A 212,921-nucleotide genomic window follows, 5' to 3' on the forward strand; every position below is an offset into this window, starting at 1 on the left:
GAAAACTCTAATCAGCGGTGCAACTGAAACAGGGATGTTTACACAGGTCAAAGAAAACCTCGGGGCAGCAGAATTTAACGATTGAACTGTGCAAAAAACTGCCACTGCCCTTGCCTTCTATCCCAGAACAAAAAAAGATCGCCCAGATCCTCTCCACCTGGGATCAGGCCATCACCGCCACCGAGCGCCTGCTTGAGAACAGCCAGCAGCGGAAGAAAGGGTTGATGCAGCAGTTGCTGACCGGGCAGAAGCGGTTGCCGGGGTTTGAGGGGGAGTGGGAAGAGTTCCTGATTGCAGAATTAGAGGATAAGGGATGGTTGAAACTTGGACGAGGCAAGGTCATATCAAAAAAGGACATTGAGAATAAGCCGGGGCAATATCCAATCTATTCATCGTCAGTTAAGAATGATGGATTGATGGGGGCCTATGGTGAATTCATGTTTGATGAGGAGCTAATTTCTTGGTCTGTTGACGGTGGGGGGAACTTTTTCTACCGACCGAAACATAAGTTTTCAGTGACAAATGTTTCTGGTTATATGCGACTCGACATTGATCGCCTATCGTACAAGTTCCTGGCAGAGCAGTTGGCATATCTCCATGAGCGTCAGGCGTTTAACTATCAGACTAAGGCACATCCCAGCGTCATTCGGAAGCTGTACAGAGTAAAAATTCCGAGTCTCCGTGAGCAACAAAAAATTGCCCAAGTGCTCGCTGTTACTGATGCTGAAGTCGCCGCTAATCAAGTGCGACTAGAATGCTTAAAAGAAGAAAAGAAAGCCCTGATGCATCAGCTCCTGACCGGCAAGCGTCGGGTGCAGGTGGAAACGGAGGCCGCATGAACACCACCCCTCAAGGGAATGAGCAGCATTCCAGCCACATTCCGGCCCTGGCCACTTTGATCAACCTGGGCTGGGCATTTTTGCCGGCGACGGAGTGCATGGCGCTGCGAGGCAGCCAGCGGGAAGTGGTGATGAAGCCGGTGCTGGAGCGGGTGTTGCGCCAGCGCAAGTTCGAGTTCAAGGGGCAGTGGTACCCGTTGTCCGAGCAAGCCGTGGATCAGGTGATTCGGGAGATTACGACACCCTCCATGGCCCAGGGCCTTCTAGACGCCAACCAGTCCGTATACGACATGCTGACCCTCGGCGTCACCGTGACCGAGTTTATCGGTGGCAAGAAGGCCCAGCCCACGATCCATCTGATCGACTGGGAGAACCCGGACAACAACGAGTTCCATGTCACCGAAGAGATGGAGGTGCGGTCCACCCAAGGCACCCACACCCGCCGGCCGGATGTGGTGGCATTCGTCAATGGTATTCCTCTGGCGGTGATCGAGGCCAAGAAAGCGGCCTCCGGCAACCCCAACAAGAACATGGTTGAGGAAGGCATCAGCCAGCACCTGCGCAACCAGAAGAACGACGAAGTGCCGTACCTCTACGCCTTCGCCCAGCTGCTGTTTGCGATCAGTCGCAACGACGGGCGGTACGGCACTACGCACACCCCGCTGAAGTTCTGGTCAATGTGGACGGACGAGGAGTTCGATGATCGGTACGTACAGAACATCAAGAACCGTACGCTATCCGTTTCCGACAAGGACGCTCTGTTCAAGGATAAAGCTCCGAAAATCCGAGCCTACTTCGAGCAGCTCTGGTCACAGTCCGTCATGCCTACGGAACAAGATCGGCTTCTGGTAGGCCTGCTCGATCGGTACCGGTTTCTTGAGTTTCTACGGTTTTTCATCTTGTTTGATCGTAAGGTCGGGAAGATAGTGGCCCGATACCCGCAGGCCTTCGGGATAAAAGCACTTCTGGAGCGCATTTCGGCCTTCAAACCCTCGGGCGAACGCAAAGGTGGCGTGCTCTGGCACACCACCGGCTCCGGTAAGTCGTTCACCATGGTCTACCTGTGTCGGGCCCTTCTGCTCAGCGACGCCCTGAAGAACTGCCGGATTATCGTAGTCACCGACCGCGTGGATCTGGAAAAACAGCTCTCCAAGACGTTCCTGACCGGCGGAGCTTTTGGTACTGAAATCTCGGGCAAGAAAAGCGGCGATTCTCTCGCGAAAACACGCTCAGGCAAGGATCTGGCCAAGCGAATCGGCCAGGGAAACGAGCGGATCATCTTCACCATCATCAACAAGTTTGCCTCGGCGGCGAAGCAGCCAGAGTGCTACAACCCGTCTGAAAACATCATTGTGATTGTCGACGAGGGCCACCGTAGCCAGGGCGGCGAGAACCATCAACGGATGCGCCAGGCCCTGCCCAAAGCCTCGTTCATCGCGTTCACAGGTACGCCACTGCTTAAAGACGAGAAAAGTGAGACCGCGGAACGATTCGGCGCCATTATTCACGCCTACACTATGAAGCGCGCAGTCGATGACGGCACCATCACTCCCCTGCTCTATGAGGAGCGAAAGCCGCTGCTGGATGTGAACCAGAAGGCAGTTGATACCTGGTTCGAGAAAGTCACTGCAGCGCTTTCAGACAACCAGAAATCAGACCTGAAGCGCAAATACACCCAGCAGGGCCAGATCTATACCGCCCAGGATCGCATCAAGCTCAACGCCTTCGATATCAGCGTGCACTTCAGCGAGAACTTTAAGAAAGCGCAGCTTGAGTTGAAAGGTCAGCTCGCGACAGACAGCAAACTGAGCGCCATCCGGTACAAACAACATCTCGACAGTCTGGGCCTGGTCACAAGCGCTATCGTGATCTCACCGCCGGATACCCGGGAAGGCCACACCGACGTGGACGAGACCAATCTGCCCCTGGTGCAGGATTGGTGGAAGAAGAACGTGCTAGGAGATCCTCAGGACTACGAGAAGGCGGTTATTGAGGATTTTGGTACTGATGGGCCGCCTGACATCCTGATCGTCGTGGACAAGCTTCTGACCGGGTTTGATGAGCCAAGGAACACGGTTCTCTACATCGACAAGCAGCTTAAAGGGCACAATCTTATCCAGGCCATCGCCAGGGTGAACCGTCTGCACCCTCAGAAGCCATTCGGCTACTTGATCGACTACCGTGGCATTCTCAAAGAGCTGGATACCGCCATCCGCGACTATCAGAACTTCGAGGACCAGACCCAGGGTGGCTTTGCCATCGAGGATATCGAAGGCCTATACGCCAATGTCGATACCGAATACAAGAAACTTCCTGCGTTGCACGAAAAGCTGTGGAGCTTTTTCACCTACATCGACAACAAGCTAGATCAGGAGCAATATCGGCAAGTCTTCATGCCCAAATATGAATCCGACGCCGAGGGTATGGAGGTTGATGTTCGTCAGGCGCTGCGGGAAGACTTCTACGAAGCGGTGACTGATTTCGGCATGTGTTTGAAGACTGCCCTATCAACCCAGAGCTTTTTTGACGACCGGGCCTTCACAGAGGCGGATATTCGGCGCTACAAGCAGGATCTGAGATGGTTCTCTGAGTTGCGGAAGACGATTCGGCTGGATGCACAGGAGGCCGTCGATTACTCGGCCTATGAAGGGCAGATACGCGATCTAATCGACCGCTATGTGACCGGTATCGACGTCAAAAAAGGCGACGAGCCGGTGGTTATCGAGTCCATTGGTGAGACCAATCCCGATTACTGGTCCGATGACAAAGCCCGGAACGAAACCGACAAGATCAAAACGCGCACTAAAAAGACCATTGAGGAGCGCCTGGGCGACGACCCTTACGCCCAGAAAGTTTTCTCTGCCCTGCTGAAGGAGGCCATCGAGAAAGCGGAGGCCATGTTCGACTACAAAGCCCAGTTCCGCATGTTCAGCGACCTGGAGAAGATGGTGGAAGAGCGCGATGTCCCTGATCTTCCCGTCAGCGGCTTTGATGGAAACAAGCACGCCCAAGCCTACTACGGTGCCTTCAAGCTGGTATTGGGGAAGGAGTTCGATGCTCTGGAGACGGAAAAAGGTGACCAGTTGATTGAGGAGGCGTTCGAGATCGACAAGGTCGTGAATCGTGCTGTAGCCGAAAACTCCCTGAACCCGGTCGGTATCGAACAAGACGTTCGCAAAAACCTCCTGCCCCGCCTGTTTTGCCTGGTGGGCCTCGACAAGGCCAAAGCAGTGCTCGATGAAGTGGTGCAGATTCTACGTAATGCAGTGGCCAAGTGACGACGACTGTCGAGCCAGTCCAACACGAGCAGCCAACGGAGCACCGGGCCCGCTATGGCGACCGGGAGTTTCGCTACCACCTCTGCCACGTGCCAGGTCATCAGCGTCGATCCATACGGGTGCACGTTCATCCGAATGGGACAGTTCAGGTGGATGCCCCGGAGGACGCTCCCCTTTCCGAAATCAAAGCTGCCGTTCAGCGTCGGGCCCGCTGGGTTATGAAGCACCTGGATGACATCAGGCAGCGCCATCGCGACGTGATGCCGCGGCAGTGGGTCAGTGGAGAAAGCGTGCTGTATCTAGGGCGCCGTTACGTGCTCAAAACTATCCAGGACCCTGAGCAACGCAAAGTAACCTGCAAACTCATCGGTGGACAGTTGCGAGTGCGAGGCAAGGATCTCATCCCAGAACGTACACAGGCGGCCGTCCAGCAATGGTATCGGGATCGGGCTTCAGATGTCTTTCAGCGTAGGCTAGATCTGATGGTAGACACCCTACCCTGGCTTAAAACGCCGCCTGAGTGGCGCATGGTAGCAATGCAGACACAATGGGGAAGCTGTGCGGCCAGCGGCGCCGTTCTGCTGAACCCTCATCTGGTCAAAGCGCCGACCCGGGCGATTGATTACGTTTTGCTCCACGAGCTGTGCCACCTTGTAGAGCACAATCACAGCCCCCGGTTTTACAATCTCCTGGACCGGTTTATGCCGGATTGGCGTTCGGTTAAGGAGCGGTTGGATGGGCAGGCTGAAGTGATCCTCAGAGGATCAGTAACCTAAGTCATTTTCTGCCGTTACGTCACGGTCTTGGCGGCTCACGTCGATTTAGCTTTTTCGGCTCTCCGGCGCTCAATCGCTTTCGTTAAGGCGCTGTTCGGGGGCCCCGGCTGTTCACAATCGGCGATGAAAGCGTGGAAAGATTCACTGTCCAGGGTGATGGTTTCGGCAGACTCCAGAATTCGCGAGGCTTTCTCCACCGCGGCTTGCAGGGCAAATTCAGACAACGATTCAAACCCTGCCGATGTCGAGGCGCGTCGAAGGAGTTGCTCGTTTTCGGGGGACAATTTTAATGACAGTTCGGTGTCTCTCGGTGGCATGAATCATCCTCCGGGCGAAATATCCTCATAGCTAAACACACCGCACGTGGCAGCGGTACCTATCTTTCGCAATCCTGTTAAAAAGCAACCAAATAGCGGTCGAGCAACATCGTCTCAACGATGAACGTAAACCTGCAGATGTCGGGCGTAGTCACTCTCTCAGTGCCCACGCAATCGCCACCTTCATCGGTCGGCCCCGGTTTAAGAAATACCAACGGCAACCAGATGACGGCCATAACTCTGAGATAAGCCGCCCGTCAGCGGCGCCCGATGGAGCCCAAAAAACCAACTTGAGCAACTAACTAACAAATTAACTAACTAAGTTTGATCGCCGAGTACGCCTGCCAGGCCCCCGCGCCAAAAAGACCGTATGGTTTGGTGCTTTTTATGGCACCTTTGAATATTTGGACTACTTCTGAAGATTTCATAATTGTTTACAGCGAATTTTTGGACGATGCGCGAACAACGCTTCAGGAATCAGTGCGCAGGCGATTATCAAATCGGAATGTTATTTCAACGGCCGCTTCGATAACTGCTTCTGCATCAGGGTGTTCCGGATTTAAAAGGAGGTTATATTCTTGTGGGACAACACACGAACGGACCGCCAATGCGAGCGCTTCGCCGTCGATAAGGAAATCAGTTCCGATCTCTTGAGTGCCTGCCGACACTCTTGTTCCGTTCCAGTCTTTTGGGTAAGCGTCATCGGCCAGGACCATAAGTTGGCTGTCTGGGACTTCGACTTGAAACAGTAGATAGTCCTGGAGGCTGTCTTCTTCACCCAGGTTGACCAGAATTTCTAGTTGGGCAAGGGCAATGCTCTCCGATAGATATACCGCTGAGTGATTGGGCAGATTCCAGCGCCCCCCATATTGGCGCGCACCAAACCCGGAAAACGCGGTGTCCTTGTGCTTTCGTTTTGTGATCCGGTACGCCTTCATGCGTACACGCCGTGCTCAAGCTGGCCGATAAGGTCCCGTACCATGCGAATACCAGCCTCGGTATCCAGCAGATCTATTGGGCTCTGGTGCTCCAGGGCTCGCGCCGGACGCTTCAGCCAACGTTGTGCCTTCTCCCTGTCACCTTCAAACAGTTCCACGGCATCACGCATCACCAGGTGCAAAGTAGCTACCCGATCCAGTTCTGCTTTGTTCACGGTGCCGTCTTCACGCCGGCGCACCAGGGTGCGCGGAGAAATGCCCAGCAGCGTGCACAAAACAGTGTCGTCGATGTCGTACAAGGCCTTCAGGGCATCCAGTTCCCGGGCCTTTCCTCCTCGACGGATCTTCTTCACGCCCTGGACACCGGAAAATAGGTACTTTCCAGTGACGGCTGACCGAGTTTTCTCCGCACCACGCCCCGCGTAGACGCCTCGAACGTTCGCCTTACCAGGCCCAAAATGCCCTTTAGGGCTCTGCTTTTTCTCTGTGATTGCTGACATAAAACCTCCTGCCATTTGGCAAGATTAGTTTACCACAATGGCGTACGAATTCCTTGCAGTCGTATCTAACTCTTTGTGACGCCACGGCGACGAACAAAGCCGGTCCCTTTTTATCGTTGTTTCTGCGTTTCGAGTTTTCGCAACTCTGCACCTTGCTTCAAGAGAGAACAAGGCGATGACGACTTTGCCGGTCTTTGAAGCCTTCGGATACTGGACAACCCACTCTGAGAGGGGGGGCGTCAGTGTGTGGGTCAAAATAAATGGCCATTGACACCCCCAGGGGGAGCATTAATGGTGTCCTGAGCTCGAACTGAAGAGTAGGCGATTCGAAGCCCATTCGAACAACGCTAGCCGGGAACACGACAGAACGGACAGGTCGCAAAGCGAACGTTCAGATCAAAGGCCGAAGGGCTCGCTTTGAGGGTCCAAATTTCGACTAGTTGGTAAAGAAATTGCTAGGTATAAAAGCATAGAGAAGGTAACTCCCCCTTAACGACCCAGAGCTTGAAGCCGCACACTCAGGAGAAAGCGCCGCATGACATCAATTCTATTCAAGAACCTGAGACTGCCGGATCAACCGGCAGTCATTACTGAATTGAGAGTGGAGCATGGAAAATTTGTTGAATCCTTCACGGACGAAGCAGCTCTGCAGAGTGAAGTCGACCTCGGCGGCCATCTTGTTCTGCCGGGGCTGATCGAGACTCATATTCACCTCGATAAAGCCTGCATCATGAACCGATGTGAACTCAAAGAGGGCACACTCGCTGAAGCGATAGCCAAGACCAGCGCAGCGAAGGCTGACTTTACCGAGGCGGACGTCTATCGTCGTGGCGCAGCTCTGTTGGAAAAAGCCATCACTCAGGGCACGACTCATATGCGCACGCATGTAGAGCTTGACCCTGGCATAGGTCTGACTGGGTTTCGGGCAATCCAGCGGCTTCAGCAGGACTATGCCTGGGCTCTGGGACTTGAGATCTGCGTATTCCCGCAGGAAGGTTTGCTCAACAATCCTGGCACCGAGGCGCTTCTGTGCGAGGCCCTTGAGACAGGCGCCACCGTCCTGGGAGGCTGCCCTTACATGGACAATGACCCTGCAGCACAAATCCGGCGACTATTCGAACTGGCGGAACGATACGACTGCGACCTGGATCTGCACCTCGATTTTGATCTGAATCCAGACGGCATGACGATCCCGGAAGTCATCCGCTGTACCAAAGAGTTTGGATGGCAAAACCGGGTGACGATTGGCCATGTCACCAAACTGTCTGCCCTGCCGCCGGAAGTGTTTGAAGAAATCGCCGGAGCGCTTGCGGAGGCCGGCGTTCAGGTCACAGCATTACCCTCCACCGACCTGTTTCTGAACGGGCGGGACACCACCCATAACGTGCCCAGAGGAGTGGCCCCACTGCCGCGCCTTCACGACTGTGGGGTAACCTGTTCATTGTCGACGAATAACGTTGGCAATCCTTTTACACCGTTTGGCGATGCGTCGCTCATTCGCCAGGCTAATCTGTTGGCTAACGTCTGCCATCAGGGCACACCCACTGAACTGGCACGATGCCTTGCGTGGATTTCGGAAGAATCTGCCCGACTGCTACGCCTGGAGAACTACGGTCTGGCTCCGGGATGTCATGCGGATTTCATCGTACTGGATGCGGACACACCGTCAGCGGTGATTGCCGAGTTGGGAAAGCCGCTGATGGCGTTCAAAAAGGGCCGACAGAGCTTTGAGCGCGTGCCCGCATCGTTGTTGAGTCCCTGACTTCCCCAACATCAAGAGTTCTCAGTCAGGGATGATCGCGATCAATCGAGAGTCTCGAAGACGATATCCTGCGCCCCCTCCCACAGCACCTTGTTGCCAAGGGTGCGCAACTGTTCCTTGCCCTCGATGATCGTCAGGAAATGGTTACCAGCCAGAGGTCCCATCTTGCTGGCAAAGCTACAACTACCATAGGCCATGATAATCTCAGTCTCGCTGTACCCGCCTGGATAGAACAGGATGTCTCCTACCGACGGGTAGCAGGTGTGATTTTCGAATCCTACGCCAAGCTTGAATTCACCCAGAGGAATCCAGCACCCCTCGCCACTCCACCTTACGTGGATCAGTTTCTGTCTGTAGGGAAGCAGTCGGAGGAAGGCGGCGACGGTTTCAGGTGCGTCAGGATTCGTCTCAGCAATAAAGTGAAACTGGCCAGCGGTAATGGCGATCTGAGTCATGGTGATAAAGTCTCCGTTTACTTGTTGTGGCACACGACCCCAGCAATTCACCCTGAAAACCGGTGGACAGCGCCCTGTCAATCAGGACGACTTTGCTGCGGGGCCTATAAAAAAGCTTAAAGGACGTCTAGCCAGGGAGTGGGTCGGCCGAAACTGGGTTTTGGTTTGGCTGGTTTCGGTCGGTCGCAACGCTGGAACGCACCGAATCCCTTGCCGCCGATGAATTCACCATCACGATAGACAGTCACGCCACGGCACATGGTCAGCGCTGGCCATGCATGAATTCGCCGACCTTCGTAGGGCGTGTAGTCAACGTTATGGTGCAGGCGGTCGTTGCTGATCGTCGTATCCAGATTTGTATCCCAGATCACAATATCGGCATCTGCACCGATACAGATTGTGCCTTTGCGCGGGTTAAGCCCGTAGATTCTGGCGGGTTCAGTTGCGGTCACCGACACGAACTTGTTGATATCGATGCGCCCCGTTAAAACGCCTTCTGAGAATAGCAACGCCAGGCGCGTTTCGATGCCGGGGATGCCGTTGGGGACATGGGTGAAGTTGCCATGCTTACCGCCAACTTTCTTGCCCTCTGGGTCATCGTACCTGAACGGGGCATGATCGGATGAGAATACCTGAAACGTTCCGTTGGCCACTCCGTCCCAAATCGCCTGTTGGCTTGCAGCATCGCGGGGCGGCGGGCTACAAATGCACTTGGCACCCTCGAATCCTGGCTGGTCAAGGTCGGCTGCTGTCAAGAACAGGTATTGTGGACAGGTTTCGCCGTACACACTCAGGCCGCGACTTTGCGCATCGCGGATCTGGGCAGTGGCCTCTTCGCTGGACACATGGACGATCAGCACCGGTGTGTCGAGAAACTCGCCGAGCGAGATGGCCCTGTGCGTGGCTTCACGCTCGACCACGATAGGTCGGGATAAGCCATGAAAAGACGGTGCAGTGTGGCCTTTTTCCAGCATGCGTTCGGTGAGCCAGGCAATGCAATCGGTGTTTTCAGCATGGATCATGGTCATACCACCTTCACGCCGAGCGACCGAGAGCACGTCAAGAATTTCGCGATCATTCAGCTTCAAATCGTCGTACGTCATGTACACCTTCAATGAGGTGTAGCCGCGCTCAATCATCAGCGGCAGCTCGCGTTCAACCACATCGGTGGTCGGGTCGGCCACAATCAGATGAAATGCATAATCAATACAGGCTTCGCCGTCGGAAACCGCGTGGTAATCAGCCACTGACTGCTCGAGCGTCGCACCCTTCTTTTGCAGCGCGAATGGCATGACAGTCGTCGTACCGCCACAAGCGGCTGATCGCGTGCCGGTGAAGAAGTCATCGGCGAAAACCGAGCCGTCATCAGTCGGTTGCGCCAGATGGCAGTGGGCATCAACGCCGCCAGGTAAGACCCAGCGGCCAGCGGCATCAATTTCTTCTTTGCCAGCCGGCAACTGCTGCGCCAACGCGGTAATACGGCCATCCCGGATGCCAATGTCCGCGTCGAAAATGTCAGTGGCCGTGGCAATGTGTGCATTACGGATAACCAGATCAAATTCAGTGTTTTCCATCAGAAATTCTCCTTGAAGATCGAGCCCCAGCCGCTGAGGCGCGAAGTGTCCACACCTGCAAGCTGCAGCGACTTCCAAACAACGGTGGACACGGTGTCGTAAATTGGAATACCCAGCTCTTCCTCCAGCTCGGCGGCCAGAGGGGCTCCACACAAATTTGTGCAAAAAATTGTGATGGCCTGCGGTTTGGAGGCTGCAACCTCACGAACCATCTTGCGGATGTCGTCGGGGGGAATGTGTGCGAAAGTGAAATTTTCTTGTATATCGAGGTGACGTTCGGCGACGCAGTCGAAACCGGCTTGACGGTAATTAGCCGTAATGCGTGCTTGTACGTCATAGCGATAAGGCGTCACCAGGCCAAACCGTGTGATGCCTCTGCGCCTGAAGATCTCGTTGAGTGCCAGCACGGATGTACAGGCTTTAATGCCTGTGTTGGCTTCGATGGCTTCGCACAGTCGTTCATCTGCATCGAATCCAAGCCAGCCGGCGGAGGTACCATTCCAGGCAATGGAGTGAGGCCTACAGTCAGCCAGCAGGCTTGCCGCTTTCAGGATCGCCGACGGGTCAAACTGGGCGAGCGCACCATCGGAGATTGCAATTTCAGTGACGGGGAATCGCGCAAAATGTGCGGTGCATTCAGACAGCTCCTGGAGCATGGCTGACGTCACTGGCTCTAAAACCGTGTTGGAAGACGGGGTCAGCATTCCGAGGCGTATGTTTGGGTTCATCGATCCTGCTCAAGTAGATTGGAGTGCATTAAAGGGGCTTTGAAGGCATGGCTCAGTATCTGTTCGATCTTGGCACCGAGCTGTAACACTCTTAGGTCAGCGTAACGCGGACCAGCGATCTGCAAAGCCACTGGCAAACCTTGTGCGCCGAACCCGCAAGGAATCGACACAGCAGGCACATCACAAAGATTGAACAGTGGCGTGAAAACCGCGTGGGTTCGCGGACCCGCTTTCCGGCCGCCAATGGTGCTGGGTGCAAGGGCGTTGCAAGACCAAGGTTCGACCGGAACCGTGGGACACAGAAGTAAATCGTAGCGCTCGAAAAAAGCGGTCATCTGCTCGCGAGCGCGATGGCGGCGGAAGGTCATGTCGGTCAGCTCCGCCGCTGTTATCTCACACCCGTTCTCAATCTGGCTTGCGATGACAGGGTCAAACTGACTGGGATCTGTATGCCACTGTGTACCAAACAGTTGCGCCAGTTCTGCGTGCTGGCGAACCGCGTATGGGTAATGAATGACGTCGTCGCTCCAATGCGGGCTGGCATCTTCAATCGTCAATCCAGCTTGGCGCAGCTGGTCGATCGCCCGATGCATTTCTTCGGCCACATCCTGATCGACCGCCAGGTCGCAACCCAGGTCTGGAGACCAGGCTATGCGCAGGCCCTGGTTCAGAGTAGAAGTCACGGCGCCGACAAAAGCAGACGGTGCGGTCATCTCTCTTGGCAGGGGGTGCGACAGCGGATCCCGCACATCGTAGCCGGCAAGTACATCCATCATGAGCGCACAATCGCGCATATTCCTGCTAAGGGTACCGATCGACCCCATGTCCCGGCACGGCTCATCAAAGCCCCAGGGATTGGGAATCAGACCAGAGGTGCATTTGAATCCGACCAATCCGGTATGGGCTGCGGGCCGCCGCACTGAGCCTCCGGCGTCTGTACCCAGTGCAATAGGGCTGAAGCCGGCAGCAACCGATGCCGCCGCGCCGCCGGAGGAACCACCCGGGGTTCGGTCTAGCAGCCACGGATTGCGCGTGATTCCATGGAGCGGATTGGTGGTAATACCTTTGCAAGCGAACTCAGAGCAATTGGTGATACCAATACATATAGCGCCAGCTGCTTTCAGTCGAGCCGTACTCCATGAATCTCTTGGGGCGATAAAATCAGCGAAGAGTTTTGATCCGTAGGTGGCCGGGCGCGACTTAACCCACAGATTGTCCTTGACCGTAAACGGAACCCCGAGGAGAGGCCGGTCACTGCCGGCCGCCGCTAGACGATCTGCTTGTTTGGCCTGGGCAATCGCACCATCGGAATCAATGTCCACCATTGCGCCAAGCTGAGAATCGATAGTGGACATTCTCTTTAACAGATACTCGACCAGTTCGACTGCACGAAGCGCTCCGGAGCGAACCCTGCGAGATATTTCGTGCGCGGAGAGTGTGTGCCATTCCTGCGAAGACACGTCCAAGGCCTGCCCTTTTCCATGACCGGAAAGATCCATTCAGACCGTCTCCCCGTTTAATGGTGAGAACAGTGCCTGCTGAAAAGGCGACAATAAGATTTGCGCGATCTGCCTCGTTTTTGTATAAGATGCGCGACAAAACTGTAGATGATTTTTAATTGCACTCAGAGTGAGAGAAGCTTGAGCAAGCCAAGGAAAACAAAGGCCGTCGCAACTGGAAGCGCTTCGAAACAAAGTCAGGTGGCTCCGGCATCCCAGACATTGGGATCCAAACGATTGCTGACCAGTGAGCAGTGCTATCAGAGAATTCGACAGGCGATTCTGGAGCATCGCCTGACGCCGGGTACCCGGCTTGTGGAGGAGCGACTGGTTGCTCTGTCTGGCATCAGCCGAACCAAGATTCGGCCGGTGCTCGCGCGATTGGCCCACGAAAAATTGGTCGAGCTGATACCGAACAGAGGCGCATTCATCGCCAGCCCGTCGGTAGAAGAGGCCCGCGAGGTGTTTTTCACACGTCACCTTATTGAGCCAGCGGTCGTGACCATGTTGTGCGAAAACGCCAACAGCCGTGACATCAGCAAACTCAAGCGCCATGTCGCCAGAGAAGCACAGGCACGCCGTGAAAACGACCGCGTGGCCATCATCCGTTTGTCCGGAGAGTTTCACGTTCTTTTGGCGGAACTGGCTGGAAATACCATACTGGTTCGCATGATGCACGATTTGACAGCGCAAACCTGTCTCGTGATTACACTGTATGATCGCCCGAACACTCCGGCCTGCCAGCATCATCATCACGGCGATATCATCGAGGCAATCGAGGCCAGGGATGCAGAACTGGCAAAGCAGCGCCTGATCGCTCACCTGAGAGAAGTGGAGAGCACGCTGCGCCTGGAAATTGACGACGAACAGGAAGTCGATCTGTCGGACATTTTCGCATGAACACCGTTTGCCAGCCCCGCTCATACGGGCTCCGTCGCTGAAAAGTTCTCGACAAAGTCTGCAAACACCTGAGAGGCAAGAGCGGCATCTTCAGCCGACATGGTCTCGCCAGGATTGTGGCTGATACCGCCGTTGCCGCAACGCACGAACAGCATTGCCATTGGCGCAATGTCAGCGATAATCATTCCGTCATGACCTGCGCCTGAAGGGAGTCTTCGCGGAGTACAGCCATGTCGCTCCATGGACTCCTCCAAGCTCTGTTGCAACCAGCTGGCGCATGCGACACTGGCAGCTTCGTAGGTTTTCTCGAGGCTCTTGCGGATCCCGCGGCGGGTGCAGATACTGTCAATTTCAGCCTGAATGTCGTCGACTGCCGACCTGCGAATCGAGTCCTCACCAGCCCTGATATCGATCGACATCACCGCATGACCCGGAATGACGTTCCCGGCACCGTTGGGCACATTGAACTGCCCTACGGTACCTACCAATCCTGGCGACTCATTGCAGCGTTTTTCAATGTAAAGCGCGATCTCGGCACCGGCCATCACCGTATCATTCCGGGAGGCCATCGGAACCGTCCCGGCATGTCCGGCCACGCCTTGCAGCTCCAGCATGAAACGGCTTGAACCAGAAATTGCAGTGACAACACCAAGCCCTCGGTTTTCTTCCAACAAAACCGGGCCCTGCTCAATGTGAACCTCGAGGTAAGCGGCAATATCGCCCTTTGACATCGCTGCGGCGTCGAGCTGTGTCGGGTCCAGGCCCGCACTGATCATCGCTTCGCGCATTGTGACGCCCTGATCATCCACATTTTCCAGTACGCTCTTGTCAAAGCTGCCCGCAATGGCCCGGCTGCCGAGAAGCGGCGCCTTGAAACGAACGCCTTCCTCTTCGCAAAACGCGACGACTTCGATCGGAAACGGGAAGCGCTTGCCCTGACGATTCCATTCAGCGACGCAGGCGATGGGTAACAGAATGCCCAAGGGGCCATCGTACTTCCCGCCATCGCGAACAGTATCGAAGTGCGAGCCCGTCATAAGGATGGCACTGCCCGGGTCGGTGCCCTCATAGCGCCCAATCACATTACCGACAGCGTCTTCCCGTACCGCCATGCCTGCTTCGCTCATCCATGACGCAATCTGACTCGCGGCACCCCGGTGGGCCGCCGTCATATAGGTGCGCGTCATTTCGCCTTCCTGCTCGGTGTGCGAAGCCAGCGTTTCGATACGGGTCATTATTTCATGGCCCAGCACGCTGTAATTGCGAGTATCCCTATCAGTTTTCGTCATAGTTGCCTTCTTTATGGTGGCGCCATCAGGATTGCTGACCAGCTGGATGTGAAAACAGATCGGCCAGGACCGGATCAATATGATCCAGTCTCGCGGGTGCCGGGGTGGCGTAACTGCCGGCCTGGGGCTTGGGAAAATTCAGTCTCACCAACGACTCCAACATCCCCACACCACATGCAATCCCGTCAATCACAGGGACAGGGATGTCAGGTTGAATCTGTCTATGCAGTCCAACCAACGCTGCGCCGGCCAGTACCAGCGAGTCGCAGCGCTCCTCACTCACCAATGCCTGCGAAGCGTTTCGAATCAGCTCCAGAGAACTGTCAGGATCTGCATAGAGGGCAGCAGCAGAGGAGCCGACCACGCGCATACCAGCCAGGCGCGGCTCAAACCCACAGCCAACGATGCGTTCGCGGTAAAAAGCGGCGTTCCGCGCACCCGGCAACACGACACCAAAGCGTGACCCAACCATCGTTGCGACATGACATGCCGCCTCTGTCATGCCAACAACCGGCACCGACAATAGTTCTCTTAGCGCGGCCACAGCGGTGTCGTATGAAATGCCCACCAACACTGCGTCATAGGGCTCTTTGACGGCCGCGATTGCCTCCAGCATTGCGTGGGCCGCGACTACTTCTGCCGAGCGACTGGCAATAACCTCAGCGCCACGTGTGCACTTTGCAGCGAAAACGACGGTGTCTGGCGCCGCGTTACGCTGGGCTTCAGCAAGCAGCGCCTGGGTAATGCTCTCGCTGGTATTACCGTTTATGAGAAGAACACGCATAAAAAAGTATCCGCCAGTGTTGGCCAAGTTTTTATGAGCAACAGACAGCAATTTAGGTGCCAGCATTATTTTGTATACAATTTTAATCTCGAAATGCGTCGAACCGACGGACTTTGCTCAGAGATTAGAGGCATCGGGGTAGGACGTTACGGCCCAGAGAATTGAAAAGCGCTCCATAAGTGCACGCTCCGCCTAAAACTTGCCTCCATACGGTGCAGAATTCTCGTCTTTTATTTTCTGAAGATGATTCATAATTGCGTACAATCCAATTATCTATTGAGCGCAATTATACAGTTCAAAGGCCTTCAACACTGGAATCCGCTTTGCCAATGCTAACCGGACAGACGTCTGCAGAACGCTTTTGGCAGTCGCTGGCACAGAGCTTGCTGATCTGGAAACCATCGGTCGCACTTGAGTACTCCGATTGCGGAAGAACCCATTCTGTGTTCGTGAGAGATGTTGACCGTCCCCCTTAAAGCCCAGCGCTTTTTTCATTGTTTTAAACGGTTGGAGTTCTCTATGTGTGAAAGGAATGGAAATTACATGCAGGACGTCGAAGAATTAATTTCGAAGTCGCGTCGTAACTTTTTAAAAGGAAGCGCTGCAGCGGGCGCTGCGGCACTGTTGCCAATGGGGCTTGCCTCTGCGCTCAACCCGACGGCGGCCTGGGCTTCAGACGCCACAGTTGTCAAAGCAACCCATGGCACCGGGTTTTGTAACCTTGGGCTGTTCCTGGTTAAGGAACGCAATCTGGCCAAAGGCGACGGGGTAGAACTCGATTTCGTCGTGACACCTTCTAACGCGGACATTGTGACGCTGTTTGGTGCAGGCCTGGTCGACATGTCAATGATTCCTTACTCGCAGTTCATCACCCTGTATGACGCAGGCGCACCGGTGAAGATCGTCGCTGGAGGCGGCGTTGAGGGATGCATGATCATCGTCAAGGAAGGCATCAAGAGTGCGGATGATCTGAGAGGCAAGACACTGGGAACCTTCCAGGCCGACACTCTGGAAGTACTTCCGTACGATTACCTCAAGCAGAACGGCATGAACTTCAAGGATGTTGAGGTTCGTCATTTTAATACCTCCCCTGAAATGGCTCAGGCGTTTATAAGCGGCGCGATTGATTCGATGTGCCACATTGAGCCCTATGCGTCCCAGTCACTCGCCTCGCGCGAAGGCGCTACCGTGCTGTCAGACGGCATTGATCTTTACGGTGAAGGCTACTCGGATTGCGTCCTGGCGGTACGGAAGCCACTGCTGGAGAAAAATCCAGACGCGATCAAAGCCACCATCAAGGCCATGCTCCTGGCACAAAGTCAGGCGGAGTCCGACCCTGAGGCTGCACTACAAGACACTGTCGGCAAGTACTACAAAACGTCGATGGAAGCTTCGCGCAAAGCCAGTAACAAGCAACCAGTCAAGATTGACCAGCGAAACCAGACGAGTTTCATTCTGGATCGCAGCCAGTCCCTGAAGGAGCTGGGCTACATCAAGAAGTTGCCTGGCAGAGATGCGATCGACTGGAGTCTGCTTGAGCAGGTCATCGCTGAGAACCAGGAGCTCTATAACAGCTTGAAACTGAAGTCAGCTGGTATTGCCTGATCGCCAGGCGACTGGGTCGGCCAGGCGTAATGCGGCGCCAGCGGTAACCGTTGGTGCTGTGTTATGCAGACCGTCTTTTGGGTAATAACGCGCGAATCAAACAGACATAGATCAGGGATATTTTTATGGCCGTACCCGCCGTTTCTTGCAAGAAGGTTTCGAAGGTCTGGAAGCCCGACGGGCCCGCGCCTGTTGTGGCGATAGATGAATTGTCCTTTGAGGTTGCCCGCGGTGAATTTGTTGTTTTGCTGGGGCCTTCAGGCTGCGGAAAAAGCACATTGCTCTACATGATTGCGGGCCTTGAATCGACGACTTCGGGAACGATTGAATGCGACAAATTGCCAGTGGAAGGCCCGAGTTCCGATCGAGGAATGATTTTTCAGGAAGCATCACTCTTTCCGTGGCTGACCCTTGCTGACAATGTGACTTTCGGTCTCGGCCTGCGTGGCGAGGGACCTGACACCCGGCGAAAAATCGCCAGTAAAATCATGAAGAAAGTCGGCCTCGGCGATGTGCTCGATAAGCGTCCTGATGAACTCTCTGGCGGTATGCGGCAGCGAGTTGCGGTGGCCCGTGCGCTTGCTATGCAGCCGAAGGTTCTAATGATGGATGAGCCATTTGCCGCCCTGGACGTTCAGACAAGAGCCAAGATGCAGAACTTCCTGCTTCAGATCTGGCGTGATAGCTCGGCCTCCATCCTTCTCGTGACCCACTCGATTGATGAGGCCATCTCATTGGCCGATCGCATCATCGTATTCACGTCACGCCCCGGCCGTGTCAAGAAAGACATCAGGGTTGATATTGAAAGACCTCGCAGTACGCGCGATCCCGCTTTTCACGCCTTGCAGGATGAGCTATCCGAACTGTTGGCGGATGAGGTTGATCGCTCCTTTGCTGACCAGCAGCGAAGTGTCATTGGCAGCCACTCTTCGTGAGTCGGCCAAAAAACAACGAGGCTACTGTGAAAAGCACGAACGAACTTACCGCCAACGTCTCCGACGTAACACCCAAACCCAAAAAAGTGGCGACGGGTCTGTCCGGCAAAACGAAGTATCGATTGGAAACCGCATTCTGGTGGATTCTGTCGATTAGCATTTTTGTGGGTATCTGGGAATTATGCTGGTACGTCGGCTGGGCAGACCCTTTGCTGATGCCGCCGCCGCATATTTTCTTGTCAGATCTACCAGAAACATTCAAGTTTTTTGATCGTGGCAACATCATTGGCAGTGATCAGACCGGTGCCAGTTTACTCGGTGTCTTATCGGTGCTTCTCTGGACGACGATGCGGGTCGTCGCTGGGCTCGGAATCGGCTTCTTGCTCGGCGTGGCTACCGGGCTGCTCAGTCGCTATAACCGATTATTCGGTAATTTGTCTCTGCCATTAGTCACCTTGTTGGCGCCAATCTCTCCGGTTGCCTGGCTGCCCGTTGCCATCTTCCTGTTCGGAATCGGCAACACGCCTGCGATTTTTATGGTTTTCGTTGCCGTGTATTTCATTATCACACTGGCAACGTTGAACCAGATTGATAACGTGCCGGTCAGCTATATTCACGTCGCCCGGATCATGGGTGCCACCAGACGACAAATCTATACCCGTGTCATCCTGCCATCCATCCTGCCCGGCCTGTTTATGACTCTACGCCTGAACCTGTTCGCCGCATGGATGGTGGTGCTCATCGCCGAGGCTGTCGGTGTCGGCAGCGGACTTGGGCAGATCGTGATGTTGGCGCGCAATACGTTCAACTCATCTCTGGTCTTCTTCAGCATGACTCTGATTGGCCTGCTTGGATTCATGTTGGACCAGTTGCTGCGCATCGTGCAGAAGCGACTGCTGTGGTGGCTGGATCAGGAAGGGCAGAAGTAAGCATGAGGGCCGTCTATGCGAAACAAACACGGCCACAAACTTTTATAGATTTGCATCTCCATCGTTCAGGAACAAAGACCCATGACAGAATCAATCTTCAAGGCAAAATGGATCGTCCGCGGTGCCATTGATCGTGAAAACGCCGACATACTGAAAAACGGCGCGCTCTTCCAGCGTGACGGTGTCATCGTCGACATTGGTCCGCTCGCAGACATCGAAGCAAAATACCCGAATGTCGATGTCATTGGATCGGACGACCAGATCATTCTGCCGGGTTTCGTTAACGCTCATCATCACGTCGGAATGACACCTCTGCAACTTGGCTCACCCGATCACCCTCTTGAATTATGGTTTGCCAGCCGAATGTCAGCCCGCGATCTCGATCGTTATCTGGATACTTTATATTCGTCTTTTGAAATGATCGCATCTGGCATTACCACGGTTCAGCATATTCATGGCTGGATGCAGGGCCCGCTGGAGAGGATTAACAATAACGCGTCGCAAGTACTTCAGGCGTATCGCGACGTTGGTATGCGCGCCTCCTATTGTTACGCCGTGCGTGAGCAGAATCGCCTCGTCTACGAAGCCGACGAAGCGTTTGTTGCTCGGCTTCCCTCTGACTTGCAAGCGCCGATTGCTGCACACCTGAAAAGCCAGGCGATCCCTTTTGAAGACAATCTGTCTCTGTACGACAACCTTGTTGCGGAAAACGAGGGCCAGTCACGGACCCGGATTCAGCTGGCGCCGGCTAACCTGCACTGGTGTACTGACCATGGTTTGACTGAGCTTGAAAAACGTTCTCTTAGAGACAACGCGCCGATGCATATGCACCTTCTGGAAACGGCTTATCAAAAAGAATACGCACGTCGTCGTACGGGTACCACTGCGGTCAAGCACCTGGAGAAACTTGGCATTCTCAGTTCACGCCTGACGCTGGGGCATGGCGTCTGGCTCACAGAGGAAGATATAGAGATTGCAGCAAGCCACGGTACCTGCATTTGCCACAACTGCAGTTCCAACTTCCGTTTGCGTAGTGGCGTCGCACCGCTCAACGTTTTCGAGAAGCACGGTATGACGGTCGGTATCGGACTGGATGAGGCCGGGATCAACGATGACCGCGACATGCTCCAGGAAATGCGCCTGGTTCTACGCGCGCACCGTGTTCCAGGGATGGACGACGTCGTGCCGACTGGACCGCAGGTATTGCGCATGGCATCCGAACACGGTGCGATGACAACCCCCTTCGGTAAAGACATTGGCCGCCTGGATGTGGGTCGTATGGCGGACCTGGTTATGATCAATCATCGCAAGGCCTTGTGGCCATATCAGGACGATCAGATCCCCATCCTCGATTCGATTATGCAACGCGCCAAGACAGAGTCGGTCGACAAGACCGTGGTTGGCGGCGAGGTCATTTATGAAAATGGTCGATTCACCCGTGTTGATCGCGATCAGGTTCTCAACGAAATCGCTGAGCGTCTGTCGAAACCCCGCACGGCGGACGAGGAAAAACGAATCCACTTGGCCAAAGCCGTTTTCCCCCATGTGAAGAAGTTCTATGACGGTTATCTGGATGGCCAAAAGCGCGAGCCTTTTTACTCGCCCTCTTCCAGCATCTGAACAGCAATGCCGACTTCATTGGCCCATGAGGTCGGCACATTCACTAAAGACGTGGAGCGGTCACGGCGTCATCGGCCCCGCCCAGCGGTTCATTCCAACGTCTTTCTGGCTGGTCTTAAGGTACATTTCACGATAATAGGGCGCGAGACGATCCGCCGATTCGGTCATCAGGTCCAACTGGGCAGATAGCCGATCCGTGTACCCGCGCACCTTCTTTCGAAGAGCGGCCTCGTCCACCGTCAGAACTTCGCCGTCTTCGACCACTATGCGACCGTCGACGATCGTCATTTTCAAAGACCCGCCATTTTCGCAGAAGACAAGCGCACGCTTGAGATTGTGCAAGGGCGTGAACGGAAGAGTATCCAGATCAACCAGCAGCATATCAGCCCGGTAACCTTCCTTGAGCATGCCTACGCGATTCTGAAGCCCCATGGTACGAGCGCCTCCCCGGGTCAGCATGTCGAGGATCTCATTTTCATGAGGCCAGTTCTGGTATTCGGCATCAGCGATTTTATGGACCAGCCCTGCGGTTTTGCCGACCGTCCAGAGGTTGCAGCCGTCATCAACGGGGACTTCATCGATGCCCAGACCAATATTGATCCCGGCGTTCTTCAATCGACGGAATGGCATGACGCCGCTACCAATTTTCAGATTCGAAATAGGATTATGGATCACCGAACACCCGGACTCCGCCATGGCTTTGATATCTGCGTCGTCAACCCAGACGGAATGAATCACCACTGCCCTGTCCGTTAGCACGCCCTGATCCTTCACGTACTGAATAAAGGACTTTCCATGCATTTCCTCACCCAGAACACGCTGTAATTTGGTTTCGAGAATATGCATCTTGTACGGAATATTATGTTTTTCGCTCAGGTCGTTGAGCGCACGGAGACAATCGGGCGTCACACGCTGAGGCGCGGAACAGGACACAGAACACCGGATGCGGCCGTTCGCCGTGTCATGCCAATGCTCGATAAAGCGCTCGTAGTAACCGATAAGCTCGTCAGTTGTGAGCAGCGGCACCTCTTCCATCTCCGTGCGGATATCGTCCGGCAGGAGATCGTATAGGAAGGGGTACTTTTCATATTCCCGGACATTCACCTGACAAAGCGTCACCGACGCACGAATACCGGCATCGGTGTAGGCATTCATCACTGCGTTTACTTCTTCATCCGTCGGCACGGGGACAAAGAAACAATCATCGTGGTTTGTGGTGACGCCCTGCTTCAGAAGCTCGACGGCACCCAGCATGGTACGTGTATAGGCGAACTCACGATCCACCGTTTGACGCTGAAGCGGCGGCACCTCATAAAGCATGTAAAGCTCCAGAGGCGCATCCACAAGGGCCCCCTTGAGAAAATTCACGGGTGAGTGGAAATGCGCATTAATCAGTCCCGGCATGACCAGCTTGCCTTCACCGTCAACAACTCTGGCGCTACCGGTTTCAATGCCCGCCGCAACATCCGGCCCCATCTTCTTGATCACACCATCAGCAATCAGAACGTCGGCACGCTCATACTCGGTGTCGTGTTCGTCCATCGTGAGGACTCGGGCATTACGGATAATGATATCCATGGTTTCTGTTTACCTTTTCCGGCTTTGATACGGTTATTTCCGGCTGGCCAGTGCCAGCCGGGTTTTAGGATCGAGGGCATCCCTGAGGGTGTCACCCAGAAGATTGAAGGCGATCACCACCGTCATGATCAGTATTCCTGGTAAAAGCGAGATGTGGGCCGCGTTGAAAAGATATTGCCGGCCGTCGCTGGTGATAATGCCCCATTCGGCGGTTGGCGCCTGAACACCCAGCCCCAGGAAGCTCAGCCCAGCCGCGGTGATGATGATGTTGCCAACGATCGTTGTGCTGTAAACAATTGACGCGGCAACCACATTGGGGAGCATTTCCACGAAAAGTATCTTGGGCGTGGGTGTCGCCGCCGCGATCGCCGCTTCGATATAACTGCTATTTCTTTCCTGCTGTGCCGCTACGTAGACAACACGGGTGTTGTAAGGCAGCAGTACAATCGTCAGTGCAATGATCATATTGACCATGCCTGGCCCCATAAACGCCGCCAGCATGATGGCCAATAGAACCATCGGAAAGGCAAAAAGCACATCCATGACCCGCATGATGATCGAACCCAGCCGGTCGTTCCAGGCAGCCACCAGGCCCAGGGGTATTGCAAATAGCGCACTGAGCACCACCGGCGTGATACCGGCAAATAACGTGGTTCGGCCGCCCCAGATAAGGCGGGAGAGCATATCCCGCCCCTGGTGGTCGAGGCCAAGAATATGGTCTGGCGTACCCAGCCCCTGCAACCGAAGTCTTGGAAAGCTGACGGTGGGGTCAAACGGTGCGAGCCAGGGTGCGAATATCGCCGCCACTATCACAAAGGCGAGAATCAGTGCACCGCTCATCGCGTACCGATCCGCAAGAATGCCTCGCCAGATGAAAAAGAAGCTCGAGCGTGGCTTTACTGCCCGACGGGGCGTCGCAATGGTTTCAGCGTTCGGATGCATCAAGAGCCCTCACAATAAAGTCCGCAAGAAAGTTGCTGATAACGAAGGTCAGAGCAATAACCAGTGAGCAACCCTGGATCATCGGAACGTCTCTTTGCAGAATCGCGTTATAGAGCTGCAGGCCGATACCGGGCCAGTTGAAAATAATCTCGCTGAATATGGCACTACCAAACAGATAACCGACCTGAAGGCCGCTGATATTAACGAAGGAAGGCAAGGCATTGCGCACCATGTGGACATAGTTCAGGCGCCTGCGCCGAATCCCTCTGGACCTCAGAGCCATCATGTAAGTTTTATTGGTGACATCGATCATCGCTGATCGTGAAACCCGGGTGACAATCGCAATCGACGACGCCGCCGTTGCGATGGCGGGCAAGGTCGCATGATGCACAAGTTCCCAGAACCCGCCGGGATCGTAGAAATTTTGCATCCCGGACGTTGGAAACAGAGGAAATTTCACACTGAACAGGTAAAGCAGCAGAATGCCCAGCCAGAAAGTAGGCGCAGAAGCCAGCAGAAGCGTACCGAAGATGGTCAGCCGGTCACCGATACTGCGAAAATGGGTAGCAGAGAACACCGCCAACAAAAAGCTCACAGTGATTACAAGAAATAGGCTGAACCCCATCAAAATAAACGAGTTGACGATCTTTTCCCCCAGTAATGAGGCAACCTCAACGCGCTGGGATATCGAGTACCCGAGATCAAACTGCAACAGATCCCACAGCCAGATACCGTACTGGACCAGCAATGGACGATTAAGCCCGAGTTCTTCCCGCAATGCCTGGACGGCTGTGTCCGACGCCTGCTGACCTAAAACGGTACGGGCAACATCACCTGGGACCAGGTAAACCGAAATAAAGACCACAAAGCTGACCCCCAGCATCACGGGAATCATTTGCAGTAAGCGCATGACAACAAACCGGGGCATGACAGAAACTCCAGCTATGCCAGGTTGCAGGCCCTGATCATCGAGCCTGGCAACCTGGCGATCTCTTACGTCAGATGAGGGCCTTAGTTTTTGACCAGGCCGGTGTAGTCATGCCAATGCTGGGGTGCGAGTACGAACCCTGAAACATTCGGCCTCATCGCATAGATGGCAATCGGGGTGTAGTAAGGAATGAACGCCATATCGTCAGCAATCGTTTGCTGCAGAGTGGCCAGATGGCCAAGCATCTCGCTTTCAGTTTTTGAAGACCTGGCATCCGCGAGCAACTTGTCAATCTCCGGGTTTTCGTAATAGCCGGCGTTAAAACCGTTTGGCGGGATTGCCGCGGTTGCAATCACCTGGTCTAGCCAGAAGAAACTGGTCTCGCCCCAGGACACTGACATGAAGCCGGTTCCCTCGCGAATGCCCCCACCAAGCATGTCCCAGTAGGTGCCGTTATCGAATGACTCGATAGATGCGTCAATGCCGATTTTGGCCAGGTCGCGCTGGATCCACTCGGCATCACCGACCGTGTTTACATCGCCACCCCCGCCCATGGTCCAGTCCAGGCGAGTCTCAAAACCGTCGGGGTAACCTGCCTCTGCCAACAGTGTCTTGGCAGCTTCAGGATCGTATTCACAGTCCTTGAAATCAGGGTCGTAACCCGGGCCGCCGTAATTCAGGATACCCGTGGCAGGTCGTGCGTAGCCGTTACGGTGAAACTCGGCCATGCCTTCACGATCCAGCGCCATACAGACAGCACGTCGGACTCTGACATCCTGCAAAGGCTCTTCTTTGAAGTTGACCCACATCATGTAAATCGTGGAGATCGGGCTGCTGACAATGTCCAGCCCGGCGGCTTTAAGCTGTTCGATCGAGTCGGGAGAGGGAGACGAGATCATGTCCACTTCGCCACTGCGCAACGCCAGTTCTCTGGTCGCTACTTCGGAAATAGGCCGGAACATCAACCGCTCAATGGTTGGGGTACGGCTTTCGTCCCAGTAATCCGGGTTGCGTTTTAAAACAGTCAACTCGCCAATAGAGCGACTGGCAAACTGATAAGGGCCGGTGCCAACAGGATTGGTCTCGACGCTATCGTTGCCGTTCTCACGAATAGAGGTCGGGCTGATGAATCGGGGGGTACCCGAACCACCCATGGCCAGGCGCCGGAGAAACTCAATGTTCGGAGTTTCGAGCTTGATCTCGAACGTGTAATCGTCAACGACCCGATAGCTTTCAAGGTCCTGCCACATCCAGCGCATCAGTCCGCTGGCAATCGACTGGTAGTACTCAAATTCAGGGTCCAGCATTCGATCCAAGTTGAATTTCACCGCGTCGGCATTGAAGTCCGTACCGTCGTGAAACTTCACGCCTTTGCGCAGGTTGAAGGTATAGGTGAGTCCGTCGTCCGAGATATCCCAGGATTCCGCCAAAGCCGGAACCAGAGGCGGTTGTTCAACATCATCCCGAGTCAGATCCTCGGCCACGAAGCCCTCGAACACATGCATGATCACGCGAAACGTGTTCCATGTGGTCGAGGCATGAGGATCCATTCTGGATAAGTTGGCTTCGATCGCGATCGCCACGGTATCCTGGGGAGTCGCCTGAGCATTTGCCTTTTCTGGCATGACCGCCAAACCGCCTGCGGAAATGGCAATCGCCAGAGCGCTTGCCGGCCCGATCGCCGCTTGCTTCAATCTACTCATGACTTGCTTTTGCATGGTATTGCTCCTTCGTACTTTGCGTTTAAGTCAGACGGGCGGAAGCCTGTCTCCTCAGCGTACAAATGACAGGCCACACTCCGGCTCCCATCAATCGACTTCAGTAAAGGCGTCTTGTCCCGGCAATGGGGCAGGCGGTGCGCGCAGGTGCCTTGATAAACACAGCCACCTCCGTCGCTGCGCTCCTCTTCGACGTCCTCTATGGCGGCGGCAGCATCCAGCCAGCGCTCATCGCCGTCCATTGTTAAAATCGTGTCCAGAAAATTCCGTGTGAAAGGGTGGGCCGGTAATTTATGGATATCGTTACTCAACCCGGACTCCAGAATTTGTCCCCGATACATGACCAGCGTGCGGTCGCACATGTAGCGAACAATTCCCAGGTCGTGAGAGACGAAGAGATAAGCGATATCCAGCTTGCCCTGGATCTCCCTGAGCAGATTAAGAATCTGTGCCTGAACCGAAACATCCAGAGCTGAAACCGGCTCATCGAGAATCAGCAGGCGTGGTTCAGGGGCCAGCGCGCGGGCAATCGCAATCCGCTGACACTGGCCTCCGCTGAATTCGTGGGGGTACCGCGACGTTGCCGAGGGATCCAGGCCAACGAGTTCCATCAGGCTCTCGGCTTTGGCAAGCGCTGCCCGCTTGGGCATCCCGAAGTTAAGCAAGGGTCTGGCGATACTTTCTCCCACGGTGCGGCGGGGATTGAGCGAGTGCAGCGGGTCCTGGAACACCACCTGAATGTCGCGCCTGAAAAGGCGCATTCGATCCCTGGAAACCTCAGTCAGTAGTTCTCCGTCAAACCAGACTTCACCCTGATCGGGCTCAATCAACCTTGCGATGATCCTCGCCAATGTCGACTTGCCTGAACCAGAGCCACCCACCAGCCCAACGGTTTCCCCGGGGAACAGGTCAAAACTCACACCATCCACTGCCTTGGTGCTGGCGACGACTCTTCTTCGGATCAGTCCACTGGTTGTGGTGTAACTGCGGTGTATATCCCGAACCGAGAGCAAAGGACGAGTCATGCGTCCCCCTTCTCTGGACCCACCAGATGGCAACGGACGGCTCTGGTTTCGGAAAGGGTTTCGAGTTCAGGCAGCTCATTCCGACACCGATCCACAACATGGTCACAGCGATCCGCGAAGCGACAGCCCTTCGGCGGGTCAACCAGGTTCGGCGGAGTTCCCGGGATCTGATAGAGCGACTCATCGTCTCTGACATTATCAGGAACTGACCGAATGAGAGCCTGTGTATACGGGTGCTGGGGGCTCGCCAGAACCTCCTCGACGTCACCCTCTTCCTGCACATGCCCGGCATACATCACAACGACGCGATGGGCGATGGCTCTAACAACGCCGAAATCGTGGGTAATCAGGAGAATGGGTAAACGATGTTCCTGGTTCAATTGGCGTAGAAGAAACAGAACTTTTGCCTGAATACCCACATCAAGCGCGGTCGTCGGCTCGTCGGCAATCAACAACGAGGGGTGGCAGGCGAAGGTTATGGCCAGAGAGACACGCTGGCACATGCCACCGCTCAACTGATGCGGGTAAGACGCCGCAATCCGCTGCCAATCGTTAAACCCGACCTGGCGCAATCCCTGCTCGATGTATCGCAGGCGCTCCGCTTTCTTCATCTCCGGACGGTGCAAGGACAGCGTTTCGAGAAAGGCCTCCTCAATCGTGAATGAAGGATCAAGGCTGCCACGGGGGTTCTGGAACAGCATCGCAGCCGATGTGCCGCGAATTGACTCGAGGTCATGCTCCGACATCGCCAGAATATCCTGGCCGTTGAGCGACACTGAACCCGAGACGAAGCGACCGGGCGGTGTACTGATGAGCTTGAGAGCCGCCAACGCCGTCACACTCTTACCCGAGCCTGACTCTCCGACCAGAGCGACGATCTCACCGTCGCGAACAGACAGGCTCACGTTGTCGACGGCGCGCAGGGGCCCTGCAGGCGTATCAAACCAGATTCTGAGTTCCGAGATATCGAGCCCACCAGCGCGGGGACTGACATTCTGAGAAATTTGTGGGGCAAGCTCGTTAGACATATCGCGACCACAACGTCGGTTGATGTGGAAGGCACGCCAACCTTGATTAGCCGTTGAGGCTTTTCATGCGCTATGTGTCAGGTAATTCATTGTTCGGGCCAACATCGCCATCTTAATTAGTTTTCAAACACTTAAGATAAATCCGCCCGCCATTGACCAAATCTACCCGAACGGAGTTCGCCTCAAACAAGAGCACAGGCGCTCCAAAAACGAGCGGTAAAAGCAGACACGGGCAGCGGTGTAAAAAGCAGCGAATCAGCCAGGCAGAGGCAGGAAGGTGTAGTCGTTCAACCGTTCGAGGTGTTTTGCAATCGTCAGTACCCGCTGATCGGCAAACCTGGGCGCGATGATTTGTAGCCCAACCGGTAAGCCCTTATTGTCGGTACCACAGGGGACGGAGCAGGCAGGCGCGAACACCTGATTAATCATCCATGAGAAGGCGGCGTGATCCCGGGCATTGGCCTTTTTCCCATCGATGATCGAAGGCCAGGCCTCTGAAAGAGGCCAGGCGGTTACCGGCGCGGTCGGGCACAGGAGAACGTCGATCGACTCAAAACACGCGATAAAATGAACATGAAGCTCTTTTCTGAAACGCAGGGCGTTGGCCACATCAACGCCGGTAAGCTCCAAACCCTCTCGAATCTGATCCGCCACGTCAGGGTCAAACTGCGCTTTATTTTGCTGGTATTGAGCGCCGTACATGGCCGCCAGTGCCGACTTCTCCAGTGCGCCAATGCGCGACTCACTGGTCGATTTCGGCCAACGGGGAGTCATCGTAAGAACGGACAGCCCATCGTCACGCAGGCGGTCGACCGCTGCCGACACTGACCGGGCCACATCCGGTTCTATCAGGGCAGCTAACCCAAGATCCGGGCTGAAGCCTAAGCGCAAGGGCCGCGACGATCCGCTGTTTACGCTGCCGGCACTACCGGGATCCATACGCCCGCCTTCGCCAATAATGCCCATCACAAGATCTATGTCGCCCACCGTCCGGGCAAAAACGCCAATAGTGCTGTTGCCGAAATCCGGCCCCTCGAAACCGGGCCCCTCCGGAACCGTGCCACAAGAAGGCATGAAGCCAAGTATGCCGGTATGGGATGCCGGGCGACGGATCGACCCCCCAGCATCGGTACCAAGTGAAAGAGGACACAGCCTGGCAGCGACCGCAGACGCAGATCCGCCGGAAGACCCCCCCGGAGTACGCTCCAGATCCCAGGGATTCCTGGTGGGCCCGTACAGTTCGTTGGTCGTGACGCCACGGCATGCAAACTCTGGCGAATTCGCCATCCCCAGTATGATTGCGCCCGCTGTTCTCAGGCGTGCTACAGCCGCGGAATCTTCCGGTGCAATAAACCCTTCAAAAAGCCGTGAGCCCTGGGTGATCGGCCAACCCTTAACCCATAGATTGTCTTTGATCGCGATGGGCACGCCAGCCAGCGGGAGCGCTTCCCCTTGGTTAATTCGTTTCTGGATCGCCTGCGACTGACGATGGATGTCGTCTCGGCTCCAGTAAATAAGGGCATTGATATCCGGGTTGCGCAATTCCAGATTCTGAAGGAAAGCATCCGCCACTGAACGCACAGTAACGGCCCCTCTCTGCACCCGGCCGGCCAAATCAGCTGCACTGAGATCAGTCAGATTCACGTTTTTCTAGTCCGCCGCTGTACCAAATGAGGATAGGGTGCCGTGATAGGCCTTGCTGACCGGAGCTGCGTATCCGCCGAGTTTTGCAGTGGCAATCCCAAGGTCAATCAGTGTACCGACCAGCCCGGCAGCGCCGGTTATTCCGTCAACAACCGGCATGCCGAACTTTTCACTCAGCCTGCGTGTCATCGAGACCATGCCCGCACAGCCGAGCACGACGGCTTCGGCTCCGAGTGCTTTGGCCCGTACCATTTGCTCTTCGATGCGCTTTTCTGCTTCACCATCATCCGATTCGAGTGCCAACACGGGAATATCGGTCGCGAGAACCCCCGCGCAGCGACGGCTTAACCCATAACGTTCAAGATTGTGTTGAATGATGGGTACAGAACGGCTAAGGGTGGTGATGACGGCGAAACGGTGGGACACCAGCGAAGCGATATGAAACGCGGCCTCTCCCATACCGACCACCGGCGCATTGACCAGGCATCGAGCGGCGTCCAGCCCCGTGTCGTCGAAACACGCAATGATGTATCCGTCGGCATCCGGGTTTGCCATCAGCGTTTCCATTAAGCCGACACTTGCAACGGCACCATCGTAATGCCCCTCAATGCTCTCTGGCCCACTCGCAACAGTGATAGCCTCTATGTGTAGCCGGTCGCCCACCACCAGCTTCGCCGCATCGGCACAGGCATCCGTCATGCTTCGGGTTGTATTCGGATTAATCAGGCAGATTCGTTTCAACGCATTGCCTCCTCAGACGATTGTTTAAGGGGCGAGACCCAGTTTTTTCTGCATGTCGTCAGACCATTCGAAATAGACCTCGGCACATGCTGTTGCGCTGTGCTGGCTATAGGGAATCGATCGTTGATCCACAGGTACACTCGCCTCTACCCTCAGAGCTTCTACACCGATATCTGCATAAGGCGTGTCCGCAAGGCATTGGTAGGCCTCAAGCGCATCGTTATGAGTCGCTCCGTAAAAAACATGACGAACGCCGGCCAAGCGAATCGCGACCGTGCACATGGGGCAGGGCTCTCCGATCGCATACAGGTCACAATCATTCAGAGCGGTGGTCGCCAATCGGCGACAGGCATCCCGGATTGCCTCTATTTCGCCATGCGCGGTGGGATCGTGATGGACCAGTTCGTGATTCAGCCCTTCCCCTACAATTTCCCCGTTCTTGACCAGGATGGCGCCAAACGGCTGGGTGCCCGGCTGATCAATAGCCTTGCGGCTAAGGCCGATCACATAATCCATAAACCTTGATTCGTACATAAAGCTCAACCCCGCACTCGCGTTCGTTGACTAATGAATCCGCCCCACTCCATATGCCGGTTCACATACTTACCGAGCAGGCGCCTGAATTGCCCCGTTTCTACACACCATGCCTCTGGGATTCGAAACGCAGAGTTCATCGTGATGGCATCTGTGGCTTGAACGGGTGATGCTCTTTCCAGTGATGGGCGATATCAATCCGCCGTGTGATCCATACCCGGTCGTGCTTTTCTATATAATCCAGGAATCGCTGCAACGCTCGGAAACGTCCAGGGCGCCCAACAAGCCGGCAATGCAAGCCAATCGACATCATTGCGGGCTTATCTTTACCCTCGGCATACAAGACGTCGAACGCATCCTTCAGGTACTCAAAAAAGTGACTACCGGTATTGAACCCCTGGGCAGTCGCAAAGCGCATATCGTTCGTATCCAGTGTGTAGGGAATGACCAGATGGCCTTTCGACCGAGCCTCTGCGGTTTTCGTCTCAACCCAGAACGGCAGGTCGTCCCCGTAATAATCGCTGTCGTACTCGAAACCGCCTTCCTCTACGACAAACTGTCGGGTCTGCGGGCTGTCCCTGCCGGTGTACCATCCGCTGGGATGACAACCGGTGAGTTCAGTATGGATCTTTACCGCTTCAAGAAGGTGGGCGCGCTCTTCGGCTTCACTCACCGCTTGGTAAGAGAGCCAGCGCAAACCGTGGCAGGCGATTTCATGCCCCTGTTCCCGGAAGGCAGCCACCACGTCAGGATTACGCTGAAGGGCCATGGCTACTCCGAAAACAGTCAGGGGCAAGTCCCGGCGCTCGAATTCTTTGAGAATGCGCCAGACCCCCACCCGCGATCCGTATTCGTAGAGCGACTCCATGCTCATGTGTCGGTCTGGAAAAGACTCAGCGCCGATGATGTCTGACAAAAACGTTTCCGAGCCGTCGTCCCCATGAAGCACCGACCGTTCAGCACCTTCTTCGTAGTTCAACACAAATTGCACGGCGATGCGGGCTTTGCCGGGCCATCTTGCCTCTGGAATTGACGGGCCATAACCCTTCAGATCTCTGGGGTAAATCACAAGGAAGTGCGCCTTTTGCAAACGGATCATGAAATTGCGAATTGGCGACTCGCAATCATCTAACCCGGACTCCAAGCAAAAACCTAGCCAAACCTCCTGAATGCCCTTTTTTTCAGGGAAGAGCTGGCACCTTCTGCATTCTTCGGAACCTAAAAACCAAAAATCAGCGCACCGAAATCGAGCATATGAATGCAAAACGAATAGATTACAGAGCAACCCAAAGGTTAATGGTCTGTTCATCGCAGTTCGCGCTCGACTTGGCACGATCAGCGATCAGAAGCTCACCTTGCCGGGTAAGAACAGAGTCCCCGGCATGCCACGTGCCGCCCCCCCTTGCCGACCGTCAGTAACGAATGTACTCACCGTGGACGGGTCAATTACGTATTTGGCAGGAGCCATCACAATCGGAAAACGTCAACCATGCTAAGGTGTTAAAGCTGGGCCATCTAAGGAATGTCGCCCATGAATGTGGATCTCCAGAGGCAGCTCAACCGGCTCGCTCAAAAACAGGTTCAGGCGCAGACGTCCTGAGGAAATTGTTTGCGTTTGTTACGATTTTTCGGACTGATTAGGCTCGGTAGGAACGTTCGCTTCTGTTTAAAACCGGACAGCAGCAAACGTAAGAACATAGCACGAGCAGGTTCACGAAAACCCCAGGAAATGCTTCAAATGAAGCCATTGATCAACCAAGAATGGAGTTATCGACTCTAATGTACTGTTTATCTGGGATTTTTTGGGGCAGCAACAAATCCATGAACAAGAACACCGCGCATAAGTTAAAGCACATGCAGTGTACCGAAAGGTTCATCAGGTCGGATTGGTCGCAAAGCGGACATTTAGAATAGGCGGACAGCGACCGGCACAGCCAAGCTAATGGCCCACAACTGGAAGCCGGATGCACCTGACAAACTGTAATGCCCGGGCGCTTGCTCGCTGAAAAGAGCGGCGCGTTTTATCCTCTCATGAGAAATCCGGGCTACTCCATGAATTACCTCAGAGACCAAAATGTTTTATTTTTCGATAGAGAGTGGCTCGTGTTATCCCTAATTCTCGAGCTGCGGCACTGACGTTGTGATTGTGTTTCTCAAGCACACATCGCACCGCCTCGCGCTCTGCAGCGGCGAGTGTGCCGCCCTCGCCAAGGTCCACCTCCGCAGTGTCATTTTGGACCTTGATGTCTTCGGGCAAGTGTTCAACATCGATAATTCCCTGAGTAGACAGCGCCTGACCAAGATTCAGTGCCTGCTGGAGCTCTCTGATATTACCTCTCCACGAATGGTGCCTTAAGAGATTACGAGCCTCGGATGTCAGAATCGACGGGGAATCTTCCTGTGAAATTGATGCCAGCAAGTGATCAATCAAAGCGTCGAGGTCTTCACGCTCCCGCAGAGCAGGGAGCTGCACCCTGAGGCCATTGATCCGGTAATAAAGATCGCTCCGAAAGTCTCCGCTTTCCATAAGCTCATCAAGGTTCCGATGTGTCGCACAGACCAGAGAAAACGAGACGGGCCGAGGCTTCTCTTCTCCAAGTCTTGTGACAGTGCGTTCCTGCAAAACACGTAGCAAACGTGCTTGAAATTCCAATGGCATATCGCCTATTTCATCCAGGAAGAGCGTACCGCCGTTCGCCTCCTCAAACTTCCCCCTGGCGCCACCACGTCTGGCACCGGTAAATGCACCGTCTGCGTAGCCAAACAACTCTGATTCGATCAACCCGGCAGGAATAGCCGAGCAGTTCACGGCAACAAACGCGCCTTTTGAAGAGGGCCCATTGGCATGTAACGACCGTGCTAAAACCTCTTTGCCCGTTCCGGTTTCCCCAGTCACCAGAACCGGAACTCCAAACTGAAAAGCCCGATGCGCCTTGTCGAAAAGTGGTTTTGTAGGCTCGCCCACGTAAAAAGACTGAACGATGTCCGGCCGTCTTTGCTGTGGCATCGAGTTGACGCTCAAAGGCCCTTTGCGAAGACTTTCAACTTTAAGAAAAAGCCTTGCCCCATTGTGACATTCAACCTCAAGAGGGCTTTGTTGTGATCCCTCAATCTCGGCAGCGCGGCATGAGAATAAGTCTTTGAAACAGACATGACTCTGCATCTTCTCGAGAGAATCGATATCCAGCATCTGCCTGGCCGAGGGGTTTGCACCTAAAACTTCACCATCCTCGCCGAAATGTATCAAACCACGCATAGGTGACTGCGTAAGCTCCGGGCGATAGTGAAGCGCGAGGACTAAGGCGCCACGCAAATCGTCGACCATTCGATTCTCAACAGACCGAGTTGCGAGCGCAACTGCCTCAAGAATCCCGACCGGTCGGCCATCATAAGGTTTCGAAGCATTCAAAGCCCCGACCAGCGTCCCTGCAGGGTCAAAAATGGGCACTGCCACGCAGGATAGATCGCGGAGAGAATGCAAGAAATGCTCACTTCCACACACAAGCGACGGCCTGCCTTCTATCAAAGCGCAACCGGGGGCATTGGTTCCAGCTATATCCTCTGAAAGGTCCATACCAGGATTCAAAGCGGCTCCCAGCAATTCGTAGCAGGGACTGTCATTGCCGAAATATTTAATGCTGTGGCCTTCTCTTTCCACACACGCCAAAACCCAACCTGCAGAACTGATTGCACGAAACAACCGATGCATTTCAGGCTCCGCAAATGTCATGAGACGCTGATGTTGATTGCGGATATGAGAAATCTGGTCGAATTGCGCGGCCTCAAGTAAGAGCTGATCAGAGGGGGACACGCCATGTTTTCTGCATCTTAGCCAAGAGCGCAAAACCTCATCCCGCACCCACTGGGATGGTACAACACGCCCTTCGTCAAACAACTCACGGGCTTGCTGGACCTGAGTGTTCAGATCAACGATCTTTTTATGCATAAGGACACCCACCACTCTGTATTTTTTTTATTCAACCATCCAATTTTAGTGTATTGAAACGATCCATTTTTTTCCAAAAACTAAAACATAGATGCTATAAAGCCGCATAAGTAATTGTTTCATAATAATTTCCTAAGGATCAATCGATCTGGCATATTGATTGCTTAACTTCGAGTGCAATACCAACAAAACTAATAAGAGGCTGCATCATGTCATCTGTATCAAACTATAAGCACAAAAGTTTACTCCGTTCCAGAATTGGGAATTTCTGCGTCGCTTCTGCTGGCCTGGCCACTATGTTGCTGGCTTCTGGTAATGCAGTAGCTATTGACGTTGATGCCGGGGATTACACAGCATTGCCCGCCGGCACCAATCTTGGAATGGTCTACTATCAATACGCCACTGCCGATTCCCTCTACTCGGATGGAGACAAGGCCCCCATTAACGCTGGATTGGACTCACAGGTAGGAATCCTGCGTGGGGTGCATTTCACTGAAATTGGCGGTTATACAGTAGACCCTCAATTCCTCCTTCCATTCGGCAAGGTAGAGGGAAAAGACGATACCTCTGCCCTCGGTGACACCAGTGGCATTGGCGACCTGATACTTGCCGCAACCGTTTGGCTTGTAAACAAGCCCGAAAGTAACACCTACTTCGGCATTACTCCGTTTCTGTATGTTCCTGTAGGGAGTTACGATCGGAATGACACATTAAACCTCGGCGAAAACCGATGGAAATATGCATTGCAGGCGGGTTACATCACCGGTCTTACCTCTAAAATCTCGTTAGACCTGATTGGTGATGTCACTTTTTTCGGCAAGAATGACGAACTTGGTGCCTCCAAAGCCACTCTGGAACAGGATCCCTTGTACCAGTTCCAAGGCTTCCTACGTTATAACGTAACACCTCAATGGGATCTTCGCACCGGCATTTCTCATACCCTCGGCGGTGAGACACAAGTAAACGATATAAACCAGGACAATGACCTTGCAACTACCAAGATGACTATCGGTACGGCATGGTTTGCGAATCCGGGACTGCAACTAATCGCAAATTATGGAAGAGATTTGTCCGTAGAAAATGGATTTAAAGAACAGCACCGACTCAACTTTCGTATTCTAAAAGCGTTTTAAAATCCCATAAAACAGTAATAACAACGAAAGGATATAAAAATGAAACTGACTAATAATCACTACAGAAAACGTCTATCAAAAAAACTAACAAGTAGTGCATTAGTTCCATTTTTCGTAATCGGAGCCAGCACTGTTATTGCGGCTGATCAGGTAAATCAAAGCTATATCATTGAAAACGCCAAAACCGGCAAGGACTGGCCAACCCATGGTTTTGATTATGCGGAGACGCGCTTTAGCCCTCTCGCCCAAATTTCGGCCGATAATGTCGAAAACCTCGGGCTTGCATGGTCCTACAACCTCGAGTCTACCCGAGGAGTCGAGGCCACTCCGCTTGTCGTGGATGGCGTGATGTACGTCACTGCTTCCTGGAGCATTGTACATGCACTCGATGCAAAGACCGGCAAAAAACTATGGACCTACGACCCTGAAGTACCCGGGGAGGCGGGCTCAAGGGGTTGTTGTGATGTTGTAAACCGCGGTGTGGCAGTGCACTACGGAAATGTCTATGTTGCATCCTACGATGGTCGATTGATCGCTATTGATGCAAAAACCGGCGAAAAAGTCTGGGAAACGAATACTCTGCCCGACAACGACATGAGCTATACGATTACCGGCGCACCTCGAGTTGTTAACGGCAACGTGATCATAGGCAATGGTGGGGCCGAATTTGGAGTCAGGGGCTACATCACAGCTTACGACGCGAAAACCGGCGCACAGAAATGGCGTTGGTATACCGTGCCGGGAAATCCGAACGAACCGTTTGAAAACGAAGCCATGGCTCGCGCCGCGAAAACCTGGGACCCAAGTGGAAAATACTGGGAGGCCGGTGGCGGTGGCACCGTATGGGACTCCATCGTTTTTGATCCGGACCTGAATCTCTTATATATCGGCACAGGTAACGGCTCTCCATGGTCACACAAGAAGCGGAGCCCGGAAGGTGGAGATAACCTCTATCTCTCCTCAATTGTTGCTCTCAATGCCGACACTGGTGAGTACGTGTGGCACTACCAAGCCACGCCCGGGGATAACTGGGACTATACTTCAACGCAGGACATGATTCTCAGCGAGCTCATGATTGATGGGGAGCGTCGCAAAGTAATCATGCAAGCTCCCAAAAACGGCTTCTTTTTTGTTCTCGACCGGACAAATGGTGAATTCATATCGGCCGATAATTACGTCGATGTTAATTGGGCCACGGGATACGATAGCAATGGTCGCCCAATAGAAGTTCCTGAAGCACGATCCATGGACGAACCCTTCGATATCATCCCTGGGCCTTTTGGTGGACATAATTGGCACTCAATGTCTTTTAACCACCAAACCGGCCTGGCTTACTTCCCGTCTCAGCACATCCCGATCACAATGGTCGAGGACCCCTCCTGGGAAAGCATAGAAAGCAATGAGCCGGGACAACCCATGAGTGGCATAGGTTGGAACACCGCCTTCCAATTTAACGTAGCGCCACCATCAAGCAAGCCGTTCGGGCGACTTACAGCCTGGGATCCCGTTACACAGCAGGAAGCCTGGCGTTACGAACACGTCTCTCCCTGGAACGGCGGAACCCTGACAACGGCCGGCGATCTGGTATTCCAGGGAACCGCAGACGCTCGCTTTATGGCATTCAACGCTCGGACGGGTGACCCCCTCTGGGAATCCCCAATGGGTACCGGCGTCATTGCAGCGCCCATAACCTATGAAGTGGACGGCACTCAGTATGTCTCTATTGCGGCAGGCTGGGGCGGTGTTTTTGGAAAATCCCAGAGGGCCTCCGACCTCAAGACCGCCGGCACTGTCTATACATTTGTCCTGAACGGTGATGCCGAGATGCCTGAGTTCACCCAGTATCAGCTGAACTCTCTGGTTTCGGGCGTTGAATACAATCCCGACTTCATTGGAGAAGGCACGGCTCTTTACGTCAGTAATTGCGTGTTCTGTCATGGCGTTCCCGGCGTAGACAAGGGCGGTAATATTCCAAACCTGGGTTATTCAAAGAAATCAGTCATTGAAAACCTGGACGCCTTCCTGTTTCACGGTCCATTCGTTTCCAGTGGCATGCCCGATTTTACCGAAACGCTGAGTAAGACAGATGTCGAGAAAATCAAAGCGTTTATTCAGGGTACTGCAGACGCTATCCGTCCAAAAAGTCAGTGATTTGGGGGAAACTAATGAATACGTTCACAAAACATCCACATGGTTTAGAGAATAAAACCCAGGCGTTCCTGGCACGTCAAAATCACCGTATGCTGATAGGCGGCCAATGGGTTGATGCTCTGGAAAACAAACGCATAGAGGTAGAAAACCCGGCTGAAGAAACGGTTATAGGAAGCATACCCCTTGCACATCCTGATGACGTTAACAAAGCGGTTAGCTGCGCAAAAAGTGCGTTCAATAGTGATGACTGGGGCCGAATGAGACCCTCCGCCCGTCAGAACCTGCTTCTCAAACTTGCAGATCTGATCGAGCGAGATGCCAGAATCATTGCTGAGCTGGACGCGATCGACAACGGCAAGTCTGTTGCTGTTGCCGAAGCTGTTGACGTAAGCCTGGGACTGGAATTCTTTCGCTACATGGCCGGATGGGCAACAAAAATTGAGGGCTCGACTCTTGACGTGTCCATGCCCTTTGCCCCGGCTGACTCTGACTTTTCTGCTTATACCCGACGCGAACCCGTCGGTGTTGTTGCCGCGATCATACCGTGGAACTTTCCATTTCTGATGGCCTGCTGGAAACTGGCTCCGGCACTTGCAGCGGGCTGCACGGTTGTGTTGAAGCCTGCGGAACAAACATCGCTCTCTGCCCTCTATCTGGGCGAGCTGATCGAAGAGGCAAACTTTCCTGACGGGGTTGTCAACATCATTACTGGCGAGGGCCAGAGCACCGGGTCAGCACTGATAACTCATCCTGACATCAACAAGATTAGTTTTACCGGATCCACTGAGGTAGGTCAGATCATAGGCCGTGCTGCGATGGATAATATGGCGCGAGTTACCTTGGAGCTGGGGGGCAAGTCTCCAATGATTGTTCTGGCTGACTGTGATGCGGAAAAGGCTGCGCAAGGAGCAGCGGCAGCAATCTTTTTCAACCATGGACAAACCTGCAGTGCCGGCTCCCGACTTTACGTTCACCGGAGCATTTCTGACAAGGTCCTGGATCGGCTCGCCGAGTTAGCAGAGGCCATCCCGCTGGGGCCTGGCCTGGATCCAGATGCTCAAATGGGGCCACTCGTGTCCCGGGTTCAGCTAGACCGGGTTTGTCACTACATTGAGACGGGGCGGCAGGAAGGTGCACGCCTGGTTACCGGCGGCGAACGTGCTGACCGCAAAGGTTATTACGTCAAGCCCACCATATTTGCGACCGAAGACGACTCTCTGGTCATAGCCAAGGACGAGATCTTTGGTCCCGTTCTGGTGGTCATCCCGTTTGATGATATCGAGGACGTCGTAGCCCGGGCCAACGATAGTCGATATGGGCTGGCAGCGAGCATCTGGTCAAACGATCTCTCTGAGGTGCAACGCTTAATCCCGAAATTAAAAGCAGGCACTGTCTGGGTAAACGGGCACAACATGCTTGACGCCAACATCCCATTCGGGGGCTATAAACTCTCCGGGGTTGGACGTGATATGGGTAAGCAGTCACTCGATTCATATCTTGAAACAAAGTCGGTTGTCATTGCCCTTTAGGAAGAATGCTAAACCCCGGCCCTGAGAAGCCGGGGTTTAGCTTTGATTGGTCGACCATTCAACTTCCGAGAGTCGAATACCACCTTCCTCACAGGTGAGCCACAAAGCTTCATCGATATGGGGATCAACAGAATGACGCAGGTCTGCTGTATGGCTCCTTGCGCGATGCCGCTCGAGATAGTCAGGTATCCATGCGGCGAGGAGTGCGAGCAGCACACCAGTAAATGTATGTACAGTTTGGCGAGGAATAACAAATGCTAGAAGAAGCCAATAACCTCAGAAGCTTGTCAAAGAGCCAAACCACGCTGCACTCCCTCCCGGTTCCTGACATTGGCCAGGAAGAAGTCGGCAAAACGTCATTATTCAAGGCTATGATTGCTGATTGTCAGCCGCTTTTTCGCGATGCCTTAAGGAGCATTATTCAGAGAAATCATGATTGCAAACATGTCTTCGAGGCATTCAGCTTGGAAGACGCCATGGAAATCGTGAGTGAGCATGGCAGCCTTGATCTCATCTTCTTCGATCTCGACATGCCTGATATGAGAGGGCTTGGTGGGCTTGGTCGTTTAAATGAGATCGCGCCTTCGCTCCCCACCATAGTCATGTCGGCTAGAGTAAACAGATATGTCACGTCTCAGGCGATCGGTCAGGGGGCCATGGGGGTCATAGCAAAAACTGCATCAAGAGATGAAATTGTCGACGCTATTCGACAGGTTTTGGATGGCAAGATTTGCGTTTGTGCAGGCTCTGACGAATTCGAAAATGGTAACGGCCGTGGTGCTGTCATGGCCGGCTCAGAAGCAGAGGTTGATCCGAGCCAGTTTCAATCTTTAACGAAGCGACAGCTGATAGTTTTAGAGAGAATGACACGCGGAGAGTCTAACAAACAGATCGCGTACAACTTGCACTTGGCGGAAACCACTGTTAAGGCTCATGTTTCGGCTGTCCTACGTAAACTGAATGTTCAAAATCGCGCGCAGGCTATCCTTGCAGCGAGTTGCCTCGACCTAGTTTCTCAAATGCGTAAATAGCCAGTTGTTTCGATTCAGCGCAGACCTAAAACGAAGCCAGAGTCGAAAACTGACTGAAAACTCAAATCAGCCGGTGGGTGACGATGTAAGCATCCCTGTTTTAATTGCGCCGCGAATTAGAGTTCTCCACACGATTGTGTTTTGCCAAAAACTCCAATGTCAGAGGGACTTTCGGTGACTCCGGAGGGGGGGGGGAGGCAATCAGATCATGAAGCGCCGAAGAAAAGGGCCGTTTTGGGTCAAATTCGGTCGTTTCTGAATGTTCGCTTTTGTTTAGCAGCAACCAAAGCTCAGCGGGCCGAGGAGGTTCATGAGAAGCACGATTTTCATGCTGTATGAAGTATCTGGTGAACCAGGCCAAGCCGCTGGCCAACCAGGCCATTGTTTCAGAAAGAGTTATTGAGGCTGGCTAGTTCGATGAACAACAACACTGCGCATAAGTTAAAGCACATGCAGTGTATCTTTTAGTTCATGAGTTTTTGTTGGATTTGCCTGTAGCCCAGTGACTCTGAGGTTTCCTGCGAATATCCCGAGACTCGCCATTTTTCTCTTACACGCAGTGCAGTAATTGACTCATGGCCCGTCGAGCAACGCGCGCATGTGTTCTCCAAAGTGCAGTTTGGTCGCAAAGCGGTAAGCGTCCGCCCATCACACCTTGTCAGGTGTAGCCGGCTTCCAGTTGTGGGGCAACAGTTCGTCGATGGTGTTGTTTTTCTGAGTCGGCAAGCGGGTCAGCACATCCTTCAGATAGGCATAGGGATCATGCCCGTTCAGCTTGGCGGACTGGATCAGGGTCATCACCGCAGCCGCCCGTTGGCCACTGCGAAGTGATCCCGCGAACAACCAGTTGCTGCGGCCCAATGCCCAGGGTCGGATCTGGTTTTCCACCCAGTTGTTGTCGATGGGCACCGCACCATCGTCCAGGTAACGCGTCAGCGCTTCCCAACGTTTGAGACTGTAATCCAGGGCTTTGGCCGTGCCGGAGCCATCCGGCACTTTCTGGCGATGCGCCAGCATCCATTGATGCAGTGCCTCAGCCAGTGGTTTAGCTCTGGCTTGTCGGATGTCCCGACGCTTATCCGGCGGCAGGTCTTTGGGTTCCCGTTCGATCTCGTAGAGTCCGCCGATGTATTCCAGGGCCTTGGCCGCCAGTTCGCTCTTGTTGGCCTCGTGCAGGTCGTAGAACTTGCGTCGGGCGTGGGCCATACAGCCGATTTCGGTGATCCCGTTACCGAACCCGGCCTTGTAGCCGGCGTAGTCGTCACAGACCAATTTGCCCTGCCAGTCACCCAGGAAGGTACGGGCGTGTTCACCCGCCCGGCTTGGGGCGAAGTCGTAAACGGTGGCTTTCAGGTCCGAGAACGGTGTGGTGCAGTAAGCCCAGACGTAGGCCTTGTGGGTTTTCTTCTTACCCGGAGCCAACATGCTGACCGGCGTTTCATCGGCGTGCAGAACGTTGTGTTCCAGCAAGGCGTTTCTCAACGCATCTGCCAGGGGCTGCAACTGCACACCGCAGGCACCGACCCATTCGGCGAGTGTTGAACGGGGTATTTCCAGGCCGGCACGGCCGAAGATGCGTTCCTGACGGTACAGTGGCAGGTGGTCCGCGTACTTGGCCACCAACACCTGAGCCAGCAGGCCGGCGGTGGGGATGCCCTTGTCGATCACCTGCGGTGGTACCGGTGCCTGGACCAAGGTCTCGCACTGGTTGCAGGCCCACTTGCCCCGGATGTGGCGCTCCACCGTGAACTCGCCCGGGACGTAATCCAGCTTCTCGCTGATGTCTTCGCCAATACGCTTGAGCTGGCAGCCACACTGGCACCGGGTATTGTCCGGTTCGTGGTGGATCAGGGTACGGGGCAGCTCCGGTGGCAGCGGGGTGCGCTTGGGCTTCTGCTTGGGTCGAGCGGCCTTCTGCTCCTCAGTCATCGCCTGGTCCAGCTCGGCTTCGATGGCGGCCAGGTCGCTGTCGATCAGCTCGTCCAGGAGCTTGCCCTGAACGGCATCGAGTTGCTCACTGCGGCGGGCGAACTTGTGACGTTTGAGGACGGCGACTTCGTGGGTCAGCTTCTCGATGATGGCATTGCGGCGCACCAACTCCCGCTCCTTCCGGCCCAAGGCTTGATCCTTGGCGTCCAGAGAGTCCATCAGTTCCGTCGCCAGAGCGCGGAGCTGATCGGCTGAGAGTTGGTTGATATCGGGGCGCTGAGTCATGCCGCCTAGTATGCCAAGTCCCTGTTCGGCAGGCGATTCGCGGTTCTGGCTATAGCGGCATCACAGCACTTGTGATTACAGGATGCAGATGACGCCCTCCGCGCCAATGCGCTGCCAGGGCAGGCCCTGAACCAAGGCAGACAACTGTTCCTCGGTCAGGCGCAGTTGGTCACCGCGCCAGGTTTCGCCCCAGTGGAATTTACCCCGGTTCAGCCGGCGGGCGCACAACCAGATGCCCAGGCCATCATGGATCAGCACCTTCATCCGATTGCCTCGCTTGTTGGCGAACAGGTAGGCGCAATGGGGTTTAGCCGAACCGAATACCTGAATAACCCGCGCCAGGGCCTTGTCGGGTCCGGCCCGCATATCCAGCGGTTCGGTGGCCAGCCAGATCTCATCAATGCGGATCATCCAAACAGATCCCGAAGCAAAGCCGCACACTGATGGGCTTGCTCCGCAGGCCACTCCACCACAACCGCACCACCGGCGCGGGGAATCTTGATGCGGATGGTGCTACATTGATTCGAGACTGACAGGGTGTCCGGCACAGGCGCTACGGCTGGCAGACGGACCGGAACGAATCCAGGTGCTTCCGGAGTTTTAGCCGCCCTTCGCGCTTCGCTCATCCAGCGCCGGACCATGTTGGCGTTGAGACCGTTATCCAGCGAAATCCGGGAAACAGACGCCCCGGGCTTCAGACATTCGGCGACGATACGAGCCTTCAGCTCTTTGGAGTAACGACGACGTTTTTGGTAGGGCTTGGTTACGCTTATGTTGGTCATGTTAAGTGTCCACTTAAAAATAAGTGGACACTATCCTGACGGCCGCAGCGCCTGGCTCAAGATGGGATTACCGGACGGTTACGCTTCTCTTTTTCACTCAACTCCTTTTTCGGTCGAAAAGAAGATTTTTCCTGTTCATCTTGATTTCGCACGAGTACTTGAACGTTAAAGACATCCTGTGCAATTAGCTCATTGACGCAGGCACTACCCGCCACGCCGGTCGCTGCAAATACGGTCACTGTTCTTTTCATTGTCATCCCTCCCTATGAGTACAAACTGAGAGCGAACCCATAGCAACAAATCAATTAACCATACAAAAGGATGGAATTTATTGATCGGTTGAAGGCGTCACCAATACATCCGCAAAAATGCTTCAGAATGGGAGAGCGCTTGTAAAAAAATCGCACCAATCAAGCATTTCACATCAAAAAGAAAAAATCGGGGCATCCTTGACCCGTATAAGGAGGAAGAGCTCTCCTGCTCTAATTAGCGGACACAACAATGCAGGAAGTTCCTACTTTACCCCCTCATTCCGCGGCTGCAGCTATCCCAAAGTATGGTTTTGGACACCCAGAAACTTCCATCCTTTGGGATGGTTACCCCTCCAACACCCCTTGATAGCGTGAACCTTAAGAAAGACGGACCCACACCGACTTTTAGATCCGGTGTCGTTCTGTACCCGTTAAACAACAACAAGGAACTGCGATATGACTGCTCAATTGAGGCCCCAACTGGGACTGTCCGGACTCGAATCACCCTTGTCTGAGCTAGAGAGCCAAGTCCAAGAAAATGCGCACAGATTTGCGAAGGATGTATTGCGTCCGGCAGGGGCCAGACTCGACAAACTGTCCCCGGAAGAAATGGTAGCGCCCGGATCTATTCTGTGGGATGTGCTGGAGAAATCTCATGACCTTGGCATCAGCCTAACCGCGATGAACGAAATAGAACCGATTGAGCGTGTGCGAATTCTCGCACTTGCATCGGAAGAATTAGCATGGGGTGATGCCGGTTTGGCCGGTGCCATTTTGGTAAATCACTTCCCTGTAATGTATTCAATGCTCGCGGGAAATATGGCTATGGCCGAGTTCTGCGATGGTAAACGTGGATGTTGGGGTATAACAGAACCGGATCACGGCAGCGATATGATTGATGCGAACGGTTCAGCGGGAGCCACTGGTGCCCATGATAGCCGCCCCAACTGCGTCGCCCGAATCGAAGGCGACAAGGTTGTTATCAACGGTCAGAAGTCAGCTTGGGTGTCCGGGGCCATGACCGCACAAGTGTGTGCACTATTTTGCCATGCCGAGGTTGATGGGCATACCAAACCCGGCGTGGCGGTCATAGTGCCCCTGGATACACCTGGTGTGAGTCGTGGCAAACCGCTCGACAAGATGGGTATACGTTGCCTGAACCAGGGTGAGCTCTATTTTGATAACGTTGAAGTCCCTATCGAGAACTTGCTGGCCGGCCCCGACACCTATCAGGAACTGGCCTACAGAATGTTAAGCGAAGCCAACCCCCACGTTGGCCTGATGTTTGTAGGTCTTGCTCGCGCTGCCTACGAGCATGCCCTGGAATATGCACACGAGCGCAAGCAGGGCGGTGTGCCCATCATCCAGCATCAACACGTCCGATACCGTCTGTTCCATATGTTTCGGAAGATCGAAGCCGCGCGGGCTTTAGTCCGCCGGGTGATGGAATTCAACGCGACCGCAGATATTCCTGCGCTCCAGGGCTCAACAGCTGCCAAGGTCACAGCGACCCAAACGGCATTTGAAGTCGCGAATGACGCCCTTCAGATGTTTGGAGGTAATGGCATGACCAAGGAGTACCCAATGGAAAAGCTGCTACGGGACGCGCGGTCAGGGTTGATCGCAGACGGTTGCAATGAGTTTCTGGCCATCAAGGGAGGCTCAATGCTGATCGATCCCGACCGGTATTAACGCGCCATCAATTCAGATAAAAAAACGGAACAATGCCATGAAACAGAGCGCCTATATCGCCGGAGTCGGGATGACTCGTTTCGGTAACCACATGGATAGAGGGTTAAAGTCCCTCACAACGGAAGCGGTAATGCTGAGCTTAGCCGATGCCGGCCTGAATCCCACTGATCTTCAGGCTGCGTATATGGGTAACGCCGCCGCCGGCACCATCGTCGGCCAAGTGTGCGTGCCTGGTCAGGTTGCGCTCCGCGATATGGGAATCGGGCATATCCCCGTGATCAACATCGAGAACGCCTGTGCCTCGGCCTCTACCGCATTCAACCAGGCCTGCACCATGGTGACCAGCGGGCTCTACGATGTCGTCCTGGCCACCGGTTCAGAAAAGCTATTCCATGAGGACAAACAGAAAAGTTTTTCCGTTTTTACCGGCGCCGTTGACGTTGAGGATTATAACGGCGTTCTGCAACACATCAGAGAGCGGGCCCAGGCCGCCGGCATGAGTATTGACCTTGAAGGCGCTGGCTCTAAACGCTCAGTATTCATGGATATCTATGCCTCGATGGCATTGGAGCACATGAGCAAGTATGGCACGACTCAGGCCCAGTTCGCGGCCGTGTCCGCGAAAAACGCCTTCCACGGAAGTCTCAATGAACGCGCTCAGTTCCGCGACAGGTTGACGGTCGAGGAAGTACTCGGAGCGCGTGAGATTGCCTATCCCCTCACCCTGCCTATGTGCTCACCCATTGGTGATGGTGCAGCTGCGGTTGTTATCGTCAGTGAACGCAAGGCCCGGGAGCTCGGCCTGACTCAACCCGTGAAAGTACTCAGCTCTGTGCTCAGAAGCGGGTGGGATCCCGTTGACGGACCCGGTATTACCGAAGTGTGCGCCAACGAAGCGTACAACGCCGCCGGGATTGGACCGGAAGATCTCAACTGCGTGGAACTTCACGACGCTTCCGCTCCGTCCGAACTGATTTACTACGAACAGTTGGGCCTGTGCGGTAAAGGTGAAGGCGGCCGTTTTGTGGAAGAGGGCCACAGCCGCCTGGGCGGCAAGGTGCCGGTTAACACCTCCGGCGGACTGTTGCGCAAGGGCCACCCTATTGGCGCGACGGGAATAGCCCAGATTGTGGAGCTCACCGAACAGCTAAGGGGGCAAGCCGGAGATCGCCAGGTGGAAGGAGCCAGGTTTGGCCTCGCGGAAAACGGCGGCGGATACATCAATGGCGATGCCGCAGCCCTGGTCATCAGCATTCTGTCTCGCTAGGAGGAGCCCAATGAACACTCGTGACGAACTGATTCTGGCAAATCTTATTGCCAACCGGGTGGACACTCAGGCCGATCTGGATGTTCTGACCTTCGTCCACATCGATGCTGATGGGCAGTATCGAGAACAAACGCGAACCTATGCGCAGCTTTGGAACAACGCCCAGCGCATTGCCGCGGCCTTGGATTCACGTGGACTCAAGCCCGGGGAGAGCTTCGCCCTGCTTATGCAGAATCATCCGGAATTTGTGGAAGCGATGATTGCAGCTTCAATCACCGGAACAGTCTTTGTCCCCATTGATCCACGGGTACAAGGCGCCAAACTGAAATATATGCTGGAGTTTGCCGAATGCCAGGGCGCGATCTGCGCCGACTACGCCTTCGGAAACCTCAATTCCATCAACGACGAAGTCCCCGAACTCCAATGGGTCATCCTCTTGGATACCCAGGACAGAAGCGATGCCCCAACCAGCGAACAATCACTCAACGACATCCTCTTGTCTGATGTTCCGCAGCTTTCGATTCGCACCACGGACCCGGACACTCTGATGCAGATGCTCTACACCTCCGGCACCACGGGTGATCCCAAAGCTATCCAGTCGCCCCATCGCCGTTTCGGAGAAATCGTACAGCTTGGTGGCTTCCTTGGATTGCAAGATACAGACCGGCCGTATACCGGTTTGTCCCTTACCCACGCCAATGCCCAGCTCCTGACTCTCGGCTGTTCCCTGAAAATGGGGCTACGCGCAGTCATCAGCCAGAAATTCACCAAGAGTCGGCTCTGGGACATCACCCGTCATTATGGCTGCACCGTCTTCAATCTGCTCGGTGGTATGACAAATGCCATCTACAGCGAGCCAAGGAAACCCGATGACGCGGAAAACCCTGTGCGCTGCGTCATCAGCGCAGGTATGCCCAAGGCAATCTGGTCCGATTTCAAAGACCGTTTCAACGTCGAGATTTTTGAATTCTATGGCGCAGCTGAAGGCGGGCTGACACTCAACCCCTCCGGCGAAGGGCCTATTGGAAGCATCGGTAAAGCCCCCCCAACGCTGGAAGTCACAATCCGTGACGCAGATGACCGTGAGTGCCCACGTGGTACACCCGGGGAGATCTGCTTCCGCAACGCCGATGGTACTACACCTAACGTCAGCTATTTCAAAAACCCCGAGGCATCCAGGGCAAAAACCCGCGGCGGCTGGCTTCGCATGGGGGATATCGGCCACATGGACGAAGACGGCTGGTTGTTCTTCCACTACCGCGATGGTGGCGGTATCCGCAAGAACGGTGATTTCGTCAACCCGGCGTCCATCGAAAAAATCATCGCAGAACAACCCTGGGTATCGGATGTATTTGTATACGGCGTCGAGGCTGTATCGGGAGCCCCCGGAGAAAAGGATATTGTCGCCGCCATCGTCACTGAAACTGATGCAACCGCAGATCCGGAAGGCCTGTTAAGGCTCTGCGAAGAGGAGTTGGAAAAGAATGTCGTACCGACCTATTTCCAGTTTGTAGATGAAATCCCCAAAACCGCTTCGGAAAAACCCCAGGAACGCTTCCTGAAAGCAATGTTTGATCCCGAATCCGACCGGGTTTTCCTAGCACGAAGCCATTAATGGCAATTCAACAACAGTAGGAGATCTACAATGAACAAGAATGATCCCAAGGTTTTAATATATGGCGCCAGCGGTTACACCGGCAAGCTTGTTGCTGAACGCCTAGCCCGCCGCGGCATTCCATTCTACTTCGCGGGCCGAACGAAGGCCAAACTGGAAGCCGCATTAAAGGTTGTCGAAGATCGCCATGGAGCACCGGTTGATGCCCAAATTGCCGTAGCAAGCAACACCCATGACGAGTTAATGCCTCTGTTTGATAAAGTTGACGTGGTAATTAATGTCTCTGGTCCATTTATGCAGATCGGGTGGCCAATTGTGGAATGCGCTCTCAAAGCTAGCTGTCATTACATAGATACAACCGGCGAGCAGGACTGGACTAGAGGCATCCAGGAGAAATATGGCCGGGCTTTTGCCGAAAAAGATCTCTTATTGAGCCCCGCATGTTCCTACATGTGGACCGCCGGCGCGCTCGCAGCCGAGGTAGTGTTGGAAACAAAGGGTATCGATAGTTTGGAACTAGTTTACCAAATCGATAACGCCCTGCCCTCGGAAGCTTCGACCAAATCCTTTCTGCGAATGCAGGGTAACGCGGACAGTCAATTCTACCTGAAACAGGATGAGTACGTGGCTTGGCCTAACGACCAAGGTTATGACGTCGTCGTCCCCCATCGCATGAACTGCTATCGCGCCCTCCCTTGGGGAGGCGCCTGTGAACCCGTCTGGTTTAAGCAGGATCCCCGCGTAATCAACTGTAAGGTGCTCACTGCTTTCGGTGACGAAATAGTCAATGATATCTTGGTAGTGATTAATGATTTCAATAACCGTGCGGCGGGCTTGTCGATAGAGGAGCGTGAAGCATTGACCAACGAAATTGGTGATGGTTTGGCGACGGGCGAACCTGAACCCGACACTCCTAATGTTGGTCGTTCAATGATCGTCTGCTATGGTCAGGGCAAGCAAGGCAACCGGACTTTCTGTCTCAGTCTCACCACCCCTTATTGCTGGACGGGTGAAATCTGCGCGGAAGCAGCTGATCGTCTGCTTTCAGGTAAACTCAAAGCCGTCGGTTTCCAGTCGGCAGCCGTTGCCTTTGGACACCGCGAGTTGCTGGAGAGCTTTCACGAACTCGGCTATTGTAACCTTCCTTACTGATCGGCAGTCAAACAGGAGCGGCCAAAGCTGCTCCTGTATTCAGGCAGAAGATTGGAATGTCCTGCGCTGAACTATGTTCGAAATCGTGGAGGTCGCTTGATTTCGCATCGCATATAATAAAAATAGTACCTTGCGAGGGACAGACATGAACAATGAGTACCAGAACCTACCTCCGGGTATGACCGCCAAATTATCCCCACCCGCTCGCTGGGGATACGATCTGCTTGAGAGGCCTCACCTGTTGGAACGAATTCTGACAAAACAGCCTATCAGGCTCATTTTGATCAGTGCAGCGGCTGGCTATGGAAAGTCCACCCTGATGGCCCAAGTGAATCAGGTGCTTCAGCAACACCATCATGTGACCGCTTGGCTAACTCTTGACAAGGATGACAACGACCCCGTTCGTTTGTACACCCACCTGTTTCTCGCTCTACAAAATGACAAAAAGGCCAGCCCGCAACTACCCGAACCAACCCGAATAACGCGTAATCATGCCTCCAGACTCGCAAGCTTGATGACCGAGGTCAAGGCACCAACGGTCCTGTTCATAGACGAGTTTGAGAATCTCGCCAACCCTGATTCCCAGCAGTTGATCTACTGGCTGCTGAATTACCTGCCGTCCGGTTGCCGGATCGTGATCGCATCACGAACCAGGCCGGCATGGGATCTTTCCAAGTTGAGCATGCAGGGGGAGCTGATTGAACTCCATGAACCAGATCTGAAATTAAGTGGCGAAGAAGCGGCCAAGTTGACAGAGCTTCACGGTTCCACCCGTATTGACCAGAAACGATTAGACATTCTGGTCGAAAAAACGGAGGGCTGGTTGGCAGGCGTTCGGCTTGCCCTGTTGTGCCACGACAACTGGGATAACAACTTCGACTGGATCAGTGCACTCAGTGGCGAAATTGAGCAAATTGCAGATTTCCTTTATGAGCAGGTGTTCCGGCAACTTGAAACTGAGCAGCAGTTGTTCCTAATGAAGGTGTCGATTCTGAATCGGATGACAGCGGGGGTATGTGAAGCCCTAACCTTAGAGTCCGGCGCCCAGACCCAGATACAGAGCCTGTGTCGCAGAGGGCTTTTCATCCAAGCGATTGATCCGCAGCGGAAGTGGTTCAGAATGCACGGCCTTATGCGACAGTTCCTCTGTAACCGGTTAAAACAGCAAATGCCTAAACAATATGGCCTGCTTAATGAAACAGCCGCACGATGGTTCGCCAACAACCATTCGAGAATTGAGGCGGTGCATTACGCTATCACTGCAAACAATCCTAATCTGGCCCTAGAAATACTTGAAGATGTCAGCAAATCATTGATTGAGAAAGGACAGCTGCGAACCCTATCGGATCTTGCCAAGCGCGCTCCTGATAGGTCTCTGGCTGGGCGTTACCAGCTGATCGCAAAACTTTGTCTGGCCCATCTGTTGATGCACGAACTGGAGGACGCGCAGCGCTATATGTCCATGCTGGAACCCTTGATTTCCAGATCAGAGGTCAACAAAACGTTGGCTGAAATGCCCATCCTTGAACCCCTCTTAATAGCGGCCGAGGATGACATGGTACGTGCTGCGAAACTGGCCAGACATAACCAGTCAAACATTCCGAGTGACCAAAGTCATTTTGAACAAGGCGTGCTGTCGAACATCATCGCCTTCGCTGAACTTGGTCGCGGAAATTCCGAAATATGCCAAAGTTATACACTTCAGGGACGGGCGTCGCATCTTGAAGCGGACAGTGCACTAGGCTTGGCCTATGCCGATATGATTACCGCGATGCGGGTAAGGTCAAAAGGTAATCTGCAACTGGCGAGGGAAATCTCTGGCAATGTCGGCCTTGGGCCTGACTATCATCAAATGGGAAGAGCGGCTCCCAATGAAATTGGCAAAGGCGTCGTCAACGGTTTTGAAGTTGACCTACTATATGAACTCAACGAGTTGGCGATGGCCGAAAGCTTATTAGCAGAATACGCCCACTTGGGCCGAGAGAACGTTTCTCCAGACATCATCATCCTGGGCTTCCTTACAGCTGCCAGAGTTGCATTCGTGAAGGGGAATAAAGCACTTGCATACAGCCGCGTGGACGAGGGGGAAATCGCTGGCCTTCGGCGGCCATTGCCGCGGCTTGTCCAGTCAATGCGCTTGCAAAGAGCCCGATTCAAACAACTTGAAGGTAAGCACGATGTGGCCAAAGCCTATTTGAACGATATTGCTATGACTCCGATGAATGGCGATCCTTCCAAAATTGCTTATATGGATCCGGTTACTGAATGGGTAGCACTGGATCTAATACCATTGCGGCAGAACCTTCAAGAGGGCGACACCACTAAAGTCTGGCAACAACTCCCACCGCTGATTGAAGAATCCGGTGCCCGGCCCAGCCGCCAGATTCAAGTACTACTACTCAAAGCAGAGTGTCTTTCGAAAATGGAAAACCAGGATGCGGCTCGACAAACGTTGACCGAAGCCATTGACCTGGGGCTGACCTACGGCTTTATCAGAACCTTCGCGGACTCAGGCAGAACCATCATCGACTTGCTGAAATCGCTATACCAGGAGTGGGCCAACAAGCCCGCCCCCTGCTTCCGGGAACGACGGGGCTATTGTCTCCAGTTACTTGAAGCTGCCAATGAAGCAGTCATACGCGGCCCATCAGACGAAACCACCCTTGCCGAGCCCCTGTCAGATCGGGAGTTGCAGACGCTCACGCTCGTTGGTGATGGCCTGAAAAATGAACAGATTGCCGAACAGCTCTTTCTTTCAGTGAACACCGTCAAATGGCATCTCCGCAGAGCTTATGAAAAACTTGACGTGCGGTCCCGGACCGAAGCCATAGCCGAAGCTCGTCGACGCAATTTTATTCAATAATCAACACTTCTTCCTAAGCCGCGCCTGCACTAGGGCGGGGCTGTCCCTGCTCCATCCGATATCCATCCGATATCCATCCTTTCGGATGGTTGGGCGCTGGCTTCGTTTTGTTAGCTTGGAACTGAGCCAAAGCATTCCGTTTTGGCGAAACCGTTCGATAACAATAAAGACGAGGTCCCCTATGAAGCGAGTTCACGTAACTCTCGTTGCTGCGATAGCCTCTGCAGTGCATCTGCCAGTTCATGCTCTGTCGTTCGATCCAGGTGGTGGCGTTTCCGTAGATCTGGATACCACCCTGGGTTACGACGCCCAGTGGCGGATGGAGCATCAGGACTCCAAAGTACTTTCGGCCGGCGGAAATCAAATCGTCGCTTTAGTCACTGACGACGGCAATCGTAACTTTGATAAGGGTGACATGATCCAGAATCGAGTCAGCTTTGGGTCGGATCTGGACATAAATTACGGTTCAGGAGGTGTTTTTCTGCGAGCACGTGGTTGGTATGACGAGGTCTATGATGACAGAGCCTTGGCAGAGCAGAGTAACCCAATACTTGGAGTAGGGACCTCCAAGCCATTTCAGAAGGATGGCATTGAACTCCACCGCTCGGAAATCGAATTGTTGGATGCGTTTCTCTATCAGTCTATTGGTCTGGGAGAAAGCATGCTTGATGTCAGGCTCGGTCGCCAAGTCGTCAGCTGGGGTGAGAGCGTTTTTCTCGGTGGCGGAATCTCGTCTGCTCAGGGCCCTGTAGATGCCACCAAAGCAAACACCCCCAGCCTTGAACTTAAGGACATATTCCTTCCCGTCGGTCAAGTTTATGCTTCGCTCGACCTAAATAACAGTCTCTCAGTGAGTGCCTACTACCAGTATGAATGGGAAGAAACGCGTATTGATTCACCAGGTACTTATTTCAACTTGCTAGAGGCGTTTGGCCCGAAAGCGGCGGGAGATATCGTCGATCTGCCGGTCAGTGGAGCCTTCCCGTTCGAGGTGAGGCGCGACAAGCCTGATGAAGGTCAATATGGGGTAGCCATGCGTTACCTAGCGGAATCACTTAACCATACGGAGTTTGGTCTCTATTACCTGAACTTTAATGACTTTATGCCTTCCATCCAATTTGCCCCATCTCAGGGTCTTGGCTCGTATGCCACGCTTGAGCATTTCGAAGATGTCAAGTTGATTGGCGCAAGTTTCGGAACGGTCTTCGGTGATACTAACGTTAGTGGCGAGGTTAATTTTCGTAATGGGCAGCCTGTTCGCTTGAACGGTTTCCACCCCGATGGCCAGGCGTTTTACTATAGCGAAGCCGATACACTCCAAGCCCAGGTGTCTGCCGTACATATCTTTGGCAGCTCCGCATTCTGGGACAATCTCGTCCTGTTAGCTGAAGTAGCCCACAACCGCGTTCTCGATCTGGATAAAGACGGATTCGCCCAGAACAACCTTGACCTGGACCTTTCCGACATTTCCTCGTCCCTGCACGGTGATCGCAGTGCTTCAAGCGCCATCGCCCGGCTATCGGCAGACTACTTCACCGTTGCCAGCGGACTGGACCTGAACGTCAGTCTTACCTATCGGGATGACTTCAACGGGGTCTCTGCAGTGCCGTTTACGTTCGTGGAGGGAACCCGGGTAGCAGGCTTGACAGCGGACTTTATTTACACTGGGGGACACAGCTTTGGCGCAGGCTACACCTGGTTCCTGACCAGCCCCACTGACATTCTCGAAGATAAAGGCCGTCTCGAATTGGAACACCTGAATGCGGACCGTGATTACGCGTCTCTGTATTACAAATATCGCTTTTAACTTTCCCAACCAACAATAACGATCCGGAAAAGATCCGGAAAGGAGTTCTCAAATGAGTATTCACAAGCTGAAAATTACTATACCGCTGCTCGCTCTGGTCATTGGTGCTGGCCAAACCATCGCTGCCGTGTCTCCAGATGAGGCTGCACGACTCGGTAATGAATTGACGCCCGTAGGCGCGGAACGGGCCGGCAACTCCGATGGAACGATTCCGGCATGGAGTGGTGGAATGACCACGCCGCCTCCGGGCTACGTGTCAGGCGGTCCGCGCATTGATCCGTTTGCCGACGAGTCTCCTCTTTTCACCATCACAGCCGAAAACTATCAACAGTATGCTGAGCGCCTGACTACAGGACAGATCGCCTTGTTCGAGCGTTATCCTGATTTCAGGATGCCTATCTATCCCACCCACCGTACTGCAGCCGCACCGCAGTTTATCTATGATTTCACCAAAGAAAACGCTACTCGGACTCTCCTTATAGAGAACGGTAGTGGTGTCACTAAAGCCTATGGTGGATACCCGTTTCCAATTCCTCAAAATGGCTTTGAAGTCCTCTGGAATCATAACCTCCGCTGGTTTGGTCGCGGCTCTCAAAAAAACTACATCAATCTCACTGTTTATCCGAATGGCCAAACGACCGTTGGTCAGGGCGAAATGTGGGAATCGTATCCCTACCATAACCCCGCAGGAACCCTCGAAAGCTTCGAAGGCGATATCTGGCACCTAATGCTCCAATATTCCCTTCCTGTGCGGCGCAAAGGTGAAGTAATTCTGTTACGTGACCCACTCAATTCTGCAATCTCTCCCCGACAGGCTTGGCAGTATATTCCTGGTCAGCGTCGTGTTCGTCGCGCCCCTACCATTAGCCATGATACTCCAAATGCACAATTTGCCGGCCAGGCTACCTATGACGATGCCTTTATGTTCAACGGAACACCAGATCGTTACAACATCAAACTAATTGGCAAAAAAGAGATTTACATTCCCTACAATAATAATGGAATGCTGCTTGAAGCTCAAAAAGGCCTAGACTCAATTATGGAAATAGCCACTCCGCATTTTCCTGATCCTGACTTAGCTCGTTGGGAACTCCACAGAGTTTGGGTTATCGAAGCCCAACTCAAAGAGGGAGCCCGACATGTGTACCATAAACGCACGTTTTATGTGGATGAGGACAGCTGGGCAATAGCAGCAACTGATATCTATGACGGTCGTGACAACCTATGGCGTATAGGTTTCTCCAATTTCCTTAATGCGTATGACGTGCCGGTCACTGCTATTCGTTCTTATTGGCATACAGACCTGCAAAACGGAGCATACGCATTCAACGAAGTTGATCTGGAGCCAGTACGGTACTACGAAGGGGAAGACGACAACTTCTATACACCCGCACAGGTTCGAAAAATGAGCCGCCGATAAAACAAATTCTGATGATCGCTCCGGGCCGATCTGCGGCCCGGTTTCCACAACAAGAATGAGCGATGGTTATGACTGATCAAACTTTTCGGCGCCACGGTACCCGGTTGTTGACGGCGGTATGGATCTCCACGCTGTGTTTCGCATGTGGCTATTCTACTCCCGCCTTCACACAAGGGGACGCGCTTGAAACCCCCGCCCGGCCCACCGAACTGGCCGAACACTCTCTGGTTCTCGATATAACACGGACGGGAGACCGGCTGTTTGCAGTAGGCGAACGGGGGCACATCATCTGGACGGACAACCTTAACAGCCTGAGCTGGGAACAAAGCGCAGTTCCGGTCCGTACCACCCTCACCAGTTGCTTCTTCGCAGATTCCAACATTGGCTGGGCGGTTGGACACGACGGCGTTGTGCTTAAAACGGAAGACGGCGGGCTCACTTGGCGCACTCGGCTAAACGGTTTCGAAGCCAATAGGCTGATAGAGCAACATGCTACAGACCTGCAGGAGCAGGCCGAACAAGCCCTGAGCGATGCTGCGCCAGAAGAAGAGTCCGCCCTCCAGGAGACCCTTGAGGCCATGGAGTATGCCGCACAGGATGCGAGCAGTTTTCTCGAAGAAGGCGCCAGCCGCCCGTTTCTGGATGTCTGGTTCCAGAATGAGCAAGAGGGCTTTGTAATCGGTGCCTTTGGTCTGATTCTCAGGACAATTGATGGCGGCGAAAGTTGGATCTCTTGGCTCGACCGGCTGGAAAACCCCTACTCTTTGCACCTCAATAGCATTCGCAAAGTTGGCCAGGCTTTGTACATCACAGCCGAAGCCGGCGCCCTGTTCCGCTCCGCCGACAATGGTCAAACCTGGCAGCGGCTCGATAGCCCATATGATGGTTCACTTTTTGGGATTCTGGGCAGCGGAGGCGGTCGTCTTATCACCTTTGGTTTGCGCGGCCACGCTTTCCAGTCTCTAGATAACGGAGACAGTTGGACCGAGATTGAGACCGGCACCAGTTCCTCGTTGTTTGGCGGCACCCTACTGCCGGATGGTACGGCCGTCCTGGTAGGTACACAGGGGGTAACTGTATTCATTGACCGGAACGGTCACGTTGGTGAAATCCGGCAAGCCGACAATCGCCTTCCCTTAAGCCAAGTTATTTCCTTGGAGACGGAACTTCTAACCGTCGGATTGGGTGGCATTCAGGCTCAACCCCTGACCCACGATCAATAAGGGAGCTACAGTCATGAACTCCAATTTAGAACATCATCTGCGACATCCGGTCGCCGACTCGGAAGCCGGAGTCGAGCGATTCGTGTTCCGTCACCGAGCAATTCTCATCCTCACCTTCCTCTTACTGACTATATACCTTGCTGTTCAGGCTAGCCGGATTGAGCCGGATGCCAGTTTTGAAAAGATGATTCCAACCAGCCATCCCTATGTGGAGAGTTATCTGGAACACAAGCAGGACCTGCAGGGCCTGGGCCAGGCCCTTCGGGTGGTGGTTTCAGCAAAACAAGGCGATATCTTCTCCCCGGATTTTCAGGAAACGCTGAGACAGGTCCACGAGGAAGTTTTTTACATCCCGGGTGTAGAAAGATCGGCACTGCGGTCGATCTGGTCACCGGCCATACGTTGGAACGAGGTGACTGAACAGGGCTTCACCGGTGGTCCCGTTGTGGGTCCAAGTTACGATGGCTCAAAGGAGGAACTGGAAAACCTGAGATCTAATATACTCAAATCGGGTCAGGTTGGCGCATTGGTGGCCAACGATTTTCGTTCCGCAATGATTTATGCCCCTCTCATGGAGCTCAACCCGGAGACCGGCGACGCCATCGATTACCAGGAACTGTCCAATCAACTTGAAGAGCGAATACGTGATAAGTTCCAGAGCGAGAATATAGGCATCCATATTACCGGTTTTGCCAAAGTCGTCGGTGACTTAATTGATGGCATTTATCTGGTAGCGATGTTCTTCGGCCTTGCACTGCTCATCACCCTCGTGCTGCTCTACGCTTATTCCCGTTGCCTCCGGAGCTCGTTGTCCATCCTTTTGTGCTCGGTTGTGGCGGTTGTATGGCAACTAGGGCTGCTAAAAACTCTCGGGTACGGACTGGACCCCTATTCAATCCTCATTCCATTTCTTGTATTTGCCATTGGGGTCAGTCATGGCGTACAAATTGTGAACGCCATTGCCCATGAGATGTTTTTCGGCGCCGGCAAAGAACGTTCAGCACGGTTGGCTTTCCGCAACCTCTATATCGCAGGCATTATTGCTCTAGTCAGCGACGGAGTGGGCTTTGCCACCCTCATGGTTATTGATATTGCTGTGATTCAGGATCTGGCTATCGCCGCTAGTATCGGGGTTGCTGTGCTGATTCTTACCAATCTGATCCTCTTGCCGGTCATGATGTCCTATATCGGAATCGGCCAGGCTGCAATAAAACGTCAGCAGTCCAATGAGCGTAAGGACCACCATCCTGTTTGGCACTTTCTTGCCTCGCTCACTAGGCCGTCCAGAGCCAAAGTAGCCCTTACAGCTGCAGTCATCCTCGCAGCCGGAGGCGTTTATCTTAGTCAGGACTTGAAGATCGGCGATCTGGATGCCGGAGCACCGGAACTACGCCCGGACTCCCGCTATAATCGTGACAACGCATTCCTTACGGAGAACTACAGCACCAGTACAGATATCTTTGTAGTTATGGTTCAAACCGCGAAGGATCAATGCTCTGATTACCAGGCACTGGACGTGATTGATCAATTACAGTGGCGACTAGAACAGCTCCCGGGCGTTCAATCGTCTCAGTCATTAGTTAATCATACCAAACAAATGATGGCAGGCTATAATGAGGGCTATATCAAGTGGCTCGCCCTCAACCGCAACCAACAACTGCTCGATCAAGCTTCGATCAAGGCGGCTCCGGGTACGATTAACGCTGACTGCAGCCTGACGCCAGTATTCGTCTACCTAGACGACCACAAGGCGAAAACCCTTGAGTCGGTGGTCGCTGAGGCAGAAGCGTTCAAATCGGAGTTCTCGGAGATCTATGGTATTGAAATCGAACTGGCGGCCGGGAATGCAGGCATTGAGGCGGCAACCAATATTGTTATCGCGAAAGCCCAATACTGGATGCTCGCGTGGGTTTACGGTGTCGTCGGTATTCTGTGTCTACTAACTTTCCGGTCATTGCGCACGGTACTTTGTATCCTTCTCCCTTTGGCCTTGACCTCACTTTTGTGCCAGGCCCTAATGGCGCAACTCGGTATTGGGGTGAAAGTCGCCACGTTGCCGGTCATTGCATTGGGTGTGGGAATCGGTGTGGACTACGGCATCTACATTTATAGCAAGCTGGAATATTTTCTCAAGCAAGGCCAGTCATTCCATGATGCGTACTTCAATACCTTAAGAACCACCGGCAAAGCTGTTGCTTTCACCGGGCTCACGCTGGGTATCGGGGTAGGAACCTGGGTGATGTCTCCCATTAAATTCCAAGCCGATATGGGGTTACTTCTGACATTCATGTTTGTGTGGAACATGATTGGCGCCCTGGTATTACTCCCGGCCCTGGCAACCTTGCTGAATAAACGCCCTGCTTCCCGCGAGGAATCTGGTGAAGCAGAAGACAGCAACGGATCTGCAGAGCCAACATCTGCCGGGGTTGACTCCAGACTGTCCATTTTGTCCTAGCGCTTTCGATGGACGAACACTGTGAAGAGTTCAGCGCACCCAGTCGCTGAATTCCTTCGCATTACTACACATTAGGTCAAGGCAAAAGTAAGTAATGGGATGAACTCATCCTCACCGGTATCTACGTGCCAAAATGGTGAGTGTGACCCTGATCCAGTGAGTGATACTCATTGCGAGGTAAAGCGCAATATAAAAGTATGCGTGGTCTAACCCACTCGAGAAGTGTCCAATTTCGGACAGTCAGATCCAGACATTTTTCTTTCGATTGAAGTTAACTAAGCAGAGCGAAACCATTGAATCGAGTACTTGAGGGCAGAGATCAGGCTGTCCGAGAAGAGCCACATCTAGCCAGACAAGTGTGTGCCAAAAGCCGGGGCAAATTGTGTAACTAGCTGTTTTGAAAGAACTTCTCTTGAGCTTTCGCCCGATCAGCAAGTTACTGACGAACAACGATTTAGACCCACTGCCCTCACTCCAAACCGATCCCAATCGGTGCACTCCGGAGGCAGAGGTCAGAGGTTCGAATCCTCTCGGTCGACGGGGGCTGGTTACCCCGCCCGCTTTGCATCAAAGTAGCGTCGAGTTTCCATGAGGTGCTTCATGGAGCCTTGCGCCATAAAGTCTAGGGCTGACGTTCCAAAGAAGGGAGGCTCACTGGTTTCCAGTCGAACCCGACGATTGGCGCGTTCGGCCGTTGGATACATGATCCTCAGGGATTCGTAGATGCCCAGGATGTAGCTGATGCGCTCCAGGGTATCCTGCGAGAGCGTTACGTGTGGCAACGTCTCATACTTGGCCAGCGTGCTCCGGGACACACCGCCGAGCAACTGCATCATCTCTTCCTCGGTGCAGTCCCATTCGCGACAGATACCAACGAAGCCTTTGAGAGCCACATGCCCTTTGGCTTTTTCATCATCGACGGTCATTATGTTCGCCCATCCTTGGGCTGCTCTCGATCCTCCATAAAATCGTCACTGACGCCTTCAGAATCGAAATACTCGTCCCAAACCGGATCGGTTGGCCGGTCATAGCGTTTGACGGAATCCCTGAGGCGTTCCAGTGGAGTGAGTTCCTGAGGCAACGGGTCAGCCAGTTCATCCGCATGGGCCGTGTAGGCGTCGAGGCCGTCCAGGAGTTCTTTTTCGGTTGGGCGTTTGGTTTTCATGGCACACTCTCCGCAATCACAAGCAGGCCAACTCCGGGGCAGTGGGCTACAGATAGTATGACTTTACCACCCGAACGAAGCGAGCTACATAGCCGCACTCGCCCAATGGGGGCAGCCATTCGTCGGGGCCTTCGGCTCCCTTGCTCAGGCTCGCCTTGACCGGCAAAAGATTAACCGGATCATTGGCGATGGACCGGCGCTTCTGGCCAAGCCATTCTCTGGCTCCGCGATCCCAAACCCAGGGCAGCGGCACAACATGTTTTGTGCCCTCAAGGAACAAGCTTTTGGTACACGGTATGGTCGCAAAGCGAACGTTCAAATTTTGGACAGTGCTCGCGTTGACCAGAGCCGGAGCGATTAACCGGCACAGCAGGACAACTGCTTTACATCCTTGGTGAACGTTTGCGCACAGAGTTTGAGTCCTTCAACCATGGTCAGATAAGGGAACAAGTCATCGCCGATTTCCTGAACGGTCAAACCTGCTCGTAACGCCATCACTGCCGTTTGGATAATTTCACCGCCTTCCGCTGCGACAACCTGCACCCCGAGCAAACGGCCTGTGCTGCGCTCTGCTACCATTTTAATAAATCCATGGGTGTCAAAGTTTACTAGCGCACGCGGCACGTTTTCCAAGTCGAGCAGCCTGGTGTCCACGCTATAACCCCGAGCAACTGCTTCGGCTTCAGTGAGGCCAACGGTGGCGACTTGAGGATCGGTGAACATGACCCCGGGCATGGCACTGAGGTCGAGTTTGGCCTCGCCTCCCGTCATGTTGACGGCGGCTCGGCTGCCTGCGGCAGCTGCGACATAGACAAACTGCGGTTGATTGGTGCAGTCACCAGCAGCGTATATTCCGGTGACCGTGGTTTGCAGATGCTCATCCACCTGAATTGCGCCGCGTGAAGTTTCCACGCCAATGCTCGCCAGGTTCAGGGCCTCGGTATTGGGCGTTCGACCGGTCGCCACCAGTAGTTGGTCGGCTCGCAAGGTGCCGGCAGGCGTCTCGACGATAAACTCGTTGTCGCTATAGTCCACGTTGCTGGGCGTGGTCTGGCGAAGCACCTCAATCCCTTCCCGTTTAAAAGCCGCCTCTATGGCCTCTCCGATCGTAGGATCTTCGCTGGACAACACACGGCTCCGGGCTAAAACGGTAACCTTGCTGCCGAGTCTGTCGAATGCCTGAGCCAATTCCAAGGAAACGAAACCGGCACCAATCACGATCAGCCGTTTGGGAACGGTATCCAGCGCCAAGGCACTGGTTGATGTCAGGTAAGGAGTGTCTGCCAGCCCCGTTATTGGCGGCTCTGCCGGTCTGGCTCCGGTTCCAATAAAGGCGCGATCAAAATGAACCGGTTTTTCACCACCCTCAGCCAGCGTGACTACCAGGCTATTGGTATCGACAAACCGGGCCTCACCGTTCAGGACTGTGATGTCCTTGTGTTCTCGAAGTATCTTTTCGTACTTGGTGTCACGCAGCTCCTCCACTCGTGCCTGCTGTTGCTGAAGCAGTTTTGCTCGGTCTACCTGAGGAGCCTCAGCACTGATGCCCGCGTCAAACGGGCTTTCTTTTCGCAGGTGCGCGATATGTGCTGCACGAATCATAATCTTCGAGGGCACGCAGCCAACATTTACGCAGGTGCCGCCGACAGTCCCACGTTCAATCAGGGTGACGCGGGCACCGCGCTCTGTTGCCTTCAGGGCAGCCGCCATGGCGGCACCACCACTGCCGATTACAGCAATATGCAGTTTGTTGTCATTTTTCACTCGGGAAACTCCTTGGAGCTTTGAAGTTGCTCTCGTAGCTGGCGTCATAGTGCTTTTTCCGCCAGAACGCATAAACCGTCAGGCCGATGAATACCGCCAGTGCCGGAAGAAGCACATAGTCGAGATAGCCCGTCAGGGCGGCCAGTCCCACGGTGGCCATCAAAATGACCAGAATCGGTGTGAAGCAGCATAGTGCAACCAGAATAGTCCCTACTATGCCGACCCTGAGCAGGTTCTTCGGATTCTTTATTGCCCCTCCGGAGTCGCCTCTGAGGCCGTGGGAGTGGAGGGGTAACCAGCGTCGCTCGTGGCCTCGGTGAGCGCCTCTATGGAAGTGAGCGCATCGTTAAAGGTGACGACGGCTTCTCGATCAGGGTAGCTCACGGAAACTTGCGACACCCCTTCCACCTTACTTAAGGCCAACTTGACGGTGATCGGACACGCGGCACAGGTCATGTCAGGCACCGAGAGAGTTACTGTTTGAGACGCAGCCCAGGAGGACATGCTGAGCAAAGTGAGGAACATGGCAAGTACAAACTGTTTACGCATGAGAAAAATCTCCGTTTAGTAGAATAGAGGCAAAATGTAAGGGAACACTAATGCGACCAGTACCAGAGCCGTAACTACCCAAAAGATCACCTTATAGGTCTTTCGGACTTGAGGGATCGCACACGTTTCACCGGGTGAGCATTGCTCTACAGGGCGATAGATTCGTCGCCAGGCAAAGAACATGGCGACGGTGGCCGCGCCAATGAACAGCGGTCGATAGGGCTCCAAAGCTGTCAGGTTGCCGATCCAGGCACCGGAAACGCCCAGAGTGATAAGTACCAATGGCCCGAGACAGCACGCCGAGGCGAGAAGTCCAGCCATGCCCCCGACAGCGAGAGAAGCACCTCCGGATTTAGATTTGAATTTCGACATGACGCTGACACCTGTTGCCCATGGACTCGATGCGATAAGGTTACTTCCGTAGTCAAGTACGGAGTCAAGCAGTATGTCGGTTAAAGCCAGTTCACTGACTATTGGCGGCTTGGCCAAGGCGGCCAATGTAAATGTCGAGACGATCCGCTATTACCAGCGGCGAGGTCTGTTGTCGGAACCCAAACGACCTCTAGGTGGTATTCGACGCTACGGTTCCGCCGATATTGATCGGCTGACATTTGTTAAAACGGCGCAGCAGCTGGGTTTCAGTCTCGACGAGGTCGGCGACCTTTTAAGGTTGGAAGATGGCACTCACTGTCAGGAAGCCAGTGCGCTCGCCGAGCACAAGCTGAAGGATGTGCGTGAAAAGATCGAAAGGCTGGTCAAAATTGAGAAGGCTCTGAGCGACATGGTCAGTCAATGCCACGCACGGCCGGACAGCATCGCGTGCCCGCTCATTGCATCTCTACATGAGGGAGACATTGGAACAAAAAGCCAAAGGGATTAGCTTCTGAACCAATCGACCTCTTGAGGCTCTACCCCGTCACTGCGGACACTACGAAAAGATAGGCAGATTTATCGAACCGAGGTGCGCGAACGTTCGCTTTTGTTTAGCAGCAACCAAAGCTCCTCTGGCCGAGGAGGTTCATGAGAAGCACGATTTTCATGCTGTATGAAGTATCTGGTGAACCAGGCCAAGCCGCTGGCCAATAAGGCCATTGTTTCAGAAAGAGTTATTGAGGCTGGCTAGTTCGATGAACAACAACACTGCGCATAAGTTAAAGCATGGGCGTGAAGCTGCATCCGATGCACCGTATCCACATCGATTACCCTTCGCGCAAGCCAAGTCCCGCCCTTAACAAACCCTGTACCATACCCCGATAAAGACTTGCTTATACAGCCAATGAAGCTAAACTCCTATTCGGCTTGCTTTTTTACCACCGATTAATGGGTTAGCCGTATAGCGTCGGCATGCCTACAGGACCAGTTAAGGCTGAAGCACATCCAGGAATGCAGCCCTTGATTGAATCGTTTCATCCATTAACAAGGTCAAAGTGCTGAGATTTTTTATGCAGCAATCCTTATTGGCCCTGGGCCGCACTGCACTTCTACTTCTTCCCACTCCGCTGCGAGTGAGTGTGGTTTGTCTTGCGATATCCAATGGTGTTGCTGCTGCTGATCAATCCCTCTGGGACATCCCCCTGGAAGAGCTTGGGCGGATCCGCGTCGTATCGATTGCATCTGGCACTGAGACCCCTCTGGATAAGGCGGCTGCTGTTACCTCAGTTATTAATGCTGATGACATTGCGGCCATAGGTGCGACGGACCTCGACGAAGTGCTTGAGACTGTGCCCGGCCTTCACGTGAATCATTCCGATCAGGGATTTTCTCCCAAATATGTCTTCCGAGGCATAACGTCGAGTAATAACGCTCAGGCACTCGTTCTTATTAATGGAATTCCAGCCACCACAATGGTTTACGGCAACCGCGGGAATGCCTGGGGAGGGATGCCGGTAAAGGGAATCGAACGGATCGAAGTAATTAGGGGGCCTGGATCTGCACTGTACGGTGCAGACGCCTACTCTGGCGTTATCAACATTATTACAAAGGGCCCGGACTCGATTGAAGGTCAGACTGTCGGTGGGCGCCTCGGCAGCTTTGATACTCAGGGTGGTTGGCTGGAGTCAGTGCACCATATTGGTGGTGGACTGGCGATGAGCCTTGTTCTGGAATACCAGACGACAGAAGGCTGGGACGACGTTATTGATCAGGACGCACAGACGAGCTTCGATGAGCTGTTCGGGACTTCAGCGTCTCTTGCCCCAGGTCCGGTCAATACGGGGGCGGACCAGTTGGATGCCCGCTTTGAAATGGGTGACGACCGGTGGACCCTGCGCGCAGGGCTTCAGGATCGCAGCAATCTCGGTACCGGCCCTGGCCTGGCTCAGGCGCTGGATGCGAAGGGACAATATTCGTCTCGCCGGGCAAACCTGGATTACAGTTATCGTTGGTCACACCTCGCTCCTGGCCTGGATGTTGAGGCTCGGGTGTTCTATTTCAATATTACCCAAGAACCGGAGAACGACATTCTTCTTTATCCACCAGGTGCTTTTGATGGTGATTTTCGCGATGGTTTGATTGGTAGCCCGGGCTACAAGGAAAATCAGGTTCGCCTCGATTTAAGTGCGGTTTACCGTGGTTTCAAGGACCATCGGATCCATCTGGGTGGCGGTGCGTTCTGGGCCGATCTGTATGAAGTTACAGAAAGTAAGAATTTCAATCCCGACTTCAGTCCCAAGGGTGGCGTGGTCGACGTGTCTGACGATCCGAATGAAGTCTGGATGCCTGAGGAGGACCGTACCAACTATTACCTGTTCGTTCAGGATGAGTGGAAGTTTGCTCAGAACTGGCAGCTGGTTAGCGGCATTCGTTTTGATGAGTCCTCCGATTTCGGGAATACGGTCAATCCTCGGGCCGCCTTGATATGGGCGACAACAGACAGTGTTACGACGAAATTGCTCTACGGACGAGCCTTTCGCGCTCCGTCCTTGAATGAACTGCATGCATCCAATAATCCGGTGGTTATCGGTAACGAAGAACTTGATGCCGAGACTATAGACACCTATGAAATTGGTGTATCCCATCAGGCAACCGCCCGCATTCTATACTCCTTAAACCTGTTCTATTACGAGATTGACGATCTCATAACTGCTGAGCCGGTTGCAGGCCTTATCGCTAATCAATATCAGAACGTAGGTCAGCGAACCGGACACGGGGGTGAGTTTGAGCTCACCTACCAGGCCTCAGATGAACTTTCGGTGACGGCAAATTATGCGTACCAGACCGCCAAGGATGAACTGACCAGCGAGTCTGTGGGCGATGCGCCCAACCACCAGGTTTATGCCCGCGCCGATTGGTCTTTGTGGTCTAGTTGGTTCCTGAGCTCTCAGGTCAATTGGGTAGGCGAGCAGAAAAGGACTGCGGCGGATCAGAGAGAACCTGTGCCGGATTCAACGACTGTGGACATGACGCTTCGAACAAAGGGCTTATGGCGTGGGCTGGATCTTTCGGTGTCTTTGAAGAACATCTTCAATGACGATGTGAGAGACCCAAGCCCCTTTACCCAGCCCAGTGCTTCCATACCAAACGACTTTCCGATGCCGGGCCGCCGTCTGGTCGGAGAACTATCCTACAGGTTCTGATCAGAACCTTAGCGTCAATCTTCCCAATTTCGCTTGTCCACACCGTGATAAACAATACTCGCACAGCGAATCGGGAAAAAACTGCCTTCTGGTCGTGCTTTCGCGTCTTTGAAGCATGGGGCCATACCAGTCACGAAACCGGGTGACAGCAGCAGTTGATACTCTTCGCAACTGAAGCCCATGTCTGCCGCAAGAGCGGCATGTACGGCAGCAACATTCATTGAATATCCGTACACACTGTTCACATGCTCAAAGACCTCAAACGCTATTTTTAAATGGCGCCCATCTGAAAAGCCGTACTCTTTTGCCTTCTCCAGAGTAAAAGCAATACGCTCGTCCGTTTTGGCGAGAGGGCGTCCGTAGCCGGAAAGAATACGTCCGAGGGCCTTTTCATTATCGACAAATTCCTCGACCTTACCGCCCTCCTCGCACCATTTTCCTACCCTGTAAAAGAAATCGAGTGCTCGAACTTCCGGACGGCGACCATAAATCGATGCCTCGGAAATACTCAAACCGGCCATCATGCCGAGCGAAGGGGTGGTGCGGACGGAACCCGCCAGCGCCGCCACGTGATTTGGCCAAATAGACGGATCAGGGTAGCTGCTGCCCACCCAGTAACAGTTCAGCATGTTGGCAACATCCTTGCCAGGATCCCTTCCAAGAATGGCAAACAGGTAAAGGTGCAGCCATTCCAGGTGGTCCAGCTCATGGTGAAGATCTTTACCATGCATAACCACACGCTCGGTAAGAAAAGCCTTCCCTATGCGGGTTACCAGGTGGCTTTCAGTCTCGCACAACCGCTCATGATTCATCGGTTTCCCCCTCGCCAGCTTTTTTGTATGGGCCAGGATCGTCTTCCAGTTCAATGGCAGGACTGTAGAAAGGAAACTTTTTCCAGCCCATCTTGCGTTGTTCCACGGCATGAACGGCCGCGCCCGGGAGCCTGAGCATCAGGTAAAGCATACTGCCCTGGTCCTGATCCAGGCCAAGATCCACGAAGGTTGCTGCCGCGACCGCACTGATAGATAAGGGGCAGCCAAAGAACTCTTCCAGATGACTGCGATTATTCGCCAGCCAGGCTAGAGCACCGCTCTCTGGAGCGAACTGGATCAATAACTCCAGGGATTGAAGAAGCGTCGTCGGTATCTGGTCCCCATTGGGATCAAAGCCAGGTGGATGCTCCATAGCCGGCCATATATCTGCCCTTTCGTCTTCCTCGGGAGATTGCAGACGGGTTTTCCATTTTTCAACATCCTGCTGGCACTCACGCCATAGGCGCATACAGATCTCGAGCTCCTGGGAACCACCATAGAGTCCGGAACCGACAGCGAGCGCTGCCATAAGGGCGGAACTATGGTTGGTTCCGGCGACCCCACCATTCATGGCAGCACGAATACTGGCCTCTTTGGGGCCAGCATTGGCAAGAACCAGCGCAAGCTTTTCAAGCAGCACCACATTTGCCGGCTCGGGTCGATCTCCCTTGAACATTAAAAGCAGATACTCGAACCAGCTTGCCCGGGCGATGATCTGCCCATATACGTCATAGCCGTGGCAGTAACAAGCCTTGGCTGCAAAAGGATTGGTCTCTTCCGGCTCTTCAAGCCAGAAATTGGAGTGATAAACATAGTCTGATGGCACGCGGGTCCCCTACTCTATTCGTGAGTTTGTATTGAGCTGGTTAATACTTTTATCCGGGAGCCCAATGGTGGTACCTGATCGCCGTCAACGATAACGTCTAACAAGCACGGGCCAGGTCGGGACAGAATCCCCTTTATATCAAGGTTTGCAAATTGTTCCATAGTCTCAACGCGGTATGACTCGACACCCAATGCCCGGGCTATCATTGAGAAATCGACCCTTGGCAGACCGGTGGCTAACTGTTCTCCGCCACTGAGTTTTTGTCCGTGGCTGACCATGCCCAGTGAAGAATCGTTGAGCACCACCATGAGAATGTTCAGGTTTTCCTGGAGCGCCGTGGTTAACTCCTGCCCGGCCATTAGGTAGCTTCCGTCACCGGTGAAACAGACCACAGGATGGTTTGGATGGGCACTGGCCATGCCAACAGAGGTGCCAATAGCCCAGCCCATAGAGGCGAACCCAAGACCTATATGAAAGTGGTTCGTTCCGGGGTGCATATTCATGGAGCGGCGTATATTCCAATAATGAATGCCCCAGAGAAAGCTATTCCCGGCGTCCATCAAAACCCGCGTATTCTGGGGGCAAATCCGGCTCATGTAGGTCATCAGGGCTTGGGCCTTTATGGGCCCGGATTTATCGAAGCATTTTTCAGGGTCATCAAATCTGGTGTTGGCTGGTAAACGGTCGTTGTAGCAAACAGATCGGTGTGCCTGAGACGCTGAATCGATACCGAAGGCTCTGGCTATCGATTCGAACAGGAGCTTTGGCGAGCCAAGTACCACCAATCGCGCCATAGTAGAACGGCTCAGGTGTACCGGGTTGTTGGAGACATGAATAAGCCGGTCGGAGAGTATTGTAGCGGGGTCCCAGCCACAGGTAGAAACTTCGTCCAGTGCGGTACCAATAGCGACCACAAGATCGGCGCTGTCTTCTTTCAGAGCATCAGACGCGCTGTCGTGACCGGCAAAGCCGAATACTCCCCGGTAAAGCGGGTGAAAGCTGTCGATCAGCCCTTTTCCTCTTGGTGTTGTCACCATCGGCCAGTCCCGTGACTCGGCTAATCGCACCAACAGTTCGCTGGCTTCAGATGCGCCCTCACCCAGAACGAGCGTAACTTTTCTGGCAGACTCCAGTTCATGTAATGCGGACTTGGTAGACTGTTCGCTCGGTGCAACTTCATGATTAGTGAAGGCGTTGAGCGTCGCGTCAATCTCATTGTCTGGGATGCTGTGGCGCATGACGTCCAGGGGTATTCCCAGATGAGCGGGGCCCGGCTGGTTGCCCATCGCGTGGCTCACCGCTTGAAGCAATTTGGTTTCAAGCTGCGCGGGATGGGAGACCAAGGTGTTATATCGTGTGCACTTGGCAAACATCTCAGTGGTATGGATACCGGTGCAGGAGGTGTCCTGGAATGAACCCTGACCAAATCGGTCAAGTGCGGTTTGCGCTGTGATAACGAGCATTGGGATACCATCGGCGTAGGCCGAGGCCACACCCGTAAGCAGATTCGTGGCCCCGGGGCCTGCCGTTGAGCAACACACTCCTATCTTTCCAGTCTCCCTTGCGTATCCCTCCGCCATAAATGCCGCGCCGGTTTCGTGCCGCGCCGTGATGGCCCGGATTCCGCCACGGCGCTCGCTCCTGGCCAAAGCGTCATAGAAGGGTTCGATACTGCCCCCCGGAACACCAAAAACATATTCAACACCAAGGTGCTCCAGATAACGAAGTATCAGGTCGCCGTTTCCGAGCATGAAAAATCCTTAGAAGATATGACCAACGAATGGCAGGCAGCCCGACAGCTTCATCAATCCAGGGGGCAAGGCTTGGATATGCCATACCCTTGGGCGTAGTCGAGACCAAGCTCTACAAGCCGGTTTTTGACTTCGTCGTTTTCAACGAATTCCGCCACCGTCTTGAGGCCGGCGGCGTGTCCGATCCGATTGCAGGCATCGACAATTCCCAGATCAATCGGATCGGTCAGAAGGTTACGAACAAAACCACCGTCGACTTTCAGATAATCCACTGGCAAAGCCTTGAGGTAGGAGAAGGAACTCATACCCGCCCCAAAATCGTCCAGAGCAAATTCGAAGCCCCTTTTCTTGGCGGTATTGATGAACTGTTGCGTCACATTGAGGTTTGCGATCGCCGAGGTCTCAGTAATCTCAAAGCACACGCGCTCGGGCTTGAGATGGTGGGTATCCGCAAGCTCGCAGATGTACAGAAAAAGCCCTGGCTCATTGAAGGAACTGCCGGACAGGTTGATAAAAAAGGTGCCGGTTTCCTCTCGGCCCAGGCCAGTCTGATCAAGGTATCGAAAAGCCAATTCAATGACTTTGCGATCGATTTTGGTCATCAGGCTAAAGCGCTCGGCCGCTGGAATAAAGGCGCCGGGCAGAATGATGTCATCCCCTTCCTTGAGGCGAACAAGGAACTCTGTTCGGTATCCGTCAGTATCGTTCGGCTGCAATGAGACCATATCCTGCTTCCAGAGACAGAAGCTGTCCGATTGCAGGGCCTGCTGAATCCGGCTGGTCCAGTGCATGTCATTTTGACGTTGCTGCATGTCCACATCATTCGACTGGTACAGTTGGACATTGTTGCGGCCTCGATCTTTAGCGGCGTAGCATGCAAGATCTGCATGGGATAGAAGCTCGCTGGCATTGTCGTACTGCTTGTCGATCAGCACCATGCCGATGCTGAGGGATACGGAAAAAGGTTTGTTTTGCCAGACAAAGCGAAATTCGCTGACTTCCTGGCACAACTTCTCGGCAACTCTACGTGCATAAAAACCATCGCAGCCATGCAGCAAAATGCCGAATTCATCGCCGCCCAGTCGCGCCAAGGTGTCATCAGATCGGATATGCTCGGATAGCAGAGCCGCGATCTGCTTGAGCAGATGATCACCCGCGATGTGGCCACAGGTATCATTGATGATCTTGAACTGGTCCAAATCAAGATACAGCAGTACATGATCCCCACCGTCGTTGTGGGTATCTTCGAGAGCCCCCATAAGGCGACGTTCAAATTCCCGACGATTCACCAGGTCAGTCAAACTGTCGTGGTATGCCATGTATTCCAGCGTGCTCTCTGCCGCGCGTTTCGCCCGGCGAATCGAACCTTCCCGAACCTCTCGGTCAATGGCCGGAATCAACCGGGAAAGGTTGTCCTTCATGATGTAATCCTGGGCACCTGCTTTCATGGCGGTTACAGCAACGCCTTCCCCTATGGTGCCTGAAACGATGATTACTGGTAGATCTGCGGAATGTTCCCGTGCCAGTTCCAGAACCCGGAACGATGAGAACCCTGGCATGTTGTGATCGGTGATCAATATGTCCCATTTGTTTTCGTGAAGAGCGCGACACAGGCGCTCTTCACTGTCTACCAGCTCGCTGTAGGGATCAATGCCGCCTTTACGCAATTCGCGCAGGAGGAGCAATGCGTCGTCTTCAGAATCTTCGACGATCAACATTCTGAGTCGGCTGGCGGTCTCTGTCATTGCCTTCACCTTGTCAAAATGAGCGAACTGCGCTGGCATTCGGTACTCGGTTTACCTTCAACCAATAACGGGCTAATAAGGTCATCTGCTCCACGAATTCACGATAGTTAATGGGTTTGGTGATGAAGCTGTTGGCGCCCAGCCGATACGCCTCCAGAAGATCCGCTGGTTCATCAGAAGACGTGACCATGATTACCGGTAACCACTGAGTCAAGGGTGATGATCGCAAATGCCTCAGCACTTCTAGCCCTCCAACCTTGGGGAGCTTCACATCCAGTAACACCGCACCAAGGGACTCCACGTTCCTTGAAGGTTGGTCGCCGTCACCGAACAGAAATTTCAGGGCTTCTTCCCCGTCTTCAAGGACAATCACCGGGCTATCAACGCTGGCACTTTTCAGGGCGCGGACAGTGAGAATCTGATCGTCAGGATTGTCTTCAATCACAAGGATTGAACGTACGTCCATATTTCTGTTTGTCCTTCAATCAGTTGCGTTATAATTTTAATCTATTTATAAGTGTAGCGCTAACGCCGTGAAACAGGCAACGTGACGTCAAAACGGGCACCTTTCCCAACTTCGGAAGAGGCGGAAATGTCACCGTGATGGCGCCGAACAACACGGTATACGGTCGCCAGACCAATCCCGGTACCACCGAATTCCGAGGGTGTGTGGAGGCGGTTGAACGCGACGAACAGTTTATCGATATAGCGCATGTCGAAGCCCACACCGTTATCCCGCACTTCAATCGTGATAGAACCTGCCGTTTCCACTGCGGACACATCAACCCGGCGCTTCTCGCCTCTGGCGCTGTACTTCCAGGCATTTTCGAGAAGATTCTGGAATGCCACCCGGAGCATCCGGCTGTCACCAACAACCTGAATGCCCTCCTGAATATTGACCTCCGTTGGCACGGAGTCGTCAATGTTCATCAGTTCATCCGAAATTTCGTGCAGAAGGTTCGTTAAATCAATCGATTCGTTCTCCATCGGCTGCCTGCTGACTCTGGACAGCACAAGTAGACCATCGATCAGGCTTGCCATTCGGACACTGGCAGCGCGAATTCGCCGCAGATAATCTTTCCCGGCGTCGTTGAGCTGTTCACCACAGTCTTCTTCAAGCGCCTGTCCAAAGCCCTCAATGGCCCTTAGAGGCTGACGGAGGTCGTGGGATACGGAGTAACTGAATGCCTCAAGCTCGCGATTTGCCATGCTCAGCTCTGATGTCCGTGCATCCACTATTCTTTCAAGGCTATCCCGACTCTCGAGAATGCGACGGTTCTGCTGTTCGATAGTCCCGATCATGTCATTGAAGGTGCTGCCCAGCCTGCCGAGTTCATCGGTTCCCGACACGGGCGCGCGAATGGTGTAATCATGATCTCTGGCGATACGCTCTGCGGTTTCCGAAAGCGTCAGGATCGGCTCGGAGACAATGCGTTGAAGTCTCAGGGCCAGAACGACAAGGGCGAGTAGAATGATGGTTCCAACCGCAATAGTCACCAAAACAAAGGTACGTATGTGGTTCCGCATGACATCAAGGTGCGATGTCAGATACAAATGCCCAACAGTTTCGTTGTCCAGGGTCACAGGCATCCGAAGTTGGTAGGCATCACCCACAAAGCCGGCTTCAAGCGGTTGCATTATATCGGGACAAGGCCGCCTATCCTGACTTTCCAGAGCGGACAAAACCGCGCCGCCAGGAGTGTAAATGCAGGCTTGCCGGATGGTGCCGATTCTTTTAAGACTGGAGATAATGCTTCCGAGTTGTTCCCGGTCGGTAAATAACAGCGCTGCCGCAGATTGCTCGGCGAGTATGCCACCGATGACATGGAGTTCTGATTCAAGCTGTTTACGATAATTCTGGTTTTCAACCAGGATGAGGCTGATACAAACCAGTGAAATACCCAGTGCACTGGTGAAGAGTGTAAGAAAAAGCAGTTTTGTTTTAAGCCGCCAATAACGCCATCGCCCGATCATCGCAACACCCTCACAGCCAGTTCGAGGAGTCGTGAATTGATCGTCAGGCCTGCGTCAGTCGCAGCCTTCAGGTTAATCTCAAAACGGATGACATTGCCTTGTTTGACGTAACCCACCATGCCGCCCTTGCGCGCAAATTCTGGTAGGTCGCTAACCGTTAACATGCCTTGCTGTCGGGCAAAATCAAAAAGTAGGTTCAGGTTTCTTGACTGCGATTCGCTGATATAGAGAACATCACAGCCGAATAAGTCTGACGTGATCTCGGGGTACTTGAGCTGGAGCTCCCTCCCCTGAGACAAACGGCCGCGAATCGGGTCGAGCAGTTCCTTGAAGGGGTCGGTCCCTACTATGCAGATTTCCAATGGCTCTGCGCTGTTTTCAGCATGGGACCAAGTAACAAAACGGGTGAAGTTGAAGAGAAATGCTGCTTTCACTTCATATTCGGAGCGGACGGATCCATGAGCGGGTGCAAAGCTCAAGCAGAATTGCAGCAAAGCAATAAGTAAAAATTTCAGGTGATCCCTCACTTGTCATCCAGGATGCAGAAATTTGGTTCAGGGGAAACGCTAACAAGGAAGCCCAACACCAACGGAAGGTTAGCATTCAAAGGGCTGCCGTCAACTGTTACCCGCATCCATGTATCCAACAGAGTCGGGTGTCAAAGCGGTGTCCAGCCAACGGCTTCAGTTGATCAGCGAAGAGTTTACTGCTTTAACAACTTGTCTTTGTGCGCCTCTGCCAATTCTTCCAGAGTCACATATTCGCATTCGTTTTGTGCAAGAAAGGGGTCTGCGGAATCAATCAGGATGTTGTCGTCACGCATGAAGCGCCGGCCCAGCAACGCAGGATAGGAAAACTTACCCCGGTCAGTAAGTGAGAATTGGGTGGTGTGGGTTGTGCCTGCGATGCAGAAATCCATCATCACCACATATCGCTTCTGTGAAGGCGCGCCTTTCCTCTTTATGAGTACTGTTCTCTCAACCGGGCGCTCGAACTCCAGGATGACGTCGTCATGGTCCAATTCCCCCTCTGTGGGCTGATCCTCGTGGTCGCCCAGTGGGATCTGGAAGCTGACCCATTCCTCGCCGTCGCGCTCAAAGCCCTCAATGTTTGCGGCGTGTAGTGATGAGGTTTTTGCGCCAGTATCCAGCCGGGCCTTGAGACGAAGGCTGGTATCCTGCATGACAACCCATTCAACGTAACCAAGGGTTTCCGGTGGGCGCTGATCCTTTTGTGCGTCGGTTTCGGCTGAAACCGCCATCGCTGATGGAAAAACCAATGCCACAGCCAACAACGCCCTGTTAACAAACCTCATTCAATACCTCCTGCAAATTCCTGTAAATCTGGGAAAAACGATAGAAATTTGTGCTCCAGTTCGTCCTGGTTTGCGCGGATCTCCGTGATCATGCCGGTAAAATCATTTCTGAACCGTATGCGCCCTGCAACGCGGTCCAGTGCCTTCCCGATGTTTTCAAGATCCTGATAGGCTCCGAACCAGTCGTTCCACACCATCATTCGGGTAACTCTGGCCATTTTGTCCGGCATTAGATGCTCTTTCTGCTGCAACTCGTTGTATATACGGCGAATAAACGCCTCTTGCTCAATTTCACTGAACCGGTCCCAGTGTTTGAGAAGAAAATGGTCATAGAGAATATCGAGCGCAACGCCGGCAAATCGACGACGTTGGCGGGAGAAGACCTGTTTGCTGGCGAGTACGTCGGGGTGCTGGTCGGTGAAGCTGTCAACCGCCCGATGGTGGCGGACGCCCTGCTTCACCGGGTCCGGCAGCGTCGAGAGATCGACGCCCCGGGTAAAGTCACCGAGGATGCTCCCCACCCGAGCTTCAGGTGAGTCCGGCGCGAGAAATACATGAGCCAGATGGTTCAAACAGTCTCCCCGGTGGCCTGGTTTCAGAAGTTGAACTGGATGCCGACGCCCAGACCATCGACTTCGGCATTACTGTCTTCATAATAACGCATGTATTCAAGGTTGCCGGACAGGTTCGGCGCAAATTCCATATTCATGCCGATGCCATAGGACACGTCCGTTTCATCCTCGGTGGCTGTGCCCAGAAACGAAGAAGCTTCGATTTCAACCCGGGTGAAGCCGAGGATAGCGTACGGGGTAATGGGTGATTCGTTGGCCAGATTGAACGTGGCGTAGCCGCCGAAGAAGTTATCCAGTGAATAATCGACTCCGCCGATGCGGTCATCATCCACGCCAAAACCGCCTCGCGCTTCGATGCCCAGATACGGCGTCGCCATCACGCCAACTTTGGCAGACAGCGTGCCTACGTCGGCATCCGCGTTACCGCTCTCAAGGTTCATGAAAGTGTAGTTCAGGCCTGTGTAGAGCCCGCCAACGCCAGACTTGTACATATCCTGGGCGGATGCGGCTCCTGCAGCAGCCATACCGGTGGCAAAGATAACGGCAATTGAACGTACGTGTTTCATTTTTTATCTCCTTAACCGAATTGTTCGGTGTACATCGCTGAACTTGCACCAGACTGACGCGTTTTGCCATCAGAAAGATCCGCATTTACGCGTTATTTACACCGATTTAATTCGCCGGTAATTTCAGCATCCGCGCGGTGTTACCTTGCGGAAGGCCGACCCCGCAGGTATTCTGACGCCGTCTCCCGGTATCAGCTGGCTCGAGCATCCATTGAGAAATCTCTACCCCGTCATTTTCATTGTCAGCGTCATGTTCGTGCTTTTGAGCATTTTCATGACATTGCCTGTCATCCTGCTTGCGGGCTCTGAAGCGCCGAACGCCATGGCGTTTGCAGAATCGGCCGCCATTGTCTGGGGCCTCGGTATACTGGGAATGGCCGCCACCTACCGCAAACCGAGAGATCTGAAGCCCCGGTACATGTTCGTACTCACGGTATCTTCGTGGTTCATTATTGCCCTGTTTTCATCCCTTCCTTTCTATCTGAGTGACCTGGGCATTTCTGCCGCAGACGCCTTTTTCGAGGGCACCTCGGGGATTACCACCACCGGGGCAACAGTGCTCAGCGGCCTCGATGATATGGACAGGGATCTCTTGATCTGGCGGTCCATCCTGCAATGGATCGGTGGTATCGGGATTATCGGTATGTTCGTTGCGGTACTCCCGTTTCTGCGGGTCGGCGGCATGCGGCTGTTCGCCACCGAGTCTTCGGAATGGACCGACAAGGCTCTGCCAAGGATGAAAACACTCAGCCGTGGCTTGCTGGTGGTTTATCTGGCGTTTTCGATCATTGCGGTGGTTACCTACTGGTTTTCTGGCATGACGCTCTTCGATGCCTTCAACCATGGTCTTACGAGCATCGCCACCGGTGGCTTTTCCACCTCGGATCTTTCCATGGGCAAGTTCAATGATCTGATCCTCATGGAAGCCACATTTTTCATGATTATCGGCAGCTTGCCCTTCTTCCTTTTCGTGCGTGAAATGCATGGCCAACACGGCGTTCTTTTCCGGGATCAGCAGGTGCGATTGTTTCTCGCGATCCTGTTTTTCGTACCGCTGTTTCTAACTCTTTACCGCTGGATGGTGTCACCGGTCCCCTTCGATCCCATCCATAACTATGCCTCTACCCTGTTTAACGTCACTTCTGTGGTAACCACCACCGGCTATGCCTCCGAAGATTATTCGGCCTGGGGCCCTCTGGCGTTCGTGCTGTTCTTTTTCCTGATGTTCGTGGGCGGCTGCTCTGGTTCCACGGCCGGCGGCATGAAAATCTTCCGGTTCCAGCTTTCCCTGATCATCCTGCGTGAGCAGTTGATGCGCCTGCTGCACCCTCGTGCGGTTCTTACCCGTAATTACAATGGCCGGGCCGTGAGTGATGAGATTATCTCGTCGATGATCGCCTACACGTTTATCTTCCTGCTCTGTCTTTTGCTGATCACGGTTGCCCTGGCCGCCATGCAGCTGGACTTTGTCACGGCACTGTCCGGCGCCCTCACCTCGCTGACCAATGTCGGCCCTGGCCTTGGGGACATCATTGGTCCTGCGGGTAATTTCGGGCCGCTTCCCGATGCCGCAAAATGGGTACTGTCTGTGGGTATGCTGATGGGGCGTCTGGAGATACTGAGCGTGGTGATCGTTCTATCGCCGGCGTTCTGGCGCAGCTGAGGCCTACCTGAGCCAGAGTATGGCGGGGTTTTCCAGGGGAAGGTTCAGGCGTTCATCCCGCACTCGCAGGCGCGGCGTGTAGTGTCCTTCGGGGCGTGAAGGCACTGTGCATTCATAAAGATAGGTATGAGGGGAACCACCCAGCGGATGCTTCATCTGCATGGCCGTAATGGTTCTTGGGCCATGCTCGGAATCCTCTGCAACAAGCTCTACTGCAATCCGCTGCTCGTCAATTCCATCCAGGTAGACTTCCACGGTGAAAGTCTGGCTACCCGAATCTTCGCTTGTATTGAAGCTGTTGAAACGCAACCGGGACCAGTGCCTGGAGATTTCTCCGTATTCACCAAGTAGCTCCCGTGCAGTCTCGGAGCTGCGCCGGCTTCCCATTTCTGCCATAGGTAGATAGAACTGTTCGACGTATTCCCTCACCATCCGGTTGGCGGAATAGGCCGCCGTCAGTTGATCCATGCTTGCGCGCATACGTCCAACCCAGTTCCGGGGAATACCTTCGCTGTCGACGTCATAGAACCCGGGAATTACCTCGTTCTCCAACAGATCAAACAGCTGTTCCATGTCTGAGAGATCGTGGTCGTGATTGTTTGACCCGCTTAGCTCGTCAAACGTGGCGCCGGGTCGAATAGCCCAGCCCACATCCGGGTTCCAGGCCTCCGCCCACCAGCCATCGTACTGGGACAGGTTCAGTCCCCCGTTCACGAGTACCTTCATGCCACTGGTGCCGCAGGCTTCCCAAGGGTGTCTCGGACAGTTGAGCCACACATCCACGCCCTGGATAAGCTGGTTGGCCACGCCCAGATCGTAGTCTTCAATAAACACCACCTTGCCCTCGACATCCGGTCGCCGGGAGAAGGCTTTCCATCGCCGGATGATGTCTTTCCCCGGGAGATCGTAAGGGTGGGCCTTGCCTGCAAGCACAACCTGAATCGGGCGATCGCGGCTGGCAAGCAGTTTGAGCAGGCGCTCCTCATCCTTGAGCAGGAGATCTGGTCGCTTGTATTCCGTAAACCGGCGGGCAAAGCCCAACGTGAGGGTTTCATGGTCCAGCAAAAGGCCACACGCGGCTTCATGGTTGTTTCCGGGATTCTGTTCGCAATGCTGGCTTGCAAGCCTTCGCCGGAGGTAGGTAATCAGCCTTGCGCGCTCCAGGCGCCTCATTTCCCATAATTCTTCGTCGGCGATGTCAGTCATCGGGCAGGTGCTCTGGAGAGGCCTGCGCCAGCGATCCTTGCCACAGGCCCGGGTCCAGATGGCGTCGGATTCCGGAGAATCCCAGCTCGGCGTGTGGATGCCATTGGTCACATAGTCCGCCGGAATGTCTTCGGCCGGCCAGCGCGGGAAGAAAGGCTGGAAAATGGTCTGGGTGACCTTCTGGTGGATGCGGCTGACACCGTTGAACCGACCACTCATATTGAGGGCCAGCAAGGCCATATTGAGTTTAAGGTCAGTCGACTGATTGTCTGGGCTGGAGGGCTGGCTTCCTAATGCCAGCAATTGATCGACATTCAGGTCGCGGCCTTCGAGCCAGGGTGTCAGATACAGTCGCAATAGCGATCGGGAGAAATGATCAAAGCCGGACGCCACCGATGTGTGCGTGGTAAACAGATTGGTCGCCCTGGTTGCGGTTCGAGCTGTCTGGAAATCACTTTCATGGTTGTCCTGCCAGCTGAAGGCCCTCTCTATGAGCGCCAGGGCACAGTGGCCCTCATTCAGATGGCAGAGTGACGGCGATCTCCCCAGTTGTTCCAGCAGACGCCAGCCACCGATGCCCAATACCATTTCCTGTTGCAGGCGCTTTTCCGGGTCACCGGTATAGAGTTCGCTGGTGATACCCCGGTCGCCCGGTTCGTTTCGGGGGTCGTTGCTATCGAGCAGCAACAGCTCGCAGCGGCCCACTTGGGCCTTCCAGGCCCGAAGGCGCACGTGTCTTCCCGGGAAAGGCACAATCACCCTCACCCACTGGTCGTCAGCGTCCCGCAGGGGCGAGACGGGCAGCATGGTGGGGTCGTTGTAAGGATAGAACTCCAGCTGTTCGCCATCGGTGCTGATGGCCTGGCGAAAGTAGCCCTGCTGGTACAGCAGACCCACCGCCATGACTGGTGCACCCAGATCGCTGGACGCCTTCAGAAAATCGCCGGCCAGTACGCCCAGACCACCGCTGTACAGCGGCAGCGATTCGCTCAGACCATATTCCATGCAGAAATAGGCAACGCCCTCGCCCAGATCGCCCGGACAATCGGTCGAATACCAGGTGTCAGCCTCTGTAAAAGCCTGGTGAGCATGAATCTGCTCACGGTAGCGTTGCTGAAAGTCGGGGTCTGCGGCCAGTTCTTCCAGCCGCTCCCCGGAAACGCTGTTCAACACCAGCCACGCGTTCCGGGTGGTGTCCCAAATGTCCGAATCAAGAGCGCGCCAGAGCTCATCGGTACCGTGATGCCAGGTCCACCGAAGGTCCAGCGCCAACTGGAACAATCCGTTCAGCGATTCCGGCAAGGACCGCGGGGTATATGCAGCCAGGGTCAAATTCGAGCTCCTTGGGCACTTTCTATCCTTGTTCGGGGCGAACTATGCTTGTTTACGGCGAACAGGAAAATAATTGACTGGCATGTGGTGGCTTTTCAGCCAGTTAATGAGTGAAGAGATTGTAAAACTGTCGTTCTCGACGCCTTCGAAGTCGACACCAAGGCCGCGATCTGATTTCCGCACAACGTGGGCCTTCAGCCGACGGAACCGCTTTTCCTGGGTATCCGGAAAACGGAACTCCAGTTCTACGGTCTGGTTTAACTGAACGTCAGTGTAGTCCGTAGCAATGAACAGACCACGTTTGGAAGCATCGCGAATCTGACCGGTCGCAACCGGCATCCCGCGCTTGTATACCAACAGGCCGAGCTTTCCCTCTACGCGTCTACTGAGTCTGTGTTCCATATTTCCCCCTCATGACTCATTCAGAACGCCAATTGTTGATACCGCCTGTGTTTTATATCGAAGGTTTGAGAGCGTCTCTTTGATGCTGATCAAAAAATGGTCAGTCTTGGGTGAGACGCCCATGTCGCTTTACTGCGTCGGCGATGAATTTCGACAGGTCTTCCTCAGAAAAATTCCAACTCAGTTGCCATGTCCAGTTATTCCTAACGGTGCCCGGCGTATTAAACCTTGCCTCGGTTCCAAGACCCAGGAAATCCTGCATAGGCACCACGGCCAATGAACAGACCGAACGGAACGCCGCTTCAATTACCGGCCATGGCATCCCATCACCACTGGTGGCCAGATAATCGTTCACATAGTGCCGGGTACGGTCATCCAGGCTGCGGTACCACCCCAGTGTTGTGTCGTTATCGTGGGTGCCGGTGTAGACAAGATCCCGGGGCTGGTGGTTGTGAAGTAGATGCGGATTGTTTGGGCTGCCGTCGAAGCCAAACTGCATCACAGTCATCCCCGGCAGCCGGAAGCGATGACGAAGTTCTTCCACATCGTCGCTGATGATGCCGAGGTTTTCGGCTACCAGGGGTAAATCCGGGAACCGGTCGAAGCAGGCCTGTAGAAAATGGTCAGAGGGGCCAGGAACCCAATAGCCGTTTCGTGGCTGAGGGGCCTCAGCCGGGATCTCCCAATAGGCCTGAAGCCCCCGAAAATGGTCTATCCGGATCAGATCGAACAGATGGCGCTGGCTTTCGAGCCGTTGAAGCCACCACTGGTAGCCATCTTCCGCCATGACCTGCCAGTTGTAGAGTGGATTACCCCAGTGCTGGCCCTCCTCGGAAAAATAGTCCGGCGGCACACCGGCAATCACAGTGGGTTCGCCCCGGGCGTCCAGTTTGAAGAACTGTCGGTTGGCCCAGACATCGGCGCTGTCTTGAGCGACAAATATGGGGATATCACCAAACAGCAAAACATTGCGGCTTCGTGCATAGTCCCTGAGTGCCTGCCACTGGTGGTTGAACAGGAACTGCTCAAACCTGATGCGAGCCAGTCTGGCCTGGTTCTGGTCGACAAAGGCCTGCAAGGCAGCCGGCTCCCGATCCCTCAAGTGCTCTGGCCACTGGAGCCAGCCTGGCGACTCCTGAACCTCCCGGATTGCGCAGAACAGACAGAAATCATCCAGCCAGTAATCATTTCTTGCCCGGAAAGCTTCAAATCCGGCCAGATCAAGGCCCTTCCGGCCTGTGGCATGGCCCTCGTAAAACCGTTGGGCGGCGATGGCCAGCAGCTGCTGGCGGGATTCGGCGATGGGCTGGGCCAGTTCAGCGTCGGCCAGTAGTCCGGTCTGCAGCAGTTCAGCGAGGTCAATAAAATCCTGGTTGCCCGCGTGGGCGCTCAGGGATTGGTACGGTGAAAGATCCTGGTGTGTCGGTCCAATAGGCAGTGTCTGCCAGATGGTGATGCCACTGTCGGCCAGAAAATCGACGAACCGGCGGGCGCCGGCGCCCAGAACACCCAGGCTTCCGGGCAGACAGGTCGGGTGAAGCAGCACACCGGCCCTTCGGGCACTGAACAGATCCTTGTCGTTCGCTGAAGTCATGCAGGATGATCCGCCTCATGACCCGGCCGCATGGTACCGCCGCGAGCCGGTTCTCCACTGCCCTGGCTGAGCTTCTGGAACACGGATGGCGGCGCCGGGTAGCCGATCATTTCATAGAGATTGACGAGGTGGCGGCGGTACAGATGCTCAAAGTCGTTGACGATCTGGGCCGGGTTATAGTCACCAAACCACCAGAACCAGTCGGACCCTTCGCAGATAGCCAGTTGCTGCATGGCGGCCGCTTTCTGCTCCGAATTGAGACTGCCATTGTCCATCACCCGGTCGAAGTGGGTTTTGGCTTCACAGAGCAGATCCCAGGCCCGGTTTTTGTCCGGGTCACCGATCCAGGTGGAGAACGTACCGTAAATCCAGCTGCCGGCAACAAGATGCGGCAAATGAACCGGCGCGGCTACGGGGTTCGCCACCAGATCGGCATAAGTGGTCAATCTGAGCCGGGGGTGGTTTGCCAGTACCCGATAAAGTTCGCCGAGGAAGTGAAAACCGTTCTCGGGGTAATACTCCCAGGCATTTTCGCCATCCATGATCACGGAAATCACCGGCTTCGTCTTGCCCTTGGCCTGCCCCGCAATGTTTTCCATGTGATGCACCAGGTCGCCAACGGCATCCCTGGCATGCCAGTCTGCGTAAGTAAAACCGATCAGATCCGACAGACCGTCGTCACGGAAGAAGACGGCGGTATCCGATTCGCCGAACGTATAGGGCTGGTGAATCCCGGCATCGGGCAAATCCGGGTTGTCCTGCCGGGCCAGATTGAGGCTGTTGTGCACCACAGAATCTCCGCTGGCAGTCCATCGGAATTGATGTTGATCCAACAGGCGCAGTGTGGCCTGGCTGAGACCACCCTCGGAAGCCCAGCAGCCGGAGGGATCAACACCGAAGAAGCGCTGAAAAACGGTCCTTGCCTGTTGGAGCTGCCATGCTGCGCGCGCTTCACCCTCCGGGTAATGGCTGTGTGCTGGCAAAGCGATATCTGGCATGGCCTCGCGGGCAGCACCCAGGTCGATCAACAGAGGGAGCATGGCATGGGTGTAGGGGCTGACAGACAGCTCCACCTGCCCTTTTTGCGCAAGATGCCGGTACCTTGGGCCGATGCCGGATAACACATCAAAAATCACGTCGAGAAGAGCCTTACGGTCATCCATCGAAAAGTTGTGGCCCTTCTCCTGAAGGCTCTGGATGCAATGGCTGCTTCTGCGGATGGTTTCTCCCATCCAGCCAAGGTGGTACCAAACCAGCAAGTCGGAAAGAAACCGGCTTGAAATGTATCTCTGCAGCTCGGGCTTTTTGCGGTAAACCTCTGCAAGCTCCGCCAACTGCGCGTAGGCCGGGTACCGATTGATGATCCGTTCCCGGTTCGCCCGCAGAGACTTATCGATCAATCCCAGAAACGCAGGCGTGCCGGTTTCCGGCAACTGTTCTGCAACCAGAGCTGCGAGCAAAGGATCGCCGATCTCGCCAGCGCCATGGCGCCATTTTTCAATCTGAATAAGGTAGGTCTCGATCTGCTCAAGCAGAACCGGGGCAAAATTGACTACCGCCCTGGCGTCCGGATTCGCTTCCAGATGCGCCGCCATGTCGCTGTAATCCTTGATGGTATGAAGGTACACCCAGGGAAACAGGAACTGATCAGTGCGCATATCCTGATAAGACGGCTGGTGCATGTGCCAGCAGAGTACAACCGGTGTTTTGGTGTCAGAGGCCATGGGGATAATCCTGCCCGAGCATCTCGGGCGTGATCAGCACAATACCTTTGGGCGATACATGAAACCGCTTCCGGTCATCGGCCTCGTCGAAACCTATCCTCGTCCCTTCGGGGATGCGGCAGCCACGATCAATCAAGGCATTGCGGATGTGGCAGTGACGGCCAATCTCGACATCCGGGTAGATGACCGAATCCGAGATTTCACTATAAGAATGAATCTTAACTTGCGAAAACAACAAGGAATGCTTCACCAGAGCGCCAGAGACAATACAGCCGCCGGCCACCATGGAGTCCACAGCCATGCCTCGTCGATTGTCATCATCAAAAACAAACTTTGCCGGTGGCAGCTGTTCCTGATAGGTCCATATCGGCCAGTGGGAATCATAGAGATTGAGCTCCGGGCTGATTCCGATCAGCTCCAGGTTTGCCTGCCAGAGTGCGTCAACGGTGCCCACATCGCGCCAATAGGCCGGCTTGTTCTCAACCGGATTACGGAACGGGAATGCGACCACCCGCAGACGCTTGATGACGGAGGGAATAATGTCCTTGCCGAAATCGTGAGACGATTCGCCATCCATCTGCTGGTCGCGCATGAGTTCGTCGAAGAGCACCTGGGTACTGAACACATAGATGCCCATGGATGCCAGCGCCTTTCCGGGCTGGCCCGGCATTGGCTTGGGCTGTTCTGGCTTCTCGATGAACTCGGTGACCCTCAACTCGTCATCTACCGACATCACCCCGAATGCCGAGGCTTCATCGAGAGGTACTTCGATACAGCCCACGGTAATATCGGCATCATTCTCCACGTGATGGGCCAGCATGGTGCCGTAGTCCATCTTGTACACGTGATCACCCGCAAGAATCAGCACATACTCTGGCTGGTGGCTGCGAATGATGTCGAGGTTCTGAAGTACAGCGTCCGCCGTTCCTTCATACCAGGACGTCTCGATCCGCTGTTGCGCAGGTAAGAGCTCTACGAACTCATCCAGTTCTCCCCGAAGAAACCCCCAACCCCGCTGGATATGGCGGATCAGGGAATGGGATTTGTACTGGGTGATTACACCAACCTGCCCGATGCCGGAGTTTATGCAGTTCGAGAGTGGAAAATCGATAATCCGGAACTTGCCTCCAAAGGGCACCGCCGGTTTGGCCCGCCATTTGGTGAGATCGTGGAGGCGGGATCCCCGCCCTCCGGCAAGTACCAGAGCAAGAGTCTGACGAGTGAGACGACTGACGAAACGCTTGGCCGTTTGCATAGCTGCTTCCCTGAAGAAAACCTTCCCTGTAACCGGTCGTTTAACCGCAAGGGTTTGCCACGTTTTTGACGCCCTAAACTATAGTAGAACACTAGCACGGAATTATGACGTAAACTTGTTTTGGGTCATTTTTTAAACAGGCCCTTTCGCGTCCAATGAAGGGACGCTCAAAGCGCCTCATCTGGTCAGGAACAGCACGGTCTATGGACAGTCCAACGCTCAGCGAATTCGACCTCCATCTTTTTGCCGAGGGTCGCCACTGGCACATTTACAACGTGCTCGGTGCCCATGTCTGCAGGAACCGAGGTGTGGAAGGTGTCCGGTTTGCAGTCTGGGCGCCGCACGCCAGCGCCGTCAGTGTTGCCGGTGACTTTAACGAATGGAACGCGGGCATCCATCCCATGTCGTTGCATGAAGGCACGGGAGTTTGGTCCTGCTTTATCCCGGGCATCGGTAACGGCGCTCTCTATAAATTCGCCATCACAACGGACAAAGGCCGGCAGATCCTGAAAACCGATCCCTACGGACAGGCTTTCGAGCTCAGGCCCTCCACCGCTGCTGTAGTCACCGAGCGCGGCCACTTTGGCTGGGGCGATGGCGACTGGCTGGCCCGGCGGAGTCGCTGGAACTGGCAGGATTCGCCCATCTCCATCTACGAGGTTCATGCCGCCTCCTGGCGCCACCACGGTTCGGGTCGATGGCTGACCTATCGGGAACTGGCCGACCAACTCATTCCCTATGTGCTCGAACTGGGCTTCACCCACATTGAACTGTTGCCGGTCACCGAACACCCCCTGGATGAATCCTGGGGATACCAGACCACCGGCTACTACGCGCCCACCAGTCGGTTCGGCACGCCGGACGATCTTCGTTATCTGGTGGACCAATGCCACCGGCACAACATCGGCGTGATTCTGGACTGGGTACCGGGACATTTCCCGACCGATGAACATGCCCTTGCCCGCTTTGATGGCAGTGCGCTTTACGAACATGAAGATCCCCGCAAAGGGCGTCATCAGGACTGGGGCACACTCATCTACAACTATGGCCGGCATGAGGTGCGGAACTTCCTGATCGGCAGTGCCTTGTTCTGGCTGGACGCCTTTCATATCGACGGACTCAGGGTGGATGCGGTGGCTTCCATGCTGTACCTCAACTACTCCCGGAAGGAAGGCGAGTGGGAGCCCAATGTGCATGGAGGCCATGAAAACCTCGAAGCCATTGAGTTCCTGCGGGAATTGAACCAGGTCTGCCAGAGCCGCTTCCCCGGAACGCTGGTCTGTGCGGAAGAATCGACCTCCTGGCCGCGTGTAACCCGGCCACCGGAAATTGGCGGACTCGGGTTCAACCTGAAATGGAACATGGGCTGGATGCACGACACCCTGGACTATCTGGCACAGGATCCGGTGTATCGTCAGTATCATCACGACAAACTGACCTTTGGGCTGCTCTATGCCTTCACGGAGAATTTCCTGCTGCCGCTTTCCCACGACGAAGTGGTTCATGGCAAAGGCAGCCTGATCAACAAAATGACCGGCGACGAATGGCAACAGAGGGCTACCTTGAGGGTGCTTTTTACCTACATGTTCAGTTACCCGGGCGCCAAACTTCTTTTTATGGGCGGTGAATTCGGGCAGCGACGCGAATGGAGTGAATCCCGGGAACTGGACTGGTCTCTACTGGCCTACCCGGAGCATCAGGGTATTAAAAAGCTGGTCCAGGACCTGAACGGTATCTACCGACGGGAGGTCTCGTTACACGGCGCCTGCTTCAAGCCGGGTGGTTTCGAGTGGATCGACTGCCATGATTCCCCCCAGTCAGTGATCAGTTTCCTGCGCACCGCCAAGGGCGAAACCTCGGTGATTGTCGTTAATTTCACACCCATGCCCAGACACCACTATCGGATCGGCCTGCCTGAAGGTGGCAACTGGCGGGAAGTTTTTAATTCCGATTCAGAGTATTACGGTGGCAGTAATCTGGGAAATCCCTACCCCATGCCTGCGGATGCCCAGCCCTGGATGAACCGTGAGTGGTCCGTGGAACTAACCCTGCCACCACTGGGCGCGATCATTCTGAGGCCGGCTTTATGATCCGGGTGCTGTTTGCAACCAGTGAGGTTTATCCCTTGATGAAAACCGGCGGTCTTGCCGACGTTTCTGCAAGTTTGCCGGAAGCGCTCTGCCGCCTGGAATACGACGTACAGATACTTCTACCGGGCTATCCCGATGCTTTGAGAGCAGCAAGAAAGGCAGGCTCCCGAAGGAAGGCGCGGTTTCAGCTGGGGCAATACAATGTGAGCCTCTGGCAGACCCGACTGCCCGGCACCGCTGTCACGCTATGGCTAGTGGACTGTCCGCCATTGTTTGATCGCCCTGGCAACCCCTACAAGAACGAGGAAGGCAAAGACTGGTGGGACAATGCCCATCGCTTTGAGCTGTTCGGAAAGGTCGGCGCCATGATCGCCATGGGAGAGGCAGGCCTGTCCTGGAGACCGGATCTGGTTCACTGCAACGACTGGCAAACCGGGCTGATACCGGTATTTCTAGAGGCCTACCACGACAGGCCCGGCACTGTGTTTACCATCCATAACCTCGCCTACCAGGGACTCTTCTCCCACGAGACTTTCCGTGCCCTGGGTCTGCCTGATTCGCTCTGGAACCTCGAGCAGCTTGAATTCTACGGGCAGCTTTCGTTCATCAAGGGCGGCCTGGTTTTCAGTGACCGAATCACCACCGTCAGCCCGACCTATGCGCTCGAGATCCAGACCCCGGAATTCGGTAATGGACTTGATGGTTTGCTCCGACACCGCCAGGACGCGCTCACCGGCATTCTCAACGGCATCGATAACCGGGTCTGGAATCCAGAGGAGGACCCTGAACTGTCCTTCCACTATGGCCGGGATCACTTGAAGAACAAGACGCAGTGCCAGGCCGGCCTGCAGCAAGAGCTCGGGCTGGAGGTAAACGGCGGTCCACTACTGGGCTTCATCGGGCGACTGGTTGAACAGAAAGGCGTGGACTGGCTGGTTTCGGTGATGCCGCACTTGCTGGAACAGGGTTGCCAGTTTGTCGTTCTTGGCTCCGGTGAAGCCAGTTACGAGGAGCCCCTGAAACGCCTTGCCCGGCAATGGCCGGGGCAAATGTCTCTCACGTTGGGCTACAACGAGGGGCTATCCCACCGCATCACGGCCGGCTGTGACCTGTTCCTGATGCCCTCGAGATTCGAGCCCTGTGGGCTCAACCAGATGTACAGCCTCAGGTACGGCACGATTCCGGTGGTGCACGGTGTTGGCGGGCTGGCAGACACGGTCAAGGACCCTCAGGAGGTTGGCATCGACAAGGCCACCGGATTCGTTTTTACCGGCGCCAATGCCGATTCGTTACTGGCTGCAGTAAACCGCGCGCTACAGGTTTTTGAAAAACGTAAGCAATGGCGGAGGTTGCAGGACAACGGCATGGCGATCGACTATTCCTGGAAGCAGCGGGCTCGCACCTATGGCGATCTGTATCAACGTATTCTCAAAGAACGTGACCAACAACAGCTGGATTAGTGCGAGCGCTTGCCCGCCTGGAGGCAACCAACATGCATAAAGCAACGGAATTCCGACTTGAAGCTCATCCCCTGCTTCCCGAACCCCTGGAACGACTGGAAGAGCTTGCCAATGACCTGTTCTACAGCTGGGACCACGGCGTTCGAAGCCTGTTTGTCCGTATTGACCTACCGCTATGGCAGAAAGTCGAGCACAACCCGAAGCTTTTCCTGCGGCGGGTTGCCCAGGATCGACTCGATGAAGCCTCTGAAGACCGGGCGTTTCTGGCCGAGTATCGTCGGGTCCTGAGTAGCTACGATGCCTATCTGGAGGCTGGCCCGGGCCCGGAAGTGACGGAGAAGCTCGATCCGGAACAGGCCCTGGTGGCTTACTTCTGTGCCGAATTCGGCTTCCACGAAAGTTTTCCGATCTATTCCGGCGGCCTGGGCATCCTTGCCGGCGATCATTGCAAGGCCGCCAGTGACCTGGCCCTGCCCTTTGTCGCTGTGGGTCTGTTGTATCGGCAGGGTTACTTTATTCAGAGTATCGACGCCCACGGTCAGCAGATTGCGCGCTACCAGTCCCATTCAAGCGATGAACTGCCCATAACGCCAGTGGAAATAGACGGCCAGGTACTCAAGGTGTCGGTTCCCTTCCCCGGTCGCGACGTGGTGGCGCGAGTCTGGGAGGCGCGGGTCGGTCATATCCGGTTGTACCTGCTGGACAGCTACACCGAGGAAAACGGCCCGGAGGATCAGGATCTCACGCTCCAGCTGTATGGTGGCGACGAATCCACCCGTATCAGCCAGGAGATGCTGCTTGGCATCGGCGGAACGCGGGTACTGGAAGCCCTGAGCCTGAAGCCGACTGTCTGGCACATCAACGAAGGCCATGCTGCGTTCCAGATCCTCGAACGTTGCCGCAACGTCATGATGAATTCGGAGCTCGGCTTTGAATCAGCTCTGGAAGCAGTTGCCGGCGCTACCCTGTTTACCACCCATACACCGGTACCTGCCGGGCACGATATTTTCCCGAGAGCCCTGGTTCATCATGCTCTCGGTAGATATCTGGAAGAAGCCGGGCTGGATTTCCAGCAGGTGTTCGCATTGGGTGCAAAAGATGGTGGCGACAGCTTCAACATGACCAGCCTTGGGCTGCGTGGCTCTCGGTACCACAACGGCGTCAGCCGTATTCATGGAGGTGTCGCTTCGCTGATGGAAGGCGATATCTGGCCCCAGGTGCCGCCGGCAGAAAACCCCATCGGCTACATCACCAATGGTGTGCACGTACCTACCTTTCTGGCGCCGGAATGGTCCAGTCTGTTTGATATTCAGGCGCCCACCTGGAAGAGCGAGCTCAGGAACCCGGATTTCTGGGAATTTATCGACCAGATTCCGGATTATCACTATTGGAGCGTACACAAGGCGCTAAAACAGCAAATGGGCGAGTACGTCGTCCGGCGCCTCAAGCGCCAGCATAAGCGCAACGGCACTGGTCACTCCGTGACAGACCGGATGACCCGGCAGCTCACGTCCTCGGAAAAAGACACGCTGGTCATCGGTTTTGCCAGACGGTTCGCAACCTACAAGCGCGCGACGTTGATTTTTTCCGATCTGGAGCGGCTGGAGCGGATTCTCACCAATCCGGATCGGCCGGTGGTGCTGGTCTTTGCCGGTAAGGCCCATCCGAAAGACAAGCCTGGCCAGCAATTGATCAAGGTTATCCATGATTTGTCCATGCACCCCTCGTTGATGGGGCACCTGATTCTGCTCGAGGATTATGACCAGGCCATGGCCCGCCGGCTCCTCAGTGGCGTGGATGTGTGGCTGAACACCCCGGAATACCCGAAGGAAGCCAGCGGCACCTCCGGCGAAAAAGCCGCCCTGAACGGTGCCCTGAATCTCAGCGTACTCGATGGCTGGTGGGGGGAAGGCTACAACGGCAAGAACGGCTGGGGCATTCCGCCCAGGGATACCGAACTGGATCCGGAGTTCCGTAACGAGGAAGAAGCACGGGACCTGATTGACCTGATCGAATTCGAGGTGGTGCCCCTGTACTACGATCGTGCCTCACAGGGTTTTTCCAAGGGCTGGGTCAAGCGCTCCAAGGCTTCGATGAAATCCATTACGCCCCGGTTCAATGCCCAGCGCATGGTGATGGACTACGTGAATAATTATTACCAGCCAGCATCAAGCCAGGGTGCAATTCTTATGGCCGACGGCGGCCAGGTTGCCATCGGGCTGGCAGATTGGAAAGCAAGGGTCAGGTACGCCTGGCCGGGTGTTGAATTGCGGGTGGTCGGCTGCGTTAAATCTTCGTGTCCCCATGATGGCGCCGTAGAGCTTCGGGTAGAGGCGACGCTCAATGGCCTGTCAGCCGAGGATGTTCGCGTGGAATGCCTGGTCAGTCCTGAATGCACCGGAACCCACGGCAGCCCGGGGCCTGACAGCTTCTTTCTGGATAAGGAGAGTGAAGCGGAGGGCCGAACCGTGTTCGCCACCTGTGTGCAGCCACCCTATCCTGGCTTGCAGACCCTAAGGTTACGGATGTATCCGTACCATGAATCGCTAACCCATCCGCTGGAGATGGGCGCCATGCTCTGGGTATGAGCCCGGGCATGGCGGTTCTTCAAAGCAGGTGTCGGCGAATGAACCGGCCAATGTCCTGGATTTCCTCAAGGCACACGCTGTGTTCCATGGGGAAGGTCTGGTAGGAGGGCTCGTAGCCCATTTCCTTCAGGGCCTCAACACTGCGCACACCCAGTGATTCCGGCACCATCGGGTCGAAGGTGCCGTGATACACGCTGATTGGCACATCGGCGTTTGCTTCCGAACGTTGAACCGTGTCTGCAGTGGCAAAGTAGGTTGAAAGCGCCAGAATGCCACCGAGCCGTTCCGGATAGCTGAGCCCCAATTCGTAGGCAACCGCCCCGCCCTGAGAAAAACCGGCGATGATGATCCGGTCTGCCGGAACGCCCTTCTCCTTTTCACGCTCAACAAGCTTTGCTACGGCGTCGGCGGACGCCCGCAACTGTTCGGTATCCACCACGCGATCAATGTCCATGGCCTTGATGTCATACCAGGCCGGCATGGACATTCCGCCATTGATGGTCACTGGCAGGTTGGGCGCATGGGGGAAGATAAAACGCACCGCGGCATCTTCCGGCAGGCCCAGTTCCGGAACCACCGGCTCGAAGTCGTGGCCGCTGGCACCAAGGCCATGGAGCCAGATGACGGCTGCGGTCGGGTTGTCCCCGGTTTCAATTTCGATGTACTGAAGATCCTGCACGGTTTACCTCTCGTCTGAAAATTGTGTGCCGGCTTATTCGGAGTTGCCGGATTTTTCGGCATTGGCCTCAAGCGCGGTGACTACCGGATTGGCATACATATCCAGCAGATAAGGCCGGATGGCCGGATCGCAGGCTTCCAGGCGCCTTTCCATCTCAGCCTCGGCAGCCTCCATCTCTGCCGGCGACCAGGTTTCGGCAGTGACCACCGAATCGCTGACGGTATCCGGTGTGTCGTGAGACTGGGGATGAAGGCCTCGTTGCTGGTAAGCCACCAGATTTGACGCATGCAGGTGATAGTTCGCATGCATCTCCCGGTCGATACGGCCTGCCAGATCTTTCGGGTTTTCCGGGGAGTCATGAATGGGCGCACCAAAGTGCACATGCACGTGCCCCTTGAAACCGGTCAGTCCCTTCATGATCTGCTCGGTGTCTTCGCCCTCGCGCTTGATGTACTGGCCGGTTCTGGCCCGGGTTTCCAGTTCCCGGGCCTTGTCGGCATCGCAGGGATCGTATTCATAGGCTATGGAAACCGGCACCACATGCAGCCGGTTCATGGCTTCTGCGAAACTGAGCCCGCTTTTCTTCCGGCTCATGTAGAACATCTTGATGATGGCCGGATCGGTGAAATCAAGGCCGTCCTTCGCCCGGCCTTCCCGCTGGGCAATCCATATGCTGTGATTTGTGTCGATGCTGTGGTTAATGAAACCGGAGAGTGTGATGTAGGCATCGCGCATCTCCCGCGGGCTGGTCATGCTCCGGCGCACCACAAAGCTTTTGTTTAGCCGCATCATTTCAGCAAACACACGGTTCGCCAGCAGATTGTCGCCTATGGCAATCCGGGTGGTATGAAAACCGTTCTGGAACAGCAGGTAGTTCACCACCATGGGGTCGAAAACGATGTCCCGATGGTTTGAAATGAACAGGTAGGCGCCGTGCTTGTCGAGGTTATCAAGCCCGCTGGACGTCACTCTTGTGGTGGTGCTGTCAACCAGTTCACCCACGTAGCCGGAAAGCCCGGCCTGCAGATCATCAACGCGGGTGTAGTGGCCAAAATGGCTGCTGAGCCAGCGACGGGTAAATACACGCAACATGGCCGGCGCCCAGCGTGCCAGGGTCGGAGACTTGAAGCGACCAACCATATCCAGAAATTCCTGATCATTGACCAGGCGGTGAATAGCAGCGCCGGTTTCTTCGTCCGAATACGGACGGATGGCATCAAATTCCTGCATGGAAGCCCTGTTATTATCAGTGTCTGTCACAGTATGGCGTTAAACGGTAGTTCAAAAACGCGGTATTGTAGCGTTTCTTCCACTACTTTGCCTCCATCCGACACATGGGTTTGCTGGCCAATCCTCAGGGTTAATCTGGTATCATTGCCAACCGCGCCGAACCCGGCATTTCACCCGTCTCAATACAGCGGCTCCAGGCCGATGAACCGGTTACTCTATGTATTTTGATCAGGACTTCGAACAGCTTTCCACCGAGCGCCCCACCACCTCGGGACGTGATCCGGAACAGGTGCTGCACGAAGTCTTCGGATACGAATCGTTCCGGCCGCTGCAGGTTGACATCATCCGGGAGGTATCGGAAGGGCGCGACGCCCTGGTGCTCATGCCTACGGGCGGGGGTAAATCCCTCTGTTATCAAGTGCCGGCACTGGTGCGCTCAGGCACGGCGATTGTGATTTCGCCGCTGATCGCCCTGATGCAGGATCAGGTTGCGGCACTTAAAGAGCTCGGTGTGCGGGCTGCGTTCCTCAACTCCACCATGGATTTCGAGCAGGCCCGGGCCACCGAGTATGCACTGATGACCGGTGAGCTGGACCTGCTGTACTGCGCGCCGGAAAGGCTGATACAGCCACGTACCATTCAACTTCTTCATGACGCCTCGATCTCGCTGTTCGCCATCGACGAGGCCCACTGTGTGTCCCAGTGGGGCCATGACTTCCGATCCGATTACCTCCAGCTCAGCATGCTGGCCGAGCAGTTTCCCGGCATCCCCCGCATCGCGCTGACGGCAACCGCCGACGAGCGTACCCGAAAGGAGATTGCCGAACGGCTGTCACTGACCGAGGCAAGGCACTTTGTCAGTGGCTTTGATCGCCCGAACATTCAATATCGAATCGCACCAAAAATAAACGCAAACAAACAGTTACTCGACTTCATTAAAGCCGAACATGAGGGCGATTGCGGCATTGTCTACTGCCTTTCCCGCAACAAGGTGGACGCTACCGCGAAAACCCTGGCCCAGAAAGGCTATACCGCTCTGCCCTATCACGCCGGCCTGTCCTCGGAACAGCGCGCCCATCATCAGGAGCGCTTCCTGCGTGAAGACGGCGTGATTATTGTCGCCACCATCGCCTTCGGCATGGGTATCGATAAACCCGACGTGCGCTTTGTGGCTCATCTGGATCTGCCCAAGAGCCTTGAAGCCTACTACCAGGAAACCGGCCGGGCCGGACGGGATGGCAAGCCCTCGACTGCCTGGATGGTCTATGGCCTGCAGGATGTGATCAAACTTCGGCAAATGCTGGAGAGCTCCCAGGGCAACGACCACTTCAAGCGGGTGGAGCGCCAGAAGCTCGACGCCATGCTGGGGCTTTGCGAGGTCACCAGTTGCCGTCGTCAGGTATTGCTGCGTTATTTCGGGGACGAGCTTGAGCAACCCTGCGGCAACTGCGATACCTGCCTGAATCCGCCGGAAACCTGGGATGGAACCGTGGCCGTCCAGAAGGCCCTGTCCTGCGTGTTCCGCACTGGCCAGCGTTTTGGCGTAACCTACCTGATTGATGTGCTCAGGGGCTCGGAAAACGAACGGATTCTGCAATCCGGCCATCATCAGGTTTCCACCTACGGCATTGGCACAGAGCTCAGTGCCAACGAATGGAAATCCGTCTTCCGCCAACTGGTGGCCAATGGCTATCTGCGGGCCGATCCGGAGGGTTACGGGGCACTCCAGCTAACAGAGCAATGCCGTCCCCTATTAAAAGGTCGGCAGGCCATCGAGCTGCGCAAGGATCCGGTGATCAAGAAAACGGCAGGCCGAGCTTCCGGCGGCCGGTCCAGCAGTCCGGTGAAGGACCAGATTACCGACCAGGCAGGCTGGGAAGCCTTGAGGGCCTGCCGGAAGGAATTGGCCGACAAACAGGGCGTGCCGCCTTACGTCATTTTCCATGACACTACCCTGTTTGGAATGCTTGAACGCAAGCCCCGCACCCTGGACGAGTTGGCGGAAGTCAGCGGCGTGGGTGCCGCCAAGCTCGAGAAATATGGCGAGATCTTCCTCCAGACCATTGCCGGCCTGGACCAGTCGTAATGGTCAGGCCTCTGCTTTAAAGCCCTTCTTGCGCACCCGGTAATGGGCGATGGAGGTCGCCACATGGTTGCCTTCCTGGTCCACCAGCTTTCCTTCCAGGGTAAATTTGGCCCGGCCGGTTTCGTCGGCGTCTGCAAGAATGCCTGCCACGGTTTCTGGCGGCAGCGTGAACTCCACGGTGACATCGCTGTTAGCCGGCTGCAGGAACTGCAGAGTCATTTCCTTGAGGATTGGCGTGTAGGCAGGGCCAAGGTCAAACAGCGTCAGCACACCACCCGGGATTTCGGCCACCAGGAAATAGGCACCGGCATACAGGCTGCCGAAGTGGTTCTTGTTGCCTTTCAGCCGAATTTTCGCCCGCACATAGCCCGGTCTCACCTCTTCAACACTGAAGTTATTCCTCGGTGCAAAAGGGATGGACAGGCCAACGATCTTGTTCACCGCCGCGTAACCGCCGGTTTTCTTCAGCCAGGCCAACGGGCTGCTCAAGGTAGCCTTGGGATCCGCACTTGCCACCCACTGCCCCGTAGCGCCGATAAGGTTGTCGATAATTGCCATTATCCTGCTCCGTTTTTTGGTCGAAGCCGATGATTACAATGGTCTCCCCAAGCCGCAAGAATCTTTTACAATTTTTTTGGAGATTGTCCGATTTATTTTTGAGTTTTTGTTCTAGAGTGAGAGGTGCCCGTGTGAATCACGATTGCCAATAAGGCCAGCGTTTCCAGGATTAAGAAAGGATCTCTGATTTGGAATGTTATCTGCCCGCTTTCATGAACAGCTCCCCTCTTCGGAAACTGGTGCTTCGCCTCTCGGTTCTGAGCCTCTGCCTCTTTTCAGCGCCCCTGCCCGCAGCGGCGCCAGTCGCAATTGATCCGCAAGCCAACGGTCGAGATTATGTCCTCTGGTACCGGAATTATGACAGCCCGGCTATCCGCGCACTCGTTGAGCTGGCATTGAAGAAGACCCCGGAGTATGGCGACTTCCGGGTTATCCGGAGTGAAGAACTGAGCCAGGGCCGTGCGCTTCGCGAACTGACAGATGGCCAATCCCGTCTTGTTGATATAGCCAATGTAGCGACGTCGGCCGAGCGGGAGGAGTTCCTGACCGCAATTCCCTTCCCGGTTGATGGCGGCCTTCTGGGTTTTCGGGTCTGCGTGGTTTTGCCTGAATCCTTACCGAAGTTCGCAGGTATTAAGAATCTGGATGACCTTCGAGCCAGTCAGATCTGGATCGGCCAGGGCTCACACTGGCCGGACACGCCGGTGTTGGAGGCAAATGGTATTCCGGTAGTTACCCACTCCCGATACGAGATACTTTTCGGGATGCTGCGGAACAAACGCTTTGATTGTTTTGCCCGGGGCGTGAGTGAGGTACTTTACGACCTGGAAATGGAGCAGGATCCGAACCTGGTGATCGAACCCAATCTGTTGATTGCTTACCCCATGCCTTCCTATCTTTTCGTCGGCCCCCACGATCAGGAGACCGCCCATCGTCTGCAACTGGGCATTGAACGAGCCATATATGACGGAAGTTTCAGCGACTTCCTGAGGGCCTACTACGCCCGAGCCGTCAGGGATCTCAACCTCGACACCCGCACGGTGATCGCTCTGGAAAATCCGTTTCTGAGCGAGGAATCGCGGTACGTCGGGCGCAGTACACTGGAAAACCTGCGCCGGCGCCTCGACCTACTCAGTCGCTAGACTTGCCCACTACACCCGGAACCGGGATACGTTCTGGTTCAAGGCCTTGCCAATGCTTTCGATCTGGCCGCTGTAGACGTCATTTTCCGTCGCGGCGGCGGCTGCCTCCTGGCCCTGATCCGCAATTCGGGTAATCGACGAGTTCAGCTCTTCTGTCACGGACGTCTGCTCTTCCGAGGCTGTGGCAATCTGCGAAGTCATCTGGCTGATGGAGGTAATGGCCTCGGCAATACGATTGAGGGCTTCCATGGCGTCCTGTGCTTTCTCCATGCTGACATTGGAAACGGCCGTGGAGGCTTGCATCACATCAACAGCATCACTGGCGCCCTTCTGCAAGCGTTCGATCATATTGTTGATTTCTTCTGTGCTGGACTGAGTGCGCTGAGCCAGGTTGCGCACCTCATCTGCAACAACTGCAAAACCACGCCCGGCCTCACCGGCCCTTGCCGCTTCGATGGCTGCGTTGAGCGCCAGCAGGTTGGTCTGTTCTGCGATGCCCTGGATTACCTCAAGCACGGTGGTAATGGAGGCAACATCTTTACCGAGGGTGTCGATAACCTCGGCGGCAGCGTTGACCTCCTTCGAGAGTTTCTGGACGGCGTCCCGGGAGGCGGCAACGGTCTCCAGCGACGCGCGGCTGTCTCCGTCGGCATTATTGGCTGCATCTGCGGTTTGCTGGGCGTTCTGGGCGATTTCATTTGCAGCGGCGGACATTTCGTTGATGGCGGTGGCCACCATGTCGATCTCTGCCTGCTGGCTCTCTACGCTTGAGCGACTGGTGCTGGCGGTGTCTCTCAGGGAGCTGACGTTCTGGCCCAGTTCGGCGCTGCCCTGCTGAACATCCCGAACCACGTTCTGTATGTTCTCAACAAACTGGTTGAAGCTTCTGGCCAACTCGCCAAACTCATCCTTTGCACTATCGTCCAGGCGTCGGGTCAGATCTGCATCGCCGCTACCGATGTCGGCCATGGCCTTGTTCAGCCGGCGAACGGGGGCCATCAGCACCTTGATGCCCAGGTGCAGTATCACCAGTGACACAATAAGGCCAATGACCGCCATGATCAGCCCGGTCATCCGGGCACTTTGAACCGGGGCGTTTATTTTGTCGGCATTCACAAACGTGCCCAGGTACCATTCCACGCCGCGAGCTTCACTGATGGGATGAAAACTGGCCTCCCAGTTCCCTTCCTCATTGCTGTATTCGTGGGCGGATCCGCCGAAATCCGGTTTGCCTCCAATCAATTCACTGATGTTCTTGCCGACAAGGGTCTGCCGGGGATGGAACAGCACGGTACCCCGTTCGTTGATCAGGGCTGCGTAACCGGTATCCGCAAGGGTCACGGTAGACAGGGTTTTTGCGATGGCGCCCAGGCCGATATCTGCACCGGCCACGCCTTCGTATTCACCACGCTTAACTGGCGCCAGCGTGGAGATGATCATATCGTTGGTGCTGGCGTCCTGGTACGGCTCGGTAAATGATGCGCTCCCAAGGCTCATGGCCTTCTTGTACCAGGGGCGTTCGCGGGGATCGTAATCGGACGGCAGCGTTGCATTGGCTTCCGGCGACTTCATAAGCATGTAGCCATCTGTGCGGCCGACATAGACATCCCGGAACCCGCCGCCAGTAGTTATGGCTTGCAGCACTACCCTGGCTTCCTCATCATTCCCGGCACTTTCCAGGGCTTTGGCGGTTGCTTCGGTCATCACCAGCCGGGTATTGAGCCACTCGGCAATGCTTGAGGTGCTTTGCTGCACGGTATCGTCGATCAGCGCGTCTACATAGGTTTTGGTGGTGTTCTGCAGCCGTAAATCGCCGGAGAGCGTGAAAGCCCCCATAACCAACAGCAACAGAATACCGAAAGCAGTCAGGAGCTTTTGCCCGAATGTCAGCTGCACAGTTCAATCCTCTGCAATGGAAATTGATATTCGTTAATTTGTCTTTCGGCCTGCGATGCGAAGTCTTTAGCGGCTTCTGTTAAACTTTTACAGTATTGACGCAAATGCTGAGCTTGTCCTCACTCCAAAACGAACGGGAGCCGAACTGAATGGCCCATGAAGAACTGCACCTCAACCTCCGGAACCTGAAGCTTGAAGACTACGAACAGCTTCAGAAGCTCATGGATCGCGTTTACGACGACATCGGAGGCGCCTGGCCCAAGGAAACCATCAAAGCATTGGTGGAGCAGTTCCCTGACGGCCAGATCTGTATTGAGGAAAGCGGACAGCTTATTGCCGTTGCACTGACGGTCTGTGTGAAGTACGAGCGCTTCAGTAACCCGCACACCTACGATGATCTCATCCTCCGGAACGAGAAGATCTGGCATAACGCCAATGGCGACTCCCTCTACGGACTGGATGTCTTCATCCACCCCGACTACCGGGGCTATCGACTGGGGCGTCGACTGTACGAGGCGCGGAAAGAACTCTGTCGCTCCATGAACCTGCGTGCCATTCTCGCGGGCGGGCGTATCCCGAGCTACTTCAAATACGCCGAGCAGTATTCTCCAGAGGAGTACATTCAGCGCGTCGACCGCAAGGAAATCTACGATCCGATCCTGAGCTTCCAGCTTTCGAACGATTTTCAGGTCACCCGGCTGATGCACAAGTACCTGCCAGAGGATGAGAAATCCCAGGGCTACGCAACGTTGCTGGAATGGCGGAACATTCTTTACACCCCGCCCTCCCCGGTACTGAGCGTAAAGAAAACGCTGGTACGGCTTGGCGCTGTGCAATGGCAGATGCGTGAATTTACCTCTGTTGAAGAAGTGCTCGAGCAGGTGGAGTACTTCGTGGATGCGCTATCAGACTACAAGAGCGACTTTGCGATCTTCCCGGAGTTTTTCAACGCGCCACTGATGGGCCTGACCGACCAGATGGACCAGACCCGGGCCATCCGTTTCCTGGCCGGGTTTACCCAGCAGTTCCGGGAAGAGATGTCTGAAATGGCGGTCAGTTACAACATCAACATCATCACCGGCTCCATGCCGCTGATCGAGAACGACCGGGTTTATAACGTGTCTTACCTCTGCCACCGGGATGGCCGCGTGGATGAGCAGCGCAAGATTCACATTACACCCCACGAGCGTCGGGACTGGGTTATTGAAGGCGGCAACCAGTTTGAGGTCTTCGACACCGATGCCGGCCGGGTTGCCATCATGATCTGTTATGACATTGAATTTCCCGAGCTGGGGCGTATTGCCGCCAGCCAGGAAGTCGATATCATCATGGTGCCCTTCTGGACAGACACCAAGAACGGCTACCTTCGGGTTCGCCAGTGTGCCCAGGCCCGGGCAATCGAAAATGAATGTTATGTCGTAATCACCGGCAGTGTCGGCAACCTGCCGAAAGTCGAGAACCTGGACGTCCAGTACGCCCAGTCGTCCGTATTCTCGCCGTCCGATTTCGCCTTCCCCCACGATGCGGTGATGGCCGAAACAACGCCGAATACGGAGATGATCATGTTCTCCGATATGGACCTGGAGAAGTTGAAGCTGGTACGCAACGAGGGGTCTGTCACCAACCTGAAAGATCGCCGCGTTGATATGTACGAGCTGAAGACAAAGTAAACTGGCCTGATTGGCCGTAAAAGATTGTTAAAAAACTGCGTTAGCGGTCGAACGTATGGCACTGATGGCGTTGCAAAACCAAAGTTCAGTGTCTATTGTTTAATCAATATCCAGCCTGTCTCCCGATGAGACAGGTTGCTGTGGATACGGAAATCACCAGAGAACCTGATTCATGAACGAAGCATTGCCGGATCTTGTCGCCCGATTTCGAATCAGACAGGGCCTTTTCCGAAAGGAACTTGTCGAGGCCGCCCTGTACGAACTGGACGGCTATGGGTGTGTGATGAAAACCGACAAAGTGTTCAACCCCGGTGATACCGTGGTGCTGGACCTCGTTATGGATATGCCGTTTGACGAGATCCGGGCGGAAGGCCTTTCCGGCCTGGTGACAGAGCGCAGAAAGCACTGCAGTAATTTCTTCTATTCCATTGATTTTGTGGAACTTGACTCCAACGGGGGCTCCTCTTTGGCGGAAAAGCTCCGCAGAATCCGGGAAGTGGTATCCAAAAAGCAATCACTCAAATCACGTCGTTCCCCAGGCTCCATTTCCGGTTTCCGGCAAATGGCCTGATCCTGATTTTTCGTTGAAACCTGCCCGTAAGGAGACATTCCATGGCGAAGAAAGCCAAACAGAACGTTGATAAGATCGTTAAAAAGGTCAACAAGGAGTTCGAAAAGACCTCCGCCCAGATCGAAGGCCTGGTGAACGATGCGCTGAAGCAGTTCGACAGCCTGCAGAATCAGGTCCAGGAACCGGTGCGCAAATTGCTCAAGGAAATTGACGAACTTCGCGACCGGGAGATGAAGCGTTTCCACGAAGAGTTTGAACGTCGCCTTGAGGAATTCCACGAACTGCAGAGCAGCATTCTTGAGCGCCTGGGTGTGGCCTCCAAGGAGGCGGGGCAGGAAGTGAAGAAGCTCACCGATGAAGTGAGCAAGGAAGCCAGCACAGCCGCCAAGAAATCTGCTCCGAAGAAAACCACCAAAACGGCCTCTAAAGCAAAAGCGTCTGCCAGCAAGCCTGCTGCTAAAAAGCCAGCGGCGAAGAAGCCTGCCGCCAGGAAAGCGCCGGCTGCCAAAGCTGCCAAGCCGGTGGATAAGAGCGACCTGACACTGGTCAAAGGCATTGGCCCTGCCACTGCCAAGAAGATGAAGGATGCCGGCATCACTTCCATCGACCAGATCGCCAACCCGTCTGCGGAAGACCAGGAAAAACTCAAGGCCTTCTCAAACGTCAAGGGATACAGCCAGTTTACAGCTGAAGCCAAGAAAATCAGCTAATGCGAACGCCTGACCAGCCTGTATTACGGGACATTGTCCTGATTGGCGGCGGGCACAGCCACGTCGGGGTACTGAAACGGTTCGCCATGAACCCGGTTCCCGGCGTGCGCCTGACTCTCATCTGCCGCGACACCCACACCCCCTATTCCGGCATGTTGCCCGGCTACGTGGCCGGCCATTACAGCTACGATGATGTGCACATTGATCTGAGCCGCCTGGCCGAATACGCAGGCGCCCGGTTTTATCGTGCCGAAGCCATGGGTATCGACCGTAAACGGAAGCGGGTTATCTGCCGTGGTCGTCCGGATGTGCCCTACGACATTCTTTCCATCAACATTGGCTCGTCTCCCCGGGTTAATGAAGTGGAAGGCGCCTCGGACCACGCGGTGCCGGTAAAACCCATAACCGGTTTCAATAACCGTTGGCTTGCCCTGCTCTCCCGTATTGAAAACCACGACGGCCCCCTTACGGTTGCTGTGGTCGGGGCTGGCGCTGGTGGGGTGGAACTCACCCTGGCAATGCAATTCCGCCTGAAGAATGAACTGAAGCAGCGGGGCAAAGATCCCGGTCAGCTTCACTTCCACCTCTTTGACGCCGCAGACGAAATTCTTCCCACCCATAACCCGAAGGTTCGCGAGGTTTTTCGCAGGACATTGTCGGAACGCGGTGTGAAGGTTCACCTGGGGTCTCCGGTGAGCAAGGTTCAGGAAGGGTTACTGGTCACCGAATCCGGTGAAACCCTGCAAACCGACGAAGTGCTCTGGGTGACCCGGGCCGGTGGTCCGGAATGGTTGAAAGACACAGGCCTCGCGCTGGATGACGGGCTGTTCCTGCGGGTACGCGATACCTTGCAGGTGGAGAACGACGACAGCATTTTTGCTGCCGGCGACATCGCCAATGTGCTTAACCACCCCCGTGAAAAAGCGGGCGTGTTCGCTGTAAGGCAAGGTCCCCCACTGGCCGACAACCTCAAGCGTCTGGCGACCGGAAAAGATCCGAAGGATTTCTACCCCCAGAAAAAATGGCTGGCGTTGATCAGCACGGGCGATAAATACGCGGTCGCCTCCCGGGGCGACATGCAGTTTGATGGCGCCTGGGTCTGGCGCTGGAAGGACTGGATTGATCGCCGGTTCATGAAGAAATTCACTGATCTGCCTCCGATGGAGGAAGAATCCAAACTGCCGGATACCGCTGCGGCCCAGAATGCCGAAGAAGCTTCCCAGGCAATCTCTGCGGTTGCGATGCGTTGTGGTGGTTGTGGCGCCAAGGTGGGCAGCACGGTTCTTTCACGCGCCCTGGGAGAGCTCAAACCCATCGAGCGTGATGATATCCTGATCGGCCTTCATGCCCCGGACGATGCCGCTGTGTTGAGAGTACCGCCGGGCAAAGCCGTTGTTCACACCGTGGACTTTTTCCGTGCATTCATTGACGACCCTTATATCTTTGGCAAGGTGGCGGCCAATCACAGCCTGGGTGATGTGTTTGCCATGGGTGCCGAGGCGCAGAGTGCCACGGCCGTTGCCACCGTGCCTTACGGCATTGAATCCAAGGTTGAGGACGTGGTCTACCAGATGATGTCCGGTGCTGTGGAAGTGCTGAACGAAGCCGGGTGTGCACTTGTTGGCGGGCATACCGGCGAGGGTAAGGAACTGGCTCTGGGCTTTGCTGTGAACGGCCTGATCGACCCGGAAGATGTCATGAGCAAGGGTGGGCTGAAAGCCGGAGACGTTCTGATCCTTACCAAGCCCATCGGCACCGGCACCCTCTTCGCCGCCCACGCCAAGTTGGCTGCAAAGGGCCGATGGATCGATTCTGCGCTGGCCTCAATGGTTCAGTCCAACAAGGCGGCGGCGGACTGTCTCCGGAAATTCGGCTCCAAAGCCTGTACAGACGTTACCGGCTTCGGCCTGCTCGGGCACCTGGTTGAAATGACCAAACCCTCGGGCGTCGATGCCGAGCTGGATCTCTCGGCCATCCCCATCCTTCCTGGCGCCGAGGAGACTGCCGCAGCGGGCATTCTGAGTTCCCTGCAACCGGCAAACATCCGTTTGCGCCGGGGTATCCGGGATCAGGAAAAGTGGGTTAACCATCCACGGTACCCGCTGATCTTCGACCCGCAAACGGCGGGAGGACTTCTCGCCAGCGTTGCGGCAGACAAGGCCGAGGAATGTGTTCGGGAGCTGAAGTCTTTGGGCTATCCGCATACAGCCATCATCGGCCGCATCACCGCCCAGGATGATTCCGGGCCCATCGAGCCCATTTCCCTCAGGGATTAATGTCTCTTTGAGCAGCGCTGCATCGCAAGCTGCAGCGCCTGCTCCAGGGATGCCTGCTCCTTTTCTGGCAGAAAACGCCCGGCCAACTTGCCAACCTGTTTTTTGAGGATATCGAGAAACACTGGATCGGTCTCTGCGCGATGAAGCAGATTGGCCAGATCCTGTTCGTCTCCAACGGGGAAATATCCGGCATAGTCCCGGCCCAACAAACCAACATTTCCCGGGATATCGGATGCCAGTATCGGCAAGCCAACCCGGCAGGCCTCGGATACCACGTTCGCGCCGCCCTCCATTACCGAGCTGATCACCATCACCTGACTGTTCGCCATCAACTGTCGGGTGTTGGCTTTGTCCAACTCCCCGAGCCAATGGAAACGCGGATTCTCAGCCATCTCAGCTTCCGCTTTGTGTTGCCACTCTTCGCTGTGAGCTTTGCCGGCGCAAAAAATCCCGATCTGCGAGTCTGCCGGAAGCAATCGCGCGGCATAGGCCGCCCGGAGCGAATCTTTTTCGTCCCGCAGATGGCCAATCACACATGCGCCGAACGTGCCGCTATTGCCTTCGGCCCGTGGCGCGGGAAAGGACTCAGGACCCTCCGCCGATTGGTATAGGGTAACCAGCTTGTCGGCCAAGTCGGCAGGTATGTCTTCGGCTACGAGATCGTGCAGGCCGATAAGGGTATCGGCCACGTCCATGGAATAGAGGGTGTCTTCTGGGTACTCGTGTTGGTGGTGATAGATATCCGTGCCGGTCAGCGCCACGATCAGGGGCTTTTCGGGCCAGGTTTCACGAAACCGACGTATGGCATCAACGCTGCGCCAGGCGTGCAGGGCTATAAGGGCATCACAGGCTTCACCGTGATATTGGGTAACAACCTCGACAGCGTGACCTGCGTTTTCCAGCAGGGCTTTCCAGCGCTCTGCCGTTGCCCGGTTTCCTGCTCTCGAACCCGGCTGTGCCGGCGTGATCATTATGAGTTGCATAGTGTCTGGTCAGACCCAGGTTACTGAAAAATGGAGCGTTCGGTCCTGAGCCGTTTAAACCCGCAAACCGTATAGCTGTTCAGAGTTAACGTAAATCAAGGTATCCTGCAAGGCAGCGAGAAGCGTTGACTTCCCTCGTATTGCAACCCACACAGTCTGGCAAAGTAAGGAACTCCAATGGCCCTTAATCTTATACGGAAATTGATGTTTTCCAGCCTTTTTTGTTTCACCGCGGCAACAGCATCGGCTGAAACCTTCGTATTTACCGCCATCCCCGATGAAGACGAAACCAAGCTGGTCGAGCGATTCAAAGGTGTGGCTGACTATCTCTCCCAGGAGCTGGATGTGGAAGTGCGCTACATCCCGGTTAAATCCTATGCCGCAGCAGTCTCCGCATTCCGTAACAACCAGGTGCAACTGGCCTGGTTTGGCGGGCTGTCTGGTGTACAGGCACGTCGACTGGTGCCTGGCTCCGAAGCCATTGCCCAGGGCGTGGAAGACGAAGCGTTCCAGACTTACTTTATTGCCAATACCAGCACCGGAATCGAAAACGCCGAAGAGCTCTCCGCTCTTGAAGAGGAGCTAAAAGGCAAAACCTTCACCTTTGGATCGAAAGGTTCTACCTCCGGGCGCCTGATGCCCGAGTTTTACATCCGTGACGTGTTTGGTGCCCAGCCAGAGGAGTTTTTCTCCCGCGTAGGGTTCAGCGGCAACCACACACGTACCTTGCGCCTTGTTGAAGCCGGCACCTATCAGGTTGGCGCCCTGAACTTCCAGGTCTGGGAAAAAGAACTGGCCGACGGCAACATCGACACCGACGCCGTTCAGGTAATCTGGGAAACCCCGCCCTACCCGGACTACCAGTGGACCATCCGCGGTGACGTCAACGAGCGTTTCGGCGATGGCTTCAAAGAGCGTGTTACCGAAGCCCTGCTGAATCTGGACGACCAGGCGTTGCTGGAAAGCTTCCCACGTTCCGGTTTCATTCCCGCATCGAACGACGATTACGAGCCCATTCGCAAAACAGCGGAAGAGATTGGAATCCTGGACTGATGTCAGGGTTCGATCTTTCAGGCCTGACGGCCTCCTTTGGCGGCGAGCGGGTTATCGGCCCGCTCTCGCTGACGGTTAAACAGGGCGAACAGGTCGCCCTGGTAGGCAAAAGCGGAGCGGGTAAATCCACACTGATCCGATTGATCCACGAGCGGGTAAACCGGGAGTCGTCTCTGGTGCCCCAGGATCTCGGGTTAGTGAACGCTCTGCCGGTGTTCCATAACGTCTTCATGGGCCAACTGGATAAACACACTACCTGGTACAACACGCTCACCCTGATCCGCCCGTTCTCAAGAAACCGTGACGAGGTGCGTGAGTTGCTCAGGGCTTTGGGCATGGCAGAAAAGCTTTGGTTGCCCACGGCCTCACTCTCCGGCGGCCAGCGCCAGCGTGTTGCCATTGCCCGTGCCTTGTATCGTAACGCCCCGGTGCTTCTGGCGGATGAGCCCATCTCCGCCCTGGATGGCCCTATGGCGCATCTGGTGATGGAGTTGTTAAAAGAACGGTTCCAGACCAGTGTCATTGCGCTGCACGATGTTGAGATGGCGCTGAAGTACTGCAGCCGTATTGTCGGCATTCAGGACGGCCAGGTGGCTCTGGATGAATCCAGTAAACGCCTGACCGCCACCGATATTACGTCGCTGTACTAGGGAAACGGCCTCGCCATGCTCTCTTCCCCAACGGTCCGCACCAGTCTCATCTTTGTTGCCGTCGCACTGATTAGCTTGCTGTTCGCGGACATTGCCATAACCGCTTCCAATCCCTGGCGAGATCTCGGAAATTTCTTCCTTGGGGTTTTAACGCCAAATTTCTTCAGCAGCGAAGGACTAATGACCGCCCTGCTGAGAACGGTTGCCTTTGCGTTTGTGGGCGTGGCACTGGGAAGCGTGTGCGGCTTCTTGTTGTCACTGGTCTACCGGTTTCTGCCGGTGCGAATTTTCTGTGCCTTTATACGGGCCATTCACGAGCTTTTCTGGGCCCTGATCTTTCTCCAGTTTTTCGGTTTTCACCCGTTGACCGGCGTACTGGCAATCGCCATCCCCTATTCCGGGATTTTTGCCAAGGTGTATTCCGAAATCCTGGATGAAGCCGACCCGGAACCGGGGCGGTTATTGCCTCCGGGCACTGGCACCATTGCCGCGTTTCTCTATACCCGAATTCCCGACTGCTGGGTGCAGCTTCGCACCTATACGGCCTATCGCCTCGAGTGCGGCCTCCGCTCAAGCGCCATTCTTGGGTTCGTCGGGCTGCCGACCCTGGGCTTCTACCTCGAATCCTCGTTTTCACAGGGTCTCTATTCCGACGCGGGCGCCATGCTCATTCTGTTTTACGTACTGATCGCTACCATGCCGTTGTGGGTGAAGCCGAAAATCCTGCCCGTCTATATTCTGGGGGCGCCCTTCTTTCTCGGTGAGGGTTTGCCCATTGTCTGGGGCAACGTGGAGCGTTTCTTCACGGAAGACATTGTCCCCAGCCCTCTCCGCGACGGTGAGGGCCTTGCCGGGCTGATCCCCTGGTTCAACGATTTGATGATCAACGAGGCGATGCCCGGTATCTGGAACACCGTGATACTCACCCAGATTGCGCTTGTGGCCACGGGTATACTCACTTTGCTCGCCTTCCCTCTGATCTCAAACCATTTCGGTGGCCCGGTTCGGCGTACTTCTGGTCATGTATTCCTGGTGATTGCACGGTCCACGCCGGAATACATCCTCGCCTACATTCTGCTTCAGCTCTGGGGCCCGTCGATGCTACCCGCGGTGGTGGCGCTTGCCCTCCACAATGGCGGAATCATCGGCCACCTGATTGGCCGCCAGACCAATGGCATCCGCCTGCGGCCAGACGCGCCAACCGGCTTTAACCGTTACAGCTGGGAACTGGTGCCCAGGGTTTACCGTTCGTTCCTGGCGTTCCTTTTTTATCGTTGGGAGATCATCATGCGGGAGACCGCGATTCTGGGCATTCTCGGGATCTACACATTGGGCTTCTACGTCGACAGCGCAATCCAGAACATCCGTTTTGATCGTGCCATGGTGCTGATACTGATCACGGCCCTGCTGAACATCGGCATTGATGCCCTCGGCCGTTACATCCGTCGCAAACTAGCCCTGCAGACCATGCCCACCTGCTAGCCACAATCGCTGCGATCCCCGTCACAGTTCCGTCATTTCAGTCAATCCGAGGCCAGTTAATGGCGACGGGTTAGCGGTATTTGCCGGATACATTCCGTTACACTCTGATCACCTGTTGCAACATTCAGAGTTCTGGTGATGATGGTTAACGGATTGATTCTCTTAATTCAGGTGGGGCTGCTGGCCCTGCTTGTCCTGCTGGCTATAAGGATGATTACACTGGTGCGCTCGGAGCCCCTGGCAGCGGGCCATCAAAAAATCTGGTCCGGCAAAGACACAATCGAGGCGAATCACTCCGAACTTCCCGCAAACACTTCCGAGTGGCCCGTTGCGGTGCGAAAACCGGTAGTCGATGCTGCCCCGGATCGTGCCGAACTCATTACCCGGCTGCATATCCTGGCAGGCCTTCAAGAGAGGGATTGCCGCGGTAACGGCCTGGAACTGGCAACCGCGCCAGAAGCAGTCAAGGCTTATGCCGCTGCCTGGCTCTATGGCGCCGGATGTGCCCTCAGTTATAAAAGCACCCGGCACTCTGCAGCGCTGGTCGGGATCGTTGCCCAGATTGCCAGTCGAAAAACCGGGATTCGTCAGCCGGAGGCTGTTCAGGCGATAACGACATTGACGGCTAGCACGGTTTACCTGGCCTGTTTCAGGGCGGGATTGGAAGGCGCGGAATTCTGGCGGTATAACCATTACGTACCGCCAACATCGAGTCTCTACGAAGCCATTACCGCTAACGCGTTTATTTAGCAGCCCGACTTGGGGCGGTTTCAAGCACCCAGTCGGTGCCCAGCGCCACAGGTTCGGCATGATCCTGTTCGTCTGCACGGGTGCCGGTAATCTCGGGCCGGCTGAACCCGCCATCATCGGTATTGGCCATGCTGTCCACATCTACCGAACGAACCACGTAGGTCGCGCCGCCAGACAACACTTTCGCCCGGTGAGTCAATCCGAACACAAACCGGCAGTAATCCAGCTTGAGCTGAATCAGGTCCTGCTCGGCTTTGCGGATTTTTCTCAGCAGTACCTTCTGAACGCTATCTCCGTAATCCATCACGTTGTCCCTGGTAGTGGCGGTATGGTGATTTTACACAATCCCGGCCCGTTGTCAGCCGACGGGCCGCCAGTTCCAATTGGCTCAGTGCGGTTCGGCCTGAAAAACCAGCTTTACCGGGATGCCTTCGAAGGGCTTTTGGCCCTGCTGAAGGTCAATACGCCACGTCATAGTGGCATCTACGGTACAGAAGGGTGCGGTAAAGCGTGCGGCGTATTCGTTTCCTGCCTGGTTGCCCAGCGGTACCGGGTACTCGCCCATATACATGGACTCTCCCCGGAGAACGGCAAGAAAACGTTCGGGATGCTCTGGGGTAACAACCGTGAGGCGGTATTCCGTGCCCTGGGTGCCCTCGCCCACTTCGCTGAGGCTAACTTCCCAATCACCCGAACTATCCGACCACCGGCATGGGCCTGCTTGCAGCAAATCACACCGGGCCTTGGCGGCACGCTCATCTGAAAGCCCGGTATCCTGGTTTTTATCATCGTCCCCAAGCATGCCCGGGCCGAAAGCAGCCACGGCAATAAGCCCCAGAATCAATCCTGCCAAAGCAATAGCGCGTAACATAACGGCACCCCGAACAAACCTGCCGGGCATTATGGAGTTTTCTCCCGCCAAGGCAAAGGTTTCTAAACTGGCGCCAGTCATGAGAAAATACCGCGCCTTCAATTCGACCCATTTTGACCACAGGACACGCCCGTGCAGCCGGATATCTCCGTTAAGCACCTGAGCAAGGTATATGGTGACGGTTTTCAGGCCCTGAAGAACATCAACCTGGACATCCGTCGTGGCGAAATCTTCGCCCTGCTCGGCCCCAATGGCGCCGGCAAGACCACGCTCATCAGCATCATCTGCGGCATTGTGAATCTCTCCTCGGGCGAGGTAAAAGCCGCCGGCTATGACATTGTCAAAGATTACCGCAAAGCCCGCGAGACCATCGGCCTGGTGCCCCAGGAACTGAACACCGATTCGTTCGAAACCGTCTGGGATGCCGTTTCCTTTAGCCGCGGCCTGTTTGGCAAGCCGCCAAAGCCCTCCCATATCGAAAAGGTGCTGAAGGATCTTTCCCTCTGGGAAAAGCGCAACAACCGCATCATGTCCCTGTCCGGAGGCATGAAACGCCGGGTAATGATTGCCAAGGCGCTATCCCACGAACCGCAGATCCTGTTCCTGGATGAGCCAACCGCGGGTGTGGATGTGGAGCTGCGGCGGGACATGTGGGAGATGGTCCGCAAACTCCGGGAAAGTGGCGTTACCATCATCCTCACTACCCATTACATTGAAGAAGCCGAGGAAATGGCCGACCGGATCGGGGTAATCCGGCAGGGTGAAATCATCCTGGTGGAGGACAAGACCCAGTTGATGACCAAACTGGGCAAAAAGGAGCTGCGCCTCCACCTTGCGCAAAAGCTCGATAAGGTGCCGGGCGAACTCACCCTGGAACCGGTGGAGCTGTCCGAGGATGGTTACGAGCTGATCTACACCTTCGATTCCCAGCAGGAACAGGCCGGCGTTGCCAGGCTGCTTCGCACACTCGGGGATCTGGGTATCGAATACCGGGATCTGCAAACCCGGGAAAGCTCCCTTGAAGAGATTTTTGTCGGCCTGGTGCACGAGTGAGCCCGCCGGCCCAACGGAGAAAGGCATGAACCTTTACGGTATCCGCGCAATTTATAAATTCGAAATGGCCCGAATGCGCCGCACAGTGATGCAGAGTGTACTCTCGCCGGTGATTTCCACCTGCCTGTATTTCGTCGTCTTCGGCTCCGCCATCGGCTCGCGTATGGGTGATATCGACAACATCGCCTACGGTGCCTACATCATCCCGGGGCTGGTGATGCTGTCCCTGCTGATGCAGAGCATTTCCAACGCCTCGTTTGGCATCTACATGCCCAAGTTCTCGGGCACCATCTACGAAGTGCTCTCGGCCCCGGTGTCCTACGTTGAAGTGGTTCTGGGCTACGTTGGCGCCGCAGCCACCAAATCCGTGATCCTCGGGCTGATCATCCTGGCCACGGCGAAGTTCTTTGTGGATTACGACGTGCTGCACCCGTTCTGGATGTTCTCCTTCCTGGTGCTGACCTCCATCACCTTCAGCCTGTTCGGCTTCATCATCGGGATCTGGGCGGATGGGTTCGAGAAACTCCAGATCGTCCCGATGATGATCATCACACCCCTGGTGTTCCTTGGCGGCACTTTCTACTCCATCGATATGCTGCCGGATGTGTGGCAGACCGTAAGTCTGTTCAACCCGGTGGTCTATCTGATCAGCGGCTTCCGCTGGGCGTTCTACGGTGTTTCAGACGTTCATGTCGGCATCAGCGTAGGCATGACCCTGGTCTTTCTCACCGCGTGCATGGTCGGCATCTGGTGGATCTTCAAAACCGGCTACCGGTTGCGCTCGTGAAAGCCGCATCGGGAATTTTTCGAGGGTTGAAAGTCTGGTTTGTACTGGCGGTCAGTGCTCTGATTTACGGGTGCTCTTCAGGCATCGCCGCGCCACAGGAAGGCCTGCCGGTTATCGAGGCCTGCTTTGTGTCCGCGGCGGGCACAGTGCCGGTAAAACTGGAAGTGGCCAGTAGCTCCGAACAGCGCCAGAAGGGATTGATGGGCCGCACTTCTCTGGCGACTGACGCAGGAATGCTGTTTGAATACAGTGAGCCAAGGCAAGCCAGCCACGGCTTCTGGATGTACAAGACCCTGATTCCCCTGGACATCGCCTACCTGAACCGCGAGGGCGTCATCGGCAGTATCCGCCACATGGTGCCCTGCGCATCGGCCAGCGGTTCCGGCTGCCCTACCTACCCCGCCGGCGTGCCCTTTATCCAGGCCGTAGAGATGAACGCCGGCTTTTTCCAGGATCATGGCATCAGGCGTGGCGACCGGCTGAACCTGGGAAAGGACAACTGCCCGGCGCGATAGGCCGGGCGGATTCCTGCAAGCGAGCCTAGCTGTCTTTCCACTCCGGCTTGCGCTTCTCCAGAAACGCGCAGATACCTTCCTGGGCATCGTTGGCCATCATGTTGTCGGCCATCACCCTGGAGGTGTACTCGTAGGCATCTTCCAGCGGCATTTCCAGCTGCCGGTAGAAGGCCTCTTTGCCAATTTTCAGGGTGTGCCCGGACTTGTCGGCAATGGTGCGGGCCAGCTTGTAGACCATCTCGTCCAGGTGCTGCTCGTCGACTATCTGATTCACCAGCCCGATCCGTTCCGCCTTCACGGCACCAATCATTTCACCGGTCAGCAGCATTTCCATGGCGTGCTTGCGCGAGACATTGCGAGACAGTGCCACCATCGGCGTGGAACAGAATAGCCCGATGTTCACCCCTGGCGTGGCAAACCTTGCGGTGTCTGCCGCTACAGCCAGGTCGCAGCTGGCCACCAGCTGGCAGCCCGCCGCGGTGGCAACACCGGCTACCCGGGCAATCACCGGCCGGGGCAGATTGACGATCTGCTGCATCACCTTGCTGCACTGGTTAAACAGTGCCAGCTGAAACTCATGGCTATCAAACTGCTCCCGCACTTCCCGAAGGTCGTGGCCGGCGCAGAACACATTGCCATGGGCCGCGAGAACCACAACCCGGGTTTCGGTATCGGAGGCGATGGTTTCAAGCTCTTCAGACAGGGCCTCCAGCATGGCCATGGACAGGCTGTTTTTCTTCTCCGGCTGGTTCAGCGTGAGCGTGGTAATGCCATTTTCGCTGTACTTGTGAACCAGATCTGCGGTTTGTTCAGTCATGAGGACACTCCATTTTTGACGTTGCTGCACCAGGCAACCTGCAAACTTACCCAGAGTATTGCTGACTGCGTCTATACTGTCGAAGCGACTTTTGTAGGATGCTCAGTTTTCTGGGCCTTGAGGTTGTTATAGCCCCCTGCCGCCCATAGGCTGTTGGTATAAGCCAAAACGCAGAGAGGAAGAACGCATGTCGAAATCGATAATCCTCAAAGCCATCTTTGCCATCGCAGTTATTGGCGGAGCAATCTTCATTATCATCAAAGACGAACCTGCAACACCAACCGGCGACATCAACAGCATCCAGCCGCTGCCAGAGCAGGACAACCCGTAAGCTAGACCACAAACCACTGCGGAACAGGCGAACCCACATTGCAGACAACCCGAATCAAAGGACTGACCATCGCCGCCCTCGGCGTGCTTTTTATCGTCCCGGATGCGCTGCTTGTGAAAATCACTTCCGTGGACCCGGTGGTGTTCCTGTTCTGGCGGGGCTTATTGCTGGCCATCAGTTTCTTTGTTATCAGCTGGGCCCGCTACCGTTCCCGGCTGGTGCCTGAAATCCGAAAATGCGGCCGTAAAGGCCTGTTCTGCGCCAGTGCCTTTGCCATCAGCACCCTCGGCTTCGTGGTGGGCATGAAGAACACGGCTGCGGGCAACGTGCTGGTGATCCTCAACACCGCGCCGGTGATCGCGGCGGTCATCGCCTGGGCGGTGTGGAAGGAAACCCTGCCCCTGCGAACTTGGGTAGTCATCCTGGTGTGCGTTACTGGTGCCACCTTCATGGCCGTGGGCGAGTTTGGCAAGGGTGACCCGCTGGGGCTGCTGATGGCAGTGGTCGCCGCCACGGCCCTGGCCTCCAACCTCAACGTGGCCCGATCCAAACCCGACAGCGATATGAGCGTGATGCTCATGTTCGGTGCTTTGGTGCTGGCAATCGTGGCCGCTGTATTTGGCGGAGCCCAGATGCCATCGGGCCGGGACTTCTTTTTTATCGCCCTGCTCTGCCTGGTATTCCTGCCAACCGCCTGCATTCTGATCCAGATTGGTCCGCGCTATATTCCGGCGGCGGAAGTCAGCCTGATGCTGCTACTGGAGACCCTGCTCGGGTCCTTCCTGGTGTGGCTGTTCCTTGGCGAGGTGCCGCCAAAACTGAGCCTGGTGGGCGGTGTCATCGTGTTCTCCGCCCTGGCGGTGCACGGCTGGACGGAAGTCAGCCGATACCGAAAGGCGCGGCTGGCAGTTGATTAACCCGGTTCCCGCGCGCGAAGATACGCGCTGATCACAAACAAGGAACCGCAACCATGACCAGCGTACCCAAGCTCACCGACGTACTGCTCACCCTGGAAAACCGGGTAGCCACCCTCACCCTCAACCGCCACGACCTGCGCAATGCGCTGACAGGCTCAAACCTGATTGACGACATCGTGACCACCGCGGAATGGGTGAACCAGTGCGACGATGTGTCGGTATTGGTGATCACCGGGGCGGGCTCTGCCTTCAGCGCCGGCGGCAACATCCGGGACATGGCCAACCGCAGCGGCGACTTTGCCGGTGACGTAGCCGAATGCGCCGACCGCTACCGCAAAGGAATCCAGCGCATCCCCCTGGCCCTTCAGAATGTGGAAGTACCCATCATCGCCGCCGTAAACGGCCCCGCCATCGGTGCCGGTTTCGATCTGGCCAACATGGCAGACATCCGCATTGCCTCGGAAAGCGCAAAGTTCGGCGAAACCTTCCTCAACCTCGGCATCATCCCCGGCGACGGCGGTGCCTGGTTCATGCAGCGGCTGATCGGCTACCAGCGCGCCTTCGAGCTCACGCTAACCGGCCGTGTGATCGACGCCGCCGAGGCCAAGGAGCTGGGCATTGTGCTGGAAGTGGTGCCAGCGGACGAACTGATGAATGCCGCAAATGCCATGGCCAGCCGCATTGCCAGCCAGCCGCCAAAAGCCACGCGGCTCACAAAGCGCCTGATGAAAATGGCGCCGAGAATGGAACTGAAGGATTTTCTGGACGTGTGTGCCAACTTCCAGGGCATGTGCCATAACGAGCCGGAACATCTGGAAGCGGTTAATAAGATGCTGGAGGCGATGTCTAGGAAATAATGGTGCTCCGGGCCGGGATCGAACCGGCACGACCTAACGGTCGAGAGATTTTAAGTCTCTTGTGTCTACCAATTTCACCACCGGAGCATTCGGGGGAGGTTTTGACGGGCAGAATTGTATAAGTCTGCGTGGGGTAACGCAATTCGGATTCCGCCCTCGCCTTCAAGCAGCTGGGCTGGCTGCTGCGGGCTTGGTTGCCCTGCCCTTATAGATGTATCCGGCGATTTTTGGTGCCTTGGGGATGTAGAGGTTTTCCAGTTCCTGGATTTCAAAGCCGGCGTGTCGGATCAGGTCTGCGATGTGGCGGTTCAGGTGGCAGCCGCCGGCCAGTTTTTTCCATCCCGGGGTGATGCGGTGTTGCCACTTGCGGGTGCCATCGTGGGGGGATTCGCCGTGCTCCAGGAAAAGCAGTTCGCCGCCCGGTTTCAATACCCGCCACATTTGCTGAAGCGCGGCCTGCCAGTCGGGGATGGTGCACAAGGTGAAAGTGAGCAGTACGGTGTCGACGGAGTGGTCTTCCAGGGGAATCTTCTCACCCGGCAGGTCCAGCCACTCTACCTTGATGGGGGATCTTGCGAGATTCGGTTGGGCCTTGCGGCGCATGCCTTCTGAAGGCTCCAGGCCGTATACCATGTCTACGTTGTCGGAATTGTAGAATTCCATGTTTATAGCCGAGCCCATGCCCACTTCCAGAACTACCCCTTTGGCGTGGGGTACTAGCTGGCTACGAAGCTTCATTACCTGGCCCATGGAGCAGGCCCGGTCTATGATGTGGGGCAGTATCCTGTCTTCGTAAAAGCTCATCGGCATCACCATAATTGTTTTATATCAAGGGTGCGACAATCGGCCCTATCGTATTTGCTATCATGTTTAGTAGCATAGAAACTATCTGCCGGTAATAACAATATAACAAATAGAGCTAAGGCAGCGGCTGAACGGGTTCGCTGGGCCCGTTTGTTATGATGTGGACGTTACCGGAGGGTTCCCATGGAACTTGATCCTCTTATCCTATCGCGAATCCAGTTCGCGTTTGTGGTGTCATTTCACGCCATTTTTCCGGTGTTTACCATCGGCCTTGCTTCCTACATCGCGGTACTTGAAGGCCTCGCTTTTAAAACCGAGAATCCGTTGTGGGTGAAGCTTTCTGCCTTCTGGACCAAGGTGTTTGCCGTGGTGTTCGGTATGGGGGTGGTGTCGGGCATTGTGATGTCGTTCCAGTTCGGCACCAACTGGAGTAACTTCGCCCAGGCCTCCGCCAACTTCCTTGGCCCTATCCTGAGTTATGAGGTGGTCACGGCGTTTTTCCTGGAGGCGGCTTTCCTCGGGGTGCTGCTGTTCGGTCGGGATAAGGTTCCGGCCGGGGTTCACCTGTTCGCCGCCATCATGGTTGCTACGGGCACCTTCATCTCGTCATTCTGGATTCTGTCGGCCAACAGCTGGATGCAGACTCCGGCGGGCACCGAACTTCGCGACGGCGTGTTCTACGTAACCTCCTGGAGCGAGGCGATCTTTAACCCCTCCTTCCCCTATCGATTCGCCCATATGGCACTGGCCTCCTTCCTGACCGGTGGCTTTGTGGTGGCCGGTGTGAGTGCCTGGTATCTGCTGCTGGGTCGCGAGGTTGAGGCGAACAAGAAAGCGCTGTCCATGTGCCTGTGGCTGCTCCTGTTCATTGCCCCCGCCCAGGCGGTACTGGGGGATTTCCACGGCCTGAACACTCTGGAGCATCAGCCGACCAAAGTAGCGGCGATGGAAGGCAACTGGGAAACCTCCCGCAATGTGCCGTTGCTGCTGTTTGCCATTCCCGATCAGGAGAACCAGCGGAACCTTTACGAGGTTGGTATTCCCAGCCTGGCCAGTTTCATTCTCACCCATGAATGGGACGGTGAGGTGCCGGGCGTAAGCGCGGTGCCTGTTGACGAGCAGCCACCGGTGGCGATCGTGTTCTGGTCGTTCCGGGTCATGGTAGGTATTGGCCTGCTGATGATTGCTTTCGCGGTTACCGGCCTGGTTCTGCGTGCCGGCGGTCGTTACTGGCGCACCAGCTGGTTCCTGCAGGGCATGCGCTTCATGAGTATTGCGCCCTTCTTTGCGGTACTGACCGGCTGGTTCGTAACCGAGGTGGGGCGGGCGCCGTGGCTGGTCTACGGGCAGATGACTCAGGCAGAGGCCCTGACCCCGTCACTGACCGGCGGTATGGCGCTATTCACCCTCATCGGCTATATCGTTGTGTACGCTCTGGTGTTCTCTGCCGGCGTGTATTACCTGATGCGGGTGCTGTATGTGGGTCTCGAAGACCGGGATGAAGACGAGCATGAAGCCGAGCGGCCGAAACGTCCCTTCTCCGCTGCACACGTGCCTTTTGAGATTGATGAAGACGAGCATCACGGTAAACCGGCCAGCCAGGGAGGTCACTGATTATGGAACTGTTTGATCTGCCCCTTATCTGGGCATTCATTATTGGCTTCGGCATCATCATGTACGTGCTGATGGATGGCTTCGACCTGGGCGTGGGGATTCTCTTCCCCTTCGCGCCGAACGAGGAAGCCCGGGACACCATGATGAACTCGGTGGCCCCGGTATGGGACGGCAACGAAACCTGGCTGGTGCTGGGTGGTGCGGGTCTTCTGGCGGCCTTCCCTATGGTGTATTCCATCTTCCTGCCGGCGCTCTATATTGGTGTCTTCCTGCTGCTGGCCGGGCTGATTTTCAGGGGCGTGGCGTTCGAGTTCCGGTTCAAGGCCCGGACGTCCCGTTACCTCTGGAACTGGGCGTTTGCCGGCGGTTCTACTGTCGCTTCCTTTGCCCAGGGCGCTGTGGTTGGGGCCTATATCCAGGGCTTTGAAACCGCCAACGGCGTATACGTGGGCGGCGCCCTGGACTGGCTCACGCCGTTCACCGTGCTTACTGGCCTGGGCATGCTGGCTGGCTATGCCCTGCTGGGTTCCACCTGGCTGATCATGAAAACGGAGGGGTACCTGCAGCAGTGGGCCTACAAGATCACCCTGCCATTGCTCCTGGCGGTTCTTGTGGTCTTTGGCATCATCGGTGTCTGGACGCCCTTCGTGGATGAAATGGTTCGTGAGCGCTGGTTCTCCAACCTGAGCATTATCTGGATTCTGCCGGTTCTGACGTTGCTTTGCGCTATCCAGATTTACCGTTCGGTTCGTGATCGCAAAGACGGCATGCCGTTCGTGGCCACCATGGGGCTGTTTATCACCACCTATCTGGGCCTGGTGGTCAGCCGCTGGCCCTATGTGGTTCCGCCGGAATACACCCTGTGGGAAGCGGCGTCTGCCTATGAATCCCAGCTGTTCCTGCTGTTGGGCCTACTGTTCGTGATTCCCATCGTGCTGGTGTACACCGCCTGGACCTACTGGGTGTTCCGCGGCAAGGTCCGCGCGGGCGAGGGATACCACTAAGTGGTGGAGCCACAGGCCAAGGGTGGCGGGGAGAGTGCCTCCGCCACCGATCAGAAAGCCGTTAAGGGATGGCTTGCAGATCTGGCCCGTGGTAGCCGCCTGTGGATTCGCGGCACTGTGGTTGCCGGCACCGTTGCCGGCATTGCCACCATCATTCAGATGGTGCTGTTGGCCCGGATTATCCATCTGGGTGTGATTGACGAGGTCCAGGTTGCGGACCTCACTCCCCTCTTTCTCGGCCTGATTCTGGCGCTGGCTGTTCGAGCACTGGGCCAGGGTTTTCAGACCCGGTTTGCGGCCCGTTGCAGCGAACAGGTTCGCCGGGATGCCCGGCGTCAGCTCCATAAGCATTGGCAGGCCACAGGTCCGGTGGAACTGGGTCAGTCCTCCGCCGGCACGCTTGCCCGGGAGTGGATTGACCACGTGGAAGCCTTGCACGGTTATTTCGCCCGGTTCCTGCCACAGATGACCCTGTCGATGATTGTGCCGCTTCTGATCCTCGCCCTGGTGTTCTGGCTGGACTGGTTGGCCGGCATCTTTCTTTTGCTTTCCGCACCGCTGATTCCGCTGTTCATGGCCCTGGTGGGCATGGGCGCGGAGAAACTGAACCAGCAGCACTTTGAAACCATCAGCCGGCTTTCCGGGCAGTTCCTGGACAAGGTTCGCGGCCTGACCACGCTGCAACTGTTCGGCCAGACGGCCGGAGCAGCCGAACTTATTCGCAAACGCTCGGATCACTACCGGCGCATTACCATGAAAACGCTACGGGTGGCTTTTCTGTCTTCGGCGGTTCTGGAGTTCTTCGCCTCGGTGGCCATAGCCGTTATCGCCATCTACATCGGGTTTGGTCTGCTTGGGTATATCACCTACGGCCCTTCTGAAGATCTGACCCTGTTTTCCGGGCTGCTGATTCTTTTGCTGGCCCCGGAGTTTTTCCAGCCGTTGCGAACACTCTCCCAGCATTACCACGATCGTGCCGCAGCCATGGGCGCAGGCACCGAGATCCTCGAGCGACTGGAAACCCGGGTGAACCTGGAGACCACACCCGAAATGGCCCCTGTAGAGGGTGCGCAGGACCGTATTGAGCTGCGTTCTGTCTGTAAAAGCTTCCGGTCTGATCAACCGGTTCTGCGGGACCTCACACTAACCATCCGACAAGGCGAAGTGATTGCCCTGACCGGCCCCTCCGGCGGCGGCAAATCCACCCTGCTCCATCTGTTGGCGGGCTTTCTGGCGCCGGACACCGGAGAAATTCATTTGTTCGGTGAAGCACCGGGCAGTTTCCGGTTTGGCTGGCTGGGGCAGAAAGGGTTTCTGGTTCAGGGAACCTGGGCCGATAACCTCAGACTGACCACTCCCGATGCCTCTGATATTGCCATCGAAACCGCCCTGCGCAATGTCGGCCTTGGTTCCCTGCTCGACAGTCGCAAACAGGGTATTTACAGCCCTGTATCGGAGGAGGGCCAGGGGCTCTCCGGTGGCCAGGCCCGGCGGCTGAGTCTGGCCCGTATCTTTCTGGCGGATTACGACCTCATCCTGCTGGATGAGCCCACCGCCGGCCTGGACAGCGACAGTGAAGTGTTCGTACTGGAGGCACTGCATAAACTGGCGGTGGCCGGCAAAACCCTGATTTTCTCGACGCACCACCAGGCCTTGCTGACCCTGGCAAACCGAGTGCTGCTGGTTTCCGGCGGGGAGGTGCGGGATGCGTGACCTGAAGCCCTGGCTGGACCTGATCTTCAAGCGCCCGGGTCGCCTGGTTGTGGGCGGCTTCCTGATTTTCGCCACCCTGCTCTCCGGCATTGGCCTGTTGGCGGTTTCGGGCTGGTTTATAACCGAAACCGCGCTGGTCGGCCTGTTGTTGGCTGCGGGCGTGGCGGCGACCATAAACCTCTACGTGCCCGGCGGCGCCATCCGGTTTTTTGCCGTTTCCCGCACGGTGTTCCGGTATCTGGAGCGGGTCTACAACCACGATACGGTTCTTAGGTTGCTGACAGATATTCGCGTGGCTCTGTTCCAGCGCCTCTCTCGCGCCAGCCGCGTTCGCCGTGGGGAGCTAAGCGGCGCCCAGTGGCTGTCCCGGCTCACCAGCGATGTGGATGCACTGGACACCCTGTACCTACGTTTAATCGCGCCCACCGCCCTTGCAGGCCTGGTAACGCTATTGGTGGTGATTCTGGCTGCGGTTCTCTTCGATATAGGCACGGCGTTGCTGGTGGGACTGTTGCTGATCATTGCCCTGGTGATCGCCACCGTCGGGGTTTACCTGAGAACCTGGCGTCTGGCCGCCCGGCAAAGCGACCGGCAGGAAGAACTGAGAACGGCGGTGATCGAACACATCGAAGGTTTCTCCGAACTGACTGCCGCCGGGCGTACCGGTAAACATGCCGCCTGGCTAATGCGCCAGGCCCATCAGGTTACGTCAGAGCAGGCGAAGGCCGACACCCGTTTAGGCTGGCATCTGGCCGGCTCCCATCTGTTCGTCAACCTTTCTGCGGTGCTGGCACTCTGGGCCGGGTTTGCCCTGTTCCAGTCGGGCTCGGTTTCCGGCCCGGTGCTTGTGTTGTTGCCCATTGCACTGCTCGGCCTGGCCGAGGTCTATGCCATGCTGCCGGATGCCTTTGGCAAGTTGGGAGCAACGGTCGCTTCCGCTGGGCGATTGAACCGGGATTGTCGTGAGGAGGAACAAAACACCGCGACCTCCAGTTCCGAATTACCACCAAAAACCGCGCTTCTGGCAGAAAATATTGCGGTAAAACACGATGGTTACGCGCCTCTATTCACGCGTTTCAATCTAAGGATCGACGACGGGGAGCGCATTGGTATTCTCGGTCATTCCGGCAGCGGCAAGTCCTCACTGGCGGATGTACTCGCCGGCCTGTTGCCCACTGCCCAGGGCAGCCTGGCGCGCAGGGATTGCGTCTACCTGACCCAGAAAACCGTGTTGTTCGAGGACACCCTTCGCGCCAATCTGTTGCTGGGATCGCCTGAGGCCTCGGACACCGAACTCTGGAGCATTCTGGAGCACATGGAACTGGCCGAGCGCTTCGCCACGGAACCGGATCAGCTCGATACCTGGCTGGGCAGTGCCGGCAGCCGACTCTCCGGCGGTGAAGCCCGGCGTGTGGCCCTGGCGCGGGTGCTTCTTAACCCTGCCTCGCTGGTGATACTGGACGAGCCCTTTACCGGCCTGGATGCCGAAACCCGGGCGCGGGTTTCAAAAAGGATGGAAACACTTCTGGAAGGAAAAACCGTGGTTAGCCTGGCACACGGGCCGGATGCCCTTCCGGGCACCAACCGTGTGATTTACCTGAGCGGTTAGCGGGTTTCCAGAACCTCGAAGGTCAGGCCCGCCTTGCTGGTGAGCCGGTCCATCAGCTTGCCGTCCAGCAATGAGGATGGTGTCCAGAACCCACCCGGCTGATCCGCCGGAATATCGAATGCCAGGCACATGCCCGCTTCTCCCAGCATCTTGCCGGTGGAACCGTAGCCCGGATCCTGATCGCCGGTCACCTTGGTGATGATGGTTTTGCCATCTTCCGTGCGGCCAACGAAACGAAGATCATAGAATCCGGCTTTCTGGGCTTCAGGGCTGGGGCCTTCGCCCGGCTTGGGTACAAACTTCTCAACCAGCCATCGAGTCGGTTTGATGGCCGAGGCGGTAAAGAACGCTGCGAGGCCGCCGGTGATAGCGTACGCTGCCAGGCGGCCCTTGGTACCCCGGCCGGTCATCATGGCTTCGTCGTAGGTAAACTCCTGGCCATAACGAGCGTTCTGCAAGGCGTTGGAGCGATGCACCACCCGCGTATTGATGGCACCCATTACGAACGGCGCCAGCCATGCGTTGAAGGTTTTGTCGAACTCTGCACCCTTGAGGCTGGGCTGACGGGTTTTGGAGCGATGCTCCGGCGGGCAAATCGAAAACGGATTGGCCAGCTCTTTCCGCAGTTTGGGGTCCGCCGCTGCTTCCTTCGCCACGTTCATCATGGAGGCTACGGTGCCGCCCGAGAATTCGCCCTTGGCTGTTTTCACCCGCATGCGAACATCCCGGCATGGCGCACCGAAGGTCTGCTCTGCCTGGTTCTGCAGGAACCACACCCCCATATCAGAGGGAATCGAGTCAAAGCCGCAGCAGTGAACAATCCGCGCGCCGGAGGATTTGGCTTCCTCCTCGTAGCGTTCCACCATCTTGCGGATCCACTGCACTTCGCCAGTCAGGTCGCAGTAGTCCGTGCCACTGCGCACGCACGCCTGCACCAGCGGCTCACCGTACAAGGCGTAGGGGCCGACGGTGGAAATAATGACCCGGGTTTGCTCGCACATGGCCTTCAGAGCGTCTTCATCGGACGCATCAGCCAGAATCACCGGAACAGCGTTGGCCTTGTCGCCAAGTTCGCCCTTCAGGGTATTGAGCTTGCTCTCGGAGCGACCGGCAATCGCCCATCTCACCGATTGACCCACTCCGTAGGTTTCCAGCAAGTAGCGGGTAAGAATCTGGCCAACGAAACTGGTGGCACCGAACACCACCAGATCATAGGCCGTTTCAGCGGATTTGGTCATTGCTCTTCCTTAGTCAGCTGCATTGAAAACAAGTTGATAGAGAGTTTATTGGGTACTGGTTCGGAATTTAGCGAGCTCCGACAGGCGCTTTCGCACCCATCAGGCGCATGAATACGGCCACGCCCAGGCCCCAGAACCCGTTAAGAAGAAGTCCGCCTACCCAGGTCTGGGCAGACACATCGAGCCCTTTCAGGGGAAATACCACCAGCATGGCGACTGCAGTGGGACCTACTGCCCCTACAATGACATGCCCCAGCCAGAACTTCACCCCCGCCAGGCGGCCGAGAATCAGCCAGAGCAACATGCCCCACAGGCCACCAAAGAACGCCAGGGATACAACCTGCGGAACGCCGAGAGGTGGTACCGGAGACAGGTTAAACGGCGCTGCGGGCACAATACCGCCCAACCAGAAGAGTGCGAACAGGCCCTGATGAAACACCAGGGTCGCGAGAAAACCACTTGCAAACGCCTTGAACCAAACCATGAACAATCCTCTGTTGGTATGAATAGTTGGCCTTAACTCGTTGATTCTGCGTAGCTCATTCAACAACTGCAACCGATATTAACAGTTTTGAGCGCTCGTTCTACTTTCCTGGCCGCGCCCCCGAATCCGTCGTCACGGCCAATCGTTTGTCACACTTCATAGGGCACACTGCAGGGCAGTGCACGAAACGACTTCCGGAGGTTCGAATTGATCACCTTTTTGATGGTACTGAGCATGCTGCTTGTCCTGTTCAGCGGTTTTGTCGGCTGGCAGGTTCTTGAACAGCGTAAAGTGATCGCGCGAATGATGGAGAACGACGACATCGCAGATTCCGAGCAGGAACCGGAGCTGGTTATTACGCTTCGGGTGCTGAATCCGATTGCCCTGGCGAAGCGGGAATCACGCTCTGCCCGGGTGCTTGCCGACAAACTGCCCGTCATGGTTCGCAAGATGGTGTATCAGGAAGTGATGAAAGAGCTTGAAGAAGAGATGACGGAGCGTGAAATAGACGTGGAAATGCAGATCGAGTATCGATAACTGGGGTATTCAAGATGAATGATGGAAGCGCACTGTCATGATCACGACTGGCATCGTAATTCTGTTGTTGCTTCTGGCGTTCAGCGGGCTCTGCTTTGCCTACTGGCAGTTGCTGCTGTGCCGCCGTGAGGCCCGGATTCTGAACTCCCATCGGGTGGCGGCGCACAGCGCCATCCAGAAAAGCAGAATGGACCTTCTTGAGGTTCGAAACCGTGCCCGATTACTGGAGGACTCCGTCTCAGGCGGTGCCAGCGCGGTGGAGAAACTCCACAAAGCGATCTCCAACACCACCTTCGGGCTGATCGATCTGTTCTCGAAGGACGAAGAGTTCCGGCAGACGGCCCGTAAAGCAAGGGCCACCCATGATCAGACCAGTCAGCAGATCTACCGAACCGTGCGCACCACCAACAAGGCACTGCATATTCTTGCTGACACCCTGATCATCGGGAAGGCTGAAAAACGGCTCGCTTCCCGCAAGCGCGGAAAAGCTGAGGGTTCTGACGGCGGTTAATAGACTTCGGCGGTCAGACCTTTTCCAGACGCTTCAGAACCACCTCGACGGTTACCTCCAGCGATTCGAGTGTCCCCGCCTTCTCAAGCCCTTCCTGGGTAGCCCGATAAAGGTGCGGTGTCATGGCTAGCAGATCGGCAATGCTGCCCTGGTCTGGAAGGTTCAGCGGGAAACGTACCACGGTTGAATCCAGCTGCCGGAAACCTTCGGGGGCTGAGCTCTCAGCGTCTGCCGGCGACTTCAGCTCCGGATAAATGATCTCGCGCAGTTCCCGCAGATGGTCCGCACCGGCATCCACCTGGATCACCTGCCCGCCGGGCTTGAGTACCCGTGCGAATTCGCTGTAAACCGGAAACCCGAACAGGCAAAGCACCAGATCCAGCGATTCCGGCAGTACCGGCAGGTTGGCATTGCTGCCCACCACCCATCGGGTTTGTTTGTCCTGTTTTGCCGCAGCCAGGACTGCCCACTTCGAGATATCGACGCCAATCATGGCAAGCTCTGTGTTGCCGGCCACGTTTGCAAGGTGCCGGAGGTAATAGCCTTCTCCGGAACCGGCGTCGAGCACCGAACCAACTCCCCCATTCGGGAACGACTGGATTGCAAGATCGCTAACCGCCTCGGCGATCTTTGTGTAGAAGCCGGCACCCAGGAACCGTTGTCTGGCGGCGACCATTTCCTTGCTGTCACCCGGGTCCAGGGTACGCTTCTTCTGAACGGGCAACAGATGCACGTAACCTTGCCGGGCAACATCAAAGCTGTGTCCATTCTCACAGCGCCAGGTCTTTTCGCTGGGCGTAAGCGGGCAGCCGTCCAGTGGGCAAGCTAAGGCGTCAAACGGCATCGTGGTCATGGTTTGTGTATCCGGTTCCAAAGTCGGGGTCGGGTATCATGGCAGGAATTTTGGTTCCACCCAAAACAAAAAGGCACCCGTAGGTGCCTTTTCTCAAGCCGGACAGAAAGTTATAGAACTTTCTTCAGCTCCTCTTCAAGCTGCGGAACTGCTTCGAACAGATCCGCGACCAGGCCGTAATCGGCAACCTGGAAGATCGGGGCTTCTTCGTCCTTGTTGATCGCAACGATCACCTTGGAGTCAGACATACCGGCCAGGTGCTGGATGGCACCGGAAATGCCCACGGCGATGTACAGCTGCGGAGCAACAATCTTACCGGTCTGGCCAACCTGCATGTCGTTCGGTACGAAACCGGCGTCAACCGCAGCACGGGATGCGCCAACAGCGGCACCCATCAGATCGGCAACCTGCTCAAGCATCTTGAAGTTGTCGCCGTTCTGCATGCCGCGACCGCCGGAAACAACGATACCAGCGCTTGCCAGATCAGGACGGTCAGACTTGGCCAGCTCTTCGCTTACGAACTGGGACAGGCCAGCGTCTTTTACAACGTCGAGCTGTTCAACGGCAGCGGAGCCACCTTCACCAGCGACCGGATCAAATGCGGTCGGACGAACAGTAACTACCTTGATGCTGTCACTGGATTTGACAGTGGCAATGGCGTTACCAGCGTAGATCGGGCGAACGAAGGTGTCTTCGGACTCCACACGCATGATGTCGGAAACCTGGGCAACGTCCAGCAGTGCAGCAACACGTGGCATAAAGTCTTTGCCCACGGTGCCAGCGGCGGCCAGGATGTGGCTGTAGCCCTTGCCTACTTCGGCAACCAGCTCACCCAGGTTCTCGCCCAGGAAGTGACCATAAGCAGCGTTATCGGCAACCAGTACCTTGTTAACGCCTTCGGCCTTGGCAGCTGCTTCAGCAACGGCACCGCAGTTCTCACCGGCAACCAGTACGTCGATGTCTCCGCCGATGGCCTTGGCAGCCGCTACAACATTCAGGGTAGCCTGTTTCAGGCTGCTGTTGTCATGTTCAGCAATTACAAGGATGCTCATTTAGATCACCTTCGCTTCGTTCTTCAGTTTATCGACCAGCTCGGCAACGTCGGCCACTTTCACACCCGCCTGACGGGAAGCAGGCGCTTCAACCTTCAGGGTGGAAAGGCGCGGAGCGATGTCGACACCCAGATCGGCCGGGCTCATGTTGTCCAGCGGCTTCTTCTTGGCCTTCATGATGTTCGGCAGAGAAGCGTAGCGCGGCTCGTTCAGGCGCAGGTCGGTGGTGACAACCGCAGGCAGGTTCAGGGCAACGGTCATCAGACCACCGTCTATCTCACGGGTTACGTTGACCTTGTCGCCCTCAACAACCACTTCGGAAGCGAAAGTGCCCTGACCCATGCCGGTCAGCGCGGCCAGCATCTGGCCGGTCTGGTTGTTATCGGAATCGATGGACTGCTTGCCAAGAATAACCAGCTTTGGCTCTTCTTTCTCAACAACAGCCTTGAGCAGCTTGGCCGCTTCGAGAGACTGAACCTCCTCGTCGGTTTCGACGTGGATACCACGGTCAGCACCCAGCGCCAGCGCAGTACGGATCTGCTCCTGGGAGGCCTTCGGACCAATGGATACCACCACGATTTCACTGGCAACACCCTTCTCTTTCAGGCGAACGGCTTCTTCTACCGCGATTTCGCAGAACGGGTTCATTGCCATCTTGACGTTGGCGAGGTCAACACCGGTGTTGTCCGGCTTGACGCGCACCTTTACGTTGTAGTCGATTACTCGTTTTACAGCGACCAGAACCTTCATAGATTCCTCGTTCTTCTACGATGGGTTTATGACTTGCAGTCCTCGCGCAGAGCCTGCCGAAATTCAATGCGCACTAATGATGGAGGCAACACTCAGCAGAATCAATAGCCTCAAACGACGCGCCAGGACTGAACTTTCAGCCAATTCCCCGGTATTGACCGGGAACGGCAATGAGACGATACTAGATTTCGACTCAAAACACACGATGTTTCAGTGTGCTCTTACAATGCCAAAGGACAGAGCGAATTTCAAACAAACGTTTGTTTGATTCTTCAAATACGGTATCCTTTTGGTTATGCAAGTCGGGTCAAACGGCTTGGGGCAGTCGTCTATAGCGACTTTTACCGGTATGATGGCGGCCCAGAATAATTGGCCTGCGGGCATATAATTTCCATTAAAGATGTTTGAGGAGACCAACGTGGAACGCGAATCGATGGAATTTGATGTTCTGATCGTCGGCGGCGGCCCGGCGGGCCTGTCGGCAGCGTGCCGTGTCATGCAGCTGGCGCAGGAAGCTGGCGAGGAACTCACCGTATGCGTGGTAGAGAAAGGTTCTGAGATCGGCGCTCACATTCTGGCCGGTACCGTATTCGAGCCCACTGCCCTCAACGAACTCTTCCCGGACTGGAAAGAGAAAGGCGCCCCGCTGAACACGCCGGTTACCCGTGACGATATTTTCCTGCTGAAGAACCAGGAAAGCGCCACCAAGATCCCCAATGCGTTTGTGCCCAAGAACATGCACAACCATGGCAACTACATTATCAGCCTGGGCAACCTGTGCCGCTGGCTCGCCGAACAGGCCGAGCAGCTGGGCGTTGAGGTGTATCCCGGCTTTGCCGCCTCCGAGACCATCGTTGAGGACGGTCAGGTAAAAGGCATTATTACCGGCGACATGGGCGTGGCCCGTGATGGTTCCGAAAAAGACGGTTACATGCCGGGCATGGAACTGCGCGCCAAATACACCCTGTTCACCGAGGGCTGCCGTGGTCACCTGGGCAAGCGCCTGATCAACGAGTTCAACCTTGACGAAGGCAAGGATCCCCAGCACTACGGCATCGGTATCAAAGAGCTGTGGGACATTGATCCAGCCAAACACGAGCCGGGACTGGTTGTTCATACCACTGGCTGGCCGCTGAAGGAGACCGGTTCCACCGGTGGTTCCTTCCTTTATCATCTCGAGAATGGCCAGGTCTACGTGGGCCTGATCACCGATCTGTCCTACAGCAACCCGCATCTGAGTCCGTTCGAGGAATTCCAGCGCCTGAAGCATCACCCGGAGATCAAGAAACACCTGGAAGGCGGCAAGCGCGTCTCCTACGGCGCCCGTGCAATCACCAAAGGTGGTTACAACGCCCTGCCCAAGATGAGCTTCCCGGGTGGTCTGCTGCTGGGCTGTGACGCCGGCACGCTGAACGGTTCCAAGATCAAGGGCTCCCACACTGCCATGAAGTCCGGCATGCTGGGCGCCGAGGCTGTCTTCGAAGCGCTCAAGGACGGCAAGAGTGGTGAAGAGATCAGCAGCTTCCAGAAGAAGTTTGAAGACAGCTGGCTGTTCAAGGAGCTTTACGCCGAGCGTAACTTCGGGCCGGCCATGCACAAGTTCGGCAACGTGGTTGGCGGTGCTATCGCCTTCTTCGAGCAGAACATCCTGCGTGGCAGCCTGCCGATCACCTTCCACGATACCACTCCGGACTACGCCACCCTGAAGCCGGCGGCCGAGTGCAAGAAGGTGACCTATCCCAAGCCGGATAACACCCTGACCTTCGACCGTCTTTCCTCGGTGTTTATCTCCAACACCAACCATGAGGAAGATCAGCCGGTACACCTGAAGCTGACGGACCCAGAGTTGCCGATTCGCGACAACCTGCCGAAATACGACGAGCCTGCGCAGCGTTATTGCCCGGCTGGTGTGTACGAAGTTGTCGAGAAGGATGACGGTAGCGGCAAGCGCTTCCAGATCAACGCCCAGAACTGTGTTCACTGCAAGACCTGTGATATCAAGGATCCTGCCCAGAACATTAACTGGGTGACTCCGGAAGGGGGCGGTGGCCCGAACTATCCGAACATGTAAGTTCGGCTTCCGTACATAAAAAAACGGCTCCCGCGGGAGCCGTTTTTCGTTGCGCTTCAGAAAAGCTTAGTGAGCGTGGCCGTGCTCTTGCTCTTCGTCAGTCGCTTCGCGAGCTTCTACTACTTCTACGTCGAAGTGCAGAGTCTGGCCGGCGAGCGGATGGTTGGCGTCGATGGTGACGGTCTCGTCGCCAACTTCAACCACGCGAACAACCTGAGGGCCGCCCGGGGTCTGCGCCTGGAACTGCATGCCCGGCTCGATGGTGTCTACGCCTTCAAATGCAGAACGCGGAACCGGCTGGATCAGCTCTTCGTTAACTTCGCCGTAGCCTTCAGCAGGGTCTACAGAAACCTTAACCTGATCGCCTGCGTTCTTTTCGTTCAGTGCACTTTCCAGTCCACCGATAATGTTCTGTGCACCTTCCAGATAAGACAGAGGCTCACGACCTTCTACACGGGAGGAGTCAAGCTGCTCTCCCTGATCGTTGGTGAGCGTGTAATGGATGGTGACAACACGAGGTTGGGCCATGTGATCTCCTTGCGTGTCGCAATGACTGTTTAATTGATTTAGGCAATCGAAAGTGATCGTGAACAGCCAGACTGCACAGAGGGACTAACGACCACCGGGCCTCGTTAGAGAGCCAGGCTCATAACAAGTATGAAAACACAGTTTAACAACTGAGCTAATGCGTTTTCTACCGTAATTCTGGGGCCGCAGTACGGGTTTTCAACCACCCTGCCCGATTTTGTAGAAAATTCCGTGACTAAAAACGCCGAGAACAGGATGGCCGTCTTCATTTCGCTCGACCACATGCTCGGCCAGATCGTAATAGGCGGCGGTTACCAGGCGAGCTTCGACGCCGTGGCGAACCTTGACGACAGGGCGCGGTTCGTCGGAGTCCGGATAGGTTCCCACTTCAAGGGGGTGGTGCTGGCCAATCTCGAGGGTTTCGCCCACGTTGGTGGTCAGTGAGATGACCTGCCGGTCGCCCTCCCCGGTTACCTGAAGCGAATGCGCCAGAAGCGGCGCGTCCTCAACCTGTATTCGCCACTTTTCTACCGGCGTCACCAGGTAGTACTCGCCACCTTCCTCCCGGCGCAGAATGGTGGAGAACAGTCTTACAATGGCTTCCCGTGCCAGTGGCTCACCCTTGAAGATCCATTGACCATCACGGCTGATGCGAAGATCCATGTCGCCTGACAGTTCGGGATGCCACTGATCGATTGGCGGGTTGCCGGGGTTTTTCACGGTTTCCTCCACCTTTTTAGCGAGATTATCCGGATTCATGCTCATAACGGTGGCTCCCGGTTCAGAGATTTACAACCCACGCATCCACTCCGCTCGAAGCGGCGCTGCGCCAGGATTCGTGATGGCCAGGTTAACCTGATCCAGCATTTTCTGCTTGTCGCGACCAAGGGTTCCTTTCAGTACCAAGTAATTGGAGGCGTGGTCGCTGCGAAAGATGGTTTTATCGAGCTCCAGATGTTCCAGTAACAGACGGATTTCTTTGAAAAGACCCTGCTGCGAGAGCGGGACGAAATCATCACCGAAGCCTTCCCGAAAACGCTCTTCACCCTGAGGGAAGCTCACCACGAGGGTAGATAGGTAGTCTGGCTGGGTTTCATTGCACAGCGTGGCGGTGTTGATCGCATGCTGGGGCGAGAGGCTCTCACCGCCCAGTCCGTTTAGCACCATCACAGAACTGGTCAGGCCGGCCTCACGAATCTTCAACAGCGCAGAACGGGTCGACTCCCAGGTTTCGCCCTTGTTAACGCGGCGCAGAACTTCATCATCGCCGGATTCCATTCCAACATAGAGAATCTGGAGCCCGGCTTCTTTCAGCTGTGCCAGTTCTTCCACAGTCTTTTTGGCAAGGTTGCGAGGCAGGCAATAACTGGAAACCCGCTGAAGGTCCGGAAAAGCTTCCCGCAGCTGGCCCAGAATCTCCAGCAGCCGACGGGTCGGCAGCACCATGGCATCACCGTCCGCCAGGAATACCCGGCGCACGCCGCCCAGGCTTCGGGCGGCGTTCTGAATGTCCTGCAGCACGTCGTCGGGCTTGCGGGCCCGGAATTTCTTTTGCGGCTGGGTGTACATCTCGCAGAAGGTGCACTTGTTCCAGGAGCAGCCGTTGGTAACCGGCAGGATCAGGGACTTGGCTTCGCTGGGGGGCCGGAATACCGGCTCTACGTAGTCAATCGGAAAGCTGTACATAGTCAGGCTCGAATTTGAGGATTCGGAAATCGGATAACTGGAGTATCAGGGCAGAAACTGCGCTTTCAAGTCTGCGCAGCCAGGGCCAACCACCGGCATGTCGAGCATCACCGCCTGGGAGGTCATAAACGGAATGCCGCGGCGGTGGGCGTCTACCAGAAGCGTGGCAAGGCCACCAACCAGGGGCATGTGGGAGACAACCATCAATGGCGATTCGTGCTGTTCGATCAGCGCATCGAGGCACTCGCCGGGGTCGTCGTCCGGAGTGAGGAACATCTTTTCCTCAACGGGGCAATTGAGGATCTCGGACACAATAGCGGCGGTTTGCCGGGCCCGTACGTAGGGACTGCTCCAGATCAGCTTTGGCCGCCAGGGCGACCCGGCGATGCGGGCAGCAACCTCGGCAACGCCCAGCCGACCGGATTCGGTGAGTTCACGCTCCTGATCCAGTGTGTGCCAGCCAGCTTCGCCGTGACGCATGATGAGCAGTTGCAAGGGCTCTCTCCTTTCAGACCTTCTCCGGCGTTTCCGGGCCGTTTTACTGGCTGATGGTACGGGGCAATATAAACTCTACGTCGGAATTCTGGACCGACATCATCAGGCTGTTGATCACCGCCTTTATTGAAGCATTATCGTACAGAATCTCGTAAAGCCCACGGACCAGGGGCATATAGATACCGATCGCCTCGGCTTTTTCCTTCACTAGCTTCAGGGTATAGATGCCTTCTGCAACCTGCCCAAGCTCAGCGACGGCGGCGTCCAGCTTCTGGCCCTGCCCCACTGCGTAGCCCACGCGATAGTTTCGGCTCTTCGACGACGTACAGGTGACAATCAGGTCGCCTACACCCGCCAGCCCCATAAAGGTCATCGGGTTGGCACCGAGGCTGACGGCAAACCGGCTCATTTCTGCAAGGCCACGAGTAATGAGCATGGCCTTAGCGTTCTCCCCCATCTCAAGGGCGGAGGCAAGGCCGGCGACAATCGCATAGATATTCTTCAGTGCCCCCGCGAGCTCGACACCATACACATCCACATTGGCGTAAACCCGGAAGTACTCGCAGCCCAGGAGATCCTGAACAGCACGGCGAACATCCGGATCTTTGGCGGCGATTACGGTGGCGGTCAGGTCCCGGTTGACGATTTCTCCCGCCAGATTGGGGCCACTGAGCACGCCAATACGACAGCGGGGAATCTCTTCCTGGAGAATCTCGGTCATCAGCTTGAAGCCGTGCTCTTCAATGCCCTTGGTCAGGCTGATAACAATCTGGTCGTCGCGGAATTTATCGCAGTTTTCACGGATGACGGCCCGAAAAGCCTTGCTGGGGATGGCAACGAATACGATTTCTGCCTTGCTGACAGCATCCGCGAGGTCGGTGGTGGGCTGGATATCACCGGAGAGTTCGATGCCCGGCATATAGCGGCTGTTGACACGGGTGGTGCGAATTTCCTCGGCCTGGGCCTCTCCGCGCATCCAGAAGTGCACGCGATGGCCGTTTTCACCCAGCACCTTGGCCATGGCGGTGCCAAAACTGCCACCGCCCAGAACCGCTACATCGTGCACCGGTCCGGTTGCCCCGGTGTCTTGAGGCGTCGTTTGTTCAGACATAGTTCTTCCGTTTTGTCAGATCAGGTGTGAAACCGGCGGCGCCGTGCTCAAAGGGCAGGAGGCGTTAGCCGGGCTCTTCACATTCCAGAGCGCGCACCAGATTCTTGAATTCTTCCCTGTTTCGGTTGTTCAGGCCCATCAGCACCTTATGGGCATCGAGAACCTTGTCCCGAACCTGCTGTTCGCTGGCCCTGAGTACAGGTATTTCTTCAAGCTCTTCAATACGGGACGCGGGTTCTCGAACAATGATGAAAATCTTGTCGAACCCCATGGAAGTGATAATGCGGGTAATGTCGGGGTTGGTCGAAATCAGTGTGGGCAGGAAATGGCTCTGTTTCTGGGCCGCCATGGCTATCTTGGCAAGCAGGCCGAGCGTGGTGCTGTCGATGATCTCGGTTTCGGTCAGGTCGATCACCACGGTTTTGAACTGCGGATCCTGGGTGATGGACTCAACCAGATTGTCCAGCGTCGAACACAGGTTCAGCCGGATTTCCCCAATAAACTTCAGGACATAGATGCCCTGTTTTTCAGCTTGCAGGATCTTGTAACCAGCCATGTTTCACACTGCCACTAATTCGACGGGGTGTTATCTGATCCGTTCATGGTATCAGTTACCGATACGATAGCGATATCGTCCGGTAGCTCTGAGATCTGATCGAGATTCAGAGCTTCGCTTAGAGAGGCGATAGTGTGACGACCTCCCGATACGAGTTCAAGTAGTGTCCGTTCCTTTTCATCCAAACCTTTTTCCCGGATAACCTCCAGAATTCCATCCGAAAACAGGGTCAGATGAAAGGGTTTGTTCAGGGGTACTTCGTACACCTCCCACTCCGGCGTCTCGAACAGCCCTACCGGCAGCCCGCTGCCTTCGAGAAAAGCCGTCTCTCCTCCCTCGAAGGACAGGATGGGCATGGGGAAATGTGCACCCACTGCGTAATTCAATTTACGCTCACTCAGGGAAATGATGCCAACGAAAACGGTTACGTGTTTACCGAGGCCGGTATCCAGCAGTTCCGAGTTGATGCGTTCGAGGAATCGATCCGGATACAGGATGTCCTCACTGGACCCCCTTCGGAGGTTTCGCTGCAGGCGGTTGGTGAGGTTCTTCAGCAGAACCGTCACGAACGCGGAGCTGGCCCCATGCCCGGAGACATCAGCGATGTACACCAGAACCTTGTCGTCGGAAATGCGGAAGTAGTCCAGGAAGTCACCGCTCAGATAGAGCGACGGCTTGATCATATGGTCCACGTGCAGGCCACTCATTACCTGCTCGTGTTCAGGCAGCATTCGTAACTGGACCTTCCGGCCGGCACGCTGATCTGCCCTGAGCTCGGCAATGCCATCCCGAAGATCCCGGTTGGCCTCTTCCAGTTCCTGCCGGTACAGCTGGTTCAGGCGGTTGACCCGCACCCTGTCAAACAGTTTACCGAGTACGTCATCCAGGGCGCCCTTGTCGTCGTTGCAGGGTTTAAGGACGAAGTCCGCGGCGCCTGCCCGGAGCGCACTGACCACATCGGCACTGGATTCACTCGATGAACAAGCGACGATCGGGGTGAAGGTTTCAGCCTCTTCCAGGCGGTTGGCAAGGTCCCGGATGGCCTCCGGAGACAGATCTGCAAAGATGACGTCGGGAAGGTTATCGTCAAACAGTGCCTTGGCGCCGGCGAGATCCGGGTATCCCGTGACATAGAACCCCCTCGCTTCAAGGTACCGGGCGAGATCCGTACGGGCCTTTTCATCGGCGTCTATTATAAGTATGCGCTCGGTGCGCGAGGTCATGGCGACTGCCCTAAACTACCAGCGATAAACGATAAATTGGCATGATTAAGCCTATTCTGGCACGCCCCTGTGATATAACAAGGCCAGTTTTATGAAATTGGGAGATTCCATCTGATGCGACGTGCCGTTAACGATCTTCTCGGAGCCTATGACAAGTTGATCATGGATCCGGTTCACGGAGGGATTCCACTTTACCGGCACGAAATCCAGGTGATCGATCATCCGCTCTTCCAGCGACTACGCAACATCTGTCAAAACGACATCCTGAGCCTGGTCTTTCCCGGCGCGACCCATTCCCGATTCCTTCACAGCATCGGTGTGATGCACGTGGGTACGCGGATGTTCCGGTCAATGATAGACGCCTACCTGAGAGAGCGGCAGCTCAGTGAGCAGACAGACCTGAGCCTGAGCCAGCTGGATGCCATCGACTACCTTGCCAAAACCATCCGGCTCGGCTGCCTGCTGCACGACAGTGGCCATTCCAGTTTCTCCCACCAGTTCACCCAGGCCCGGCGTATTCGAGAATTGATGTCGCGGCCGGGCCGTTTCCGGGATCTCTGGCGGGGTGTGGATTATTCCACCTACCACCCAGAAGAGCCCGATGAACTGGAACACGAGCATTATTCCGTACGGGTCGCTCACGACGTACTGACGGCCGTGGATCTGGAAAGTGCTGGTCTCTATGCCCGGGATGTTATCGGCATCATGGAAACCACCGAGGTCAGGCCCAGCGAGACATTCTGCCGTCATGCCCGGACTTTCTGGGCTTTTATAGCCGGTGAGGATGCCGCGGCGGGATCGCCCCTGAGTGAAAATATTCCGGGCCTGGTGATGGACCTCCTGTCGTCCATTGTCTCCGGCGAAATCGATGCCGACCGAGCCGACTATATGTTGCGGGATGGCTTCCACTCATCAGTCACAATTGGCGGTTTCAACCTGGACCACCTGCTGAGTAACCTGCGGTTTGGTTGGGATGTGTCTGAACCCTGGCTGGGGCTTGCCATTACCCAGAAAGGACTGGGGGCACTTGAAGACTTCGTTTACAGTCGCCACCAGATGTACCGGAAAGTGTATGCCCACAAGACCGCGCTTGGCTTTGACTGGCTCCTGCGGGAAGCGATCAATGAGGTACTGGATGACCCGGAGAATTTCGAATGGGTGGATACCTGCCTGAGTGACATGACCTATTTTGCGGAGCTCACCGATAACTTTTTCTGGGAAGCCTTCCGCAAAGTGGCCCGCAAGCACCCGAAAAGCTTCTCTTTTTGTATTGTGAACCGGGTAAAGCTGAACCACCTGGATACTCGGGAAGACCTCTCGGCCAGGGGTATTGAGCGGCACAGCGCCTGGTTGGCCGGGGAGCTCTCTCTTAATCCGGCCCAGGTCGTGACCTGCTCCATGCGGGCGCGTTTCTCGAATATCCAGGACAATTTCAACGGTATCAAGGTACTGGTGCGCGAGCCCATTCACCGCACTCGTTCACTGAAGAAGATCACCGATGTGAGCGCCTTCTTCAGTAAATTCAGTGACGGCACCATCACCCATTTCTACACCCGCCCGGATGTCACCACCGGCAGCCAGGAATCGCTTACTGAGTAGCAGTCCCTGCATTCAGCTCGGCAACCAGTCCGCAGGCGCTGTCAAAAGCGCCTTCAACCCGACCACCGCTGAGCCAGTCGCCGGCAAGCCCGAGCCCGTAATCCGGGAACCACAGGTGGCCAGGCTGGTCTCCGCCTTCGGAGCGGGCATAAAGCCAGCGATGAGTGACAACGTCGTCTGGCCCGGCATCAAAGCCCGTCAGCTCCTGGAAGGCAGCCAGGAGTTTGTCGGCAACTTCATCCGCGGGCGCATCCACATGGTCTTCCGTCCAGGCGGGGCTCGCATGCAGAACCCACCACTGACCATCGTCCTCCCGACCGGGTTTGCTGGAGTTGTTGGCCACCCAGAACAGTGCCGGGTGCTGGCAACGCATGCCTTCATGATGAGGCCAGGGCGAGGTCGGGAAGTGCGCGGCGACGGCCCAGCACGGCAGGACCCGGCTCACCGGATCATCAAGCTGCGACGCCAATTCGTCCAGGCCACTGTCGGCAAGCAGATCCCGAGCCTGTGCTGAAGGCGCGGTGATGATCACCTGATCAAAGTCGCCAAGGGGGGTGCCGGAGGTGTCCAGGAGGCGCCAGGACTGGTCGTTTCGGGCCAATTTGCCAACCCGGGTTTCAGTGACAACCGAGGCATTAGCGGACAGCGCCCGGGTGATGGCGGTCATACGTGGCGTGCCCACGAAACGCGTTTCCGGAGGGAACGGCTCCCAATTACCTGCCTCTGTCTGGAAACCAAACCGGCCTTTCCACGGTCCGAAACTATCAGTGCCAGCAAATTCACGGAGAAACGGCAGAAAATCCGGGTTTCGGGAGGTGAAGTACTGTGCACCCACATCCGCCGAACCACCGGTTACTCTTTTGGCTGCAAGCCTGCCACCGGGCCCCCGGCTTTTCTCAAAGACGGTGACGCGATGGCCGAGGCCCTGTAGTTGAATAGCCGCCGTTAGCCCGGCGAGGCCTGAACCAACAACAGCGATACGGCGTATAAGAGGCGAATGAAAGGTTTGATTAAACATGGTTTATCGTGCATCCAATTCCGGTAGTGAGATCGTACAACTCCCCATGAAACTGCTTTGGCCACAGGGCTGAGCGTGCGATCAAGGTTCCATAAAAGAGAAAGGGCAATCAGGGTATGACCCGAATGCAGCATTGGCTTACAAACATTCTGAGGTGGTTCGACTCCGAGGCGGGTTCGGATCACATCGACACCACGTCCAGATCGTTCAATTTTTTACGTGTTATACCGTTCATAGCGCTTCACCTGGCGTGTTTACTGGCTTTCTATACCGGCGTTAGCGCCTTCGCCATCGGCTTTGCGATCGCATTTTTCCTCGTGCGCATGTTTGCAATCACCGGATTCTATCATCGTTACTTTGCCCACAAGACGTTCAAGACCAGCCGCCCTGCCCAGTTTGTGTTCGCCGTTCTCGGCGCCAGTGCTGCCCAGCGCGGACCATTGTGGTGGGCCGCTCACCACCGGCATCATCATCAGCATTCCGATGATGTTCAGGACCTCCACTCGCCCCATCAAGGCGGCTTCTGGTGGTCCCACATGGGCTGGTTTACCTGTGACGCCGGCTTCGCCACCGACGAACGCCGGGTTCGCGATTGGCTCAAATTTCCTGAGCTGAAACTGATTAACAGGTTTGATGCGCTCGTGCCGGCCCTGGCCGCGGTAAGCATCTACGCTCTTGGTGAGGCTCTGGCGGCCTGGGCGCCGGGCCTGGGAACGAACGGTTTGCAGCTCCTGGTTTGGGGTTTCTTCATATCAACGGTGGTGCTGTTCCATGCCACGGTCTCCATTAATTCACTCTCCCACGTCTGGGGCAAGCGCCGGTTCGAGACATCGGACGATAGCCGCAACAACTTCTGGCTGGCCCTGCTCACCCTGGGCGAGGGTTGGCACAACAATCATCACCGCTGGCCCCAGTCTGTGCGCCAGGGGTTCCGCTGGTATGAAATTGACATCACCTGGTATGGCCTCTGGCTGATGTCCAAGCTGGGCATCATCTGGGAGCTGAACCCTATCCCGAAACACATTCAGGAAGAAACACGCGAGCTGGATAGAATGAGGAGGAGCAGACAATGACAACCGCCTCAAAAATCGAAGTAGGTACGCGTAACTCGGCGGTGCCGGCAACGCTCGACAATTTTCGGGCGCTGTTCAATGAACTCGATAAGGGCAATCTCAACAAACTTTCCCGGGTTTACAGCGAGGAAATTCGTTTTCAGGACCCGCTGAATGCGGTTCAAGGGCTGGATGACCTCACACATTACTTCGCTGAGGCCTACGCCAACGTTATTTCCTGTCGCTTCGAGTTTGGTGACGCTGTGGTGCAGGGAGAGTTTGCTGCGCTGCCCTGGGTTATGTATTTGCGACACAAGCGCATTCGCAAGGGCCGGGAGGTTCAGGTTCAGGGCATGAGCCACCTGGAAATCCGGGATGGCATGGTGTGCTACCACCGGGACTACTTTGACGCAGGGGAAATGCTTTACGAAAACCTGCCTGTCGTTGGCAGGGTCATTCGCTGGATCAAGGATCAGGCAGGATGAGTGATCGACTTCAGGAAACCTCGAACATCTGGATTACCGGAGCCAGCTCAGGCATTGGCGAATCCGTTACCCGTGCTCTTGCTCGCGGCGGTCACCGCCTTGTGATTACCGGTCGACGCCAGGGAGTCCTCGAGGAGCTTGCCTCTGTTGCGCCCGAGCGGATCATTCCGGCTGCAGCAGACACCACCAGCAAGGAAGATCTGCAAGCCATAGCCGGGACACTGGAGAATCACGGCGACCTGAACATGGTGATACTCAATGCCGGCACCTGTGAGTATCTCGAGATTGCCCATTACAGCAGTGATGTAATCGAAAAGAACATACACACCAATGTAATCGGCACGGCAAGGTGCCTGGACATCGCCCTGCCCGCCCTTCGCCGGAGCCGGGCAAAGGGACAGCCGGCTACCCTGGTGATCGTTAGCTCCTCGGCCTGGTGGTTTCCCTTCGGCCGGGCAGAAGGTTACGGCGCCTCCAAGGCCGCCCTGACCTATTTCGCCCATGCCCTCAGGGCGGACCTCGCCGCTGAAGGTATCGACGTCGTCGTGGTGTCACCCGGCTTTGTGAAGACTCCGCTGACCGACCGCAACGATTTTCCCATGCCTTTTCTGGTCTCGGCAGAAGATGCGGCGGAACGGATTGTAAGTGGCCTGGCGCGTGGTAAGAACGAAATAGCCTTTCCCAAGCGTTTCACCTGGATGTTGAAAGCGCTGGGCGCCCTTCCCCGGCCTCTGATCGACCGTATGTCGGCCTCCATGGCCCGAAAAAGCAACACCGAACAGGAAAATAATGGATGAGTAGTGAACGTCAGCGAATTGCTGTCATTGGGGCCGGCGTTTCCGGCCTCACGGCTGCCTGGCTTTTGGCCGAGAAACACGAGGTTCAGATTTTTGAGGCCGGCGACTATGCCGGCGGCCACACCAACACAGAACAGGTTGAGGCCGGTGGTCGAACCTGGCCGGTGAACACGGGGTTTATTGTGTTCAACGACTGGACGTACCCCAACTTCATCAAATTAATGGAGCGGCTTGGCGTGCCATCGGAAGTCAGCGACATGAGCTTCAGCGTGGATTGCAGCAGCACCGGCCTGCAATACAACGGCACCAGCCTGAACACCCTGTTCGCCCAGCGCCGGAACCTGTTCAACCTGCCGTTCCTGAAAATGGTGCGGGAGATTCTGCGCTTCAACAAGGAAACACGGGCAGACCTTGAAGCTGGAAACATCAACAATGAGGAAACCCTTGGCGAATATCTGAACCGGAACGGCTATTCCCGTTACTTTCGGAATTACTACATCGTGCCCATGGGTGCGGCCATCTGGTCAGCGCCGGAGATCATTCTGGAGCAGTTTCCCATCCGGTTCTTCCTGCAGTTCTTTAACAACCACGGCATGCTGTCCGTGGATGATCGCCCCACGTGGCGGGTGATTTCAGGCGGTTCCGCCCAGTACGTGAAAAAGATGATGGAACGCCTGGGGGATGCCACGCACCTGAACAGCCCTGTAGACAGGGTGGTCAGGGATGAGAGCGGCGTCACCATTTCGGCAAAGGGCGAGGATCATCACTTCGACCAGGTGATCTTCGCGTGCCACAGTGACCAGGCGCTTGCCATGCTTGCAGAGCCAACTGACAAGGAGCGCGATATCCTGGGCGCCATGGCGTACCAGAACAACGATGTGGTGCTTCATACCGACAGCAGGGTGTTGCCGGACAATCGCCGCGCCTGGGCCGCCTGGAACTACTTTATCCCGACCCACAGCACGGAACCTGTCTCCGTTACCTACAACATGAACATTCTGCAGAACTTCCACGATGCTCCGGAAACCTTCTGCGTGACCCTCAATCGCAGCCGCGATATCGATCCCGACAAGGTGATCAAGCGCTTTGAGTACGCTCACCCGGTGTTCACCCTGGATGCGGTGGCCGCCCAGGAACGCTACGAAGAAATCGGCAACCAGAATCGCACCCATTACTGTGGCGCCTACTGGTTCAACGGGTTCCACGAAGACGGTGCCCGCAGTGCGCTGCGGGTAACCGAGGCCTTCGGGGTGGAGCTTTGACCATGAACAGCCAGTGGCTGGAGGGTACTGTCCGGCACAGACGGAAGTACCCGGTGCAACACGAATTCAGCTACAGCACCGGCATGCTGGCCCTGGACACCGATGAGTGGGGCAAGGTTGCCGGGATCAGTCCGCTTTTCTCCCTGGAAGGATTCAACTGGATCTCCCTGAAGCGCAAGGATTACTTTCGCCCGGAAACCGACGACCTGTCGGTGGCTGTTCGCGATCACGTGGAAGAAGCCACCGGCTGGCGCCCGGACGGGGAAGTGGAGCTGATTACCCACCCCCGCTACTTCGGCTATGTGTTCAATCCTGTCAGTTTCTATTTCTGCTATCGGTCCGGGGAATGTCCCGCCGATGGTGTGGTTCCCAAAGTGATCGTTGCCCAGATTACCAACACACCCTGGCACGATCGCCATGCCTATTGTCTGGAGACCAAAGGAGCGGAACCCAACCAGGCCGGTTGGCGCACCGAGCAATTTGGCTTCAGCAAGCGCTTTCACGTGTCGCCGTTCAATGGCATGAACCAGCATTACGAGTGGACATTCAGTTTCCGGGGCCCGGAGCTGAGAATCCACATGAATGTTCTGGAGGAAGGTCGCAAGCATTTTGATGCCACCCTGGTAGTCCAACGCACCCCTCTCAATCGTAAAGATGTGCACAGAAGTCTTCGAAAGTTTCCGCTAGAGGCGTTCAAGGTTGTGGCAGGCATTTACTGGCATGCGCTCCGTCTCAAGCTGAAGGGGGCACCGTTTTACAGCCACCCGGACAAACTGCCCGAAGACGACAGTGCCTACCGCCGTGGGCACGATGATTCCGGGCTGGATGTCACCAGCGCCGAGACCAATGACAAGATTCGTGGAAGGGTAAGCTCATGGAGAACCTGAATACTTCGGTTGAAAACACCTCATCCGGCTCCGGCAGCCTGCCGGCCCTCAGCCGGTTTGCGAGGACGCTGGTGATTCAGCAGCTCCGATTACTGGGCGAAGGCCAGCTGACGGTCAAGGAATCCGGGTTTGAAGACCTGGTATTCGGAGACGGCAACAGCCAATACCAGCCTGCCGAACTGATTGTCCATGATCACAGTACCTGGCGGGACCTGCTGACCGGCGGAAGCGTTGGCGCAGCAGAGGCATATGTGGCCGGTGACTGGTCGACGCCAGATCTGGTTGCCCTGCTCCGGTTCTTTACCCGCAACGTCGACCGCATGAACGAGTTTGAAGACCGGTTCAGCTGGGTTACCAAGCCGGCTCTGAAAGGTTTGCACTGGCTGAATCGCAACACCAAGGAAGGCTCCCGGAAGAACATCAGTGCCCATTACGACCTGGGCAACGACCTGTTCGAGACCTTCCTCGACCCGACCATGATGTATTCCTCGGCTATCTACCCGAGTGCCGAATCCACTCTCGAAGAAGCCGCTGTCCACAAGCTGGACACCATCTGCCAGAAACTGGATCTCCAACCGGGTGACAAGGTGATTGAAATCGGCACCGGCTGGGGCGGTTTCGCGATCCACGCTGCCAGGCATTACGGCTGCCACGTGACCACGACGACCATTTCCAGAGAGCAGCTGGAGTTGGCGCAAGAGCGAGTTCAGAAGGAAGGTCTGGAAGACCGTATCACCCTCCTGTTCGACGATTACCGTGATCTTGAGGGCCAGTTCGACAAGCTGGTCTCCATCGAGATGATCGAGGCCGTTGGCCCGCAGTTCCTGGACAGCTACTTCTCCCAGATTAACGCCCTGCTCAAGCCGGATGGTCTTGCGCTTGTACAGGCCATCAACATGCCGGAACAGCGCTACCAGAGGGCCCTGAAAAACGTGGATTTCATCCAGCGCTTCATATTCCCCGGCAGCTTTATTCCTTCATTCGGGGCGATCCTCGAATCGGTTCGCAAGGAAAGCAAGCTGGTGCTGACCCATGCCGAAGACACCGGTTTCCACTATGCCCGTACACTTCGTGACTGGTGTGACCGCTTTATGGCCCAGCGCGATAAACTGGAGTCAATGGGTTACGACGAGGCATTCCGACGGCTGTGGCACTTTTACTTTGCCTACTGTGAGGCGGGCTTCAGCGAACGCGCCATTGGCGTGGCTCAGCTGGTGTTCGCCAAGCCCGGCAACAAACGCGAGAATATCTTGAGCATATGATTGCGTCAGAAACGGCTCGTAACGTACTGAACTTCCTGCTTTTCCAGGCGGGGTGGTTTGCCTGTGTGTTCTATCCGGGGCTGATCGGTGCCGGGGTCGTCGTGGTGTTTCTGATCCTGCATTTCGTGCTGGTCAGCCAGAACCGGGTGACCGAATTGCAGTTCATTGGCCTGGGCACCGTGGTTGGTTCCGTTCTGGACGGCATCTGGTTCCAGACCGGTATTCTGGACGACGGCACCGGCCAGGTGATGCTGACCCCGCCGTGGCTGGTGGCCATCTGGGCCATTTTCATGACCACCCTGAGCCATTCTCTGGACTGGATCAGCAAGAAGGCGTGGCTGCCGTTCGTGCTTGCGCCCTTCGCCGGCCCATTCGCTTACTGGTCGGCAAGCCAGCTCGGTGCAGTGCAACTGCCGGAATTGATTCCCTCGCTGATCGCACTCGCATTTGGCTGGCTGGTTGTTTTCCCACTGCTCTTGTTCGCCCGTAAAACGCTTTATCCGGAGCTGGTGCGATGAGAAACGAAACCGTGATGGTTACCCTTGCCCTGATGGCTGCTTCTTTGCCAGCGGTAGCTCAGGATTTCCGCTTCACCGGTACCGCGACTACTGACAGCGGTAGCGTCATCTACGAGGAGCGCCATGCCGTTAGCGGCACCTGTGAGGATGGAATCTTCCGGCCTCAACAGCACGATGTGGCCTATCACAAACCGGATGCAGAGGAGTCGTTCGCCAGTAAGGCGCTGGAATATGACGCCTCGGTACTGCGCCCGACCGTAGACTTCTCTCAACCGACGTTCGATGAAAAAATGGAGATAACCTACCCCGAACCGGAGACCCTGCTAATTAATTGGCAGACGCCCCGCGGCGACTCGGAGAGGTTCGAGGTAGCGTACCCGCCAAATACCGTTGTGGATGCGGGATTCGACAACTTTGTCCGCCAGAACTGGCAGAGTGTGGTTGCCGGCGAGCCCGTGGAATTCCGGTTTCTGGGGCCTACCCGGGGCGAGCACTATGGCTTCGTGCTGGAACGGGCCGATAACGACCGGGTGGATGCCGACCATGTGGTCCAGATACGCCCGACCGGCATGGTGCTGAGGTTCCTGGTGGATCCGATTGTGTTGGGTTATAGCGACTCCGGCGCCCTTTCCGATTATCTTGGCCTGACCAATATCCGGAAAAATCAGGACGAGAATTACACCGCCCACATCCGCTATTCCGTGGAAACCAGCCCGGATTGTGAACTGACCCCCTGAAACTGTCGCCGCTGCCAAGGCAGAACCCGGGTGCCAGTGTGTTAAACTCCGGCGGGAACCAACGCCGGAGAGTTTTTTTGCAATGATGTTCGTGTCTTTCAACGTCAACAGTATCCGTACCCGCCTTCACCAGCTTGAAGCCGTCATTGACGCCCTTGCTCCTGATTTTATCGGTCTCCAGGAAACAAAGGTTCAGGACGACGACTTTCCGGTAGAAGCAATCCGGGAGCTTGGCTACCACGTGCATTTCCACGGCCAGAAAACCCACTACGGCGTTGCCCTGCTGTCAAAGGCGGAGCCGGAAGAGGTTGTCAAAGGCTACCCCTGGGACGGCGAGGACTCCCAGCGCAGGCTGATTACCGGCCATTTCACCGTCAATGGTGAAAAACTGACGGTGATTAACGGCTATTTTCCCCAGGGCGAGAGCCGTGACCACCCGGTGAAGTTCCCTGCCAAGGAAAAGTTCTACGCCGACCTGATGCGCTATCTCGACGAGCTCAAGCAAGCCGGCAGCCATGTGGTGGTTATGGGTGATATGAACATCTCCCCGACCGACAAGGACATTGGCATTGGCGCAGACAACGCCAAACGCTGGTTGCGGACCGGAAAATGCTCTTTCCTTCCGGAAGAACGGGAATGGCTTGGCCAGGTTGAGTCGCGGGGTTATACCGATGTGTTCCGGCACCTGCACCCGGATGAGGCGGATACCTTCAGCTGGTTCGATTACCGCAGCAAGGGATTTGAACGTGACCCCAGGCGTGGCCTCAGGATCGACCTGATTATGGCCAGTGACAGCCTGCTACCGAAAGCCCGGCAAGCCGGCGTTTCCTATGACATTCGCGCCATGGAAAGGCCGTCCGACCATTGTCCGGTCTGGGCGAGCTTCGAACTCTAAGGGCTGGCCCGGCGCGACATGAAAAAAATCAAAACCCGCGACCGTATCCTCCAAACCAGCCTGGCGCTCTTTAACAGCGTCGGCGAGCCCAATGTCACAACACTGCTGATCTCTGATGAGATGGACATCAGCCCGGGCAACCTTTACTACCACTTCAAGAGCAAGGGCGATATTGTCGAGGAGCTGTTCGACCAGTATGAGCACGACATGGTGGATCTGCTGGCAGTCCCGGAAGATGCCGACATCAGCCTCGACCAACAGGGATTTTTCCTGCATCTGCTGTTCGAGACCGTCGCCCGCTACCGGTTTCTCTACCAGGATCTGGTGAACGTTTTGTCCCGCTACGACCAACTACAGGTCCGGTTCAAACGCATCCAGAAGAAGAAAATGCTCGCTTTCAAAACCATTTGCGAAAGTTTCCGGCGCCAGGGAATCATGGCGATTGAAGCGGAAGAACTTGAATCTTTGTGTGAACAGCTAACTCTAACTGCCTGTTACTGGAGCGCTTTTGATACTCTGTCACACCTGGATGACAGGGAATCAGTCGATCCGGGCCGCGGGGTCTACCAGATGATGCACCTGGTTATTCCCTACCTGGAGCCCGACCATCGGGAGGAAGCCCGGCTGATGAGCCGGGACTATCTCTGAGTGGTGTTACTATTCCTTTTCATCGTCGCCGGCACGATTGCGCAGGCGGGCGAGTTCTGATTCAAGGGCCTCAATCCTCCGCTCCAGGGACTCGATCTCTTCCCGACGGTGGATCCCCAGACGTCTCAGTGCCCCGGATACCCGTTCATCAAACATGTGCTCAAGCCGGTCCCAGGTGCCAGTCGCACGTTCGCGAACGCCTTCAACCCGGTCCTCCACGGACTTGATCTGCTTTTCTACCACGCCCCGGGTTTTGTTCTCCAACTGCTCACCTTCCTGAACGAGACGATCGAAGAAACGGCCAGTGTCCTCTTCGGCCTTGGTGTAGGCGCCCAACCCGGCCAGCCAGATCTGGCGGGCGGAACCCTTGATTTTTGCCGCCAGTTGCGGATCATTCTCCGGCTTATTGTCGTTCTCGTCAGACATGTAACAACCTCGGGGGTACGGATATTTCTCTCGGAAGCCTATTGTATTACAGCTTTGGCCGGATTTCAGTCGGGCTGTAAGCCGCACAATGAAAGGCCGCAGTATAAAGACGTATCCGATATGAAAAAATGTTTTCAAACGAAAGTCGCTCTCGCTTGAAGTGTTCAAAATATAGTCAATACTTCCCAATACCGGCGTCCCTGCTGATGCCGGTTTGTCTGGAAGTCTTTCATGGATACTACTCGCACGCCTCTGCCCGGCATCCTTTGCCGGGCTTTTTTTTGGTATTATTGCCCCAAGATATATGCTTATTCCAAATCAACCACGTCTAACGTTCGGAGTATCAGATGATTGAAATCGCGTGGAGTAACTTCACCCCCTGGTCCGCAATGGTGGGTGGCATTCTGGTGGGCATTGCTGCAGCCAGTTTTCTGCTTCTGAATGGGCGGATTGCAGGCATCAGCGGAATTCTTGGCGGCCTTCTTTCACCAGCAAAGGGCGATATAGCCTGGCGGCTGGCGTTTCTCGTCGGGCTGATTGGCGCTCCGGCAGTCTGGATACTGGCTACTGAACTTCCCCCCATTGAAATCAAGGCCGGCTACCCAGCGCTGATTATTGCAGGGCTTTTAGTGGGTGTCGGCACTCGATACGGCTCCGGCTGTACCAGTGGGCACGGGGTTTGCGGCCTCTCGCGGCTTTCGCTTCGCTCTCTGGCAGCCACCCTGAGCTTCATGGGTGCCGGGTTTGTCACTGTCTACGTCATTCGTCATCTCCTGGGAGCCTGATGCCATGAAATTTTCCCTTGCTTCCCTGTTTGCCGGCCTGGTGTTTGGTCTTGGCCTCATCGTCTCCGGTATGGCAAATCCCGAGAAAGTGCTTGGCTTTCTCGATATCGCTGGTCTCTGGGATCCGTCACTGGCCTTTGTGATGGGTGGCGCTATCATGGTGGGCGTCGTCGCGTTTGCCGTAGCTGGCAAGCGCACCCTTTCTTTCCTCGGTTATCACATGAAAATGCCAGCCAACACCCACATCGATAAACGGCTGATCCTGGGCGGTCTGACCTTTGGTGTTGGCTGGGGCATTGCTGGTTTCTGCCCGGGACCAGGGCTGGTAGCGCTCGGTGCCGGTGAAATCAAGGCGGCGGTGTTTGTGGCGGCCATGGTCGCGGGCATGGGCATCTTCGAGGTGATTGAGCGCAGCCGAGCGAAAGCCTGATCAGTTTCTGTTAAATTCCCTGCCGTCACTCTGACACAGCCCGGAGGCTGTGCGATCATGGCGGCAGCTCCATTACCCGATTCGGAGAAGACATCCATGGATATCAGAAAGATTGATGACAACATTTCGGTAGCGCCCCAGATTTCAGTCGAAGACGTGGCAGAAGCCGCAAAGCTGGGCTTCAAGACCCTGGTGGCAAACCGCCCCGATCAGGAAGAGCCGGGCCAGCCGGTAATGGCGGAGATTGAAGCAGCTGCCCGGGAACAGGGCCTTGAATGGGTCTACATGCCAGTGGAGTCGGGCAACATCACTGATGACGACGTAAACCGCTTCGCACCTATGATCCGGGACGCCGAAAAACCCGTACTGGCATTCTGCCGCTCCGGAACCCGCTGTACCGTTCTGTGGGCACTGAGTGCGGCCCGAAACACGTCAGCCAATGAAATCTTTACCAAGGCGCGCAACGCCGGTTACGACATTTCCGGCCTTGCACCAAGGATGGCGCAGCAGGCCGCCGAAAAAGGCTGACAGTCCAACCGCCTAATCAACGTTCAGGATCCACCGCATGCAATACAAAGGTTCAGAGAATTTCAGCCACAACCAGCCTGACCGATTGGGGGTGCTGGTCACCAACCTGGGGACCCCGGACGCCCCGACCACCTCGGCACTCCGGCGCTACCTGGCTGAATTTCTCTCGGACCCGCGTGTCGTGGAGTTGCCAAGGCCTCTGTGGTGGCTGATCCTGCACGGGGTTATCCTGCGCATTCGGCCCAAGCGCAGTGCAGAGGCTTATTCCAGCGTGTGGCAGCCGGAAGGCTCTCCCCTGCTGCTGCACACCGCAAAGCAGGCTGAGGGCATCCGTGAGGCGCTCAAGCGCAAGTATGGCCCCAATGTGGTCGTCGGGTTTGCCATGCGTTATGGCAACCCCTCGATCGCCCGGGTTCTGGATGAGATGCAGGAACAGGGTGTGCGGAAACTGCTGGTTTTGCCGTTGTATCCGCAATACTCCGCCTCCACATCCGCATCCACCTTCGATGCCATCGCCAAAGATTTCACCAAGCGACGCTGGCTGCCGGATTTCCGGTTTATTTCCCACTACCCGGATTACCCGCCTTACATTGAGGCCATGGCGCGCCATATCGAGGCGCATTGGGCGAATCACGGGCGCAACCAGAAGCTGGTGCTCTCCTACCACGGGGTGCCACTGAAGTACCTGACCAAAGGCGATCCATATCACTGTGAGTGCCACAAAACCTCACGACTGCTGGCGGAACGGCTCGGTCTGAGCAAGGAAGACTACATGACCACTTTCCAGTCAAGATTTGGCAAGGAAGAGTGGCTCAAGCCTTACACGGATGAGACCCTGAAATCGCTGCCAGGCAAAGGCGTGAAATCCATCGATGTTTTTTGCCCCGGCTTCTCATCAGATTGCCTGGAAACCATTGAGGAAATTGACGAAGAGAACCGCGAGTACTTCATGGAAGCCGGTGGCGAAGGATTCAGCTATATTACCGCGCTGAACGCCACGCCGGGGCATATCGAAGCCCTGGTGAAACTGATCGAAGAGAACCTGGAAGGCTGGCAGTTGCCGAAGAACGAACCTGAGGCTCTGTCTGCCCGTCAACAAAGAGCCGATGAGCAGAAAGAGATGATTTATCCGGGCAGGGATCTCTGATCTGACCCAGGCCCAGTACCGGGGCGGCATCACCTGCTCCGGTCTTCCCCCTTCTCCTCAGTATCTACAGAAAGATCCGGTACAGACTGACAGAACGTGCACTCGTCTGTATCCACCGCTGCACCGCCGGCTTCCACATAACGCACCTTATGACTCGCCTTGCCCCGATTGGCGGACACAGAAAACTTCCTATCGCGACGTTCGGCTGAACTGGAGTCAGGTGACTCAAGATGTTGAAAGTCGGTCATAACAAGCCCTCGAAGAATCTATACCCTGATGATGAGGGTTAATTGGCCCCAAACCAAGTAGGGATAACCACAGCGATTCATGAACAGTTGGCGCTTTGGGAGAGGAGGTAGTTCAGAAGAAAGGAGATAAAAGGAAAAAATGGCGGTGGGCCAGGGATTCGAACCCCGGGAAGGCTACTAACCTTCGGCGGTTTTCAAGACCGCTGCATTCAGCCACTCTGCCAGCCCACCGGTTTTTCCATTCGCCGCCATTGCGACAGCGGTGAGCATGATACCGGAATTGCCTGTGCTGTCAACGCTCTGCATAAAACCCGCCGCATTTTTCAACATTAACGGTTTTTAATGGAATCCGGAAGACGGTTTCCTGTCGTAAATGATTGAAAGTTGCGTATCTGACACTATTATGGGACACAGTATCCAGTCGTTATAAACGGAGATGACAATGGAAGACAGACGATTCGGCGTTCAGAACTCTCAGGGAGCCTATTCGACTCCCCAGACGGAGCGCGCGACCACTGGCATCAGCGATGATGCGATGAAGGTGTTGCGCAACACCTACATGCTGCTTGGCATGACCCTCGCCTTCTCGGCGCTGACGGCATTCCTGAACATGAACGGAACCCACCCGGGCTTCCTGATCACCATCGTGGGATACATTGGGCTGCTGTTCGCAACCTATAAGCTGAAGAACAGCCCCTGGGGCATCGTCACCACCTTCGCCCTGACCGGCTTCATGGGTTACACCCTGGGTCCGATCATCGGCGCGTTTGTGGCTGCCGGCGCTTCCTCGATTGTGGCCCAGGCGCTGACACTGACCGCTGTTGCGTTCGTTGGTCTGTCTGCCACGGCAATTATCACCAAGAAAGACTTCAGCTTCATGTCCAGCTTCCTGACTGCGGGTGCGTTCGTGCTGATCGGTGCCATGCTGCTGGCCTTCCTGATGGAGAGCTCTGTTCTTCACCTGGCGGTGTCCGCTGGCTTCACCATCTTTGCGTCCATCATGATCCTGTTTGAGACCAGCCAGATCATCAAGGGTGGAGAGCGCAACTATGTGATCGCCACTGTTGGCCTGTATGTATCCATCTACAACCTGTTCGTCAGCCTGCTGCACCTGCTGTCTGCGTTCAGTGGCGAAGATTGATACCAGGCTGAATTAGCCGCTTTAAAACCCCGGCAGTTGCCGGGGTTTTTGCTTTCGGTACACTGAAAGCCTGTACACGGCAGATCAGGAACGAACAGGAACCATGTCGGAAACCACCTCTGAAACCTTCACCCTGGTAATTACCGGCGCGCCCTACTCGTCCCAGGCACCCCAGACCGCCCTTGGCTTTGCACAGGCTGCCGTAGAGGCCGGCCACCGCATTGACCGGGTCTTCCTCTACGGTGACGGTGTGCATCTGGCCTCGGCACTCTGCGCACCGCCGTCTGACGAGACCAACTGGTCTGAGGCATGGTCTCAATTTCTGGCGGACCACAGCGTTCCCGGCGTCGCCTGCATTGCCTCGGCGCTGCGTCGTGGGCTGGCAAACGAAACCGAGCAGAAACGCTACGAGTTGCCAGGGGCCAATCTGCGCGCTCCGTTTGAAATCGCCGGCCTCGGAGAGTGGGTCGAAGGACGGATTAAGTCCACACGAACACTCTACTTTCACGCTGGAGACTAACCGTGAGCACATTGATCATGATTGACCAGCCACCCTACGGCGCGTGGACCGGCCGGGAGGCCCTGGATATGGCGTTCTCGCTTGCAGCCTTTGACCAGCCGGCATCACTGCTGTTCACGGGGGCCGGCGTTAACTGGCTGAGACAGGCGCAGGAAGCCGGCGGTATTGGGCAGAAGTCTGTGGAGAAGAATTTGTCAGCGGCACCCATTTTCGGTATTGAGGCGATAATGGCCGATCGTTCTGCATGCAGCACCTACGGGCTGGATGAGAATTCGCTGATTGAAGGCGTGACTCTGGTGGATGCCGATGCCGCTCTGCTCACAAATTATGACCACACTGCTTTCGCAGGTTAGCCACCATGACTGCCATCAAGACATTACACATCCTGAACAAATCCCCCGATAATCCCCGCGCGGCCAAATGTCTTGAAATGGTCTCGGAGGAAGATGGTCTCTTGCTTATCGGCGGTGGTGTTTTGTTCCTTGCAACCGGAAACCTGCCCGGCGCCGCCAAGGTATTTGCGCTTTCGCCGGACGTTGACGCCCGCGGTCTCGGAAAGCTGAAATGGAGTAGCGCCAGTGCTGTGGATTTCGCAGAGATGGTCCAGCTTTCACTTCAGGCACAAAGGGTAGTCAGTTGGTAGACCATGACGGGTAATTCAATGCCAGAACGAAACAACGAAGGCTTTCTTGAAAACGCTCAGGATTGGACGGAAGCTGTCGCGACCGCCATTGCGGCCGAGGATGAGATGGAGCTGACCGAAAAGCACTGGGAAATCATCCAGTTTCTTCGTTCTTTTTATAAAGAACATGAAATGTCGCCACCCTCGAACCGACTGTTCGTGAAGGCGGTTAAAGAGGCGCTGGGCGAAGATAAGGGCAACAGCATTTATCTGATGCAGTTGTTCCCCGGCACACCGGCAAAAACCGCCTGCCGGATTGCCGGACTACCACGCCCCACTAACTGTCTGTAGAACCCTTGGAGGTGTTACCTGTCTCGCTCCGCCTGTTGCGCTCCAGATCAGCAGCAGTGCCGAGAAAACTGCTCAGGCCGTTTTCAAAGAGGCCTGAGCCGAATTTCAGGAACTGACGGGTGGACTCCTTAACGGTGCCGTCCAGGGCGCTTTCCGGCAGCTCCCGGATGGTATCGGCCACACCCTTTTTCACCCCACGGGTCACGGCGGGCTCGATTTCCCGGCTGGCCTCGATGAGTTCATCGACCTTGGCATCCAGGTAAGGACGCACAACGAACCGCCAGAAGCCCCACAGGGTGGCAAGCACGGCAACAACGGTTGCGGAAATCTGGATTGCTAATGTTGCCCATAAAGGCATGGCCTTCCTCCTTGTGCGTCAGGCAAAACAGGGCGCACTCCGGCTAGAAATTCAAATAGTTCAGGGACAGGAACTGAAGCAATCCTGCCAGGGCCCCGAAAATACCGCCCACGATCATCAACTGAACCTCCTCTTCCCGGAACGCCGGGCGAAGGATGTCCTGGAACTCATCGGGTTTTAGCGCTTTCATCTGGCCGGACAGAACCTCTGCCACTACCGGCGCCCGTTCCCGGTTGAAGGCCGGGTCGCTGAACACGTCCCGGGTGGCAAGCACTGCCTTCTGGTTCATGGCCTTCTTCAGCTCCGTGTACCCCGTCATTCCTACAGTCACCTGAGCGGTCAGCTTCATGATGACAGAGTTGTCCAGCAATGGCCGAAGGTGTTTCTGGATGATTGCGCGTGTCCGGTCGCCATGGCTACCGTTAATCATGGCATCGGCTACTTTTTCGACAGTTATCAGCTCTTCCGCCACCAGTTTTGCCCAGACATCGCTGATCTCCGGTTGCCTCCGCAGAAACAGCCCCTGGATTTTCCAGAACAGAAACCGCCGGGGCCTCAGCGGGGCAAAGATCAGATTTATCGCAATCCAGTTGGTTAGGAACCCGACCACAAAGCCTCCGAGTGGCAGCAGCCAGGGTTCAGGGTAGCGAGTCCATAAAGGCACAAGAACCGCTCCCAGGATGCCGCCGATGATCGCGCCACGGTTGATCACCGATTGCAGCTCCACCGCACCGGCTTGCTGGAAGATCCGGTTCATCATATCCGGATGCCTCTCCAGTTCCCGGCTGAGCAGAGCCTTCAGATCCACCAGCTCATCCAGATCGTCGCCGAAGTCCTCAACCAGCTCCTCTACCCTGGACGGCAACTGCTCCCGGGCCCACTGGTAAATACGGTTTCTGACAAACAAAGGCAGGTTGTCCCAGAGAACGGGCTGGATCTCGTACATGACTTCATCAATGTACTCATCCATCCGCGGGGTAACCTGGCTAATAACCTGTTCAACGATGCGCTGGGGTTCGAGCTTCTGGTAGACGGCGTTCAGGTCGCCGAACTGCTGGAGAGTCCTGTCGATGCAGATGTGCGCCATCTTTTCAGCCTTGCGGGGGATCACCCCCTGCCAGCCCACCAGGCCTACGCCGATGAACTGCACCGGATAAAAGGACATCTGGATGGCAAGCCAGTTGGTCAGCCAACCAACCACGGCCGCCATGAGTGGCACGGACAGAAGCGCAACGTCGAACAAGTTAGACCCCGGTGTAAGAGTGAAATCCGTTTAAGCCGGTGATAATGCCGCTAACGGGCAGTCAGGATAGTACCTGTCTGATGTTTCTGTGTATGCGACAAATGATGAAGTAACTGAAATGTCACAACATTGGCCGTGCAGCCATGGTGGTGACGGTATTGCGGCAGTCTGAAGGAGGTACCGCGTCCACAGGGACGCGATACACCGGGGAGAGATGGCCTTCTTACTGGTAGTAGGCGTTCTCAGTGTAGGAGTGGTCGGTCACATCACGTACGGCGGTTATTTCCGGCACGCGCTCCTTCAATGTTGATTCAACGCCCTGCTTCAGGGTCAGACTCACCGCAGAGCAACCCTGACAACCGCCGCCGAACCGAAGCACCGCCACGGATTCGTCGACGATCTCCACAAGAGATACCTCGCCACCATGGGCCGCCAGGTTCGGATTGATCTCGGAAGCCAGAATGTAATTCACCCGATCCGGCAGAGGCGCATCGTCATCGATCTTTGGCACTTTTGCATTCGGTGCCTTGATGGTGAGCTGACCACCCATCTGGTCCTTGGAGTAATCCACATACGCTTCTTCCAGGAAGGGCACTGAATTGTGATCCAGATACAGGATGAATTTGTCCAGATCCACCTGCTCGTCCGTAGGTACCACTTCATTGGGCGGGCAGTAGGCCAGACAGGTCTCGGCATTCTTGGTACCGGGCTGGGTAACGAAAATACGCACGCCCATGCCTTCCACGTCCTGTTTCTCGATAAGTTGTGCAAGATAATCCCGTGCGGGATCTGTCACAGTAACCTGAGCCATGTTTTCAACCCGTTTGAAAGTTTGAGTTCATTTTAAGGGAGTTCGCGGGAACATGAAAGACCAAGTAAAATAGTCGGGCTTTACGAAGGTAATGAATTTCCCGTATTGGCAGGTATTTGCGAAAGGCAATTGATAATCGTCATTCGTACTAAGACGGGCTCAGGCATTTTTGCTATGATCCCGCGCCATTGAAATTATTACAGCGTTATTAACGACATCCGGAAGTAATTCTATGACCGATCGCAACACTCGTCTCGACCAGCTCCACAAGGCCCTGAAGGAACGCATTGTGATCCTTGATGGCGGCATGGGCACCATGATCCAGAATCTCAAGCTGGACGAGAAGGCGTTCCGTGGCGATCGGTTTGCCGACTATGAGCGGGAAGTCCAGGGTAACAACGACCTCCTGAACCTGACCCAGCCCGCCCTGCTCCGCAACATCCATGCGGATTACCTGGACGCCGGCGCAGACATCATCGAAACCAATACCTTCAACTCCACCCAGCTTTCCCAGGCAGACTACGGGCTGGAAGAGATTGCCAAGGAACTCAACGTGGCCGCGGCCCAGCTGGCCCGTCAGATCGCCGATGAATACACCGCCAAAAACCCGGACAAGCCGCGCTTTGTGGCCGGTGCCGTCGGGCCCACATCGCGCACGGCATCCATCTCACCGGATGTGAACAACCCGGGCTACCGGAATGTCGACTTCCAGACCCTGGTCGACAACTATTATGAGGCGGTGGAAGGGCTTGTGGAGGGCGGCTGCGACCTGATCCTGATCGAGACCATTTTCGATACCCTTAACGCCAAGGCGGCGATCTACGCCACCCAGCAGTACTTTGAAGACAGCGGCATCACCCTGCCGATCATGATTTCCGGCACCATCACCGATGCCTCCGGCCGAACCCTTTCCGGTCAGACCACCGAGGCCTTCTGGAATTCCGTGGCCCACGCCAAGCCCATCTCCGTTGGCCTGAACTGTGCGTTGGGTGCGGACGCCCTACGCCCCTATGTGGAAGAGCTGTCGGCCAAGGCAGAAACCTATGTCAGCGCCCACCCGAACGCCGGGCTTCCCAACGAGTTTGGTGAATACGATCAGACACCCGAGGAAATGGCCGAGATCATCGAAGGTTTCGCTCGTGACGGCTTCCTGAACATCATCGGTGGCTGCTGTGGCTCACGACCGGACCACATCGAAGCGATTGCCCAGGCGGTGGCCAAGTACCCTCCCCGGAAGATTCCCGAGCGCCCCAAGGCGCTGCGCCTGTCCGGCCTCGAGCCGTTCACCGGCGACGACAACGTTCTGTTCATTAACGTAGGTGAGCGAACCAACGTTACCGGCTCCAAGCGCTTCCTGCGTCTGATCAAGGAGGAGCAGTACGAGGAAGCCCTCAGCGTTGCCCGGGACCAGGTTGAAAACGGTGCCCAGATTATCGACATCAACATGGACGAAGGCATGCTGGAGTCGAAGGAGGTGATGGTCACCTTCCTGAATCTTGTGGCCTCCGAGCCGGATATCTCCCGGGTGCCGATCATGATCGACTCCTCCAAGTGGGATGTCATCGAAGCCGGCCTGCGCTGTATCCAGGGCAAGGCGGTGGTGAATTCCATCAGTCTCAAGGAGGGCGAAGAGGAATTCATCAAACGCGCCAGAGACTGCATGCGCTACGGTGCCGCAGTGGTGGTCATGGCGTTCGATGAACAGGGCCAGGCCGATACCTATGAGCGCAAAACCGAAATCTGCAAACGCTCCTACGATGTTCTGACCGGGATTGGCTTCAACCCGGCCGATATCATCTTCGACCCGAACATCTTCGCCATTGCCACCGGCATCGAAGAGCACAACAACTACGCGGTGGACTTCATTAACGCCACCCGCTGGATTCGTGAAAACCTGCCCTATGCCTCCATTTCCGGTGGCGTGAGCAACGTTTCGTTCTCGTTCCGGGGCAATGACGTGGTCCGGGAGGCCATTCATTCAGTCTTCCTCTACCACGCCATCAAGGCGGGCATGAACATGGGGATCGTGAACCCCGGCCAGCTGGTGATCTATGATGAGATCGACCCGGAGCTCAAGGAGCTGGTGGAAGACGTTGTCCTGAACCGCCGAGACGATGGCACCGACCGACTGCTCGAGATTGCCGAGCGTTACAAAGGCAAAGGCGGCAAAACCCAGGAGGAAGACCTCGCCTGGCGTGAATGGCCGGTGGAAAAACGCCTGGAGCATGCGCTGGTCAAGGGAATTACCACCTACATAGTGGACGACACCGAAGCATGCCGTCAGAGAGCCACACATCCGATTGAGGTGATCGAAGGCCCTCTGATGGATGGCATGAACGTTGTCGGCGATCTGTTTGGCGACGGCAAGATGTTCCTGCCCCAGGTAGTGAAGAGCGCCCGGGTAATGAAGCAGGCGGTGGCGCACCTCATTCCCTTCATCGAAGCCGAGAAAACCGAAGACCAGAAAGCCAAGGGCAAGATCCTCATGGCCACGGTGAAAGGCGATGTCCACGATATCGGCAAGAATATCGTGGGCGTGGTGCTGCAGTGCAACAACTACGAGGTGATCGATCTCGGCGTTATGGTTCCCTGCGACAAGATCCTGGCCGCCGCCAAGGAGCACGATGTCGACATTATCGGCCTCAGCGGGCTGATCACGCCGTCGCTGGATGAGATGGTCCATGTGGCCCGTGAAATGCAGCGCCTGGATTTCAACATTCCGCTGATGATCGGCGGTGCAACCACTTCGAAGGCCCACACGGCGGTCAAGATCGAGCCCCAGTACAAGAACGACATTGCCCTGTACGTGTCGGACGCGTCCCGTTGCGTAAACGTGGCATCCCAGCTGCTCAGCAAAACCGCGAAACCAGATCTGGTGGGAGCTGCCCGCACCGAATACGACGAGATCCGCGAGCGCCGCAAGAACCGGGGTGACCGGACCAAGCTGGTCTCCCTGAAGGAAGCCCGCGATCGCGCCCCGGCTATCTCCTTCGAAGGCTACCAGCCTCCGAAGCCGGCCTTCACCGGGATCCGGGTATTCGACGAATATGATCTCAATGAGTTGGTGGATTACATCGACTGGACACCCTTCTTCCTGTCCTGGGATATTTCTGGCAAGTATCCGGCCATCTTTGATGATCCCAAGCGGGGCGAGGCGGCACGTAACCTCTTTGATGATGCCCAGAAGATTCTGCACCGGATGATTGATGAAAAACGGGTGTCAGCCCGTGGCGTCATCGGGTTCTGGCCAGCCAACCGCCGCGGCGACGATATCGTGCTGTACACAGATGATTCATGCAGCGAGGAACTGACGACCCTGCACCACCTCCGTCAGCAGGATGAAAAGGCACCCGGCAAACCCATGATGGCACTGTCTGATTTCGTCGCGCCTGAAGGTTCCGATACCGTGGACTACGTGGGCGGTTTCGCCGTGACCACCGGGATTGGTGCCGAGGAGTTCTCAGTCGAGTTCAAGGATGCCAATGACGATTACAACGCCATCATGGTCAAGGCCTTGGCCGACCGGTTGGCGGAGGCTTTTGCAGAGCGCATGCATGAGCGGGTGCGTCAGGAATTCTGGGGTTACGCAGCTGATGAAAAGCTGGCCAATGACGACCTCATTAAGGAAAGGTACCGCGGGATACGTCCGGCGCCCGGCTATCCGGCCTGTCCCGACCACACTGAAAAGGCAACCTTGTTCAACCTGCTCGAGGCCACTGATACTGCAGGCATCGAGCTGACGGAGCATTTCGCCATGTTCCCGACCGCAGCAGTGTCGGGCTGGTACTTTGCGCATCCGGAATCCAAATACTTTGCGGTAGGGAAAATTGGCGCGGACCAGGTTGAGGACTATGCTGAACGCAAAGGCATTTCCAAGGCCGAAGCGGAACGCTGGCTTGCGCCGAGCCTGGCCTACGATCCAGCAGAGTAAGCTTCAGTCGGGACAAAGATCAGGGGCAGATGTATGACGGAGTCTTCAGAGGCTGAGAAAAAGGATCAGAAAAAGCAGCGCGGACCTGGCGTTTTCAAAGTCATGCAAAGCATTCTGGCCGGTGCTTTCGGAGTACAGTCCGACAAGCGCCGGGAAGAGGACTTCTCAAGCCATAGCCCCTGGCCTTATATCATCGCTGGCATCCTGTTCACAGCCAGCTTCGTGGTGGGCCTGATTGTTATCGTGAATCTGGTCCTGGCGAGCCAGTAGGATTACTGGCCAGCTACCCAGACTACGGCGAACGCAACGGCAAGAACCACCAGGAGAACGGCGGCAACGGCATCGGCCTGACTATCAGAGCGTACGGTCTTTTTCATGTCTGTTCCTCTTTCCGAGTTGTGTCTCGTGTTTTTCTTATTTTCAAGGCAGCACCGCACAGCGGCCCTGCTACCTTTACTAAGTTAAGCAGTTAATTGATATTCGTCCAGTCCATTGTTCCGCTTGCTTATCGCCTGAATCGATAAACATATTTTGAAATAATCATTTTAAGAATAAAAACCCGCTGTTATCCTTCCCGTCAGATATAAGGCCGCCGGCCTCGATATGTCGCTTTCAAGCAGGATCTTCCCACTATGTACGTATACGATGAACACGATCGGCAAATGGCTGCCGAGAGGGTTGCCCAGTTCCGTGACCAGACCGAAAGGGCTCTGGCCGGTGAGTTGGCAGAAGACGAGTTTCTTCCCCTTCGCCTGCAGAACGGCCTGTACGTTCAGCGTCTTGCCCCCATGCTCAGGATCTGTGTTCCCTACGGCATGATGCGTTCGGACCAGCTTCGCCGGCTTGCCCGGATTACCCGGGACTACGACAAAGGCTATGCGCACTTCACCACCCGCCAGAACGTGCAGCTCAACTGGCCGGCACTGGAAGATGTTCCCGATATTCTTGCGGAACTCGCGGAAGTGGAGATGCATGCCAACCAGACCAGCGGCAACTGCATTCGTAACACCACCACAGACCAGTTCTCCGGCGTTCAGTCTGACGAGATCGCTGACCCGCGTCCCTATTGTGAAATTATTCGCCAGTGGTCCACATTTCACCCGGAATTCGCCTTCCTGCCACGGAAATTCAAGGTTGCCGTGAATGCTTCCGAGCATACCGATCGCGCAGCCATCCAGGTCCACGATATCGGGCTGCAGATGGTGCGCAATGAAGCCGGCGAGCTTGGCTTCCGGGTCCACGTGGGCGGCGGCCTCGGCCGTACACCCATGGTCGGGCCGGTCATTCGCGAATTCCTTCCGGAGATGGATCTGCTGACCTATCTGGAAGCCGTTCTGCGCGTCTACAACCGCTATGGCCGGAGGGACAACAAGTTCAAGGCCCGGATCAAGATTCTGGTGAAGGCGCTCACGCCTGAGGGCTTTGCCGAGAAGGTGGAAGCCGAGTGGCAGCACATCAAGGATTCCCCTACCCGGCTGACACCGGAGGCGGTTCAACGCATTCAGGCCTACTTCACCGAGCCGGATTACGCAGCACTGGATAATGCCACGGACCTGCTGGCCAGCCAGCGCTTTGAGAACCGGGGCTTCGATCAGTGGCTGACCCACAACGTCGATACCCACAAAAAGCCGGGCTACGCCATTGTCACACTGACCATGAAGAAGACCGGTACGCCTCCGGGTGATGTGAGCGACAAACAACTGGAACAGATTGCCGATCTGGCAGACGAGTTCAGCTTTGGCGAAGTCCGGGTTACCCACCAGCAGAATGTGGTGCTGGCCGATGTGCGCCAGGATCGACTGCTTGAGCTGTGGCAGGCGATTACACCCATGGGCTTCGGTACCGCAAACCTGAATACCCTGACGGACGTTATCTGCTGCCCCGGTGGAGACTACTGCGCCCTGGCCAATGCCAAGTCCATTCCGGTAGCGGAGGCCATCCAGCGGCAGTTTGATGACCTGGATTACCTCTACGACCTTGGCAACATTGATCTGAACATCTCCGGCTGCATGAACGCCTGCGGTCACCACCATGTCGGCCATATCGGTGTTCTGGGCGTCGACAAAAAAGGTCAGGAGTTCTATCAGATCAGCCTTGGCGGTTCGTCCCACCATGACGCCTCAATTGGCAAGATCCTTGGACCGTCGTTTGCCCGAGACGAGATGCCTCAGGTGATTTCAAAAATCATTGATGTCTACGTTGATAAGCGCACGGAAGAAGAGACCTTCCTGGATACTTATCGTCGTGTAGGAATTGATCCTTTCAAGGAGCGGGTATATGCCTAACGTTATTTCTCCGGATGGCAGCATCCGTCAGGACAACTGGGTTGTGATGCCCCGCCCGGCCGAAGGCGAATCGCTGGACATTCCGGCGGACCAGCCGGCATTGATCCCGGCGGATCTTTGGCTGGCCGGCTATGAGCACTTCACCGGAAGGCAGGATATCGGCGTATGGTTTGACAGCCACGACGAACCGGAGATCCTGGATGGCCGGGTCAATGAGCTGCCGGTGATTGCGGTGAATTTCCCGAAGTTCAGTGATGGCCGGGGTTATAGCATTGGCCGATTGTTGCGTGAGCGCTTTGGCTACGTGAATGAGCTACGCGCCATCGGCGATGTGCTGCTGGATCAGCTGCAGTTCATGAAGCGTTGTGGATTTGATGCCTATGTGCTGAGGGCCGACAAGGACATCACCAAGGCGCAGAAATGCCTGAACTTCTTCAGTCAGGGCTACCAGGCTGCAACCGACACCGAAATCCCTCTGTTCCGGCGTCGGGCGTCTTAGTTTTCAGACTTTAGAGTACGAAGAGAGAGGATTCACTTTCCAAAACACGCTCCTTGCGGCACCCCTCCGGGGTCCGGCCTGCAATCGTAGATTGCAGTCGTGCGGCTTTCGCATGAAGCTTCGCTTCATAAGCGCTCGGCCCCACCCATGTGACGCTTGGGCTCCGCCATCCATGGCTCCGCACAGTTTTGGAAAGTAAATCCTCTCTCTTCTATCCAAGCTTCGGAGTTCGGTAGGTCGGATTAGGCAAAGCCGTAATCCGACAAACAACACCAACCGGAAAGAATTACCTGGAGTGATCCAGAACAATCTTCCCGGACGATTCACCTTTCAAAAACGCCTTCAACGCCCCATCAAGCTCACCACGCCCAATATCACGAGCGGAAGCCTCAGTCTTCGGACATGCCCACTCTCCTGAGAATTTCTTCCATACAGCTTCTTTCTCCGCCAGCGGAATCTCAACCGAATCCACACCCAGCAGATTCACGCCTCGCAGGATAAACGGCAGCACGGTGGTCTGAAGACCTGGACCGGCGACAAGGCCGCAGCAGGAGACGGAGCCACCAGGCTGAATCTGCTTGAGTAGTTCCGCCAGCGGGCCACCACCCACGGTATCCACGGCGTTGGCAAACGCAGGTTTAACGAGAGGTTTCTTTTCTTCTGCCAGGGTTTCACGACCCACAACTTCCTTGGCGCCCAGAGCCTTGAGATCGTCCGCGTGGTCGGCCTTACCGCTAATGGCAACGACGTCGAATCCGAGTTTGGCAAGCAGCTCAACCGCAACGGTGCCAACCGCACCGGAGGCTCCGGAAACGGCGACTTTGCCCTGCTCCGGCTTGGCGCCCATGGTCAGAAGTTTCTGGACACAAAGCCCGGCGGTGAGGCCGGCGGTGCCATAGATCATGGCGGTGCGGGCATTCCAGCCGGCAGGCATCGGGACGCACCACGCGGCAGGCACGCGGATGTATTCGCCAAAGCCCCCGTCGGTGTTCATGCCGAGGTCGTAGCCGGTAACGATCACGGGGTTGCCGTTGGACGGTGTGCCCGTGGCAGATTCAACAACTTCACCGGCGGCGTCGATACCCGGTGTATGGGGGAAAGAACGGGTGACACCCTTGTTGCCGGAGGCTGACAACGCATCCTTGTAATTCAGCGAGGAGTGGCTTACCCGAATCAGGACCTCGCCATCGGGCAGGTCCCCGGTGCTCAGGGTTTTCTCGGCGCCGACATATTCACCGTTCTGCTCTTCAACACGCCAGGCTTTGAATTCGGTATTGGTTGTCATCATTGTTCCCCGTTTTCAGTGGTCTACTGGAACTTCTGGTTGCGGAAGGCACCCAGCACTTTCCAGACGGTGTGTTCAAGCGCTGCACTGGTCGCCAATCCGAGCTTTTCCGGAAGGGTGCGTTTGCGCTGGTATGCCACTGAGACTACGTCTGCGCGGTCGCAGGCTTCAATGAGATATTCGTCGGAGGTCTTGATCTCATCGATCAATTTTACCTCCAGCGCCCGCTTGCCAAACCAGATATCGCCATTGGCAACCGCGGCTATGTCCAGATCCGGGCGTCGTTCGCTCACATACTCTTTAAAGAGTCCGTGGGTGTCTTCCAGATCTTCCAGGAATTTCTGACGCCCTTTGTCGGTGTTTTCACCGAAAATGGTCATGGTGCGTTTGTGCTCGCCGGCTGTCAGCACTTCAAAGTCCACGTCGTTCTTTTTGAGAAAACGGTGGAAATTCGGGAGCTGGGCAACCACGCCAATAGACCCCAGAATGGCAAACGGCGAGGCAACAATCCGGTCGGCAACACAGGCCATCATGTAACCACCGCTGGCCGCGACCTTGTCGACACAGGCAGTAAGGCGAACACCCTTGCTGCGAATGCGATCCAGCTGGGCGGCAGCAAGACCATAGGAGTGAACCAGTCCTCCGCCGCTTTCCAGACGAATAACCACTTCGTCTTTGTCCGGATCAACGATACTCAATACCGCGGTAATGGCACGGCGAAGCGGATCTGTATCACTGGCTTTGATATCACCGTCAAAATCGAGGACGTAAACACGACCACGACTGTCGTCCTGCCCACCGGTATCCTTTTTCGCCTTGGCCGCTTTCTTCTCGGCCTTCTGCTCTTTCTTCCGGGCCTTCTGGAACGCCTTGCGTTGCTGATCAGACATCAGCCTGGACTGAATCGTTTCGCGAAGTTTTTCGTATTTCTCGTTGAGCTTCCGGATCTTGAGCTCTCCCTCGCCCTCATGATCGCCCCGATCCTTCTGGGCGGCAGACATGATGACAGAGATCACCACCAGGGCCGCCACCACGAAAGTAACGATCTTGGCTAAAAACAAACCGTATTCTGTCAGGAACTCCAAAGTGCTTCTCCAACTGGATGTACAAAGGCAAGAGTGTAACTTACCGAATTTATGGTGATAAGGAGAGCAAAAAAATTAAAACAAGCGTTCGATCGATCTTGACAGAGCCGACCACTAACCATAAAGTCGGATTGCGAGGTCGGCTCCACCCGGGCACCCGATCAGGCTCGTGCAGCCAGGGACATCAAGCCGTCGTGATCATGACTAGACAACCATCAAAAGGGTAAAACAATGTCTGTAGCTCAGGTATTTGAACAACTCGAACAGAATTTCAACGCAGACGCAGCTCAAGGCCTGGACCTGGTATTCCAGTTCGACATCGAAGACGACAAGACCTATCACCTCGTCATTAATGACGGCACCTGCAAGATGCACGAAGGCGCTCATGACGATCCTTCCGTTACCCTGATCATGAACTCCGAAACCCTGCAGGGCATCGTTTCCGGCGAGACTGACGGCATGCAGGCATTCATGGCGGGTCAGCTGCGTGCTGAAGGCGATATGATGCTGGCAACCAAGCTGGGCGAACTGTTCAAGATGGGCTGATTGCCCCCGGCAAGCGCTGCTAGAAAACCTGCGTTTCGACGCAGGTTTTTTTGTACCCCATATTCCTACTGATTCCAGAACTGGACGGCCGCCCTCGCCTGCTCATTAACCGGGACAGCGACCAGGCCCGACGAAGAAAGTTTTACCTCGAAAACAGCCCCATCCCGCATCGGCATGAAGGTCATGTTCCCGTCCACAGCCTCCACAAACGGCAAGTTGAACTGCTGATCCCACTGCCAGAGATCCGGCCAGATGCCCTCGGCAAGTCCGATCACAGTTCTTGGAGCAGATCGCTCCTGCTCGAGGGAAGTGTAACGCCCGCTCAATTGTTCCAACCGATAGCCCGGTGCAATATCAAGCCATCGGAAAGGTCCCGAAAACCGGATAATCCGGGCGTCGATCTGCCACTGATCCCCCTGAAGTGTTCTTACCGCGGCTATCTCACCCTGACTCTGGAGCGTGACCTGCCAGATCTGCTCAGCCTGTCGCTGCGTGGAAATGGTTGCAACGGTCTGCATGCCGACCAACGACCGGTAGCTTGTGAGATTTGCCGCAACAACGAGGGCATAAAGCCCGGCGAGAATGACGCCAAATACCGCCATTCCTTTCAGCCAGGCCAGCAACCAACGGGGGTGTCTGAAAAACAGCAGGCCCGCGATCACCATTACCGCGCCTGCAGCGGCCAGTACAATGGTGGCGAGCGTATGGGACATGAAACTACAAACCTACATCGTCCAGCGACGATTCGGCCAGCTTCAGCAGGTCAACGTTGCGGTCTTCGCTCTTGCCGATGCTCTCGATGTAGTATTCCAGCGAGGTCAGCGCGTCGGCAAGTGCCTCAAGGACCTGAGCCGCCGGGGCTTCCTTGGCATCCAGCAAACGCTCCTGAATAGAAGCTGCCACACGTTCAAGAACCCCAGCAGCCCCAGGGTCATTGACCATCTGCAGGCCACCCCAGATGCTGTGCAAGGTTGCAGGCAGGTTGGCCAGATGGAGTTTGTCGTAGTCGGATTCAATAAAGGCAGTAATCGCGCGCTTTGCGAGGGTCAGCGCTCCACGAGCCTCATCGGCAACCACATACAGCGCCTCTCGAAGATACACAGACTCTTCACGCTTGCGCTCGCCTCCGGCCAGTGCGTCAGTTTCCGAGGTAATGCCCCGGGTCACGATCTGCATCACGGCATCTTCAATGCCAAGCACGGAGTCAGCCAGACGGTATAGCTCATCATCACCGGGCAGCCGGGACTCTTCTTCCCAGCCGCGCAATTTACTCGCCTCTTCCCGCGAAATGCCCGCCAGCTTGTTCAGGTCCAGCATGACCAGCGTGTTGGCCAACCGCTCGAGGGCGTCAGCAATGGAAGACAATTCTGCCAGATCGGGCTCAATACCACGCTCGATAATGTCCAGTTTGTCTTTCAACTGGTTCAATTCATCCTGCAAGGCTTCTGACAGGGACTTGAGAACATCGCTGCCGGGGCCATACAACCTGCGCGCATGGGCCTCAAGCATGGAATCCGGGAAATCGGCCGGGGCGAGATGATAAGCGGAGAGCACCTGGGAAACTTCAGGGTTAGCGGAGCCACTGCGGTACAGCAGGTAGACCAGGTCCCGGATCAGCGAATCCGGCGCGTCTTTGCCAGTGGCGACCTTCCCGACGTAAACCACTTCCCGGGCGTATTTCTCAATCCGCATGAACATGCGCTTGCGAGCCTTGGTAAATACCATCGCCCGATCAAGCATGGTGTCCGCAACGATGCCAACGAGACACCACATCTGCCCCATAGGTGCACCCTGACACAGGCGCGCAAGACCCCGGGAAGCCCGCCCGATCAGCTTCTTGTTCACGACGTCGTTGCGGTCGCGCAGAATACCGAGAAGCGCCACCTGGAAGGTCAGGCGCATGCGCCGGGCCATGATCTCGTAATCAGCCTCATTGCCTTCAAACGGCTGCAAAGTCAGGCCGGCACAGAAATCGGGACGCTCCTTGACGTCGACATCAAAGAAACAGGACTCGGGATAGGGCTTCTCCCGTCGGGCCTCCCGAAGATCATTGATCACAGGAAGCAGCAATTCGGGATGATCTTCCCTTTGCTGGTGGTAATACTCTACATAGCGACGAAGAATAAACAGTGCGCTATTAAGTGTGGTCAAGAGGATGTTTTTGTCGTCGTTCGCGCCAACAGGTACATCGTTGGCCATGGTGACTGCTTCCTGGCACAGCAGGGTGCCGCCACGAAGCTCCACCAAAATAAAGATGCCCCGCAACTGATTGATGAAATCAACACAGTTCTGGAGATCCTCACCCCTTTCGCGGTTTTCCTGAAAGCGTTCAAGGCTGGATTCTGCCTGCTTGATCGTCTGTTCTATTTCACTTTTGACCAGATCAAACGACTGCGATTTCGTCGCGAGAGACGACTGAACCATAAACGCTTCCCGTTAATGTTGCGGAGACTACCGCATCCTCTTTGGTGGTCACTGGTCCGGCAATAGCGGACCAGGCCTTTTTGTTCTGGGCCGGTTAACCCCTTTTCCGGCCAAAGCCAGTTCGCAAAAAACTGGCGAACTTATCATTACTTATAACATAAAACTCAAGTACCTCAAGAAAGGCGGAATGTAACATTTGGTACAGACCGACCCAGTTCTCATTCTGCGCTCTGGAGTTTGCCCCATACGGTTTCGCCGGCCTGTTTTTCGAGCAGCGACATGAACTCCTCATGGGCTTCATTTTCTGAACTGGAGGCGCGAACCACCGAGAGTGGCGCCCTGTCCGCGGGCAGCCTTCTGATGCCGCCGTTGCCGCCACCGTTTTCGGATCCCGCATCCAGTGACAACGCGGTCTGTCCACCGGTGAGCAGCAGGTAAACGTCGGCCAGGATCTCCGCGTCCAGCAAAGCGCCGTGGAGGTCACGGTTGCTGTTGTCCACGCCGTAGCGTTTACAGAGAGCATCCAGGTTGTTTTTCTGGCCGGGGTGACGGGCCCGGGCGATGGCAAGAGAATCGACAATTGAGCAATGCTCAGCGGTTTTGCGCACCGGTTTCAGCCGGGCGAATTCTGAATCCATAAAGCCGACGTCGAAGGCGGCGTTATGGATAACCAGTTCGGCCCCCTTAATAAATTCGAAGAACTCGTCGGCAATCTCGGCAAAACGGGGCTTATCCGCCAGGAACTCGTTGGTGATGCCGTGAACGGTTATTGCTTCGGCCTCGACCTCACGGTCCGGATTAATGTAAACGTGATAGTTGCGTCCGGTGAGCTGGCGCTCCATCAGTTCAACGCAGCCGATCTCGATGATCCGATGACCTTCGGCGGGATCGATACCCGTGGTCTCTGTATCCAGTACGATCTGTCTCATTACCTGTCCTGGTTGTCTGCTTTTATGCGTTGGAAAGCTCTTCGACACCGCGGTTGGCGAGCTCATCCGCCAACTCGTTGTCGGGAACCCCGGAGTGCCCCTTTACCCAATGCCAGTTGACCTTGTGGCGGGCGACTTCCGTATCCAGCTCGCGCCAGAGATCTTCGTTCTTGACTGGTTTTTTCGCAGAGGTTTTCCAGCCATTGCGCTTCCAGCCAGCCATCCATTCAGTGATACCTTTACGCACGTACTGCGAGTCAGTAAACAGCTCCACTTCGCAGGGGCGCTTAAGAGCCTCTAGCCCCCGGATGGCCGCCATGAGCTCCATGCGATTATTGGTAGTGTTGGCTTCGCCGCCGTGCAGGGTTTTACGGTTATCGCCGTAGCGCAAAACCACACCCCAGCCGCCCGGGCCCGGGTTGCCCTTACAGGCGCCATCTGTATACAGGATTACCTTGCCGGCCATTCAGTCTCCTGGTTCGGTTATCAATAATTCACTTTAACTTGTGTGGGGGCGTGCCATTCCGGTTGCAGCTGCGGGAGGCGCCAACAGTGCCAGTCCCCGGCAGGGCAATAACCTTGCTTTGTCGCCAGACAGGCCGTCTCGGCAGCCGTGCATGCACGCGTTTTTTGGCAAGGATACAGTAATAGGCGCCTACTGGCAGGAGCCGATTTCCGGACAGACGGTTGTCAATCCGGCTGACAGGTTTGCGGCCGGCGCGTTGCAGCGGGGTTCTGAAAAACCGGGTAACGGACGCCTCGACATTGAACCCCAGCAGGTGAAGCCAGTCTTCCATCCGCCCGCGCAACAGAAAACGACCGCCCCAGGGGCCTTCGCTGCTCCTGGTGATCAACTTGCGAGCGCCCCAGAGGCTGAGCGGGTTAAAACCAAACAAGGCCATGGTGCCCTCCCCCCTGAGTACTCGCGCAGCCTCCCGGATCACCTGGTGCGGGTAAGGTGAGAAATCGGCAGTATGGTGCAATACCACGAGATCCATGGAGTCACCGGGAAAGGCCAGTTCGTCGGCATCGCAGATGGCCACTCCGTCGGGTATGTGGGGATACCAGCGGGGCGCTGTCATGATTTTCTGGGAAAAATCCGTGCCCGTGGCCAGTGGTAACCGATGGCTTATGCCCACCTGTAACTGCCTGGCACCTGTCAGACGCTGGAGCTCGGCGTCAACAAAGCGCCTTTGATCCGCCAGCAGTGCCCGGCCCAGTGGGGTCTGGAACCAGCGCTCAAAGCTCTCATGTCTGGCGGAATAATCAACTGCGTCGGATTCACTCACCAATGCGCCACTCCCGGAAGCCCGAACCTGTGGTTGGGGCCTTGTATTTAATGCTCTATCATATCAGTCACATTCGATACGCACATGTGGGGCCCTATGCTGACCATTTCTGCCATACCCGCCTTCAGTGACAACTATATCTGGTGCCTTTCCGACGCTTCCAGCGGCAAAGCGCTGATCGTCGATCCCGGCCAGGCCCAGCCGGTTCTCGAACACCTGGCCGAAAACAGCCTGACACTCGATACCATCCTGGTGACCCATCATCACCCCGATCATGTTGGGGGTGTCAAAGAACTGGTTTCCCGTTTTCCGGATTGCCGTGTAACCGGTCCCGCTGATTCCCCCTTCAAGGGTAGCACCAACCTGGTTCACCCGGGCGATGAGGTGATCTGGGAAGACATCACCTTCCAGGTTCTCGGCGTGCCCGGCCATACCCTGGACCATATTGCCTATTTCACGGATGTCGAGGTAAATGGCCGGCCAGTCCTGTTCTGCGGCGACACCCTGTTTGTTTGTGGTTGCGGCCGCCTGTTCGAGGGTTCTCCGGAACAGATGCGCCAATCTCTTCAGACCCTGAGGGCCCTGCCGGGCAAAACCGCCGTTTATTGCGCCCACGAATACACCCTCGCGAATCTCCGTTTCGCCCGCAACTGGCTTCCGAATGATGAAGGGCTACGGGATTTCGAGCAGCAGTGTCAGAACGCCCGCAATGAAGGAAGGCCGACTGTTCCTTCCATACTTGAAGACGAGAAACGGCTGAATCCCTTCCTCCGCTGGGACGATCCGGCTGTGATGGACTCCGCCCGTGCCTATTGCGCCAGCCACGGCTTGCCGGCAGATTCCGAGAACGCCATCTTTGCGGCTATCCGCCACGGCAAGGATAACTTCTGACGCCCGGCGATACGCACTTAACAATTCCTCTCACAGCCGTAACGAGAGGTTCCTTGACCCTTTGAAAAGCGGTCCCATAGAATCGTTTCAACTTTGTGAACGTAAACTGTTAAATATGCCGGGCTTTCCGATTCTGAGTCCGGCCTCAACCTGAAACCGGATGTCTATATGTCGGTCAGTCGATTGTCGTTGATGTTTTTCGCCGGAGCCCTCGCGAGCGGCTGCAGTAGCCTGATCAACCAGAGTGAAGAAAACCCGCTGAACACTCAGGAAGTCACCGTTGCCGCTGGCGACGAGGGACTGAAAAAAGCCGTCGAGACCGGAAAAGACGGCGATGCTGCCCGCAATGAGCCACTGGACGAGGCTATTGCGCCTGAGCTGAAGGATGCCGCCAGGGATGCCCGCGAGAAACTCGACAATCCGGTTCAGAAAACCGCTGAAACAGAGGCAGTCGAGCAAGATCTTTGGGGTCGACTGCGCTCGGGATTTGTACTGGACCATGACATCGACAATGAACGCGTCCGGGACCAGCTGAACTGGTATGCCCGTCATCCCGGATACATCGACCGGGTGGTTGAGCGTGGTAGCCGCTACCTCCACTACATAGTCAATGAGACCGAAAAGCGAGGACTGCCGGCCGAGTATGCCCTGCTCCCAATTGTTGAGAGTGCATTTGATCCCTTCGCCTACTCCCATGGCAGGGCCGCAGGCCTCTGGCAGTTCATCCCCTCCACAGGAAAGTACTTTGGTCTGACCCAGAGCTGGTGGCACGATGAGCGTCGGGATGTTATTGCAGCCACCGACGCCGCCCTGACCTATCTTGATCGCCTCGCCAACCGTTTTGATGGCGACCACACCCTTGCTCTGGCCGCCTACAACAGCGGTGGCGGCACGGTCTCAAGCGCCATGCGCCGAAATCGCAACAGCAACAAACCGACCGACTTCTGGTCCTTGCAGCTGCCACGGGAAACGCGCCATTACGTTCCCAAGCTTATTGCACTGGCTAAAATCTTCGACAACCCAGGGGCCTATGGCATCGAACTGCCATCACTGAAAGACGAGCCCTACTTCGAGGTGGTTGAAACCGGCTCCCAGCTGGATCTTGCCCAGGCGGCGGAACTGGCCGGCGTGGATGTTGATGAGATCTACCTGCTTAACCCGTCTTATAACCGTTGGGCCACCTCACCGGACGGCCCCCACCGGTTGCTGGTTCCGGTTCAGAACGCCGAGAACTTCCGCACGGCACTGGCGCAAATTCCTGCCGATCAACGGGTTTCCTGGCGTAACTATGAGGTTAAATCCGGCGACAGCCTTAATTCAATTTCCCGGAAATTCTCCACGACACCGTCGGTACTCCAGCAGGTGAACAACCTGAACGGCGACCTGATACGGATCGGCCAGCGCCTGATGATTCCGTCCGCCTCCAAGGGTAGCGATGCCTACGCCCTGAGTGCCTCCCAGCGGCTTGAGCGCAAACAGGAGCGAAAGCGGGACGGAAACAAGGTTCGCTACACGGTTCGCAAAGGTGACACTTTCTGGGATATTGCCCGCGAGCACCGGGTTTCCGTTCGTGAAGTTGCCGCCTGGAATGGTATGGCACCCGGCGACCCGCTGATGCCTGGCAAGGAACTGGTTATCTGGTCCAAAACCAGTCAGCCCACGGTTATGGCCGCCAACAGTGGCCGTGGTGAGGCGATGGTTCGCAAGGTGGGCTACCGGGTGCGCAAGGGCGACTCTCTGGCCCGTATTGCCAGCCGGTTTTCCGTGAATGTGCGGGATATCGCAAGCTGGAACGATCTGAATACCGCCCGTTATCTGCAACCCGGGCAAAGTCTGGTACTCTACGTTGATATCCGAAACAGTCCCTGACGTGCGAGACTTATGACAAGAACACGGAAAGCCTCATCCCTTACGTCGTTTTTTTCAGCCCTGGCGTTCATTGCCACACCGCTTATTTCTCCGTTTTCTATCGCCGAAGAGGCAATGCCAGCACATGGCATTGCCATGCACGGCGAAACAAAATATCCGGCAGGTTTCAGTCACTTCGATTACGTTAATCCGGACGCCCCGAAAGGCGGCACGCTGAAGATGGCCGTCGTCGCCAACGGCTTCGATTCCTTCAATCCGTTTGATATCCGGGGTGTGGCTGCGGCAGGAATCAGCACCTACCTCTACGACACTTTGCTGGAATCCTCCGACGATGAGCCCTTCTCGGCCTATGGCCTGATTGCCGAATCCCTGGAAACCCCGGAAGACCGCAGCTACGTGGTATTCAACATCCGGGAGCAGGCGCGGTTCCACGATGGCGAAGCCATTACCGCCGAAGACGTGAAATTTTCTTTCGACACTCTCACCACCAAGGGACATCCCTTCTTCCGCAACTACTACGCGGACGTCAGTACCGTCACGGTGGAAGGCCCTCGTCGGATACGTTTTGATTTCAGCGATACCAGCAATCGGGAGCTGCCGCTGATCCTCGGTCAGATGCCGATACTGCCATCGCACTACTGGGCCGATCGTGAGTTTGGCAAAAACGGCCTGAATCCGCCGGTTGGCAGTGGCCCCTATCGGATAGGCGACTTCGAGGCTGGCCGATCCATCACCTATGAGCGGGTTGAGGATTATTGGGCCAAAGATCTGGGGGTCCGTACAGGCCGGTTCAATTTCAATCAGATTACCTACGACTACTACACCGATGACACCGTGGCTCTGGAAGCCTTCAAAGCCGGAAGTTTTGATTTCCGGCTGGAATCGTCCGCCAAGAACTGGGCCACCGCCTACACCGGTGAACGGTTCGAGAATGGCACTATTATCAAAGAGGCCATCGAGCACCACCGGCCCTCGGGCATGCAGGGCTTTGCCTTCAATACCCGGCGCAAGGTGTTTTCAGACCCGCTCGTGCGCGAAGCCCTGGCTTACGGTTTCGATTTCCAGTGGGCCAACAAGAACCTCTTTTTCGACCAATACACCCGTACTGACAGCTACTTCGAGAACAGCGACCTCGCTTCCTCGGGTCTCCCCACCGGCCGTGAACTGGAAATACTCGAACCTTACCGGGATCGGTTACCCGAAGATGTGTTTACCGAGGAGTACCAGCCACCCACAACCGAAGGTCAACAAGGGCTGCGCGAGAATCTGAGAACCGCCATGGAGCTGCTAAAGTCCGCTGGGTATGTCATCCGCGATGGCAAGATGGTACACGCCGAAACAGGCGAACCACTGGCGTTCGAAATCCTGCTGTTCCAGAAAAGCTTCGAGCGGGTGGTTCTACCCTTCAAGAACAATCTCGGCCGGCTCGGAATCGATGTTACCGTCCGCCTGGTAGACAGCAACCAGTATATCCAGCGGCTGCGGGAATTTGATTTCGATATGATCACTCAGGTGTTCGGCCAGTCGGATTCACCGGGTAACGAGCAGCGCGAATACTGGCATTCCTCCACCGTGGATGCCAAAGGCTCACGGAATTACATGGGCGTGAGCGATCCGGTGATTGATGACCTGGTGAGCATGGTGATTCAGGCGCCAGACCGTGAGGAGCTGGTGCATCGGGTTCATGCGCTGGATCGGGTTCTCCTGCACCATCATTATGTGATTCCCCATTGGCACCTGAGAAGCGACCGCGTTGCCTACTGGAACCATCTCCAACGTCCGGCCGAGACGCCCAAGAACGGTATCGACCTGGACAACTGGTGGGCGAAGCCCTGAGGAACACGCCGCTAAATGGGCATCTACATACTCAGGCGTCTGGCGCTGATCATTCCCACGCTGATCGGAATCATGCTGCTCAATTTTGTCATCGTGCAGGCCGCACCAGGCGGCCCCGTTGAGCAGCTTATTGCGGAAATGGAAGGCCACGGCGGCAGTGCTCTGGCCCGCGCCTCCGGAGGCGGCACCGGTGGTGAGGTAGCGGATTCCTCTGGCGATACGCGCGGCTCCCGCGGTATTCCAGATGAGCTCCTGAAGGAAATCGAAGTCATGTATGGCTTCGACAAACCGCCCCACGAACGCTTTTTCAAAATGCTTGGCGATTACGCCACCTTCAACTTCGGCGATTCCTTCTTCCGGGAAAAAAGCGTCATTGACCTGATTCTCGACAAGATGCCCGTATCCATTTCCCTGGGCCTCTGGTCGACACTCATCATTTACTTTATTTCCATCCCCCTGGGCATCCGAAAGGCCGTTACCGATGGCTCCAGATTTGATGTCTGGACCAGCTCTGCCATCGTGGTGGGTTATGCCATACCGGGCTTCCTGTTCGCCATACTGCTGATCGTGCTGTTTGCCGGCGGCAGTTATTTTGACTGGTTCCCGCTTCGGGGCCTGACGTCTTCGAATTTCGACGAACTCACCTGGTATCAGAAAATCGGTGACTACTTCTGGCACCTGGCGCTGCCGGTCACCGCGAATGTCATTGGAGGGTTTGCCACCCTGACCCTGCTCACCAAGAACTCATTCCTGGATGAGATCGGAAAACAATACGTGGTGACCGCCAGGGCCAAGGGGCTGGACCAGAAAGAAGTGCTGTATGGTCACGTGTTCCGGAATGCCATGCTGATTGTGATTGCCAGTCTTCCCGGTGTTCTGGTGGCCCTGTTCTTTACCGGCTCGCTACTGATTGAAGTAATCTTCTCCCTGGACGGGCTTGGATTACTGGGCTTTGAAGCGGCCCTGAACCGGGACTATCCGGTGATCTTTGGCACACTGTATATCTTCACCCTGATGGGACTCATCCTGAAGCTGATCAGCGACATCACCTATGTCCTGGTCGACCCACGGATCGATTTTGAAAGCCGGGAGGGCGCGTGAGCTTCCGGTCCCTGACTCCGATCCAGCAGAGGCGACTCCGTAATTTCCGGAAAAACCGGCGGGGCTTCTGGTCCTTGTGGGTCTTCCTGGCGCTTTTCGGCCTGTCGCTGGTGGCAGAGTTGATCGCCAATGACTCCCCCCTGGTTGTTTCCTACAAGGGGGATCTGTATTTCCCGGTGGTTCAGTCAGTGCCGGAAGAGACCTTCGGCGGGTTCCTTCCCACCGAGGCGAATTATCGGGACCCTTTCATCGCCGACGAGATAACTGCCAACGGCTGGATGGTCTGGCCACCGATCCGCTTCAGCTACAACACCATCAATTACGATCTTGAAGTGCCCTCGCCGGCGCCCCCCAGTGCCGAGAACTGGCTGGGAACTGACGATCAGGGCCGGGATGTTGCCGCCCGAGTCATCTACGGTTTCCGTATTTCAGTACTGTTTGGTCTGACCCTGACAATTGCCAGCTGCATTGTTGGTGTTATTGTTGGTGCCATCCAGGGGTTTTACGGCGGCAAGATCGACCTGCTGGGCCAGCGCTTTATCGAAATCTGGTCCGGTTTGCCGGTGCTCTACCTGCTGATCATTCTTTCCAGTATCGTCCAGCCCAATTTCTGGTGGCTGCTGGGCATCATGCTGCTGTTCAGCTGGATGGGACTGGTGGATGTGGTCCGTGCCGAATTCCTCAGGGCCCGCAACTTTGAGTATGTCAAAGCTGCCAGAGCGCTCGGCCTGGACAACCGCAAGATCATGTTTCGGCATATCCTGCCCAACGCTATGGTGGCCACGCTCACCTTCCTGCCGTTCATTCTTACGGGCGCAATCACTGGCCTCACATCCCTGGACTTCCTCGGCTTCGGTCTGCCCTCCGGCTCACCCTCCCTCGGTGAGTTGATTGCCCAGGGCAAAGCCAATCTGCATGCACCCTGGCTGGGCATTTCTGCCTTTGTCTCGTTGTCGCTGATGCTCACCCTGTTGGTGTTTGTCGGCGAAGCCGTTCGCGATGCCTTTGATCCGAGGAAGAGCTGATATGAACCAACTGCTTCAGATCTCCGACCTCTCCATCTGTTTCGATCAGGGGCCCGCAGCAGTCGAGTCCCTATCACTGGCTATCCGGGAAGGTGAAACGCTGGCGCTGGTGGGCGAAAGCGGCTCTGGAAAGTCCATTTCCGCACTGTCGATCCTGCGCCTCCTGGATGCACGCCACGCCAGCTATCCCAGCGGACAAATCCGTTACCGCGGTGAGGACCTGCTTGCTGCCACCGAGAAGCGAATGCGCCAGATCCGGGGCCGGGAGATCGGCATGATCTTCCAGGAACCAATGACGTCTCTGAACCCGTTGCACACCGTTGAAAAACAGATTGGCGAGACCCTGGAACTGCACAAGGGGATGCGGGGGCCCCAGGCCAGGCAGCGATGCCTGGAGCTCCTGCAACTGGTAGGTATACAGAACCCGGAAACCAAGCTGGGCGCTTATCCCCACCAATTGTCAGGTGGGCAGAAGCAACGGGTAATGATCGCCATGGCCCTGGCCAACGAACCAGATCTGTTGATTGCCGACGAACCCACAACCGCGCTGGATGTCACGGTTCAGAAACAGGTTCTGGAGCTGCTGCGGGATTTGCAGAAGAAGCTGGGCATGGCCATCCTGCTCATTACCCACGACCTGACGATCGTGCGACGCTACGCGGACCGGGTGGCGGTGATGGAGCACGGAAAACTCGTGGAAGAAGCCGATACCGACACCCTGTTCGCCAGCCCGCAACACGCCTATACCCGAAAGCTGCTGGATGCTGAACCTCCGGAAGCACCCCTGGCCCTTGGTAAGCGGGCGGAGCCATTGCTGGCCGTTGAACGCCTCGATGTACGCTTCCCGATCCGCAAGAGTCTACTGGGCAAGGTCAAGGAATCGTTTCATGCCGTGCAAAGTGCAGATTTCCAACTTAACCGTGGCGAAACGCTCGGTATCGTAGGTGAAAGCGGTAGCGGCAAGACGACTATAGGCCATGCCCTGCTTAAGCTTACCGCCAGCACAGGCAGCATACGTCTGGCCGGAGAAGAGCTGGCATTTCTGAACCAGAGGGAATTCCGGCCCTGGCGGCGGCGTGTCCAGATCGTCTTCCAGGACCCTTTCGGGAGTCTCAGCCCGAGAATGTCCATTGCCGAAATTGTCCGGGAGGGTCTGGAAATTCATGACGCGGATAACGCCGCAGAACATGATCAGAAAGTCATACGTGCGCTGACCGATGTCGGCCTGGATCCGGAGGCGCGGCACAGGTACCCCCATGAATTCTCTGGCGGCCAGCGCCAGCGCATCGCCATCGCCCGGGCGCTGGTGCTGCAGCCGGACCTGATCATACTGGACGAGCCCACCTCGGCCCTGGACCGAACGGTACAGAAGCAGGTCATTGAACTGTTGAGAGATATCCAGACCCGTTATGGTCTAAGCTATATCTTTATCAGCCATGATCTGGCCGTTGTCCGCGCCCTGAGCCACAAACTACTGGTGCTGCAGCATGGCCGGATTGTGGAGTATGGTGACGCGGCCGAGATCTTCCATACACCGCGCGCGGACTACACCCGTGAACTGCTGAACGCCGCGTTCTTTTACCAGAACACAACTACGACTATTTGAGCGTTACCCCTGCCAGAGCACTCAGGGATAATGCACCCAAATCAGGAACACAGGGAGAACGACCCATGGGAATCCTCAGTGGCAAAAAAGCACTGATCGTTGGCGTAGCCAGCAAACTGTCCATTGCTTACGGCATCGCCGAGGCATTCGCCCGCGAAGGCGCCGAACTGGCATTCACCTACCAGAACGAAAAACTCCAGCCACGGGTTGAGAAATTCGCCGAACAGTGGGGCAGCAAGCTGACCTTCCCCTGCGATGTGGCCAGCGACGAAGAAATCGAGAATGTCTTCAAGGAACTGGGCAAGCACTGGGACAACATCGACATTATTGTTCATGCCGTTGGCTATGCTCCGGGTCACGAACTGGACGGAAACTACGTGGACGTCACCACCCGTGAGGGCTTCCGCATTGCCCACGACATCAGCTCCTACAGCTTTGTGGCCCTGGCCAAGGGCGCTCGCAGCATGATGCACGAAGGCAGCTCACTGATTACCCTGAGCTACCTGGGCGCCGAGAAGGTTCTGCAGAACTACAACGTGATGGGCCTGGCCAAGGCCTCGCTGGAAGCCAACGTTCGCTACATGGCTGCCAGCCTGGGCCGTGATGGCATTCGCGTGAACGGCATTTCCGCCGGTCCGATCAAGACCCTGGCCGCCTCCGGCATCAAGAGCTTCCGTAAGATGCTGGCCGAAAACGCCAGGCGTGCACCGCTGCGCCGGAACGTGACCATTGATGAAGTGGGCAATGCCGCCGCGTTCCTGGGTTCCAACCTGTCCAGTGGCATTACCGGCGAGATCATGTACGTGGACGGCGGCTTCAACATCACCGGGATGGGCGAACTGGAAGAGTAAGTTTCCCTCACTCGGAAACGAAAGAGCCGGCTTTATGCCGGCTCTTTTTGTTAAACGGAGTGAAGTTTCATCAATCCTGGTCCATCGCCGACGCCACGGCTTCTACCCACTCAACGTAGGCGGTGTCGTCGGATTCGATGATTCGCGCCCCCACCAGAAAGCTCGACTCGTTGGGTCGGCACCAGACCACTTCTACCATTAGACTGAAAGGCTCCGCATGGTTGCCAAGTAAGACGCTCGCCGGCAGCAGAGCCCCCAGGGAAAGAGGCTCGTCAGCGGTCAGGCAAAGACCACTGGCGGATATATCGCGAATGCCGCAGACAAGCTCCCGCTCCTCGGCCCCGGCTTCTTCCGGCAATCCGGATTCAAGCTCGAGAATCGCCCGGGCTCGGGCAGTCAGGCGGTAATCGGCACGGTTATCCTGATCAACAGGCGGATCATTCCGGGTTCCAAAGCTGTAATCGTTATCTGCCATTGTTGTTTTCCTGCTTCGGCAATATCAGTTTCGGCCTACACGGATTCGGCCAACGACCCTGCTTAGGGTGTCATCAAATTCTGCAGAGGTTCCAAGAACCCGGATCCGGCCTTCCACAATCCCTTCAACCAGGGCGTCCTCGAGAAATTCGCGCCGGTTCAGGCCAAGACGGTCTACAAAAACCAGCTTTCTGGACGCATTGATGCGTACGGCCAGTTTCAGGCGGGCCGGTTCATCGGATGTTTCATCGGGTTCAACGACAATCCAGCCACCAAGCTTGATGGCGTCCACCTGCTTCTCGGCCAGCAGCGTTCTTTCCTTACGGATTCGCTCCTGTTCGGCCTGTTCATCGGCGATACGTTGCTCTTCAGCGGCTTGCCGCTGGCGCTCAAGCTCGGCTTCACGCTCGGCTTCCTCAGCCCTGCGCCTTTCTTCGGCGGCTTCTTTTTCCCGCCGCAGTTCCTCGGCGCGCAGCCTGGCAGCTTCCGCTGCCTGTTCCCTCTGCCGACGTTGTTTCTCACAGACGCGGGCAAGCAGTTCGACGGTTTCTGCCAATACCCTTCCAAAAGGTGTGAGCTTCGGCAATGGCCGGATCTGCTCCTTTTCCAGGGCGGCCTGGAATTCACCCCAGGTCTGCAGCCCCAACTTTACGCCGGCGCCGTTGGTCCAGAGGATTTCTGCCGATTCAGGTAAAAACGCATAGAAATAACGCCGCTGCTCTCCGGTGCCCTCGCCCTCGACAAACCACTGCCCCTCATAAGGTTCAAAGGCTTCTGCGGCGGGCACTTCGAAGGTCAGCCAGTTGCTGTCCCATTGGAAACTCCCCGCCGCCGGCAAAGCCTCCACAAGGTCCGGTGCCTCCCCTCGCAGCCTGGAAACCATGACGGATTCGATCCCCGACAGGGACTGCGCAGGCAGGGATTCGTCAAAAACACGTTTCCAGACGTCCAGGATACGATCGCCGATCTGTTCGCCCACGTGATAGAGCCGGTTACGGTCCTTGTCGGAAAGTGACGGATCACCAATCCAGACCAGCCACTCAAGCAACTTGCTGCCATGCCGAAAATTCTCGCCCTCGAGACCGGAATCCCAGATCGACTGTTTCAGCAAACCCTGCCAGTGATCAAGGATAAACCGGACAATCGGAAGCGGTAACTTGCGCCCCTGGAGAGCACGACCAATCAATGCCCGGGAAGACTGTTCTGCCTTACGCTGTTTGGCAGCACCCTGCTCTGTTTCGAGTAGCCGTTGGCGAAGTTTTCCAACCTGGGCGTTCCTCTTCTCAGCGTCTTCCTGCCAGCGATAACAGAATTCGCTCACAGGTTCCGTCTTGCCGGATTCGAAACTGGCAGAAACGGCTATTACCAGCGAATCAAGCTGATCCAGCAGAACTTTGGAGGAGCGGCCTCCGGAATCGCTCCAGCCGCGCCACTCCTGCAGGCTGTCCAGCCACTCCAGGAGAGCCTTGCTGAAAGCCTTCTTGCCCTCCAGATTCATGCGCCAGGCGAGATAGAAACGCAGCCTTGCCACCCGACGGGCCAGGCTGGGATGCAGACCGCTTGTTTTCAGAAAGACGTCCATAATGCGGTCAGCCACATAGGCCGCGTTCACCTGCCGGGCCGACCACTCCAGATGAACGGAGCGGATAACATGGGTCACCCGCTCATCGCGCTGCTCGGACCAGCAGGAAACCAGCAGCGGACGCCAGTCGCTGACAGCGTCTGGTTCGAGCTTGCCCGCCGGGTATGGCAGGTCAGGAACACGTATGCCGGCCAGGACATCGTCTATCTTGCCTGAAACCGTTGCAACGGAAGGCACATCCTTCAGTCTCTGCCTGTTTTGCGACATCCGTTCCCCATACCTAAGAAGCGTTGAAAAGGCCCTGTAAATGACGCAGTATAACCAACTCGCCGGGGTTTACCGCAACCGCACACCGGCGCTATTCGCGTTAATCTGCAACCCTGTTGGCATATTCTATGGTCCACCAGGGCTGCAACGATCAGAATCGGGGAAGCAGAACAACATGTCGGGCAACAAACTAGAGAATCTGAATGTGGCGAGCCAGGAAGCACTGATCACTCCTGAAGCGCTGAAGAAGGAGATGCCGCTCTCCGACAAGGCCGCAGAAACCGTCTCAAAGGGCCGCCAGGCCATCTATGACATCATGGATGGTAAGGACCACCGCCTGTTTGTCGTGGTGGGCCCCTGCTCCATTCACGATGTTGAGGCCGCCAGGGATTACGCCGCGCGCCTGAAGAAGCTTGCCGATGAAGTCAGCGATACCCTGCTGATCGTTATGCGGGTCTATTTTGAGAAACCTCGCACAACCGTTGGCTGGAAAGGTCTGATCAACGATCCGCACCTGAACGACACCTTTGATATTGAGCAGGGCCTTCACATCGGACGTCGACTGCTGTTGGATATCAACGAACTGGGCCTGCCCGCAGCCACCGAAGCGCTCGATCCGATTTCCCCTCAGTACCTGCAGGACACCATTGCATGGTCCGCCATCGGCGCCCGTACCACCGAGTCACAAACTCACCGGGAAATGAGCAGCGGCCTGTCTATGGCGATCGGTTTCAAGAACGGCACCGACGGCAGCCTGGACGTTGCGGTGAACGCCATGAAATCCGTGTCTCACCCCCACAGCTTCCTGGGCATCGACCAGCAGGGACAGGTGGCGATTATCCGCACCAAGGGCAATAACTACGGCCACGTTGTCCTTCGTGGCGGCGGTGGCAAACCCAACTACGATTCCGTGAGCGTCGCCCTGTGCGAACAGGCGCTGGATAAAGCAGGCTTGCGCAAGTCGATGATGATTGACTGCAGCCATGCCAACTCCAGCAAGGACCCGGCCATTCAGCCGCTGGTCATGCAGGATGTGACCCACCAGATCCTGGAAGGCAACACGTCGATCCAGAGCCTGATGGTTGAGAGCAACATCAACTGGGGCAACCAGTCCATTCCCGAGAATCTGGCAGATCTCAAGTACGGCGTATCGGTGACGGATGCCTGTATCGACTGGCCAACTACGGAAAAAGCCATTCGGGATATGCGCAACAAGCTGAAGGATGTCTTGCCCAAGCGCAAGATCGGCTGATCGAAGCATGATATAAAACGGGGAGCCTCAGCTCCCCGTTGTCATAACCCCACCTATCCAGTCCAGCCTTTCTCTGAGCGCCACCACGTGGCCGATAATAACCAGCGTTGGCGGCTGGACCGCTTCCGCCTCTACTCTCTCAACGATGTTGCAGAGATTCCCTGTAACCACACGCTGATCCCTCGTTGTCCCCTTCGAGACCAACGCCACAGGCATATCCTGGGACATACCATGGGCGACCAACTGCCGGCAGATGATCGGCAGGCCCACCAGCCCCATATAGAACACCAGGGTCTGGTTGTTCTGGACAAAGTCCTTCCAGGGTAGATCGCAGGTATCATTTTTCAGATGGCCAGTCACGAACCGCACAGACTGAGCGTAATCCCGATGAGTCAGAGGAATGCCGGCGTAGGCGGCACAGCCGGAGGCGGCAGTTATACCCGGCACAACCTGAAACCGGACGCCGGCATCGGCGAGGGTTTCAATCTCTTCGCCACCGCGACCGAAGATAAACGGATCACCACCCTTGAGACGAACCACCTTTCGCCCCTGTCTGGCCAGCTCCACCAGTCGCTGATTGATCTGATCCTGAGGCAAGGTGTGGTTGGCCCGCTGCTTGCCAACGTGAACCATCTCGGCGGTGTCTGGGATCATGGCCAGTATTTCCGGGGAAACCAGACGATCGTAGAGCACGACCTCGGCAGAGGTAATCAACCTCCAGGCCTTGAGAGTCAGCAGTTCAGGATCTCCCGGCCCGGCCCCGACGAGGGCAACCTCACCCGCGGATGTGTTCGGGTTCGAAGTAACCGGGTTAACCCTGTACCTTACTGGTGCAGGGGTTGCACCAACGCCCTTCCCTGGTGCGATGTCTGGCTTATCACTCATTGGATTCTGTCGACGCCTCCCATATACGGCTTGAGAACCTCCGGAACCACAATGCTGCCGTCAGCCTGCTGGTAATTCTCCATGACCGCTATCAATGCGCGACCAACGGCAAGACCCGATCCGTTCAGGGTGTGGACGGGCTCGGGCTTTCCGGTTTCCGGATTACGCCAACGGGCATGCATGCGGCGTGCCTGGAAATCACGGGTATTGGAGCAGGAAGAGATTTCACGGAACTTGTCCTGGCCCGGCAACCAGACTTCCAGGTCGTAGGTCTTGGCCGCCGAAAAGCCCATGTCGCCCCCACAGAGAGCAACAACACGGTAAGGCAGCTCCAGCAACTGAAGCACCTTTTCGGCATGGCCGGTCAGGGCTTCCAGCGCGGCGTCTGAATCCTCCGGACGAACCACCTGCACCAGCTCTACCTTGTCAAACTGGTGCTGACGGATCATGCCACGGGTATCCCGACCGTAAGAACCCGCTTCACTGCGGAAGCAAGGCGTATGGCACACCATCTGGAGCGGGAGCTCAGAGGCATCAAGGATCGAATCTGATACCAGGTTAGTGGCGGGTACTTCCGCAGTGGGAATCAGGTACAGTGGATGCTCGCCTTCGGTTTTGAACAGATCTTCCTCGAACTTGGGCAACTGGCCAGTTCCATAAAGGCTATCGGCATTCACCAGGTACGGTACGTAGGTTTCCAGGTAACCATGTTCGCGGGTATGCAGATCCAGCATGAACTGGGCCAGTGCTCGATGAAGCCGAGCCACAGGCCCTCGCATAACGGCAAATCGAGAGTGCGCCAGACGGGTGGCAGTCTCGAAGTCGAGGCCTTTGAGCCCCTCACCCAGGGCCACGTGGTCCCTGGGCTCGAAATCAAAGTTCCTTGGGGTGCCCCAGGTGCGAATCTCGACATTGTCGTCTTCGCTATCGCCTGCCGGAACATCTTCATCCGGTAGATTCGGGATACCGGCCAGGAAGGCGTTGAGTTCTTCCTGCAGGGTACGGAGCTCGTCCTCGGCTTCTGACTTCTGTTTTTTCAGGTCTTCCACCTCGTCCAGCAGCGGCTGGATATCCTCACCGGCAGCCTTGGCCTTACCGATGGACTTCGATCGCTTGTTTTGCTCGCTCTGCAGGGTTTCCGTGCTTACCTGAAGGGCACGACGGCGCTCCTCGAGCTGCTCGAAGGCGGCGGTATCGAATTTGAAATTCTTGATGGTCAGCCGACGGGCGATCTCTTCTGTCTGGGTGCGGACACGTTTGGGATCGAGCATGATTATCCTGAATCTTCCGGTTAGCGATGTTTTGAATGACTGGCCATTATACCTGCACTGGCGCTCGTGGCTACCGCAGCAAAAGACTCAGGTGTAGCGTTTGCGGGGGCTTTCAGCGTTGCGGGAATCCAGACGCTGGCGCTTTTCCGCCAGTTTGATTTCAAGCCCGCGGTTTACCGGCTCATAATACCGGCGCTGATGAATGGCCTCGGGCAGGTAGGACTCCCCGGCGGCGAAGGCTTCGGGTTCATCATGAGCGTACCGATAAGTATCCCCATGGCCCATACTTTTCATCAGCTTGGTGGGTGCATTACGCAGGTGTACCGGCACTTCATAGTCCGGGTCCTGGCGGATGTCGGCCATACACCGATTGAAGGCGTTATAAACAGCGTTGCTCTTGGGCGCCAGGGCCAGGTAGGTCACCGCCTGGGCCAGCGCCAGCTCGCCTTCTGGAGACCCCAGGCGTTCCTGAGCGTCCCAGGCTTCCATGCTTAGCTGCAGGGCCCGGGGATCGGCATTACCGATGTCCTCACTGGCGATCCGCACCAGACGGCGGGCAACGTAGAGCGGATCACAGCCGCCATCGAGCATTCGGCACAACCAATACAGCGAACCGTCCGGATCTGAACCACGAACGGATTTGTGCAGGGCCGATATCTGGTCGTAAAACACATCACCGCCCTTGTCGAAGCGGCGCAGACTGGTCTGCATGACCTGTTCAAGCTGATCGGCCGCGACACGGTCCACTCCGGATTCATCCGGCTCCGCAAGATCGGCCGCCACTTCCAGAATGTTCAGCGCACGGCGAGCATCACCACCAGACGCAGAGGCCATCAGGGTCAACACGTCGTCATCAACCCGCAGGCGCCCACCAAAGCCCTCGTCAGCTGTCAGCGCACGGCGTAACAGCTGGAGAATGTCCTCTTCCTCGAGGTTCTTGAGCACGTAGACCCGGGTCCGGGACAGCAAGGCGCTGTTCAGCTCAAAAGAAGGATTCTCGGTGGTAGCACCAAAAAAGATGAAGGTACCGTCCTCAATATGCGGGAGAAACGCGTCCTGCTGACTTTTGTTGAAGCGGTGCACTTCATCCACGAACAGCAGTGTATCCCGGCCATGAGACTGCTTGCGATTGCGGGCCCGCTCCACAACGGCCCGGATTTCTTTCACACCGCTCAACACCGCAGAAACCGTCTCAAAGCTCAGGTCGCTGACGTTCGCCAGAAGTTGGGCAAAGGTGGTTTTACCTACTCCGGGAGGCCCCCAGAGAATCATGGAGTGAAGCTGACCCTGCTCAACCGCTCGTCGCAGCGGTTTGCCGGGCCCAACCAGATGGGCCTGGCCGACATAATCATCCAGGGTTGCGGGCCGCATTCTGGCGGCCAAGGGGCGGAAACCCGAGGATTCCGCGAACAGGCTGTCCTGCATCAGGCCCCGTCCCGGATAATATCCACACCCTCCGGGTAGTCGAGGGTAAACGCGCCGGCTTCAACCGGCTCGTTGAGCCTAATACGGTCAAAGCTCAGCACACTCAGCTGGGCCAGGGAGTCCTGCATGCGCATCTCCTGAAGCTCACCCTTGAAAAAGGTCAGTCTCAGGGACGTGAACAGGGAATCCGGGCTCCGTGGCTCCAGTATGAATTCACGGGTGTTGTCACCAATCTGGCGACCGGACACCTCGTAGGTTTCCTCCAGATTATCCACCTCACCACTGAGCAGGAGAGCCGGGGTGGATTGCACCCGGTCATCGAGATTGTGAATAGTGACCTGCTCCAGATCCGGGTCGTAGACTTCCACCGTCTCTCCGTCACTCACAATAAACTGCGAAAGGGGCGCGCTGGTTTCCCAGTAAAACAATCCCGGGCGCTTGGCTTTTAGCGAACCACGGGTTTCCTGAACCTTGTTGCCATTTTCGTTGACAACGATCTGGATGAAATCCGCCTGGTACGATTCGTAGCCCTTTAGCAACGAGGCCAACTCGTTCGCGTTATCGCTGCCCTCGCTCGCACTCACAGAGCCGGCAATAAGCACCGCCATGATCAGGGTGGCCAGGCATTTCATAAAAGATTGTCCCATTGCTTGTTACTCCTAATCTCTGGGTGGCGGCGGAGCCAGAACTTCACGGGCCCCGTTATGGCCTGCGGCGCTTACCACGCCGGATGCTTCCATGGCATCAACCAGGTTTGCCGCCCGGTTGTACCCGATCTTGAATTTTCGCTGCACCGAGGAAATCGAAACTCGGCGCCCTTCAGTGACGAACGCGACTGCCTCGTCGTAGAGCGCATCGCCTTCGCTGTCTCCACCGCCTTCTGAAAGGTTGGGTACCCCGGGCAGGCTCTCGCCTTCAGCGCCGTTGAGGACATCGTCCACATAGACGGGCTCGCCACGGGCTTTCCAGGCACTGACCACGCGGTGAACCTCATCGTCATCCACAAAAGCTCCATGCACCCGAACGGGCAGGCCCGACCCGGGTGGCAGGTAGAGCATGTCACCGTGCCCCAGAAGCTGCTCGGCACCGCCCTGATCCAGTACCGTGCGCGAATCGATCTTGGACGATACCTGGAACGACATTCGGGTAGGAATGTTGGCCTTGATCAGACCCGTTATCACATCTACAGAGGGCCGCTGCGTGGCAAGGATCAGGTGAATACCGGCCGCACGCGCCTTCTGGGCAATCCGGGCAATCAGTTCCTCAACTTTCTTGCCGACAATCATCATCATGTCGGCGAATTCGTCGATCACCACCACGATGAATGGCAGGGTGTCGAGTTCCGGCCGTTCCTGCTCGTCGTTGGCCAGATACTCGTCCGGCTTCCAGAACGGATCCAGGAGCGGTTCACCAGCGGCCACCGCATCTTTGATCTTGCGGTTGTAGCCCGCCAGGTTACGGACCCCGAGGCTGGCCATCAGCTTGTACCGGCGCTCCATTTCAGCCACACACCAGCGCAATGCATTGGCAGCCTCTTTCATATCCGTGACCACCGGCGCCAGCAGGTGGGGAATGCCATCGTAGATGCTCAGTTCGAGCATCTTCGGGTCCACCATGATGAAGCGGACCTCTTCCGGGCCTGCCTTCAGCAGCATACTCAGGAGCATGGCATTGACGCCGACGGATTTACCGGAACCGGTGGTGCCCGCTACCAGCAGGTGTGGCATCTTGGAGAGATTGGCAACCATCGGGTTGCCGCCAATGTCGTTACCCAATGCAAGGGTCAGTGGTGAACTGGATTCCTGGAACACCCGCGCGCCAAGCACTTCGCTGAGCCGGACCATTTCCCGTTCTTCGTTGGGAATTTCGATACCGACCACGGACTTGCCGGGAATTACCTCGACCACCCGAACGCTCAGTACCGCCAGAGACCGGGCCAGGTCCTTGGCCAGATTGGAAATCTTGCTGACCTTCACGCCTGGGGCCGGTTTGATCTCGAACCGGGTAATGACAGGGCCGGGATTGACCTCGACAACTTCAACAGATACCCCGAAATCACCAAGCTTTTCCTCAAGCAACCGGGACATATGTTCGAGGGACTCTTCCGAGTAGCCTCTTTCCTTATGCTCCTCGGGCGGATCCAGCAGGGAAATTGGCGGAATCGGGCTTTCAATATCTTCCAGCAACGAAGGCTGCTTGCTGCCCTTGTCTTTTGACTGGGAAGGTTGTTCATCTTTCTTGAAGGGCGAAATCTTCAGCGACCGGCCGGCCGGCTGGGAAGCTGGCTCAGCCTTGGCGGGCTTCCCGTTTGCAGCGGGCACCTCATCACGAGAGCTGAAACTTTCGAGCCTCGCCGGTTCCGGGTCGACCTCGGCAGAGAAACCATCCAGTGCAGGCTCTTTTCGACCGGCTTCCGGCTTTGGAGCAGCCTTCGGGGCTTTCGGCTTCTTCGGTCCGAAACCTCGAATCCGCTGCCACCAGCGCGGTTTGTCGGAATCCGCTTTCTTCCGTGAGTTGTCCACAGCAGGCACACGGTCCTTGACCACCGGTGGCTCAGCTTTGGGCTCTGGTTTCTCAGGCTTCGGCTTGCCTTTGAAAAGGCTCTTGATGGCAAGCCCCGTTCTGAGGGTCAGCCCACCCACCTGATCCATCAACCAGAACCAGGACAGGCCGGTGGTGACAGTCAGTGCGAAGAGGAAGATGGCAATCAGCAAAAGCGTCGTGGCCGGCAGATTGAAAAACCGCACCATGGCGTCGGCTACGGCCGTTCCAAGCACGCCGCCTGAGGAGGCCCCGAGACCAAACACGGAATACAGCGACAACAGGCTGGTTGCCGAGAGGAGGATCAGCAGGAAGCCACCAAACCGCATCATGAAGAGCGGCCAGTGCAGATCCAGGGAATCGTTACGCCGACGGATAAGCATCAACGCGTAACCGGCAATCATGACCGGGAACAAATACGCCACATGGCCAAAGAAGTCCATGAAAAGGCTGGCCAGCCAGGCGCCGGTGCGACCGGCATAATTCTGAACGCTGGTGTCATGGCCAATGCTTGCCCAGCCAGGATCTGAGGGGCTGAAGGTGACCAGTGCCATGGAGAGGTATATAGACAGGGCTATCAGCGCGATAACAGCGCCTTCACGGGCGCCCTGGGCTGCCAGGCGGCGAAAGCGCAGCTGCTTCTCTGTCAGTTCCTGTGGTGCTTTCTTCGCTTTTGCAGATTCGGCCATGAATGCTCAGACGTTATCGGTGCTTGCGTTCCGAAGCGCCTGAAAGCCCCTTTCAAGATCGGTTTTCAGGTCTTCAACAGCTTCGATTCCAACGGAAATCCTGATCAGGTTTTCCGTAATCCCGGCCCGCGCCTTATCCTCCGGCGATAAGCGCCCGTGAGTCGTCGTGGCCGGATGTGTGATCGTGGTTTTAACGTCACCCAGGTTTGCCGTAATGGAAATCATTCGGGTGCCATCAATGAAGGCCCATGCCTCTTCCCGCGCGCCCTTGAGCTGGAACGACAGCACACCACCAAATCCGGTTTGCTGTTTTTTCGCCAACTCGTGTTGCGGATGACTCTGGAGCCCGGCATAGAAAACACGTTCAACCGCCGGCTGTTGCTCCAGCCACAAGGCCAACTCTAACGCATTGTCACAGTGGGCGCGCATACGAATTGGTAAGGTTTCCAATCCCTTCTGGAACACCCAGGCGTTAAAGGGGCTCATGGTGGGACCGGCCGAACGCAGGAAGCCATAGACCTCTTCCATCATTTTTTCGGACCCGACCACAACACCCCCGACGCAGCGGCCCTGGCCATCCAGGTATTTGGTGGCCGAGTGAATCACGATGTCTGCGCCCTGCTCCAACGGACGCTGCAGCACAGGGGTGCAGAAGCAATTATCCACCACGAACAGAGCATCATTGTCATGGGCAAGCTGTCCCAGAGCCGCCATATCCGCCACTTCACAGAGGGGATTGGACGGAGTTTCAATGAACAGCATCCGGGTTTCAGGACGCACCGACGCCCGCCACTCTTCCATATCGGTCAGACTGACAAACGTGGTATCCACTCCGAATCGGGCCATGTATTTCTGAAACAACACGTTGGTGGTGCCGAACACACCCCGGGAGCAGATCACATGATCCCCGCTCTGCAGCAGCGCCATGCAGGTACTCAGGATCGCAGACATGCCGGAGGCGGTAGCAACAGCCCGCTCTCCGCCTTCCATGGCAGCGATTCGACCCTCGAAAGCCTGAACCGTCGGATTGGTGAATCGGGAATAGATGTTGCCGGGCTCATCGCCGCCAAATCGCGCCGCTGCCTGTGCTGCACTGCCATAAACGAAGCTGGAAGTGGGAAATATTGCATCGCTGTGCTCGAGCTGCCCGGTGCGGATCTGCCCTGCCCTCACGGCCAGCGTATCCACGGACATCCCCTCCAGATCGGATTCCGGGATCCAGACAGTTTCTTCGCGGCGAAAGGTCATCTACGTCTCCTGCCTGAAAGCGGCGTTCAGTCTTCGTCGTTATGCAAGTCAATAATGCCGTTGTCCCCGTCGGTGCCGCTGGCACTCTCGGATCGCTTCTCGTCATTGCGCAAGCCGTCTATTCGGCTGAGGTAGGCTTCATCAACATCACCGGTCACGTAATCGCCGGTAAATACGGAGCACTCCCAACCCTCAATGTCATCGTTCACTTCACTGACACAGGTTATCAGGTCCTCCAGGTCCTGATAGAGCAGCCAGTCGGCACCAATCAGCTCCCGGATTTGCTCCACAGTGCGGCCATGGGCAATCAGCTCACTGGCGGAGGGCATATCGATCCCATAAACGTTCGGGTAGCGCACGGGCGGCGCCGCAGACGCAAAATAAACCTTGCGAGCACCGGCATCCCGCGCCATCTGCACAATTTCCTTGCAAGTGGTACCGCGAACAATGGAATCATCCACCAGCATCACGTTTTTGCCACGGAACTCCAGATCGATCGGGTTGAGCTTCTGGCGGACCGATTTCTTGCGCATTTTCTGGCCGGGCATGATAAATGTCCGACCGATGTAACGGTTCTTGATGAACCCTTCACGGAACTTCACGCCCAGACGGTGCGCCATCTGCATGGCTGAGGTCCGACTGGTATCGGGAATCGGCATGACCACGTCAATATCGTGATCAGGTGTCTCACGGAGTACTTTCTCTGCCAGGGTTTCGCCCATCCGCAAGCGAGCCTTATAAACAGACACCTTGTCAATAATGGAGTCAGGCCGGGCAAAATACACGTGTTCGAAAATGCACGGGTAAAGATGCGGCTGCTCCGCACACTGACGGGTATACAGGGTGCCGTCCGTTTCGATATAGACCGCCTCCCCTGGCGCAATGTCGCGCACCAGGGTGTAGCCCGCCGCGTTCAGGGCGACGCTTTCTGAGGCAATCATGTATTCCTTGCGGCCGTTTTCGTCCGTGCGCTCGCCGTAGCAGGCCGGCCGGATACCATTCGGATCCCGGAAGCCGACAATGCCATAGCCGGTAATCATGGCAATCACGGCGTAGGCGCCCCGGCAGCGCTTATGCACCGCACTGACCGCCGAGAAAATCTCGTCCTTGGTCGGGTCGAGTTTGCCCAGTTTCTGCAGCTCGTGGGCAAACACATTCAACAGAACTTCCGAGTCGGAGTTGGTGTTGATGTGGCGCAGATCGGTCCGGAACAAGTCCTTGCTCAGGTCATCGGCATTGGTCAGGTTGCCGTTGTGGGCCAGGGTGATGCCGTACGGGCTGTTAACATAAAACGGCTGGGCTTCGGCTGAACTGGAACTGCCCGCTGTCGGATAGCGAACGTGGCCGATGCCTACGTTCCCCACCAGTCGCCGCATGTGCCGGGTGTGGAATACATCCCGCACCAGGCCATTGTCCTTGCGGAGGAAAAACCGCTCATCCTGAAATGTCACAATGCCCGCCGCGTCCTGGCCCCGGTGCTGAAGTACAGTCAGCGCATCATAGAGCGACTGATTGACGTTGGAAGTACTGACGATGCCGACAATGCCACACATGGATAAGACTATCTCCGAGTGTTAAAACTGAATGTTAGCGGGACGCGGACGCGGGTTCCACGCCTTCCTGCTCTGTAACGGGTTCCGGTTCCGGCGCATTTTCCGGCGCAGGTCCCAAAAAGCGTGCAAATTCATCGCCCAGGGTTCGCCTGGACCAGTCTTCCACCACGGCCAGGCGATCAATAATAATTGAGGTTCGCCACCAGGTATCCTGGGCGAGCGGCGTATAGCGGGTGAACGCAATGGCAACAATCACCACCACCACACCGCGTAACAGCCCGAACCCCATGCCAAGCACCCGATCGGTGGCGGACAGTCCAGTGGCCCGAATCAGATGGCCGATCATGTTATTGATGATGGCCCCGACGATGAGGGTTCCAAAAAAGAGGATGGCGAACGCGGCGATGAGCCGGACCAGAGGCGTTTCAACCGTGCTTTCCAGCAGGGACTGCATCTGGGGATGGAAGGTTCGAGCCAGAATGAACGCCCCCACCCATGTCACCAGAGACAGGGCTTCCCGTACAAAGCCCCGCTTCAGACTGATGAGGGTGGAAACTGTAATGAGGGCGATAATGACCCAGTCAATCCAGATCAGCGCTTCCATTGAAAACCCGGTGGAGAAAAGGAAGCGCGAATTCTATCAGGAAACCGCGGCTCGCCAAACCGCAAGACACACATAAACCCGAACCCGATCGCTATTTTTCGCCGGAGGTAACCAGACTGTTCAGACCAAAGGCATCGTCCAATGCCCTCTTGGCGGATTCGGCTTCGGATTTGGATGCAAAAGGCCCACTGAAGACGCGAGTCAGTGTGGTGTCCCCGCGGACAACTTCCTGCAGATGAGAGCCATAACCTTTCTCTCGTACCTGGTCTCTGAGCCGGCGGGCATTATCGGAATTGCCGAAGCTTCCAAGCTGGACCACCCAGGCGCCTTCCAGGGAACGTTCATATTCAGCGGTTTCCGTAGCCGAACTCTCTGAGGCTTTTTCTTCAGTTTCGGCCGGAGCACTGGCCTGTTCCTGAGCAGGGGGCGCCGAGGGCTGCCCGCCGTCGGACGACTGTGTCACCTCGGAGGCTGCTTCGGCGCCGGGAGACTCCTCAAGAATGCGATATCCCGGGGAGTCACCGCCATCGTCTTCAACCGCTGGCGCTGCCACACTGCTATCGCTGGACTCAAGGCCGTAGGACGGCGCGGGCTCCAATTCGGAGTCGGGTGCTTCCACTTCGGGGAACGGTGGCTCCTCCGGAATCTTGATGGTGGTAGAGGTGCGCTCGGAATGAGGCTCATCAAAGAGCATAGGAACAAAGATAACCGCCAGGGAAACAAGGACCAGCGCCCCGATTATTCTCTGTTTCAGTCCATCCACGTTGCTAGGCTCCCAACTGTTGTGACTGCGCCCCGAGAGGCACCTGTCCGCAGATACTAACTGCCCGGAGGGCGGAACTCAAAGTGCTACCCGCCGCCATGGACAAAGTTTAAGGCCGGTTGTCTAGCTTCCGGCCGAATCTTCAGCCCTTAGAATTGCCCGCCCCTCGGCAACTGTGAAGAACGAGCCGAAAACGACGACAACATCGTTCGGGGCCGCTCTGGAAAGCGACGATTTGAGCGCCTCTCCCACTGATTCAAAGGCCGGAGCATGACCGATGCCCCCATCCACCAGTCTTGACTGCAACTCCTGACCGGATAGCCCCCTCGGCACTTTCAAGCTGGCCAGGTACCAGGCATCGACGACCCCAGCCATTGCTTTTCCGACACCTTCCACATCCTTGTCCGCCAGAGCACCGTAAACTGCATGGACCCGTCGGCCAGGGGATTTCAGACTACCCAGCTGTTCAGCCAACCATCCGGCCGCATGGGGATTATGACCGACATCCAGAAAAATATCCGGGGAGGACCCAAGGCGCTCGAATCGTCCGGGCACGCAAAGGCCTGAAAGCACCTGTTCAATGACGGAAACCGGGAGCTCCGGTTCAAGCTTGCGAATGGCAACAACTGCCGCTGCCACGCTTGTGACTGGCAAAGGCCCGGCGGGCAAGCGAACAACTTGATCGTGATAGTTCAGCAGCACTGCCGGAAAACCGGAACCGCCCTGCTCCTCCCTGACCAGTTCATAGTCCCGCTTGAACAGGTCCAGATCGACTCTCTGGGCGACGGCCTGCTGAAGCACCGAGCGGGGCGGATCGGTGTCGGCGTAAACCGCTGGGATGCCTGGTCGGAGCACGCCGGCTTTCTCGAATCCGATGACTTCCCGGTTATCACCGAGGAAGGCAACGTGGTCAATGTCCACAGAGGTCAGTAAGACGAAATCGGCATCCAGGACATTCACCGCGTCCAGGCGACCACCAAGACCCACCTCCAGAATCCAGTCATCCAGGCCGGCCTCGGCAAAAGCGACAAACGCGGCCAAGGTTCCGAACTCAAAATAGGTGAGCGAGACGGATCCACGGGCTATCTCAACCGCTTCGAACGCCTTTACAAGGGCCTCGTCGGCAATCTCCTCACCATTCAGGCGTACCCGCTCGTTATAACGCTGCAGGTGTGGCGAGGTATAGGCTCCAGTACGGCGCCCTGCAGCTCGCAACAATGCCTCCACCGCCGCAACAGCGCTACCCTTGCCGTTGGTGCCTGCCACCGTGATGATGCGTGCCTGCGGTTTCCGACGGAAAAGCCGGCGCAAAACCACAAGTACCCGGTCGAGGCCAAGGTCAATTTCGGTGGGATGAATTGCTTCAAGATAGGCAAGCCACTGATCGACAGTGGCCCCGGCCCCCGGCGAAGCCGGAGGCTGGTCTGGACGGTTATTCGACGGGGGCATCTGTTTCAGGCTTTTCCGAAACTTCAAATTCAATGGGCTCTTCGGTTCCGGGACGCTCCTGACCGGTGAACTTGGCCAGCACATGAGCAATGCGCGTACGCATCTGGTGACGATGGAGAATCATATCGATGGCACCGTGCTCCAGCAGGAATTCACTGCGCTGGAAGCCTTCCGGCAACTTTTCACGAACCGTCTGTTCGATGACCCGCGGACCGGCGAAGCCAATCAAGGCATTCGGCTCGGCAATGTTGAGATCGCCCAACATGGCCAGACTGGCAGAAACACCACCGAACACAGGGTCTGTCATTACCGAAATGTAGGGGATCCCCTCAAGCTTCATCCGCTCAAGCACAGCAGCCGTCTTCGACATCTGCATCAGTGACAGGATGGCTTCCTGCATTCGGGCCCCACCACTGGCGGAGAAACAGACCAGGGGAATCCGATGCTCGAGAGCGACATTGGCAGCCTGGACGAATTTCTCGCCCACCACCTGCCCCATGGAGCCACCCAGGAAGCCAAACTCAAAAGAGCAGGCAACCAACGGCACCCCAAGCGTTGTGCCTCTCATGGCCACCAGAGCGTCTTTCTCGCCCGTGCCTTTCTGGGCCTGCGACAGGCGATCCTTGTAGCGTTTACTGTCCTTGAACTTCAGGCGATCCCAGGGCTCAAGCTCAGCGGCAATTTCTTCTCGCCCTTCGGGATCAAGAAAAACGTCCAGGCGACGACGGGCCGTGACCCTCAGGTGGTGGTTGCATTTGGGGCAAACATCGAGGTTTTTCTCAAGTTCCGGCTTGTAGAGAAAGGCGCCACATTTGGGGCACTTCTTCCATAACCCCTCCGGCACTCCAGTTCTCTGCTTGGATTCCGAGCGAATCTTGCTCGGCATGATCTTGTCCAGCCAGTTACTCATGATTTCATCCTGTCCTTTGACGCCTGTTTGCCCTCCTCCCCTTTAATCAGGAGGCGAGACTGTCCAGTGCTTCACGCATCGGGTGGAGCAGATCCGTCAATGCCCGTTTGAGCTGGTCGGTATCTGCCTGATTTCTGGCTATTGTATCGACCAGGACACTGCCAACAATTACACCATCGGATACCCGACCAACCGCTGCGGCGGTTTCCGCATCGCGGATTCCGAAGCCGACACCAACAGGAAGCGCGGTCAGTTCGTGAATGTGGTTAACTTTTTCAGCAACCTCATCCACGTTGATGGTGGCGGATCCTGTCACACCCTTGATAGAAACATAGTACACATAACCGGACGAGTGCTCACTGATTGCACGGATCCGGTCATCGGTAGTTGTCGGTGCCAGCAGGAAGATGGCGTCGAGATTTCGCTGGGTAAACAGCGGCGCAACTTCGTCGGCTTCTTCCGGCGGCAGATCCACGGTCAGGATGCCATCCACGCCGGCATCCTTGGCGGCGTCGGCAAAAGTCTCGTACCCCATGGCTTCCATTGGATTCAGGTAGCCCATCAACACTACCGGGGTAGCGTCATCTGTTTTGCGGAACTCCTTGACCATGGCAATTACCTGCCTCAGGGAGGTGCCATGAACCAATGCACGCTCGCAGGCCAACTGGATAACCGGACCGTCTGCCATCGGATCGGAGAAAGGCACACCCAGTTCGATAATATCGGCACCTGCTTTCACAAGCGTGTGCATCAGATCCACCGTGACATCGGGATGGGGGTCACCGGCGGTAATGTAGGGAATAAGTGCCTTTCGACCTTGTCCTTTCAGGGCCTTGAGGACCCCTTCAATTCGGCTCATGCCTGCTCCTGTCTATTTCAGATCTCGATGCCTTCAAGCTTGGCAACCGTGTTGATGTCCTTGTCGCCACGCCCGGAAACGTTTATAACGACGGTCTGGTCTTTATCCATGGTCGCCGCCAGTTTAATGGCGTAAGCCACTGCGTGCGCGGTTTCCAGAGCGGGCATGATACCTTCAACCCGGGTCAGCTTCCGGAATCCTTCCATGGCCTCATCATCAGTGACCGACACATAGTGCGCCCGCCCGATGTCCTTCAGCCAGCTGTGCTCGGGTCCCACACCCGGATAATCCAGACCGGCACTGACCGAATGGGTGCCCGCAATCTGGCCATTCTCATCTTCCATCAGGTAGGTTCGGTTGCCATGAAGCACACCAGGACGGCCCGCACAAAGCGGTGCTGCGTGTTTGCCGGTATCAATACCGAGGCCGCCAGCTTCGACTCCGTACAGCTCTACCGACTCATCAGCCAGGAACGGGTAGAACATTCCAATGGCGTTGGAGCCACCACCCACACAGGCCACCAGAGCATCCGGCAATTTCCCGGTTTTCTCGAGAGCCTGACGGCGGGTTTCCCGGCCGATCACCGACTGAAAATCCCGGACCAATAGTGGGTAAGGATGCGGGCCGGCAACGGTTCCGATGATGTAGAAGGTGTCATCCACATTCGCCACCCAGTCTCGCATGGCGTCGTTCATGGCATCTTTCAGGGTCTTGGTGCCGCCTTCAACGGCATGCACCGTCGCACCCAGAAGCTTCATACGGAACACATTCAGAGATTGGCGCTGTACATCTTCAGCACCCATAAACACATGACATTCAAGGCCAAGACGAGCACAGACCGTGGCAGTGGCGACACCGTGCTGGCCGGCACCGGTTTCCGCGATGATCCGTTTCTTGCCGAGAAAGCTCGCGAGCAGGGCCTGACCGATGGTGTTATTCACCTTGTGAGCGCCGGTATGACAGAGATCCTCACGCTTCAGCCAGATCTGGGCACCGCCGGTCTCGCGGCTAAGACGCTCGGCGAAGTACAAAGGCGTCGGCCGGCCCACATAGTCCGCCAATTCCTTATCAAACCGCGCCTGGAATTCCGGATCTTTCTTCAGGCGAGCGTACTCTTTCTCGAGCGTCATCAGGGAATCCATCAGAGTCTCGGAAACAAACCGCCCACCAAAGGCCCCGAAGTGACCCCGCGCGTCCGGCAGTGCGCTCAGCATTTCTTCAGTCAGTTTTACAGACACGGTGAACCTCTTTAATGAAATGAGAAATTTTCTGGATGTCCTTGATGCCTTTGTCCTGTTCAACACCGCCACTGACATCCACAGCCCAGGGTTTCACCTGCTTCACAGCGGCAAATACGTTATCAGATGACAACCCACCGGCCAATATGATGGGGAGCGGTCGATGGTCGGGAATCAGATCCCAGTTGAACGACTTCCCGGTACCGCCATACCGCTCCGGATCCCAGGCGTCTACCAACAGGCCGGATGCATTCTGGAACTCCCTGAAGGCCGCCTCTATCTGCCCCGCCTCACGAACGCGAATAGCCTTGATCCAGCGTCGCCCAAAACTGGCACAGAAAGCGGGTGATTCATCACCATGGAACTGGAGCAAGTCCAGGGGCACCTTATCTAAAGCCGCCTCGACGTCCTGTTTCGTCGGATTCACGAACAACCCAACAACCGACACAAACGCCGGGACGCGTATCGCCAGCTCCGCTGCCTGCTGCACGGACACGGAACGGGGACTCGGTTCATAGAACACGAGGCCCAGTGCGTCGGCACCGGATTGAACAGCGCCGTCAATATCCTCGGGACGAGTTAGGCCGCAAATCTTGACCCTGACGCTCATTGGCTCGGAACCCGCTGTTTGACATGAATGTGTGTTGGTGTGACCGGACTGTTCTCGGCCCTGCTGAACCATGGCCGCAGAAAACCCGGACCACATTCGGCTGCAGGTATCCCGAGCTCGTCGGGATAGCCCACGTCGACCAGATACAGACCATGGGGAGGCGCGGTTACACCTGCAACTGTTCGATCCTGGGCGACCAGTATCTCATGAATCCACTCCGGTCGCTGCTTTCCCGAACCAACCGCCATCAAGGCACCGGCAATATTCCGGACCATGTGATGCAAAAACGCATTGGCCTGCACGTCTATTACGACAAAATCCCGCTTCCGGGTTACCGATATACGCTCAAGAAACCGGATCGGGGTACGGGATTGGCAACCAGCGGCCCGAAAGGAGGAAAAGTCATGCTCTCCGGCCAGCACCTGCGCCGCATCATGCATGCGTTCCGCATCCAGCGGGCGGAATGTCCAGCTTACCTGACCTCTTTGAATACCAGGGCGCACAGGATGGTTAAAGATTATGTAACGGTAGCGCCGGTAGGTTGCTGAGAATCGGGCGTGGAAATCGCCGATGCCATTCCCGGCCCAATGCACAGAAATGTCTTCAGGTAAGGCAGTATTGATACCCATAACCCAGGAACGGAGATTACGGACAGAAGAGGTATCAAAATGGGCAACCTGATAACTGGCATGAACGCCAGCATCGGTTCGCCCGGCACACACCAGATCAACCGGATGATCCGCCACCTTTGCCACAGCCCGGGTCAGTTCCGCTTCTACCGAACGGACCCCGGATTTCTGCAGCTGCCAACCATGAAACCCGCGCCCATCATACTCAAACGCGAGCACGACGCGCCCTGCCCCGATGGCGTTATCCGTGGTCAGTTGCTGGGTTTCGAGAAACAAGTGTGAATCCGGAAAGAGTGTTGCTGTAAAAACAAAGCGCCGGCATCTTGCCGGGACTTAACCCGGCGGCCGGCGCTTGCTACCTGTCACACCCGATTATAACGGATCAGGACAGATTTTTAAGGAGGTCCTGCGCCTCTGCTTTCTGATCTTCGTTTCCTTCCAGTGCGACTTCTTCAAGGATATCGCGGGCTCCGTCCGCATCACCCATCTCGATGTAAGCCCGCGCAAGATCAAGCTTGGTGGCAGCCTCATCGGTTCCTGAGAGGAAATCAAAGTCGTCTTCATCACCCAGCTCGCTTTCTTCTATATCAGCGACCTGTGACTTACCTGACCCATCGGAAACCGCATCAGAAGCCACTGGCAGATCCAGATCCTCTTCGGGCGCCTCCTCTTCAGTGACGGGCCCTTGGGGTTCTTCCAGTTCTTCAGTGATGCCCTGCTGTTCGAGCTCCTCGGCGCCCTCTACAGCTTGCTCGGGATCAGCCTCTTCCGCATCGCCCTCACCAAGCGTGTCTTCAAGACCAAGCTCCTCGTCAAGAGACGCTTCTTCGGTTTCATCAGGATTCGCTGAATCGGCACTGTCGGAAAACTCCTCCATCAGAGCCAGATCCTCATCAGAGACATCAAGCTCGAGATCGTCCAGAGAGGACTCTTCCATCTCGCTACCACCCAGCTCATCTTCTTCGCCGGCTACCTTGTCCAGTTCAGCATCGAGTTCATCCAGGAAGGATTCATCCAGCGAATCGATGTCTGCTTCGGCATCCGGTTCTGAGAGCTCTTCCGAAGACGTGTCCGACTTGGTGGTTGATTGCTCCTCCGCCAGATCAGCTTCGTCAAGGTCCCCCTCTTCCAGATCAAGGCTCAGGTCGTCTTCAGACTCATCAATTCCTGGCTCTTCACCCGTAGATTTTTCAGAGTCCTGCTCGAACTCGGAAGACAGGTCCCAGTCACCGGACTCTTCCAGTTCCGAGGCGTCTTCGGTGCCAACCTTTTCTTCATCAGATTCAAGTTCGAGACCCGACAGATCATATTCGATCATGTCGTCCCGGCTTTCTTCCTTGTCGTCCTCAGCCGGTTCATCTTCGGAAGACTTCTTGGTCTCGTGCTCCTCAAATTCTTCAAGCTCCAAATCCGACAGGTCGGTCTCTGACAGATCCGAGTCGAAATCCCCGAACTCATTTTCAGCGGGCTCTTCCCGCTCGGAATCGAACTGATCGGCCAGGAGCTCCTCGGATTCAGGCTTATCCTGCTTCTCAGCCGGCTGCTCACCAGCGTCTTCGGAGTCGTAAGACGTAGCAAAGGAGTCTGAACGCAACTGTGATTCGAGATCATCGATGCTCGGCATCGACTCTGCCTCTTCCAACCTTGCGCGCAGCTCATTGGCCGTCGTCAGTGCCTCTTCATCTTCCAGAGCCTCGATTTCACCGAACTGCTTCTCGAAGGAGTCGCGATCCTGGGTGTCCGCGTAGACACCCAGCAGTTTCAGGCGCAGATCAGTCCGGCTTGGCTCCCGGGAAATTGCGGTCTCCAGGGTTTGCGCTGCCTGATCGTGGCGTCCGTAGGCAATGTAAGTGTCAGCCTCTTCCAGCGCATTACCGGCTGCTGATTCCTGATCTTCCTCGTCAAGACTCAGATCAAATGAGTCTGTTTCTTCATCGGTTTCACTGTTGAGCTGCTCATAAAACGCCTTTTCCCGGTTGGCATTGCGACGGGCAAGCAGCAGAAGCAACAACAGAAGAACAATCAGGCCGCCACCGAGGGCAATCTGATACATCGGATTTCCGGTAATGGCATCAATGACGTTACCCGGGAAACCCTTATCCGCTGCAGGTGCCTGGGGTGCCGGCTTCGGAGCGGCCTCCTCCGCCTGGACCGGTTCTGAGGCCGCTGGGGCTGCTGCGGCCGTCTCCTCACCAGTTTCGACAGCGTCCGAACCAGCTGACTCTTCCGCATCGGCCATGCCTGTTTCTTCTGGTGCCTCACCGGCGTCAGCAACAACCTGATCATCGGCTGCCTCATCAGACTCGGCCATTCCCTCAGTGTCATCGACGATGGCCTCAGACTCGGCCATATCCGTGGATTCGGCTGAACCTGCGGCCTCTTCCGTCTCTCCGGCCGCCATGTCTGCATCAACAGCTACGGGCCCCTCACCTTCAGCAGCTTCGTCTGCTGCTGCAATGTCTTCCGGTGCCGCAGATTCGTCCGTTGCCGCATCGGCAATTTCGCCTTCAACGGGCGCCGCCTGCTCGGTCGGCTCTGCACCACTTGCTTGCTGCATTTCAGCCAGCTGTGTGTTCTTCAGCTCAAGCAGTCGCTGCAGGGTCTGAACCTGGTCCTGGAGATCATCCACGCGACTGTTCAGCTCCTCGTTTTCGCGACGGGCGCTTTCAAGCTCTTCCATAGCGACCGCTGTGCCAGCGTCAACGCCGCCCGGCAACTCACTGTCGCCACCCGCAGAGCCACTCTCGCTGGACTCAGTACCGATTTCATCAGAGACCACCAGCTTCAGTTCATCGCCACCGGAAACAGCCTCTTGCTGAGTCGCAGGTTCGGGCTGTCGCTCAGCGGTTGCATCCACAGTGCGCTGGGGAGCCTGGAATTCCTGATTCTGCTGGGCAACCAAACGGGTAGCCTCGGCACGAGTGCGGCCCTGGATCTGATCAAGAGACGGAACGCGCAGAACTTCACCGCGCTTCAGTCGGTTAATATTGTTACCAATGAAGGCATCCGGATTAAGGTCCTGGATTGCCAGCATGACCTGCTGCATGGAAACGCTGTTGTCAGGACGCACACGAGAAGCGATGGTCCAAAGAGTGTCCGAAGCTCCCGTAGGCCCGAACGTATCGGCCTGATATCCGGTGCTCAGGGACCGCTCAGCCTGAGCCTGCCGGCGTACGGACTCGGCACTGCGAGTGGTGGCCGGCTGACTGGTAGTCTGGGTCGTGGAGACGGTTGGCGTGCTGACCTGCTCCTGCACACCGGACTCTTCGGCGTAAACAGGCGGATCAACAAGCACGGCGTATTCCCGCATCAACCGGCCACTTGGCCAGGTCAACTCAAGCAGGAAGTTGAGGTACGGTTCCCTCAGTGGTTCACGGGAGGACACATTGACAATGAGACTGCCATCATTGCCGGTAACCACCTGGAACCGGAGCTTACTGAGAAACTGGTTGCGATCCAGCCCCACCCGCTCATATGCCTGTTCCGAGGCAATATTGACGAACACGTCCGCTGGATTGACGCCACGGCTTTGGGGCAGAACGATCTCTGCGTCCAGTGGCTCGTTCAGATAGGACTGAAGTTCTATTTCACCCAGCCCCAGGGCCTGTGCGACGCCGGATCCGAGCCCTCCCGCCAGAGCCAGGGCAACCGCAAGCTTGCGTACCTTCATGCTTTTTCCTTTCCAGTCTCCGTTATTCGTTACTGCTCTCTTTCAAACAGAATCGGACGAGGTTGGATGACTTCCGTCTGGATAATTCTCGTTATTATGTGTTCTTTTTAATTTTCAGTCCGGCAAGTATTGTTGATAAAACCTCTTTTATCAATCAATCAGCCGCAATCCTTGTACCATTTTTTTATCAATCGCGCGGAACTACCTAGCGCTCTTGAAAATAACAGGGGCGGAGGCTGAAATCAGCCTCCGCCCCCTCACCGGTTTACCGAAACCGGACACAGTTGGCATTTATTGCCTCTGTGTAACAATTTTTAACGCTCCTGGAGGATCCGGAGCATACGGCGCAGCGGCTCGGCGGCACCCCACAGGAGCTGATCACCCACGGTAAACGCGGAAATGTATTCCGGCCCCATGGTCAACTTGCGGATACGCCCGATCGGCACGCTCAAGGTACCGGTCACCTTCGCCGGAGTCAGTTCCTCAATGGTCGCATCGCGGTCATTGGGGATAACCTTTACCCAGTCATTGGCTTTAGCAAGGATCGACTCGATTTCAGAAACCGGGAGATCCTTCTTCAGCTTGATAGTCAGCGCCTGACTGTGGGAGCGCATTGCGCCAATCCGTACACAGATGCCGTCGATGGGAATCGGGTTATCGGAGCGACCAAGAATCTTGTTGGTCTCGACACCCGCCTTCCACTCTTCCTTGCTCATGCCGTTGTCGAGCTGCTTATCGATGAACGGGATAAGGCTGCCGGCCAGGGGCACCTGGAAGTGCTCGGTGGGGAAGCCATCCGAACGCATGGTCTCGGTCACCTTGCGGTCGATTTCCAGAATTGCGGAGGAAGGATCGTCCAGCTCGGTCTTGACGCTATTGTTCAACTCGCCCATCTGGTTCAACAGCTCTCGCATGTTCTGAGCGCCAGAGCCGGAAGCCGCCTGATAAGTCATGGGCGACACCCACTCGATCAGATCCTGCTCAAGCAGCCCACCCAGGGCCAGCATCATCAGGCTCACGGTGCAGTTACCACCGATGTAGTCCTTGACGCCTTTCTCGAGCGCGGCATCAATCACGTTTCGGTTGACCGGATCCAGAACAATAACGGAGTGGTCGACCATCCGCAGCGTGGAGGCTGCATCAATCCAGTAACCTTCCCAGCCAGCGTCACGGAGCTTCTGATAAACCGCGCCGGTGTAGTCGCCACCCTGACAGGTCACGATGACATCCATGGTTTTCAGAATCTCGACGTCAAACGCGTCCTGCAGAGGCGGAACGTCTTGTTTTCCCACGTCCGGCGCAGGCTTGCCAGCCTGGGACGTGGTGAAAAAGACCGGTTCGATATCGGCGAAATCGTTTTCTTCACGCATGCGTTGCATGAGGACCGAGCCCACCATGCCACGCCAACCTACAAGTCCAACTCGCTTCATGTGCGATCTTCAGACCTCGTTTTATGCCCGCCCCATGCCTTTATCGCTGGCAGGGACAGGATGGATGATCCCGCGGCAACTGCATCGCGTTGCCGTCGGGTCTCAAATACGCCTGTCAGGGCCTGATCTTTACAGCGCAGCCAGAACCGCCTCACCCATTTCCCGGGTGGACACCTTCTTTGCGCCCTCAGACATAATGTCTGCTGTTCGCAGACCCTGATCCAGGACCTTGCTGACCGCCGCTTCAATGGCTTCAGCGGCTTTTTCCTCATTCAGACTGTACCGCAGCATCATGGCAGCACTGAGGATGGTGGCCAGCGGATTGGCAATGCCCTGCCCGGCGATATCCGGCGCGGACCCGTGGCAGGGCTCATACATGCCCTGCTTCTCCGAGTTCAGCGACGCCGATGGCAACATGCCAATCGAGCCGGTGAGCATAGCCGCTTCGTCCGAAAGAATATCACCAAACATGTTTCCAGTCACAATCACATCGAACTGCTTGGGTGCCCGGACCAGCTGCATAGCGGCATTGTCCACATACATATGGGACAGCTCCACATCAGGATATTCCCGACGCAGATCATTCATGATTTCCCGCCACAGAACAGTCACTTCCAGCACATTGGCCTTGTCCACGGAGCAGAGCTTTTTGCCCCGCTGCTGCGCCGCCTCAAAAGCCACCCGGCCGATACGACGAATTTCCGATTCTGTATAGGCGTAGGTGTTGTAACCCTGGCGTTCTCCGCTCTCCAGTTCGCGCACACCGCGCGGCTGACCAAAATAGATGCCGCCAGTCAGTTCACGGACAATCATGATATCCAGACCGGAAACGACTTCCGGCTTCAGGGACGAGGCGGAGGCCAGTTGAGGGTAAAGAATTGCCGGGCGCAGGTTGGCGAACAGCTCGAGGTTGGAGCGCAACCCAAGCAACCCTTTCTCCGGGCGCTTGGCCATGGGCAGGCTGTCCCACTGGGGGCCGCCAACGGCGCCCAGCAGAATAGCATCTGCCTTGGTCGCCTTCTCAAGGGTTTCCTCCGGGAGCGGCGTGTCGGCTTCATCAATTGCCGCGCCACCTACGAGGCCTGACTCGAAATTCAGGTCCAGATTGAACTGATCATTGATCTTACGAAGTACTTTTTCCGCTTCAGCGACAATTTCCGGGCCGATACCGTCGCCGGGAAGCATCAGGATTGTTCTGGGCATACTGTTTCCTTGTTCCATTCCTTGATGTCGGATTACGCCTTTGGCTAATCCGACCTACTTGATTGTATTTCTACCGCGTCTAGGTCGGATTACGTCTTCGACTAATCCGACCTACGTTTTTGGATATTCCTGCGCGATGACAGGTAGGTCGGATTAGCGCCAGCGTAATCCGACACCCAAATCAGCTACCAGCGCCAAACAACCAGGGCGCCGTCTTCCGCCGGCTTTCCTCGTAGGACCTGATCAACTCCGCATCTTCCAGAGTGACCCCGATATCGTCGAGGCCGTTCAGCAGGCAATGACGGCGGAAATCGTCCACCTCGAACGTGAAGGTTTCTCCCGACGGGGTGGTAACGGTTCTGCCTTCCAGATCCACTGCCAGCTGGTAGCCTTCGCTCTGCTCGACTTCCTTAAACAGCTGATCGACAATTTCCTCCGGGAGAACAATAGGTAACAGGCCATTCTTAAAGCAATTGTTATAGAAAATATCGGCAAAGCTTGGGGCAATAATCACCCGAAAGCCAAAATCCTCCAGCGCCCAGGGTGCGTGTTCCCGGCTCGAACCACAGCCAAAGTTACGCCGCGCCAACAGTACACTGGCGTTCTTATACCGGTCCTGGTTCAGGACAAAATCCGGATTGATCGGCCGGGTGGAGCAATCCTGGTCCGGTTTACCCTCATCCATATAACGCAGTTCATCAAAAAGATTCGGGCCGAAGCCGGTGCGCTTGATGGACTTCAAAAACTGCTTGGGAATAATCATGTCCGTATCCACGTTGGAACGGTCCATGGGGGCGACAACGCCCTGGTGTTGCGTAAATGCGCGCATGGTTCTCTCCTGTGGATCAGTTCATCAGCTCACGGACATCAACAAAATGGCCTGTTACCGCGGCGGCGGCCGCCATAGCCGGGCTTACCAGATGGGTACGCCCGCCAAAGCCCTGACGGCCTTCGAAATTCCGGTTTGAGGTGGAGGCACAATGCTCACCCTGCCCCAGCTTGTCGGCATTCATGGCCAGACACATGGAGCAACCCGGATCACGCCACTCCAGGCCGGCTTCGATAAAGATCTTGTCCAGACCTTCCTGCTCCGCCTGTGCTTTTACCAAGCCGGAACCCGGGACCACCATGGCCTGCTTCAGGATCGGAGACACCTTACGCCCTTTCACCACGGCAGCGGCCTCGCGCAGATCCTCAATCCGGCTGTTGGTACAGGAGCCAATAAACACCCGGTCCAGCTTGATATCGGTAATCGCCATATTCGGCTGCAAACCCATATACTTCAGGGCGCGAACAATGCCCTCACGCTTGATGGGATCGGCTTCCTGTTCCGGATCCGGCACCTTGCCGTCAATTCCGGCAACCATTTCCGGTGACGTGCCCCAGCTCACCTGCGGCTGGATTTCAGAGCCTTCCAGCTCTACAACTTTATCGAACGTCGCATCGCTATCGCTGTGCAAGGTCCGCCAGTAGTCAACCGCAGCGTCCCACTGATCACCCTTGGGCCCGAACGGACGATTACGGACATACTCGATGGTGGTGTCATCTACCGCCACCATGCCAACCCGCGCACCGGCCTCGATGGACATGTTGCAGATAGTCATCCGGCCTTCCATGCTCAGCCCCTGAATGGCTTCACCACCGAACTCAATGGCGTAACCGGTGCCACCGGCAGTTCCAATCTTGCCAATGATGGCCAGCACAACATCCTTGCCGGTAACGCCCGGACCCAGCTTTCCGTTCACCTTGACCAGCATGTTTTTCATCTTCTTCTGAACCAGGCACTGGGTGGCCAGCACATGCTCAACTTCACTGGTGCCAATACCATGGGCAAGGCAGCCAAAGGCGCCGTGGGTGGAGGTATGGGAATCCCCACAAACAATGCTCATTCCCGGCAAGGTCGCGCCCTGCTCGGGCCCGATGACATGCACAATCCCCTGGCGCTGGTCCTTGATCTTGAACTCAAGAATCCCGAACTCGTCGCAGTTCTTGTCCAGTGTTTCCACCTGGATCCGGGAAACCGGGTCAACAATGCCTTCAACACCCCGATCGCGGTCCGTGGTGGGCACATTATGGTCCGGTGTCGCGATGTTGGCATCGATCCGCCAGGGCTTACGCCCAGCCAGACGCAGGCCTTCAAATGCCTGGGGTGATGTCACTTCGTGCAGCAATTGGCGATCGATGTAAATCAACGCGGAGCCGTCATCGCGCTGCTTGACGAGATGATCGTCCCACAATTTGTCGTATAAGGTCTTGCCCGCCATTGTTCTCTCTCACTCTCTGGGGGTTTCTGGTTCTAACGTTTGTTAAAGCCATCTTACCGCCTGCGACCGGATAACCTCAATTCATGTTTTTTATCTTTGGCATCCGTTTTGGTTATACTTCAGTGAAGGTCCCGGGTTGGGAGAGCACTTTCAAAACACGCCGGCAAGCACATCCATGTGGGCTCGAATCGGGCCATCCCTGGCCCTCTACGGTTTTGAAAGTGCTCTCCCAACCCGCTCCCCAGACAATTGTGCAGCCCTCAATGCTGCCCGGGGCGCCTGGAGGGGCGGGCCTCACAAAACCGTGGAGCGCCAGGGATGGCGCGACCGAGCCCTACATGGATGTATTCACGGGCGTGTTTTGGGAGGTTTGCCCCTCCAGGCAACTTGCACCCAAGCTTCAGAACAAAGAGGACCATTCTGTGGACTCAAACGCATTAAAAGCTTTTCTGACCATTGTTGATCAGGGCTCCTTTTCAGAAGCCGCGGAAACCCTGCACCTGACACAGCCGGCCATCTCGAAACGCCTTGCCGCACTGGAAAACCAGCTTGGCACCAGTCTCATTGACCGAAGTCACCGTCAGATTCGGCTAACCGACGCTGGAAGCCGGCTATTACCTCATGCCCGCCGGATCCTGGATGAAATCCACAATGCCAGGGTAGCGCTGTCGCCCGACTCCGGGCAGGTAGAAGGCGAACTGCAAATTATCGCCAGCCACCACATTGGCCTGCACCATTTGCCGAATTGGCTGCGACGGTTCAAACGGGAATACCCCCAGGTATTGATCAACCTCCAATTCATGGAATCCGATGCCGCCTACGAGCAGATGCGTAAACGGAACGCCGAATTGGCGTTCGTGACGCTCAGCGACAGTATGGAACCGAGTTTTCACGTTTTCGCCCAATGGCCGGACCAGATGGTGTTTGTGGCTGGCGCGGAGCATCCTCTGGCCTCGCTCAGCAAACCAGCGTTGTCGGATCTTGCGGATCACCCTGCACTGCTTCCGGATACCAGTACCGCGACCTATCGGGTTGTAAGCCGGCTGTTTCTGGAGGCGAATCTGCATTTGAATCCACAGATGCCCACCAACTACCTCGAAACCATCAAGATGATGACCAGCGTTGGCCTGGGGTGGAGTGTTCTGCCCCTACGAATGGTTGATGACAGCCTTCAAGTGCTAGAGGTGGGCAAGCCAGTTGCTCGGGTGCTGGGTGGAATCGGATTATCCGGGCGGCAACTCAGCAACGCGGCGAAGGCCCTCCTAACCATCGTGCAGGAAGAAGAAGGCGCCTGAGACTTAGCCCTCGCTTTGGGCTGGCGGCGGCCGCAAACCTCGCCACGTGATCACGATTGCAACCGCCATGGCCGCAGCCCCACCCCAGAAGGCCGCTGAGGTGTTGAAACCATCCACCAGAAAACCCGATAGCCAGGCTCCCAGAGCACCACCAGCACCAAACGTGAGTCCGCTGTACAGGGCCTGGCCCTGTCCGTGGTGGTGTTTGCCGAAGAACCCCTGGATGTATTGAACCGAAATCGCGTGCAGTGCCCCGTAAGACGCCGCATGCAGCAGCTGAGCGAAGAGCAGCACTGCAACCACGTCGGTTACCTCGGCAATCAGAACCCAGCGGATCATGGTTAATGTCAGTGCGCCAATCGCAATCTGCCGAACCGTAAAATTACGCGTTAGCCTATGCATCACCAGAAACAGCGCAATCTCCGCCAAAACTCCCAAAGACCACAACAGACCAATCGAAAGCTTGCCGTAACCATGCTGTTCCAGGTGGATACTGAAGAAGGTGTAGTAGGCGCCATGTGACACCTGAAGCAGGAAATTCATTAGAAAGAACGTCACCACCGCCGGGTGTGTGACAATTGCCTTCAAGCTGCCTTTCGGCGCCGGCGGCTTTCGCTCGCCCCGCTCGGCAGGTACAAGAAACGCGGAAACGGCGATGCCTGCGAACACCGGTAACAACAGCCAAGGAAGTTTCTGAATCGGCACCAGCTCCAGCAAACCGCCCACCAGCGCCACCGCGCCGATAAACCCCACAGAGCCCCAGAGCCGGACCCGGCCGTATTTCTCCTTCTGTTCGCCAAGGGTTCGAAGTGTGATCACCTCATAAAGCGGCAGAATGGCATTCCAGAAAAAGGTGAACGCCAGCATTACCAGCAGCAGGCCATAGAACCCTGGTTCCATGAATACACCAGCGAAGAACAGTGAACCGGTGATGGCCCCGAACCGGACCAGACGAACCCGCTGGCCGGTTTTATCCCCGAGCCAGCCCCAGACGCTTGGAGCAACGATTTTGGTCAGCTGGATCGTCGCCATCAGTGTGGCGATCTGAAGATAGGAAAATCCCTGGCCCTCGAGGTAGAGGGACCAGTACGGCAGGAGCCCTCCGAGGAGGGCGAAGAACCAGAAATAGAGGTTGGAAAGGCGCCAGTAGATAACGAAACCTCTTATCGGTACCAAAGAATCAGATTCGCGACGACAGTGCCTTGGTGTGCTGTCGGATTACGCCTTTGGCTAATCCGACCTACATGGAAGGTGACCGAACCTTCAGAGCCGGACATGAGAGCATCACTAGAGTCTGGCTGGTGTGGCGGGATTTATTGCCCAAAAATGTGGAGCGCCATGGATGGCGTGACCAAGCCCTACAGGGGTGAGGCCGAGCGCCTATGAAGCGAAGCTTCATGCGACAGCCGAACGACAGCAATCTGTGATTGCTGGCTGGACCCCGCAGGGGTATTTACGGGCGCTTTTTGGGCAATCAATCCCGCCACAGCAGTTTCACCAAATCTTAAAAAGCAAACTCAGAGCTGCCCAATCACCGGCGTAGAAACAGACACATCGGCGTTCTGCCCACGGTGCCGCAAATAATGATCCATCAACACAATGGCCATCATCGCCTCAGCAATCGGCGTTGCGCGAATCCCGACACAGGGATCGTGCCGCCCAGTGGTGATCACTTCACAGGGATCACCGTTTACATCAATACTGCGGCCCGGCAATCGCAAACTCGAGGTCGGCTTAAGTGCAATACTGGCAACAATCGGCTGCCCCGATGAAATGCCACCCAGCACACCACCCGCATTGTTTGAAAGGAATCCCTCCGGAGTCATTTCATCACGGTGCTCCGTGCCCTTCTGATCGATGCAGTCGAAGCCGGCGCCAATCTCCACACCCTTCACCGCATTGATACTCATCAGCGCATGAGCCAGATCCGCATCCAGACGGTCGAAGATCGGCTCGCCGAGTCCTGGCGGCACACCCTCGGCAACCACATTAATGCGAGCTCCGATGGAATCACCCTCTTTGCGAAGTGCATCCATATAGGCCTCCATCTCGGCAATCTTGTCCGCGTCCGGGCAGAAAAACGGGTTCTGGTGAACCTGATCCCAATCCAGCTTTTCCGCCTTGATGGGCCCCAACTGAGACAGGTAGCCACGAATCCGGATACCCAGGCGTTGCTCAAGGAATTTCCTGGCAACCGCGCCGGCGGCCACCCGCATAGCGGTCTCACGGGCAGAAGAACGGCCGCCCCCACGATAATCACGCACACCGTACTTGTGCATGTAGGTGTAATCGGCGTGCGCCGGCCGGAACTGTTCAGAGATCTTGGAATAATCCTTGGAACGCTGATCGGTGTTCTCGATCACCAGCCCGATTGGTGTGCCGGTGGTCTTGCCCTCAAAAACGCCGGACAGGATTCTCACCTCATCAGCTTCACGGCGCTGGGTCGTATGCCGGGAGGTGCCCGGTTTACGGCGATCCAGGTCCCGCTGCATGTCCGCTTCCGATAGCTCTAACCCAGGGGGGCAGCCATCAATGATGCACCCCAGCGCAGGCCCGTGGCTCTCGCCGAATGAGGTAACCGTAAACAGTTTTCCGAAAGTGTTTCCCGACATAATTCAGTATCTTGTTCAGCTTTTTTGAGAATTCAGATTAACTCGAAGCCTGCCACTGGCTCAGGTCCGGTTCGGTAATCAGAAAGACGCCATCGCCGCCATTTTCGAACTCCAGCCAGGTTAGCGGCAGATCCGGGTAGGCCTCATCCATTGCTACCCAGCTATTACCAACCTCGACAACCATGAGCCCGCCAGGGGTGAGATGCTCAGCCGCCCTCGCAATGATCCTGTGGGCGATATCCAGCCCATCTTTGCCGGCAGCCAGGCCGAGTTCAGGCTCGTGGCGGTATTCGTCCGGCATACTGGAAAGATCTTCCGCATCCACATAAGGCGGATTGCTCACGATGATATCGTAGCGGCCTTTAATATTTTCAAAGACATCCGATTGTACGGTACGAACTCGTTCGCGGACTCCGTGAAGTTCAATATTCGATTCTGCTACCTCTAGCGCATCTACGGAGATATCCGAGAGGTCAACTTCCGCTTCAGAAAAAACGGACGCCGCGCCAATGCCAATACAACCGCTACCAGTACAGAGATCAAGGATGCGTTCAACCGGCTTATCACCCAGCCAGGGCTGAAAGCCACTCTCGATCAGTTCGCCGATGGGAGAACGCGGCACCAGCACCCGCTCGTCCACATGGAACGGCATGCCCATGAACCAGGCCTCACCCAACAAGTAGGCCAGAGGCACCCGTTCGTTCACACGGCGGCTGATCCTTCCCAGGATCAGCTCTCGCTCTTCGCGGGTTAGCCGGGCTTCCAGGAACACCGTGTTGTTTTCCAGAGGAAGGTGCAGGCTGCGCATGACCAACTGAACCGCCTCATCCCAGACGTTATCCGTTCCGTGGCCGAAAAACAGGGGCGAAGCGGCAAACTGTGAGGAAGCGTAGCGAAGGTAATCCCGAACGCTATGAAGGTCGTCAATGGGGCTGGTCACAAACGTAAATCCTGTGCGAGAGCGTGTCAGCGCCGGATTATACGCTGTTTAGGCGTCCAACTGCAGCCCACCGGAGGCGGCCGCATGCAAATCTCTCAGATCGCCAGCGGGCCGGAGCTGTTCCGGCTTTCCTCAAACCGATCCAGCGCGGCTGCCATCCGTTCCCTGCCCAACTGAATCAATTCCGGGGCCTTGTGGTAATCGTAAGTTCGACAGGCATTTTTGGGAATATTAACCAATAAGTCCGGCGGATACCCGGCGATCTTGTACTGCACAAGCGCACTCTGCATGGTCTCGATGGTAAGGTTCATCACATCGAATTTGCCGATACCGAGCTTGTCCCAGTTGATGGTTTCGTGCTCTTCCTGACTCTTCTTGTCGGTCGGTTTCTTATCATGTTGCTTCTGGTGCTCTTTTTTATGCACAGCACGGCTGATTTTCTCTTCCGGGCTGTCTCCATTGTCCGGTTTCCGGGCTGTCAGTGATTTCAGGGCGTCCCAGTCAAACCAACGCGATGCTTTCTCGCGGATCGTATCCACCCATTCATCCATGTCCGTGTTTTCGTCCTGTATGGGTGAAAAAGCGGCATCGGGAATACGTCGACGCCGATCATCCTCGCCACTGAGGTTAACTGCGACAATCATGTCGGCATGAGAGGAAATGGTCGGGATAATTGGCAATGGATTGAGCAAGGCGCCGTCAACGAGAACCCGGCCATTAAGAACCAGCGGAGTAACAACACTTGGGATCGCCACCGAGGCGCGAATGGCTTGATCCAACGGGCCTTCCTGGAACCAGATTTCCTTATGGGCAAGCAGATCGGTGGCCACAGCGGTAAACGCAATGGGCAGATTTTCAATCCGGGTGTCACCCAACATTTCCCTGACCACCGAAAAGATCTTCTCGCCGCGAATGGCGCCGACAGAATTGAAGGTGACGTCCAGCTGTAAACATCCCTGTTTCAGTTGCACCGCTGATTAGAGTTTTC

189 protein-coding genes, 2 tRNA genes and 1 pseudogene are annotated in these 212,921 nt (G+C 55.9%); 85 read left to right on the forward strand and 107 right to left on the reverse strand.

Going from position 1 to position 212,921, the window contains the following annotated elements; translation table 11 throughout:
* Positions 1-17 precede the first annotated feature (17 nt).
* From A8B84_RS16960 to A8B84_RS16970, 3 genes are read left to right on the forward strand one after another with little or no spacing between them, the layout of a single operon-like run.
* Positions 18-839, forward strand: a complete 822-nt coding sequence (locus A8B84_RS16960) for a restriction endonuclease subunit S (protein WP_064230351.1) — start codon at positions 18-20, stop codon at positions 837-839.
* Entirely contained in the window at positions 836-4,117 is a 3,282-nt protein-coding gene (locus A8B84_RS16965; protein ID WP_064230352.1) for a type I restriction endonuclease subunit R, read from the forward strand. Before A8B84_RS16960 ends, A8B84_RS16965 begins: the two co-directional genes overlap by 4 nt.
* Complete coding sequence (locus A8B84_RS16970; protein ID WP_064230353.1) at positions 4,114-4,893, forward strand: M48 family metallopeptidase; 780 nt, start codon at positions 4,114-4,116, stop codon at positions 4,891-4,893. The genes A8B84_RS16965 and A8B84_RS16970 overlap by 4 nt, the downstream gene beginning before the upstream one ends.
* A gap of 35 nt (positions 4,894-4,928) precedes the next feature.
* On the opposite strand, the gene A8B84_RS16975 is transcribed toward A8B84_RS16970, so the two are convergent.
* The 3 genes from A8B84_RS16975 to A8B84_RS16985 form a co-directional block, all read right to left on the reverse strand.
* On the reverse strand, positions 4,929-5,210 hold the full coding sequence (locus A8B84_RS16975; RefSeq protein ID WP_064230354.1) for a DUF1778 domain-containing protein: 282 nt from the start codon (positions 5,208-5,210) through the stop codon (positions 4,929-4,931).
* Positions 5,211-5,680: 470 nt separating this feature from the next.
* Positions 5,681-6,148 carry an RES family NAD+ phosphorylase gene (locus tag A8B84_RS16980; RefSeq protein ID WP_064230355.1) on the reverse strand — a complete coding sequence of 156 codons (468 nt, stop codon included), beginning with the start codon at positions 6,146-6,148 and terminating at the stop codon, positions 5,681-5,683.
* Positions 6,145-6,648 carry an antitoxin Xre/MbcA/ParS toxin-binding domain-containing protein gene (locus A8B84_RS16985; RefSeq protein ID WP_064230356.1) on the reverse strand — a complete coding sequence of 168 codons (504 nt, stop codon included), beginning with the start codon at positions 6,646-6,648 and terminating at the stop codon, positions 6,145-6,147. Before A8B84_RS16985 ends, A8B84_RS16980 begins: the two co-directional genes overlap by 4 nt.
* A gap of 535 nt (positions 6,649-7,183) precedes the next feature.
* Between A8B84_RS16985 and A8B84_RS16990 the strand changes: the two genes are divergently transcribed.
* Complete coding sequence (locus tag A8B84_RS16990) at positions 7,184-8,410, forward strand: amidohydrolase family protein (protein WP_064230357.1); 1,227 nt, start codon at positions 7,184-7,186, stop codon at positions 8,408-8,410.
* A gap of 41 nt (positions 8,411-8,451) precedes the next feature.
* On the opposite strand, the gene A8B84_RS16995 is transcribed toward A8B84_RS16990, so the two are convergent.
* From A8B84_RS16995 to A8B84_RS17010, 4 genes are all read right to left on the reverse strand, one after another.
* Complete coding sequence (locus A8B84_RS16995) at positions 8,452-8,865, reverse strand: DUF3830 family protein (protein ID WP_064230358.1); 414 nt, start codon at positions 8,863-8,865, stop codon at positions 8,452-8,454.
* A gap of 116 nt (positions 8,866-8,981) precedes the next feature.
* Entirely contained in the window at positions 8,982-10,439 is a 1,458-nt protein-coding gene (hydA, locus tag A8B84_RS17000) for a dihydropyrimidinase (protein WP_064230359.1), read from the reverse strand.
* The gene (locus A8B84_RS17005) at positions 10,439-11,095 is read right to left on the reverse strand and encodes an aspartate/glutamate racemase family protein (protein WP_367184211.1); all 657 of its coding nucleotides are present in this window, start codon (positions 11,093-11,095) and stop codon (positions 10,439-10,441) included. Before A8B84_RS17005 ends, hydA begins: the two co-directional genes overlap by 1 nt.
* Before the next feature lie 68 nt (positions 11,096-11,163).
* Positions 11,164-12,666 (reverse strand): amidase, encoded by a 1,503-nt coding sequence (locus A8B84_RS17010; RefSeq protein ID WP_064230361.1) that lies wholly within the window; start codon positions 12,664-12,666, stop codon positions 11,164-11,166.
* Positions 12,667-12,903: 237 nt separating this feature from the next.
* Here A8B84_RS17010 and A8B84_RS17015 point away from each other — a divergent pair, with 237 nt between their 5' ends.
* Positions 12,904-13,566: a GntR family transcriptional regulator gene (locus A8B84_RS17015; protein ID WP_227512885.1), complete on the forward strand. Its 663-nt coding sequence runs from the start codon at positions 12,904-12,906 to the stop codon at positions 13,564-13,566.
* A 20-nt stretch (positions 13,567-13,586) separates the two neighbouring features.
* On the opposite strand, the gene A8B84_RS17020 is transcribed toward A8B84_RS17015, so the two are convergent.
* Together A8B84_RS17020 and A8B84_RS17025 are read right to left on the reverse strand one after the other, a co-directional pair.
* On the reverse strand, positions 13,587-14,855 hold the full coding sequence (locus A8B84_RS17020; RefSeq protein ID WP_064230362.1) for an allantoate amidohydrolase: 1,269 nt from the start codon (positions 14,853-14,855) through the stop codon (positions 13,587-13,589).
* A gap of 25 nt (positions 14,856-14,880) precedes the next feature.
* A complete protein-coding gene (locus A8B84_RS17025; protein WP_064230363.1) occupies positions 14,881-15,639 on the reverse strand; it encodes an aspartate/glutamate racemase family protein in 759 nt (252 codons plus the stop codon).
* Between the two features lie 543 nt (positions 15,640-16,182).
* On the opposite strand from A8B84_RS17025, the gene A8B84_RS17030 reads away from it, so the two are divergent.
* From A8B84_RS17030 to A8B84_RS17045, 4 genes are all read left to right on the forward strand, one after another.
* Positions 16,183-17,244 (forward strand): ABC transporter substrate-binding protein, encoded by a 1,062-nt coding sequence (locus A8B84_RS17030; protein ID WP_201257905.1) that lies wholly within the window; start codon positions 16,183-16,185, stop codon positions 17,242-17,244.
* 125 nt (positions 17,245-17,369) lie between these two features.
* Positions 17,370-18,179 (forward strand): ABC transporter ATP-binding protein, encoded by an 810-nt coding sequence (locus A8B84_RS17035; protein WP_064230365.1) that lies wholly within the window; start codon positions 17,370-17,372, stop codon positions 18,177-18,179.
* Positions 18,180-18,205: 26 nt separating this feature from the next.
* The gene (locus A8B84_RS17040) at positions 18,206-19,108 is read left to right on the forward strand and encodes an ABC transporter permease (RefSeq protein ID WP_064230366.1); all 903 of its coding nucleotides are present in this window, start codon (positions 18,206-18,208) and stop codon (positions 19,106-19,108) included.
* An 81-nt stretch (positions 19,109-19,189) separates the two neighbouring features.
* Complete coding sequence (locus A8B84_RS17045; RefSeq protein ID WP_064230367.1) at positions 19,190-20,728, forward strand: amidohydrolase family protein; 1,539 nt, start codon at positions 19,190-19,192, stop codon at positions 20,726-20,728.
* Between the two features lie 60 nt (positions 20,729-20,788).
* On the opposite strand, the gene A8B84_RS17050 is transcribed toward A8B84_RS17045, so the two are convergent.
* The 11 genes from A8B84_RS17050 to A8B84_RS17100 all read right to left on the reverse strand — a co-directional run bounded on the left by A8B84_RS17050 (position 20,789) and on the right by A8B84_RS17100 (position 34,812).
* Positions 20,789-22,306 carry an amidohydrolase family protein gene (locus A8B84_RS17050; RefSeq protein WP_064230368.1) on the reverse strand — a complete coding sequence of 506 codons (1,518 nt, stop codon included), beginning with the start codon at positions 22,304-22,306 and terminating at the stop codon, positions 20,789-20,791.
* Between the two features lie 33 nt (positions 22,307-22,339).
* Entirely contained in the window at positions 22,340-23,248 is a 909-nt protein-coding gene (locus tag A8B84_RS17055; protein WP_064230369.1) for an ABC transporter permease, read from the reverse strand.
* Positions 23,232-24,176, reverse strand: coding sequence for an ABC transporter permease (locus A8B84_RS17060; protein ID WP_064230370.1), 945 nt, complete (start codon positions 24,174-24,176; stop codon positions 23,232-23,234). Before A8B84_RS17060 ends, A8B84_RS17055 begins: the two co-directional genes overlap by 17 nt.
* A gap of 83 nt (positions 24,177-24,259) precedes the next feature.
* Positions 24,260-25,894 (reverse strand): ABC transporter substrate-binding protein, encoded by a 1,635-nt coding sequence (locus tag A8B84_RS17065; RefSeq protein ID WP_064230371.1) that lies wholly within the window; start codon positions 25,892-25,894, stop codon positions 24,260-24,262.
* Positions 25,876-26,919: an ATP-binding cassette domain-containing protein gene (locus A8B84_RS17070; RefSeq protein ID WP_064230372.1), complete on the reverse strand. Its 1,044-nt coding sequence runs from the start codon at positions 26,917-26,919 to the stop codon at positions 25,876-25,878. The genes A8B84_RS17065 and A8B84_RS17070 overlap by 19 nt, the downstream gene beginning before the upstream one ends.
* Positions 26,916-27,947, reverse strand: a complete 1,032-nt coding sequence (locus A8B84_RS17075; RefSeq protein WP_064230373.1) for an ABC transporter ATP-binding protein — start codon at positions 27,945-27,947, stop codon at positions 26,916-26,918. Before A8B84_RS17075 ends, A8B84_RS17070 begins: the two co-directional genes overlap by 4 nt.
* Before the next feature lie 255 nt (positions 27,948-28,202).
* On the reverse strand, positions 28,203-29,591 hold the full coding sequence (locus A8B84_RS17080; RefSeq protein WP_082905210.1) for an amidase: 1,389 nt from the start codon (positions 29,589-29,591) through the stop codon (positions 28,203-28,205).
* A gap of 6 nt (positions 29,592-29,597) precedes the next feature.
* Positions 29,598-30,332, reverse strand: coding sequence for an aspartate/glutamate racemase family protein (locus A8B84_RS17085; RefSeq protein ID WP_201257907.1), 735 nt, complete (start codon positions 30,330-30,332; stop codon positions 29,598-29,600).
* Positions 30,333-30,356: 24 nt separating this feature from the next.
* Complete coding sequence (locus A8B84_RS21375) at positions 30,357-30,866, reverse strand: nucleoside deaminase (protein WP_082905211.1); 510 nt, start codon at positions 30,864-30,866, stop codon at positions 30,357-30,359.
* 136 nt (positions 30,867-31,002) lie between these two features.
* Positions 31,003-31,965: an allantoinase PuuE gene (gene puuE / locus A8B84_RS17095; RefSeq protein WP_064230504.1), complete on the reverse strand. Its 963-nt coding sequence runs from the start codon at positions 31,963-31,965 to the stop codon at positions 31,003-31,005.
* Between the two features lie 963 nt (positions 31,966-32,928).
* A complete protein-coding gene (locus A8B84_RS17100; RefSeq protein ID WP_058091440.1) occupies positions 32,929-34,812 on the reverse strand; it encodes a sigma-54-dependent Fis family transcriptional regulator in 1,884 nt (627 codons plus the stop codon).
* Between the two features lie 209 nt (positions 34,813-35,021).
* Between A8B84_RS17100 and A8B84_RS17105 the strand changes: the two genes are divergently transcribed.
* The 4 genes from A8B84_RS17105 (at position 35,022) to A8B84_RS17120 (ending at position 40,656) form a co-directional block, all read left to right on the forward strand.
* The gene (locus A8B84_RS17105; protein ID WP_082888489.1) at positions 35,022-35,945 is read left to right on the forward strand and encodes a transporter; all 924 of its coding nucleotides are present in this window, start codon (positions 35,022-35,024) and stop codon (positions 35,943-35,945) included.
* Between the two features lie 39 nt (positions 35,946-35,984).
* Positions 35,985-38,096 carry a PQQ-dependent dehydrogenase, methanol/ethanol family gene (locus A8B84_RS17110; protein ID WP_082040488.1) on the forward strand — a complete coding sequence of 704 codons (2,112 nt, stop codon included), beginning with the start codon at positions 35,985-35,987 and terminating at the stop codon, positions 38,094-38,096.
* 14 nt (positions 38,097-38,110) lie between these two features.
* A complete protein-coding gene (locus tag A8B84_RS17115; RefSeq protein ID WP_058091439.1) occupies positions 38,111-39,625 on the forward strand; it encodes an aldehyde dehydrogenase family protein in 1,515 nt (504 codons plus the stop codon).
* 254 nt (positions 39,626-39,879) lie between these two features.
* Entirely contained in the window at positions 39,880-40,656 is a 777-nt protein-coding gene (locus tag A8B84_RS17120) for a LuxR C-terminal-related transcriptional regulator (protein WP_052479352.1), read from the forward strand.
* A 648-nt stretch (positions 40,657-41,304) separates the two neighbouring features.
* Here the strand turns inward: A8B84_RS17120 and tnpC are convergent.
* From tnpC to A8B84_RS21555, 4 genes are all read right to left on the reverse strand, one after another.
* A complete protein-coding gene (tnpC, locus tag A8B84_RS17125; protein ID WP_064230375.1) occupies positions 41,305-42,870 on the reverse strand; it encodes an IS66 family transposase in 1,566 nt (521 codons plus the stop codon).
* 75 nt (positions 42,871-42,945) lie between these two features.
* The gene (gene tnpB / locus A8B84_RS17130) at positions 42,946-43,281 is read right to left on the reverse strand and encodes an IS66 family insertion sequence element accessory protein TnpB (protein ID WP_022990718.1); all 336 of its coding nucleotides are present in this window, start codon (positions 43,279-43,281) and stop codon (positions 42,946-42,948) included.
* Positions 43,278-43,652, reverse strand: a complete 375-nt coding sequence (tnpA, locus tag A8B84_RS17135) for an IS66-like element accessory protein TnpA (protein WP_064230376.1) — start codon at positions 43,650-43,652, stop codon at positions 43,278-43,280. The genes tnpB and tnpA overlap by 4 nt, the downstream gene beginning before the upstream one ends.
* Positions 43,653-43,708: 56 nt before the next feature.
* Positions 43,709-43,903, reverse strand: a complete 195-nt coding sequence (locus A8B84_RS21555; RefSeq protein ID WP_138103220.1) for a hypothetical protein — start codon at positions 43,901-43,903, stop codon at positions 43,709-43,711.
* A gap of 456 nt (positions 43,904-44,359) precedes the next feature.
* Between A8B84_RS21555 and A8B84_RS17140 the strand changes: the two genes are divergently transcribed.
* The 9 genes from A8B84_RS17140 (at position 44,360) to A8B84_RS17180 (ending at position 59,397) form a co-directional block, all read left to right on the forward strand.
* Positions 44,360-45,595 carry an acyl-CoA dehydrogenase family protein gene (locus A8B84_RS17140; protein WP_064230377.1) on the forward strand — a complete coding sequence of 412 codons (1,236 nt, stop codon included), beginning with the start codon at positions 44,360-44,362 and terminating at the stop codon, positions 45,593-45,595.
* Positions 45,596-45,632: 37 nt separating this feature from the next.
* Entirely contained in the window at positions 45,633-46,862 is a 1,230-nt protein-coding gene (locus tag A8B84_RS17145; protein WP_064230378.1) for a thiolase family protein, read from the forward strand.
* A 10-nt stretch (positions 46,863-46,872) separates the two neighbouring features.
* Positions 46,873-48,477: an AMP-binding protein gene (locus A8B84_RS17150; RefSeq protein WP_064230379.1), complete on the forward strand. Its 1,605-nt coding sequence runs from the start codon at positions 46,873-46,875 to the stop codon at positions 48,475-48,477.
* 30 nt (positions 48,478-48,507) lie between these two features.
* On the forward strand, positions 48,508-49,629 hold the full coding sequence (locus tag A8B84_RS17155) for a saccharopine dehydrogenase family protein (protein WP_064230380.1): 1,122 nt from the start codon (positions 48,508-48,510) through the stop codon (positions 49,627-49,629).
* A 145-nt stretch (positions 49,630-49,774) separates the two neighbouring features.
* Complete coding sequence (locus A8B84_RS17160; protein WP_064230381.1) at positions 49,775-52,492, forward strand: LuxR C-terminal-related transcriptional regulator; 2,718 nt, start codon at positions 49,775-49,777, stop codon at positions 52,490-52,492.
* A 181-nt stretch (positions 52,493-52,673) separates the two neighbouring features.
* Positions 52,674-54,299: a DUF1302 domain-containing protein gene (locus tag A8B84_RS17165; RefSeq protein WP_064230382.1), complete on the forward strand. Its 1,626-nt coding sequence runs from the start codon at positions 52,674-52,676 to the stop codon at positions 54,297-54,299.
* Positions 54,300-54,351: 52 nt separating this feature from the next.
* Positions 54,352-55,719 (forward strand): DUF1329 domain-containing protein, encoded by a 1,368-nt coding sequence (locus tag A8B84_RS17170; RefSeq protein WP_064230383.1) that lies wholly within the window; start codon positions 54,352-54,354, stop codon positions 55,717-55,719.
* A 68-nt stretch (positions 55,720-55,787) separates the two neighbouring features.
* A complete protein-coding gene (locus tag A8B84_RS17175) occupies positions 55,788-56,942 on the forward strand; it encodes a WD40/YVTN/BNR-like repeat-containing protein (RefSeq protein WP_082905221.1) in 1,155 nt (384 codons plus the stop codon).
* A 13-nt stretch (positions 56,943-56,955) separates the two neighbouring features.
* A complete protein-coding gene (locus A8B84_RS17180; protein WP_064230384.1) occupies positions 56,956-59,397 on the forward strand; it encodes an efflux RND transporter permease subunit in 2,442 nt (813 codons plus the stop codon).
* A 548-nt stretch (positions 59,398-59,945) separates the two neighbouring features.
* Here A8B84_RS17180 and A8B84_RS17185 read toward each other — a convergent pair.
* The 6 genes from A8B84_RS17185 to merT all read right to left on the reverse strand — a co-directional run bounded on the left by A8B84_RS17185 (position 59,946) and on the right by merT (position 63,247).
* The gene (locus tag A8B84_RS17185) at positions 59,946-60,323 is read right to left on the reverse strand and encodes an antitoxin Xre-like helix-turn-helix domain-containing protein (RefSeq protein WP_064230385.1); all 378 of its coding nucleotides are present in this window, start codon (positions 60,321-60,323) and stop codon (positions 59,946-59,948) included.
* Positions 60,323-60,562: a hypothetical protein gene (locus A8B84_RS17190; protein ID WP_064230386.1), complete on the reverse strand. Its 240-nt coding sequence runs from the start codon at positions 60,560-60,562 to the stop codon at positions 60,323-60,325. Before A8B84_RS17190 ends, A8B84_RS17185 begins: the two co-directional genes overlap by 1 nt.
* Positions 60,563-60,919: 357 nt before the next feature.
* The gene (gene merA / locus A8B84_RS17200) at positions 60,920-62,374 is read right to left on the reverse strand and encodes a mercury(II) reductase (RefSeq protein ID WP_206769573.1); all 1,455 of its coding nucleotides are present in this window, start codon (positions 62,372-62,374) and stop codon (positions 60,920-60,922) included.
* The gene (merF, locus tag A8B84_RS17205) at positions 62,316-62,576 is read right to left on the reverse strand and encodes a mercury resistance system transport protein MerF (protein WP_014421551.1); all 261 of its coding nucleotides are present in this window, start codon (positions 62,574-62,576) and stop codon (positions 62,316-62,318) included. Before merF ends, merA begins: the two co-directional genes overlap by 59 nt.
* Complete coding sequence (merP, locus tag A8B84_RS17210) at positions 62,573-62,875, reverse strand: mercury resistance system periplasmic binding protein MerP (protein ID WP_011783481.1); 303 nt, start codon at positions 62,873-62,875, stop codon at positions 62,573-62,575. The genes merF and merP overlap by 4 nt, the downstream gene beginning before the upstream one ends.
* Before the next feature lie 15 nt (positions 62,876-62,890).
* Positions 62,891-63,247: a mercuric ion transporter MerT gene (gene merT, locus A8B84_RS17215; protein ID WP_011783480.1), complete on the reverse strand. Its 357-nt coding sequence runs from the start codon at positions 63,245-63,247 to the stop codon at positions 62,891-62,893.
* A gap of 73 nt (positions 63,248-63,320) precedes the next feature.
* Between merT and merR the strand changes: the two genes are divergently transcribed.
* Complete coding sequence (gene merR, locus A8B84_RS17220; RefSeq protein WP_011783479.1) at positions 63,321-63,755, forward strand: Hg(II)-responsive transcriptional regulator; 435 nt, start codon at positions 63,321-63,323, stop codon at positions 63,753-63,755.
* A 562-nt stretch (positions 63,756-64,317) separates the two neighbouring features.
* Entirely contained in the window at positions 64,318-66,450 is a 2,133-nt protein-coding gene (locus tag A8B84_RS17225; protein WP_082905213.1) for a TonB-dependent receptor plug domain-containing protein, read from the forward strand.
* A gap of 14 nt (positions 66,451-66,464) precedes the next feature.
* Here the strand turns inward: A8B84_RS17225 and A8B84_RS17230 are convergent, their stop codons facing one another.
* From A8B84_RS17230 to A8B84_RS17275, 10 genes are all read right to left on the reverse strand, one after another.
* Positions 66,465-67,262: a citrate/2-methylcitrate synthase gene (locus A8B84_RS17230; protein ID WP_064230388.1), complete on the reverse strand. Its 798-nt coding sequence runs from the start codon at positions 67,260-67,262 to the stop codon at positions 66,465-66,467.
* On the reverse strand, positions 67,252-68,088 hold the full coding sequence (locus A8B84_RS17235) for a citryl-CoA lyase (protein WP_064230389.1): 837 nt from the start codon (positions 68,086-68,088) through the stop codon (positions 67,252-67,254). The genes A8B84_RS17230 and A8B84_RS17235 overlap by 11 nt, the downstream gene beginning before the upstream one ends.
* A 14-nt stretch (positions 68,089-68,102) precedes the next feature.
* On the reverse strand, positions 68,103-69,839 hold the full coding sequence (locus A8B84_RS17240; protein ID WP_064230390.1) for a thiamine pyrophosphate-binding protein: 1,737 nt from the start codon (positions 69,837-69,839) through the stop codon (positions 68,103-68,105).
* A gap of 53 nt (positions 69,840-69,892) precedes the next feature.
* Positions 69,893-71,584: a putative bifunctional diguanylate cyclase/phosphodiesterase gene (locus A8B84_RS17245; RefSeq protein ID WP_227512886.1), complete on the reverse strand. Its 1,692-nt coding sequence runs from the start codon at positions 71,582-71,584 to the stop codon at positions 69,893-69,895.
* A gap of 13 nt (positions 71,585-71,597) precedes the next feature.
* On the reverse strand, positions 71,598-72,050 hold the full coding sequence (locus tag A8B84_RS17250) for a response regulator (protein WP_064230391.1): 453 nt from the start codon (positions 72,048-72,050) through the stop codon (positions 71,598-71,600).
* Positions 72,051-72,109: 59 nt separating this feature from the next.
* On the reverse strand, positions 72,110-73,558 hold the full coding sequence (locus A8B84_RS17255) for an ATP-binding protein (RefSeq protein WP_064230392.1): 1,449 nt from the start codon (positions 73,556-73,558) through the stop codon (positions 72,110-72,112).
* A complete protein-coding gene (locus A8B84_RS17260) occupies positions 73,555-74,085 on the reverse strand; it encodes a YfiR family protein (protein ID WP_082905214.1) in 531 nt (176 codons plus the stop codon). The genes A8B84_RS17255 and A8B84_RS17260 overlap by 4 nt, the downstream gene beginning before the upstream one ends.
* Positions 74,086-74,261: 176 nt before the next feature.
* Positions 74,262-74,873: an ATP-dependent zinc protease gene (locus tag A8B84_RS17265; protein ID WP_064230393.1), complete on the reverse strand. Its 612-nt coding sequence runs from the start codon at positions 74,871-74,873 to the stop codon at positions 74,262-74,264.
* Complete coding sequence (locus tag A8B84_RS17270; protein WP_064230394.1) at positions 74,870-75,445, reverse strand: ACP phosphodiesterase; 576 nt, start codon at positions 75,443-75,445, stop codon at positions 74,870-74,872. Before A8B84_RS17270 ends, A8B84_RS17265 begins: the two co-directional genes overlap by 4 nt.
* Positions 75,446-75,468: 23 nt before the next feature.
* Positions 75,469-76,011 carry a porin family protein gene (locus tag A8B84_RS17275; protein ID WP_008169714.1) on the reverse strand — a complete coding sequence of 181 codons (543 nt, stop codon included), beginning with the start codon at positions 76,009-76,011 and terminating at the stop codon, positions 75,469-75,471.
* 250 nt (positions 76,012-76,261) lie between these two features.
* On the opposite strand from A8B84_RS17275, the gene A8B84_RS17280 reads away from it, so the two are divergent.
* A complete protein-coding gene (locus tag A8B84_RS17280) occupies positions 76,262-77,674 on the forward strand; it encodes a TrkH family potassium uptake protein (protein WP_201257914.1) in 1,413 nt (470 codons plus the stop codon).
* A gap of 3 nt (positions 77,675-77,677) precedes the next feature.
* Here A8B84_RS17280 and glgP (A8B84_RS17285) read toward each other — a convergent pair whose 3' ends face one another.
* The 5 genes from glgP (A8B84_RS17285) to glgC all read right to left on the reverse strand — a co-directional run bounded on the left by glgP (A8B84_RS17285) (position 77,678) and on the right by glgC (position 85,187).
* A complete protein-coding gene (gene glgP / locus A8B84_RS17285) occupies positions 77,678-80,212 on the reverse strand; it encodes an alpha-glucan family phosphorylase (protein WP_064230396.1) in 2,535 nt (844 codons plus the stop codon).
* 42 nt (positions 80,213-80,254) lie between these two features.
* On the reverse strand, positions 80,255-80,614 hold the full coding sequence (locus tag A8B84_RS17290; RefSeq protein WP_064230397.1) for a PilZ domain-containing protein: 360 nt from the start codon (positions 80,612-80,614) through the stop codon (positions 80,255-80,257).
* 100 nt (positions 80,615-80,714) lie between these two features.
* Positions 80,715-82,208: a 4-alpha-glucanotransferase gene (gene malQ, locus A8B84_RS17295; RefSeq protein WP_064230398.1), complete on the reverse strand. Its 1,494-nt coding sequence runs from the start codon at positions 82,206-82,208 to the stop codon at positions 80,715-80,717.
* Positions 82,205-83,932 (reverse strand): glycoside hydrolase family 57 protein, encoded by a 1,728-nt coding sequence (locus A8B84_RS17300; RefSeq protein ID WP_064230399.1) that lies wholly within the window; start codon positions 83,930-83,932, stop codon positions 82,205-82,207. Before A8B84_RS17300 ends, malQ begins: the two co-directional genes overlap by 4 nt.
* A complete protein-coding gene (gene glgC / locus A8B84_RS17305; protein WP_064230400.1) occupies positions 83,922-85,187 on the reverse strand; it encodes a glucose-1-phosphate adenylyltransferase in 1,266 nt (421 codons plus the stop codon). The genes A8B84_RS17300 and glgC overlap by 11 nt, the downstream gene beginning before the upstream one ends.
* 203 nt (positions 85,188-85,390) lie before the next feature.
* Here glgC and glgB point away from each other — a divergent pair, with 203 nt between their 5' ends.
* The 3 genes from glgB to glgP (A8B84_RS17320) are packed head-to-tail and all read left to right on the forward strand — an operon-like array spanning position 85,391 to position 91,325.
* Positions 85,391-87,277, forward strand: coding sequence for a 1,4-alpha-glucan branching protein GlgB (gene glgB, locus A8B84_RS17310; protein WP_064230401.1), 1,887 nt, complete (start codon positions 85,391-85,393; stop codon positions 87,275-87,277).
* Positions 87,274-88,737: a glycogen synthase GlgA gene (gene glgA, locus A8B84_RS17315; RefSeq protein WP_064230402.1), complete on the forward strand. Its 1,464-nt coding sequence runs from the start codon at positions 87,274-87,276 to the stop codon at positions 88,735-88,737. The genes glgB and glgA overlap by 4 nt, the downstream gene beginning before the upstream one ends.
* A 32-nt stretch (positions 88,738-88,769) precedes the next feature.
* Positions 88,770-91,325 carry an alpha-glucan family phosphorylase gene (gene glgP / locus A8B84_RS17320; protein WP_201257908.1) on the forward strand — a complete coding sequence of 852 codons (2,556 nt, stop codon included), beginning with the start codon at positions 88,770-88,772 and terminating at the stop codon, positions 91,323-91,325.
* Between the two features lie 19 nt (positions 91,326-91,344).
* Here glgP (A8B84_RS17320) and A8B84_RS17325 read toward each other — a convergent pair whose 3' ends face one another.
* Both A8B84_RS17325 and A8B84_RS17330 read right to left on the reverse strand, forming a co-directional pair.
* Positions 91,345-92,004: an alpha/beta hydrolase gene (locus A8B84_RS17325; RefSeq protein WP_064230404.1), complete on the reverse strand. Its 660-nt coding sequence runs from the start codon at positions 92,002-92,004 to the stop codon at positions 91,345-91,347.
* A gap of 33 nt (positions 92,005-92,037) precedes the next feature.
* Entirely contained in the window at positions 92,038-93,234 is a 1,197-nt protein-coding gene (locus tag A8B84_RS17330; protein WP_064230405.1) for a lysophospholipid acyltransferase family protein, read from the reverse strand.
* A 217-nt stretch (positions 93,235-93,451) separates the two neighbouring features.
* Between A8B84_RS17330 and recQ the strand changes: the two genes are divergently transcribed.
* Positions 93,452-95,320 (forward strand): DNA helicase RecQ, encoded by a 1,869-nt coding sequence (gene recQ, locus A8B84_RS17335; protein ID WP_064230406.1) that lies wholly within the window; start codon positions 93,452-93,454, stop codon positions 95,318-95,320.
* 3 nt (positions 95,321-95,323) lie between these two features.
* Here the strand turns inward: recQ and A8B84_RS17340 are convergent, their stop codons facing one another.
* Positions 95,324-95,878 carry a PaaI family thioesterase gene (locus tag A8B84_RS17340; RefSeq protein WP_064230407.1) on the reverse strand — a complete coding sequence of 185 codons (555 nt, stop codon included), beginning with the start codon at positions 95,876-95,878 and terminating at the stop codon, positions 95,324-95,326.
* Positions 95,879-96,066: 188 nt separating this feature from the next.
* Here A8B84_RS17340 and A8B84_RS17345 point away from each other — a divergent pair, with 188 nt between their 5' ends.
* Entirely contained in the window at positions 96,067-97,020 is a 954-nt protein-coding gene (locus A8B84_RS17345) for a hypothetical protein (RefSeq protein ID WP_082905215.1), read from the forward strand.
* Positions 97,021-97,029: 9 nt separating this feature from the next.
* Here the strand turns inward: A8B84_RS17345 and A8B84_RS17350 are convergent, their stop codons facing one another.
* Positions 97,030-98,916, reverse strand: coding sequence for a methyl-accepting chemotaxis protein (locus A8B84_RS17350; protein ID WP_064230408.1), 1,887 nt, complete (start codon positions 98,914-98,916; stop codon positions 97,030-97,032).
* A 149-nt stretch (positions 98,917-99,065) separates the two neighbouring features.
* Between A8B84_RS17350 and A8B84_RS17355 the strand changes: the two genes are divergently transcribed.
* The 4 genes from A8B84_RS17355 (at position 99,066) to selD (ending at position 104,143) form a co-directional block, all read left to right on the forward strand.
* Complete coding sequence (locus tag A8B84_RS17355; RefSeq protein WP_064230409.1) at positions 99,066-100,586, forward strand: bifunctional GNAT family N-acetyltransferase/carbon-nitrogen hydrolase family protein; 1,521 nt, start codon at positions 99,066-99,068, stop codon at positions 100,584-100,586.
* 172 nt (positions 100,587-100,758) lie between these two features.
* Positions 100,759-101,157: a hypothetical protein gene (locus tag A8B84_RS17360; protein WP_064230410.1), complete on the forward strand. Its 399-nt coding sequence runs from the start codon at positions 100,759-100,761 to the stop codon at positions 101,155-101,157.
* A gap of 41 nt (positions 101,158-101,198) precedes the next feature.
* The gene (locus tag A8B84_RS17365; protein WP_064230411.1) at positions 101,199-101,867 is read left to right on the forward strand and encodes a helix-hairpin-helix domain-containing protein; all 669 of its coding nucleotides are present in this window, start codon (positions 101,199-101,201) and stop codon (positions 101,865-101,867) included.
* Positions 101,867-104,143 carry a selenide, water dikinase SelD gene (selD, locus tag A8B84_RS17370; protein WP_064230412.1) on the forward strand — a complete coding sequence of 759 codons (2,277 nt, stop codon included), beginning with the start codon at positions 101,867-101,869 and terminating at the stop codon, positions 104,141-104,143. The genes A8B84_RS17365 and selD overlap by 1 nt, the downstream gene beginning before the upstream one ends.
* On the opposite strand, the gene senB is transcribed toward selD, so the two are convergent.
* Positions 104,140-105,114: a selenoneine biosynthesis selenosugar synthase SenB gene (senB, locus tag A8B84_RS17375; protein WP_264753900.1), complete on the reverse strand. Its 975-nt coding sequence runs from the start codon at positions 105,112-105,114 to the stop codon at positions 104,140-104,142. The two genes, selD and senB, sit on opposite strands and share 4 nt — an antisense overlap.
* A 189-nt stretch (positions 105,115-105,303) precedes the next feature.
* Between senB and A8B84_RS17380 the strand changes: the two genes are divergently transcribed.
* From A8B84_RS17380 to A8B84_RS17395, 4 genes are all read left to right on the forward strand, one after another.
* A complete protein-coding gene (locus A8B84_RS17380) occupies positions 105,304-106,179 on the forward strand; it encodes a putative selenate ABC transporter substrate-binding protein (RefSeq protein ID WP_201257909.1) in 876 nt (291 codons plus the stop codon).
* A complete protein-coding gene (locus A8B84_RS17385; RefSeq protein ID WP_064230414.1) occupies positions 106,179-106,829 on the forward strand; it encodes a phosphonate ABC transporter ATP-binding protein in 651 nt (216 codons plus the stop codon). Before A8B84_RS17380 ends, A8B84_RS17385 begins: the two co-directional genes overlap by 1 nt.
* A 15-nt stretch (positions 106,830-106,844) precedes the next feature.
* Entirely contained in the window at positions 106,845-108,311 is a 1,467-nt protein-coding gene (locus A8B84_RS17390) for a PhnE/PtxC family ABC transporter permease (RefSeq protein WP_064230415.1), read from the forward strand.
* 138 nt (positions 108,312-108,449) lie between these two features.
* Positions 108,450-109,061: a hypothetical protein gene (locus A8B84_RS17395; protein ID WP_064230416.1), complete on the forward strand. Its 612-nt coding sequence runs from the start codon at positions 108,450-108,452 to the stop codon at positions 109,059-109,061.
* Here the strand turns inward: A8B84_RS17395 and A8B84_RS17400 are convergent.
* Complete coding sequence (locus A8B84_RS17400; protein WP_064230417.1) at positions 109,054-109,365, reverse strand: hypothetical protein; 312 nt, start codon at positions 109,363-109,365, stop codon at positions 109,054-109,056. The two genes, A8B84_RS17395 and A8B84_RS17400, sit on opposite strands and share 8 nt — an antisense overlap.
* Before the next feature lie 84 nt (positions 109,366-109,449).
* A complete protein-coding gene (locus tag A8B84_RS17405; RefSeq protein ID WP_201257910.1) occupies positions 109,450-109,962 on the reverse strand; it encodes a hypothetical protein in 513 nt (170 codons plus the stop codon).
* A 102-nt stretch (positions 109,963-110,064) separates the two neighbouring features.
* Between A8B84_RS17405 and A8B84_RS17410 the strand changes: the two genes are divergently transcribed.
* Genes A8B84_RS17410 through A8B84_RS17420 form a run of 3 tightly spaced genes read left to right on the forward strand, consistent with a single transcriptional unit; the run spans position 110,065 to position 112,287 of the window.
* Positions 110,065-110,985, forward strand: coding sequence for an ABC transporter ATP-binding protein (locus A8B84_RS17410; RefSeq protein WP_064230418.1), 921 nt, complete (start codon positions 110,065-110,067; stop codon positions 110,983-110,985).
* A gap of 25 nt (positions 110,986-111,010) precedes the next feature.
* Positions 111,011-111,772, forward strand: coding sequence for an ABC transporter permease (locus A8B84_RS17415; protein WP_064230419.1), 762 nt, complete (start codon positions 111,011-111,013; stop codon positions 111,770-111,772).
* Positions 111,773-111,798: 26 nt separating this feature from the next.
* Positions 111,799-112,287, forward strand: coding sequence for a DUF192 domain-containing protein (locus tag A8B84_RS17420; RefSeq protein ID WP_064230420.1), 489 nt, complete (start codon positions 111,799-111,801; stop codon positions 112,285-112,287).
* A gap of 25 nt (positions 112,288-112,312) precedes the next feature.
* Here A8B84_RS17420 and A8B84_RS17425 read toward each other — a convergent pair whose 3' ends face one another.
* Positions 112,313-113,104, reverse strand: coding sequence for an enoyl-CoA hydratase (locus tag A8B84_RS17425; RefSeq protein WP_064230421.1), 792 nt, complete (start codon positions 113,102-113,104; stop codon positions 112,313-112,315).
* A 187-nt stretch (positions 113,105-113,291) separates the two neighbouring features.
* Between A8B84_RS17425 and A8B84_RS21680 the strand changes: the two genes are divergently transcribed.
* Genes A8B84_RS21680 through A8B84_RS17435 form a run of 3 tightly spaced genes read left to right on the forward strand, consistent with a single transcriptional unit; the run spans position 113,292 to position 115,209 of the window.
* The gene (locus tag A8B84_RS21680) at positions 113,292-113,435 is read left to right on the forward strand and encodes a hypothetical protein (protein WP_162841257.1); all 144 of its coding nucleotides are present in this window, start codon (positions 113,292-113,294) and stop codon (positions 113,433-113,435) included.
* 38 nt (positions 113,436-113,473) lie between these two features.
* Entirely contained in the window at positions 113,474-114,352 is an 879-nt protein-coding gene (locus A8B84_RS17430; protein ID WP_064230422.1) for a DMT family transporter, read from the forward strand.
* A 53-nt stretch (positions 114,353-114,405) separates the two neighbouring features.
* Positions 114,406-115,209: an enoyl-CoA hydratase-related protein gene (locus A8B84_RS17435; protein ID WP_064230423.1), complete on the forward strand. Its 804-nt coding sequence runs from the start codon at positions 114,406-114,408 to the stop codon at positions 115,207-115,209.
* Here the strand turns inward: A8B84_RS17435 and A8B84_RS17440 are convergent.
* A tRNA-Leu gene (locus A8B84_RS17440) sits at positions 115,210-115,296 on the reverse strand. It abuts the gene before it with no gap.
* A gap of 75 nt (positions 115,297-115,371) precedes the next feature.
* Complete coding sequence (locus A8B84_RS17445) at positions 115,372-116,013, reverse strand: class I SAM-dependent methyltransferase (protein ID WP_064230424.1); 642 nt, start codon at positions 116,011-116,013, stop codon at positions 115,372-115,374.
* 183 nt (positions 116,014-116,196) lie between these two features.
* Between A8B84_RS17445 and A8B84_RS17450 the strand changes: the two genes are divergently transcribed.
* Genes A8B84_RS17450 through cydC form a run of 4 tightly spaced genes read left to right on the forward strand, consistent with a single transcriptional unit; the run spans position 116,197 to position 121,953 of the window.
* Entirely contained in the window at positions 116,197-117,627 is a 1,431-nt protein-coding gene (locus tag A8B84_RS17450) for a cytochrome ubiquinol oxidase subunit I (RefSeq protein ID WP_064230425.1), read from the forward strand.
* 2 nt (positions 117,628-117,629) lie between these two features.
* Positions 117,630-118,631, forward strand: a complete 1,002-nt coding sequence (gene cydB, locus A8B84_RS17455; RefSeq protein ID WP_064230426.1) for a cytochrome d ubiquinol oxidase subunit II — start codon at positions 117,630-117,632, stop codon at positions 118,629-118,631.
* Entirely contained in the window at positions 118,632-120,344 is a 1,713-nt protein-coding gene (gene cydD / locus A8B84_RS17460) for a thiol reductant ABC exporter subunit CydD (RefSeq protein WP_064230427.1), read from the forward strand. It begins immediately after the preceding gene.
* Positions 120,337-121,953, forward strand: a complete 1,617-nt coding sequence (cydC, locus tag A8B84_RS17465; protein ID WP_064230428.1) for a thiol reductant ABC exporter subunit CydC — start codon at positions 120,337-120,339, stop codon at positions 121,951-121,953. Before cydD ends, cydC begins: the two co-directional genes overlap by 8 nt.
* Here cydC and A8B84_RS17470 read toward each other — a convergent pair.
* Both A8B84_RS17470 and A8B84_RS17475 read right to left on the reverse strand, forming a co-directional pair.
* Positions 121,950-123,191 (reverse strand): saccharopine dehydrogenase family protein, encoded by a 1,242-nt coding sequence (locus tag A8B84_RS17470; RefSeq protein ID WP_064230429.1) that lies wholly within the window; start codon positions 123,189-123,191, stop codon positions 121,950-121,952. The genes cydC and A8B84_RS17470 overlap by 4 nt on opposite strands.
* Positions 123,192-123,258: 67 nt before the next feature.
* A complete protein-coding gene (locus A8B84_RS17475; protein WP_064230430.1) occupies positions 123,259-123,675 on the reverse strand; it encodes a hypothetical protein in 417 nt (138 codons plus the stop codon).
* Between the two features lie 207 nt (positions 123,676-123,882).
* Here A8B84_RS17475 and A8B84_RS17480 point away from each other — a divergent pair, with 207 nt between their 5' ends.
* Entirely contained in the window at positions 123,883-124,212 is a 330-nt protein-coding gene (locus A8B84_RS17480; protein WP_138103222.1) for a hypothetical protein, read from the forward strand.
* A gap of 37 nt (positions 124,213-124,249) precedes the next feature.
* Positions 124,250-124,723: a hypothetical protein gene (locus tag A8B84_RS17485; protein WP_201257911.1), complete on the forward strand. Its 474-nt coding sequence runs from the start codon at positions 124,250-124,252 to the stop codon at positions 124,721-124,723.
* A 13-nt stretch (positions 124,724-124,736) separates the two neighbouring features.
* Here A8B84_RS17485 and A8B84_RS17490 read toward each other — a convergent pair whose 3' ends face one another.
* From A8B84_RS17490 to A8B84_RS17500, 3 genes are all read right to left on the reverse strand, one after another.
* Positions 124,737-125,576 (reverse strand): putative RNA methyltransferase, encoded by an 840-nt coding sequence (locus tag A8B84_RS17490; RefSeq protein ID WP_064230431.1) that lies wholly within the window; start codon positions 125,574-125,576, stop codon positions 124,737-124,739.
* Between the two features lie 110 nt (positions 125,577-125,686).
* Positions 125,687-126,628, reverse strand: a complete 942-nt coding sequence (locus A8B84_RS17495) for an electron transfer flavoprotein subunit alpha/FixB family protein (RefSeq protein WP_064230432.1) — start codon at positions 126,626-126,628, stop codon at positions 125,687-125,689.
* Positions 126,629-127,378, reverse strand: a complete 750-nt coding sequence (locus tag A8B84_RS17500; RefSeq protein ID WP_064230433.1) for an electron transfer flavoprotein subunit beta/FixA family protein — start codon at positions 127,376-127,378, stop codon at positions 126,629-126,631.
* A 418-nt stretch (positions 127,379-127,796) separates the two neighbouring features.
* Here A8B84_RS17500 and A8B84_RS17505 point away from each other — a divergent pair, with 418 nt between their 5' ends.
* On the forward strand, positions 127,797-129,449 hold the full coding sequence (locus tag A8B84_RS17505; protein WP_064230514.1) for an electron transfer flavoprotein-ubiquinone oxidoreductase: 1,653 nt from the start codon (positions 127,797-127,799) through the stop codon (positions 129,447-129,449).
* A gap of 66 nt (positions 129,450-129,515) precedes the next feature.
* On the opposite strand, the gene A8B84_RS17510 is transcribed toward A8B84_RS17505, so the two are convergent.
* The 7 genes from A8B84_RS17510 to A8B84_RS17540 all read right to left on the reverse strand — a co-directional run bounded on the left by A8B84_RS17510 (position 129,516) and on the right by A8B84_RS17540 (position 135,048).
* Complete coding sequence (locus tag A8B84_RS17510; protein WP_064230434.1) at positions 129,516-129,977, reverse strand: FKBP-type peptidyl-prolyl cis-trans isomerase; 462 nt, start codon at positions 129,975-129,977, stop codon at positions 129,516-129,518.
* 198 nt (positions 129,978-130,175) lie between these two features.
* Positions 130,176-130,742, reverse strand: a complete 567-nt coding sequence (locus A8B84_RS17515; RefSeq protein ID WP_064230435.1) for a DUF1285 domain-containing protein — start codon at positions 130,740-130,742, stop codon at positions 130,176-130,178.
* Positions 130,743-130,766: 24 nt separating this feature from the next.
* Positions 130,767-131,663: a radical SAM protein gene (locus tag A8B84_RS17520; protein WP_064230436.1), complete on the reverse strand. Its 897-nt coding sequence runs from the start codon at positions 131,661-131,663 to the stop codon at positions 130,767-130,769.
* 45 nt (positions 131,664-131,708) lie between these two features.
* Complete coding sequence (locus tag A8B84_RS17525; protein ID WP_064230437.1) at positions 131,709-132,158, reverse strand: SixA phosphatase family protein; 450 nt, start codon at positions 132,156-132,158, stop codon at positions 131,709-131,711.
* 43 nt (positions 132,159-132,201) lie between these two features.
* Positions 132,202-133,269 carry an NAD(P)H-dependent glycerol-3-phosphate dehydrogenase gene (locus A8B84_RS17530; RefSeq protein ID WP_064230438.1) on the reverse strand — a complete coding sequence of 356 codons (1,068 nt, stop codon included), beginning with the start codon at positions 133,267-133,269 and terminating at the stop codon, positions 132,202-132,204.
* 64 nt (positions 133,270-133,333) lie between these two features.
* Complete coding sequence (locus tag A8B84_RS17535) at positions 133,334-133,825, reverse strand: STAS domain-containing protein (RefSeq protein ID WP_064230439.1); 492 nt, start codon at positions 133,823-133,825, stop codon at positions 133,334-133,336.
* 14 nt (positions 133,826-133,839) lie between these two features.
* On the reverse strand, positions 133,840-135,048 hold the full coding sequence (locus tag A8B84_RS17540; protein WP_064230440.1) for a PP2C family protein-serine/threonine phosphatase: 1,209 nt from the start codon (positions 135,046-135,048) through the stop codon (positions 133,840-133,842).
* A 114-nt stretch (positions 135,049-135,162) separates the two neighbouring features.
* Here A8B84_RS17540 and A8B84_RS17545 point away from each other — a divergent pair, with 114 nt between their 5' ends.
* On the forward strand, positions 135,163-136,647 hold the full coding sequence (locus A8B84_RS17545) for an HD domain-containing protein (RefSeq protein WP_064230441.1): 1,485 nt from the start codon (positions 135,163-135,165) through the stop codon (positions 136,645-136,647).
* On the opposite strand, the gene A8B84_RS17550 is transcribed toward A8B84_RS17545, so the two are convergent.
* Entirely contained in the window at positions 136,637-137,665 is a 1,029-nt protein-coding gene (locus A8B84_RS17550) for an NAD(P)/FAD-dependent oxidoreductase (protein WP_064230442.1), read from the reverse strand. The two genes, A8B84_RS17545 and A8B84_RS17550, sit on opposite strands and share 11 nt — an antisense overlap.
* Before the next feature lie 116 nt (positions 137,666-137,781).
* On the opposite strand from A8B84_RS17550, the gene A8B84_RS17555 reads away from it, so the two are divergent.
* From A8B84_RS17555 to A8B84_RS17600, 10 genes are all read left to right on the forward strand, one after another.
* The gene (locus A8B84_RS17555; RefSeq protein WP_064230443.1) at positions 137,782-138,738 is read left to right on the forward strand and encodes an acyl-CoA desaturase; all 957 of its coding nucleotides are present in this window, start codon (positions 137,782-137,784) and stop codon (positions 138,736-138,738) included.
* The gene (locus A8B84_RS17560; protein ID WP_064230444.1) at positions 138,735-139,202 is read left to right on the forward strand and encodes a nuclear transport factor 2 family protein; all 468 of its coding nucleotides are present in this window, start codon (positions 138,735-138,737) and stop codon (positions 139,200-139,202) included. The genes A8B84_RS17555 and A8B84_RS17560 overlap by 4 nt, the downstream gene beginning before the upstream one ends.
* Positions 139,199-139,999: an SDR family NAD(P)-dependent oxidoreductase gene (locus A8B84_RS17565; protein ID WP_064230445.1), complete on the forward strand. Its 801-nt coding sequence runs from the start codon at positions 139,199-139,201 to the stop codon at positions 139,997-139,999. The genes A8B84_RS17560 and A8B84_RS17565 overlap by 4 nt, the downstream gene beginning before the upstream one ends.
* Positions 139,996-141,261, forward strand: a complete 1,266-nt coding sequence (locus A8B84_RS17570) for an NAD(P)/FAD-dependent oxidoreductase (RefSeq protein ID WP_064230446.1) — start codon at positions 139,996-139,998, stop codon at positions 141,259-141,261. The genes A8B84_RS17565 and A8B84_RS17570 overlap by 4 nt, the downstream gene beginning before the upstream one ends.
* A gap of 2 nt (positions 141,262-141,263) precedes the next feature.
* A complete protein-coding gene (locus tag A8B84_RS17575) occupies positions 141,264-142,148 on the forward strand; it encodes a DUF1365 domain-containing protein (RefSeq protein ID WP_064230447.1) in 885 nt (294 codons plus the stop codon).
* Positions 142,136-143,410, forward strand: a complete 1,275-nt coding sequence (locus A8B84_RS17580; protein ID WP_064230448.1) for an SAM-dependent methyltransferase — start codon at positions 142,136-142,138, stop codon at positions 143,408-143,410. Before A8B84_RS17575 ends, A8B84_RS17580 begins: the two co-directional genes overlap by 13 nt.
* On the forward strand, positions 143,407-143,928 hold the full coding sequence (locus tag A8B84_RS17585) for a DUF2878 domain-containing protein (RefSeq protein ID WP_064230449.1): 522 nt from the start codon (positions 143,407-143,409) through the stop codon (positions 143,926-143,928). The genes A8B84_RS17580 and A8B84_RS17585 overlap by 4 nt, the downstream gene beginning before the upstream one ends.
* A complete protein-coding gene (locus tag A8B84_RS17590; protein WP_064230450.1) occupies positions 143,925-144,665 on the forward strand; it encodes a hypothetical protein in 741 nt (246 codons plus the stop codon). Before A8B84_RS17585 ends, A8B84_RS17590 begins: the two co-directional genes overlap by 4 nt.
* Before the next feature lie 82 nt (positions 144,666-144,747).
* Entirely contained in the window at positions 144,748-145,560 is an 813-nt protein-coding gene (xthA, locus tag A8B84_RS17595; protein WP_064230451.1) for an exodeoxyribonuclease III, read from the forward strand.
* A gap of 18 nt (positions 145,561-145,578) precedes the next feature.
* Entirely contained in the window at positions 145,579-146,208 is a 630-nt protein-coding gene (locus A8B84_RS17600; RefSeq protein WP_064230452.1) for a TetR/AcrR family transcriptional regulator, read from the forward strand.
* Positions 146,209-146,217: 9 nt separating this feature from the next.
* On the opposite strand, the gene A8B84_RS17605 is transcribed toward A8B84_RS17600, so the two are convergent.
* Entirely contained in the window at positions 146,218-146,634 is a 417-nt protein-coding gene (locus A8B84_RS17605; protein ID WP_064230453.1) for a phasin family protein, read from the reverse strand.
* A 347-nt stretch (positions 146,635-146,981) separates the two neighbouring features.
* On the opposite strand from A8B84_RS17605, the gene A8B84_RS17610 reads away from it, so the two are divergent.
* From A8B84_RS17610 to hemH, 4 genes are all read left to right on the forward strand, one after another.
* A complete protein-coding gene (locus A8B84_RS17610; RefSeq protein ID WP_064230454.1) occupies positions 146,982-147,419 on the forward strand; it encodes a YeeE/YedE family protein in 438 nt (145 codons plus the stop codon).
* A 4-nt stretch (positions 147,420-147,423) separates the two neighbouring features.
* On the forward strand, positions 147,424-147,849 hold the full coding sequence (locus A8B84_RS17615; RefSeq protein WP_064230455.1) for a DUF6691 family protein: 426 nt from the start codon (positions 147,424-147,426) through the stop codon (positions 147,847-147,849).
* 96 nt (positions 147,850-147,945) lie between these two features.
* Complete coding sequence (locus A8B84_RS17620; RefSeq protein ID WP_064230515.1) at positions 147,946-148,377, forward strand: TIGR01244 family sulfur transferase; 432 nt, start codon at positions 147,946-147,948, stop codon at positions 148,375-148,377.
* Between the two features lie 37 nt (positions 148,378-148,414).
* Entirely contained in the window at positions 148,415-149,524 is a 1,110-nt protein-coding gene (gene hemH, locus A8B84_RS17625; RefSeq protein WP_064230456.1) for a ferrochelatase, read from the forward strand.
* 29 nt (positions 149,525-149,553) lie between these two features.
* On the opposite strand, the gene A8B84_RS21380 is transcribed toward hemH, so the two are convergent.
* The gene (locus A8B84_RS21380; RefSeq protein ID WP_227512888.1) at positions 149,554-149,703 is read right to left on the reverse strand and encodes a hypothetical protein; all 150 of its coding nucleotides are present in this window, start codon (positions 149,701-149,703) and stop codon (positions 149,554-149,556) included.
* Between the two features lie 209 nt (positions 149,704-149,912).
* Positions 149,913-150,003, reverse strand: a tRNA-Ser gene (locus tag A8B84_RS17630).
* A 211-nt stretch (positions 150,004-150,214) separates the two neighbouring features.
* Between A8B84_RS17630 and A8B84_RS17635 the strand changes: the two genes are divergently transcribed.
* From A8B84_RS17635 to A8B84_RS17655, 5 genes are all read left to right on the forward strand, one after another.
* Positions 150,215-150,913 (forward strand): Bax inhibitor-1/YccA family protein, encoded by a 699-nt coding sequence (locus A8B84_RS17635; RefSeq protein ID WP_014577154.1) that lies wholly within the window; start codon positions 150,215-150,217, stop codon positions 150,911-150,913.
* A gap of 103 nt (positions 150,914-151,016) precedes the next feature.
* Complete coding sequence (gene tusD, locus A8B84_RS17640; protein WP_064230457.1) at positions 151,017-151,433, forward strand: sulfurtransferase complex subunit TusD; 417 nt, start codon at positions 151,017-151,019, stop codon at positions 151,431-151,433.
* Positions 151,434-151,435: 2 nt separating this feature from the next.
* Positions 151,436-151,786 carry a DsrE family protein gene (locus A8B84_RS17645; protein ID WP_064230458.1) on the forward strand — a complete coding sequence of 117 codons (351 nt, stop codon included), beginning with the start codon at positions 151,436-151,438 and terminating at the stop codon, positions 151,784-151,786.
* Between the two features lie 5 nt (positions 151,787-151,791).
* Positions 151,792-152,076 (forward strand): sulfurtransferase complex subunit TusB, encoded by a 285-nt coding sequence (gene tusB, locus A8B84_RS17650; protein ID WP_082905217.1) that lies wholly within the window; start codon positions 151,792-151,794, stop codon positions 152,074-152,076.
* A 3-nt stretch (positions 152,077-152,079) separates the two neighbouring features.
* Positions 152,080-152,406: a TusE/DsrC/DsvC family sulfur relay protein gene (locus A8B84_RS17655; protein ID WP_064230459.1), complete on the forward strand. Its 327-nt coding sequence runs from the start codon at positions 152,080-152,082 to the stop codon at positions 152,404-152,406.
* Here the strand turns inward: A8B84_RS17655 and A8B84_RS17660 are convergent.
* The 3 genes from A8B84_RS17660 to nfuA all read right to left on the reverse strand — a co-directional run bounded on the left by A8B84_RS17660 (position 152,393) and on the right by nfuA (position 154,818).
* Entirely contained in the window at positions 152,393-152,764 is a 372-nt protein-coding gene (locus A8B84_RS17660) for a hypothetical protein (RefSeq protein ID WP_064230460.1), read from the reverse strand. The genes A8B84_RS17655 and A8B84_RS17660 overlap by 14 nt on opposite strands.
* A gap of 43 nt (positions 152,765-152,807) precedes the next feature.
* Positions 152,808-154,007, reverse strand: a complete 1,200-nt coding sequence (locus tag A8B84_RS17665; RefSeq protein WP_201257912.1) for a hypothetical protein — start codon at positions 154,005-154,007, stop codon at positions 152,808-152,810.
* A 223-nt stretch (positions 154,008-154,230) separates the two neighbouring features.
* On the reverse strand, positions 154,231-154,818 hold the full coding sequence (nfuA, locus tag A8B84_RS17670) for a Fe-S biogenesis protein NfuA (RefSeq protein ID WP_008171684.1): 588 nt from the start codon (positions 154,816-154,818) through the stop codon (positions 154,231-154,233).
* A gap of 232 nt (positions 154,819-155,050) precedes the next feature.
* Between nfuA and metH the strand changes: the two genes are divergently transcribed.
* The 4 genes from metH (at position 155,051) to A8B84_RS17690 (ending at position 161,533) form a co-directional block, all read left to right on the forward strand.
* The gene (gene metH, locus A8B84_RS17675; RefSeq protein ID WP_064230461.1) at positions 155,051-158,749 is read left to right on the forward strand and encodes a methionine synthase; all 3,699 of its coding nucleotides are present in this window, start codon (positions 155,051-155,053) and stop codon (positions 158,747-158,749) included.
* Between the two features lie 33 nt (positions 158,750-158,782).
* The gene (locus tag A8B84_RS17680) at positions 158,783-159,019 is read left to right on the forward strand and encodes a DUF2970 domain-containing protein (RefSeq protein WP_064230462.1); all 237 of its coding nucleotides are present in this window, start codon (positions 158,783-158,785) and stop codon (positions 159,017-159,019) included.
* A gap of 362 nt (positions 159,020-159,381) precedes the next feature.
* Positions 159,382-161,034, forward strand: a complete 1,653-nt coding sequence (locus A8B84_RS17685; protein ID WP_064230463.1) for a nitrite/sulfite reductase — start codon at positions 159,382-159,384, stop codon at positions 161,032-161,034.
* On the forward strand, positions 161,027-161,533 hold the full coding sequence (locus A8B84_RS17690; RefSeq protein ID WP_064230464.1) for a DUF934 domain-containing protein: 507 nt from the start codon (positions 161,027-161,029) through the stop codon (positions 161,531-161,533). The genes A8B84_RS17685 and A8B84_RS17690 overlap by 8 nt, the downstream gene beginning before the upstream one ends.
* 286 nt (positions 161,534-161,819) lie before the next feature.
* Here the strand turns inward: A8B84_RS17690 and A8B84_RS17695 are convergent, their stop codons facing one another.
* Both A8B84_RS17695 and sohB read right to left on the reverse strand, forming a co-directional pair.
* Positions 161,820-162,818, reverse strand: a complete 999-nt coding sequence (locus A8B84_RS17695; RefSeq protein ID WP_064230465.1) for a YhdH/YhfP family quinone oxidoreductase — start codon at positions 162,816-162,818, stop codon at positions 161,820-161,822.
* A 23-nt stretch (positions 162,819-162,841) separates the two neighbouring features.
* Positions 162,842-163,903: a protease SohB gene (gene sohB, locus A8B84_RS17700; RefSeq protein WP_064230466.1), complete on the reverse strand. Its 1,062-nt coding sequence runs from the start codon at positions 163,901-163,903 to the stop codon at positions 162,842-162,844.
* A 231-nt stretch (positions 163,904-164,134) separates the two neighbouring features.
* Here sohB and A8B84_RS17705 point away from each other — a divergent pair, with 231 nt between their 5' ends.
* Positions 164,135-164,449 (forward strand): SCP2 sterol-binding domain-containing protein, encoded by a 315-nt coding sequence (locus tag A8B84_RS17705; protein ID WP_008171697.1) that lies wholly within the window; start codon positions 164,135-164,137, stop codon positions 164,447-164,449.
* Positions 164,450-164,514: 65 nt separating this feature from the next.
* Here A8B84_RS17705 and A8B84_RS17710 read toward each other — a convergent pair whose 3' ends face one another.
* The 5 genes from A8B84_RS17710 to A8B84_RS17730 form a co-directional block, all read right to left on the reverse strand.
* The gene (locus A8B84_RS17710; protein ID WP_064230467.1) at positions 164,515-165,162 is read right to left on the reverse strand and encodes a hypothetical protein; all 648 of its coding nucleotides are present in this window, start codon (positions 165,160-165,162) and stop codon (positions 164,515-164,517) included.
* 4 nt (positions 165,163-165,166) lie between these two features.
* Positions 165,167-166,873, reverse strand: coding sequence for a hypothetical protein (locus A8B84_RS17715; RefSeq protein ID WP_064230468.1), 1,707 nt, complete (start codon positions 166,871-166,873; stop codon positions 165,167-165,169).
* A gap of 218 nt (positions 166,874-167,091) precedes the next feature.
* On the reverse strand, positions 167,092-167,802 hold the full coding sequence (gene dnaQ, locus A8B84_RS17720) for a DNA polymerase III subunit epsilon (protein WP_064230469.1): 711 nt from the start codon (positions 167,800-167,802) through the stop codon (positions 167,092-167,094).
* A 22-nt stretch (positions 167,803-167,824) separates the two neighbouring features.
* The gene (gene rnhA / locus A8B84_RS17725) at positions 167,825-168,268 is read right to left on the reverse strand and encodes a ribonuclease HI (RefSeq protein WP_064230470.1); all 444 of its coding nucleotides are present in this window, start codon (positions 168,266-168,268) and stop codon (positions 167,825-167,827) included.
* A gap of 28 nt (positions 168,269-168,296) precedes the next feature.
* The gene (locus A8B84_RS17730) at positions 168,297-169,091 is read right to left on the reverse strand and encodes a class I SAM-dependent methyltransferase (RefSeq protein ID WP_064230518.1); all 795 of its coding nucleotides are present in this window, start codon (positions 169,089-169,091) and stop codon (positions 168,297-168,299) included.
* Between the two features lie 96 nt (positions 169,092-169,187).
* On the opposite strand from A8B84_RS17730, the gene gloB reads away from it, so the two are divergent.
* From gloB to A8B84_RS17765, 7 genes are all read left to right on the forward strand, one after another.
* Positions 169,188-169,982, forward strand: coding sequence for a hydroxyacylglutathione hydrolase (gloB, locus tag A8B84_RS17735; RefSeq protein ID WP_064230471.1), 795 nt, complete (start codon positions 169,188-169,190; stop codon positions 169,980-169,982).
* Positions 169,983-170,150: 168 nt separating this feature from the next.
* Positions 170,151-171,851, forward strand: a complete 1,701-nt coding sequence (locus A8B84_RS17740; protein ID WP_064230472.1) for a LysM peptidoglycan-binding domain-containing protein — start codon at positions 170,151-170,153, stop codon at positions 171,849-171,851.
* Between the two features lie 12 nt (positions 171,852-171,863).
* Complete coding sequence (locus A8B84_RS17745; protein ID WP_064230473.1) at positions 171,864-173,687, forward strand: extracellular solute-binding protein; 1,824 nt, start codon at positions 171,864-171,866, stop codon at positions 173,685-173,687.
* A gap of 15 nt (positions 173,688-173,702) precedes the next feature.
* Entirely contained in the window at positions 173,703-174,788 is a 1,086-nt protein-coding gene (locus A8B84_RS17750) for a microcin C ABC transporter permease YejB (RefSeq protein WP_064230474.1), read from the forward strand.
* On the forward strand, positions 174,785-175,813 hold the full coding sequence (locus A8B84_RS17755) for an ABC transporter permease (RefSeq protein ID WP_064230475.1): 1,029 nt from the start codon (positions 174,785-174,787) through the stop codon (positions 175,811-175,813). Before A8B84_RS17750 ends, A8B84_RS17755 begins: the two co-directional genes overlap by 4 nt.
* 1 nt (position 175,814) lies before the next feature.
* A complete protein-coding gene (locus A8B84_RS17760; RefSeq protein WP_064230476.1) occupies positions 175,815-177,419 on the forward strand; it encodes an ABC transporter ATP-binding protein in 1,605 nt (534 codons plus the stop codon).
* Positions 177,420-177,484: 65 nt separating this feature from the next.
* Positions 177,485-178,270, forward strand: coding sequence for an enoyl-ACP reductase (locus A8B84_RS17765; RefSeq protein ID WP_064230477.1), 786 nt, complete (start codon positions 177,485-177,487; stop codon positions 178,268-178,270).
* Positions 178,271-178,340: 70 nt separating this feature from the next.
* Here A8B84_RS17765 and A8B84_RS17770 read toward each other — a convergent pair whose 3' ends face one another.
* Together A8B84_RS17770 and A8B84_RS17775 are read right to left on the reverse strand one after the other, a co-directional pair.
* On the reverse strand, positions 178,341-178,745 hold the full coding sequence (locus A8B84_RS17770; protein WP_064230478.1) for a PilZ domain-containing protein: 405 nt from the start codon (positions 178,743-178,745) through the stop codon (positions 178,341-178,343).
* 24 nt (positions 178,746-178,769) lie between these two features.
* Positions 178,770-180,593, reverse strand: a complete 1,824-nt coding sequence (locus A8B84_RS17775) for a DUF1631 family protein (RefSeq protein ID WP_064230479.1) — start codon at positions 180,591-180,593, stop codon at positions 178,770-178,772.
* A gap of 175 nt (positions 180,594-180,768) precedes the next feature.
* Between A8B84_RS17775 and A8B84_RS17780 the strand changes: the two genes are divergently transcribed.
* Positions 180,769-181,845 carry a 3-deoxy-7-phosphoheptulonate synthase gene (locus tag A8B84_RS17780; protein ID WP_064230480.1) on the forward strand — a complete coding sequence of 359 codons (1,077 nt, stop codon included), beginning with the start codon at positions 180,769-180,771 and terminating at the stop codon, positions 181,843-181,845.
* 27 nt (positions 181,846-181,872) lie between these two features.
* Here A8B84_RS17780 and cobA read toward each other — a convergent pair whose 3' ends face one another.
* The 20 genes from cobA to leuC all read right to left on the reverse strand — a co-directional run bounded on the left by cobA (position 181,873) and on the right by leuC (position 207,086).
* The gene (cobA, locus tag A8B84_RS17785) at positions 181,873-182,730 is read right to left on the reverse strand and encodes a uroporphyrinogen-III C-methyltransferase (RefSeq protein WP_064230481.1); all 858 of its coding nucleotides are present in this window, start codon (positions 182,728-182,730) and stop codon (positions 181,873-181,875) included.
* Complete coding sequence (gene serS, locus A8B84_RS17790; protein ID WP_064230482.1) at positions 182,727-184,001, reverse strand: serine--tRNA ligase; 1,275 nt, start codon at positions 183,999-184,001, stop codon at positions 182,727-182,729. The genes cobA and serS overlap by 4 nt, the downstream gene beginning before the upstream one ends.
* 87 nt (positions 184,002-184,088) lie before the next feature.
* Positions 184,089-185,426: a replication-associated recombination protein A gene (locus tag A8B84_RS17795; RefSeq protein ID WP_064230483.1), complete on the reverse strand. Its 1,338-nt coding sequence runs from the start codon at positions 185,424-185,426 to the stop codon at positions 184,089-184,091.
* The gene (gene lolA / locus A8B84_RS17800) at positions 185,426-186,073 is read right to left on the reverse strand and encodes an outer membrane lipoprotein chaperone LolA (RefSeq protein ID WP_082905218.1); all 648 of its coding nucleotides are present in this window, start codon (positions 186,071-186,073) and stop codon (positions 185,426-185,428) included. Before lolA ends, A8B84_RS17795 begins: the two co-directional genes overlap by 1 nt.
* A gap of 12 nt (positions 186,074-186,085) precedes the next feature.
* On the reverse strand, positions 186,086-188,656 hold the full coding sequence (locus A8B84_RS17805) for a DNA translocase FtsK (RefSeq protein WP_064230485.1): 2,571 nt from the start codon (positions 188,654-188,656) through the stop codon (positions 186,086-186,088).
* Positions 188,657-188,662: 6 nt separating this feature from the next.
* Positions 188,663-189,904 (reverse strand): O-succinylhomoserine sulfhydrylase, encoded by a 1,242-nt coding sequence (locus tag A8B84_RS17810; protein WP_064230486.1) that lies wholly within the window; start codon positions 189,902-189,904, stop codon positions 188,663-188,665.
* A 26-nt stretch (positions 189,905-189,930) separates the two neighbouring features.
* The gene (gene purF / locus A8B84_RS17815) at positions 189,931-191,457 is read right to left on the reverse strand and encodes an amidophosphoribosyltransferase (protein WP_064230487.1); all 1,527 of its coding nucleotides are present in this window, start codon (positions 191,455-191,457) and stop codon (positions 189,931-189,933) included.
* 34 nt (positions 191,458-191,491) lie between these two features.
* A complete protein-coding gene (locus A8B84_RS17820) occupies positions 191,492-192,061 on the reverse strand; it encodes a CvpA family protein (RefSeq protein WP_064230488.1) in 570 nt (189 codons plus the stop codon).
* Positions 192,062-192,152: 91 nt separating this feature from the next.
* The gene (locus A8B84_RS17825; RefSeq protein WP_064230489.1) at positions 192,153-192,824 is read right to left on the reverse strand and encodes an SPOR domain-containing protein; all 672 of its coding nucleotides are present in this window, start codon (positions 192,822-192,824) and stop codon (positions 192,153-192,155) included.
* Positions 192,825-192,947: 123 nt separating this feature from the next.
* On the reverse strand, positions 192,948-194,273 hold the full coding sequence (folC, locus tag A8B84_RS17830) for a bifunctional tetrahydrofolate synthase/dihydrofolate synthase (RefSeq protein ID WP_064230519.1): 1,326 nt from the start codon (positions 194,271-194,273) through the stop codon (positions 192,948-192,950).
* On the reverse strand, positions 194,257-195,183 hold the full coding sequence (gene accD / locus A8B84_RS17835; RefSeq protein ID WP_064230490.1) for an acetyl-CoA carboxylase, carboxyltransferase subunit beta: 927 nt from the start codon (positions 195,181-195,183) through the stop codon (positions 194,257-194,259). Before accD ends, folC begins: the two co-directional genes overlap by 17 nt.
* Positions 195,184-195,229: 46 nt before the next feature.
* Positions 195,230-196,042: a tryptophan synthase subunit alpha gene (gene trpA / locus A8B84_RS17840; RefSeq protein WP_064230491.1), complete on the reverse strand. Its 813-nt coding sequence runs from the start codon at positions 196,040-196,042 to the stop codon at positions 195,230-195,232.
* A 17-nt stretch (positions 196,043-196,059) separates the two neighbouring features.
* A complete protein-coding gene (gene trpB, locus A8B84_RS17845; protein WP_413772198.1) occupies positions 196,060-197,268 on the reverse strand; it encodes a tryptophan synthase subunit beta in 1,209 nt (402 codons plus the stop codon).
* Positions 197,261-197,890 carry a phosphoribosylanthranilate isomerase gene (locus A8B84_RS17850; protein ID WP_064230492.1) on the reverse strand — a complete coding sequence of 210 codons (630 nt, stop codon included), beginning with the start codon at positions 197,888-197,890 and terminating at the stop codon, positions 197,261-197,263. The genes trpB and A8B84_RS17850 overlap by 8 nt, the downstream gene beginning before the upstream one ends.
* Complete coding sequence (gene truA, locus A8B84_RS17855) at positions 197,887-198,795, reverse strand: tRNA pseudouridine(38-40) synthase TruA (RefSeq protein ID WP_064230493.1); 909 nt, start codon at positions 198,793-198,795, stop codon at positions 197,887-197,889. Before truA ends, A8B84_RS17850 begins: the two co-directional genes overlap by 4 nt.
* A gap of 106 nt (positions 198,796-198,901) precedes the next feature.
* Positions 198,902-202,189, reverse strand: coding sequence for a FimV/HubP family polar landmark protein (locus A8B84_RS17860; protein ID WP_064230494.1), 3,288 nt, complete (start codon positions 202,187-202,189; stop codon positions 198,902-198,904).
* Between the two features lie 314 nt (positions 202,190-202,503).
* Positions 202,504-203,619 (reverse strand): aspartate-semialdehyde dehydrogenase, encoded by a 1,116-nt coding sequence (gene asd, locus A8B84_RS17865; RefSeq protein WP_064230495.1) that lies wholly within the window; start codon positions 203,617-203,619, stop codon positions 202,504-202,506.
* A gap of 129 nt (positions 203,620-203,748) precedes the next feature.
* Positions 203,749-204,822, reverse strand: coding sequence for a 3-isopropylmalate dehydrogenase (gene leuB / locus A8B84_RS17870; protein WP_064230496.1), 1,074 nt, complete (start codon positions 204,820-204,822; stop codon positions 203,749-203,751).
* Between the two features lie 181 nt (positions 204,823-205,003).
* On the reverse strand, positions 205,004-205,651 hold the full coding sequence (gene leuD / locus A8B84_RS17875) for a 3-isopropylmalate dehydratase small subunit (protein WP_064230497.1): 648 nt from the start codon (positions 205,649-205,651) through the stop codon (positions 205,004-205,006).
* 16 nt (positions 205,652-205,667) lie between these two features.
* A complete protein-coding gene (gene leuC, locus A8B84_RS17880; protein ID WP_064230498.1) occupies positions 205,668-207,086 on the reverse strand; it encodes a 3-isopropylmalate dehydratase large subunit in 1,419 nt (472 codons plus the stop codon).
* Between the two features lie 422 nt (positions 207,087-207,508).
* On the opposite strand from leuC, the gene A8B84_RS17885 reads away from it, so the two are divergent.
* Positions 207,509-208,381: a LysR family transcriptional regulator gene (locus tag A8B84_RS17885; RefSeq protein WP_064230521.1), complete on the forward strand. Its 873-nt coding sequence runs from the start codon at positions 207,509-207,511 to the stop codon at positions 208,379-208,381.
* Between the two features lie 3 nt (positions 208,382-208,384).
* Here A8B84_RS17885 and A8B84_RS17890 read toward each other — a convergent pair whose 3' ends face one another.
* The 4 genes and pseudogenes from A8B84_RS17890 to A8B84_RS17905 all read right to left on the reverse strand — a co-directional run.
* The gene (locus A8B84_RS17890) at positions 208,385-209,557 is read right to left on the reverse strand and encodes an MFS transporter (RefSeq protein WP_227512892.1); all 1,173 of its coding nucleotides are present in this window, start codon (positions 209,555-209,557) and stop codon (positions 208,385-208,387) included.
* A gap of 341 nt (positions 209,558-209,898) precedes the next feature.
* Positions 209,899-210,993 (reverse strand): chorismate synthase, encoded by a 1,095-nt coding sequence (gene aroC / locus A8B84_RS17895; RefSeq protein ID WP_064230499.1) that lies wholly within the window; start codon positions 210,991-210,993, stop codon positions 209,899-209,901.
* A gap of 37 nt (positions 210,994-211,030) precedes the next feature.
* Positions 211,031-211,933 (reverse strand): 50S ribosomal protein L3 N(5)-glutamine methyltransferase, encoded by a 903-nt coding sequence (gene prmB / locus A8B84_RS17900; RefSeq protein WP_064230500.1) that lies wholly within the window; start codon positions 211,931-211,933, stop codon positions 211,031-211,033.
* A gap of 95 nt (positions 211,934-212,028) precedes the next feature.
* Positions 212,029-212,877: pseudogene (locus A8B84_RS17905) on the reverse strand (patatin-like phospholipase family protein); the annotation flags it as partial.
* Positions 212,878-212,921: the final 44 nt, after the last annotated feature.

Source organism: Marinobacter sp. EhC06 (genome assembly GCF_001650915.1).
Taxonomy (GTDB): Bacteria; Pseudomonadota; Gammaproteobacteria; order Pseudomonadales; family Oleiphilaceae; genus Marinobacter.

Excerpts from the sequence above, each read along its gene's own strand:
- A8B84_RS17405 (WP_201257910.1), bottom strand. The coding sequence starts at position 109,962 with ATGCCCGGCAGGTTTGTTCGGGGTGCCGTTATGTTACGCGCTATTGCT.
- A8B84_RS17490 (WP_064230431.1), bottom strand. The coding sequence starts at position 125,576 with ATGACCACGATGCCGTTTGACGCCTTAGCTTGCCCACTGGACGGCTGC.
- A8B84_RS16975 (WP_064230354.1), bottom strand. The coding sequence starts at position 5,210 with ATGCCACCGAGAGACACCGAACTGTCATTAAAATTGTCCCCCGAAAAC.
- A8B84_RS17225 (WP_082905213.1), top strand. The coding sequence starts at position 64,318 with ATGCAGCAATCCTTATTGGCCCTGGGCCGCACTGCACTTCTACTTCTT.
- nfuA (WP_008171684.1), bottom strand. The coding sequence starts at position 154,818 with ATGGCTCAGGTTACTGTGACAGATCCCGCACGGGATTATCTTGCACAA.
- A8B84_RS17180 (WP_064230384.1), top strand. The coding sequence starts at position 56,956 with ATGAACTCCAATTTAGAACATCATCTGCGACATCCGGTCGCCGACTCG.
- dnaQ (WP_064230469.1), bottom strand. The coding sequence starts at position 167,802 with ATGAGACAGATCGTACTGGATACAGAGACCACGGGTATCGATCCCGCC.
- A8B84_RS17385 (WP_064230414.1), top strand. The coding sequence starts at position 106,179 with ATGTCAGGGTTCGATCTTTCAGGCCTGACGGCCTCCTTTGGCGGCGAG.
- A8B84_RS17175 (WP_082905221.1), top strand. The coding sequence starts at position 55,788 with ATGACTGATCAAACTTTTCGGCGCCACGGTACCCGGTTGTTGACGGCG.
- merR (WP_011783479.1), top strand. The coding sequence starts at position 63,321 with ATGTCGGTTAAAGCCAGTTCACTGACTATTGGCGGCTTGGCCAAGGCG.
- A8B84_RS17105 (WP_082888489.1), top strand. The coding sequence starts at position 35,022 with ATGTCATCTGTATCAAACTATAAGCACAAAAGTTTACTCCGTTCCAGA.
- A8B84_RS17400 (WP_064230417.1), bottom strand. The coding sequence starts at position 109,365 with ATGGATTACGGAGATAGCGTTCAGAAGGTACTGCTGAGAAAAATCCGC.
- A8B84_RS17820 (WP_064230488.1), bottom strand. The coding sequence starts at position 192,061 with ATGGAAGCGCTGATCTGGATTGACTGGGTCATTATCGCCCTCATTACA.
- A8B84_RS17185 (WP_064230385.1), bottom strand. The coding sequence starts at position 60,323 with ATGACCGTCGATGATGAAAAAGCCAAAGGGCATGTGGCTCTCAAAGGC.
- A8B84_RS17750 (WP_064230474.1), top strand. The coding sequence starts at position 173,703 with ATGGGCATCTACATACTCAGGCGTCTGGCGCTGATCATTCCCACGCTG.
- metH (WP_064230461.1), top strand. The coding sequence starts at position 155,051 with ATGACCGATCGCAACACTCGTCTCGACCAGCTCCACAAGGCCCTGAAG.
- A8B84_RS17510 (WP_064230434.1), bottom strand. The coding sequence starts at position 129,977 with ATGGCCCAACCTCGTGTTGTCACCATCCATTACACGCTCACCAACGAT.
- A8B84_RS17795 (WP_064230483.1), bottom strand. The coding sequence starts at position 185,426 with ATGCAGGACAGCCTGTTCGCGGAATCCTCGGGTTTCCGCCCCTTGGCC.
- gloB (WP_064230471.1), top strand. The coding sequence starts at position 169,188 with ATGCTGACCATTTCTGCCATACCCGCCTTCAGTGACAACTATATCTGG.
- A8B84_RS17230 (WP_064230388.1), bottom strand. The coding sequence starts at position 67,262 with ATGAATCATGAGCGGTTGTGCGAGACTGAAAGCCACCTGGTAACCCGC.
- A8B84_RS17685 (WP_064230463.1), top strand. The coding sequence starts at position 159,382 with ATGTACGTATACGATGAACACGATCGGCAAATGGCTGCCGAGAGGGTT.
- A8B84_RS17425 (WP_064230421.1), bottom strand. The coding sequence starts at position 113,104 with ATGACTGAACAAACCGCAGATCTGGTTCACAAGTACAGCGAAAATGGC.
- A8B84_RS17680 (WP_064230462.1), top strand. The coding sequence starts at position 158,783 with ATGACGGAGTCTTCAGAGGCTGAGAAAAAGGATCAGAAAAAGCAGCGC.
- tnpB (WP_022990718.1), bottom strand. The coding sequence starts at position 43,281 with ATGATCCGCATTGATGAGATCTGGCTGGCCACCGAACCGCTGGATATG.
- hydA (WP_064230359.1), bottom strand. The coding sequence starts at position 10,439 with ATGGAAAACACTGAATTTGATCTGGTTATCCGTAATGCACACATTGCC.
- cydC (WP_064230428.1), top strand. The coding sequence starts at position 120,337 with ATGCGTGACCTGAAGCCCTGGCTGGACCTGATCTTCAAGCGCCCGGGT.
- A8B84_RS17065 (WP_064230371.1), bottom strand. The coding sequence starts at position 25,894 with ATGCAAAAGCAAGTCATGAGTAGATTGAAGCAAGCGGCGATCGGGCCG.
- A8B84_RS17265 (WP_064230393.1), bottom strand. The coding sequence starts at position 74,873 with ATGAGGTTTGTTAACAGGGCGTTGTTGGCTGTGGCATTGGTTTTTCCA.
- A8B84_RS17280 (WP_201257914.1), top strand. The coding sequence starts at position 76,262 with ATGTTCGTGCTTTTGAGCATTTTCATGACATTGCCTGTCATCCTGCTT.
- A8B84_RS17160 (WP_064230381.1), top strand. The coding sequence starts at position 49,775 with ATGAACAATGAGTACCAGAACCTACCTCCGGGTATGACCGCCAAATTA.
- tnpA (WP_064230376.1), bottom strand. The coding sequence starts at position 43,652 with ATGACCAACATAAGCGTAACCAAGCCCTACCAAAAACGTCGTCGTTAC.
- A8B84_RS17110 (WP_082040488.1), top strand. The coding sequence starts at position 35,985 with ATGAAACTGACTAATAATCACTACAGAAAACGTCTATCAAAAAAACTA.
- A8B84_RS17020 (WP_064230362.1), bottom strand. The coding sequence starts at position 14,855 with ATGACGAAAACTGATAGGGATACTCGCAATTACAGCGTGCTGGGCCAT.
- A8B84_RS16985 (WP_064230356.1), bottom strand. The coding sequence starts at position 6,648 with ATGTCAGCAATCACAGAGAAAAAGCAGAGCCCTAAAGGGCATTTTGGG.
- A8B84_RS17690 (WP_064230464.1), top strand. The coding sequence starts at position 161,027 with ATGCCTAACGTTATTTCTCCGGATGGCAGCATCCGTCAGGACAACTGG.
- A8B84_RS17150 (WP_064230379.1), top strand. The coding sequence starts at position 46,873 with ATGAACACTCGTGACGAACTGATTCTGGCAAATCTTATTGCCAACCGG.
- A8B84_RS17035 (WP_064230365.1), top strand. The coding sequence starts at position 17,370 with ATGGCCGTACCCGCCGTTTCTTGCAAGAAGGTTTCGAAGGTCTGGAAG.
- A8B84_RS17055 (WP_064230369.1), bottom strand. The coding sequence starts at position 23,248 with ATGCATCCGAACGCTGAAACCATTGCGACGCCCCGTCGGGCAGTAAAG.
- A8B84_RS17250 (WP_064230391.1), bottom strand. The coding sequence starts at position 72,050 with ATGGACGTACGTTCAATCCTTGTGATTGAAGACAATCCTGACGATCAG.
- A8B84_RS17540 (WP_064230440.1), bottom strand. The coding sequence starts at position 135,048 with ATGACCTCGCGCACCGAGCGCATACTTATAATAGACGCCGATGAAAAG.
- aroC (WP_064230499.1), bottom strand. The coding sequence starts at position 210,993 with ATGTCGGGAAACACTTTCGGAAAACTGTTTACGGTTACCTCATTCGGC.
- A8B84_RS17245 (WP_227512886.1), bottom strand. The coding sequence starts at position 71,584 with ATGACAGAGACCGCCAGCCGACTCAGAATGTTGATCGTCGAAGATTCT.
- leuD (WP_064230497.1), bottom strand. The coding sequence starts at position 205,651 with ATGCGCGCATTTACGCAACACCAGGGCGTTGTCGCCCCCATGGACCGT.
- A8B84_RS17620 (WP_064230515.1), top strand. The coding sequence starts at position 147,946 with ATGGATATCAGAAAGATTGATGACAACATTTCGGTAGCGCCCCAGATT.
- A8B84_RS21680 (WP_162841257.1), top strand. The coding sequence starts at position 113,292 with ATGTCGAAATCGATAATCCTCAAAGCCATCTTTGCCATCGCAGTTATT.
- A8B84_RS17805 (WP_064230485.1), bottom strand. The coding sequence starts at position 188,656 with ATGGCCGAATCTGCAAAAGCGAAGAAAGCACCACAGGAACTGACAGAG.
- A8B84_RS17565 (WP_064230445.1), top strand. The coding sequence starts at position 139,199 with ATGAGTGATCGACTTCAGGAAACCTCGAACATCTGGATTACCGGAGCC.
- A8B84_RS17390 (WP_064230415.1), top strand. The coding sequence starts at position 106,845 with ATGCTCTCTTCCCCAACGGTCCGCACCAGTCTCATCTTTGTTGCCGTC.
- recQ (WP_064230406.1), top strand. The coding sequence starts at position 93,452 with ATGTATTTTGATCAGGACTTCGAACAGCTTTCCACCGAGCGCCCCACC.
- A8B84_RS17070 (WP_064230372.1), bottom strand. The coding sequence starts at position 26,919 with ATGACTCGTCCTTTGCTCTCGGTTCGGGATATACACCGCAGTTACACC.
- A8B84_RS17850 (WP_064230492.1), bottom strand. The coding sequence starts at position 197,890 with ATGAGCGTCAGGGTCAAGATTTGCGGCCTAACTCGTCCCGAGGATATT.
- A8B84_RS17770 (WP_064230478.1), bottom strand. The coding sequence starts at position 178,745 with ATGGCAGATAACGATTACAGCTTTGGAACCCGGAATGATCCGCCTGTT.
- glgC (WP_064230400.1), bottom strand. The coding sequence starts at position 85,187 with ATGCAAACGGCCAAGCGTTTCGTCAGTCGTCTCACTCGTCAGACTCTT.
- A8B84_RS17745 (WP_064230473.1), top strand. The coding sequence starts at position 171,864 with ATGACAAGAACACGGAAAGCCTCATCCCTTACGTCGTTTTTTTCAGCC.
- A8B84_RS17515 (WP_064230435.1), bottom strand. The coding sequence starts at position 130,742 with ATGAGCATGAATCCGGATAATCTCGCTAAAAAGGTGGAGGAAACCGTG.
- asd (WP_064230495.1), bottom strand. The coding sequence starts at position 203,619 with ATGAAGCGAGTTGGACTTGTAGGTTGGCGTGGCATGGTGGGCTCGGTC.
- cydB (WP_064230426.1), top strand. The coding sequence starts at position 117,630 with ATGGAACTGTTTGATCTGCCCCTTATCTGGGCATTCATTATTGGCTTC.
- A8B84_RS17535 (WP_064230439.1), bottom strand. The coding sequence starts at position 133,825 with ATGGCTGGTTACAAGATCCTGCAAGCTGAAAAACAGGGCATCTATGTC.
- xthA (WP_064230451.1), top strand. The coding sequence starts at position 144,748 with ATGATGTTCGTGTCTTTCAACGTCAACAGTATCCGTACCCGCCTTCAC.
- A8B84_RS17530 (WP_064230438.1), bottom strand. The coding sequence starts at position 133,269 with ATGTCTGAACAAACGACGCCTCAAGACACCGGGGCAACCGGACCGGTG.
- merP (WP_011783481.1), bottom strand. The coding sequence starts at position 62,875 with ATGCGTAAACAGTTTGTACTTGCCATGTTCCTCACTTTGCTCAGCATG.
- A8B84_RS17495 (WP_064230432.1), bottom strand. The coding sequence starts at position 126,628 with ATGAGCATCCTTGTAATTGCTGAACATGACAACAGCAGCCTGAAACAG.
- A8B84_RS16965 (WP_064230352.1), top strand. The coding sequence starts at position 836 with ATGAACACCACCCCTCAAGGGAATGAGCAGCATTCCAGCCACATTCCG.
- A8B84_RS17655 (WP_064230459.1), top strand. The coding sequence starts at position 152,080 with ATGACGGGTAATTCAATGCCAGAACGAAACAACGAAGGCTTTCTTGAA.
- A8B84_RS17545 (WP_064230441.1), top strand. The coding sequence starts at position 135,163 with ATGCGACGTGCCGTTAACGATCTTCTCGGAGCCTATGACAAGTTGATC.
- tnpC (WP_064230375.1), bottom strand. The coding sequence starts at position 42,870 with ATGACTCAGCGCCCCGATATCAACCAACTCTCAGCCGATCAGCTCCGC.
- A8B84_RS17445 (WP_064230424.1), bottom strand. The coding sequence starts at position 116,013 with ATGAGCTTTTACGAAGACAGGATACTGCCCCACATCATAGACCGGGCC.
- A8B84_RS17115 (WP_058091439.1), top strand. The coding sequence starts at position 38,111 with ATGAATACGTTCACAAAACATCCACATGGTTTAGAGAATAAAACCCAG.
- glgA (WP_064230402.1), top strand. The coding sequence starts at position 87,274 with ATGATCCGGGTGCTGTTTGCAACCAGTGAGGTTTATCCCTTGATGAAA.
- A8B84_RS17025 (WP_064230363.1), bottom strand. The coding sequence starts at position 15,639 with ATGCGTGTTCTTCTCATAAACGGTAATACCAGCGAGAGCATTACCCAG.
- A8B84_RS17355 (WP_064230409.1), top strand. The coding sequence starts at position 99,066 with ATGGCCCATGAAGAACTGCACCTCAACCTCCGGAACCTGAAGCTTGAA.
- A8B84_RS17740 (WP_064230472.1), top strand. The coding sequence starts at position 170,151 with ATGTCGGTCAGTCGATTGTCGTTGATGTTTTTCGCCGGAGCCCTCGCG.
- A8B84_RS17715 (WP_064230468.1), bottom strand. The coding sequence starts at position 166,873 with ATGGTTCAGTCGTCTCTCGCGACGAAATCGCAGTCGTTTGATCTGGTC.
- glgP (WP_201257908.1), top strand. The coding sequence starts at position 88,770 with ATGCATAAAGCAACGGAATTCCGACTTGAAGCTCATCCCCTGCTTCCC.
- A8B84_RS17615 (WP_064230455.1), top strand. The coding sequence starts at position 147,424 with ATGAAATTTTCCCTTGCTTCCCTGTTTGCCGGCCTGGTGTTTGGTCTT.
- A8B84_RS17450 (WP_064230425.1), top strand. The coding sequence starts at position 116,197 with ATGGAACTTGATCCTCTTATCCTATCGCGAATCCAGTTCGCGTTTGTG.
- A8B84_RS17100 (WP_058091440.1), bottom strand. The coding sequence starts at position 34,812 with ATGCATAAAAAGATCGTTGATCTGAACACTCAGGTCCAGCAAGCCCGT.
- A8B84_RS17610 (WP_064230454.1), top strand. The coding sequence starts at position 146,982 with ATGATTGAAATCGCGTGGAGTAACTTCACCCCCTGGTCCGCAATGGTG.
- tusD (WP_064230457.1), top strand. The coding sequence starts at position 151,017 with ATGTCGGAAACCACCTCTGAAACCTTCACCCTGGTAATTACCGGCGCG.
- A8B84_RS17075 (WP_064230373.1), bottom strand. The coding sequence starts at position 27,947 with ATGTCTAACGAGCTTGCCCCACAAATTTCTCAGAATGTCAGTCCCCGC.
- A8B84_RS17005 (WP_367184211.1), bottom strand. The coding sequence starts at position 11,095 with ATGCTCCAGGAGCTGTCTGAATGCACCGCACATTTTGCGCGATTCCCC.
- A8B84_RS21375 (WP_082905211.1), bottom strand. The coding sequence starts at position 30,866 with ATGTACGAATCAAGGTTTATGGATTATGTGATCGGCCTTAGCCGCAAG.
- A8B84_RS17710 (WP_064230467.1), bottom strand. The coding sequence starts at position 165,162 with ATGTCCCATACGCTCGCCACCATTGTACTGGCCGCTGCAGGCGCGGTA.
- A8B84_RS17550 (WP_064230442.1), bottom strand. The coding sequence starts at position 137,665 with ATGTTTAATCAAACCTTTCATTCGCCTCTTATACGCCGTATCGCTGTT.
- A8B84_RS17140 (WP_064230377.1), top strand. The coding sequence starts at position 44,360 with ATGACTGCTCAATTGAGGCCCCAACTGGGACTGTCCGGACTCGAATCA.
- serS (WP_064230482.1), bottom strand. The coding sequence starts at position 184,001 with ATGCTCGATCCCAAACGTGTCCGCACCCAGACAGAAGAGATCGCCCGT.
- A8B84_RS17190 (WP_064230386.1), bottom strand. The coding sequence starts at position 60,562 with ATGAAAACCAAACGCCCAACCGAAAAAGAACTCCTGGACGGCCTCGAC.
- A8B84_RS17060 (WP_064230370.1), bottom strand. The coding sequence starts at position 24,176 with ATGCCCCGGTTTGTTGTCATGCGCTTACTGCAAATGATTCCCGTGATG.
- senB (WP_264753900.1), bottom strand. The coding sequence starts at position 105,114 with ATGATCACGCCGGCACAGCCGGGTTCGAGAGCAGGAAACCGGGCAACG.
- A8B84_RS17360 (WP_064230410.1), top strand. The coding sequence starts at position 100,759 with ATGAACGAAGCATTGCCGGATCTTGTCGCCCGATTTCGAATCAGACAG.
- A8B84_RS17045 (WP_064230367.1), top strand. The coding sequence starts at position 19,190 with ATGACAGAATCAATCTTCAAGGCAAAATGGATCGTCCGCGGTGCCATT.
- A8B84_RS16980 (WP_064230355.1), bottom strand. The coding sequence starts at position 6,148 with ATGAAGGCGTACCGGATCACAAAACGAAAGCACAAGGACACCGCGTTT.
- A8B84_RS17585 (WP_064230449.1), top strand. The coding sequence starts at position 143,407 with ATGATTGCGTCAGAAACGGCTCGTAACGTACTGAACTTCCTGCTTTTC.
- A8B84_RS17560 (WP_064230444.1), top strand. The coding sequence starts at position 138,735 with ATGACAACCGCCTCAAAAATCGAAGTAGGTACGCGTAACTCGGCGGTG.
- A8B84_RS17435 (WP_064230423.1), top strand. The coding sequence starts at position 114,406 with ATGACCAGCGTACCCAAGCTCACCGACGTACTGCTCACCCTGGAAAAC.
- selD (WP_064230412.1), top strand. The coding sequence starts at position 101,867 with ATGCGAACGCCTGACCAGCCTGTATTACGGGACATTGTCCTGATTGGC.
- A8B84_RS16990 (WP_064230357.1), top strand. The coding sequence starts at position 7,184 with ATGACATCAATTCTATTCAAGAACCTGAGACTGCCGGATCAACCGGCA.
- A8B84_RS17120 (WP_052479352.1), top strand. The coding sequence starts at position 39,880 with ATGCTAGAAGAAGCCAATAACCTCAGAAGCTTGTCAAAGAGCCAAACC.
- A8B84_RS17520 (WP_064230436.1), bottom strand. The coding sequence starts at position 131,663 with ATGTACAGCTTTCCGATTGACTACGTAGAGCCGGTATTCCGGCCCCCC.
- lolA (WP_082905218.1), bottom strand. The coding sequence starts at position 186,073 with ATGGGACAATCTTTTATGAAATGCCTGGCCACCCTGATCATGGCGGTG.
- A8B84_RS17300 (WP_064230399.1), bottom strand. The coding sequence starts at position 83,932 with ATGGCCTCTGACACCAAAACACCGGTTGTACTCTGCTGGCACATGCAC.
- A8B84_RS17170 (WP_064230383.1), top strand. The coding sequence starts at position 54,352 with ATGAGTATTCACAAGCTGAAAATTACTATACCGCTGCTCGCTCTGGTC.
- A8B84_RS17255 (WP_064230392.1), bottom strand. The coding sequence starts at position 73,558 with ATGATCGGGCGATGGCGTTATTGGCGGCTTAAAACAAAACTGCTTTTT.
- A8B84_RS17780 (WP_064230480.1), top strand. The coding sequence starts at position 180,769 with ATGTCGGGCAACAAACTAGAGAATCTGAATGTGGCGAGCCAGGAAGCA.
- A8B84_RS17050 (WP_064230368.1), bottom strand. The coding sequence starts at position 22,306 with ATGGATATCATTATCCGTAATGCCCGAGTCCTCACGATGGACGAACAC.
- A8B84_RS16995 (WP_064230358.1), bottom strand. The coding sequence starts at position 8,865 with ATGACTCAGATCGCCATTACCGCTGGCCAGTTTCACTTTATTGCTGAG.
- A8B84_RS17145 (WP_064230378.1), top strand. The coding sequence starts at position 45,633 with ATGAAACAGAGCGCCTATATCGCCGGAGTCGGGATGACTCGTTTCGGT.
- leuC (WP_064230498.1), bottom strand. The coding sequence starts at position 207,086 with ATGGCGGGCAAGACCTTATACGACAAATTGTGGGACGATCATCTCGTC.
- puuE (WP_064230504.1), bottom strand. The coding sequence starts at position 31,965 with ATGATCCGTTTGCAAAAGGCGCACTTCCTTGTGATTTACCCCAGAGAT.
- trpA (WP_064230491.1), bottom strand. The coding sequence starts at position 196,042 with ATGAGCCGAATTGAAGGGGTCCTCAAGGCCCTGAAAGGACAAGGTCGA.
- A8B84_RS17330 (WP_064230405.1), bottom strand. The coding sequence starts at position 93,234 with ATGCAGGAATTTGATGCCATCCGTCCGTATTCGGACGAAGAAACCGGC.
- accD (WP_064230490.1), bottom strand. The coding sequence starts at position 195,183 with ATGAGTAACTGGCTGGACAAGATCATGCCGAGCAAGATTCGCTCGGAA.
- A8B84_RS17660 (WP_064230460.1), bottom strand. The coding sequence starts at position 152,764 with ATGCCTTTATGGGCAACATTAGCAATCCAGATTTCCGCAACCGTTGTT.
- A8B84_RS17580 (WP_064230448.1), top strand. The coding sequence starts at position 142,136 with ATGGAGAACCTGAATACTTCGGTTGAAAACACCTCATCCGGCTCCGGC.
- A8B84_RS17810 (WP_064230486.1), bottom strand. The coding sequence starts at position 189,904 with ATGACCTTTCGCCGCGAAGAAACTGTCTGGATCCCGGAATCCGATCTG.
- cobA (WP_064230481.1), bottom strand. The coding sequence starts at position 182,730 with ATGAGTGATAAGCCAGACATCGCACCAGGGAAGGGCGTTGGTGCAACC.
- A8B84_RS17695 (WP_064230465.1), bottom strand. The coding sequence starts at position 162,818 with ATGACAACCAATACCGAATTCAAAGCCTGGCGTGTTGAAGAGCAGAAC.
- A8B84_RS17860 (WP_064230494.1), bottom strand. The coding sequence starts at position 202,189 with ATGAAGGTACGCAAGCTTGCGGTTGCCCTGGCTCTGGCGGGAGGGCTC.
- glgB (WP_064230401.1), top strand. The coding sequence starts at position 85,391 with ATGGACAGTCCAACGCTCAGCGAATTCGACCTCCATCTTTTTGCCGAG.
- leuB (WP_064230496.1), bottom strand. The coding sequence starts at position 204,822 with ATGCCCAGAACAATCCTGATGCTTCCCGGCGACGGTATCGGCCCGGAA.
- hemH (WP_064230456.1), top strand. The coding sequence starts at position 148,415 with ATGCAATACAAAGGTTCAGAGAATTTCAGCCACAACCAGCCTGACCGA.
- A8B84_RS17475 (WP_064230430.1), bottom strand. The coding sequence starts at position 123,675 with ATGGTTTGGTTCAAGGCGTTTGCAAGTGGTTTTCTCGCGACCCTGGTG.
- A8B84_RS17155 (WP_064230380.1), top strand. The coding sequence starts at position 48,508 with ATGAACAAGAATGATCCCAAGGTTTTAATATATGGCGCCAGCGGTTAC.
- A8B84_RS17635 (WP_014577154.1), top strand. The coding sequence starts at position 150,215 with ATGGAAGACAGACGATTCGGCGTTCAGAACTCTCAGGGAGCCTATTCG.
- A8B84_RS17030 (WP_201257905.1), top strand. The coding sequence starts at position 16,183 with ATGCAGGACGTCGAAGAATTAATTTCGAAGTCGCGTCGTAACTTTTTA.
- A8B84_RS17775 (WP_064230479.1), bottom strand. The coding sequence starts at position 180,593 with ATGTCGCAAAACAGGCAGAGACTGAAGGATGTGCCTTCCGTTGCAACG.
- merT (WP_011783480.1), bottom strand. The coding sequence starts at position 63,247 with ATGTCGAAATTCAAATCTAAATCCGGAGGTGCTTCTCTCGCTGTCGGG.
- A8B84_RS17290 (WP_064230397.1), bottom strand. The coding sequence starts at position 80,614 with ATGGAACACAGACTCAGTAGACGCGTAGAGGGAAAGCTCGGCCTGTTG.
- A8B84_RS17340 (WP_064230407.1), bottom strand. The coding sequence starts at position 95,878 with ATGGCAATTATCGACAACCTTATCGGCGCTACGGGGCAGTGGGTGGCA.
- A8B84_RS17760 (WP_064230476.1), top strand. The coding sequence starts at position 175,815 with ATGAACCAACTGCTTCAGATCTCCGACCTCTCCATCTGTTTCGATCAG.
- A8B84_RS17470 (WP_064230429.1), bottom strand. The coding sequence starts at position 123,191 with ATGACCAAATCCGCTGAAACGGCCTATGATCTGGTGGTGTTCGGTGCC.
- malQ (WP_064230398.1), bottom strand. The coding sequence starts at position 82,208 with ATGACTTCAGCGAACGACAAGGATCTGTTCAGTGCCCGAAGGGCCGGT.
- A8B84_RS17380 (WP_201257909.1), top strand. The coding sequence starts at position 105,304 with ATGGCCCTTAATCTTATACGGAAATTGATGTTTTCCAGCCTTTTTTGT.
- A8B84_RS17570 (WP_064230446.1), top strand. The coding sequence starts at position 139,996 with ATGAGTAGTGAACGTCAGCGAATTGCTGTCATTGGGGCCGGCGTTTCC.
- A8B84_RS17500 (WP_064230433.1), bottom strand. The coding sequence starts at position 127,378 with ATGAAGGTTCTGGTCGCTGTAAAACGAGTAATCGACTACAACGTAAAG.
- merA (WP_206769573.1), bottom strand. The coding sequence starts at position 62,374 with ATGACGCCAGCTACGAGAGCAACTTCAAAGCTCCAAGGAGTTTCCCGA.
- A8B84_RS17600 (WP_064230452.1), top strand. The coding sequence starts at position 145,579 with ATGAAAAAAATCAAAACCCGCGACCGTATCCTCCAAACCAGCCTGGCG.
- A8B84_RS17415 (WP_064230419.1), top strand. The coding sequence starts at position 111,011 with ATGAACCTTTACGGTATCCGCGCAATTTATAAATTCGAAATGGCCCGA.
- A8B84_RS17240 (WP_064230390.1), bottom strand. The coding sequence starts at position 69,839 with ATGCTCGGAAACGGCGACCTGATACTTCGTTATCTGGAGCACCTTGGT.
- A8B84_RS17165 (WP_064230382.1), top strand. The coding sequence starts at position 52,674 with ATGAAGCGAGTTCACGTAACTCTCGTTGCTGCGATAGCCTCTGCAGTG.
- A8B84_RS17605 (WP_064230453.1), bottom strand. The coding sequence starts at position 146,634 with ATGTCTGACGAGAACGACAATAAGCCGGAGAATGATCCGCAACTGGCG.
- tusB (WP_082905217.1), top strand. The coding sequence starts at position 151,792 with ATGACTGCCATCAAGACATTACACATCCTGAACAAATCCCCCGATAAT.
- A8B84_RS17485 (WP_201257911.1), top strand. The coding sequence starts at position 124,250 with ATGATCACGACTGGCATCGTAATTCTGTTGTTGCTTCTGGCGTTCAGC.
- folC (WP_064230519.1), bottom strand. The coding sequence starts at position 194,273 with ATGCCCCCGTCGAATAACCGTCCAGACCAGCCTCCGGCTTCGCCGGGG.
- rnhA (WP_064230470.1), bottom strand. The coding sequence starts at position 168,268 with ATGGCCGGCAAGGTAATCCTGTATACAGATGGCGCCTGTAAGGGCAAC.
- A8B84_RS17010 (WP_064230361.1), bottom strand. The coding sequence starts at position 12,666 with ATGGATCTTTCCGGTCATGGAAAAGGGCAGGCCTTGGACGTGTCTTCG.
- A8B84_RS17575 (WP_064230447.1), top strand. The coding sequence starts at position 141,264 with ATGAACAGCCAGTGGCTGGAGGGTACTGTCCGGCACAGACGGAAGTAC.
- A8B84_RS17705 (WP_008171697.1), top strand. The coding sequence starts at position 164,135 with ATGTCTGTAGCTCAGGTATTTGAACAACTCGAACAGAATTTCAACGCA.
- A8B84_RS21555 (WP_138103220.1), bottom strand. The coding sequence starts at position 43,903 with ATGAAAAGAACAGTGACCGTATTTGCAGCGACCGGCGTGGCGGGTAGT.
- A8B84_RS17555 (WP_064230443.1), top strand. The coding sequence starts at position 137,782 with ATGACCCGAATGCAGCATTGGCTTACAAACATTCTGAGGTGGTTCGAC.
- purF (WP_064230487.1), bottom strand. The coding sequence starts at position 191,457 with ATGTGTGGCATTGTCGGCATCGTCAGTACTTCCAACGTCAATCAGTCG.
- A8B84_RS17395 (WP_064230416.1), top strand. The coding sequence starts at position 108,450 with ATGATGGTTAACGGATTGATTCTCTTAATTCAGGTGGGGCTGCTGGCC.
- A8B84_RS17765 (WP_064230477.1), top strand. The coding sequence starts at position 177,485 with ATGGGAATCCTCAGTGGCAAAAAAGCACTGATCGTTGGCGTAGCCAGC.
- A8B84_RS17590 (WP_064230450.1), top strand. The coding sequence starts at position 143,925 with ATGAGAAACGAAACCGTGATGGTTACCCTTGCCCTGATGGCTGCTTCT.
- A8B84_RS17365 (WP_064230411.1), top strand. The coding sequence starts at position 101,199 with ATGGCGAAGAAAGCCAAACAGAACGTTGATAAGATCGTTAAAAAGGTC.
- A8B84_RS17275 (WP_008169714.1), bottom strand. The coding sequence starts at position 76,011 with ATGAAACACGTACGTTCAATTGCCGTTATCTTTGCCACCGGTATGGCT.